Below are 230,686 nucleotides of genomic sequence, written 5' to 3'. Positions count from 1 at the left end.
GTCGCGCCGGCCGCAACCTGGGTTTCACACTGGCGGTCCTGATTGGCGGGCTGTTCTTTGCCGGTGCCGCCGTTGGGCTGGGCATCGCCGCAGCGTCCGAAGGCTTCATGCTCTATATGATGGCTGCCTTCTTCGGGCTGTTTGGTTTTCCGATGGTGTTGGGAGGACTGTTCATGCTAGGGCGCTCGCTGGACGTTCGCATTCGCCAGCAGCAGGTCCGGTCTGTCCGCGCATGGTGCGGCATGGCACTGTGGCGCCGGCAGGGTACTCTGACACGGGCCGGGCAACTGGTGCTGACGTCAGCGGGCTCCGCCAACAAGGGGCACCGCATGACCGAGTACTTTCACCTGGAAATGAATGCAGCCGGCAAGCGGATCCGCATTGCCGAGGGCCTGGCGGGTAGGGAGGTGGCGGAGGCCTTGCGGGATAACCTGGTACGCCTGCTGCGCCTGCCGTAAGGGTCTCTCAGTCGGCGGGAAATCGGCCGATCACCTGGTAGTGGGAACCCTCCGGGCGCTGGGTGCTGCTGAACAGACTGACGTGGTGGACGCCGAAAGGTGGAAGCGCCAGGTGGCCATAATGCTCGAGGAAGCGATTCAGGCTCTGGGCGGGCTCGCGTTTGTCCTGGCGGGCCGCATATTGGCGGGTACGGCGACCGCGGAAACGGGCCAGGGTAACATGCGGGTGAAAACCGCGTTCCTGGCTGGCCACGTTGAAACCACTCAGCCGTTCATGGATCCCTTCATGCAGGGCGATCAACGGCTCTCTCTCGATTACGCCAGCCCAGAGATTCTTCGGGTATTGGGGGGAGCCGAAAAGACCCACTCCGGACACGGTGAGCTTGAACGGCTCAAGCCGCAGTCCGTAAAGGGCATCGTAGACCAACGGCAGACAATCGTCGTCGACGTTCCCGATAAAACTCAGCGTCAGGTGGATCTGTTCGGCAGTCTGCCAGCGCGCGCCCTTCAGTTCACTCCTGAGTGCGGTCAACGCCTGCCGGATGTCGTCAGGTAACTCAAGGCCAACGAAAAGGCGGAGCATAGGGTTCTCCTCGTTTTATTTTTCATTCTAGTCGTAATTGTCTGTTTTTGACGGGCGCTCATGATCTGTGTTGTCGCGGTATTTCTCCTATTAAATTTGGGTAATTTAAATACTTGATTAATAAACCGTATTCCCACTTTAACCCGCAGCCGCGCGAGGTTTCGTTAGGGTTTGAGGTGGTGATGCCCGGACATGAAATTCGGGCTTATTCAACGGAAGAACCTACGGGGACTCTATCGTTATGAATACCAGGATGAATCTAGCAACGGTCACGCTACTTTCCGCTGCAGTGTTTGCGGCACCGGCTGCCATGGCCCAGGACAAGCGTGACAGCTCAGGCTTGTACATCGGGGGTAGTTACGGCGGCTTCAAATCCCACGGTGGTGAATTCAAGGACGAGAACGACCTGTTCGCCGGCACCGTCGGGTATCAGTTCAACCGGTATTTCGCACTGGAAGGCGACTACCTGGATTTTGGCGAATTCGGTGAAGACGATGACGTCAACAGCGACCTCAAGGGCCTGGCGCTCTCCGCCAAGGGCCGGCTCCCCGTAACCGAGAGCTTTGGTGTCTATGGCAAGGCGGGCGCTTTTGTCTATTCCTATGATGTCGACGCTTTCGATGAGAGCGAAACCTACGATGAGGTGAGCCCGCTGGTTGGTGCCGGTGTGGATTTCCGTGTCACCGACAGCCTCACCGCCTACGCGGAGTACGACCGATACAACGTGGACATCGACGAGGACGACTTCAATGGCCAGGTCACCAACGATGGACCGTCATTCGATACAGCCCGGGTAGGGCTGAACTATATGTTCTGACAGTCCGATGCGGCGTCAGAAAAGGACAGGGAAGACGGACGAGTGTGATCGGGGGCAGGACGACCCTGACTCGTCCCTCGGAGAAGGCACTGGGTGGTTTTCATCCAGTGCCTTTTTTGGAGCTGTTCAGGGGCTCCCTTTGCGCCATATCGCAGACGGGTCGATGACGGCTGTCAATTGCTCAAAAGGTAAACAGCCCGTTGTTTTGAATCGCCGTTTAACTGGCCGGCAATGATTTGTAACATGTTGTAATTTGGGGGACTTTCACACGTGTATTCACACTGTGGGGCGGTATAGTGAGCATCTTCGTCATATAGGTGTCGGCTATGAAAATTTCACATTGTATTACGGTCTTTCTTTTGACCTCGGGGTCGTTGGCCGGGTGCGGGGGAGGAGGTTCCGGCAGTGGGGACCAGGACCGTGCCGTTTCGGACACCACGGAAACCGGCAGCAGTAAGGCAACCGTTGCATCGACCCAGGTGCAAATGTCTGCCGACTGCAAAGTGGATCAATACCAGGCCGACCTGATTGAGCTGATCAACATTGCCCGTTCTGAAGCCCGCATGTGCGGTGACGATCATTACGAAGCCACCACGCCGGTGACCTACAACTGCACACTTGAAGGGGCCGCCCGGGTGCACAGCGAGGATATGGAAACCCATAACTTCTTCAGCCATACCGGATCGGATGGCCTGACCGTGGGCAATCGGGTAACGGCGACCGGCTACCAGTGGTCCATCGTGGGCGAGAACATTGCGGCCGGGTTCGATACGCCGGCTTCCGTGACCGCCGGGTGGCTGGACAGTCCGGGGCATTGCCGCAACATCATGGACCCCCGTTTCGAGGAGTTTGCCGCCGTCCGGGTCGACAGCACCTCGGCCGCCAACGACTACAGTAACTACTGGACGTCCGTGTACGCCAGACCGCACTGATTCCTGATCGCACCCTGCGCCGACTTGCAAGACGGGATGGACCCCGTCAGCGACGCCTCTCTTTCCTCATTCACAGAACGGCCAGAACTGGTAGAAATGCCGGCAGCGCAGCTCGGCTTCGCACTGCTCCAACTGCGCGGCGTAGGTGGTGGCATGGGCGGTTACCCGGTCAGCCACGCGCTGAACCCACGGCCGCGACTTGTAGCTTTGCCGGGCAAATCCGGTTGGGCCCTCGTGGTAGGCAAGATACAGATCCCGGGTGTTATCGAGTGACAGTCCCAGCTGGCGGTGCGTCCGGGCGTTGTACCAGCCGATGAAATCCAGGGCGTGTTTCATCTGGGAGCGCTCGGCGAACACGCTGCCGGCGTCCTCCATGTACTCGCTCCAGGCCGGATCGAGTGCCTGCGCATAGCCGAAGGCGGAGGTGGGGCGTGACCAGGGAATGACGCCGAAAAGCCGGGTGCGCGGCGGCTGGATGTGGCTCTGGAAGGCCGACTCCTGGCGGACAAAGGCGATCTGGGTCGCAATCGGCGTGCCCCAGCGGGCCTGGGAGGCCGCGGCTTCGTCATACCAGTCCGGGTGTTCACTGAAGATATCGCAGATATTGTCCGGGTTGGTCGGCGGCGCCGGGACCAGCACCTGATAACCGCCGATCAGCCACGACAGGACGCCCACCGCAAGAAGCGGTATGGCAAACTCCACACTGAACAGAAGCAGGCGCTTGGCTCGGGCTCGAATCGTGAATCCCTACCGGTAGGAATGAGATAACTTAGCCGCATTATAACCCGCTCCCGGAGATGGGGAGCGGGTGTGACAGGACGGTAAGGGATCAGCTTTCCCGGCTGGGCGGGGCCATGAATTCCGGACCGACGGGATCGGTGATGTGTTCTGCGAGGATGCCGTCGATCGCTTTCATGTCCTCGTCCGAGAGCGACCAGCCTTCCACATTGCTGACCGGTTCCAGCTGTTCCGGCCGTCTGGCGCCCCAGAGTGCGGTGGTGACGCCGGGCTGGTCGATCAGCCAGCGCAGGGCCAGGGCCAGCACGTCCTTGCCGAAGTGGTCACGGGCATACTCGTCCAGCGCCTTCACCGCGTTGAGGTATTGCTGGAAGCGGTCACCCTGGAACTTGGGATCGTTCTTGCGCAGGTCATCGCCTTCGAACTCGGTCTGCGGATTCATCTTGCCGCTGAGCAGGCCCCGGCAGAGACCGCCGTAAGTGATGGTGGCAATGCCCTTGTCGCGGCAGTAGGGCAGGATGTCGGATTCGATGCCCCGCTCAAACAGGTTGTAGGGCGGCTGATCGCTGTGCAGGGGAGCGAATTCGCGGAACTGGTCCATTTGCTCGGGGGAAAAGTTACTGACGCCAATGGCGCGGATCTTGCCATCCCTGAGCAGCTTCTCCAGGGCGCGGGCGGTTTCCTCCATCGGGGTGAGCGGGTCGGGCCAATGGACCTGGTAGATGTCGATGTGATCGGTTTGCAGGCGTCGCAGCGAATCCTCGATTTCCTTCTCGATCCGTTGGGCGGAGGCTTCGCGCCAGACCTTGTCATGGTCGTCGGACCAGTTCAGGGCGACCTTGGTGGCCAGCGCCACCTTGTCACGGCGGCCACCGGCCAGCGCCTTGCCGACGATCTCCTCGGAGCGGCCGAAACCATAAACCGGGGCGGTATCGACCAGTTTGATGCCCTTGTCGATGGCCGCATGGATGGTGTCGATGGATTCGGCTTCATCCGTGCCGCCCCACATCCAGCCGCCGATGGCCCAGGTGCCCAGGCCAACCGGGGTGACTTCGATGTCGGTATTGCCAAATGTCCGGGTCTTCATGACGCCTCCTGTCATGTCGAAATATGAAGGCAGGACAGGCTGCGCCCTGCCGTCCGAAAACACTCATCTATAAGCCTTGGGACAATGTACGGTGAGATCAAGGTTCGGGATGTGACGATTCGGCAACAGGGGGTGGACTGGACCCGCAGCGGTCGCTGCGGGTCGGAGGGAGGTTATCGGGTGCGCTCGGCGGTTTGCAGGGACTGCTTCAGGTGGTCCATGGCGCCCAGGCTGGTGAAGACATCCAGGCTGTTGACCGGCGTTGCGCTGCCGTCGCCCACATAGTAGGCCGGCATCTGGATCTGGGTTTCTTTCAGGGCCGGATACATGACCCGGGCGATGTCACGCTGGATCTCGGCCATGTAGATATCGCGGGCGGACTGTTTGGCCATCAGGTTGGCCTTGGCCACTTCGGCTTCCGCCAGACCTTTCTCCCGGATGGCTTTGGCGGCATAGGTGGCCGCTTCGGCATTGGCTTTCTGGATATCGCGCTCGGCGGTGGCGACCTCAAGCTGGGTCTGTTTCTCGAGCAGGGCCACGGCCTGTTCCTTTTCCTTGCGAACCCGCTCCAGCTCGGCCTGCTGGCGCTCCATCTCCACCTCTTTCTGTTTGGAGATGACCGCCAGCTCCTTGGCACGCTGGGCATCCTGGATGGCACGGGCCTTCTCGATTTCCTTCTCCAACTGGGCCGTCTTGGCTTCCGCCCGGGCTGTTTCCTGGGCCTGGATGGCGGTAATGCGCTTGGCCACCAGGTCTTTCTTCTTTACCAGCAACTCGTCCAGGCGATGTTCCGGAATCGGGCGGCCAATGGTGACCTGACGGACCTGGATGCCATAGGATTCCAGCGGATTGGCAAGCCGCCGGGCCTGGCCGGCGGCGTCCTGCAGGATGATATTCTTCCAGACCAGTTGTACCTTGTGCTCGAGCTTGTCGCCGTCGTCGTTGGTTGACGACACCGCCGCCAGATCCGTCTGTTCCACTTCGACCTGGCGCCGCTCGGTCTGGTAAAGGCCGTTCTGGAGCTGATCTTCCAACTGGACCTTGAACTTGTTGAGGCCGCCCTGGAAGAACTCCTCACCGGTGTACTGCGTTGCCGTGACCACCGTGACGTTCTTGGCGTTCTTGATCAGCAGGGAGTCGATCAGGTTGTCGTAGCTGCGGAATTCCCGATGCATGGCGACGATGCGCTCCGGATCCGCCGACAGCTTGAAGCGGAAGGTGGCCGGGATGCTGGCGGTGTAGGTGTCCGCAAACTGGACTTCGACTTCATTGAGCTGGCGGGTCGCGCGGATGACCTCGCCGCTTTCCTGATTGCCGAAGTTGAGCGTCATGGCCTGGTTGTAAGTGTAGACGTTCGAGAAGAACGGTACCTTCAGGTGGACGCCGGGCTCGGTGAAAACGCGGATCGTCCCGAACAGTGTGTCCTGGACGACGTAGGTGTAGCCCAGTTCGGTGGTGAAGAACGATGAGAACCCCAGCATCAGGGCGATCACGGTGCCGGCAATGGCGGCGAAGTAGCGTTTGAGGTGTCGGGCCAGCGACTTGGAGAGGGCGTCAAACTGCGTTTTTACGGCTTGGTTCATTATTAACATCCTGTCATTCGATATTCCTGGGAGCGCGCGAAGATACACCGCTTTCCGGGAAAGCGCTACGCTTGATTACCGACGTTCGCGTGAGAAGGCTCGCAAAATGGTCAAAGATTTTAATAAATTTCACAGTTCAGTCGACGGAAAACCGGATGTAACCATGAAACTCTGGTAATGTTTTGGGAGGCAGCCGCTGTGCCTGCAGGGAAGCGGATCATCCGGCGCGCTCAGGCGCGTTTTTCAGGGACCAGAAGTAGGGTGGGTGAAGTATGAGCACCGAGCGTTATCGTATCCAGTTCGATGGTGGCATCGTGGACGGGTTTTCCGCCGAGGCGGTGAAGGCCAACGTCCAGGCATTATTCAACGTATCCTCCGAACGGGCTTCCCGCCTGTTCGACGGCACATCCCGCAACCTCAAGAAAGACCTGTCGCTCGATCAGGCCAATCGCTATCGTGATCGCCTGCTGAAAGCCGGTGCGGCCGTGGCGATCCAGCCAATGGACATGGTGCCGCCCGCATTTCCTGGCGAATCCGCCGGCGCGCCGGAGCCGGACAAACCCCAATACGCCACCTCACTCAGTGAGTTGGCGGTGGAGCCGGTGGACGGCGAAGAGGGCATGGCTGTGAACAGCGCCGCGCCGGCCGCAGCCGTGGCGGCGGGTGAGGGGCAGGGCGAACCGGCATCGACGGGGCCGGCCCGTTTCGAGGCCAGGCCGGTCGGGTCAACGCCGATCCAGCGTCCGGTCCGCAAGACCATCGACCCGGAGGATTTCCGGGATGCCGAATTCCGGTTCACCGGCCGCGGCGGCGAGTACTTCGGCATCTGGATCGTCAATATCCTGCTGACCATCGTCACCTTCGGCATCTATTCCGCCTGGGCAACGGTGCGCAACAACCAGTATTTCTATGCCAATACCCAACTGGAAGGTGCCAGCTTCCAGTACCTGGCCGACCCGGTCACGATTCTCAAGGGTCGGCTGACCGCCTTCTTTGCCTTCATCCTGTACGCCCTGGTGGTCAACCTGGTGCCGGGAGCGGCGATTATCCTGGGTATTGGCTTTATGTTCGCCATCCCCTGGATCGTGATCCGGTCGTTGCGCTTCCGGGCCATCAACAGCGCCTACCGCAACGTGCGTTTCGATTTTGAAGCCAGTTATGCCGACGCCCTGATGGTGATGGTCGCCTGGCCCTTCCTGAACCTGCTGGCCCTGTTCTTGCTTACGCCATTCAGCGTCCTCAAGACGCATCGCTTTATGGGGAATGGCTTCCGGTACGGCACGACCCGCTTTCGTTTCGACAGCACCAACAGCGAGTACTATGCCTTCTTCGGAAAAGGCCTGCTGATGGCCATTGGCTTTGCGGTTGGCGGGATCATTGCCTTCACCCTGATCAGTCCGAAGCTGGCTGTCCTGGTGTTCATGGCCGGCTATCTCTCGGTGTTCGGCTACTTCATGGCGGGATTGACCAATATTTTCGTCAATAACCTCACGTTGCGCGATCACAGCCTGCATTCGCACCTCTCGCCCAAGCAGATGCTGTGGATCTACCTCTCCAACAGCGCCTTGGTCGTCTTGACGCTGGGCCTGTTCACGCCGTGGGCCAAGGTGCGCATGGCCCGTTATCGGGCGGCCTGCACCGAGATGACCATAGCCGGTGACCTGGATGGCTTCGTGGCTGCGGAGAATCGCCGTACGAGCGCCCTGGGCCAGGAGCTGGGCGATGCCTTCGACGTCGGCGTCGCCGCCTTCTGACATGGAACTGACCGGGGATTTCTACAGTGGCGCCACCTCTCGGCGGCGCCCGTCCCGATTGTGGCTGGACGATGAGGGCCAACTGATCCTGGAGGCGGACGACGAGCGCCACCTGTTGGAATGGCACGCCATCCGGGTTTCGCCGCGGGTCGGCAACACGCCCCGTTATCTCCACTTGCTGGACGACGGCGTGTTCGAAACCCGGGACAACGATGGTGTCGATGCGCTGACCCGGCGCTTCCGGACCGGTCGTCTGTCACGGTGGGTCCATCGGCTGGAAAACCACCTGGGGCTGATCCTGATCGCCGCGGTCGTGGCGGCCCTGATGACCCTGGGCAGCTTCCTCTATGGATTGCCCTGGACGTCGAAAGTGGTGGCCGGCATGATGCCGGCGTCGGTTGTGGACAGCCTCAGCCAGACCACCCTGAACACGCTGGATTCCACGGTGATGCAGCCCAGTACGTTGTCTGCGGATCGGCAGGCCGAGCTGCGTTCGACCTTCGCACCTTACCTGGAGACCATTCCGGGGCAGGACGTGCATGTGGTGTTCCGGCACAGCGATCAGGTGGGCGCCAACGCCATGGCCCTGCCGGACGGCACCATCGTCTTTACCGACGCCATGGTGCATCTGGCAGAGGACGATCAGGAGCTGGTGGCGGTCCTGTCCCACGAACTGGGGCATGTGGCCCACAACCACGGCATGCAGGGCGTGGTCCATTCGTCACTGACCGCCTGGTTGCTGGTGATGATGACCGGCGACCTGACGGCCTTCGCCGACACCACGGTGACCGGACCGGCGGTGCTGCTCAACCTGGCCTATTCCAGGGATATGGAGCGGGATGCCGACCAGTACGCGCTGGATCTGATGCAGCAGCGGCGGGTGGATCCCGGCCACTTCATCGCCATCATGCAGCGGCTTGAAGGCGGGGAGGGCAGCAGCGAAGACAAGGCCGCCGACTGGCAAACCACCATCAACGGCCTGATGTCGTCCCATCCCCTGACGGAGGAGCGGATCGCCCGCTTCCGTATGGACGGCAACTGATCGCGCGAGGGGCTTTCAGACCAGCCAGCCGGCCGCCAGGCCGGTGGCCAGCGAGACCAGCATCGGACCCAGCACGCTCAGGCCAAGTTGGCGCGTACCCATGCCCAGGGCCATGCCGGCCTTGACCAGGTTGTTTACCGAGGCGGCCAGGATAATGCCGATCACCGCGGTGCCGGGGTCGATGGCGTCCCGGGCCAGTCGGGTCAGGGAGAGGGTAATGGCGTCCACATCCGCAATGCCCGACGCCGCGGCCAGCACGTACACACCGGCATCCCCCAGCCATTCCTGCAGCCACTTGCCCAGCAACAGGATCACCGTCAGCAGCCCCCCAAAGAACACGGCCGATCCCAGTTCCAGCGGATTCTGGTTGAGCACCGGCTGGCGCACGGTCTGGTGGGTGCGATAGCGGCGCCAGAGCACCAGGGCCGGCAGGTAGAGCGTGAGCGCCATGATGGCAACGGGAATGACCAGGCGATCGAACAGGTCGATATTGATCGCGGCGCAATAGACCAGGATGCGCGGAAACATGGTGCCGCAGGCGATCAGGATGCCTGCGGCCAGCAGGTGGTCGATATCCTGCACGCGTCGGGACTGCCGCGCGAAATGCAGGGTCAGGGCGGTGGATGAGCTCAGTCCGGCAAACAGGCTGGTGAACAGCAGGCCTTTTTCGGTGCCCCCCACGCGCACGGCAAAATAGCCGATGAAGGAAATCGCGGCAATCAGCACCACCATCCACCAGATCGCATAGGGGTTCAGCACGCCACCCGGTCCCATGGGCTGGTTGGGCAGTAGGGGCAGCATCACCACCGAAATCAGCAGGAGTTTGAGCGCCGCGTCCAGCTCATGGGCCTGCAGGCGGTTCACCATGCCGTGGATGGCCTGCTTGTTGTCGAGGATCAGCGCCGTCACGACGGCGGCCGCGACCGCCAGGGTCCGATCCACGGCTACGGCCACGGCACCGAGGCAGAAGGTCAGCAGTACGCCGACCAGGCCGGTGATACTGTAGTCGCGTACGTCGGCCATGCGGGCCCGGTAGGCCACGATGTTGACGGCGACCACACCGATCAGCAGGGCCGGGAAGACCCAGGGCGTCACCGTTTGCGACAGCAGCGCTCCCAGGCCGCCAAGCAGGCCGACCAGGGCGTGGGTACGGATCCCGGCAATGCGCTCGCCGGCCTTCTTCTCCCGGGCCTCCCAGCCGCGCTCGAGTCCGATCAGACTGCCCAGCAACACGGCGACGGCGAGGCTGATTACGATGTGGTTGTTGCTGAGGAAGGTTTCGGTCAACGCATTCAAGGGCCGAATCGTCCATGCGGAATGTGTAGGGATGTTGGAAGTATACGCATAGGCCCGGGGCGTGATGGCGACGCAGGTCAATAAAGATCCGGGCGCTGTTGCGGATCGGCGCGGCGGTCAGGAACGTTGGCCCTGCGGAAGGGAGCCGCCCGGTGATCGGCCTCAGGCCGTGGCCCGGGGCAAGCCGGTCCTGGCTTATTCTTCGAGGATAAAGGCTGTCTTTTCGAGGGTGTTCTCTTCCTCGTCCACAAAACGGAACAGGTTCCAGCCGATACGCACCACGTCGTTGTGATTGAGGCGCTGGCGGCCATCGATGCGGATGTCATTGACGAAGGTGCCGTTGGTGCTGTCGTTGTCGGTGATGTAGTAGTCGGTCGTTCCTTCCAGGTAGGCGTTCGGCTCTACGTCGATAAACGCATGGCGCGCGCTGACGGAGATCTCGTCGATCTGGATGGTGTTGTCCGGGTGGCGGCCAATGCGGACGCGCGGCCCGTCCAGCTCGAACGTCGTGACCACGAGGTTATCGACAAGGTGGGAAAGCGCTGCCATGTCATGACTCCTTGAGAATGAGTACGACGGACACATTGTCCGCCGCCTGGTTTTCGAGACTGATGTGGACCAGGGCGTCGGCCTGCTGGCGCAACGGGGTCTGTGGTTGCATCAGGTGGGGCCAGTCCGCCTCGGGGACGGCCTCGGTCAGGCCGTCGGAACAGAGCAGCAGGCGGTCGCCAGGCGCCATCTGAAGACGGCAGAAGGTGGGCTCTGCGGTCTCGCTGGAACCCAGCGCCTGGGTCAGAACGTTGCGGAACGGCATGCGGGGCGCTTCCGAAGCGTCGATGCTGCCGTCGTCGATCATGTTCTGGACGACGGTGTCGTCCCGGGTTTTCAGGGTCAGCCGGGTGCCGTCCAGGTGGTAGCAGCGGGAATCCCCGATGTGTGCGACCAGGGCGTCGCTGCCCTGTATCCAGGCCAGGACGACGGTCGTGCCCATATTGCCCAGTACCGGATCCTCTTCCCGCAGGGCCTGGATCTGCTCGTTGGCGTCGCGCACGGCATTGCGGATGGCGTCGACCCGGCTGTCATCGTCCATGGGCGGCTGGTTGACCAGCGGCGCCAGTGCCTGGGTGATGACGTTGACGGCCACCTGGCTGGCGATTTCGCCCCCCTTGTAGCCGCCCATGCCATCCGCCACGATCCCCAGGGCACGGGTACCGTCCGGGCAGGTGTGCCAGGCAATGGCGTCCTGGTTGCTGACCCGGCGGGTGCCGATGTCGGTGAGTCCGGTGGCGATGAGCGTCATTAGGTAGCCTCCTTGCTGCCTTCGCGCGCAGCGGCCCGGCGCAGGGCGTCCGCCATGGCGCCAGCGCTGGCGAAACGCTTGGCCGGATCCCGCTGGATGGCTTTGTTGATGAGTCGGACCACGCCATCCGGCAGGTCCGGGTTGACTTCCCGAACGCTGCGAGGACGCTTGTTCAGGATCTGGTAGGTCAGGTTGGCCAGGGTGTCCGCGTTGAACGGCGTGGCACCCGAGACCAGCTTGTAGAGGGTCACGCCGAGGCTGTAGGTGTCGGAGCGTCCGGTGACCCGTTGCCCCTTGAGCTGTTCCGGTGACATGTACAGCGGACTGCCCATGACGTTGCCCGTGCGCGTGCGGGAGTCGTCGGCGATTTTGGCGATACCGAAGTCGGTGATTTTCACGTCCCCGCTCCTGGCGTCGTAGATGATGTTGCCCGGCTTGATGTCACGATGGACGATTTTCTGGCCGTGTGCATAGTCCAGCGCCTCCGCGACCCGTGCCAGCACCTCCAGCACCACCGGCAGCTTGAGCAGCCGGTCAGGCTTGCCCCAGGCGCTGAGTGGGCGGCCTTCGGCGTAGTCCATGGCGATGAAAGCCAGGTCCGCTTCCTCACCTACATCATAGACCGTCACGATCGCCGGATGGTTCAACCGACCGGCGGCTTCCGCTTCGCGGAAGAAGCGGCTCTTCAGTTCGTTGAGTTCGGTGCCTTCGAATTGCGCGTAGCTGAAGGTCTTGATGGCCACCCGGCGGGCGATCTTCGGATCCTGGCCCAGGTAAACCACGCCCATGGCGCCACGGCCCAGTTCACGCTCGATTTCGTACCGCCCCAATGTGGGCTTGCTGACCGATGTGTCCGGCAGTACCAGCGTGCTGGTGGCATCGTAGGTGACCGGCTGTGGGCCGGTGCCGGCGGCACTGAACTTTTCCAACGCCTGCAGTCGCTTGCCGACATCCTTGAAGCCCTTGCGCTGGCCCAGGATCTGGCGATAGGTGTCGGCCGCCGCATCGTATTGGCGTTTGCGCTCCTGCTGGATGGCGATGTCGTATTGCAGGTCGAGGCTGGCCTGGCACGGCGGGCAGTCCGCCAGTGCCGCCAGGGCATCATCCGGCTGGCCCTGTTGCAGCAGGACACGCCCCAACTGGCAGCGGGCGTGACGGATGTTGCGACGCAGGCTGCGGATCTCGCGGAAGGGCTGCATCCAGAACAGCATGATGACAAACCCCGGAACCAGGACGGTCAGCACCGTACCCATGGGGATCCAGGTCTGGCGGTAAAGCAGCAGGACGGCCTGGGCGACTACCAGACCGGTCAGCGTCAGCGCCACGATAAGGGTAGACAGGCCGGTGCCGAGGGCCGGCATGCCGACAATCAGTAATAGCACCGCGCCGACCGCGAGGCCACGAATCAGGTGGATGCTCCAGTCCGGCTGATGCAGATCCTGGCTGGCGAGATACGACTGGAAGCCATGGCCGGGCAGCGGTACGGTTTCCGCGCCGGCATGGTCGGGTACATCGCGTAGGGTGAGGAAGGTGGCGTGGTCCAGGTGGTCGATCAGGGGGAGTCGGTCACTGGCGAACACGGCAACCAGCGCCAGGGCGACGACCACCAGACGCAGGCTGAACATATGGGATAGCAGGAAGCGAATGACGGCCACTCCGTAAAAAGGTGTAAAACGCCTTTACGGAGTGTAGGAAGTGTAACTTTCCGGGAATATTGGAATTTTTTGGTTTTTTGTAAGTAAATGTTTTGGCGGGCGCGCGAGGACGCGAAACCCGCCGTCCCGTTCAGTCTTCCCGCCGATACCAGACTTCCACCCGCCCGTTCCGGCTCGCGCCTTCTGCACCGCCGCTGCCGGCAACCGGGGCATAGTGACCGTAGCCGGTATAGGCCGACATGTTGATGCCCTGTTCCTGGCGCAGGGCTTTCTTAACCGACAGGGCGCGTAGTTCGGAGATCATCTGCGCCCGCAGTTCGTTGGCCTGTTTATCGGCGTAGCCAATCAGCATCAGGTCGCTGCCGTTGGCCTGATGGGCGTCCAGGAAACGTTTGAGCCGGGCCAGGTCACGATGGGCCTTGTTGTCCAGGTGGGTGCGGCCTTCGGCGAAGCGGAAGTTGACGCTCAGACGCTGGAAGTCATGGGTGAGGGCGCGTAGCGAGGCAGGAATGCTGTCGCCGCGGTCATCCTCCACCGCCTGGATGTTCTGCGAGATGTAGCCGGTCTGCTGGACGATATCCTGGCCCCTGGGGCCCTGCACGAATTCCAGGAAGTCCCGCGTGATGGGGCTGTCATCGGCCCCCAGCGAATACAGGAACAGGCGCCGGGAGAGGGGGTAGTCCTCGGTGGCGACATTGAGCCGGGTCGGTAACAGGGCCGCCGAGTCGCCATCGGCAATGGCCAGGACCTTGCTGTCGCGCACCGAGGCCAGCCCGGTGAAGCCGATGCCGGCCGGGTCCCGGCTGACGTCGTCGGACAGCTGGTCGTTGGATTCGTAGCGTTTCGCCTGGGCGGTCAGGTTGTACTGCTTACCCAGGACCAGGTGATGGAACGTGTCCCAGGTGCCCGATCGCTCGTCCCGGGCATAGACGTGGATGGTCTGGTCAGGCCCGCCGACCTGTTTCCAGTTGCTGATCTGACCGGCGAAGATCTTCGCCAGGGTCTCTTTCTGGAGTTGGCTGACGGGATTGGACGGATGGACCAGGATCGCCAGCCCATCGATCGCGATGATGTGCTCGCTGGCCCGGTCTCGAAGTTGGGTGCGACTGGCCAGCAACTGCACCTCGCTGTCCCTGGCCGGGCGCGAGGCGGCGGCGATCTGGGCGCTGCCTTCCAGTAAACCCTTGAAGCCGGTGGAGGACCCATGGGCTTCGACCCGCGCCTCGAAGGGCTGGCCGTGCAACTGTCCGGTCACGCGCTGCTCGTTCTCGATCGGTGTCGACTTGATGGCGACACCGCTGGCGCCGGCCTGGTTCAGGTACCCGGCGATCAGCGCCGGTGCAAGCCGGGCGCCAATCGTGTTGGATCCGTGGATCTCCAGATCATTGGCGCTGGCCAGGGAGCTGGTGATGGCGAGCAGGGTGGCGCTGGCCAACAGGGCCAGCCGGCTGACGAATGCTATCGGCACGATACTGTCTCCGTTTTCGGTGAAAACCGGAAGGTATGACAGATATGTGACATTTCGATGACAAAACCGGTAACTGTTTGTGATTCAGGCCTTTAATCATCATCGCGCCGGGCCATCCAGGCATTGGCTGGCTCCGGGCCAGCGCTCACCGCAGCCTCCTGTCACAGAAATTTAAGAGAACGGGTGTAAGCCTTTGAATACGGGTCTGTCGTTCATTGCGGGTTGATGACATCCTCGATAAAGGCATAGCGAATAGTCTCGGTAGGATTGTCCGGGCCCGGACGGCAATGGTAATTTTAGAAAAACAATGTGTTTTGGCGGACGTGTGTACGCTGAACCGGGGTAACTGATAGGAGAAGACAGTATGACGGCATCGACTGAACTGAGTGAGAAGCGGGAGGTCCTGACGTCTCTGGAACCCCTTGTGGAAAAGCTGATGCAGCGCCATCTGGACGAGCGGCGGCTGTGGATGCCCAGCGAGTTCCTGCCATCCAGCGAGGGGATAACCGACGATCAGGAACAGTACCTGACGGATCTGCGTGAGCGGGCCCGGGGGCTGCCGGATCCGGTCCGGGTCTCGCTGGCGCTGAACCTGCTGACCGAAGAGGGGCTGCCGCACTTCCACCGGCTCATCGCCGTTCACCTGGGGCATGGCAACGCCTGGGAACGCTGGAATTTCCTCTGGACTGCCGAAGAGGACCGCCACGGCTGCGCGCTGCACGACTACGTCCGCGATACCCGCCTGTTCAACATGGAAGCCTTCGAGAAGCTCCAGTACCTGTACCTGGAGGCCGGTTTCGACCCCGAATGGCACGACGATCCCTACCAGTTGCTCGCCTACACCAGCCTGCAGGAGCGGGCCACCCAGGCCGCCCACGCCAACACCGGTAAGCTGGCCGCCAACTACGATCCGGTGATCCAGCGTATCCTGGGACACATCGCGGCGGATGAGTCACGGCACTTCCGGTTCTACCGGGATGCATTCTGTGGCCTGCTTGAGACTGACAGTACCCGGGCCATGCAGTCGGCACTCAAGGTGACGCCGCGACTGGCCATGCCGGGCCACAACATCGCCGGCTATGACGACATGGCCGACGTGGTGCATCGTGCGGGTATCTATGGGCCTCGCGACTACCGTAAGGTCGTCCAGCAGTGTCTCGACAGCTGGGGCATTGCCGACTTGGTACCCAGCGACGCAGCCGGCCGCGAGGCCCAGGACAAGCTGATGGCCGTGCCGGCCCGTCTCGATAAACTGGCCAGCCTGATTGAACGCCGTATGCGCAGCAAGAGCTTCAGCTTCGATTTCATCAACCGCCGCGTGATGGAATTCGAAATCGAAGTGGCTTGAGTTCTGCCGTCACATTCACCCGCTCTATTCCCGGAATAACACCCCCGGACTCCCACCCAGGAGTCCGGGGGTGTTATTTTTCAGGGAGTCCAACCGATGTTGAAAAGCAGGGAGGTGCAGTATGACGGATTTCAGCATGGCCATCGGGCGTGTGCGGATATCCCATCCGATCGTTCAGGCCCCGATGGCGGGCGTGTCCACGCCGGCGCTGGCCGCCGCGGTGTCCAATGCCGGCGGTCTGGGGTCGATCGGCATCGGTGCCAGCTCGGTGGACGCCGCCCGCCGGATGATTGAAGAGACCCACCGGCAGACCTCCCGCCCTTTCAATGTCAATGTCTTCTGCCACAAACCGGGACAGCCGGATGCGGAGCGGGAGTCGGCCTGGCTGGAGTATCTGATGCCCCTGTTCGAGGAGGTGGGCGCGGAGCCGCCGATCTCGCTGGCGTCTCCCTACCCCAGTTTTGTCGAGAACGAGGCCATGTTCGAGATGCTGCTGGAAGCCCAGCCTGCGGTGGTCAGTTTTCATTTCGGCCTGCCGCGCCAGGACTGGATCGATGCATTGCGTGCGTCCGGCATCACACTGATGGCCACGGCAACCTGCCTCGACGAGGCCTTCCAGATCCAGAAAGCCGGCCTGCACGGTATCGTGGCCCAGGGGCGTGAAGCGGGCGGGCACAGCGGTGTCTTTGATCCGGCCACCGGTGGCCCGGAGTTGGGAACGCTGCCCCTGGTGCGGCTGTTCAGCAATTATTGCCGACTCCCGGTCCTGGCAGCCGGCGGCATCATGGATGGCAGTGGCATCCGGGCCGCGTTGGACCTGGGAGCCGTCGGCGCTCAGATGGGAACCGCGTTTATCCTGTCGCCGGAGTCGTCGGCGGACGAGGCATATCGGGCCCGCTTCCGCGACGGTGCGGCCATTGAGACCCGCCTGACACCGGTGATTTCCGGCCGCCCCGCCCGGGGCTTTGTCGATCGCTGGTTCGAGGACGTGGATTCGGCCGCGGCGATCGGCATCATGCCGGATTACCCCATTGCCTACGTCGCCGGCAAGGCGCTGAAGGCCGCCGCCAGGCAGGCCGGGCAGCACGACTTCGATGCCTGCTGGGCGGGGCAGGGCGCGCCACTGGCGCGATCCCTCCCGGCCGGAGATCTGGTGCAGCGTTTGATGGAAGAGCTGAAGATCGCTTCAGCGGTGGGGCGCTGACGACAGCCGGAAGTGCTCAAGAATCCACTGTTTGACCGTCGTGGCCACGGCGCTCAGCGGTGCCTGGCGGTTGTGCACCAGAAACAGGTGGCGCCGTGCCGGCAAGGTGGTTTCGAAAACCGGGCCAAGCCGGCCCGCTTCCAGCGCCGGCGCGCCCAGTATCTGATCCGTCAGCCAGACCCCCAGGTGACTTTCTGCCGCCTGTAGCGCCAGCGTGGAATGATCCGAATAGAGGTTGTCCAGTGGCCGACCCGTCAGGCCCGCCTGCTGGATCATGCGCTGCCAGTCCTGGTGCAGGTGATCGTGCAGGAGCGTGCAGCCATCCAGGTTGCCCGTTGCCAGCCCGGGGTGCTGCGAGCGGTATTCCGGGCTGCACACCGCCATCACTTCCAGGTTGCCCAGACCAGTGCAGTCGAAACGCTGATCCGCCTCCGGCAGGTAGCGGATGGCCAGATCGTGGTCGCTGCCGTCTAGTGTCGACAACAGCGACGAGGCATGCAGCTGTAACTCGATGTCCGGATGCACCTCCCGGAATGCCTTCAGTTGTGGACCGAAGCGGATCATCGCGAACCCGGGGGGTAGGGTCAGGCGGACCGTCCGGGTGCGGTTGATGCGCTGCATGGAGACGGTAACGCCAAGCAGTTCCGATAATAACGGGTAGACACGACGGTAGTACGAGCTGCCCGCCTCCGTCAGCGTGACCTGGCGCGCACCGCGCAGGAACAGCGGCAGCCCCAGCCAGTCCTCCAGGGCTTTGACCTGTTGGCTGATGGCGCCGGGCGTCACCGACAGTTCGTCCGCGGCCTGCTTGAAACTCAGCGAGTGGGCGGCCACGCAAAAATAATGCAGCGCCTTCAGGGGTGGCTGGCTCATGGTTTAGGTAATCTCATTCATGGGCTCAATAAATATGGTTTGTCCGCCTTTTGGCTCCTGTTGAGAATAGCTGAGTTGCTTCTCAAACTGAATGGAGTGCGCCATGTCGTCCGCCCGCTTGAGCCCCTCGGCCTGGATCATCCTGATCGCGGCCTCCCTGATGCTGATGTTTGCCTTTGGCTTTCGGGCCAGCTTCGGCCTGTTCGTGCAGCCCATGTCCGAGGCCAATCAGTGGGGGCGGGATGTGATCGGCCTGGCCCTGGCAATCCAGAACCTCGCCTGGGGCATCCTTGCCGTGGTGGCAGGCGGTCTCGCGGACCGCTTTGGCAACACCAAAGTGCTGGTTGCCGGGGCCCTGCTCTACGCCCTGGGCCTGTGGCTGACCGCCGGCGTCGACTCGGTCTGGACCCTGCAGGTGGGCGCCGGATTCCTGGTGGGGGCCGGTATTGCCGGTACCGGCTTCGGCATAGTCCTGCCGCTGATGGCCAAGGCGGTCAGCGAGGAGGACCGCCAGTGGGTGCTCGGCGTGGGTACCGCGGCCGGTTCCATGGGCCAGTTCCTGATCGTGCCGCTGGCGCAGCAGTTTATCGATGTATTCGGCTGGACCGGCGCGCTGAACGTGATGTCGCTGATGGCGCTGGGGATGATTGTCCTGGTCATGCCGCTGGCCCGGCTGGTGCGGCCCCAGGCGGTCCCGGTCTCATCGGCGGTGGAGGAATCCTTCGCCGATACGGTGGGCCTGGCGCGTGGGCACCTGTCCTACTGGTTGCTGACGCTGGGCTTCTTCGTCTGCGGTTTTCACCTGGCGTTCATCACCGTGCATTTTCCGGGGTACCTCACCGACAACGGCTTTGATCCGGATGTGGCGGCCTGGTCCATCGCCCTGATCGGGCTGTGCAATGTGGTGGGGGCGATGGTGTCCGGCTACCTCTCCGGGCGGGTCTCGATGAAGCGGGTGTTGATGTTTATCTACATTTCCCGTGGAATCGTGACCGTGGCGTTGCTGGTCCTGCCGCTGTCGTTGACGTCCGTACTCACATTCAGTTGCCTGACCGGCTTTCTCTGGCTGGCCACGGTGCCACCGACGACGGGCCTGGTGGCGACCATGTTCGGCACCCGCTACATGGCCACTCTCTATGGTGTCGTGTTCCTGGGGCACCAGATGGGCAGCTTCACCGGCGTCTGGCTGGGCGGCTGGATCTACGAACACACCGGCCACTACGATGCCGTCTGGTGGACCAGCGTGGTGTTGAGTCTCGTGGCCGTGGCACTGCACTGGCCGATCCGGGAGCAGCGAGTTGGCCACCTGGTGCCGGCGACGGCCTGAGACCAGCCTCAGGCCTCGTTACCGGCCGCCACGCCGGACGCCCATGCCCACTGGAAGTTATGCCCGCCCAGGTGCCCGGTCACGTCCACCACTTCGCCGATGAAGAACAGGTTGGGGCGGTCGTTAACGGCCATGGTCCTTGACGACAGCTGGCGGGTGTCGACGCCACCTAAAGTGACCTCGGCGGTGCGGTAACCCTCAGTGCCCGCCGGCTTGATGGTCCAGCGATTGAGTGTCCGTCCAGCCGCGTCGATATCCGCGTTCCTGAAGCCCTGCAGCGGTCCATGCCAACCCTGGAGGTCGTTGAAGGCCTGGGCAAACCGCTTCGGCAACTGCGTGTTCAGATATTGGGCAACCGTGGATTGGGGCTTATCACGACGCAGCCGGGCCAGGCTCTCCTGTGCGTTCTCCCCGGGCAGTAGGTCAATCTCGAGGGTGTCGCCCGGTTGCCAGAAGCTGGAGATCTGGAGCATCGACGGCCCGCTCAGGCCGCGATGGGTTACGAGCATGGGCTCGCGGAAGTGCTCGCCGTTGCAGTGCACGTCCACCGGGCAGCTGATGCCGGACAGCGGCGCGAGCTGCTCTTTCAGTTCCGGGTGCAGGGTAAAGGGCACCAGCCCGGCCCGGGTGGGCAGCACTTCCAGACCGAACTGCCGGGCGATCTCATAGCCGAAACCGGTCGCACCGAGGGTGGGAATCGACAGTCCGCCGCAGGCTATGATCAGCGATTCGCATTCCAGCGTGCCGGCACTGGTCCGGACCTGGTAGCCGCTGGCCTGTTCGCGAATCCCGGTCACCTGGGTCTTGAGCCGGATTTCCGCGCCCGCCCATTCACATTCGATCAGCAGCAGGTTGAGAATATCCTTGCTGCTGTCCCGGCAGAACAGCTGTCCCGCCGCCTTTTCCTCGTGTTCGATGCCGTGCCGGTCGACCAGCTCCAGGAAATCCTGTGGCGTGTAGCGCTTCAGCGCGGAAATGCCGTAATGCGGGTTGGCCGACAGGAAGTTGGCTGGCGTGCTGTTCAGGTTGGTGAAATTGCAGCGCCCACCCCCGGACATCAGGATTTTCTTGCCGGGCTTGTTGGCGTGGTCGATGACCAGGACGCGGCGGCCGCGGTAACCGGCGGTGGCGGCACTCATCAGACCGGCGGCACCGGCACCAATAACGATGACGTCGTAGGTTTGGGGCATAGGGGCTTGCGGATCAGGTCGGGGAATTGAAGCGGCCGATTATACGTTTATTTTCCAACGGGGTCCTTTCCTGTGCACTCTGGCTATAATGAAGGTAAAGAGGCCCTGACGGTAAAGGAGTGGTCATGACCAATACCGATCCCCATCCGGAGCTCTCGTCCTCCCGGGATTGCCCCACTATCGACGGTCGGCGGCAAGTGCAGCGGGTTCGTGCCCGGATCACGGAGGTGGGCGGCATCCCGGTGGCCCGCTCGGTGCCCACGCGGGAACGACGGACCATCGGGGCTTGGTGCTTCCTCGATCACATCGGCCCCACCCGGTTGGCTGCCGATGAGCCGGGTATGCGGATCGGTCCCCACCCGCATACCGGTCTGCAGACCTTCACCTGGATGATTGCCGGCGAGATCCTGCACCGGGACAGCCTGGGCTCGGAGCAGGTGGTGCGTCCCGGGGAGGTCAACCTCATGACGGCCGGGCAGGGCATTGCCCATTCCGAGGAGTCCATTGGCGATTCGGACAGGCTGCACGCCGTGCAACTCTGGATTGCCCTGCCGTATGCCGACCGTGAGACCGAGCCCCGTTTCGATCATTATCCCTACCTGCCCCGCTGGCGGGAGCAGGGCGCTGATTTCACCCTGCTGACCGGCCATTTCCGCGAGCACAACGCACCTACCCTGGCCTATTCGCCGTTGATCGGCATGGATCTGACGCATCCCTCCGGAGGCCCGGTGACGATTCCGTTGCGTCCGGACTATGAATATGGGCTGTTGCCCCTGGAGGGGGTATTTGCCTGTGAGGGAGAGAACTACGACGTCAACGAACTGGCCTACTTTGGAACCGGGCGATCCGAGGTGGTGTTCGAGGCGCCCCCGGGCGGCCGGGCGTTGCTGCTGGGGGGCGAGCCGCTTAATGACGAGCTGTTGATGTGGTGGAACTTTGTCGGCTACTCCCGGGCGGAAATCGCCGAGGCCCAGCGTGACTGGGAGGCGGGCAGCGATCGCTTCGGTGACATACCGCAGTTTGACGGGCCGCGCCTGTCTCCTCCGCCTATCCCCTGGAAGGTTTAACCATTGAACGACACGTCCCCTGGATATGAATACTCAGACTTTTAACGGGAGGGACTTACCCATAATAAAAAGAAATGTAAATTAATATGTGTAAAAAATGGTCACTCTGCGTAACCGCCTTTATAATCTTCGCGGCAATATCCGATGGTGGTGGAGTGGGTCGTGTTACAGATTGCAGTCGCGCTGGTCCTGGTCTGCGTGCCGGCATGGGGCTGGGCGCTTTCCGCCGCGTTTATTAATTCGGGGCATCATGATGAAGCCTTCTGGGTCGATGCGTCCCGCAGCATGCAGTCGACCGCGCGCGCCATGTTCCCCCTGTTTTCATCTGCCAAGGCTCAGCGCTGTCTGTCCGTCTTCGGGACGGAAGGGGTACCCGCGCTGGATTTCCGGCCTTTCAGCAAAGCGCTGAGTCCGGCTCTCGACCGTTACGACTGTGAACCCGCCCGAGGACTGGAATCGTGATGCGCATTATTGTCCGTCCTTTCCACTCCCTCGCCAGTAGGGTGCTGCGCAACGTCGTAGCCGCCGCGGGCGCCTTTGCGATCGTGGTTGGCATTTTCTACTGCTACCACGCCTACCACAAGGAACTGGGGCGGGTTGAGGCGCTGACGACGTCCTTCGCCACCGGCTATGTCCCCATGTTGACGGTTGGCATCTGGGACATCGAGGCGGAGGCCCAGCAGCAGGTGGACCTGATTGCCAGCCATCCGGAAATCGCCTCCGCACGGGTGGCGGCTGCAACCGGGATGGCGGTCAGCGCAGGTGAAGCTGTCCATGGGCGCGGGCCTGATCGCCGCATCGCCATTCATCACCCCAAGAACAGCGATGAAACCCTGGGCGAGCTGGATATCTGGTACGACCAGCGTTACATCAACCAGACCATCATCGAGTCGGTGGTGACCAGTTTTCTCGAGTTCGTGCTGTTTGCCCTGATGGTCAGCCTGATCACATACCGCATTATCTTCGCCCGCCTGAACAAACCGTTGCGGGCCATCGCCGACTACAGTCGCCAGCTTACCCCGGGGCGCCGCAATCCGCCGCTGGAGCTGGAGCGCACCCGTCATCGCTGGGAAGATGAGATCGACCTCATGGTGGAGGGTTTCAACACCCTGCGTGACGGGATTGCCCGCTTCAGCGAAGAACGTGATCAGGCGATCCGGGCCCTGAGCGAGGAGCGGGATCAACTGGACGAGCGGGTGCGTCGGCGCACCGAGGAAGTGTCGAACATCAACGCCGCCCTGGAGTTCCTGTCGCGCCTTTCGGTCAAGTTGATCGATGTGCCCACGGCCGGGCAGTCCCAGGCTATCCGCGATGCATTATCGGAGAGCGCCGAGCGCCTGGGATCCACCGCCGGCGGGATTGCCGTCGCGCCTGCGGACGGCGACTGGACCTGGCGCTACCAGTGGACCGGCACCCGCGGGGAGCTGCCGGATGTCGAGGTACTGGCGCGGGCCAAGTGGTACCCGGGATGGTATGTGGGCGCGGCGACCTGGTCGCAGGGGGATACCATCTGTTCCGTGCAGATGGAGGGTGAGCGCTACCTGCTGTTGTTCCGCGAGCCTGCCAATCGGCTGTACACGCCCCTGGAAGAGCGTCTGATCCGGCTTCTGGCCGAAGTCCTGTTCAAGGTTATCGAGCGCTGGCAGCGGCAGCGACAGCTGGAGAAAAGTCAGCGTGAACTGTATCGCCTGTCGCGAACCGATCCGCTGACCGGCCTGGCCAACCGGCGCTATTTCAAGGAAGTCCGGGAGCAGGAAGGTCGCCGCGTGCAACGCAGTGGAGAGCCGATTTCCGTGCTGATGATCGATGTGGATTACTTCAAGGCCTACAACGATCACTACGGGCATTCCGGGGGAGATCGCTGCCTGGTGCGTCTGGCCGAAGTATTCCGCCAGCAGTGTTCGCGGGCGGGGGAGCTGTCGGTGCGCCTGGGCGGGGAAGAGTTTGCCATCCTGCTGCCGGGCATTGACCCCGACGACACACGGGTGCTGGCGGATCGGGTCCGTAAGGCGGTGTTTGACCTGGCCATTCCACATGAGGGCTCGCCGCTGGGATGGGTCACGGTCAGTATCGGTTGTGCCACCTGGTTCGGTGATTTTGGCGCCGGCTCGATGGATGCCGTGTTTGACCGCATCATGCGGGATGCCGACCATGCCCTGTACCGGGCCAAGGAAGGGGGGCGCAATCGTGTGGAGGGTGCCGCCCCGCTGACGCTCATCGATGGCTGAACGCCCCGGGGCGGTGGGCTGACGGCGGTACGGGTTTACGGTAGCTGTACGGTGCCGGTCAGGAAGGGGATCGCCTGGCCGGCAATACGAACACGGTCGCCGTCCAGTTCGCAGCGCAGCTCCCCGCCCCGGGCCGAGACCTGGCGGGCGACAAGCCGGTCTCGGCCCAGCCGTTCTGCCCAATAGGGTGTCAGTACGCTGTGGATCGAGCCGGTCACCGGATCCTCATCGATGCCGTCGGCAGGGCAGAAGTAACGGCTGACGAAATCGCAGTCCTCACCCGGGGCCGTGACGATCAGGCCGCCCCGTTCCAGTGCCTTCAGGGCGCGCAGGTCCGGATTCAGCGCCCGGACGGCGGCCTCGTTGTCCAGTACGATCATGTGATTGGCGTCGTTATTGACCAGGAAGGCCTGCTCGGGGGCTTCCGGTACTCCGCGACGGATGACTTCCGGTGTCGGGACCGGTTCATAGGGCAGGTTGGGGAAGTCCAGTTCCAGCCAGCCATCCGACATGCGGCGCACGCCCAGCGGACCGCTCAGGGAGCGGAAGTGCACGGTGTCGCCTAGCCAGTCCAGGCGGTTGAAGATGACCCAGGCCGAGGCCAGCGTAGCGTGGCCGCACAGCGGCACTTCGGTCCCCGGGGTGAACCAGCGAATATGGAAATCCGCGTCACTGCCCGCGGGCTCGCGCACCAGGAAGGCGGTTTCCGACAGGTTGTTTTCCAGCGCCAGCGATTGCAGCAGCGCGTCGTCCAGCCAGCCCGCCAGCGGCATGACCGCTGCGGGATTCCCGCTGAAGGGGCGGCTGGCAAAGGCGTCCACCTGGTAGAGGGGCAGTTCGGTCACGGGCAGGTCTCCTTGGGTTGTTGGTCAGAGAGTGCCACAGGGGCACGGTTTGGGCGATAGCGTTGTGCGAACGCGGCAAGCTCGGCCTCACCATACAGGTGGATGCGTTGTTCGCCCCGACTCAGAATCCAGTGGTCAGCCGACTGGCGGCAGGGGACAAAGCCGGCCTCGATCAGCGAATGCCGGGCGGCAGCCAGGTCCATGGCAGACAGCGATCCGGAGCCGTTGTCCAGATCCAGCAGGTCGTTGCGATGACGCCCGGGAAGGGGGCGGGGGTAGCGGGATGTCAGCATGGCTGTGCTCCTTTCCTTGAGTCCGGTAACCATTCTCCCGGGCCAGGACTCACCGTCACAGATTCAGGCAGGCTATAATTGCACCGGTACAGGGTGCGGCTGGTTTCAACTGTACCGGTCGATTGACTGAACAACTGTGCTGCCGGCGAAGGCGGTATTTCTGGGAGCATGGGTAAAAGGAAAAATGCCCGTGTGGGCCTGTTCAGGGAGTGCCACCATGACTGTCCTCTATGCCAAGCTGGCCGATCAGATCCAGCAACTGATCAGTGACGGCGTCTACCGCGATGGTGAACGCCTGCCCGGCGTGCGGGTACTCAGCCGCCAGTTTGGCGTCAGTATTTCCACGGTTCTCCAGGCGCACCAGACGCTGGAGAGTCGCGGCTACCTGGAGGCCCGCGAGCGCAGCGGCTACTACGCCAGGGTTCCCTGCAAGGACGCGCCGATTCCTATCATGCAGCGTCCCAAGTCCCGGCCGGCTCCGGTCACGGCGCGGGATATGGCGCTGGATCTGTGTACGGTCGAGCGCAAGCACATGGTGGCGTTGGGCGCCGCCGTGCCGCATGCCGACTATGTGCCGCTGCGCCAGATCCAGCATGCGACGCTCTGGGCCGCCCGGCAGGGGTTGGAAGCCCTGGACTATGCCTTTCCCGGCAAGGACGTGTTCCGGCGCCAGATCGCCCAGCGCATGACCAACCTCGGCGTGGTGACCACCCATGAGGACATCATCGCCACCAATGGGGCCCAGGAAGCGATCATCCTGGCACTGCGCGCGGTGACCCAGCCCGGCGACATCGTAGCGGTGGAGTCGCCGTCGTTTCCGGGCATCCTCCAGGCCCTGGAGGTGGTCGGTCTGCGCGCGCTGGAAATACCCACCCACCCACTGGAGGGCATGAGTCTCGAAGGCCTGGAGCTGGCCCTGGAGCAGTGGCCCATCAAGGCTTGTGTGGTGGTGGCCAACCACAGCAACCCGCTGGGCGTACGCATGCCGGACAGCCAGAAAAAACGGCTGGTGGACCTGCTGGCGGAGCGCAGCGTGCCCATGATCGAGGACGATATCTACGGCGACCTGCCGTTCGAGGGCGAGCGGCCACGACCGGCCAAGTCGTTCGACACCACCGGCAACGTGATCTATTGCAGCTCGTTCTCCAAGACCATCTCGCCGGGCCTGCGGCTGGGCTGGGTGGTGCCGGGGCCACGTTTTGCCGAGATCAGCCAGCAGAAGTACTTCAACAACATGGCGACGGCGAGCATCCCCCAACTGGCGGTAGCCCATTTCCTGGAGCAGGGCGGTTACGACCGCTATCTGCGGACCGCCCGCCAGCGCTACAAGGAAGCGACGGAACGGCTGCGGGCCGCCGTGGTCCGCGAATTTCCGGAAGGAACGGCGGTCAGCCGGCCCATGGGCGGGTTCGTGCTCTGGGTGCAATTGCCGCACGGGGCCTCCGGCACGACCATCTATCACGAGGCGCGGGAAAGGAGCATCAACATCGCGCCCGGGCGGATGTTCTCGACCACAGACAAGTATGAGGACTATATCCGCCTGAACTGTGCCAACCCATGGAGCGAGCGGATCGAGTGGGCCATCCGGACACTCGGCGAGCTGGTGGCCTCGCAGGTTCGGCGCGCCGCCTGAAGACGCGCGTGGCGCCCGGGAAAGGTTGGTGATATCTGGCCGTTTGGTTCTACACTGGTGGAACCAATAACACCAAACTTTCCCGGGGGCGTCCCATGCCGTCGATCTACGAGGAGGGCCTTGGGCCCGTTAACGCCAACTACGACAACCTGACGCCGATCGACTTCATCGCCCGCACGGCCCGGGTCTATCCCGAATACACGGCCGTCATTAACGGCAAGACCCGGTACACCTGGGGGCAAACCTACGAACGCTGCTGCCGGCTGGCATCGGCGCTGGCCAAGCACGGTATTCGCCGGGGCGATACCGTGGCGGCCATGCTCCCCAACATTCCCCAGATGCTCGAGTGTCATTTCGGCGTCCCCATGAGTGGTGCGGTACTCAATGCCCTGAACATCCGGCTGGATGCCGAGCTGATCGCCTTCATGCTCAAGCACGCCGAGGTCAAAGTCCTGTTGGTCGATCGTGAATTCGGTCCGGTCATCAAGGATGCCGTCTCCAGGCTGGATAACCCGCCGCTGATCATCGATGTGAACGATCCGGAATACGGCGAAGGGGAAGCGGTCAGCGATCTCGACTACGAAGACGTCATCGCCGATGGCGACCCGGAGTACAGCTGGCAGCCACCGCCCGACGAATGGGACGCCGTTTCACTGAACTACACCTCAGGCACTACCGGTAATCCCAAGGGCGTGGTCTATCACCACCGCGGTGCCTACCTCAATGCCCTGGGCAACTCGGAGGTCTGGTCCATGGGCATGCACCCGGTCTACCTGTGGACGCTGCCGATGTTCCACTGCAACGGCTGGTGCTTCCCCTGGACCGTCACGGCGGTGGCGGGCACCCACGTCTGCCTGCGCAAGGTGGATCCGGAAAAGATCCTGCGGTTGATCGAGGAGCACGGCGTGACCCACCTGTGCGGCGCCCCCATCGTCCTCAACGGCCTGCTCAACGTGCCAAAGGAAAAGCGCACCACCATCGGTCACCCGGTCAATGCCATGACCGCCGGTGCGGCGCCGCCGGCCAAGGTCATCGGGGCCATCGAGGAAATGGGTATCCGCATCACGCACGTCTACGGGTTGACCGAGAGCTATGGGCCGGTCACCGTCTGCGCCTGGAAGTCCCGCTGGGACGATCTGCCCCTGGACGACCGGGCTGACATGAAAGCCCGCCAGGGCGTTCGTTATCCGACCCTGGCCGGCATGGTGGTGGGGGATCCGGAGAGCATGGAACCGGTGCCGAAAGACGGCAAGACCATGGGTGAGATCTTCCTGCGCGGCAACACCATCATGAAGGGTTACCTGAAGAACCCGGATGCCACCGAGGCGGCCTTCCGCGGTGGCTGGTTCCACACCGGCGACCTGGGCGTCTGCCATGAAGACGGCTACGTGGAGATCAAGGACCGGCTCAAGGACATCATCATCTCCGGCGGCGAGAACATCTCCACCATCGAGGTGGAAGACGCGCTCTACCGCCACCCGGCCGTGCTGGAAGCGGCGGTGGTGGCGCGGCCGGACGAGAAATGGGGCGAAACCCCCTGCGCCTTCGTCACACTCAAGGCGGACGCCGGCGACGTCACCGAAGAGGAGATCATCCGCTTCTGCCGCGAGAAGCTGGCCCACTACAAGGTACCCAAGACGGTGGTCTTCCAGGAACTGCCGAAAACCTCCACCGGCAAGATCCAGAAGTTCGTGCTGCGGGACACGGCCAAGTCTATAAAGTGATCGATGGCGGCGTGGTCTGTCTGTCCCGGAGCCGGCTGCGCACCAGCGACCGGACCTCATTCGCCCAGACCCGGTAACCTTCCGGGCCCGGGTGGAAACCATCACGGGCCATCACCGCCGGGTCGTTCTCGAACAGCACGCTGACCCGCGTGACATCGCGCCGGCCGCGTAGCAACGGCCCCAGCCCGTTGTTGAATTCCCGCGCCCGTCTGCCCAGGTACCAGCGCAGCGGCTGGGGCAGGGCGGGAAAGTGGTCCATCGGCGGCACGTCGGTGAACAGGATCAGCGCCGGCCGATAGCGATCCCGCAAGCGTTCGAGCAACTGGCCCACCTTTCCGAGCCACGAGGCCGCACTTACCGAAGACGTCACATCATTCACTCCGATGGAGATCAGGATCGCGTCCGGCTCGAAAGCGGGCAGCGGGTCGTTGGGCGGCAGGTAGTCGTCGATCCGTCGGCCGGTCAGGGCTTCCAGATGCCAGTGGACCCGATAGTGATCGCCCAGCTTGCGGCTGACCTGGCCGGCCAGCGCCTCGTCCTGGGTTGGGGCCCCGACCCCGGCTGCGGCCGAGTCGCCAATGATCAGCAGGCGCAGGTCGGGGCCATCGCCGCAGATGCCCTCGCGCGCGCCATCGGGTTCCGGCAGTCGCGGTGTACGGGCCCGAACCCAGCGACCTTCGACAATCAGGGCGGGGGCCAGTGGCAGCAAAAGGAGTCGGTGCAGCACAGTCGTGGCTCCTGTCTCGTCAGACGGTGGTCATGCGAAGCGCCCCATCCAGCCGGATGGTTTCGCCGTTCAGCATCGGGTTTTCGATGATCTGTCCGACCAGGCGGGCGAACTCGTCGGGGTAACCAAACCGCGGGGGAAAAGGGATACTGGCGGCCTGATTCGCTTTCGCCTCTATCGGCAAACGGGCCACCATCGGGGTCGTGAACGGGCCCGGCGCGATGGCGTTGACCCGGATGCCGTAGTCCGCCAGTTCCCGCGCGGCGGGGAGTGTCAACGAGATCACGGCGCCCTTGGAGGCTGCGTAGGCGCTCTGTCCGACCTGGCCTTCGTAGGCGGCTATGGAGGCGGTGTTGATGATCACCCCCCGCTCGCCATCGGCATTGTGTTCGCGGTCCTTCATCGCCTCGGCCGCCAGCCGGAGGCTGTTGAAGGTGCCGAACAGGTTGGTGTCGATGACCCGCCGGAAACGCTCCATTGTGGCTGCCCGCCCCTTACGGATGATTTTCTCCGCTGTGGCAATACCGGCGCAGTTCACCAGGATCGAGGGTGCGCCCAGGATCTCGACAATCTGTCGAAAGGCTGCCTCCGTGGCCTCGTCGTCGCGGACATCGCATTCAATCGCCAGCCCGCCGATGTCGGCCGCCACGGACTGGCCTCGGGCCGACTGCAGGTCCACTATCGCAACCCGGGCCCCGAGCCTTGCGAGACGTCGCGCCGTCGCCTCGCCCAGACCAGAGGCTCCCCCCGTAATGACGGCCACCGTTCCCTTGATGTCCATGCGTGCGCCTCTCCAGCTGTCCCTGATTCTTGTGATTTTATAAACGCCTGATTCTGCACGGCGCCGCGAAAGGCCGCAACGCTGCTTTTGGGGCGAGAACCCCGAAGGGGAGAACGCGCTGGCCTGATCGGACTGCCAATCGACTGTGTAGGGCTGTGCAATCACTGATCGCTGCGCTATGCTCGGAATATTGATTGAAGCGATCGCTTTAATTTGAGAGTTATCGAATAAACCTGAACCTCAAGGCGTCGGACGGTTCTAGAGACAATAAGAACAAGACAACCGATGGAGGTGTCTATGTCAGCCAGTTCCACACCGGCCGGTATCCGCGTCGAGCCGCGGCATATCCGCTTTGATGTGCAGCAGGAGTTACGCACCCTGTGGCATGGCAACAGCCTGTTCCGAACCGCGTTTTTCAACGCGCTGTCGCTCCAGTTCCCGGATGGCGAAGAGCAGTTCATCCATTCGGTGCGGCTCTACCGCGACCGCATTGAAGACCCCAAACTGAAGCAGGAAGTGCGTGGTTTCATTGGCCAGGAAGCGCTGCATGGCCGCGAACACCGGGCCTACAACGAGGGCCTGAAGGCGCGCGGCTACGACATCGACGCGATCGATGCCCGTTTCCAGAAGCACACAAGGTGGGTGAAAAAGCTGCCGCCGTCGCGTCAGTTGGCCGGTACCTGTGGCGCTGAGCATTACACGGCGGTGCTGGCCAATGCGATCCTCGGCCACCCCGAGTGGATGGCGGGGGCCACGCCGCAGATGCGGGCCCTGTGGCGCTGGCACGCCATCGAGGAAACCGAACACAAGTCCGTGGCCTTTGACGTGTATCGGCAATGCGTCGGCGACGAGCGGTTGCGCAAGGTGGTTTTCCTGTTCGTCACCTACAACTTCTTCAAGTTCACCTTCCTGAACACCTGCAGCATCCTGAAGTCCGAAGGAAAACTCTGGAGTCCGCGGGTCTGGCTGGAGGGTCTCAACTTCCTCTGGGGCAGGCCGGGCATCCTGCGCCGGTGCCTGCCGGATTTCCTGGCCTATTTCCGTACCGGGTTTCACCCCTGGGACCAGGACAACCGCGACCTGCTGCAACGGAATCTGCAAGAACTGGATGCGGTCTATAACCCGAGCGAGCGTAGTGCCCGAAAGAGCGCCTGAGAACGCCGCCCAGTTTGCAAGAGTTTACTGAAATGCCCTCCAGACTGTGCTATTCCTCTGGTCATGGCGCATCTTTAGGGTGCGCCCCACACTATAAGCATAAGAAGCATCATCGCCGTGCTCCGGCAAGATGAAGCAAGTGGAGATCAAGTGTCCTTCAATATAAGTTCGCAGCGTTTCAGCGTGCCATACGAAGCTCCTGGCAAGGCGCGGCTCGCAGGTCATGGCCGTCGCCCTTACCAAGAGTTGCAACGCCGCCAGGGGCTTCGTATGGCACGCCCTTCGGGAGCCAGTATCCGACACCACGACGGTGTTGCGCCCCTTGGCAATAGAACCACTATTCCCGGCGGAGCGCGCCTTGTTGTAGCGTCGGATACTGGCTCTGAAATGCTGCGAACTTATATTGAGGGACACTAGCATGCGAGTTGGTCTGATCGTTGACTCAGCCTGTGATTTGCCGTTCGAGTTTTCCCGCAGGAACAACCTGTTCATCCTGCCCGTGACGGCCCGTATCGATGGCCAGACTTATGTTGATGACCATGACCCGGTCAAGACAGCGGAGTTCTATGACAGCGGTCTGTTGCAGAAAGGGCATCATGCCGAAACCGAGGCCTACAGCGCCGGACAGATCCACGACCTGTTCCTGAATGAGATCGTCACCCAATACGACGTCGCCTTCTGCGAGACGGTGACCCGATCCCGAAGCCGGATTTTCCAGAACGCGACCGAGGCCATGAACAGTGTCATGGCGCATTACCACGATGCCCGTGAAGCCGCCGGTCGCGAGGGCAAGTTTTCCATGCGGGTCATCGACAGCAAGCAGATCTTTGCTGGCCAGGGGCTCCTGGCGGCCCACACCCTGCGGCTGATCGACCAGAAGCTGTCCAAGAATGCCCTGCGCCAGCAGGTGGAGGACTTCACCGACCAGATTTTCACGGCGGTCATTCCCCGGGACCTGCACTATATCCGCGAACGGGCTCGCCGCCGTGGCGACAAGAGCGTGTCCGCGGTCGTGGCGTTCTTGGGTAAGGCCCTGAACATTACGCCAGTCCTGTTTGGTAAAGGGGCGGAAGGCAAGCCGGTGGCCAAGACCCGAAACTTCGATGCGGCGGTTGAAAAGGTGATGAACTACGCCGTCGGCCGGATCGAGGCGGGGCTGCTGACGCCCTATGTGTCGCTCTCGTGCGGGCTGTCGTGGGAGGAGATCGAAGCCTTGCCGGGACTCGACCAGCTTCGCGAGACCTGCGCCCGGCACAACGTGGAATTGCTGCTGTCGCAGATGGGGATCACCAGCAGTATCTATATCGGTCCTGGAAGCCTGTGCCTGTCACTGGCTGCCGAGGAACACGACTTTTCCGATCACCAGTAATCGGCGCTTGCCCGATTTGCGCGTTCATCTGGCCTGCAGGGCGAATCCTGCAGGCGCCTTCCGCATGCTACCCTGCCGTCATTGTTCATCCTGAGCCCCGCACGGGCAAACCAAGAGCTGACCGACTATGGCCAAGGCATCCGATTCTCTGGCAGATCAACTGCTGGAGCTGCACATCAAGCACGAGCTCAGTGCCCTCAAAGGCGCCAAACTGCGGCGCTTTATCGCCAACGAAGTCGATGAACTGTTCGGTCTGGCCGGGCAGGTGACCCTGCGCCAGGCGGTGAGCGAGGATCAGATCCTCGGCGTGATCCGGCGTCTGGTCGTGGACATGGATATCGATGGGGGGATTCCGGAGCTGGCCGGGGAAATGGCGAGCCAGGTGCTTTCGGCGCCGGTGCAGTCCACCACCCGCCTGCGGGATATTCTCAGCCGCGAGCAGGCCGCGGCGTTCGTGGAAGAGTTCCTGGAGCTGCGCGAACACCGCGAGCGCCTGATCGGCGAGGTGATGGCCCACCCGGTCTACCAGGAGCTGGTGTCGAACATCGTCTACCACGGGCTGGTGAATTACCTGTACGAGGACAACCTGATTTCACGCAATGTGCCGGGCGTCGGGTCGATGATGAAGTTCGGCAAGCGGGTCGCCAACCGGGCCGTGCCGGGCATCGACGAAGCCTTCGAGAAGCGGATCAAGACTTATCTGAGCGACAACCTGCCGGCCCTGCTGGTCCGCAGCGAACAGTTCCTGCTCAAGGCGCTGTCGGATGACGAGTTGCGGGACACGGTGATGGCTGCCTGGAACGGCGTCGAGGAACACACGCTGGCCGAACTGCAGGCCGGTCTGGGGGACATCGAGCTGCAGGAATTCGTGGTGCTGGGCTATGAATTCTGGCTGGAATTCCGCAGGACGCCGTTCTTTGAGGGGTGCTACACCGCCGTGGTGGCGCACCTGTTCGAGAAGTACGGCGATGTGCCGCTGATCGAGCTGCTGTCGGACGTCGGCGTGACAACCGACGTGGTCATGGCGGAAGTGGATGCCTTCGTGCCGCCCTTACTCGACCTGCTGCGCCAGGAGGGGTATCTTGAGGCTCTATTGCGTCGTCGCCTGGCACCATTCTATCGGTCGGCGGCGGTCAAGAAGGCTCTTGCTGACGACTAACGGAGTGTGCCATGCCGAGTGCAGACCTGTTCTGGGCATACCTGATTGCCATATCACTGCTGACGGTGACGCCCGGGGTGGATACCCTGCTGGTGATGCGCAATACCGCACGAGGTGGTTTGCGGGATGGCGTCGTGACCAGTCTGGGGATCTGCAGCGGCCTGTTCGTCCACGCGACGCTGTCGGCGGTGGGGATTTCCCTGATCCTGGTGCAGACCGCCTGGGCGTTTACGGCGGTGAAGTGGCTGGGCGCGCTCTACCTGATCTGGTTGGGGCTGAGCAGTCTGCGCCAGGCCTGGCGCACGTCCGGCTCCGGGTCGCCCATGCCGGCGGTGTCGGGTGTGGGAGAGGGCGGTTATCGCCTGTCCCGCTCGTTGCGTGAAGGGGTCCTGTCCAACGTCCTCAATCCCAAGACAGCCCTATTCTATATGGCCTTCCTGCCGCAGTTCATCGATCCCCAGGGCGCGGCCTTCACCCAGTCCATCCTGCTGGCGTCGGTGCACTTCGTGCTGGCCATGATCTGGCAGGCGCTGGTGGCGGTGATGATCCTCAAGTCCCGGCGCTGGGGCGCCAAGCCGCGCCTGAAGCGATTGATGCATGGGCTGACCGGCGGAGTGTTCGTGGCCTTGGGCACGCGGTTGGCGTTGACCCAGCCTTAACTTGTGTCACCCATGTTCCCGGTTTGCACACTTAATGCCTCTCTCCCCTGGCGGGAGAGAGGTTTGGAGAGAGGGGGACGAGGCGTAAGTCTCGCCAGGATTAACTGGCCGTTTAGGGCGTCTGACGGCGTCTCCCCCTCTCCCCGGCCCTCTCCCGCCAGGGGAGAGGGAGACGGTTATCCGACACTGGGAACGCTGAAATGTCGCTGTGCCTTCTAAAGCATCTGCTGATTATTCTTTACTCCGGCGTGTGAACCGCAGGGTGGCACAAACAAAAAAGGGAGCCCGACAGGCTCCCTTTTCTTATCGACCGTATAGCCGGCCTTATTTTTCCAGATACTGCAGCTTGTCCGGCTTGCCGTCCCACTCGGCCGCGTCGGGCAGGGGATCTTTCTTCTCGGTGATGTTCGGCCACTTGCTGCACAGGTCGGCGTTGAGTTCGACGAACGGCTCCTGACCGGCCGGCAATTCGTCTTCGGAGAAGATCGCTTCAGCCGGACACTCTGGTTCACACAGGGCGCAGTCGATGCACTCGTCCGGGTCGATGACCAGGAAGTTCGGGCCTTCGTAGAAGCAGTCTACCGGGCAGACTTCCACACAGTCGGTGTATTTGCACTTGATGCAGTTATCGGTAACGACAAATGCCATGGTTATATCCCTGGTTTCTCAGTCTGTCTCATCAGTCGGCGAAGCCCGAAGTGCGTCACCGGTCAGTTTATGCGGCTTTCAGGACCGTCCACTGAGCTTAATGTTGTTGCGAGGCGGGTATTGTAGGGAGCGTCCCGCCAACTGGCAAGCTCGGGCCTGCCGTCCGACAAGGCCCTTTTATTATAACCTTATGTACGTCAGGAACTTTCCAACAGGTCCTTCAGTTCATAAAGACGGTTCATCGCTTCGCGCGGTGTCAGCCCGTCCAGATCCAGTTTATCGAGCGCCTTTTCCACGGCGCTGGGCTCGAATCCGGAAAACATGTCGCCCTGCATCGTCGTCGGTTGTGCCGGCTCGGCCACCCTGGTTGGCGCTTTCGCCGGGGCCGGTCGGGTGGGAGACTCGGTACCTTCCAGTCGATGCAGTTGGTGTTTGGCGTTGTCGATGACGTCCTGCGGGACACCGGCCAGTTTGGCCACCTGCAGTCCGTAGCTCTGGCTGGCGGGCCCTTCGTGGACGTTATGCAGGAACACGATGCTGTCGTCGTGCTCAGTGGCGGTGAGGTGGACGTTGACCGCGTGGCGCAGCTGATCGGCCAGCTGCGTCAGCTCGAAGTAGTGGGTGGCGAACAGGGTATAGCAACGCACGTTCTGCGCCAGCTGTTCGGCGGTGGCCCAGGCCAGTGACAGGCCGTCGAAGGTGCTGGTCCCGCGGCCGATCTCGTCCATCAGCACGAGGCTGTTTTCGGTGGCGTTGTGCAGGATGTTGGCGGTTTCGGTCATTTCCACCATGAACGTGGAGCGGCCGCCGGCGATGTCGTCGGACGAGCCCATGCGGGTAAAGATCCGGTCCACCGGCCCGACAATGGCCCGATCGGCCGGGACGAAACTGCCGGTATAGGCCAGCAGCGCGATCAGGGCCGCCTGACGCATGTAGGTCGACTTACCGCCCATGTTCGGACCCGTGATCACCAGCATGCGGCGTTCGTTGTCGATCAGCAGGTCGTTGGGCACGAAGGGCTCGCTGAGGAGTTGCTCCACCACCGGGTGGCGGCCCGCGGCGATATCCAGGCCCGGTTCACTGCTAAATTCCGGCGGATTCAGCCGCAGCGTCGTGGCGCGTTCGGCAAAGTTGCTCAGGACATCCAATTCGGCCAGCGCCTGGGCGGTGTCCTGCAATGGCGCCAGCTGTTCGGCCAGGTTTTCCAGCAGGGCGTCGTAGAGGCCTTTTTCCCGCGCCAATGCGCGGCTCTTGGCGCTCAGGGCCTTGTCTTCGAATTCCTTCAGCTCCGGCGTGATAAAGCGCTCGGCGTTCTTCAGGGTCTGGCGACGGATGTAATCTACCGGCGCCTGGTCCGACTGGGCCCGGCTGATTTCGATGTAGTAGCCGTGCACCCGGTTATAGCCGACTTTCAGGGTGCTGATGCCGGTGCGCTCTTTCTCGCGGGTTTCCACGTCCAGCAGGTACTGGCCGGCGTTCTCGCTGATGTTGCGCAGGTCGTCCAGTTCGTCGTCGTAACCCTCGGCGATTACGCCGCCGTCCCGGATCACCACGGGCGGGTTCTCAATGATGGCGCGGCTCAGCAGGTCGGCCAGTTCCGGATAGGTGCTGACCGTCTCGCTCAGTTGTTTGACGTGTTCGGACGCTATGGCGCCCAGGACAGACTGCAATTCCGGCAACAAACCGAAGGCATCCCGCAGACGTGCCAGGTCGCGGGGCCGTGCCGAGCGTAGGGCCACGCGGGAGAGGATGCGCTCGATGTCACCGACCGACTTCAGCAGATCGTGCAGCGGCTCGTAGTGGAAACCGTCCAGCAGGGCCGATACCGCGCCCTGACGCTCGCGTACGGTCTGGATATCCCGCAGCGGGCGATTCAGCCAGCGGCGGATCAGGCGGCCGCCCATGGCGGTAGCGGTGCGGTCCATGACCCAGGCCAGGGTGTACTGGGTACCACCGGTCAGGTTCATGTCGATTTCCAGGTTGCGGCGGCTGGCCGCGTCCAGGATCACCGCATCCTCACGCCGCTCGCGGGACAGTTTGCGGATATGGGGAAGCGCCGTGCGTTGGGTTTCTTTGGCGTATTGCAGCAGGCAGCCTGCGGCCGAAATGGCCAGCGACAGGTCTTCGCAGCCGAAACCGGTCAGGTCCCGAACCTGCAACTGCTGGGTGAGGGTGCGCTGGGCCGAATCCCGCTCGAACAGCCAGGGTCCCTGGCGCCGGATGCCGGTAAACCCTTCCAGCAGGTCCTCGAAGGGGAAATCCTCGCTGATCAGTATTTCCGCAGGGCGCAGCCGCTGGAGTTCGCCCTGCAGGGATTCGGTGCCGGCCAGCTCGGAGACGGAAAAACGGCCGCTGGAGATATCCAGGGTGGCCAGTCCGAAGTCTTCCCGGTGGCTGAAAATGGCCACCAGCAGATTGTCGCGCCGGTCTTCCAGGAAGGCCTCGTCGCTGAGCGTGCCCGGGGTGACGATCCGGACTACCTTACGTTCCACCGGCCCTTTGCTCGTCGCCGGATCGCCGATCTGCTCGCAGATGGCGATGGACTGGCCCGCACGCACCAGGCGGGCGATGTAGTTCTCGGCCGAGTGGTAGGGGACGCCGGCCATGGGAATCGGCTGCCCGCCTGACTGGCCCCGCGCCGTCAGGGTGATGTCGAGGAATTCAGCCGCCTTTTTGGCGTCGTCGTAGAACAGCTCGTAGAAGTCCCCCATGCGATAGAACACCAGTTCATTCGGGTGTTCCACCTTGATCTTGAGGTACTGCTGCATCATCGGGGTGTGCTTGGTGAGCTCGGTCGGCGCGACTGACATTCGGCATCCATACGTTCAGGAAGTGGGCGGAAGAGGGGAATTGTAAGGAAATCCGCGGATCGATGAAATGCGAATGAGTCGCTTTGGCCGGAGACCGCTTCACTCCGTTTTTTGCGGCTATGCTTAAAGGGACCAATCCAAGCTAAAACCGCGCTGTGATGTGGCACCGGCTTTGCTGGTCAGTCTCCGTTGATTCCCGGAGATAAAGCCGCAAAAGACCCCAGCAGGGAGCCTGACCGTTATGTCAGAAGTGATTGCACTGGACCCTTATCGCCCATACCCGGGCTGCTATGACGAACTGGTGGATGGCAATGGTGTCGCCCGCCCGCAGGCGCTTTCCGTGGCCCGCTTCATCATGCAGAACGGAGCCGAGGAACTGGCCCGACGCCAGGCCGAGCTGGACCGGACCATCTCGGCCATGGGCGTGTCTTTCACGGTCTATTCCGACAGCCAGAATATCGACCGGGCCTGGCCGCTGGACGTGGTTCCACGGACCATCGCCGCTTCCGACTGGCAGCGCACCAGCGATGGCCTGAAGCAGCGGTTGCAGGCCCTGAACCTGTTCATCAATGATCTCTACAACGACCAGAAAATCCTGAAAGACGGCATTGTGCCCAGTGAACTGGTGCTGAAATCGAAAAACTTCCTCGCACCATGCCAGGGCTTCGAACCGGCTTATAAGGTCTGGGCGAACATCTGCGGCACCGATCTGGTGCGCGACGGCGAGGGTAACTTCCTGGTTCTGGAGGACAATCTGCGGGTCCCGTCCGGCGTGTCGTACATGCTGGAGAACCGCACGGTCATGAAGCGGGTGTTCCCCGAGCTGTTTGCCAAGTCCACCATCGGGCCGGTCGACGACTACCCGGCGCAGCTCTGGAACATGCTGGCATCGCTGTCGCCCCAGGATGAGGAGACGCCCCGGGTGGTGGTGCTGACCCCCGGTATCTACAATTCCGCCTACTTCGAGCACAGCTTCCTGGCCCAGCAGATGGGTTGCCCGTTGGCGGAAAACAACGACCTCTACGTGGACGATGATCGGGTCTACCTGCGTACCCTGCACGGTCCGCAGCGTGTGGACGTAATCTACCGGCGCATCGACGACACCTTTATCGATCCCCAGGTGTTCCGCAAGGATTCGGCGCTGGGGATTCCGGGCCTGATCGGCGCCTGGAGAGCCGGCAACGTGGCGATCGCCAACGCGCCGGGCTCGGGGGTGGCGGACGACAAGGTGATCTATGCGTTCGTGCCCGAGATCATCCGCTACTACCTGAAGCAGGATCCGCTGATCGACAACGTGCCCACCTACCTGTGCATGGACGACAAGGAGAGGGATCACGTGCTGGCCAACCTGGACAAACTGGTGGTCAAGCCGGCCAACGAGTCGGGCGGCTACGGCATCCTGATCGGGCCGCGGGCCACGGACGAGGAACGCGCCCAGTGCGCGGCAGCGATCCGCGAGAATCCGCGCAACTTTATCGCCCAGCCCACACTCAACCTGTCCACGGCGCCGACGCTCTGTGACGACCTGCTGGAGCCCCGTCACCTCGACCTGCGCCCGTTCATCCTGCAGGGGGAGTCGCTGTATTGCACCAACGGCGGTCTGAGCCGCGTCGCGTTGCGCCGTGGATCCCTGGTGGTGAATTCCTCCCAGGGCGGCGGCAGCAAGGACACCTGGATCATCAATCACGGGAGCTGAGTCATGCTGGCACGTGTTGCAGAAAACGTATACTGGATGGGGCGCTACCTGGAGCGGATGGACGACACCGCGCGCCTGATCAATGCCACCACCCACATGCTGATCGACTCCCACGAGGGCACCCGCTTCAGTTGGCCGGTCCTGATCGACGTGCTGGGTGAAGACACCGAGGGCTTCGTGCAGGAAGGCAGTTCCAGCGAACTGGGTGTCATGCACTACCTGATTGTGGCCGAAGACAGCGCCGCCTCCATCCGCCACGCCTGTACCCAGGTCCGGAACAACGCCCGCTGCGTACGGGAGGTGATCCCGCGGGAGTTCTGGGAGGGGATCAACTCCCTGCACCTGTTCGTGCAGTCCGAGTGCAAGCTGGCCTCCAGCCGGGCCAAGCGCTACAACCTGATGGCAGAAGTCATCCGGCGCTGTCAGGCGGTGATCGGCGTCATGGATGGCACCATGCTGCGGGACGACACCTATGGCCTGTTCAACATCGGCCGCCACCTGGAACGGGCGGACATGACCACCCGCATTATGGACGTGTTGATCCTGCAGCAACTGGCGCCCGCCGCCGGCCGCCAGACCCGGCGGCAATTCGAATGGAGCTCGCTGCTCAACGCGATGGGCGCGGTGGAATCCTACCGCCGTTACTTCACCGAAGAGCCGGGGGAGACCGACGTGACGGATTTCCTGCTCACCTACGGACCATTCCCCCGGTCGGTGGCCTCCTGCCTGGAGAAGATCGAACGCTCGGCCCGTTGGCTGCCCCGGTCTGAAGGTGTGCTAAAAACTATTGGAAATATCCGGAACGCGCTAGACTCTGAACCGCTGCATTCACTTAACACGCTGGGCATGCATAAGCTGATCGATGACGTCCAGGCGGGCCTGATTGACCTGCACGGCGCGCTGATTTCGGAGTCGCTGCAAGCGCCCGCTGCCTGAACAGGAAGCCGACAAGGTTCATTCATGACGCGATTCGACGTGCCACTGTCTCTGGACGCCCTGAGGCAGACATACCGGTGCCCGTCCGAGAGCGCGGATGAATGGCTGCCCCGTGCCGATTCCCCGGGATGGAACCGGGTACTGGGCTGGCTGATGGAGCAGGGCGGGGAAGTGCTGGGCGGGTTGTCTTCCGACCTTCAGCACCAGTTGCGCGAGCACGGCGCCACCTTCGACCCGCAGCACCAGCAGAACCGGACCCTGGACCTGATCCCCTGGCTGTTCGACTCGGCCGAGTGGGAAACCATCGACACCGGACTGGCCCAGCGCCGGCACCTCCTGTCCCTGGTCCTGCGCGATCTCTATGGCCCCCAGACCCTGCTGCGTGACGGCATCCTGCCGCCGGAGCTGATCTTCCGCAACGCCAGCTTCCTGCTGCCCTGCCACGGCCTGGTTCCGGACGACATAGACTGGCTGGTCATGCTCGGCTGCGATTTGGGGCGCGATGCCAGCGGCCGGATGACGGCCTACGCCGACTCCTCCCAGGCTCCCGGCGGGATGGGCTATGTACTGGAGAACCGGGTCGCCCTCAACCAGGTGGTGCCGGAACTGACGCAGCGGTTCGGCAAGCGCCACCTGGCCACTTTCTTCAAGGACCTCCAGCGGGCGCTGGTGCCGCAGATTCCCTACGCCAGCGAGCCGTTGATCGGCCTGATGACCCATCACTACCGTGACGGTCAGTATTTTGAGCACGCCTTCCTGGCCAACTATCTGGACCTGGCCCTGGTTCACGGTGTCGACCTGATGTTCCGCGAAGGCCGGATCTGGCTGAAAACGCTCAGTGGACTGCAGCCTGTGGATGCGCTGATGCGCTATATGCCGGATAACCTGTCCGATCCGCTGGAACTGGAAGGGGACATCGCCGGCACGCCAGGCCTGCTGCAGACCATTCGCCAGGGCAGCCTGGTGTGCTGCAACCCGCCGGGCGCGGGTCTGATCGACAGCGGCGCGCTGCTGCCGTTCATGGAACGCCTGTGCCGGCACCTGCTGGGTGAATCGCTGATCCTGCCGGCGGTGGAGGCCTTCTGGTGCGGCGATCCGGATCAGCATCAGACGGTGCTGGATGAGCTGATCGATATGGTGGTGCACGACCTGGAAGAGCCCGGCAAGCTGATCAGCTACGCCAATGCCAGTCGGCGTGAACGGGAAAGGCTGGCCGAGCGGATCAGGACCGATCCATCGCGTTTCGTGGCCCGGCGGATCCTGCCCCTGAGCACGCTGCCGGTCTGGCAGAAGCACGAAATCCAGTCCCGCAGCGTCGCCCTGCGCGCCTTTGTTTTGCGCCAGGGTAATGACGACAAGGTACTGCCCGGCGGTCTGGCGCGCTGCCACGAACAGCCGCTGCAACTGCAGTTGGGACTGTCCACCCGTTTCATGGCCAAGGACGTCTGGCTGGAGAGCCCGGACGACAGCAACGTGAGCCTGTTGCACAGCACCATGACCAGCGTGCACCTGTCACGCAAGACCGGCCTGCTGCCCAGTCGCGTGGCGGACCACCTGTTCTGGCTGGGGCGCTACAGCGAGCGGCTCAACCTGGCCTGCCGGGCCATGCGCGCGGCGTTGCCGCTGATCTCGACGCTGGCCCGGGACGAGCAGGTCCAGACGCTGACGCCGTTGGTGGAATTTGCCTGCACCATCAATGGCGGCGTGTTCATGCCCACCGACAACGTGGACGAGCTGACCCACCAGCTCACCAGCCTGTTCCTGTATGACCGCAAGGATGGCCTGCTGGCCGTGTTGCAGGCGCTGATCGTGAACGCCCAGTCGGTCCGGGAATTCTTCGGTGAGGACACCTGGTACGTCCTCGAGCGATTGCAGAACGCCCTGAACCAGTTCCCGGCCCGGGGGGCGGTGTCCCGCATGGACCGGGCCCTGGACGAGATCATCCTGCTGCAGTCGGCCATCTACGGTCTCAACAACGAAACCATGAGCCGCACCCAGACCCTGCGCTTCATGGACATTGGCCAGCACATCGAGCGGGCGCAGCAGACCACCGCGCTGCTGCACAAGGTCTTCGTCAAGTACCCGCAGCCGCCGGCGGCGCTGATGGAAGCGGTCCTGCGCATGGCCGATACCTTGATGACCTACCGCCGGCGCTACCGCACCGAGTTGCACCCGGTGGCCATTATCGACCTACTGTTGCTGGACGAGAGTACGCCACGGTCGGTCGGCTACCAGTGCCGACGGCTGAAGCGCCAGGTGAGCCTGCTGCCGGAGCGTGATTCGACCCTGACCGGCCTCAATGCCGAACAGCGTTTGATGGTGGAACTGGTTTCCGTGTTGCAACTGGTCGACCTGGAAGCGTTGGTCAGCGAAACCGGCGAGCCGTCGCCGCAGCTGGATGAATTGCTGGTGCGCATCAATAACCTGCTCAGCAAGCTGTCCGAAGCCATCACGCTTGCCTACTTCAACCACGCGGATATTCCGCGGCCGATCGACGACGTGTGAGACCGATGAAATACAGGATCTCCCATCTGACGCGCTACACCTACGAACAGGATATCGCCAACAGCTATAATCGTGGCTGCCTGTTACCCCGTGGGCTGTTGTACCAGAAGGTGGCGTCCAGCCGGCTGACGGTCACACCGACGCCCAGCAGCCTCTACAATCACCCGGACTTTTTCGGCAACCTCTATACCTTCTTCCATGTGAATTCGCTGCACCGGGAGCTGGAGGTGAACGTGACCAGTCAGGTGGAGGTGATGCCGCGTGGGTTGGAGCAGGTGCCGGCACGTTCACTGCCCTGGGAGCAGGCGTTGCAGCAACTGGCTGGCGATACCCGTCGCCAGGCGCTGCAGGCCCGGCTGCTGCAGGTGGGTTCCCGGATGGCGCCGATAGATCCGGAACTGGCGGCATTTGCCCGGGATATCTTCCAGCCGGGCGTTCCGCTGCTGGAAGCGACGCGTCAACTGACCCACCGCATTTTCAGTGAGTTCACCTATGACCCGGGATTCACCACACTGGCGACGCCGGTGGATGAGGTGCTCAAGGCGCGTCGGGGGGTGTGCCAGGACTTCGCCCACTTGGCCATCAGCGCCCTGCGTTCCCTCGGTTTTCCGGCCTGCTACGTCAGCGGCTACCTGGAAACCATACCGCCGCCGGGCCGGCCGCGACTGGTCGGTGCCGATGCCTCCCACGCCTGGTTCAGTGTCTACGACCCCTCGTTGGGCTGGGTGGATTTCGACCCCACCAACGACCTGATGCCGGACGAACGGCACATCACCGTCGCCTTTGGCCGGGACTACGCCGACGTGGTTCCGCTCAAGGGATTGATGAGCGGCGGTGGCCGCCACGACCTGGTGGTGGAAGTCGACGTTATGCCCCTTGGTGAAAAGCCGCCGAAATCCGCAAATGCCTGAATCCCGCCGGCTTGTCGAAAAGCATCCGGGAAGGGGTAGACGCGGGCGCTCCATATCGAAAGAATGGGGCCTTCGCTGACCGCTGCCCGGAGTTTCCGATACATGACCGTTTCCGATGATACCCTCTTTAACAGCGCGGCCGAGCTGGGCGACCTGTTGCGCCAGCGCGGGCAGATGATCACCACGGCGGAAAGCTGCACCGGGGGCTGGGTCGCCAAGGTCCTGACCGATCGGGCCGGGAGTTCGGACTATGTGCACAGTGGCCTGGTGACCTATTCCAACGATGCCAAGCGGGGCCTGTTGGGCGTCAGTGAGACGGCACTGGTGGAACACGGCGCCGTCAGCGAACCGGTCGTCCGGGAAATGGTTGCCGGAGCGCTGGTAGCGACCGGTGCCGATGTGGCCGTCGCCATCAGCGGTGTCGCCGGGCCGGGCGGCGGCTCCGAGGACAAGCCTGTGGGAACGGTCTGGTTTGCCTGGGGGCAGTCGGTAGAGGATACCCAGTGCGTGGTGCGGCATTTCGACGGCGATCGCGATGCGGTGCGGCGCCAGGCGGTGCAGTTTGTCCTGGAAGGCGTCACGCAGTTTCTGAAAGAAACATAGTCGAAAACACGACACTTGGACGCCGGGACCTGTTGTGTTTTAATACTGTTCAAATATACAGTCTGGACCCTGTATAAGAGGCTTCCAGACAGGACATTTCCGATCATGCCGTCAGGCGGCACAGCAAGATGAGGTTTTCGCAGCGATGGAAGACAACCGTAAGAAGGCGTTGAGCGCGGCTCTGAGCCAGATTGAGCGTCAGTTCGGCAAGGGCGCGGTCATGAAGATGGGCGATCAGCCCCGTGAAGCCATTCCCGCGGTATCCACCGGCTCCCTGGGGCTGGACGTTGCCCTGGGCATTGGCGGACTGCCATACGGACGGATCGTCGAGATCTATGGCCCGGAAAGCTCCGGTAAAACCACATTGACCCTGCAGGTGATCGCCGAAGCCCAGAAGGCCGGCAAGACCTGCGCCTTCGTCGATGCCGAGCACGCGCTGGATCCGGTCTACGCCGAGAAGCTGGGTGTCAACGTCGACGACCTGCTGGTGTCCCAGCCGGACACCGGTGAGCAGGCGCTGGAAATCGCCGACATGCTGGTGCGCTCCAACGCCATCGACGTCATCATCGTCGACTCCGTGGCGGCCCTGACACCCAAGGCGGAAATCGAAGGCGAGATGGGCGATTCCCACGTGGGCCTGCAGGCGCGCCTGATGTCCCAGGCGTTGCGGAAGCTGACCGGTAACGTCAAGCACGCCAACTGCCTGATGGTCTTCATCAACCAGATCCGCATGAAGATCGGCGTCATGTTCGGCAGCCCCGAAACCACCACCGGCGGTAACGCGTTGAAGTTCTACTCCTCGGTTCGTCTGGATATCCGCCGTATTGGCGCCGTGAAGGAAGGCGACGAGGTCGTGGGCAACGAAACCCGCGTGAAAGTGGTCAAGAACAAGGTCTCCCCGCCGTTCAAGCAGGCCGAGTTCCAGATCATGTACGGCAAGGGCATCTACCACATGGCCGAAGTGGTGGACCTGGGCGTGAAGGAAGGCTTCGTCGACAAGTCGGGTGCCTGGTACAGCTACAACGGCGACAAGATTGGCCAGGGCAAGGCCAACGCCTGCAAGTTCCTGGAAGAGAACCTGGATATCGCCCACGAAATCGAAGCCAAGATCCGCGAGAAGCTGATGCCGAAGCCGACCAGCAAGGAAAAGGCCGCGCCCGCTGACGCCGAGGCTGAAAAGAGCGGCGAGCTGCTCTGAAGCCAGGTGTCACTGACGCTCTGATAGAACACCCTGCCGGTTCGCCGGGAGGGTGTTTTGTTATCGGGGCCCTGGATCGAACGTCCCGTCTTCGAGTTATCCCGGCGGGATTTCAGGCATCCGCGGTTTCCGTGTCGATCCACAGCGGACCCACGACCTGGTTACGCCCCTTGCCCTTGGCCATGTAGAGCCGCTCATCGGCCTGTGCCAGCAGGTCTTCCAGGGTGCTGCCGTCGGGGCCGATTTCGGCCACCCCCAGGCTCATGGTCTGCTTGATGGTGGTGTCCTCATCGACCAGCGGGTGGTCGGCGACGGTCGCCCTCAACTGTTCGGCCACCGCCATTGCCTGCCGGATGTGGGTATCCGGCAGGATGATGGCAAACTCCTCGCCTCCGAAGCGACAGGCCAGGTCGCTCAGACGCAGGCGCTTGCGGATCAGGCGGGCCACATGGACAAGGACCCGGTCGCCCATTTCATGGCCATACCGGTCGTTGACGCTCTTGAAGAAATCCAGGTCCAGCAGGATCAGCGACAGCGGGGTCAACTCCCGTTGGGCACGGTGTTTTTCCTTCTCAAACATCTCCTCGAACATGACCCGGTTGGCCAGTCCCGTCAGGAAGTCGGTGCGGGCCAGTCTCAGCAGTTTGTTTTCGGAGCGTTCCCGGCTCACCTCGTAAACGTGGGAAAACGTCAGGACGCACAGCGTCAGGATGCCCATGTTCAACAGGGGAATGGGCTCCATGTACAGCGGCGAATCGTGGAACCTGAACAGGAAAATGACCGCCCCGATGCCGGTGAAGAACAGCGATATGGCCAGCCCCAGCTTCCGCCCGTGCAGCAGGTGCGACAGGATCGGCACCAGCAGGATCCAGCCAAAAACCGAGACCGTGGAGCGCGGCACATACAGCGCGAACATCATGGCGCTGAAGAAGGGCAGGCTGTAGGCCAGCAGCCACCGGTCCAGGTGGCGGGTCCGGCGCACGGCCCACATCAGGAACAGCGAATAGCTGGCCATGGCGATTTCAACCACGGCCAGCGGCAGGTTCCCGGCGCGGAGGTTCAGCGTTGCAAAGACGGCGCCCGCGGCCATGGTGATCCACAGCAGCGCGATCAGGACGGCTTTTCGGTGCGGCTGGGCATGGGCCCTGGCCGAGAGGGGTATGTTGTCATTCATGGGCGGGTGACCATTCCTTGTCTGTCGACGATGTCGATTGGTAAGCCGGACCGGGCTCCAGTGTAGCCAAAATGGCAGGCGAGACTGTAAAAGATCGTGATATGTCCAACGGGCTGGCGATAGTCGGCACTCACACGACAGGTCCTTGTCCCAAGCAGCCGGGGGCGGCAAAGTGGGAGGAGAACATTGACTGGAGATCCGTCGATCCATGAAGCAGCTGTTGATTGTCGCCCATGCCCCGTCCCCCAATACCCGGACGTTGCTCCAGGCGGTGGAACGTGGCGCCCGCCATCCGGAAATCGAGGATGTGGCCGTGCGCGTCAGGGCGCCGTTGGATGCCGGGCCCGACGACGTACTGGCCTGTGACGCCATTATCCTGGGAACGACGGAGAACCTCGGCTACATGAGCGGCGCGCTCAAGGACTTTTTCGACCGCAGCTATTACCCGTGCCTTGAGAAAACCCAGGGGCTGCCGTTTGCGTTCTATATCCGGGCGGGGCATGACGGCACCGGCACCCGCCGGGCCATCGAGTCGATCACCGCCGGGCTGCGCTGGCGATTGGTGCAGGATCCGGTGCTGTGCCGGGGCGACTACGATCCGGCGTTTGAAAGCCAGTGCGAGGAATTGGGGCTTTACGTGGCGGCAGGGCTGGATGCCGGGATGTTCTGAGCCCGGCGAGGCTTCCGGTCAGGTTAGCTGGCCAGTTGGTTATAGAAACCCTCGATCCGGGACAGGGCGTTGTCCACGTCGCGGGAATAGCGCCTGCGCTCTTGGCAGTAGCTGAACTGGATGCTCAGCCGATAGCCGGTCCGGAAGGGGTGGCTGCTGACGATCCGGGCGGCCACCCGGGATTCGGAAATGTACTTGCCGGAGAAATCCAGCAGCAGCCGGCTGCCGGCGGGGATTGGGCGGGGGGACAGCGCGGCCATGCCGTAGCGGTTGATGTCCAGGCACTGGACGTCGGTCTGTGCCTTCTGCCGACCGAAGAATCCGCGCTCTGTCAGGCGTACTCTCAGGCAGAGGGCTTCGTAGCGATCCTTGATGCGGCGGTCTGCAGGATTCATTTCCATAACACCGGCTTCCACGTTTTTGTCGTTGTCGTTTTGAACAGTCGCGGAACAGTCAGTTTAGAACCGGCACTCCCGGCAGGAAAACGCCCATCCGGGCATCTGTGACAAATGTCTCAAAAGTGAGTGAGGCGTCATTGCCGCTCATGCGGAGGTGTCCAGTCTCTCGCCACGGCGATCCTCGGCGCTGGTCGGTCGTGCCGTGCGGGCATCAAGCAGTGACGGACGGCGGCGGCCGCTGCGGCGTTTCCGGCGGTCCGGGCCTTCGAACGCCTCCTGGCGGCGCCGGCGATCGGGCCGGGTGCGGCGGTCCAGCGGTCGGTTCTGTGGGGTTGGCGCAATATTCTGCGCATCGGGGGTTCGCTGTTGCTGTCCGGATTTCCGGCGATCCAGCGCTGTCAGGCCATAAGGGTTGGAACGCGATATCTCCATGGGCCGTAACCTCACGTTGTCATCGGCTGTCATTTTACGTGTCATCGGCCGGATTGTGCAAAACTTGAACACATTTTGCCCGTGATGGTTGCGGGTGAGGACAGCGCGGCCTTCTCCTTCTACAATGCTCAGCATCATCCTTTTGGCGAGGCATCCGTGAGCCCCGGATTCCCGCCTTGCATCATTTTTCCGACACAGGACGGCATCTTGAAGTCTCTGCCACTCAATCAGCTCTACAGACATTGCGATACCCGCAACTTCAGCTTCAAGACCACGCGCCAGCTTGAGCCGCTCGAGGAAATCGTGGGCCAGAACCGGGCCCAGGAAGCGGTCCGGTTTGCCCTGGCCATGCCGCACGGCGGCTATAACGTCTATGCCGTTGGCCGCAACGGTCTCGGTAAGCGGACCATGATGCTGCGCTACCTGGAGCATCACGCGAACCGGGAATACCAGAGCCACGACTGGTGCTACGTCGCCAACTTCGACGACCCCCGTTCGCCCCGGGTGCTGCGGCTGCCGGCCGGCGAGGGGCAGGAACTCAAGCAGGACATGGATCGTCTGATGCTGCGCCTGACCAAGCTGATTCCGCAGACGTTCGAGGGGGACAGCTTCCTGGAGCGTGCCGAGAAGCTCAAGAACGATTTCGGCAACCTTCAGGAACAGGAACTGGACAAGGTGGCGCGCCAGGCCAAACGCAAGAAAGTCAGCCTCAGCGTGAGCACGCCGGGCGGCTACCGGCTGATTGCCATGAACGGCGACGAGCCCCACACCCAGGAGAGTTTTGCGGCCCTGACCGAGGTCCAGCGTCAGGCGTTCGAGGATGCCATCAACAAGCTGGAGAAGAAACTCCGGGCCGCGCTGCGCAAGGTTGCCGATCTGGAACAGGAATACGCGGACAAGCAGCAGGCGCTGAACGAGGAGACCCTGGAGAGCATCACCGGCCACCAGCTGGATGAGCTGGTGGCCAAGTACAAGGCGTTGCCGGAAATCGTCGACTACCTCGAGTCGGTGCGCAAGGATCTGGCGGACAACCTGGATATCTTCCTGGAGGACAGCGAGGAGCAGGCGGCCATGGCCTACGCCTCGCTGGATCGCAAGATGCCGCGGCGCTACCAGATCAACCTTATGGTCCATCACAAGGAGCGCAAGGTGCCGGTGATTGTCGAGGACAATCCCACCTACCACAGCCTGTTCGGCTATGTGGAGAACGTCACCTTCAAGGGCACGGTGTTTACCGATTTCTCGCTGATCCGGCCCGGCAGTCTGCACAAGGCGAACGGGGGCTACCTGTTGATGGACGCCATCAAGGTGCTGGAGCAGCCGTTCGTCTGGGATGGCCTCAAGCGGGCCCTGCGCTCGAAGTCGCTGCAGATCAACTCCCTGGAAAGGGAGCTGACCCTGTCCGGCACCATCTCACTGGAACCGGAAGCGATCCCGCTGAATGTGAAGATCGTGCTGTTCGGCGACCGGGAAACCTGGATGCTGCTGCAGGAGTACGATCCCGAGTTTTCCGAGCTGTTCCGCATTGCGGCGGACTTCGAGAATGAAATGCATCGCACGCCGGAGAGCGAGCAGCAGTACACCAAGTTCATCGCCAGCGTGGTGGTGGACAAGAAGCTGCTGCACTGCGACCGCAAGGCGGTTGCCCGGGTGATCGAATACAGTTCCCGCATCGCCGATCACCAGGAGCGGCTGTCGCTGCATGCGGCGGATATCGCCAACCTGCTGCGGGAGTCCGACTTCTGGGCGCGGGATGCCGGTGCGCGGATGATCCAGGCCACCCATGTGGAGCAGGCACTGGCCAGCGCCCGCTATCGCAGCAGCCGGATCCGCGACCAGTACTTCGACTCCATCCGCGACGGCACCACGCTGGTGTCGACCGAAGGGCACCGGGTCGGCCAGGTCAATGCGCTGTCGGTTCTGTCGGCCGGCGGTTTCGAATTCGGTATGCCCAACCGCATCACCGCCACCTGTTATTACGGCGACGGCGACATTATCGACATCGAGCGGGATGTGAAGCTGGGCGGCAACCTCCATTCCAAGGGCGTCATGATCCTGACCTCCTGGCTGGCCTCGCGTTTCGCGGTGACCGATCCCATGAGCCTGTCCGCCAGCCTGACCTTCGAGCAGAATTACGGTGAAGTGGATGGGGACAGCGCCTCGGTGGCGGAGTTGTGCGCGTTGGTGTCTGCGCTGTCCGGCATCCCGATCCGGCAGGATCTGGCGATCACCGGCTCGCTGAACCAGTTCGGTGAAGTCCAGCCCATTGGCGGTGCCAACGAAAAGATCGAGGGCTTTTTCGAGACCTGCCGGATCAAGGGGCTGTCCGGTTCGCAGGGGGTTATCCTGCCGGCCACCAATGTCCAGAACCTGATGCTGGACAGCGATATCCTGCAGGCGGTGCGTCAGGGCAAGTTTGCCGTCTACGCGGTGGAAACGGCGGAAGAGGCGATTGCACTGCTGTTGGGTAAAACGGCTGGCAAGGCCAACGCCAAGGGACGCTATCCGGCCAACACCGTATTCGGCGCCATCCAGAAACGACTGGATACGATGCGCGAGCATGAGCGTCAGGACGCCTCGAGCGACCGGCGCCACGGGCATGACGGCCATCACTCGCCCCACGTTGGGCATTCCGGGCAGGCCTGAGCCGCCGCTGCGTGTCAGGCGGTGGCGGTTTCGATCCGTCGGAAGGTCAGGTTGAACCGGTCGCCGTCTGAACGCCGGGTCTTGGGAAGCTGGTGCTGGTAGTTGGCCTGCAATCCCGGCGGCATGATCAGCAGGCTGTTATGGGGCAGGTCGATGCCGGCGAACAGGCGCCGTTCGCCCGTGCGCCGGAACTGGAACCGGCGTTCTTCCCCGAGTGTCAATGAGGCGATCAGCGGCGCAGGGCCCAGTTCCGGCTCGTTGTCGCTGTGCCAGCCCATGCTGTCACGCCTGTGGCGGTACCAGTTGCACAGCACGCTGTTGAACGCCGTTCCCGCCAGTTCGCTGACGCATTCCCGAACCGACTGGAGAATCGCGGGCCAGGGTTCGGGCCTCATCTCGTGACCGGAATAGCGGTAAGCCGTCCCCGGATCTCCCAGCCAGCATTGCAGTCGCGGCGACCAGTGCCACTGTCCGAAAAGCTGCAGCCGGGCCTGGTACCAGGGGAGTGCTGCGGGCAGGTGTGTCATCAGTTCATCGGCCAGTGTCCCCGGGAGAGCGCCATGAACCAGGCGGAGCTGAAACGGGGGTAGATCGAAAAAGGCTTCGTTTTCAACAGCAAAGGCCATATAAATTCCCGTCTCTTAACGACATTTACTTCAGGAAACGCTATGGTTATACGATACAGGATCGGGGCGCCGCGGGTCGTGTTACCGTAAGAGGATGTTGCAAAAGCTACTGCGCTCAGCGATACGGCGTTGAAAATCGCCTCAAGATGCTCATTTACAGCCCGTAAACTGCGCTCTTTCGTTGATTTTCGCCTTGTCTGGCTATCGCTCGCGACGCTTTTGCAACACCCTCGTGACTGCTGACGGCCGGTGTTCGGACGGGCCCCGTCGGCGGGCGCATCGGCCCGGTGACCGGGGTGCCGGCTCCGGTCGGGGAAGGTTGAGAACAACGATACGGGAAAAGGTGAATCAATGAGCGAGAATACTGAGACGGTTTTTGTAGTCGAAGATGACGAAGCGGTACGTGACTCCCTTGAACTGTTGTTGAAGTCCTCCAACAAGGAGGTCCGGACCTTCCCGACCGCCAACGCCTTCCTCGAAAATTATTCCGACGATATGGCCGGCTGCATCGTGCTGGATATCCGCATGCCGGGTATGGACGGCATGGAGCTGCAGCGTCGTCTCAACGAGAAGAATTCCATCCTTCCGATCATTTTCGTGACCGGCCATGGCGATGTGCCCATGGCGGTGGATGCGATGAAGCAGGGCGCCGTGGACTTCATCCAGAAGCCCTACCGTGAGGAAGACCTGCTCAAGAAGATCGAACAGGCCCTTGAGCAGGACCGTGAGCAGCGCGAGACACTGGGCCAGAAACAGGAGATCATGCGCCGCATCAACATGCTCACACCGCGCGAGACGGAAATCATGGACCGCATGATCGCCGGTCAGGCCAACAAGGTCATCGCCATCGAACTGGACATCAGCCAGCGCACGGTGGAAATCCACCGGTCCCGGGTCATGCACAAGATGGGCACCCACTCGCTGGCGCACCTGGTCCGCATGGTCATGTCCGTAAAGGACCGTATCGACGCTTCCTGAATCCCGAGCCAAGATGGTCGTCCATTCTGAGTCGGCACGGACTTTATGACTGAAGTAGCCAGTGAACGCGACGAGGCCACGATCCTGCTGGTCGATGACAACGCGCAGAACCTGAAGGTGCTCTACGAGACACTGAAGGACCGCGGTTATCGGCTGTTGATCGCCAATGAAGGTGAAAAGGCACTGGCCCTCGCCGAGCGTCACCAGCCCGAGGTTATCCTGCTGGATATCATGATGCCGGGCATGGACGGCTACGAAGTCTGCCAGCGGCTCAAGGCCAGTCCGGACACCGCGGATGGCGCTGTGGTTTTCCTGTCGGCCCTCGATGACGTGGATGCCAAGGTCAAAGGCTTTTCGCTGGGCGGTGCCGACTATATTTCCAAACCCTTCCAGGCCCAGGAAGTCATTGCCCGTGTCGCGACCCATGCCCGGGTGATCCAACTGGAACGCCAGCTCCATGCCCGCAATCGCCAGTTGGAAAGCGACCAGACCCGGATCCTCAATGCCATCAGCGAAGGCATCTACGGCCTGACGACCGAGGGTGAGATTATCTTCGCCAATCCGGCCGCCGGGGCCATGCTTGGGCTCGAGCCCGAGGAACTGGTCGGCCAGAACTTTTTCCGGCTGCATTTCGGTACCCAGGACGCGGGCAGCAACAACCTGCCGGTCCTGGCCACCTGCCGCGATGGGGTTGCCGAACACCAGCGGGATGTCGTGATGTACCGGCCGGATGGCTCCTCATTCCCGGTGGAGTATCGTTCCAGCCCCAAGCTGGAGGATGAACAGGTCCTCGGAGCTGTGGTGGTCTTCCGGGATATTTCCGCCGAGCTGGAAAACGAGCGGGCGCTGGATGAGGCCCGTGAAATGGTGGACATCCAGCGCGACCAGTTGGCTCACGCCTCGCGCCTGTCGACCATGGGGGAGATGGCGGCCGGTTTTGCCCATGAGGTCAACCAGCCGCTGACCGCCATTTCCAACTATGTCCGTGTTGCCGACCGGATCCTGTCCGCCGACGAGCTGGACCGGGAACTGGCCCGCCAGACCCTGCACAAGATCGAAGCCCAGGCACACCGGGCCAGCGAAGTGATTCGCCGCATTCGCAGCTTCGTCAAGAAACCGGCTTCCGGCAAGGAGGTGATCCATGTGGATTGCCTGCTGGAAGAAACCCGCCAGTTCGCCGAGGTGGATGCCCGTACCAACCAGGTGGCCGTCGAGCTCGACGTGGATGAATCGGTACCGGCGGTGCTGGCCGACCCTATCCAGGTGCAACAGGTCGCTCTCAACCTGATCCGCAACGCCCTTGAAGCGACCCGTACCGCGGGCAGCGAGGCGCCCGTCCGGGTGTCGGCCTCCCTGGTCGACGGACAGTGCGTGCGTGTTGAGGTCACGGACCGGGGTGTCGGTTTGCCCGAGGATGCCGAGGAAAAGCTGTTCCACCCGTTCTTCACCACCAAGCAGGAAGGCATGGGTATTGGCCTGGCCCTGTGTCGCAGCCTGATCCAGGCGCAGGATGGCGAGATCGGCTTCGAGCGGCCGGAAGAGGGCGGTGCGCGCTTCTACTTCACGTTGCCGGTGGCGCCGGTGACGACTGAGCAGCCGGAAGAGGCGGTTGAATAAGCTGACCGCCTCGAATAAATACGGGGCGCCTGGCGGCGCCTCAGAAGCTAAAGCACCTGCTACACGATCGAGTTAACCGTACAATATAGCCGACGCTTCAGCCACAAGGTTGGGCTGACGAAGGAAGCCCAACAACCGGCAGGCGAACTCCCGTACAGACCTTTCCTACCGGTGTTGGCCCCACCAATGCGTTTGGTCTGGATGCGGGTGGCATTCTGGGGCTCGTGTTGGGCTTCCTTCGTCAGCCTAACCTACCGGACCTCAACCCCAGATCACCTCACCCGTCAGATGCGGGGCATCGCCTTTCTCATTCAACAGCTGATAAGCCCAGCGATCTTTCTTCTCATCCCAGTTCAACTGCGCCTTGCCCGGCAGGAACAGGGGCTTCTTGAAGCTTGCCGTCACCGTGACCTGGCCATCCTGCCACGCCGGCTGCTGCTCCAGCAGGGCAATGCAGTGCGCCTTGCTCCACATGCCGTGGGCGATGGCGCGAGGGAAGCCGAAGGCACGGGCGGTCAGGGCGTGCATGTGGATCGGGTTCAGGTCGCCGGAGAGTCGTCCGTAGCGGCGTCCCAGTGACTCGCCGGCGCTGACCAGCGCGGAGTGGGGCAGACGCTCCGGTGCCGGCGGCGGCCCCTTGCGCCCACCTCCGCTGCTTTTGCCGGACTGGCGAAACAGGTTGGTGCTGGTTTCCTCCCAGACCAGGCGGCCGGCACTGAACGCTTCGGTCACGAGATCGAACTCGATGCCCTTATCGGTCTGGGTCTGGTTGTCCAGGCGGACATGGATGTCCAGGCACTCGCCATAGGCAATCGGCCGGTGCTGGGTGATCCGGTTGCGCAGGTGGACCAGCCCCAGCAGTGGCAGGGGGAAGGTCTTCTCGGTCAGCAGCTTGAGATGCAGCGGGAACGCCAGGATGTGCGGCCAGGTCATGGGCATCCGGGAACTGCTGCGGTAGCCGCAGACAGCCGCGTAGCGAGCCGCTCGGGCAGGCTCCGTCGTCACGCCCAGCAACTCGGCCTTCAACGGCGGAATGGTCGGAGAACGCGTGTCGGAACCCCGGGGCCTGAGCGCTTTGCCGTACAGCGACCAGAGGGCGGGTGGCTGGTTCCTGTAGGAAATCACATCCTGCATCTTGACTGACCTCATCCGGGCATCACTCGGTTCTTGTGATGATGTGGAATGTATCTATTATGAGTCATATTGGGCCATGGTGTTGCTGGTCCCCTCGGGGTGCCCGGCGACCGTTGCGGTGATAGCTGGGCGACCGGACAATAGGCTCCGGGAGCCAAGCTGCTACTGCAATGGCTCAAAATCTGGTACAACTGTCCATAGTTGATAACCCAGACGGGACGCCAGGGGGTTGGTCCAGGCCCTGAGTGCCGGTAAGTGTCGCAAACCGGCCGTAGACGGGCATTGACTCGCCAGTCAGGCAGACAGGGCGAGCTGGCCAACGCAGTAGCACTACCAAGGAGCAAACCAATAGCTCCCACAACAATAAGCGGGATCATATGCAGGAACTTCGAGACGCAGGAGTGATGTTGCGCCTGATTTATCAGGCCATGAAGCAGAAGGGTGTGGATACGGATGAAATCTTCAGGCGCCTCGGTGTTGATGAGGATTACCTGAACTCCGCCCACCTCAGGACGCCCCACAACGCGCAGCTGTTCTTCTGGCAGATCGTGGAAGAGGTGTCCGGTGATCCCGATATCGGCCTGCACCTGGGACAGGTGCTGCCAACCTACAAGGGGCAGGTCCTCGAGTACCTGTTCCTGAGTAGTCCCACCTTCGGGGAGGGCTTGCGGCGGGCGCTGAACTACCAGCGGCTGCTTTCCGATGCCGCCAACAACGAATTCTTTATCGAGGGCGACCAGGCCTGCATGGTGCTGGATGCCGCCTCGGACGAGGTCCGTCGCCTCAAGCATTTCAACGAATGCTTCGTGCAGGGGCTCATTATCTTCTTCAAGTCGATTACCGAAAATCGCTTCATGTGCTCCAGGGTCGAGTTCGAGCATGAGCGGGACGCAAACCAGGACCATGTGGCCGAGGTGCTCGGTTGCGAGGTGGTGTTCGGCGCCGAGGAGAACCGGATGTATTTCCCGGCCAGCCTGCTGGCGCACCCGTCCTCCCATGCCGAGCCGGAGCTGTTGGCGTTGCACGAGCGCTTTGCCAGCGAGCAGGTGGCGCGGCTGGAGAAGAAGGACATCGTCGGACAGGTGGAGCGGATTGTGGCCGAGTTGCTGGACAGCGGCGAAGTCACACTGGATTCCGTTGCCGAGCGTCTGGATATCAAGCCCCGTACCCTGCGTACCCGGCTGACCGAAGCGGAAACCAGCTTCAACCAGGTGCTCGCGGATTTCCGCTACCGCCTGGCGCGTCAGCTGCTGGCAACCACCGATGAGTCTATCGACGAAATCGTCTATCTCACCGGCTTTTCCGAACCGAGCACCTTCTATCGCGCCTTCAAACGTTGGTCCGGTATGACGCCGATCGAGTACCGCAAGGCGGCGCAGGGGCGTGAGGTTCATCTGGATGTGGTGGGCTAGAAAATAGCCGGCAACCAGACGGTTTCGGACACCCTGAAAGTTTTTTATGAAAAATCGTTGACATGATCGGGGGCGTCTTTATAATGCGCCCTCGTTGTCGCTACTGAACGGCGTCAACGATCTACGCGGAGCGGTAGTTCAGCTGGTTAGAATACCGGCCTGTCACGCCGGGGGTCGCGGGTTCGAGTCCCGTCCGCTCCGCCATTTTGTTTCCTTTCCCGTGTATTCCTTTCCAGCTTTTTTCGCCTTCCAGGCACACGCTGTAATCTTTTCGTCATCCATCGGTCATAGTCTCCTCTGTAGTCTGGTTATTGCCCGTTTCGATTTGATGCGGCCCAGACAAGGAGAATGTCACATGATCGAGTATGAAGAAGAGCTGTTGGACAGCTATTTTGATGATTTCGATGACGATGATGACAGCGACGACGCTGTCGAAATGTAAGCTCATCTCATCCCATTCTATCAGGGCCGTGCTGGTTGGCGGTGCTGACCCGGGCTCATCCCGAACCAGCGCCGGTAGGCCTTGTGGAAGGCCGGCGGACCTGAGAATCCCAGTAGCCAGGCAATTTCCGCAAAATTAAGCCGCGTTTCCAGCACATAGTCAGCCGCCAGGTCCCGGCGGGTCTCGTCCAGTAAGTCCTTGAAGCGGGTCTGTTCCGCATTCAACTGGCGTTGCAGTGTCCAGGGCGCCATGCCCAGCTCCGCCGCCACGTCATCCAGGGACGGCGATTGCCCTTCGAGCATCGGCGTCAGCTTCTCCCGCACCTGATCGATGACGGTCCACCCTCCGCGAATCCGTTTGAGCTGTGCGTCGCACTGTTGTTGCAGGGCGCGGTGCATGGCCGGGTGGGCTTCCCGGGATGGTGTCCGGGCGATTTCCGGTCGGATCTGGATGTGGTTTTCTGGTGCGCCGAAGGTCACCGGGCAGCCGAACCAGGCTTCGAAGGCGGCCTGTTCGCCCTGATCCGGGTATTCGATGCAGGCCTGCTCCAACACCGCGTGCTGGCCCGTCATGCGCCGCAGGAACTGCGTCCAGCCCGCCATCACCGAATCCACCACAAAGAAGTTGTAGCGGTTATACGGCCGAATGGAATAGAAGCAGGCCCGCTGGCGATCGGTTTCGTAGCGGGGATGCCCCCGGCTGTTGCGGCTGTTGAGCAGGGAGTAGCGAATGATTGTCGCCAGACCCTCGCCGGCCGTGGCCGCGCTCATTCCGGCGAGGCCCGACAGGCCGGCATCAATCGGTCGGGTCAGGGCACCCATGGTCAGGCCCAGGCTGGGCTGGCCGGTTCGCAGGATCGCGGCGTGCCCCAGCCGCATGAAGCGGGGAATGCTGATGCGGGCTTCGGGCGCCTGTAACAGTGTCTCCGAGATCCCGAACTGCTCGAAATCCGGACCGATGTCGTGACCCTGGGCGGCAACGGCGCGGGCCATGACGTGCAGGTAGAGCACGCTGATATCGCCCAGGGCATGGCGGCGACGGGATGTGTTGACGGGTGCGGTCATTTCTTGAAGTGTTGTCTGAAGATAATCAAATGTTATTTGAGGATATTGTCTGGGGCAAGGCGGGGGCTTAACTTAGAGGCCACTGAAAGCCGACCTGAACGACCTGAAAGCGTCGGCCCGTTACCCGATGAGGAGACCCCCATGACCGCGATCGAAAAGGCTTCGGGCCAGGCCCGTTACCCCAATCTGCTGGCACCGCTGGACCTGGGATTCACCACCCTGCGTAACCGGACCCTGATGGGCTCCATGCACACCGGCCTGGAGGAAAGGCCTGGCGGGTTCGAGCGCATGGCGGCGTTTTTCGCCGAGCGCGCCCGTGGCGGTGTCGGCCTGATGGTCACCGGGGGCATTGCGCCCAATCCGGAAGGTGGCGTGGGGCAGCATGCGGCCAAGATGGATACCGAGGAGGAAGCGGCGCAGCACCGTGTGGTCACGGATGCGGTTCATGAGGCGGGTGGCAAGATCTGCATGCAGATCCTCCACGCCGGGCGCTATGCCTATCATCCGGAGCTGGTGGCGCCGTCAGCTATCCAGGCGCCGATCAACCCGTTCACGCCGAAGGAGCTGGATGAGGCCGGCATCGAAAAGCAGATCGAAGACTATGCACGATGCGCGGCCCTGGCCAAGGAAGCAGGCTATGACGGCGTCGAGATCATGGGTTCGGAAGGTTACTTCATCAACCAGTTCATCGTGTCCCACACCAACCACCGGACCGACCAGTGGGGTGGCAGCTACGAGAACCGGATCCGTCTGCCCATCGAGGTGGTGCGCCGGGTGCGTGAGCGGGTAGGCGAGCGGTTCATCATTGTCTACCGCCTGTCCATGTTGGACCTGATCGAGGACGGCAGTACCTGGGACGAAGTCGTCCAACTGGCCAGGGAAATCGAAAAGGCCGGTGCCACGATCATCAATACCGGTATCGGCTGGCACGAGGCGCGGGTGCCCACGATCGCGACATCCGTTCCGCGCGCTGCCTTCACCAAAGTCACGGCGCGCCTGAAGGGCGAAGTGGGCATTCCGCTGGTGACCACCAACCGGATCAACATGCCGGACGTGGCCGAGAAGGTCCTGGCAGAAGGCGACGCGGACATGGTCTCCATGGCGCGGCCGTTCCTCGCCGATGCCGACCTGGTGCGTAAGGCCGAGGAAGACCGGGCCCAGGAGATCAACACCTGCATCGGCTGCAACCAGGCCTGCCTGGATCACACCTTCAGCGGCAAACTGACCACCTGCCTGGTCAACCCGCGTGCCTGCTACGAAACCGAACTGACTTACGTGAAGACCGCCACACCCAAGCAGATTGCGGTGGTCGGCGCCGGCCCGGCCGGCCTGGCGTTTGCCACCGTCGCCGCGGAGCGCGGCCACAAGGTGACCCTGTTCGATGCCGGCAGTGAGATTGGCGGCCAGTTCAACGTGGCCAAGCGCATTCCCGGTAAGGAAGAATTTTACGAAACCCTGCGTTACTTCCGGGTGATGCTGGACAAGCACGGCGTGGAAGTGAAACTTAATACCCGCGTAACCGTGGACGATCTGACTCGGGATGGCTTCGACGATGTGGTGCTTGCCACCGGCATCGCGCCGCGCCTGCCGGAGATCGAAGGCATCGACCATCCCAAGGTAATGGGCTACCTGGATGTGCTGCTTAAGCGCCGTGAGGTGGGGCGTCGCGTTGCCGTGATCGGCGCCGGCGGCATCGGCTTCGACGTGTCCGAATTCCTGGTGCACGAAGGCGAGTCCCCGTCACTGAATACCGAACACTTCATGCAGGAATGGGGCGTGGATCTGTCTGTGGCGCACCGCGGCGGCATCCAGGGCGTGAACCCGAAGGTTCCGGCACCGACGCGTGACGTGTTCCTGCTGCAGCGCAAGACCACCAAGGTGGGCAAGAACCTGGGCAAGACCACCGGCTGGATTCATCGGTCCGCACTCAAGATGCGCAACGTACAGATGATCCCGGGCGTCACCTACCGCAGGATCGACGATCAGGGCCTGCACATCACCGTCACGCCGAAGGGTGCGGAGCAGGGCGAGGATCATGTCCTGGACGTCGACAACATCGTCATCTGCGCCGGCCAGGACCCGTTGCGCGAACTCCAGCAGGGGCTGCTGGACGCCGGTCAGCGGGTTCACCTGATCGGCGGGGCCGACGTGGCCGCGGAGCTGGACGCCAAGCGCGCGATTAATCAGGGCAGTCGCCTGGCGGCTGAGATCTGATCGGTGCTATGCCTTAGATAGCCAGGTAAGTATGCCGCAGGTCCTCATCGTCGAGGACCTGCGCCGCTGACCCTTCGAACACTACCTGACCCATGTCGAGGATCACGGCGCGGTCGGCCAGCTCCAGGGCGGCGATCGCGTTCTGTTCCACAATGATGGTGGTGATCCCCAGCGATTTGATTTCCCGCAGGGTCCGCTCGATCTCCCGCACAATGATCGGTGCCAATCCCTCGTAGGGTTCATCCAGCAACAGCAGCTTGATGTCCCTGGCCAGGGCCCGGCCGATGGCCAGCATCTGCTGTTCGCCGCCGGACAGGGTGATCCCTTCCTGGTTGCGGCGCTCCCCCAGCCGTGGAAACAGTTCGAAAATGCGGCTGATTTCCCAGCCCGGCGATGGCGCCAGTTGGGCCAGCTTCAGGTTTTCCTCCACCGTCAGTCCGGGAATGATACGGCGGTCCTCGGGCACCAGCGCCAGACCGCTGCGGGCCGCCTGCCAGGCTTTCATGGTGTGCAGGGGCTGGTGGTCCAGCCAGATCTCACCGTGGGTCAGGTGCGGCGAATCCACCCGGGCAATGGCGCGCAGGGTGGAGGTCTTGCCGGCGCCATTGCGGCCCAGCAGGGCGAGAATTTCGCCTTCATGGATATTCAGTGACACCCCCTGGACGACGTAACTCTCACCGTAATAGGCGTGCAGGCCCCAGGCCGAGAAGTAGGCCGGTTCACTGCGTTCGGCGTGTTCGTGCTTGTGTGCGGTGTTCTCGCTCATGCAGGCGTTTCCTCGCTCAGGCGGTCTCGGTGGTGCCCAGGTAGGCTTCCTTCACCTTCGGATGGCCCTTGATGTTGTCCGGGTGGTCCTCGACGATGACATGCCCCTGGGACATCACGCTGATGCGATCGGCCAGGCTGAACACCACGGTCATGTCATGCTCGATGACGACAAAGGTAATCTCGTGGTCTTCGCTGATCGTCTTGAGCAGGTCGATGGTGTTGTTGGTATCGGCTCGCGACATGCCGGCGGTGGGCTCGTCGAGCAGCAACAGCTTGGGTTTCTGCACCAGGCACATGGCCATCTCCAGCCGCCGTTTGTTGCCGCGGGACATGGCCGAGGCCAGGTGGTGACGATCTTCCAGCAGGCCGACGCTGCCCAGGATCCGCTCCGCCTGCTCCCGGATGTCGTGCTCCCGTGACAGGGATTTGAACGGCGCCAGATGGAAGGCTCCGTCCCGGTGCGCCAGGGCGGGGATCATGACGTTCTCCAGGATGGTCAGGTCCAGGAACACTTCCGGGGTCTGGAAGACGCGGCTGATGCCGACCTGGTTGATCCGGTAGGGCGGCAGCCCCAACAGGCTGTGGTTGTTGAACATAATGGTGCCACTGTCGGGCAGCAGCTTGCCCACAAAGCAGTTCAGGAGCGTTGACTTGCCGGCGCCGTTGGGGCCGATCACCGCGTGGATGCTGTTTTCCACTACCGACAGGTTGACGTCATCCAGGGCCAGCAATCCGCCGAAGCGCTTGTTGACGCCTTTGACTTCGAGTATGGCCATGATCAGGACTCCTTCGGGCTGGCCGGGCGGGACGAGCGCTGGTCCGGCGGGGGTTTCCGGGATTGGGGTGCGTCGGCGTCATCGTCATTGTTGCGGGACCGGAACAGCCGCCCGAGCCAGCCGAGCAGACGGGTCACGCCTTCCATCAAACCGCCGGGAAGGAAAATGATCACCAGCATGAAAATCAGCCCCAGCGACATCTGCCAGCCGCTGCCCAGGAAAGGCGACACGATGGCACTGAGGAAATCCCCCACGCTGTCGGGCAGGCCCGAGAACCAGTTGCCGACGATCACATCGTTGACGCGACTGAAGATGTTCTCGAAATACTTGATGATGCAGGCCCCCAGCACCGGCCCGATCAGTGTTCCGGCGCCACCCATGATGGTCATCAGCACCACTTCGCCGGAGGCCGTCCATTGCATGCGTTCCGGACCGGCCAGGGGATCCATGCAAACCAGCAGGGCCCCGGCGAGCCCGGCATACATGCCTGAGATGACGAATACCACCAGCGCGTAGGGTCGGGTGTGGACGCCGGTGAAGTTGAGCCGGGTCTGGTTGCTCTTGATCGCTCGCAGCAGCATGCCGAACGGCGAGCGGAAGATGCGCAGCGAGATGTAGAACATCAGGATCAGGATCGCGGCGCAGACGTAGAAGCCCACGTTGAACTGCAGGTCCAGGCCCATGAAGGACAGGTAGTGGGTGTCCCCCATCTCCAGACCGAACAGCGACGGTGGCGGCAGCTGACCGGGCGCGGTCGCCGCGTCCAGGATGCGGGGATCGCCCAGATCCATTTGCAGGCCGGTTTCGCCGTTGGTGATCGGCGTCAGCACCGAGTAGGCCAGGTTGTAGCTCATCTGGGCAAAGGCCAGGGTCAGGATAGCGAAATAGATGCCGGAGCGACGCAGGGAAACATAGCCGATCAACAGCGCGAACAGGCCGGAAATCACCACGGCGAAAATGATGGCTGGAATGATATTGACGCTCAGCAGCTTGAGCATCCAGACCGCCGCATAGCTGCCCACACCCAGGAAGGCCGCGTGGCCGAACGACAGGTAACCGGTCAGGCCGAACAGCAGGTTGAAGCCGATGGCAAAGATGCCGTAAATGGCGAAGCGCTGCATCAGGTCCGGATAGCCGGCCCCGAAAGGCGCCAGGATGACGGGGGCGGCGAGCACCGCCACCGTGAACACGATCATCATGAGCCGATCTTTATTATCGGTGGTTTTCAGCATGGCTCAGGTCTCCATAATGCCTTTGCGCCCCATCAGGCCCCGCGGACGGGTCAGCAGGATCACGACGGCAACGAGGTAGATGATGACCTGATCGATCGAGAAGCCGAACAGGAACTCTTTCACCTCCGGCATGGAGGCGAAGCTCTGCAGGACGCCCAGCAGGAAGCCGGCTGCGACGGCGCCGGCCAGCGAGCCCATGCCACCGACGACGACCACTACGAAACACAGCACCAGGAAATCCATACCCATGTGGTAGTTGGGGGACAGGATGGGGGTGTACATCACGCCGGCGAGACCGGTGACCACCGCCGCCAGGCCAAACATCGCCGTAAAGCGCCGGTCGATATTGATCCCCAGCAGACCCACCGTCTCCCGGTCGGCCATGCCGGCCCGGACCACCATGCCGAAGGTGGTGAAACGCAGGAAGGCGAACACTCCGGCGATGATCACCGCCGCGAACAGGAAGTAGACCAGTCGCCAGATGGGGTAGACCACGGTATTGGCGCCCAGGCCGATCAGGGCTCCGATATCGATCGAGCCCACGAAGGCGTCGGGGGCCGGTTGTGGAATCGGATTGGCGCCGAAAATCTGCTTGATGATCTCCTGCAACACAATGGCCAGGCCGAACGTCACCAGGATCTGGTCGGCGTGGGGCCGCTTGTAGAAAAACTTGATCAGGCCCCGTTCCATGGCAATGCCGATGATCAGCATGACGGGAATGGCAAATAGGATCGACCAGAACACCGAGTAGTCGATCATGGTTTCGCCCACCTTGCCGAACCACATCACGACGTAGGGCGTGTGGACCTCCACCGGTGTGCCCCATGGGGTGGTTTCGGTGGCGGACTTGGTCACCATTTCCAATGACAGCAGCTTGTTGAGAATGACCGTGCAGAACGCGCCGATCATGAACAGGGCGCCGTGGGCAAAGTTGACGACACCCAGCGTGCCGAAAATCAGGGTCAGGCCCAAGGCGATCAGCGCATAGGCGCTGCCTTTATCGAGGCCGTTCAGGATCTGCAGAATAATGGCATCCATCGGTTCTCCCTTGTGTCCCGTCCGGGGCATTCGCGCACCTGTTGCCGGTCGCCATGCAGGCGCTCGGCCGACAAGCGAAGCACGCTGACGGGGCACGAGTCTGATAACAATCGCCCGAACGAGGCCGGGCATATCCAGATCGCATCAACGCAGGTCCACATCCGGCGACGTGGACCTGCGTCAGGGATGGCAGTACCTTCCGGGTCAGGCGCCCGGATTGCACTTGCCGAGAGAGCCTCCGGCAAACATCGGGTTGTCCGGTTCGTACATCACTTTATCGACCGGTGTGACGTTGAAGACCTCCAGCAGGTCGAACTCGGACTCGGGCTTTTCCTTACCGCGGACCACCAATACGTCCTTGAAGCACTGGTGGTCGGCAGCGCGATAGAGCGTCGGACCGTTGCCCAGACCATCGAACTTGAAGCCCTCCAGGGCTTCGGCAATGGCGCAGGGATTGAAGCTGCCGGCCCGCTGCGCCGCGTCGGCATACAGCAGCGTCTGCACGTAACAGGTATGGGCAGCCTGGGATGGCGGATGACCATACTCCTTGCCGAAGGATTTGACGAAAGCCTGGGAGCCGGCATCCTGCAGCGTCCAGTGCCAGTTGGTGGAGCCGAAGATCCCCTTGACCGCATCGCCGGCACCGCGCGCCATCAGCCGCGAGTAGAGCGGAACCACGATTTCGAACTGCTTGCCATTGACCACCTTGTCGCGCAGGCCGAACTGCACCGCGTTGGTCAGCGAGTTGACCATGTTGGCGCCGTAGTGGTTGAGGATCAGGACGTCCGCCCCGGAATTGATCACGGGCGCGATGTAGGACGAGAAGTCGGTGGCCGACAGCGGGGTACGGACCGTGCCCACCGTCTCCCAGCCGAGTTCTTCGGTGAACGCAATCATGGATTGCTCCTGGGTCCAGCCCCAGGTGTAGTCGGCGGTCAGGTGGTAGGCCTTGCGGTCGGTACCGTATTCCTTGCCCAGCACCGGCGCCAGTGCGGCGGCAGACATGTAGGCATTGAAGAAGTGGCGGAAGCCGTTGGCCTTCTTGTCCTTGCCGGTGGTGTCGTTGGAGTGGGTCAGGCCGGCCATGAAGATAACGCCGGCTTCCTGGCACAGGGACTGGACGGCAATGGCAACCCCGGAGGATGAGCCTCCGGTGATCATGATGGCGCCATCCTTTTCGATCATGGCGCGGGCCGAGGCGCGGGCGGCGTCGGACTTGGTCTGGGTGTCGCCGGTTACGTAGTCGACCTTGCGGCCGAGGATGCCCGCACCGTTCAGGGTCTTGGAGGAAAATGTATTCAGCATGCCACCGTCGCCCTCACCATTGAGGTGTTTGACGGCGAGTTTGTAGGCACGCAGTTCGTCCGCGCCCTCGTCGGCATAGGGACCGGACTGGGGCACGTTAAAGCCCAGGACGACCCGGCTGTCACCGGGTTCGTTGGTATAGGCGTTGGCGGAGCGCGTGAATATGGTGGGTGCGACGACGCCGGCCCCCAAGGCAGCGCTGCCCTTCAGGAAACTGCGGCGTTTGAACTTGTTGTCTGACATTGTGCTTCTCCCCGAATGACTCTTGTTTTCCGTCGGCCCCGGGGCTGCGCAACCGCTATCCTTCCTGTGCAGCTTCCGGGTGGCCGAACCTTTATCGATCAGGTGCACTTTAAGCTTTGGAGATGTCCAAAAATTAAGCAAATAAAGATGGGCGTAGTTACAACTAATGTCTAGTGCGCCTTCCGTGCGCCCAGGACTGGCAGGATCGGTTCCCGCCGCGCCATGAGGGCCTTCCGGCGGTGTTGAGCGGTCGACGGTTTCAAAACGTTGCAGATTTCTGCTTATTCTCCGCGGCGGGATGTCTACAATAGACGGTAAATTACAAACAACGCTGATTTCTGACGTTTTACGGCACCACCGGAGGCAAGGCATGGCGAAAACCGCCGCGGCGGACGAAGGGTATTCGGCCGTCTTTTTTATGGACGGCGCGACGGTCGCAAGGCAGATGCGGGGCTCGGAGTTTGGTGCCTTCCTCGACGGGTATGTGGGGTTGTCGGACCTGGCCGATACGGATGTCAGGGCCGTCTACCTGAACCTGGCCCCGGATCTCGGCATCCGCGGCCTGGTGTTTTTCCGCATCTATTTTGATGAAGAAGGCCGGGCGGACAGTCACTGGAACGTGCCGGTGGAAAAGCTATCCGAAATCGGGGCCAAGGGCCCGGATCTTGGTGCCGGCCCGATTCATCTGGTCTGCCGTAGCCAATGCCCGGAGCCGGGATTCTCGAATGAGCTCTGGGACCCGGACATGACCCCGGGCAGCAACCACTTTCAGTCCATCCGCCGGGCGGTGGATGAGAACCACCTGAAATTCCAGAAAAAAGCGATCGAAGCGCCGGACGAGGACATTCCGGTCCTGCAGGCGGCCGTCAAGCGTTCCTCCAGCACCACGGATACCCGGGAAGCGGCCCGCCAGCGGGTGCGGCTGGCCCGGACCATCCGCGAGCAGCGCCTGCGCATAAAAACCCTCCAGAGCGTGCATCGGGACGCCATGGCGGACATGCAGCGCGTGCATCGCCATGAGATGCAGACGTTGCGCAATGAATTGCAGGCCATGGAGGAGAAGCTGGAGCGTCAGCGCCTGGCGAACGAACAACTGAAGGTCAGGCTTTCCGAACGCAACGAACAATACCTGAACCTGCAGCAGGAACTGGGCGAGTCAGATCCAGCCAACGAAGCCCGCCAGGAAGCCAGCGATGCCGAAGTGGTCCTGCTGCGCGAACAGCTCGAACGCAAGCAGCGGGAGCTGGAACTGCGCAACGACAAGATCGTGGTGCTGGAGCAGGAGCGCTACGAGCTGGCTCACCGGGAACCGGCCGAAAACACCCTGATGGCGAAGTTGAAGTCGCAAAATGTGTTTCTGGTCGCCTATCATCCGGGGCTCGGCCATATCACGTTGCCGTACGAGGACATTCCCCGCTATTTCGAGAACGCCATGGCCTTCGTGGCCGACAAGTGCGGTTTGAACGAACCGGCCTATCGCCAATGGCTGGCCCACCATGACGATCCGCGCTGCCAGGCCGAGGTTGACGGCAAACCCTGCCATGAGCCGCTGATCCGGGTCAGCCAGCCCTCCGATTTCCATCCGGGAATCAACGACCGCTGCGAAAAGCACCAGCTCTGATCCGTCAGCGGTTAGGGCGCCTCCTCAGGCCAGTGGGCCGGGACGACGAAGGTCCTGGCTGCTTCCTCCCAACCCCTGCCATCCGGGCGGGGTGCCATGCTGGCAAACAGGCGGGGTGCGCCACCGGCCCGGATGGCGTCGAGCACCGCTCTGGTGTTGGCCTGGTCCGGCGGTGTCGGCGATTGATAGCGCCCCAGCCAGTGGGGTTTCATCAGGCAATGCCAGCTCGCCGTCGAGGCAGGGTCCAGTGTTTCGACGCGGCACCAGTCCCCTCTCTCATGCCGGGGCGGCACGCCGGCCGGTGAGGCCATGGATGTTCCGGCCGGGTAGAACAGGTAGCCGGGCATGAACAGCCGGGGCAGGGGGCTCTCCCCGATGCCTTGTTGGGCCAGGATTCGCCGGGCCGCGGGATGCCGGGTCAAACGGCACTGGTGGTGGGTCAGCCGCCGGACCTTGCGGTCGAGACGGTCTTTGGCGTTGGGGCCGAACCAATAACAGCTGCCGTCGGCCTGGGTATATCCCAGGTAGAACTTGACGGCTACTTCATGGTGTTCGATTCGCCGCTCCCGGGGGTTCTCCACGATGAAGTCCAGTTCGCCTACCGTTCGGCCGTTCTCGCGGACCGGTTCGTTCATCAGCAGGATGCGCCAGCCGAGCAGTTCCGTCAGCAGGAACTGGTAAAGCCGTTCGAAGTAGAAACCCAGCCGGGGACTGGGATGGGCGGCCAGCAGTGTCTCCAGGGGGCGTGGCTGCGCGTCCAGCCTTGCCAGACGCTGCGGTAGATCCTCGGGCAGGTAGCCGGCCAGGTCAAAATGCAGGTCGTTGTCGGACAGCTGGGGAGCGTGACACAGCCAGGCCAGGTGTCTGACCGCCGCGGTCTGCCATAAATGAGTCGACGGTGGGCCGGGAGGGGCGATGGCGGGCTCCTGTTCTTTTTTCAGAATTGCTGTCACTTTGGGTAGTATTGGCGGACCCGTGTTCACTGAACGCGCCCGGCGACTTCCGGCAAAGGCGTCAATCGCCGTGAGTGGCTCCCGGGAATCCGCACGCTCGGCTGTGCAGACTCCCAGCCGGGGCTACGGCAAAACGGTCCGGTCACTATAACCCGAGTGACCCACACGCATCACTGGGCTGGCACAGGATAACGAATGGAGCAATTCAGAAATATTGGTGTGATTGGGCGGATGAACAGCGTCAAGGTGGTGGAAACCCTGCGCCACCTGAAGACCTATCTGCTCAACGAGAACTATCAGGTGATCCTGGAGTCGGAAACCGCCACCGTGCTGCCCGGTCACGGGCTGCAGGTGGCCAGCAAGAAACTGCTGGGTGAAATCTGCGATCTGGTCATCGTGGTTGGCGGCGATGGCAGCCTGCTGGGGGCCGCCCGGGAACTGGCCAAGTCCAAGATTCCGATCCTCGGTGTCAACCGCGGCCGGCTCGGGTTCCTGACCGACATCTCGCCGGACGATCTGGAAGAACGCGTGGGCCGTGTGCTGCAGGGCGAATACATCGAAGAACACCGCTTCCTGCTGGATGCCCACGTGACCCGCAGCGACAACCCGGTGGGGTTCGGAACCGCCCTGAACGACGTGGTCCTGCATCCCGGCAAATCGACCCGCATGATCGGTTTCGACCTGTATATCGACGGCCAATTTGTCTACAGCCAGCGCTCGGACGGCCTGATCGTCTCGACACCGACCGGCTCGACTGCCTATTCCCTGTCGGCGGGCGGTCCCATCATGCATCCCAAACTGGACGCGGTGGTGCTGGTGCCGATGTTCCCGCATACGCTGAGCAGCCGACCGATCGTGGTGGATGGCAAGAGCGAGATCAAACTGGTGATCGGCGAGGACAACGAAACCTATCCCCAGATGAGTTGCGACGGGCAGATGGACGTGTCCTGCGCGCCGGGCGATATCATCCGTATCACCAAGAAACCCTTCAAGATTCGCCTGATTCATCCGACGGATCACAATTTCTACGCCACGTGCCGGGAGAAACTCGGTTGGGCCAGTAACATCGCAGCGAGTTAACTATGTCTGTAAAGCGGTCAGGCAGCCGGGGCTATGACATCATCGGCGATATCCATGGGTGCGCGCACACCCTCCAGGCATTGCTGGAGCAGATGGGGTATCGCAAGCTCAACGGGGTCTATGAACACAAGCGCCGCCAGGCGATTTTCATCGGCGACATCATCGACCGGGGACCGCGCATCCGCGAGTCGCTGCACATGGTGCGGGACATGGTCGAACGTGGCTCCGCGCAGATCACCATGGGAAACCATGAATACAATGCGTTGGGCTACTGCACCCGGGCCCGTCCCGGCAGTGATCATAAATTCCTGCGGGAACACAACCCCCGGCACGATCGCCTGATCCGCGAGACCCTGGAGCAGTTCGAGCATTATCCCCACGAGTGGAACGAGTTCCTGGAATGGTTCTACACGCTGCCCCTGTTCCTGGAAGTGGCGCATTTCCGGGTCGTGCACGCCTGCTGGGACAGCCGGCTGATCGAGCAGTTCAAGAAAGTCCAGGGCGGCAACCTGATCGACGAGGATTTCCTCCATGCCTCGTCGGTGCTGGACTCCTTCGCCGGACGGGTCATGGACCGCCTGCTGCGGGGCACCGACCTGCGCCTGCCCGACGGGCTGCACATCGAAGGCAAGGACGGATTTGTGCGTCGTTTCTTCCGCACCAAGTTCTGGGCGGAGAATCCCCAGACCTACAACGATGTGGTGTTCCAGCCGGACCCGCTGCCGGAGGACATTGCCAACCGGCCACTGTCCGAGTCCGAGAAGAAAAAGATCCTCGCCTATCCGCCCTCGGAGCCGCCGGTCTTCGTCGGGCACTACTGGCGGGAAGGGCGGCCGGCACCGCTCAAGCCCAACGTCGCCTGCATCGACTACAGCGCGGTGAAATACGGTCGCCTGGTGGCCTATCGGATGGACGACGAGCGGCAACTTTCCGCGGACAAATTTGTCTGGGTTAACGTGCCGCGGCCGGAACTGCCGCGCGATTCGCAAACCGAAGACAGTCTTACGAGGTAACCCTTTGTACCGAGTCAAACAACTGCCGGCCGAGACGGACCTGGCCGACTTCAGCCAGTGGCTGCGCCAGCAGGGCGTGGAACACCGGATTTCCGAGGAGGGTGGCCAGCAGGTTCTCTGGCTGGCCCATCAGGAACACGCCGAACCGGTACTGGCTGCGCTTGAGCAGTTCCTGTCCCGGCCCGAAGTGCGACGGGCCATCCATGAAACCAACCACTCCCCGGTCTTCGTCAATGGCCGCTGGCAGCCATCGCCCAGGCATGCGCCGATGGTGTTGGCGATCATTGGGTTGGCTGCGCTGGTGTCCTGGTTTACCGGGCTGGGGCGCGATCCATCGTCGGCCGCCTTGATGTTTGTCGATCCGACCCGGTTTGTCTTTGACACCCTGGCGCAGCGGCTCGATGCGTTGACGGCAAGCCTCTCCCAGGGGCAGATCTGGCGTTTGCTGACGCCGGACCTGCTGCATTTCAGTTGGTCGCACATCATCTTCAACGCGGTGATGATGTGGTTCCTCGGCAGTCAGGTGGAATGGTTTGATGGAAAACGGCGCCTGGGCATCCTGGTGGTGGTCGTCAGCCTGCTGTCGAACACCCTCCAGTTCCTGGTTTCCGGTCCCCTGTTCGGCGGGCTGTCGGGGGTGGTCTACGGCATCCTCGGCTATTGCTGGCTCAGCCAGCAGCGCCGACCCCGGTTCCAGTTCCCGCCGGCCCTGATCGTGGTCTCACTGGTGTGGATCCTGATTGGCTTTACACCGCTGACGCGGATCCTCGGACTCGGATCGATGGCGAATGAGGCGCATCTCGGTGGCCTGGTGGCCGGGCTGATCATGGCCGTGCTGATGCCTCCGCCACGCAAACAGGATACCCAGGGCGCCTGAAGTCTCCCTCAAATGTAGGGACAGATGGTATCTACGGCAACGCGGGGATACCGGCACGTTTAACCCCCTTCGGCGTATCGGCTACACGCCCACGAACGTTTTATAAGACATAAAAAAGCCCCGCCAAACGGCGGGGCATAAAATGAGCCTGTTAAGCTCCTGATGAGAGAGACCAAATGAAACGACCGTTCCCACTTGGTACGGTTCAAATAGTAATTATTATCATTTGCGCTTGTCAAAGATTTTCGTCGACTTTTTTGAAAAAAGTTTGTTCCACACCAGAGATCATCGTGGCGATAGCCTGTTTCCCGGGGTGGACGCCCCGTAGACAATGGTCGCTATGTTAAGCTGACGTGATCGGTCGAAGGCTGCGTTGTCGTAAACTGCGCAGTCCGGGCCTGCGATTCAAGGGGAGAGGATGACTTACGAAGAACTGATCAAACGACTGGATCCCACGGTCTACAGGAGCCTGCGCCGTGCCGTGGAGTTGGGCAAGTGGCCGGACGGTCGCCCAGTCTCCGAAGAGCAGCGCCAGATCTGCATGGAGGCTGTGATCCATTACGAGAATGAGCACCATATCCCCGAAAAAGAGCGGGTGGGCTACATTGACCGCGAGCGCAAGGAGCTGCAGGATTCGACGCCTGTGGGCGATACCACACCCATCCGCATCCTGAATTGAGGGTGTCGCAGATGACGTCCGCAGTCGTTGATGTAAAGGGGCCGCTACGCAAGATGCCGGTCGAGCCCGGCTCACCAGTGCATTACCGGATGAAGGTCGGCGAGACGCTGGTGCCGTTGAATGACCTGATCGGCCGGGATATCCAGATTGATTTCGACGGGGAGATCCGCTGTATCCATTGCGATCGCCTGACGAAGAAGAGCTTCAACCAGGGGTTCTGTTACCCCTGTTTCCGGAAACTGGCCGCTTGCGACAGCTGCATCGTCAGCCCGGAAAAATGCCATTATCATGAAGGAACCTGTCGCGAGCCGGAATGGGGCGAGACCCATTGCATGGTGCCCCACGTGGTGTACCTGGCCAATTCCTCGGGCCTGAAGGTGGGGATTACCCGCAAGTCACAGGTGCCGACCCGCTGGATCGACCAGGGTGCCATTGCCGCCATTCCCATGCTGGAGGTGGCCACGCGCCAGTTGTCGGGCCTGGTGGAGGTGATCTGCAAGGACTACGTGGCCGACCGCACCAATTGGCGGGCCATGCTCAAGGGCGATGTGCCACCGCTCGACCTGGTGGAAGAGCGGGCGCGCATGCTGGAGACCATCGAGGCGTCGCTGGACCGGCTGCGCGATGAGCATGGCCAGGAAGCGATACGTCCGGTGTCGGACGACACCACGGATCTCGCCTATCCGGTCGAGGTCTGGCCAACCCGCATCCGGACCCACAACCTGGATAAAACACCCTCGGTTGCCGGGCGTCTGGAGGGCATAAAAGGTCAGTACCTCATCCTCGACAGCGGCGTGATCAACATTCGTAAATTCACGGCGTACAGTGTGCGTCTGCAGGTGTTCGGCGAGAAGCCGCAGACCTCGGACCTGTTTTCAAACTGAAGTGTCGGGCCCCGCAAGAGCCGGGGCGCCGGATCCCGGCCGGGACCGGGATCGCCAAACCGGAGAAAGTACCATGCGAACCAGTCAGCCACGGACCATTTACCTGAAGGACTACAAGGTGCCGCCGTATCTGGTGGACCATGTCGACCTGCGTTTCGAGCTGTTCGAGGAAGGGACCCGTGTTTACAACTCGATGGAGATCCGGCGCAATCCCGATGCGGATCCCGGGCAGCCGCTGGAGTTGGACGGGGAAGGGCTTGAGCTGGAAGGCCTGACCGTCAACGGGCTGCCCCTGGCGCCGTCGGATTTCGAGGTGACTTCAGGCGGCCTGCGCATCGAGAAGGTCTCCGATGCCTTCACCCTGGGCGTGGTGACCTGGATACTGCCGCAGGATAACACCCGGCTGGAAGGGCTCTACAAATCCTCCGGCATGTTCTGCACCCAGTGTGAGGCGGAAGGCTTCCGGTGGATTACCTATTTCCCGGATCGCCCGGACATCATGGCCCGGTTCCGGACCCGGGTCGAAGCGGATAAGGCGCGTTACCCGATCCTGCTGTCCAACGGCAACGATGTGGACCGCGGGGACCTTGAGGACGGTCGCCATTTCGTGACCTGGGAGGATCCGTTCCCCAAACCCTGCTACCTGTTTGCCCTCGTGGCGGGTGACCTGGTCGAAAAGCGCGATCGTTTCAAGACCCAGTCCGGCCGCGACATCGACCTGCGCATGTACGTCGAGCCCCGCAACGCGGCCAAGTGCGACCATGCCCTGGATTCGCTCAAGCGCGCCATGCGTTGGGATGAGCAGATCTATGGCCGGGAGTACGACCTGGATATCTTCATGATCGTTGCCGTGGACGATTTCAATATGGGCGCCATGGAGAACAAGGGGCTGAACATCTTCAACTCCTCCTGCGTCCTCGCCAGTGCGGACACGGCAACGGATGCGGCGTTCCAGCGCATCGAGGCCATCGTCGCGCACGAGTACTTCCACAACTGGTCCGGTAACCGGGTGACCTGCCGGGACTGGTTCCAGTTGAGCCTCAAGGAAGGCTTCACCGTGTTCCGGGATTCCCAGTTCTCGTCGGATATGGGCTCGCCCACGGTCAAACGGATCGAGGACGCCACGCTGCTGCGCACGGCACAGTTTGCCGAGGACTCCGGCCCCATGGCGCATCCAGTGCGGCCGGACTCCTACATCGAGATTTCCAACTTCTACACGCTGACCGTGTATGAAAAGGGCGCCGAAGTGGTGCGCATGATCCACACGCTGCTGGGTGAAGCCGATTTCCGCAAGGGCAGCGACCTCTACTTCGAGCGCCATGACGGCCAGGCGGTGACCACCGACGACTTCGTCAAGGCGATGGAAGACGCCAGCGGACGCGACCTCAGCCAGTTCCGGCTGTGGTACCAGCAGGCGGGGACGCCCGTGGTGGACGTGACCGATCATTACGACGAGCAGGCCCGCACCTATACGCTGACGCTGAGCCAGCATGTTCCGCCGACACCGGGACAATCGGAGAAGCAACCGCAGCATATCCCGTTTGCGGTTGGCCTGATCGGTGAACGCGGCGCCGACCTCCCGCTGAAGCTCGAAGCCGGGGCGTCCGATGCGCCCAGGAACCGGGTGCTCGAACTGACCGGGGCGGAGCAGACGTTCGTCTTCCACGACGTCGCCGAACGCCCGGTTCCCTCGCTGCTGCGGGGCTTCTCGGCGCCGGTGAAGGTGCGTTACCCCTGGAGCCGCGACCAGTTGCTGTTCCTGATGAGTCACGACAGTGACGGCTTCAACCGCTGGGATGCCGGACAGCGGCTGGCGGTGGACGTGATCCAGTCGATGCTGGGCCAGCCCCAGGAGCAGACCGTGGATCCGCGGCTGGTAACGGCTTTCCGGCAGCTGCTCTCCGATACGGACCTGGACCTGGCTTTGGTGGCCAAGATGCTGCACCTGCCCAGCGAGGCCTATCTGATCGAGTTGTCGGATGTGGCGGATGTCCAGGCCATCCATAGTGCCCGGACCCGCGTGCTCAACCAACTGGCCCTGGAGCTACAGGACGAGCTGCTGGCCTGCTACCTGCGCAACCGCGAGGACGGCGACTATGAACCGACGCCGGAAGCGATTGCCCGCCGCTCCCTGAAGAACACCGCCCTGGGCTGGCTGCTGCACATCAACGAAGAGGAAGCGCGGCTGATGGCGCTGAAGCAGTTCGAGTCCGCCACCAACATGACGGACCAGGCCGGCGCGTTACGCTCACTGGTGAATTCCGACTTCGAGGCGGATCGCAGCAAGGCGCTGGATGCTTTCTACGAACGCTTCAGTGACGATCCGCAGGTGGTTGAACAATGGTTCTCCATCCAGGCCGGCAGCCCGCGGGCCGGGACGCTACCGGCGGTGGAGGCTCTTCTCGAACACCCGGCGTTCGACTGGAAGAACCCGAACAAGATCCGCTCGGTGATCGGGGCGTTTGCCGGTCAGAACCTGGCCAACTTCCACGCCGAGGACTGTTCCGGTTATCGCTTCCTGGCCAGGCACATCCTGGCGCTGGACAGCACCAACCCGCAGATTGCGGCGCGACTGGTGGCCCCGTTGACCCGCTGGCGCAACTACGGCGAGGTCTATCGCGAGGGCATGCGGGCGGCCCTGGAGCAGATCCAGGCCAGGCCCGACCTGTCCAAGGACGTCTACGAGGTGGTCCACAAGTCCCTTAAGGGCTGATCGCCTCCCATCATGTCACGCCCCGGTGCTTCCCGGCCCCGGGGCGTTTTTGTTTGCGGCCTGCCCCGTCCCCTCGCCATTCAACCCCCGCCACGGCCCGGCTCAACGTTGCACATCGCTACAAAATCGCACTTTCGGTTGATGGATTTTGACTTGAGATCGGCTAACCTTCGATTCTTGCAGGTGGATCCTTGTGCGAGGGATATCCGCCCTGTGGCGGCCCTGGTTGCCACAGTCAAAGAACAAGATGCCAGGGTCAATGGCACTGCCGGTCCGGGTTGATCCGGCCGGAAATACTATAAAAAACAGAAGCCTTTCGGCTTTTAGACACGTGAAAGGTCCGAACAATGATCCATAACAAGAAATGGCTGTTGGGTAGTGTGCTTGCTCTTTCCATGATGTCCGGCCAGGCGAGTGCCGCGGTTTCCGCTGCCGAAGCTGCGCGTCTGGGGCAGGATCTGACACCGTTTGGCTCTCCGGTGGCCGGCAATGCCTCCGGCACGATTCCGGCGTGGACCGGCGGCATCACCAAGCCGCCTGCGGGCTCCGGCTACAAGGAAAGCGGTGATTTCCATCCGGATCCGTTCCCGGATGACAAGGTTCTGTTCACTATTAATGCCAAGAATCTCGACGAGTATCGCGATCATCTGAGCGATGGCATCATCGCCATGATCGAAACCTACCCCACCACCTTCCGTATCCCGGTTTACCGGACCCACCGCAGCCACGCGATACCGGACTGGGTGGCGAAGAACACGAAAGACAACGCCATATCCGCGACCATCGTGGGTGAGGGCGCCGGCATCAAGGGCGCCTACGGCGGCTATCCGTTCCCGATCCTGAGCGGCGACAACGAGCAGAAGGCCTATCAGGTGATGTGGAACCACCTGACCCGCTGGCGGGGTATCAGTGTGACGCGCCGCTCCAACGAAGTGGCGGTCCAGCAGAACGGCGATTACACGCTGATCCGGTCCCAGCAGGAAGCCTTCTTCAACTTCGACAACCCCGAAGGCGACGAGTCCACGCTGGACAACATCCTGTTCTACTACCTGTCGTTCACCGAGTCTCCGCCCCGTCTGGCCGGCGGTGCCATCCTGGTTCATGAGACCCTGAACCAGATCAAGAATCCGCGTAACGGCTGGGGTTATAACGCCGGCCAGCGCCGTGTACGCCGCGCCCCGAACCTGGGTTACGACTCGCCGATCGCCGCTGCGGATAACCTGCGTACCGCGGACGATACCGACATCTTCAACGGCGCCCTGGATCGCTACAACTGGACCTACGAGGGCAAGCGCGAGATCTATGTGCCCTACAACAACTACAGGATCGCGCAGAAAGGCCTGCCCTACAGCGAGATCCTGGGTGTCTCCCACATCAATCCGGATCTGACCCGCTGGGAACTGCATCGCGTTCACGTGGTTTTGGCGACGCTGAAGAAGGGGCAGCGCCACATCTACTCCAAACGCCGTTTCTACGTGGACGAGGACAGCTGGAACACCCTGCTGGTGGATCAGTACGACAGTCGCGACCAGCTGTGGCGCGTCAGCATGGCCATCGTCAAGAACTTCTACGAGCTGCCGGGCGTCTGGTCGACCCTGGAGGTCTTCAATGACCTGCAGGCGCGTCGCTACAACGTTCAGGGCCTGGATACCGAAGAGCCGAATACGCGGGTCTTCACGGACGATGTTCCCAACAAGCGTTACTTCTCGCCAGCGTCCCTGCGTCGTCGCAGCGTGCGCTGATCGGGAGAGACCGGGCAGGAGCCGGAGTCCCGGCGACTGCCCGTTGCCGGATCGCATCCGGACGGCACGACAGACACTAAACAACTCAGAATAAAGGCAATCTGAATGGCTACACCTTTCAAGCGCAAGGCATTTGCAGCGTTGCTGGGGCTGTCACTGGCACTGGCCAGCCCCTGGGCGGCGGCAGTCAGTGATGTTCTTGAGACGCCTGCCAGGCCGACGTCGCTGGCCGACGAAAGCCTGCTGACCGACAGCACCTATGCGGGAGATCGCATGGTGGCCGTGGGTGAGCGTGGGCACATCATCTACTCCGATGACCAGGGCCAGACCTGGCAACAGGGTAAGGTTCCGGTGGCCACGACCCTCACGGGCGTCAGCTTCCCGACGCCGAAGCAGGGCTGGGCGGTCGGTCACGGAGCGGTGATCCTGCACAGCAGCGACGGCGGCGAGACCTGGGAGAAACAGCTCGACGGCACCAAGGCGGCGGATCTGGTCATCGCCACGATGAAAGAACAAATTGCCGAGCTGGAACAGAAGGTGGAGGACGCACCGGATGACCAGAAGGAAGACCTGCAGTGGACCCTGGAGGGCATGCAGTTCAGCCTCGAGGACGCCCAGGCCGACAAGGAAGTGGGGCCGTGGAAACCGCTGCTGGATGTCTGGTTTGCCAATGACCGGACCGGCTTTGCGGTGGGCTCCTACGGTTTCCTCTTCCGCACCGATGACGGTGGCCAGACCTGGCGTGACTGGTCGGCCCACGTGCCGAATCCGGATCGCTTTCACCTCAATGGCATTGCCGAAATCACCGGCGGCGCCCTGGTGATCGTCGGCGAAGCCGGCACGATTTTCCTGTCCACCGACCGCGGCGATACCTGGCAGCGGGTGGAGAGTCCCTATACCGGTTCCTTCTTTGGGGTTATGGGCACCGGTGACGTCAATGAAATCCTTGCTTTTGGACTGCGTGGCCACGTTTTCATGTCGACCGACCTGGGCCGCAGCTGGACCACCGTACCCAACGATTCGCCGAACACGCTGAACAGCGGCGCGGTGGCCGAAGATGGCCGCATCACGCTGGTTGGCAACGGCGGCACGGTGTTGGTGAGTTCCAACAACGCAGAGAGTTTCCGGACCTACTTCAGGTCTGATCGTCAGGGCGTGATGTCCGTACTGCCGGTCTCTGACGAGGAGCTGGTGCTGTTCGGTGAGGGTGGCGTCAAGCACACCGACATCAACGGCAGGAATCCCTGATCCGCCATCTCCTATAAGCACGACAAGAATTCTGAAGAGGGTCATTGAATGTCCAACCCCAAACACGACAAAGGCGAGCATTACTTCACGTCGCCCAAGGCGGAGCCGTTCCTGGAACGCCTGATCTTCAACAACCGGGCGATCATCCTGTTTGCCTTCCTGTTGCTGACGCTTTTCCTGGGCTACAACGCCATCAAGATCCAGCCGGATGCCAGTTTCGAGCGGATGATCCCGCTGGAGCATCCCTACATCGTCAACATGATGGAGCACCGGGACGACCTGGAGAACCTGGGCAACTTCGTCCGTATCGCCGTGGAAGCGAAAGATGGTGATATCTTCACCAAGGACTACATGGACACGCTCAAGCAGATCACCGACGAGGTGTTCTTCCTGCCTGGCGTGGACCGTTCCGGCCTGAAGTCCCTGTGGACGCCCAACGTGCGCTGGGTCGAGGTCACCGAGCAGGGCTTCCAGGGTGGTACCGTCATTCCGGAAAGCTATGACGGCTCCCGCGAGAGCCTGGAGCAGCTGCGCCAGAATATCCTGCGTTCCAGCGAAGTCGGGCGCCTGGTGTCCGATAACTTCAAGTCCACCATCGTTTATGCCCCGCTGTACGAGAAGAACCCGGAAACCGGCGAGGCGCTGGATTACGCGGCGTTCTCCAGGCAACTGGAAGAGAAGGTCCGCCAGAAGTACGAAAAGCAGAACCCGAACATCGACATCCACATCGTCGGCTTTGCCAAGAAGGTGGGGGACCTGATCGAGGGTATCGGCTCCATTGCCTGGTTTGCCGGTATTACCATCGTGCTGACCACGTTGCTGCTGTTCTGGTATTCCCGCTGCATCGCGGGCACGCTGGTGCCTGTGTTTGCGTCGATCGTGGCGGTTTTCTGGCAGTTGGGGATCCTGCGCCTGCTGGGTTACGGCCTGGATCCGTATTCCGTACTGGTGCCGTTCCTGGTGTTTGCCATTGGCATCAGTCACGGGGTTCAGGTGGTCAACGCCATGGCCATCGAGGCGGCCAAGGGCTTCGATCCGCTGACCTCCGCACGGCTGGCGTTCCGTGCCCTCTACATTCCGGGCATGCTGGCGCTGGTATCCGACGCCTTCGGCTTCCTGACGCTGCTGTTCATCGAGGTTGATGTGATTCGCGATCTGGCGGTGGCTGCCGGCATCGGTGTGGCGATCATCATCATCACCAACCTGGTTCTGCATCCGCTGATCATGTCCTACGTGGGCATCACCAAGGGCGGTATCAACCACGTCCAGCACCATGGCCAGAAGGAAGACCGCAAGTGGCGGATCATGTCCTATTTCTCCCATCCCGGGGTGGCACCGATCTCGCTGCTGATCGCCGTGCTGGGCCTGGGCCTGGGCTTCTACTACAAGCAGGACCTGAAGGTGGGCGACCTGGATCAGGGCGCACCGGAGCTGCGGGCGGATTCCCGCTACAACCTGGACAACAAGTACATCATCGATAACTACTCCACCAGTGCGGATATCCTGGTGGTGATGGTGGAAACCCAGAAGGAGCAGTGCACCCAGTATGAGGTGCTCAGTGCCATGGATCGCCTGCAATGGGATCTCCAGAACACGCCGGGCGTGCAGTCCAGCGTGTCGCTGGCGGATGTCTCGAAGATGGTGACCAAGGCGCTCAACGAAGGGAACTGGAAGTGGTACGAGATTTCCCGCAACCAGACCATCATCAACGCGTCCATTCGCGAGGCCCCGAGCGGCCTGATCAATACCGACTGTAGCCTGACGCCGGTGCTGGTGTTCCTCGAGGACCACAAGGCCGAAACGCTGCGGACAGTCGTCCAGGAAGTCGAGCGGTTTGCCGCGGATAACAGCAACGAGGTACACAACTTCAAGCTGGCGGCTGGCAACGCGGGCGTCGAGGCGGCCACCAACGAGGTCATCTCCAAGGCCAAGAACCTGATGCTGATGTTCGTCTACGGCGTGGTCAGTTTGTTGTGCCTGCTGACGTTCCGGTCGGTCCGCGCCGTACTGTGCATCATCGTTCCCCTGGGCCTGACCTCGGTCCTGTGTGAGGCGATCATGGCGGCGACGGGGATCGGCATCAAGGTGGCGACCCTGCCGGTCATCGCGCTGGGCGTGGGTATCGGTGTCGACTACGGTATCTATATCTACACCAAGCTGGAGAAGTACCTGCTGGAGGGCAAGACCCTGCAGGAGGCCTACTACGAGACCCTGCGCTCAACCGGCAAGGCGGTTATCTTTACCGGTGTCACGCTGGGGCTGGGTGTGGTGACCTGGATCTTCTCGCCCATCAAGTTCCAGGCCGATATGGGGCTGCTGCTGTTCTTCATGTTCATCTGGAACATGGTGGGTTCCATCTGGCTGCTGCCTGCCCTAGCTCGCTTCCTGTTGCGTCCGGACAAGATGGTGGCCAAGGCGAGAAGCGCCAGATAAGCGGTTAGGCCGCTACTCAAAAAGCCCGCAATCGCGGGCTTTTTTGTTTTTGACTCATGCATTTAGCTACAAGGGTCGGCTTTATTTCGTTGGATTGATGGTCTATGTTCTAGAATGAACATAAGAGGGTGGGGTGGCGCAGACTGCCCCTGAAAACGAGTGACATAAACTAGAAAAGAAGGGAATGACGACAATGGCACTTCGACACAAGCTATCCACTTTCGCGCTGGCTACCGCTGTGAGCCTTGGAGCGGCATCCGGGTCGGCCTCGGCGGCGGAACAACAGTTCGTCACCATCGGCACCGGTGGCGTGACCGGGGTCTACTATCCGGCGGGTGGGGCGATCTGCCGCCTGGTGAACAAGGATCGCAAGGAGCACGGCATCCGTTGCTCGGTGGAAAGTACCGGTGGCTCGATCTACAACCTGAACGCCCTGCGGGCCGGTGAACTTGACCTGGCGGTTGCCCAGTCCGATTGGCAGTATCACGCCTATAACGGCACCAGCGATTTCAAGGATGACGGTCCTTTCAAGAAGCTGCGTGCAGTGTTCTCCCTGCATCCGGAGCCGTTCACCGTTGTGGCTCGCAAAGATGCCGGCGTCAAGGACTTCAATGATCTCAAGGGCAAGCGGGTCAGCGTCGGTAACCCGGGTTCCGGCCAGCGTGCCACCGCCGAAGTGCTGATGGACGAGATGGGCTGGGACATGAGCGCCTTCTCCCTGGCCGCCGAACTGAAGGCTGCCGAGCAGTCGCAGGCCCTGTGCGACAACAAGATCGATGCCTTCTTCTACACCGTTGGCCACCCGTCCGGTGCCATCAAGGAAGCCACGACTTCCTGTGACAGTGTTCTGGTCAACGTCCAGAACGATGCGACCAAGAAACTGGTCGAGGAAAACCCGTACTACCGTGTTGCGACCATCCCGGGCGGGATGTACCGCGGTAACCCGGATGACACCACGACCTTCGGTGTGGCTGCGACCGTCGTCACGACGGCTGATGTGCCTGATGAAGTGGTCTATCAGATCGTCAAGGCCGTCTTCGAGAACTTCGACAGCTTCAAGCGCCTGCATCCGGCATTTGAGAACCTGAAGAAAGAGGAAATGGTGCATGATGCGCTGAGTGCCCCGCTGCACCCGGGTGCGGTCAAGTACTACAAAGAAGTTGGCCTGATGGAGTAAGACCGGAATGGAGGCTCGCCAGCTTCCATCATTCCGCTCGAACTTATCGGTTGGATCACGGCTGTCCCGGACGGGGACAGCCGTTTTTGGTCAATCCCTCCTGAAAGGTCGTATCAATGGCGAACCAAGAAAAAAAGTCATCCAACGCGGAGCAGAGCCTACAGTTCTCTGATACCGAAGCGGTGATGCAGACGGAAACCGGCGGCAGGGCGGCCACCGGGATACCGGGCGCTATCCTGTTTCTGGTGCCGGTCGTCTGGTCGCTTTTCCAGTTATGGATAGCGTCCCCGCTGCCCTTTATTTTCAACACGGGTATTTTCAACTCGACCGAGGCCCGTTCGATTCACCTGGCATTCGCCATCTTCCTCGCTTTTGCAGCGTTCCCCATGATCAAGGGGCGGACGCTCAATCATGTGCCCATCTACGACTGGGTGCTGGCGTTGCTGGCTGCGTTTGCCGCGTCCTACATCTATATCTTCTATAACCAGTTGGCGTCGCGCCCCGGTGCGCCCAACCTGCAGGACATGATTGTGGCCATCGGAGGCATGGTCCTGCTGCTGGAAGCCACGCGGCGGGCGCTTGGGCTGCCGCTGATGATCGTTGCCGCGGTCTTTATCTTCTATTCCCTGGCCGGCCCCTACATGCCGGACGTCATTTCCCACAAGGGGGCGAGCCTGGAAAAACTGGCGTCGCACCAGTGGCTCGGAACCGAGGGTGTCTTCGGTGTCGCACTGGGTGTGTCGACCAGTTTCGTGTTCCTGTTCGTCCTGTTCGGCGCCCTGCTGGAGAAAGCGGGAGCGGGTAACTACTTCATCAAGGTCTCCTACGCGTTACTGGGGCATATGCGTGGCGGTCCGGCCAAGGCCGCCGTGGTCTCCAGCGGCCTGAGCGGCATCATTTCCGGTTCGTCCATCGCCAATGTGGTGACGACCGGGACGTTTACCATTCCGCTGATGAAGCGCGTCGGTTTCCCCGCCAGCAAGGCCGGCGCCGTGGAAGTCGCCGCCTCCACCAACGGCCAGCTTACGCCGCCGGTTATGGGGGCCGCGGCTTTCCTGATGGTGGAATACGTCGGCATTTCCTACCTGGAAGTGATCAAGCATGCGATCCTGCCGGCGCTGATATCCTATATCGCGCTGATCTACATCGTGCACCTGGAAGCCTGCAAGCTGAAAATGCACGGCATCGAGCGCACGGATCAGCCTTCACTGGCCCAGCGGATGCTGAACTGGGTCGTGCTGCTGATCGGGTTGTGTGTCATTACGCTGGCCACCTATTACGGGGTGGGCTGGATGAAGGGCGTCTTCGGAGAGGCAGCGTCGTGGATCCTGGCGGTTCTGCTGGTGATTGTCTATGTGGCACTGCTGGGCTATTCCTGTCGCTTCCCGCCGCTGGAAGAGGACGACCCGAACGAGCCGGCGGTTGAGCTTCCTCCGGTCGGGCCCACCGTAAAGACGGGGCTGTACTACCTGTTGCCGGTGGTGGTCCTGGTGTGGTGTCTGACGGTCGACCGCCTGTCTCCCCAGCTATCGGCGTTCTGGGCGACCCTGTTCATGATCTTTATCATCGTCACCCAGCGCCCGTTGCAGCATCTCTTCCGCAAGCATTCCGGCAGCATCATGCCGGCGCTCAAGGACGGTTGGGTGGACCTCGTGCATTCGCTGGCGACCGGTGGTCGCAACATGGTCGGTATCGGCGTGGCGACAGCGACGGCCGGTATCGTCGTAGGTACCGTAACCCTCACGGGGATCGGCCTGGTCATGACCGAGTTCGTGGAGTTCATTTCCGGCGGCAACCTGCTGCTGATGCTGATCTTCACGGCGGTGATCAGCCTTATCCTGGGGATGGGGCTGCCCACCACGGCAAACTACATCGTGGTCTCGACCCTGATGGCGCCGGTCATCGTCACGCTGGGGGCGGCCAATGGGCTGATCGTGCCGTTGATCGCCGTTCACCTGTTCGTGTTCTACTTCGGTATCCTGGCGGACGATACACCTCCGGTGGGGCTTGCGGCCTATGCCGCGGCGGCAATCTCCGGGGCCGATCCGATAAGGACCGGTGTGCAGGGGTTCACCTACGATATCCGGACGGCCATCCTGCCGTTCATGTTCATCTTCAACACGCAGCTGTTGCTGATCGGACTCACGGGCTGGTTTGACCTGCTGGTCACCGTGGCCAGCGCGATCACGGCGATGCTGGTGTTCTCGGCGGCCACCCAGGGCTTCTGGTTTACCAGGAGCCGGATCTGGGAAACCCTGGCGCTGCTGCTGATCACCTTCACGCTGTTCCGCCCGGGGTTTTGGTGGGATATGGTCTACCCGCCCACGGAGCTGCGTCCGGGGACGGAGATCATGGATCATATCAGCGAAGTGCCGCCGGGCGAGGATATGATCCTCAAGGCTTCGGGCATGTCGATCGAAGGTGAAGAGAAGACCACCTTCCTCAACCTGCCGCTGCCGGCCGGCGATACCCCGGAAGACCGCCTGCAGCAGGCGGGCCTGGAGGTCCGTCGTGACGGCGACCGGATGGTGGTGGACTTCGTGACCTTCGGCAGCCCGGCGGAGGCTGCCGGTCTCTCCTTCGACTGGACCATCGATGCGGTCCAGGCGCGTCTGGAGCGGCCGCCGAAGGAGCTGATGTTCATCCCGGCGCTGCTCTTGCTGGTGCTGATTGCCTTCCTGCAAATCCGGCGACGAAACCGGGAGGAAGGGGCTCCGGCCCCGGCGTGATGGGTCAGCCCAAACCAACCCCGCGTTCCGCAAGGTCGCGGGGGGTATGGGTCACCGGAGACCCGTCGACGGTGCCTGGGCGTCGAGGTTCCGGCCCAGGCCGGGAATACCATTCCGGGCATGATGCTTTTGCATGACAGCTGCGGCGTGACGCTGTTAGAATCCGGCGCCTGAGAGGATCGCGATTCGTGGCGCGATTCCTGAAAACCATGTGGTCTCTCGTAAGGATCACCGCTGCCAGGAGCTTGTCATGCCTGTAGTCACCCTGCCTGATGGCAGTCACCGCAGTTTTTCCCAGTCTGTCACGGTTCATGATGTGGCCGCCGATATTGGCGCCGGACTTGCCAAGGCCGCCCTCGCGGGGCGTGTGAACGGCACGCTGGTCGACACCAGTTACACGATCGATGAAGACGTCGAACTGGCGATCGTCACTGACCGGGACGAGGACGGTGTCGATATCATCCGTCACTCCACCGCCCACCTGCTGGCCATGGCGGTGAAAGACCTGTTCCCCTCTGCGCAGGTGACCATCGGGCCGGTGATCGAGAACGGCTTCTACTACGACTTCAAGTTCGACCGCCCGTTCACCAATGAAGATCTGGCACGCATCGAGAAGCGGATGGAAGAACTCGCCAAACAGGACTTCCAGGTGTTCCGCTCGGTTCTGTCCCGCGACGAAGCGGTCAAACTGTTCGACGAGATGGGGGAGGACTACAAGGTCCGTATCATCCAGGACATTCCGGGTGACGAGGACCTGTCCTTCTACCAGCAGGGCGAATTCATCGACCTGTGCCGTGGCCCCCATGTGCCCAATACCGGGAAGCTCAAGGCGTTCAAACTGACCAAGGTGGCGGGCGCCTATTGGCGCGGCGACACCGGCAACGAGCAGTTGCAGCGGATTTACGGCACGGCCTGGGGCAACAAGAAAGATCTCAAGGCGTACCTGCATCGTCTGGAAGAAGCCGAGAAGCGGGATCACCGCAAGATCGGCAAGAAGCTGGACCTGTTCCACATGCAGGAAGAGGCGCCGGGCATGGTGTTCTGGCATCCGGACGGCTGGACCGTCTACCAGCAGATAGAGCAGTACATGCGCGACAAGCTGCGCCAGCATGGTTACCAGGAAATCAAGACGCCGCAGGTGGTGTCACGCACGCTGTGGGAGCGCTCCGGCCACTGGGACAAGTTCGGTGATGACATGTTTACCACCGAGTCCGAGAAGCACGACTTCGCCATCAAGCCGATGAACTGCCCGTGTCACATCCAGGTATTCAACCAGGGCCTCAAGAGCTACAAGGACCTGCCGCTGCGGCTGGCGGAATTCGGTTCCTGCCACCGTAACGAAGCCTCCGGTGCGCTGCATGGCCTGATGCGGGTGCGCGGATTCACCCAGGATGATGCCCATATCTTCTGTGAGGAAGAGGCCATCCAGGAAGAAGTCTCCAAATTCATGGACCTGCTGCATGAGGTTTATACCGATTTCGGATTCACCGAGATTCTGTATAAACTCTCCACCCGGCCGGAAAAGCGCGTGGGTTCCGATGAGATCTGGGACAAGGCCGAGGCGGCCCTGGAAGAGGCCCTGAATCGCGAAGGCGTCGAGTGGGAACTGCTGCCGGGCGAGGGGGCGTTCTACGGCCCCAAGATCGAGTACTCCCTGAAAGACTGTATCGGCCGGGTCTGGCAGTGTGGCACCGTGCAGGTGGACTTCTCCATGCCGGGCCGGCTGGGCGCCCAGTATGTCGCCGACAATTCCGAGCGGCGTACCCCGGTCATGCTGCACCGGGCGGTACTGGGATCGTTCGAGCGCTTTATCGGTATCCTGATCGAGGACTACGAGGGGGCTTTCCCCACATGGCTGGCGCCGACCCAGGTGGCCATCATGAATATCACCGATAATCAGCGCGAATATTGCGAGAAAATTGCGAAAGCCCTTGAAAATTCCGGTTATCGCGTGCATGCCGACTTGAGAAACGAAAAAATCGGCTTTAAAATTCGCGAGCACACGCTCAATAAAGTACCCTACCTCGCCGTAGTCGGTGATAAAGAGGTCGAGGCCGGCGCCGTTGCCGTTCGTAATCGCAAGGGCGACGACCTGGGTACCATGTCGCTGGACGCCTTCCGGGCCCTGTTGGCCGAAGACGTGTCCCGCAAAGGCAGAAATCAAACGGAGAACTGATTATTAAACAGCGAACGAATCGGGGACGGGCTCCTAAAGCGCCCATCAACGAGAATATAGAAGCCACAGAAGTACGTCTCATTGCAGCGGACGGTGAACAGGTGGGCGTTGTCTCCATCGAAGACGCACTGAAAGCCGCGGAAGAAGCTTCTCTGGATCTGGTTCAGGTTACGAATTCCGATCCGGTCGTCTGTAAGATCATGGACTACGGCAAGAAGGTCTTCGAAGAGAAGAAGGCCAAGGCCGCTGCGAAGAAAAAGCAGAAGCAGGTCCAGGTAAAAGAAGTCAAGTTCCGGCCTGGCACGGAAGAAGGGGATTATCAGGTCAAGCTACGCAACCTGATACGTTTCCTTGAGAACGGGGACCGGGGCAAGATCACGATTCGTTTCCGCGGTCGTGAGATGGCACACCAGGAAATTGGTATGCAGCTCATGAATCGTGTGGAAGCCGACATCGAAGAGCTTGCCCAGGTAGAGCAACGGCCGAAGATGGAAGGCCGGCAAATGACGATGGTTGTTGCCCCCCGAAAGAAAAAGTGAGTTCTGTTTGATCGCCTGTCCCCCGTCACAGTGCGGGGGATTTGTCGTTCAGGACTCATTATTTATTGAAATCATAAAATGCGGAGTTTTATAAAATGCCCAAGATGAAAACCAAGAGCGGGGCCACCAAGCGGTTCAAGCGGACTGCCAAAGGCTTTAAGCACAAGCAGTCCTTCACGAGTCACATCCTGACCAAGAAGAGCCCGAAGCGGAAGCGTCAGCTGCGCGGCACCAAGCAAATTGCCAAGTCTGACGTTGCATCCATCAAGCGCATGATCGCGCTTTAATTTCAGGTTCAGTAAAGAGAAGGATTGAGATATGGCTCGTGTAAAGCGTGGTGTCGTCGCACGTCGTCGTCACAAGAAGATCATGAAGCAGGCGAAGGGTTACTACGGTGCCCGTAGCCGCGTCTATCGTGTTGCCAAGCAGGCGGTCATCAAGGCGGGTCAGTACGCCTACCGTGACCGTCGCAACCGTAAGCGTCAGTTCCGTGCGCTGTGGATTGCCCGTATCAATGCGGGTGCCCGTGCCAACGGCCTGTCCTACAGCCGTCTGATCGCTGGTCTGAAAAAGGCGAATGTTGAAATCGATCGTAAGGTCCTGGCGGATCTGGCGATGAACGAGCAACAGGCGTTTAGTGCCGTCGTTGAAAAAGCCAAGGCTGCGCTCGCGTAAGCTCTTTCATCGATTGCATATCGGATTGAATGCCCTTTGGGGCATTCCGAAGTAGGGGGAAGAGCATGCTCTTCCCCCTTTTTTATTCTGGGACCTGTAGAATAGGGCCCCCTGGAACATCCGGGAATCTCTGAAAAAGGATCCGTCGCGCGACCGGTCATTTTTCAGGGGTTCTCACCCGCAAAGAACACAACGCATATTTGGAGCAGGGTCAATGGAAAACCTGGAGCAACTCGTACAGGACGGCCTGAAAGCGGTACAGCAGGCGACGGACCTGCAGACGCTGGATCAGGTGCGTGTTGATTATCTGGGCAAGAAGGGCGTATTGACGCAGCAGCTCAAGTCGCTGGGTCAACTGTCGGCGGAAGAGCGGCCTGCGGCGGGGCAGAAGATCAACCAGGCCAAGGGCGAGGTGCAGGATGCGATCAACGCCCGCCGCACCGAGCTGGAAAGCGCGGCACTGGACGCCAGGCTGGCGGCGGAATCGATCGACGTGACCCTGCCCGGTCGAGGTCAGAGCCGTGGCGGGCTGCATCCGGTCACGCGCACCATTCAGCGTATGGAACAGTTCTTTACCCGGGCCGGTTACACCGTGGAAGAGGGCCCGGAGATCGAAGATGATTACCACAACTTCGAAGCCCTCAATATTCCCGGCCATCACCCGGCCCGTGCCATGCACGACACCTTCTATTTCAATCCGGGTACCCTGCTGCGCACGCATACCTCGCCGGTCCAGATCCGCACCATGGAGGACGGCCAACCGCCGTTCCGCATGATTTGTCCGGGCCGGGTCTATCGCTGCGACTCGGACATGACCCATACGCCGATGTTCCACCAGGTGGAAGGTCTGGTGGTGGATAAGGACATCAGCTTTGCCGACCTCAAGAGTACGGTGGAGGAGTTCCTGCGGGTGTTCTTCGAGAAGGATCTGGCCGTTCGCTTCCGGCCGTCCTACTTCCCGTTCACCGAGCCCTCGGCGGAAGTGGACATCGAATGGGGCCGCAACGAGGATGGTTCCATCAAATGGCTGGAAGTGATGGGCTGTGGCATGGTCCATCCCAAAGTCTTCGAGTATTGCGGCATTGATCCCGAAACCTATCGCGGTTTTGCCTTTGGCATGGGCGTCGAACGACTGGCCATGCTGCGCTATGGCGTGAACGACCTGCGCATGTTCTTCGAGAACGACCTGCGCTTCCTGCGCCAGTTCCGCTGATCGACAGCGCTGGCAAGACACGGTTTCAGGATTAACGGATCAGGACAAGGCAACGAACATGAAATTTAGCGAACAATGGCTGCGCGAGTGGGTTAACCCGGAGATCGATACCCAGGGTCTGGTCGACCAGATCACCATGGCCGGTCTGGAAGTGGATGCGTTCGAGACGGTCGCCGGCGAGTTTACCGGCATCATCGTCGGCGAAGTGCTGTCGGTCGAGCCTCACCCGGATGCGGACAAGCTGCGCGTGTGTCAGGTCGCCGGTGGTGACGAGACCGTTCAGGTGGTGTGTGGCGCCCCCAACGTCCGGCCGGGGCTGAAAGTGCCTTTCGCCGAGGTGGGCGCGGTACTGCCGGGCAACTTCAGGATCAGGAAGGCCAAGCTGCGGGGGCAGCCGTCCAACGGCATGCTCTGTTCCGAATCCGAGCTGGGGCTGTCCGACAACCACGACGGCCTGATGGAACTGCCGGCATCGGCACCGACCGGCGAGAACGTCCGCGATTACCTGGGACTGGATGACGCCACCATCGACGTTGACCTGACGCCGAACCGCAGTGACTGCCTGTCCATCCGCGGCCTGGCTCGCGAAGTGGGTGTCCTGAACCGCCAACCGGTCGAAGGTCCGGAGATCAACCCGGTCGAACCTGTGCACTCGGATGTCGTCGATATCCGTCTCGAAGCGCCGGAAGGCTGCCCGCGTTACCTGGGTCGGATCATCCACAACGTTGACCTGAGCGCCGAAACGCCGCTGTGGATGCGTGAGCGCCTGCGTCGTTCCGGTGTCCGCAGCATCGATCCGGCTGTAGACGTGACCAACTACGTGATGCTGGAGCTGGGCCAGCCCATGCATGCGTTCGATCGCAGCGAGATCGAGGGCGGCATCGTCGTGCGCTGGGCCAAGCCCGGCGAGAAGCTGGTCCTGCTGGACGGCCAGGAAGTGGAGCTGGTTGAAGGCACGCTGGTGATTGCCGACCACGAGAAGCCCATTGCCATTGCCGGTGTTATGGGCGGCGAGCATTCCGGGGTGGCCGAGAAGACGCGGGATTTGGTACTTGAAGCGGCCTTCTTCGATCCCATTTGCATCGCCGGCAAGGCGCGCCACTATGGCCTGCATACCGACGCCTCCCACCGCTTTGAGCGGGGCGTGGACCCGGAACTGACCCGCAGCGCGATGGAGCGGGCGACGGCGTTGCTGCTGGAGATCGTCGGCGGCGAAGCCGGCGAAATCGTGGAAGTGCGCAGCGAGGAGCATCTGCCGACGAGCCCCGTTGTCGAGTTGCGCCATCAGCGCGTCACCGATGTGCTGGGCATCGAGATCGACCGGACCGAGATCGAGGAAATCCTCACCCGGCTGGGCCTGCACGTCGACAAGCTGACCCGGGATGGATGGATGGTGCACGTGCCGAGCTATCGTCCGGACATCACCATAGAAGAGGACCTGATCGAGGAGATCGGCCGCATCTATGGCTACAACAACCTGCCGGTGACCGAGCCGGTGGGCAGTCTGGGCCTGCGGGAGGAGCCGGAGGCCGTTCGTCCGATCAACAGCGTCCGCTCCCTGCTGGTGGATCGTGGTTATCAGGAAGCGGTGACCTACAGCTTCGTGGATAGCAGGGTCCAGGCGCTGATCGATGGCGATCATGCTGGTATCGAACTGGCCAACCCGATCTCCAGCGACATGTCCGTCATGCGCACCAGCCTGTGGCCGGGTCTGCTGAAGACCGTAGCCTACAACCAGAATCGCCAGCAGTCCCGCATGCGACTGTTCGAGACCGGGCTGCGATTCGTGCGTGAAGGCGAGGGCATTGAGCAGGTGCCTATGCTCGCGGGTGTCGTGACCGGCGCGCAGAATCCGGAGAGCTGGGTCAACGGTCGTCGGAGTGTGGATTTCTTCGATGTGAAGGGCGATCTGGAAGCGCTGTTTGAGCTGCTCGGTATTACGGTTGAATTCAGTGCGGGCGAGCACGGTGCCCTGCACCCGGGGCAGACCGCACAGCTGCACCGGGAGGGCGAATTTGTGGGCTGGTTGGGCGCATTGCACCCGCAAGTCCAGAAAAAGCTCGACCTGGATGGCGCAATTTACGTGTTTGAGCTATTCTTGAATTCGATCCTTTCCGGATATGTGCCTAATTTCAAAGAATTTTCAAAATTCCCGGAAGTTCGGCGGGATTTGGCTATCATTATCGGGAATGAGGTGACGTACGCTGAAGTTCAGCGCGTTGCCCGTGAGAAGGCGGGTGAGTTCCTGACCGGCGCGCGGGTGTTTGACGTGTTTGAGGGGGAAGCCATCGGCGAAGGGCGCAAGAGCCTGGCCCTGAGTCTCTTCTGGCAGCATCCGGAGCGGACGCTGAACGACGATGAGATCCAGGGGTGGTTCAACGCGGTGATCGACGCGCTGAAGGCGGAACTTGGTGCAACACTGAGGAGTTAATCGGAATGACGGCTTTGACGAAAGCGGAGATGGCAGAGCGCCTCTACGAAGAGCTGGGGCTCAACAAACGCGAAGCCAAGGAGATGGTGGAAGCTTTCTTCGGAGAGATCAGAGACGCACTGAGTCACAACGAGCAGGTCAAGTTATCGGGTTTTGGTAATTTCGACCTTCGGGACAAGAAAGAACGTCCCGGCCGCAACCCGAAAACCGGGGAGGAGATCCCCATCAGCGCGCGACGTGTGGTGACATTCCGCCCCGGACAGAAACTCAAGCAGAAAGTAGAAGCGTATGCTGGAACCCAGTCATAACAACGAGCTTCCGCCAATTCCTGGCAAGCGCTACTTCACCATTGGTGAGGTAGCGGATCTCTGTAGCGTCAAGGCTCACGTCCTGCGCTATTGGGAGCAGGAGTTCCCGCAACTGTCGCCGGTGAAAAGGCGGGGCAACCGTCGCTATTACCAGCGCGCTGATGTCCTGACCATCCGGCAGATCCGTAGCCTGCTCTACGACCAGGGCTACACCATTGGTGGCGCCAAGCAGAAGCTGAGCAGCCACGAAATCAAGGACGACACCTCCCAGTACAAGCAGCTCATCCGGCAGATGATCGCCGAGCTGGAAGAGGTGCTGGACGTCCTCAACAGCCCGACCTGATCCGCCGGTCAGCGTCGGGCTTGCCTGTCCGTTTTTCAGTTAAAATTCCTGTTTATTTTTAGTGGGAGCTGGTGTAGACTTCGCTCCCGCTAAGCTATTGAACTCACAGTTCAAAGCAGGCCGTGTCGGGGCGTAGCGCAGTCTGGTAGCGCACCTGTATGGGGTGCAGGTGGTCGCAGGTTCAAATCCTGCCGTCCCGACCAATTACAAACTCCCAGGACGATTCAACGCGAATCGCCTGTTCCATCGCTTCTAGGGCCAGTCGGGCAGCTAACACCGCCCGAACCCGGTTCCCGTCTTCGAGTGTCCAGTTTCTCGCCTAATCGCTGAAATCCGGCAATTACACGAACCCGTTCCCTTGCCCAGCCAGACTATCTGGGTCGAGCCTTCATGCCTGACCGGGGTTCCCTAATGTAGCTAATGGGTATTCAGGTCGTCACAGGCTGTTCCCTCTCTGATTTCATCCTGGAGCGTCCTGTGGGTGTCAGTAGACGCTGTTGTCTGCGGACGGGGTGTCATCCTCGCCCAGGAAACGGGCCGCCAACGACTTGAGCGCTTTCATGAGGAGCGAGGTGTCGACGCCCACCGCGACGAACTTGGCGCCCAGCTCGATGTAGCGGCGGGCCAGGGCTTCGTCCGCGGACAGGATGCCGGCGGCCTTACCGGCACCGCGAATACGCAGGATGGCATCTTCAATGGCCGTCTGGACCTCGGGATGCCCGGGGTTGCCTCGGTGTCCCATGGCGGCGGACAAATCCGCCGGGCCGATGAATACGCCATCGACGCCTTCTGTGTTGACGATTCCGTCCAGGTTTTCCAGGCCCTTCAGCGTTTCCACCTGGAGCAGGAGACAGATTTCATCGTCGGCCTTGTCCAGATAACCGGCTATGGAGTTCCAGCGGGATGCCCGGGCCAGTGCGCTGCCGACGCCACGAATACCGTTGGGCGGATAACGTGTCGCTCGCACCAGTTCTGCGGCCTGCTCGGCGGTATCCACCATGGGAACCAGCAGGGTCTGGGCGCCAAGGTCCAGCAACTGCTTGATCAGCACGGGCGACCCTTCCGCTGGCCGGATGATGGGGTGGGACGGGTAGGGTGCGACGGCCTGCAGTTGCCCGAGAATCGAGGTCAGGGTATTGGGTGCGTGTTCGGCATCAATCAGCAGCCAGTCGAAGCCGGCATTGGCCGCCAACTCGGCCGGATAGGCATCGGCCAGGCCGAGCCACAGACCGATCTGGGTGGAATTACTCCGAAGCGCCCGCTTGAATGGGTTTTCCAGCGTGATCATGGTGAGTTCTCCGTTCAGACGAATCGACAGGCAATTGACCCGAGTTCGTCGTAATCCACATGGAAAGTATCCCCCGGGCGAGCGGCGACCGGTCGCGTGAAGGAACCGCCCAGAATAATCTGGCCCGCTTCCAGTTGGACGTCGTAGGGCGCGAGCCGGTTGGCCAGCCAGGCCACCCCTTTGGCGGGATGGTTGAGGACGGCGGCAGAGACACCGGATTCTTCAATGACGCCATTGCGATAGAGGATCGCCGGAACGCGGCGCAGGTCCACCGCGTGGGGCAGGATTGGGCGACCGCCCATGACGATGCCGCCGTTGGCTGCGTTGTCGGAGATGGTGTCGAATACCTTGCGGGTGACGCGGGTTTTCGGGTCGATCTGCTGGATACGGGCGTCGATGATCTCGAGCGACGGGACGATGTAGTCCGTGGCGCGGAGCACATCGAAAATGGTGCAGTCCGGGCCCTTGATCGGGCTTTTGAGGATAAAGGCCAACTCCACTTCGACCCGGGGTACGATGAAGCGTTCGAAGGGAATGTCGCTGCCCTCTTCAAACAGCATGTCATCCAGCAGGGCGCCGTAATCGGGCTCGTCGATATTGGATGACACCTGCATGGCCCGTGAGGTCAGGCCGATCTTGTGGCCGATGAGCCTGCGCCCCTCCTGCAGCTTCATATCCACCCAGGCTTTCTGGACCGTATAGGCGTCCTCGATGGTCATCTCCGGATATTGCAGCGACAGCTGGCCGATCTGTTCCCGTGTCCGCTCGGCTTCATGGAGCCTGCGGGCGGCATCGGAAACGGCTTCTGGATTCAACATAAGCGTCTTGCTCCTGGCAGCGAAGTATCACCAGGGCGCAGGCCCTGTCAGCCTGCGCCCTGGTTCTTCAGGAAGGAATGGATGTTGTTGTGCTTGTAATTGAGCGTCTCGTGGAGTTCGGTCATTTCGAAGGAGACCGCCAGCAGGCGCTGTTCCTGGATGGGCGCGAAGTGTGCCTTGATGACAGCGAACAGGTCGTCGGCGACTTCCTGGCGTACAGCCAAGCTGCGACCGGCTCCCACCTTCAGGGTCATATGGACAAAACCATAGTCGTGGCGCGCGTCGGCGATCCGATAGGTGTCCATCCGGATTGCCCGGCTGCGAATGCCTCCGAGCGGAAAGACGCCGCTGGCCCCAAGGGTGTCGTGTACCTTCTCGAACAGGCCGGGAAGGTCAATCGAGTTTTCGAGATTGCCCGAGTACTCGGCGATAAAGTGCGGCATGGTTCGGCTCCTCAGATCGGGAAGATGGCGTTTATCTGGCCGGTACCGGAGCTGCCGAAAGGCTCGGTCAGTACCTCCACCTTGCCGGTGTATTCCTGGCCACCGAGCAGTCCTAGCAGCATGGCCGTATCGTGCATGTGGCCTTCACCGAAACAGTGTTCGGCGTAGTGCGGGAGCATGTCGCAGAACTCCGCAAAGCGGCCCTGTTTCCAGAGCTCCACCACCCTGAGGTCCACTTGTCTGTCGAACTCCCGGGTCCACTTGTGCATGTTGGCCTGGGCTTCGCGGTCGTCGGAGAACCGGTGTGAGAGGGATCCGGAGGCCAGCACCATGACCTTCTGGTCGCTGCGTTCGATGGCCTTGCGCACGGCCGCGCCAAAGGTGAAGCTGTCTTCCAGCCGATGCCAGGCACACCAGGCCGCCACCGAGACGACGCGGAAGTGCGCTTCCCTGGGCACGTCCATGTTCATGTATCGCATCGGGACCAGGGTGCCGTACTCGAGGTCCAGGCTGGGGATGTCGTGGGCGAGCGTGCGCACGTCCGCGGCATTGGCCTCTTCGGCAATCAGGTGCCCGAGTTCGGTATTGCCGCTGTACTCGTAAGCCATATCCTTGATGAAGTGCGGCAACTCATTACTGGTATACACGCCACTGAAATGGTTGCGGCAGTTCAGGTGGTAGCCGCTGTTGACCAGCCAGTGCACATCGAAGACGACGGCGGTGTCGACACCCAGGGCCCGGGCCCGGCGGGCAATTTCCTTGTGGCCCTCAATGGCGGCCTTGCGGCAGCCCTGATGGGGGCCGGGCAGCTCAGACAGATACATCGACGGAACGTGGCAGATCTTCGCTGCCAATGCGAGTTCGCCCATAACGCTTCTCCGTTGCGCCTGATTAAGGCGCTATCGTTGTTGTTGGACCGGTCGGCCCCCGGTGTGTTGGGAGCCGGCCTTTGTTTCCGGAACTGTCAGGTCAGACACCCCAGCGCGGGATGTGGTGGCTGCCCATGGAGATACAGACGTTCTTGACCTCGGTGAAGACCTCGAAGCTGTACTCGCCACCCTCGCGGCCGGTACCGGAACCCTTGATACCGCCGAACGGCTGGCGGAGGTCGCGCACGTTCTGGCTGTTGACGAACACCATTCCGGACTCGATGCCGCGGGCCAGGCGGTTGGCCTTGCCAATATCCTGGGTCCATATGTAGGACGCCAGCCCGTATTCAGTATCGTTGGCCAGGCGCAATGCGTCAGCCTCGTCCCTGAACGTCATCAGACACACCACCGGCCCGAAGATTTCCTCCTGGGCGATGCGCATCCTGTTGTCGACATCGGCGAATACGGTTGGCCGGATGAACTGGCCATTGGCCAGGTGCGCGGGCAGGCCGTCGGGACGCTCGATGCCGCCAGCGACCAGTTTCGCGCCTTCTTCCTGGCCCAGTTTGATGTAGCCGGTCACCTTATCGTAGTGCGCCTGGGTGATCATGGAACCGACCTGGGTGTCGGGGTCCTGCGGATCGCCCACGATCAGGCGTTTGGCGCGAGCCGCAAATTCCTCGACGAAGCGGTCGTAGACGCTCTCCTGGATGAAGATGCGACTGCCCGCGGTACAGCGTTCGCCATTGAGGGAGAAGATGGTGAACAGGGCGGCATCCAGGGCCCGGTCCAGGTCCGCGTCGTCGAATACCAACACCGGTGACTTGCCGCCCAGCTCCATGGAGTATTTCTTCAGGCCGGCGTTCTGCATGATCTTGCGCCCGGTCGCGGTGCCGCCGGTGAAGGAGATGGCGCGGACATCGGGATGCCTGACCAGGGCGTCGCCTGCGGTACTGCCGTAACCCTGGACAACGTTGAACACTCCCGGCGGCAGGCCCGCTTCCTGGGCGAGCCGGCCCAGTTCGTTGGCGGTCAGCGGTGACAGCTCCGACATCTTCAGCACGGCCGTATTACCCAGTGCCAGGCAGGGGGCCGTTTTCCAGGTTGCGGTCATGAAGGGCACGTTCCAGGGAGAAACCAGGCCACAAACCCCGACCGGCTGGTGCAGGGTGTAGTTCAGCATCTGGTCGTCCACCGGATAGGTGTGGCCGTTCATGCGGGTGCAGACTTCGGCGAAGAAATTGAAGTTGTGGGACGCACGCGGAATCAATACGTTCCTGGTCTGGTGAATCGGCAGTCCCGTATCCTGGGTTTCCAGCTCTGCCAGGCGCGGCACGTTCTCGTCGATCAGCGTGCCCAGGCGGCGCATCAGGCGTGCGCGTTCCTTGGCGGGGGTGTTGGCCCATCCCGGTGCCGCCGCCTTGGCCGCGGCGACCGCCTGGTTGATCTCGTCCTGCCCGCCGCTGGCAACTTCACAGATCACCTCGCCGGTGGCCGGGTTATGGTTCAGGAAGGTGGTCTTGCTGGCCACTTCCTCGCCGTTGATCCAGTGTTTAATCATGACGTGCACCTCGTTAAGCAGGTTTCTTGAAGAATTGGGATTCCGTGACAATGGTGTTCGTCAGACGGCCGACGCCTTCGACTTCCACGGTAACCTCGTCGCCCGGCTTCACGTCTGCCAGCCCCTTGGGGGTACCGGTGGCGATCATGTCCCCCGGTTGCAGGGTCATGAAGCCGGACAGGTACTCGATCAGGTAGGGAATGTCGAAAATCATGTCTGCCGTCGTACCTTCCTGTTTCAGCTCGCCGTTGATCCAGGTGCGAATGGTCAGATCGTTCGGGTTGTCGATGTCCGAAGTCTCGACAATCCAGGGGCCAACCGGCGTGGTGGCATCACGGTTCTTCACCCGCAGGTTGGGGCGATAGTAGTTTTCCAGGTAGTCGCGGATGGCGTAGTCGTTGCAGACGGTGTAGCCGGCGACATACTCAAGGGCGTTCTCCCGCTTGACATTGCGGGCGGGTTTTCCGATGACGGCGACCAGCTCGCACTCGTAGTGCATGTAGTCGACATTGTCAGGGCGCCAGGTGACGCCACGGTGGCCGGTATAGGTGTTGGGCGCCTTAATGAAGACCAGGGGTTCCTCCGGTGCCTTGAAATCCAGCTCCGCGGCGTGATCGGCGTAGTTCAGGCCCAGGGCAAACATGTGCCCATTTGCGGGGGGCAGCCATTCAACGCTGTCCTCGCTGACCCGCTTACCGTCTTGCAGAACCACCTTGTTTTCGTCGTCTATCAGGACATCCTGGACCTGGTTGCCGACCCTGACTCGTGCGCGTTTCATATCCGGGCTCCTTAGTGCTCTGCAGTGATCGTATTGACCAGGCGACCCAGACCGCTGATCTCCACTTCCACACGATCGCCGACCTTGACGTCGACCCGGCCGGCCGGCGTTCCGGTGATCAGGACGTCGCCTTCATTGAGGGTCATGAACTCCGTCAGTTCGCCGATCAGCTCGGGAATGGTCCTGACCCAGTCGGAGGTATGGCCTTCCTGGCGGACGTCGCCGTTGACCCTGAGCTGGATGGACAGGTTGCCGGGATCGGCAATGGCATCGGCCTCTACCAGATCCGGGCCCATGGGGCAGAAACCGTCCCGGCACTTGGCCTTCACGGCCGGGCGGTAGTAGCTCTCTTCCGGCAGGCTGAACTCATTGACGATGGTGTAGCCGGCGACGTAATCCATGGCGTCTTCCGGGCGGACACGGCTGGCTTTCCTGCCGATAACCACGCCGACGGCCGGCCCCGGCTGGATGCGCTCAACGCCGGCGGGGAATACCATCGGGCGCTCATTGCCGTTACGGGTGTTTTCCGTCTTGATGAACAGGACCGGCTTGTTCGGTGGCGTCTTGTACGGCGCTTGCCGGAATTCATCGAGCCGGCTGTCCAGCAGGCTCCTGTAGTTCAGGGCGACGCCGAAAATGGATCCGGTCGCAACCTCTTCTATCGGACGTGGCATGTTGTCCTCCTGAGTGCCGTTGCCTAATACGATGCGGTGCTGGCTAATTGTTAACATATTAATGATATGCTAAAGTCCCAGTGTGTTGTCAACATCGGTGTAAAGGTCGCGGGCCCGGGGCGGAACGATTGCCAGGCATGGCCAACCGCCCGGTTAATATCTTCATGACCGGTCGGGCACGGCAGGAAAAGCGACCCCGGGTAGCGGCCCCCTGATGGACTTGCCGCCCAGTTTAAGAGCCGTCATTGGTGGCGCGCTTGTCTGACGCTGCAAGGCCATGGACGAGCCTGACATCCGCCACGATTCGTACGGCCCTGGACGGGGCCTGTGGCAATATGGGATAGAATAGGGCCCAAACAATTGCAGTAAGGATTCCTCCGAACATGTCCAGAACCAGACCGTCGCTTACGTTGACGCTCCTGCAGGCCCGAGAGGCCGCAATGTCATTTTTCCGGCCGTCGTTGAACCAGCACGGCCTGACGGAACAGCAGTGGCGGGTCATCCGTATCCTGCGCCAGCATGGCGAAATGGAGAGCTATCGGCTGGCGGAAATGGCCTGCATCCTCAAACCCAGCATGACCGGTGTGCTGAACCGCCTGATCCGCGATGGCTATGTCCAGAAACGCAAGTGCCTTGAGGATCAGCGGCGCGTCCATGTCCGTCTGACCGATAAGGGGCAGCAGTGCTTTGTCTCCATGAGTGGTGATATGGAGCGTAACTATCGGCGAATACAGGAGCAGTTCGGAGACGATAAGATGGACCAGCTACTGGAGCTGCTCAACGAACTCAAGAGAATCCGGCCCTGATATCCGGGGAGCCGTCGGGGCAAGGGGATGACATGACCTTGCAGCAGCCCATTCCGAACATCAACATCGGCCAAGTCTACGACCAGCGTTACCTCGAGGCCGAGATCCACTACGAGTCGCTCGGCAAGCTGGCGGACTTCTTCGGTCGCAACATGCCGGTTCACCGCCATGACCGTTTCTTCCAGGTGCACTACGTGCTCAGTGGACGGGTCCGGGTGTTTCTCGATGACCAGCGTTATGAGGGGCGCGGGCCGATGTTCTTCCTGACGCCGCCAACCGTTCCCCACGCGTTCATCACGGATGCGGCCAGTGGCGGGCACGTGCTGACCGTGCGCCAGCAGTTGATCTGGCCGCTGCTTGAGAAGCAGTTTGGTCTTGGCAATGGCCCTTTCGTCAAGCCGGTTTGCGTGTCTTTGCGGGATCGTACCGATGCGGGGCAACTGGATGTCCTGTTCGATGCCCTGCGCGACGAGTTCCTGGAAGAGCGCCCCGGAAAGTACCTGGCCCTGGAAAACCTGACGCGCCTGGTCTTCATCAAGCTGTTCCGCCTGTCCCGGGCCGGCAGGGATCAGGGGGCCACCACCCGCCGCGAGGATCTGTCCGTTTTCCAGCGTTTCAACGAACGGATTGAGGCACATTTCAGGGATCACTGGTCGCTGGCGGAATACGCGGATAGCCTGGACGTCACCGAGGCGAGGCTTAACGACATCTGCCGGCGGATTGCAGATCTGCCCTCAAAACGGATCGTGCATGAACGCCTGATGCAGGAGAGCCGCAGATTCCTGCTGTTTACCAACAATTCCGTCACCGCGATCTGTTATGAGTTGGGGTTCAAGGACCCTGCCTATTTCAGCCGCTTCTTCTCCCGTAACGCGGGCATGAGCCCCGGCGAGTACCGTCAGCGCTCCGCAGGCAGGTCGTGGGGGTAAGGCCCCGGCTGGGTCTACCCCGTGGGATCTCAGCGCTTGAATGGGCCAGCCTGTCGCCATCACGCGACCCCTGGCCGCTCCGGCCGCGAGGCCGGCGCGGCTTTTTTGTCGCCGGGGAGCATCCAACAGCCGGCCGATGGCAAACCTGTGCAAGTCCTCGTCCAGTCCATACAAGAAAACACCTATGCATCACCGCAAAGTAGAGGCTGTTGTCGCGCAAAGCCGCAGGCAACGGGTCGGTAGCAAACAATAGCGGGCCTGTCTGGGCATTACAGAAAGAACGCGGGAGAATGCTATGAGTGAAGTAAATGTGTCCAATACCCCGACAGAACTGACAGGACGAGGTGCCCATCGCATGACAGCTTCAGGCGGGAAGCTGGGGTTCCTGACGATGATGGCCATTTGTATTGGCCTGGTCATCGTCCAGGGGTCCATGATTACGGCGACCCAGGGAATTGCCATGGGCGGGACGGGGTTCATCGCGGCCATGTTTGCGGCTTTCCTCCTTGCCCAGTGTAATGCCGTCTCGTTTTCCGAGCTGAGCCTGATGTTTCCCGAGGAAGGAACCCTGGCTACCTATACGCAAAAGGCCATCGGTCATTTCCCGGCCATTGTGGCGGTATTTGCCGGTTACGTGGTGGTGGCCATGCTGGCGATTCCGGTGGAGATGTTCCTGGTGGACGCCGTCATTGGCGAGTTACTGCCCGGCGTTTTTCCCCATTACGTGATTCCCTTCGCCATCCTGGCCTTCTTCGCGTTCACGAACTTCCTGGGGGCCGATGTGTTTGCGGGAGCCCAGAACATTCTGGCTTTCATCCTGGTCCTGGCGCTGGTCCTGATTGGTCTTTGCGGTACTACGGGTGCGGTGGAGCCCCACGTCCAGGTCACCGGGCCGGCGATCGACTGGAGTTTTGGTTCCGTCGTTGACGGCAGCTTCATCAGCATGGTGGCGATGGCGCTGTGGTTGATGGTGGGGGTTGAGTTTATCTGCCCCATGATCAACGAAGTGCGCGATCCGCAGAAAAACATACCGCGGGCCATGAGTCTGTCACTCTGCGCCATGCTGGTTATCTTCCTGCTGTTCGTGAGTGGTGTCGGGTTCTATCTGGATACTGAAACGGTCCTGGCCTCACCTATTCCCTACCTTGATTATGCAAACGCCGTGTTCGGGCAGGGCGGCCTGATTGTCGCGGCCGTCATGGCTGTGGCTGCAACCTGCAGTACCGTCAACACGGTATTGGCCGGCGTCCCCCGCATGCTTCAGGGCATGGCCGAGAATGGCCAGGCCTTTCCGCAGATGGGGATCACCAGCAAGCGCTTCGGCACACCCTGGGTCGGCATCCTGTTCATGGTTGCCATCATTGCCATCCCGGTCCTGCTGCTGGGGATCGATGACCTGATCACGCTCGTGATTGCGGCATCCACCAGTTGGCTGCTGGCCTATATCGTCGCCCACATTGACGTATTGGTCCTGCGTCGCAGCATGCCGGGCAAGGAGCGGCCCTACAGGACGCCGTTCTATCCGCTGCCCCAGATCATCGGCATCGTCGGCATGGCCTATGTGGCGCTGAATAACAGTCCTTCGCCGGAGATGACGATGCTGGTCTACAAGATCACCGGTGGCATCCTGCTCCTCGTCGGTGTCATCGCGGCACTCTGGGTCAAATTCTATATGAAGCGAGGCCTGTTCGAACCCGATCATTCCTGATCGCAGAGCCTGATCCGGGTTCGGAGGCATTCGAAGGTACCGAAGGTCGTGGTCCGAACCCTGCCAAGCGCCTCGGGGAGGACGATCACCGCCCGCTTCACCTGGTCGAAAGTGCCTCTCCAGGGGCTGAAACCCATCTAAAACGCGGTGACGCGAAGTTCGTGATGCAGTGAGGGCTCACGCAAGTGGTGGCCGTCGCTGGAAGGAGAATGGCCCATGTTTAGAGGCGCATCCGTAAAACGCCTGGTGAACGAGATTACTGATCTTCTGGAGCGGTTCGACTCACCCCATGGGTCGGAGATGCCGTCCATGGATCGTCTTGCCGATCACCCGGAACTCCAACGGCGTTTGCTGGGAGCGATTGAGCGTGTGAACGCCCGGGACGCCGATCTGCGGGCCCAGGTCGAAAACCTGGATGAGACTTTGCAGGCTTCCCGTGTCAGCGCCCGGCAGGCCGAGCGTCTGGCGGAAGAACGCCTGCGTGAGGAAGAGGCCCGCAGTCACGCCCTGGAGGCCCGGTGCGCCCAGTACGAGCAGGTGGTTGCCGACTGGGAGGCAGAAAGCCGGGTCTGGAACATGATCCAGTCGACCCTGACCGAGGGTGTCTGGGATTTTGTCGTGGTTAACGGCCGAATCGAAGACCCATCCAGTTGCATGCGGATAACGGATGCCTTCCGCCGTCTGCTGGGCTATACGGCGGAAGAGTTGCCCGACGGCATGGACAGCCAGGTGAGCATTACGCACCCGGACGACCTACCGAAGATCCTGGAAACCTTCGAGCGACACATCCTGGATTCCCAGGGGGAAGGCGAGTACATCCATGAATTCCGGATGAAGCACAAGACCCGGGGATATTGCTGGTACCGGGAGCGCGGCCGGGCCGTACGGGACGACCGCGGGAAGCTGATTCGCGTGATCGGTGCCGTGCGCGATATCACCGACGAACGCTCAGCCCGGGAAGCCCATGAAAAGCTCGTGACGAGCAACCAGGATGCGTACCGGCAGATCTCCGAGGTGGTGGACGTGATCAGTGGGATCGCCAGCCAGACCAATCTCCTGGCGCTGAATGCCGCAATTGAGGCAGCCAGGGCAGGGGAGGTGGGGCGGGGATTCTCCGTGGTGGCTGATGAGGTCAAGCAGCTTGCCGATCGTACCCAGGAGGCCACCAATCGCATACAGCGCATGCTTGAGGCGCAAAAGAGCGCAGCCGATCCGGGGAACGCCGGTCCATTGCGGTAAGTCTTTCCTTTTCCTTTCAGGTGGGGACATTCATCGGGCCCAGGTATTGCGCCTATATTATTAACATGTTAATAATCTATCGGGTGGTATGGATTCGGAGGGAAATGATGGAAGCGCGGGTTGCGAAGGAGAAGTACGTGCGTACGGCCAACCATGTCCGGTTGGCTTCAGCCTGGCTGATCGCGCAGAGAGCAACCGAAACGGCGTCATTGCAGGGGCGGCCCGTTGCGGTCGCTGTCCTGGATGCTTCGGGAGCACCGGTCTTGACCCTGAAGATGGACGGCGCCCCCGACCCGTGCCGGGACATCGCCATGCGAAAGGCCCGGACTGCCCTGGCATTCGCCATCCCGACGCATCGATGGCATGAACGGCTGGAGACCCTGTCGCCTGCGGTCAGGCTTGGCCTGCCGCTCCAGGAGGGGCTGGCTTTCTTCGGTGGCGGCGAGCCCCTGTCATATCGGAGCGAGGTGGTGGGGGCGATCGGTGTCTCCGGAGCCAGCGAGGCCGAAGACGGCGCGATCGCCCAAGCCGCAGCCGAGTATTTCGCTGATCTGCTGGCGGACGGCTAGTGCCCGTCTGGCCGGAGATCCACAGCGTGATTGGTCAGAACGATGGCATGTTGATTCAAGCGGATGTCCTGCCCGGTCAAGCTCTTCGTGTTCAGGGCAGGTCTAATGTCTATCAGGGACGGTAGCCACTCTGGGTATGGAGTCTAAATTGAAAATTCTGAAGTTTGGGACAGAACAATGATCAAGATCGAGACCCCGACGTATTACACGGCAACCAGGAAGTATGAGTTGAGCTTCCCGTCTCTTGAAGCCGACATCGAAGCCGATGTGGTCGTGATTGGAGGCGGCTTTGCCGGTATTAACACTGCTCTGGAGTTGGCCGAAAAAGGGATTAAAGACATTGTCGTGCTGGAAGCCCGCTACCTGGGCTTTGGTGGGACCGGGCGCAACGGCGGTCAGATCATGGCCGGGATTGGGCATGATCTCGATACCATCCGTAAGGATGTCGGTGAAGAGGGGCTGCGTCGCATCTTTGAAATCAGCGACATGGGCGCGGACGTCATCAAGCAACGCATTGAAAAGTACGATATCGATGCGGACTTCAGGCATGGCTATGCCTATCTGGGGTTCAACTCCCGGCAGGAGAAAACCCTGCGCGAATGGGAAAAGGAATTCCGGAGCATTGCACCTGACCAGGACATCCAGCTCATCACCGGAGCCGACGTGCAGTCGGTGGTCGGATCGGATGCCTACAGTTGCGCGCTCAAGCACATGGGATCCGGCCAGGTCCATTCGCTGAACCTGTTATTGGGCGAGGCCAAAGCGCTAACCGGTTACGGAGCCCGGATATTCGAGAACAGCCCGGCCCTGTCCGTCGAGTATGGCGAAACCGTCAAGGTGCGCACGGCCAAGGGCTCCGTCAGGGCCAGCAAGCTTCTCTGGGCGTGCGACAGCTTCAACAATGGCATCGAACCTGAGCTTGACCGGAAGATCATCAATACCTACGCGTTCCAGCTGGTCACCGAGCCGCTGTCCGATGAGCTGATTCACAGGATCAGTCCCATCCGAGGGGCATACAGCGATATCCGGCCGGTGATCGACTATTTCCGGGTGACCAATGAAAACCGCCTGCTGTTCGGATCGGCGACGCGTGTGATCGAGCATATCCCCAATGACCTCAAGGGCTGGCAGCGGGCCCAGATGCTCAAGATCTTCCCCTATCTCGACAATGTAAAGATTGACCTGTGCTGGGGCGGGCCTATGGCCTGCACCGCCAAACTGTTCCCGCACCTTGGCGCGATGCGCGAACACCCGAACGTCTTTTTCGTTCAAGGCTGGGCGGGGTTTGGCGTTACTCCGAGCCACATCATCTGCAAGATCCTGGCTGAAGGCATGAGTGAAGGGTCGGATCGCTACGACCTGGTCACCTCCGTAAACCAGGTGGATATCTGGGGCAAGTACAAGTTCAGGCCGGCCATTCTCACAGCGGGCAAAGCATGGCACCAACTGTCCGGTTACTGGATGGGGCGTCGTTAAGTCGTAACAAAGTCAATTGGAGATAATGTCGTATGAAATCTGTAGCAAAGAACGTAACGATCAATGATCTGGATGCCTGGGGCTCGGTGGCGGATCTGGGATCCGAAATCCTTGAGGGAAAGGGGGAGGCCTTTGGCAAGATGACGTTTGGTGCTCCGACAGATCCGGTGAGCTCGGCGTACTTTGGCGTGAGCAAAAGCAAGTTCCGGATGACCTATCCGTTCAATGAGCATGCCGTCGTGATTTCGGGCGAAGTCGAGCTGACTGACGAAAATACCGGGGAGACAACGGTTTACCGCGCGGGTGATGTCTGGTTTGCCGAAAAGGGCACGCCGGTGCTGTGGGATGTCAAAACCGACAACTTCATCAAGCATTACCTGGCGGTGTCCTGAAAGCCGTTATCCCGGTCGCGGGTCCTGGGGCCCGCTGCCGGCCAGCCTAAAGGCCAAGCTCAACGATTCGATATGCCCGTGGAGAGAGATCGAATTCCTTCTTGAAGGATCGACTGAAATGGGCCGAGTCCGAAAACCCCCAGCGGTACGCTATCGAGGTGATGGTTTCCTGTCGCAGGCGTGGATTGGACAGGTCATTGGCGCTTTTCTGCAGGCGGGCCCTCTGGATGTATCGGCAGACACTGTCACCTTCCTCTTCAAATAGCCTGTAGAGATGACGAACCGAAATATTGAGCTCGTTGGCCAGCATGGCCGGGTTCAGGTTGGGTGCGGTCAGGTTCTCGTCAATCAATCGCTCGGCGTAGTTACGCAGGGCCGCTCCCGATAGCGACGCGTAATCGGGTGCTTCGTCCCTTTCCGAGGTCAGTGCCGGCCCGAGCAATGCCGTACATGCAGACAGGATGGCCAGTTGCTCCGCGTCGGCGGAAGGCGGCTGCGCCCTGTCATTGCAAAGCTCTTCGAACATGGAATGGAGGATGCGGCCGCTGGCACAGCGCGATGATATCTTGCCGAAAAGGGGTTGGTCCTTGCTGAGGCTTCTGACGACGTCCTCCCTCGGCAGACATAATGAAGCGTGCTCGATCAGGCCGGCGGGGCGGATACTGCAGGCACCGACAGAATCCATGAGAATGAGATCGCCTGGCGACAGTTCAATGTGAAGATCATCCTGCTGAATGCTTGAATAACCGCGACGCTGGCTGACCAGGAAGCAGAAACGATCATCCAGTCTCGAGCGGGCTGCGTCCCTGCAGATGCTGTCTGCGTTGGTCTTTACACTTGCCAGGGTTAACCCCGCTCTTTCGCGCACGGCAATATTCCCAATGAACAGCGAGGATTGGTGTGTCGTTTCCGTCCTGAACGGACCACACATCTCCCGCAGTTCCTGGTTCCAGCGTTCCAGCGAGTTTGAAATCCGTTGGGCAGACTGCATAGGAAAACCTCCAGGGGCAGAGCCTTAATCGTTAACATGTTACTGAATTGCACAAAAAGCACTGTAATCAATGTTGGAAGCAATATCCGCGCCGATGGGCCGGCGGCCGGGTTGTTGCGACTCACTCGCATTGAGGCGGTGCGACCTGGCGTTGAAACCGGCTCCGGGACTGGATCTGGCACCGCTGGAAGAGCTGGCTGGGTATTTGGGTAACACACGCGAAGCGAGGCGGCTCGCTCGCCCCGACGGTCGAGATCGCTTGGTTCCCACGCATCAATAATATTGACCGGGATCAGGATACGATCGTCCGAGTTTCTGTAGTTTTCGTCTAACGCTCTCTCACGGAAAGAGATCTGCCATGACGCAAAACACCCAAAAGCTGAAACTCGGTGCGCTGATCGCGCTCGTCGTCGGTTCCATGATCGGCGGCGGTATCTTTTCCCTTCCCCAGAACATGGCGGCCAGTGCAGGTGCTGGCGCGGTCCTGATCGGCTGGGTGATCACGGCCATCGGGATGCTGACCCTGGCCTTCGTCTTCCAGACCCTCGCCAATCGCAAACCGGATCTCGATTCCGGTATCTATGCCTATGCCAAGGCCGGGTTCGGCGATTACATGGGTTTCTCGTCGGCGTGGGGCTACTGGATCAGCGCCTGGCTGGGCAACGTCAGCTACTTCGTCCTGCTGTTCAGCACCCTGGGGTACTTCTTCCCAATCTTCGGTGAGGGCAACACACTGGCGTCGATCGTCTGCGCCTCACTGCTTCTCTGGGGTATCCATTTCCTGGTGCTGATGGGTATCCGGGAAGCGGCCTTCATCAACCTGGTGACCACCATCGCCAAGGTGGTGCCCCTGATCATCTTCATCGTCGTTGCCTTTACCGCCTTCAACAGTGGCGTCTTCCTGGACGACTTCTGGGGCCACGGCAACCTGGAACTGGGCAGTGTCATGGACCAGGTTCGCAACATGATGCTGGTGACCGTCTGGGTCTTTATCGGGATTGAAGGGGCCAGCATCTACTCGGCCCGGGCGCAGAACCGCTCCGACGTGGGCAAGGCGACCGTGATCGGCTTTCTCGGGGTGCTCCTGCTGCTGGTCCTGGTGAACATCCTGTCCATGGGGATCCTGCGTCAGCCGGAGCTGGCGGCATTGCAGAACCCGTCGATGGCCGGCGTGCTGGAGCATGTGGTCGGGCGCTGGGGCTCGGTCCTGATCGGCGTGGGGCTGATCGTCTCCCTGGTCGGGGGACTGCTGGCCTGGACGCTGCTGTGCGCCGAGATTCTCTTCGCCGGTGCCCGGGATCGCACCATGCCCGCCTTCCTGCGCAAGGAGAACAGCAAGCAGGTGCCAGCCAACGCGCTGTGGCTGTCCAACGGCCTGATCCAGCTGTTCCTGATCCTGACGCTGTTCAATGCGTCGACCTACCTGAGCCTGTTCTACCTGGCGACGTCGATGATCCTGATCCCGTACTTCTGGTCCGCCGCCTACGCCCTGCTGGTGGCCTGGCGGAAGGAAACCTACGAGACCGACCCGCGCGCCCGCAACAAGGATCTCCTGATTGCGTTGATTGCGGTGGTCTACAGCGTCTGGCTGGTTTATGCCGGGGGCGTCCAGTACATCCTGTTGTCGGCGCTGCTGTATGCCCCGGGAGCCCTGTTCTTTGCCAAGGCCAAGCGCGAGCAGAACCAGTCGGTGTTTACGTCGCTGGAAAAACTGATATTCGCCGTGGTGGTGGTTGGAGCCGTGATTGCGGCATACGGCCTGTACGCCGGCTTCCTGTCGCTCTGACCGGGCTGACCCCGGACGACGCCTGAACCGCTTCCTCCGATCCACGACAAGGAGATATGTCATGACTGAACCTGAATCCCTGGGCGTTCACTCTGAAGTTGGCAAATTGAGAAAGGTCCTGGTCTGCTCGCCGGGCCTCGCGCACCAGCGGCTGACGCCCCGCAACTGTGACGACCTGTTGTTCGATGACGTGCTCTGGGTGAACCAGGCCAAGCGCGACCACTTCGACTTCGTGACCAAGATGCGGGAGCGCGGTGTGGAAGTGCTGGAAATGCATAATCTCCTGACGGAAACGGTCAGGAATCCGGAGGCCAGGGACTGGATCCTGGATCGTAAGATAACGCCCAACCTCGTTGGGCTGGGGCTGCAGGGAGAGGTCCGCGCCTGGCTGGAAGAGCAGGAGCCGCGCCGCCTCGCCGAGTTCCTGATCGGCGGTGTGTCCGGGGACGACCTGCCCGGCGATCATGGCAGCGACATCGTCAAGATGTTCCGGGATTACCTGGGCCATTCCAGTTTTATCCTGCCGCCGCTGCCCAACACCCTGTTTACCCGGGACACCACCTGCTGGATCTACGGTGGTGTCTCCCTCAATCCCATGCATTGGCTGGTCCGGCGCCAGGAAACCCTGCTCGCCACCGCCATCTACCGGTTCCATCCGGAATTTGCGAACACCGATTTCAAGGTCTGGTACGGGGACCCGGATCAGGACCATGGCATGGCCACCCTGGAAGGGGGCGATGTCATGCCGATCGGCAAGGGCATCGTGCTAATCGGCATGGGCGAGCGCACCTCGCGCCAGGCCATTGGCCAACTGGCCCGGTCCCTCTTCAATGAAGGCGCCGCAGAGCGGGTGATCGTCGCCGGCCTGCCCAAGGCCCGCTCGGCCATGCATCTGGATACGGTATTCAGCTTCTGTGACCGCGACCTGGTGACCGTCTATCCCGAAGCGGTTCAATCCATCGTCGCGTTCAGTCTGCGGCCCGACGAAAGCAAGCCCGGAGGCATCGACCTGCGCCGCGAGGAAGGCAGCTTCCTGGATGTCGTCGCCACGGCGCTGGGCCTGAAGGCGCTGCGCGTGGTGGAAACCGGCGGTGACAGCTACGAGGCGGAGCGGGAGCAGTGGGATGACGGCAACAACGTGGTGGCGATCGAGCCCGGTGTGGTCATCGGCTACGACCGCAACACCTCCACCAACACCCTGCTGCGCAAGGCCGGTGTGGAGGTCATCACTATCGACGCCAGCGAGCTGGGCCGGGGGCGCGGTGGCGGTCATTGCATGACCTGTCCTATTGTCCGCGATCCCGTCGATTACTGACGCAACCGGAACATCTTCACGGAGGAATCTGCCATGGCGTTCAATATCCACAACCGCAGCCTGCTCAGCCTGATGCACCACAGCACGCGCGAGCTGCAATACCTGCTGGACCTGTCCCGCGACCTGAAACGGGCCCGCTACACCGGGACCGAACAGCAGCACCTGCGGGGCAAGAACATCGCCCTGATCTTTGAGAAGACCTCGACGCGCACGCGCTGCGCCTTCGAAGTGGCGGCTTACCAGCAGGGCGCCAATGTCACGTACATCGATCCCACGTCCTCGCAGATCGGGCACAAGGAGACGATGAAGGACACGGCCCGGGTGCTGGGTCGCATGTACGACGCCATCGAATACCGTGGCGCCGGCCAGTCGATCGTCGAGGACCTGGCCCGGCACGCCGGCGTACCGGTCTTCAATGGCCTCACCGATGAATACCACCCCACGCAGATGCTGGCCGACGTCCTGACCATGCGCGAGCACAGTGACAAGCCACTGCACGACATCTGCTATACCTACCTGGGCGACGCCCGCAACAACATGGGCAACTCGCTGCTGTTGATCGGCGCCAAGCTGGGCATGGACGTGCGGATCGGGGCCCCCAAAGCGCTCTGGCCCGCGGAAGAGCACATTGCCGCCTGCCGGCAGTTCGCCGAGGCCTCCGGAGCCCGCCTGACCCTGACCGAGAGCCCGCAGGAAGCCGTGCAGGGTGTCGATTTCATCCACACCGATGTGTGGGTGTCCATGGGCGAGCCACTTGAGACCTGGGGCGAGCGCATCCGCCTGCTGCGGCCCTATCAGGTGAACAGGGCGCTGCTGGAGGCCAGCGGTAATCCGCGGGTGCGGTTCATGCACTGCCTGCCGGCGTTCCATAATGCCGAGACCAGGATTGGCCGGCAGATTGCCGACCAGTATCCGGAGCTCAGCGGCGGGATCGAGGTCACCGACGAGGTGTTCGAATCGCCGGCCTGCATCGCCTTCGAGCAGGCCGAGAACCGCATGCACACCATCAAGGCCGTTCTGGTGTCCACGCTGGGTGACATCTGAAGCCGCAGGAGAAGGAGAGGGAGCATGCGTATCGTCGCCGCCCTGGGCGGGAATGCCCTGTTGCGCCGGGGGGAACCGCTGACTGCGGAAAACCAGCGCCAGAATGTACGGGTAGCCTGCGAGCAACTGGCCCGCATCGTTCCCGGCAATGAGCTGGTCATTGCCCATGGTAATGGACCGCAGGTGGGGCTGTTGGCGCTGCAGGGCGCGGCCTACAGCGAGGTGGAGCCCTATCCCCTGGACGTGTTGGGCGCGCAGACCGAGGGTATGATCGGCTATATGATCGAGCAGGAACTGGGCAACCTGCTGCCGGTCGAGGTGCCGTTCGCCACCATCCTCACGCAGGTTGAAGTGGACGCCGCTGACCCGGCTTTCCAGCATCCCAGCAAGCCGATCGGACCGGTCTACACCCTCGAGGAGGCCGATCGTTTGGCGGCCGGGAAAGACTGGAGTATAGCGCCGGATGGCGACAGGTTTCGCCGGGTGGTGCCGAGTCCGCGGCCCCGGCGCATCTTCGAAATCCGACCGGTGAAGTGGTTGCTGGAGAAGGGCTGCGTGGTGATCTGTGCCGGCGGCGGAGGTATTCCCACGGTCTACGATGCCGGGCGCAAGCTGCACGGCGTCGAAGCGGTCATCGACAAGGACCTGTGCTCGGCTCTGCTGGCGGAGCAACTGGACAGCGATCTACTGATCATCGCGACGGATGTGGATGCCGCCTACGTGGACTGGGGCCAGCCCGACCAGCGCGCGATTGCCCGGGCCCATCCGGACGACCTGCAGGGCCTGTCATTCCCCGCGGGCTCCATGGGGCCCAAGATTCAGGCCGCCTGTAACTTTGTCCGCCGGACCGGAAAGGAGGCCGTGATCGGTTCGCTGGCTGACATTGAGGCCATCGTGGACGGCCGAGCCGGGACGCGCGTGACGATGACCCGGCCCGGAATTGATTACCGCTGAATGCCCGGCTTTCGGTTCGTTTGCTTGCGAGGCATACCGCACCGATGTCATCTGCCCGCGCTGATTGACCGGTGGACCGCATCGGGCGCGGCCCCATAAAAGGATTGGAACCTGTCATCCCATGAAACAGACGTTGAAGAAATCGCTAACACGGACCGCGCTGGTGATCGTTGTGCTGGGATTTGCTGGTTGGGTGGCCTGGAATGAAATGCGGCCCGATGTACTGGGTGATGCCATCGCCAGCGGCAACGGGCGCATCGAGGCCACCGGGATCGATATCGCCACCAAGCTGGCCGGGCGTGTCGATGAGATTCTGGTCCGGGAAGGGGACTTCGTGGAACCCGGCCAGGTTCTGGCCCGGATGGATACCCGATCGCTGGAAGCCGAACTGCGTCAGGTGAAAGCCGAGCGCCAGCGCGCGCGCAATGCCCTGGAGACGGCGCACGCCCTGGTGGCCCAGAACGAGAGCAACGAGGCATCCGCCGAGGCGGTCGTCGTGCAGCGCCAGGCCGAACTGACGGCGGCCAGGAAGCGCTTCGAGCGTTCCAGTTCCCTGCTGGAGCGCAACTCGGTTTCCCACCAGCGGGTGGACGATGATCGCGCCAGCATGCAGAGCGCCGAAGCGGCCCTGGCGGTGGCCCGGGCGCAGGTCTCGGCGGCGCGGGCCGCGATAGCGGCGTCCCGCTCCCAGGTGGTCGAGGCCCAGTCCGCGATCGAGGCAGCGGAGGCGGCAGTGGCCCGGGTGCAGGCGGATATGGACGACAGCGAACTGCGCGCCGATCGGGTGGCCCGGGTCCAGTACCGCATCGTCGAACCCGGTGAGGTGCTTGGGGTCGGTGGTAAGGTCCTCAACCTGGTGGATCTGACTGACGTGTACATGACGTTCTTCCTGCCTACCTCCCAGGCAGGGCGGGTGGCCCTGGGGGACGACGTCCACCTGGTGCTGGACGCGGCGCCCGGTTATGTGCTGCCGGCCCGGGTCAGCTTTGTCTCCAGCGTGGCCCAGTTCACTCCCAAGACGGTGGAGACCCAGAGCGAACGGGAGAAACTCATGTTCCGCATCCGGGCAAGAATCGACCCCAAACTGCTGCGAACGCACATTGAACAGGTTAAAACCGGCTTGCCGGGTATGGCTTACATCAAGCTCGATCCAGACGCTCCCTGGCCCGCCAACCTGACCGTCAACGTCTCACCATGAGCCAGGATAGCGTCGCCTGCCTGCGCGAGATCGGCCTGCGTTATGGCAAGGTCCAGGCACTGGATCACCTGAGCCTGGACATCCCCGCCAGTCAGGTTGTTGGGCTGATTGGCCCGGACGGTGTGGGTAAGTCCAGCCTGCTGGCCCTGACAGCCGGCTGCCGACGCATCCAGACGGGCACGGTCACCGTGCTTGGCGGCGACATGGCGGACGCCTCACACCGACGACTGACCGGCCCACGGATTGCCTACATGCCCCAGGGTCTCGGCAGGAACCTGTACCTGTCGTTAACCGTCCGCGAGAATCTCGAGCTCTTCGGTCGTCTGTTCAGTCAGGGGCGGGATGAGCGCGACCGTCGCATCGCGGACCTGACCCGCAGTACGGGCCTGGAAAAGTTTACCGGGCGACCCGCCGGCAAGCTCTCGGGTGGGATGAAACAGAAGCTGGGACTGTGCTGCGCCCTGATCCACGACCCGGACCTGTTGATCCTCGACGAGCCCACCACCGGCGTCGATCCGCTTTCACGAAGCCAGTTCTGGGCCCTGATCGAGCGCATCCGCCGTCAGCGACCCGGCATGAGCGTGCTGGTGGCGACGGCCTACATGGATGAGGCGGCGGGCTTCGACTGGCTGATAGCGATGAACGATGGCCGGGTGCTGGATGCTGGAACCCCGGCGGGGTTGCTGGCAAAAACCGGCTGCGATTCGCTGGAGCGGGCCTTCGTCGAACTGCTGCCGGAGAGCCGACGCGGGCAGCACCGGGAACTGGTCATACCGCCCCGGACGGTCAGTGACGGCGTGGCGATTGAAGCCCATGGACTGACCAAGCGTTTCGGCGATTTCACGGCGGTGGACCATGTGGACTTCCGCATCGAGCGGGGCGAGATCTTCGGGTTTCTCGGCTCCAACGGGTGCGGCAAGTCCACCACCATGAAAATGCTGACCGGCCTGCTACCGTTCGAGGAGGGCGAAGCCCGCCTGTTCGGCGAGCCGGTCGATCCCCACGACATCGACACCCGGCGTCGGGTGGGCTACATGTCCCAGGCCTTCTCGCTCTATGGCGAGTTGACGGTGGGGCAGAACCTGGACCTGCACGCCCGCCTGTTCCACCTGCCCGATGACGCCTATCAGGTGCGTCGACGGGAACTGCTGGATCGCTTCGACCTGGCGAGCGTGATCGACCAGACCTCCGGCGAGCTCCCGCTCGGGGTTCGCCAGCGGTTGTCGTTGGCCGTTGCTATCCTGCACCAGCCGGAGATCCTGATCCTCGACGAACCCACATCCGGCGTCGATCCGGTGGCGCGGGACAGGTTCTGGCAGCAGTTGATCCGCATGTCCCGGGAAGACGGCGTCACCATCTTCATCTCCACGCACTTCATGAACGAGGCCATGCGCTGCGACCGCATCTCGCTGATGCACGCCGGCCAGGTGCTGGACAGCGATGCGCCCCGGGCCCTGATGGACAAACGGGGCTCGACGACCCTGGAAGAAACCTTCATCGCCTATCTGCGTGACGCCAGTGACGACAGCGGCGTGCCGCCGGCGCCGGCCATTGATACGCCGGTTGATTCCACGGGAACGGCACCGCCCCCACCGCGCTTCAGTCGCCGTCGGCTGTTGAGCTATGCGCGGCTGGAGAGCATGGAGTTGCGACGCGATCCGGTGCGCGCCACGATGGCCCTGGCCGGCACGCTGATCCTGATGTTCATCATGGGCTATGGCATCACCATGGACGTCGAGGATCTGGGTTTCGCCGTGCTGGACCGTGATCAGACCACCACCAGCGAGCATTATGTCCTCAACCTTGCCGGGTCGCGGTATTTCAGGGAGAAAGCGCCGTTAACCAGCTATGACGACATGGACCGGCGGCTGCGCAACGGGGACATCAGTCTGGCCGTGGAGATCCCTCCCCATTTCGGGCGGGACCTCAAGCGGGGTGATGCGCCCCAGGTGGCCTACTGGGTGGACGGTGCCACGCCCCATCGCGCCAATACGATCGAAGGGTATGTCCAGGGAATCCACGTGGCCTACCTAGAGGAACTGGCCCGGGATCATGGCATGGATCCCAGTGCTGGTCGGGCCGATGTCGAGGTTCGCTACCGCTACAACCCGGGTGTCCAGAGCCTGCCGGCCATGGTGCCCGCGGTTATCCCCCTGTTGCTGATGATGATCCCGGCCATACTGACGGCGCTCGGTGTGGTCCGGGAGAAAGAGCTGGGCTCGATCACCAACTTCTACGTCACGCCGGTGACCCGGCTGGAGTTTCTCCTGGGCAAGCAACTGCCCTACATCGGTATGGGGCTGGTTAACTTCCTGCTGATGGCCCTGCTGGCGGCCACGGTGTTTGGTGTGCCGGTGAAAGGCAGTCTGCTGACCCTTACGTTGGGCGCCTTGCTGTATGTGATGTGCTCAACGGGCCTTGGGCTATTGATGTCGTCGCTCTTCAGGAGCCAGATCGCGGCCATATTCGGCACCGCCATCGCCACCTTGATCCCGGCCATCCAGTTTTCCGGCATCGTGCATCCGGTCTCGGCGATGGAGGGCGCGTCGGCATTCATCGGCCACCTCTATCCGACCAGCCATTTCCTGCTGATCAGCCGGGGCGCTTTCTCCAAGGCACTGGGCATGGAGGAGCTGTACCCATACTTCCTGGCCCTTATGGTCACGGTTCCGGTACTGATCCTGGCAAGCGTGGCCGGACTCAGGAAGCAGGAAAAATGATCCGCTCACTGTCCAATATCCTGCAGCTTGGTATCAAGGAGCTGCGGACCCTGGCCCGCGATCCGGCCATGGTCATACTGATCGTCTATGCATTTACCGTGAGTGTCCACGCCACCGCCACGAGCGAACCCGAGACGCTTCACCGGGCGACCATTGCCATTGTCGACGAAGACCATTCGCCGGTTTCCCGCCGTATCATCGATGCGTTCCAGGAGCCTTTCTTCGTAACGCCGGTGCTGACCGATCACGCGGGCATGGACGAGGGAATGGATAAAGGGCGCTTCACGTTCACCGTCAATATCCCCGTGAACTACCAGCGCGACCTGCTGAAAGGGGAGGCACCGGCGATCCAGCTCAACGTCGATGCGACCCAGGTCAGTCAGGCGTTTACCGGTGCCGGCTATATCCAGCAGATTGTCCAGGAGGAGGTTGCCGCCTTCCTGGCCGGGCATCGGCCGGACAGCAGGATGCCCGTCCAGGCTGTCGTGCGTGCCGTATACAATCCGAACCTGGATCCAAGCTGGTTCGGTGCGGTCAATGCCGTCATTGATCAAATCACCATGTTATCGATCATCCTGACCGGCGCCGCACTGATCCGTGAAAGGGAGCACGGCACCATCGAGCATCTTTTGGTCATGCCAGTGACGCCGTTCGAGATCATGGCGGCCAAGGTCTGGTCTATGGGACTGGTGGTGTTGGCAGCGGCAGGCATCTCGCTGCGCTTTGTCGTGGAAAGCTGGCTGGCCATTCCGATATCGGGCTCGCTTGCGCTGTTTCTTTTCGGCACGGCGCTGCACCTGTTCGCCACCACGTCCATGGGTATCTTCTTTGGCACGGTGGCCCGATCAATGCCCCAGCTGGGGTTGCTGGTGATCCTGGTACTGATTCCCCTGCAGATGCTGTCGGGGGGCGTAACGCCGAGGGAAAGCATGCCGCTGCTGATCCAGTACATCATGGTGCTGGCGCCGACGACGCACTTTGTCGAATTGGGGCAGGGCATCCTGTTTCGTGGCGCCGGCCTTACCATCGTATGGCCACAGCTCGTGGCGCTGTTGGCCATCGGCAGCGTCTTCTTTGGCTATTCCCTGTCACGGCTACGCCAATCGCTGCGTTAGGCGGGCTGCGTGTGCTCCGTTAGCCGCGACCGATCAGGTGGCGATTAAGGCCATCGTTGGCGTTGTCATCCATGGATTTAAAGCGATTCAGCGTGGCCAGGTCGTTGATGATCACTTCGCGACCGCGAATGTCCAACAGTCGATCCCGTTGCAGACGGGCCAGGATCCGGCTCACGGTTTCCAGCGCCATGCCGAGGAAGTTGGCGATGTCACTGCGGTTCATGGTCAGGCGGAAACGGGTCGGCGACAGGTTACGCGCGCTTTGCCGCGCGGACAGGTCCAGCAGGAACCCGATAATCCGTTCTTCGGCGCAATTCTGGCTCAGCCAGCGGTTGAGTTGCTCCAGGATGTTGAGTTCGTGGCTCATCATGCGAAACATCCAGTGTTGCAGGGAGGGCAATTGGGTGGCGAGCTGTTCGAGATTCCTGAAGGAAATATGGCAGATCGTGGTGCGTTCCAGTGCAATGGCCGAGCAGGTGTGGCTGTCCTGGAAAATCCCCTCGAACCCGAACATTTCACTGGGCAGGTAGAACCCCAGCACCTTTTCCTCACCCTGCTCGTTGACGTAGACCGTCTTGACCGAGCCACTCTTGACGACATAGCACGAGTGGAAAGGGCTGCCCTGGCTGAATATACGCTGCTTGGGAGGATAGGGCGGCTGGTATCCGATGACGGTGTCGAGTAACCCGAGCTCCTGAAAACTACAGGCCCTTGGAAGGCATAAATGCCCCAGTCGGCAATGGGAGCAAGACCGGGGCAACGCAAAGGGATTTGCCGATTCGGTCATGTCCATGAAGTCGTTCCTCCATTTCTACCTCCTGACCCTAAATCGGCTGATCCAAGATCGCCAATGACAAAACGGCATAATCAGATTGGTTTTAATCCGGAGTTTCTTAAGCGCTCGCTTGCAGCAGATTGGGCTTGCAGATCCTCTGGATCGTGCCGAGCAATTCCTCCGAGGTCAGGCCGCCGGCATTTTTTGACTTGCCACCGCTGCCGGTGTGATCGGCTATGTCTTTCAGACCGATGATGCCCTTTAAGCGCTGTTCACCGTCGATGACCGGAACCCGCCGGATGCGTGAGGCGCCCATCACGTTCAGGGCCTTGTGTACTTCATCGTCCGGGTGGCAGACGTGGCAGGGGCGGCCGGTGACCATCTCTGAAGCGCTGATTTCCCAGAGCGGGCGGTGCTTCAGGACCGCGGCCATGGCGATATCCCGGTCCGTCACCACCCCGGCGAGTTTGTCGTCCTTGTCCAGTATGGGCATGAAGCCCACGTCTTCGTTCCACATCTGGTTGGCAATGTCATCCAGTGAATTCGACGTGCTGCAGCAGCGGATGTCTTTGTGCATGATGTCCTTGACCAACATGATAGAGCCCTCCGTTTGATTGACCCTGCTTGCAATTTAGTGGAGTGCTCAGGCCCTTTTCTGACTCAGGTCAAACTTCAATCAGGCCGTTTCACTCATATAGTGAATCTGGAGATCGCTTTCCGTTGGGAGGCCCTGTGTTGAAGACCCTGTTCAAAGACCGTGAAGCGGCGGGCGCTGAGCTGGCCCGGACGCTGAAGACCCATTCGGTGCCTGCTGACGCCCTGGTGCTGGGACTGCCCCGCGGCGGCGTACCGGTCGCGCGCGAGATTGCCCAGGCCCTGGGGCTGGAACTGGACGTGTTGAACCTGCGCAAACTGGGGTTGCCTCGTCAGCCGGAAGTGGCCATGGGGGCCATTGCCGAGGACGGCACCCGCTATCTCGATCATCGCCTGATCCGTGCCGTCGGCGTGACGGCGGAGGAGCTGGAGCGGGTGCAACAGCGGGAGCTGGATACACTGGCCTCCCGCATCCGACGGTTTCGGTTGGTGCGCAAGCCGGCACCGGTGGCCGGTCGCACCGTGATCCTGGTGGACGACGGGGTAGCCACCGGTGCCACCATGGAATTGGCGGTCCAGGTGTTACGCAAGCGTGAGGCCCGACGCATCATCGTTGCTGTCCCAGTGGGCCCGCTGGGCACCACGGCGCGTTTTTCCAGCATCGCCGATGACTGTGTCTGCCTGCTGGAGCCGAAGATTTTCAATTCCGTCGGGCTTTGGTACAGCGATTTCCAGCAGGTCAGTGAAGAGGAAGTCATTGAGGCCCTCGAAGAGGCGCAACGCTTGGCCCTCAATCGGTCTAAGACGTCGTAGTGCCGTTCGTGGCGGCCTGGTGCAGGGCACGTCGGTAGATCCGCTCGTACGCTTCCACAGGACGCGTCCAGGACCAGTCGACCGTCATCAGCTCATTGCGCAGGTCTTCCCAGGCCTCACGCTGGTGATACAGGGTCAGGGCCCGGTCGACGGCATGGATCAGGGCGCCGGGCTCGTTGCCTTCGAACAGGAAGCCGGTCTGTTGCCCGCCTGACGCGTCTGCGGGGTCACTGATGCTGTCGGCCAATCCACCGGTGCGTCGGGCCACGGGCACCGTGCCGTAGCGCATCGCGTACATCTGCACCAGGCCGCAGGGCTCGAAGCGGGACGGCACCAAAAGCACATCGGCTGCCGCCAGGATCTGGTGGGCGAGGGCGGCATCGAAGCCAATGTGGACGACCATGTCCGCCGCGTACTGGTGAGCCAACTGCCGGAGCTGGTGCTCGTAATCCGGCTGACCGCTACCCAGAACCACCAGGTCACAGCCGCGCTCCAACAGCGTCGGCGCCGCGCCAATCAGCAGGTCGATTCCTTTCTGGTCCACCAGCCGCCCGATGAAACCGATCAGCGGTCTGTCGTCCGGGCTGTCGAGTTCGAGCCAGGCCTTCAGGGTGGTTTTACAGAGCGTCTTTCCGAATGGCTGGGTGGGCGAGTAATCAAAGGGCAGGTGTGGATCCGCCGCCGGATTCCAGCGGTCGATGTCGATGCCGTTGAGAACGCCGGTCAGCTTGTCGCCAAGGTAGCGGATCAGTCCATCGAGCCCCTGGCCATGCTCCGGTGTGGCCATTTCGCGGGTGTAGGTAGGGCTGACCGCCGTCACCTGATGGGCATGGATCAGCCCTGCCTTGATCAGGGCGCACTGGCCATGGAATTCCAGTTCCGACGGTTGCCAGAAGTCAGCACTGAGCTGGAGCTGATCGAAGGTCGGGCGATCGATCAGGCCACGGTAGCCCAGGTTGTGGATCGTGAAGATCCGGGCGACCGGGCTCTGCCGACGGGCCAGCAGGGCGTTGACCAGCGCCGTGGGCCAGTCGTGGGAGTGAATGATTTCCGGCTGCCAGTTCAGCCCGCACTGGTTTTCCGCGATCAACACGGCGATCCGGCAGAACAGCGCAAAACGGATGGCACTGGCCCGGTCGTCGTCTCCCGGTCCGAGACGATAGACGCCGTCACCGCCGGCCGACTGGCCATCGGCCCCCGGAACGCGGGACAGCAACGGATGGGCCGCTAACAGAACCACCGGATCGCCGGGTGAGGGCGCTTTGTGGATGAGCGTGACCGACTCTCCGTCCAGCAGGAAGCGGGTGGTCAGGTCATCGTTGGCCGGGCCATGCGCGGCCAGGGTTGCCGGATACGCCGGCAGCAGGCAGGCCACGTCGTGGCCGTTGCGCACCAGACCGCGGCTGAGGCCGTCCACCATATCGGCCAGCCCGCCCACTTGTGCCAATTGGGGCAGCTCAGAGGTGATCTGCAGAATTTTCATCGGCATCCGTCGGGTGATGATCGCGCAGCGGCTTCAGCACCACACCGCCCAGCGGGGGCAGGGTCAGGGTCACGGACTGGGGCAGCCCCATCCAGGGCACCGGTTGCGGTGTCAGGGGAAGCGGGTTGCCCAGGTTCGAGCCGCCATAATGATGGGAATCCGTGTTCAAACACTCCGCGTAGCGGGCCATCGAGGGCATGCTGATGCGGTAATTCTGCCGGGGCACCGGGGTGAAGTTGAGGACAAAGACCAGGTGCTCCGTCGCGTCCTGGCGCACGAAACTGACCACCGAATGGCGATTGTCGTGACAATCCAGCCACTGGAAACTGTGGGATGTCCGGTCATTGGGCCAGAGCGGCGGGCTGCGGCGATAGAGATCGTTCAGATCGCGCACCAGGTTGCGGACGCCTTGGCCCTCCCCGTGTCGCAAGGCCTGCCAGTCCAGTTCGTCGAGGGCATTCCATTCTGCAGTCTGGGCAAACTCGTTCCCCATGAACAGCAATTTGGCGCCGGGGTAGCCGTACATGAAGAGAAAGAGCAGCCTCAGATTAGCGAGTTTTTGCCAGGTATCGCCGGGCATTTTGCTGACCAGGCTGGCTTTTTCATGAACGACCTCGTCGTGGGACAACGGCAGCACGAAATGCTCGCTGAAGGCGTAGAGCAGGCCGAACGTGAGCAGGTTGTGATGAAAGCTGCGGTAGACGGGATCCAGTGCCAGGTAGCGCAGGGTGTCGTTCATCCAGCCCAGGTTCCACTTGAACTGGAAGCCGAGCCCGCCGTCGTCGACGGGGTAGGTGACGCCGGACCAGTCGGTGGAGTCCTCGGCGATGATCAGCGCGCCCGGGTGTCGGCGCTGGCATTGCTCGTTCAGGGTCCGCAGGAACACGATCGCGTCCAGGTTTTCATTGCCGCCCTCCCGGTTGGGGTGCCATTGCCCGGGGCCCCGGCTGAAGTCCAGGTAAAGCATGGAGGCAACGGCATCGACCCGCAGGCCGTCCATGTGGAAATCGCTGAGCCAGTGGAGCGCGCTGGAGACCAGAAAATCCCGCACCTGCGGACGGCTGTAATCAAAATTCAGCGTGCCCCATTGGGGATGCAGCTGATGGACCGGGTCGCCCTGTTCATAGAGCGGCGCGCCGTCGAACAGCGCCAGAGCGTGACGATCGGTGGGGAAATGGCCGGGCACCCAATCGAGGATCACGCCGAGGCCGCTCTGGTGGCAGTAGTCCACCAGGAAGCGCAAGTCGTCCGGGCTGCCGTAGCGACTGGTGGGGGCGAAATAGCCGGTGGACTGGTAGCCCCAGGATTCGTCCAGGGGGTATTCATTCAACGGCATCAGCTCGATGTGCGTGAAGCCCAGTGAGCGGACATAGGGCACCAGCGCATAGGCCAGTTCGCGGTAGGTGTACCAGTGACCATTGAAGTGCCGGCGCCACGATCCGGCGTGGACCTCATAGATGGCCAGGGGCGCGCGCTGCCAGTCGATCCGGTCGCGTTGTGCCAGCCAGTCGTGGTCTTGCCAGCGGTAAGGGCGATCCTCATCGCTGATCACCGACGCATTGGCTGGCCGCATCTCGAACAGGAGACCACAGGGATCGGCCCGCAAGGTGGTTTCGCCGTCGGCGCCGGTGATGGCGAACTTGTAGCGCTGGCCGGGGGTGGCCGCCGCGGACACGGCACACCAGATGCCCGAATCCCCGATCGGCGTCAGGGGATCGGTGGCTTGCTGCCAGCCGTTGAAGTCCCCCACCACACTGACCGCCTTCGCATGCGGGGCCCAGACCGAGAAGCGGATCATGGGCTGCCCTTCCACCATCCGGCTGTGGGCGCCCAGCAGCGACTGCACCTGCCAGGTCCGGCCTTCGGCAAACGCTTGAAGAGACTCCCGGGACAGTGTCAGCGACTGGGTCGCGGTGTGGTTTTCAGCAATCATTCTGTGGCGTCCTGCATGGGCGGTTTCCAGAGGTTCTGTTGCTTATTGAGCACACATGAGAAACGGCATTTGCTGATCTGGAGCAAACTTTTTCCAGATTGCCCTGATAGCGTTGGAAGGAGTTGCAGGAAACGCGCGGGAATCGACGATGAACCACCAGTCCCTGTCCACGGCCCGTTATGTCAGCCGGCTGACCCGCCAGACCCTGGCTCTGATCCTGGCCGGCGGTCGCGGTTCGCGGTTGCGGGATCTGACGGACTGGCGTGCCAAACCGGCCGTGCCGTTCGGCGGCAAATTCCGGATTATTGATTTCGCGCTCTCCAATTGTGTGAACTCCGGCGTTCGCCAGATCGGGGTGGTTACCCAGTACAAGTCGCATTCCCTGATCCGTCATATCCAGCGTGGCTGGGGCTTCCTGCGGGGAGAACTGGGGGAGTTCGTGGAGCTGCTGCCGGCCCAGCAGCGGATCGAGGCGGCCTGGTATGCCGGCACCGCCGACGCGGTGTTACAGAACCTCGACATCATCCGCAGCCACCGGCCGGCGTTTATCCTGATCCTTGCCGGCGACCACATCTACAAAATGGATTACGGCACCATGCTGGCGTTTCATGTGGAGAACAACGCCGACGTCACCGTAGGCTGTGTGGAGGTGCCCCTGGCCGAGGCGTCCAGTTTCGGGGTGCTGGCGGTGGACTCGAACAGCCGGGTGCAATCGTTCCGGGAGAAGCCCGCCGACCCGAGTCCAATCCCCGGCACGCCGGATAAGGCCCTGGTGTCCATGGGAATCTACGTGTTTCGCACCGAGGCCCTGTGCGATCGGGTCCTGGCGGACCACCGGCTGGAAGGCTCGCACCACGATTTCGGCCGGGACATCATTCCCGCCATGGTGGAAAACGCCAAAGTGGCGGCGTTTCCGTTCCGGGATCCGTTTCGCAAGCGCTCGGCCTACTGGCGGGACGTGGGCACTGTCGATTCCCTGTGGCAGGCCAATCTGGAACTCACCGAACCGTCACCGGAACTGGATCTCTACGACTTCAGTTGGCCCATCTGGACGTTCCAGGAGCAACTGCCGGCCGCCCGTTTTGTCACTGCTGACGGCTACAGTGGCGTGGCCGAGGACGCCATCGTTGCCGGTGGTTGCCTGGTTAAGGGCGGGCGGGTGTCACGTTCGGTCCTGTTCTCCCGCGCGACGGTCGCACCCGGCTCGGAGATTGAACAGACCGTGGTGTTCCCGGATGTCAGCGTCGGTCGCCACTGCTGCATACGGCGCGCGATGATCGACCGCGGCTGCCGGATTCCGGACGGCATGCACATCGGCATCGACCCGGCTATCGATGCCCAGCATTTCCACATCTCGCCCGGTGGCATTGTGGTCGTCACGCCCGAGCGACTGGGGCAGGATTACCCCCGTGGCCTCTGACTGGCAGGCCAGCGTGGTGCTCGGCTGGCACCTGCACCAACCGGGCTACAACCTGCCGGAGGACGGTCCATTTGTGCTGCCCTGGAGCTACCTTCATGGCATCGGCGGCTATTGCGACCTGATCCACCGGCTGGAGGAAGATCAGCATGCCCGGGTCGTGATCAATTTCTCGCCGGTGTTGCTGGAGCAGTTACTGACCTACAGCCGGCGCCTTCAGGCGGTGCTCACCGGCTCGGCCGAACGGGTGGACGATCGCCTGCTGGATGCACTATACGCCGAAATCTTGCCGGATCCGGCTACAACCGACGCCGCAGAACTGCTGGCCTTTTGCGCCCAGCAGATCCCCGACTGGCTCACCCGTACCTTGCCGGCCGCGGCCACGGGCTTGGCGCTGGCCCGAACGTTCCTGGAGGATCCCGCAAGACGGCCCTATCTGCCTCCGTCGCTGCTGGCGGACCTGCTCGTCTGGCTGCATCTGGGCTGGTGTGGTGAGAGTTTGCACCGGGACAGTGACGTGGTGCGCTCACTGATGGCCCAGGGACGGCAATTCGATCTCCGGCAGCGCCGGGCACTTTTCCGCCTGATTGCCGACGTCCTCGACGGCTTGCTGCCCCGGTATCGTCGGCTGGCGGAGCGGGGTCAGATCGAGCTGAGCCTGAATCCTTGGGGGCATCCCATCCTGCCACTGCTACTGGATCTGGACAGTGCCCGGGAGTCAATCCCGGACATCACGTTGCCGGAGGCGGCCTATCCGGACGGCGAGGCGCGGGTGGTCTGGCACTTGAACGCGGCATTGGACACTTTCCGCACCGTGTTCGATACCCGGCCCAGCGGCGTCTGGCCCTCCGAGGCAGCGATCAGCCAGCCGGCCTTGGACTGCCTGGCCAAGGCCGGTTTCGCCTGGTTTGCCAGCAGCGCCCGGGTGCTGCCGCATGAAGGCGCGCCAGATCTCGTCACGACTCATGGGGTCTTTCGCCACGCCGACGGAGAGCTCAGGGGATTCTTCCGGGATGATGGCCTGTCCGATCTGATCGGCTTCATATACCAGGGCTGGGAAACGGAGCCGGCCGTCGCGCATTTTATCGAGCAGCTCGAAGCGATCGGGCAGGGCCACCAGGGGCCGGCGCCCTGCGTGATCACGGTCTTCCTGGACGGAGAAAACCCCTGGCCGAGCTATCCCGACCGGGGCTGGCATTTCACCCGGATGCTGTATCGCGCGCTCGCCGTCCACCCGCGTTTGCAGCTTTCTCTCTTCCGGGAACTGGTCAGCGTCCCGGTGGTGGGGGCGATTCCGGATTTTCGCGCTGGCAGTTGGGTGGGCGGCCGACTGGATACCTGGATCGGTCACCCTGACAAGAATCGGGCCTGGATGCTGCTGACCGAAGCCGCCGGGCAGGTGCGGCCTTTACTCGAAGCCGGTCAATTCCCCCCGGACAAGGCCCGGGCGATCGAAAAGCAGTTAGCGGTCTGCGAAGGCTCGGACTGGTTCTGGTGGATGGGTGAAGGGCACGACGCGGTCGCTGTGACGCCTTTCGAGCGCCTGTTCCGCCAGCAGTTACAGGCGCTTTATCGGATGGTCGGGCTGGCGCCGCCGTCCCACCTGTTCCAGGCCGTGAGTCTGGGATCACGCAGCGGCGCCGGCGTGCACACCATGCTGGGCGACGAAGAGTAATCCGGGGTGCCGTCTGGAAGAGCGAAAATCTGATCCGGGTCAATGAGCGCGCGGTCAGGGCATCGGAAAATAAATTAAATGGAGGTGACTTATGGATCATCGTCAAGGCATTCGTCTGTCCGCCCGACTACCTGTCACCCTGATCGACAGTCGGGGGTTCCAGTACAACACCCACACCGCCAATCTCGGCCGCAGTGGCTTCTTCATCGCGATGCCGCCCGGTACCTTTGCGGTCAACCAGCCCGTCGAGCTGCAATATCTCTCGCCCGATGAGTCCTCGAAGAAAACCCGGCGCTATTGCCGGATTTCCCACGGCATGGTGGTCCGGGTCGAGAATCACGGCATTGCCGTCGAGTTCGATGCCATGACGGCGCGGCAGCGGGACGATGTCTCCAGGCTGCGGCGGTGGCTGGCTGAGCACCGGCGGGCTGTCTCCGGGCATTCTGCTGGTGCGGCCAGCTATGAAGGCGCTTGAGAGTTATCTGGCCCGACATTTGCCACCGCCGCTAAGCCCGCTGGCCGCGCTGGCTCTGGACCTGCAATGGACCTGGCACCATAGCGGCGACGCCATATGGCGCACCATGGATCCGGCGCTCTGGCACAGCACGCGCAATGCCTGGCTCGTCCTGCATTCCATTTCCGACGAGCATCTGGAGCAGCTGGCCGGGGATGCGGAGTTCCTGGCCCTGGTACAGCAACAGCTGGACGAGTATGCCGCCCAGCAAGCCCAGAAAACCTGGTTCGAAACCGAGTATCGGGGCACACCGTTCGGCACGGTGGCTTTCTTCTCCATGGAATTCGGTATCACCGAGTCGCTGCCCATCTACTCGGGCGGGCTGGGTGTGCTGGCCGGCGACCTTCTCAAATCCGCCCACGATCTTGGCGTTCCGGTCGTTGCCGTTGGTCTGTTCTACCAGCAGGGGTATTTCCATCAGAGCATCACCAGCACCGGCCGCCAGTTGGAGTTCTTCCCCTACAACGACCCGTCCATGTTGCCCCTGTCACCCCTGCGTGACGACGCAGGACAGTGGATCCACATCACCGTCGAGTTTCCCGGGCGCCCCGTTCGCCTCAGGGCCTGGCAGGCGACCGTCGGTCGCTGTCGCCTGTTGCTGCTAGACAGCAATGATCCGCGTAACGATCCCGGTGACCGGGGGATCACCAGCGAACTCTACGGCGGCGATGACGAGAAGCGGCTGGAGCAGGAGCTGCTACTGGGCATTGGCGGCTGGCGCCTGCTCGAAGCGGCCGGCTTCGAGGCTTCGGTATGCCACATGAACGAAGGGCATACGGGATTTGCCGCGCTCGAACGGCTGCGCCGATACCGGGAGGTGCATCAGACCAGCTTTGAAGCGGCCCGGGTGGCCACTCGTATCGGCAATATCTTTACCACGCACACCCCGCTGCCGGCGGGGTTCGATCGATTTCCGGTCGATCTCGTCCGCAAGTACCTGTCCGGCTTGACGGAGCCTCTTGGTCTCTCGCTGGACGATCTGATCAGGCTGGGCCAGCCGGCTCAGGGCAGTGATGGTATCTTCAACATGGCGTTCCTGTCCCTGCGACTGGCGGGCGCCGTCACCTGTGTCAGCAAGCTGCACCAGACCGTGTCCCGGGAAATTCTGCGGCCGGTTTTCCCCCGTTGGCCGGACGACGAAGTGCCGATCCTGGCCATCACCAATGGCGTCCACACGCCCTCCTGGGATTCGCCGGAGGCGGACGACCTCTGGACCCGCCAGTGCGGTAAACATCGCTGGTGCCACACCATGGTGGGCCTGGATGAGGCCATCCAAACGGTAGACGACCATGCCCTGTGGCAGTTGCGGGTGAAAAATCGCAGTCGGCTGCTGACGTTCGTGCGGGAACGGTTGCGTCAGCAGGGCGGCCGGCAGGGCGCTTCGATGGACACGGGCGACCGTCTTGAAGACGACGTCCTCACCCTCGGCTTTGCCCGCCGCTTTACCGCCTACAAACGACCCGACCTGCTGTTGACGGACCCGGACCGATTTGCCGCCATGCTGAGCCAACCGACACGTCCGGTACAGCTGATCCTGTCGGGGAAGGCGCACCCGAAAGATATCGACGGCAAGGAACGGCTGGCGCGGTGGCACGCCTTCATGCAACGGGAGGACGTGGCGGGGCGTGTCATTTTCCTGGAAGACTACGACCTGCGGATTGCAGAGATGATGGTGCAGGGCGTTGACGTCTGGATCAACACGCCGCGGACCTCTTGGGAAGCCTGTGGTACCAGCGGCATGAAAGTGCTGGTCAACGGCGGGCTGAACCTGTCGCAATTGGATGGCTGGTGGGCCGAGGCCTGGTCGCCGGAGGTGGGCTGGGGGATTGGTGCCGAACACATTGCGGACGACGCGCTGGACGCCGAAGCCTTGTACACCTGCCTTGAAAACGACGCCATTCCGCGTTTCTACGACCAGGACATGGAAGGCCTGCCACGCCAATGGCTGGCCACGATGCGAGCCAGTATGGCCACACTGACCGCCGAATATTCCGCTAATCGCATGCTGCGGGAATACGTTTTCCTGTGTTACGAACGCGCCGGCCGACGGCTGGCAGAGCTGAACCGGGTGGGCGTGGCTGAGGTGGCGGGCTGGCTGGAAGGGCTTACCCGGCAATGGCCGTCGATCCGGTTCGGCAACCTGGCGATCAACGAGGGACCGGCTGGCGACCGGTTTGTGGTGCAGGTGCACCTGGGGCTGATGTCGCCGGACTGGGTTCAGGTGGAACTCTATGCCCACGCCGATGACGGCGGCAGCATTACCTGCACCATGGAGCGATCGGCCGAGTTGGTGGGCTCCGTCGGGGCTTACAATTACGTCTGCGACGTGCCCTCTGTCCGTCCGGTTAACGATTTCACGCCGCGCATCGTGCCCCGGGACCCCCACGGCGTTCTGGAGGCGCCGTTGGAGGTCGGTTTGATTCTCTGGTATCGATAGCGACCCTACACGCCGAACGGATAGGTGTCGGGCATCCCCTTGATGGCCGTCGTGGTGAGTGGGGTGACCGCCTGGGTTCGATCGAACCAGACGAATTCATCGAACTGGTCCGGCAGGCTGGCGTGGTAGTAGTGGCTTTGTCGTTCCGTCTGTGGCCGGTAGATCACGCCGATGGCCCGCTGCAGGTATTGGTGCCGCAAGTGGTAGATGAGTTCGGGATCGCCATGACGTAAGGGCAGCAGGGCCCGCTCGATGCCGCTGTCGTGGAACAGGCGTTCGTAACTGCCGGGCAGGGCCGGGCGCACGGACTTGATTTCCATGCGGGCGCCCCAGTCGGAGGCGGCTGCCACCGTGCCGGTATCCGTACCGAAGCCAATATTGAACATCTGATCGCCGAAACGGGCCCGGGCGAGTCGGCCGATATTGAATTCCCCGCGTCTTCCCATGTCCGTAGCGTCGCTGTCGCCGACGTGGGAGTTGTGCGCCCAGACGATGCCCCGACTACCCTCGCCATAGTGGGCCAACAGCCGTTCCAGCGTTGCGAACATGTGGGTATCGCGGAGGTTCCAGGCGTTGTTTTCCGAGAAGAACATCGTGCGGTAGTACTCCTCGGCGCTCGCCACCAGGTTGGCGTTCTGCAGCATGTCGAACACCCGTTCACCGTCATGGGCTTCCAACTGCCGGTGGTGTTCGTACAGGGTGCGGAGGGTTTCCAGGATGGCGTTCTCGCAGCTTCGGAAGCCCGGCTGGATGGCCGAACGGGCGTACTCGATCGGATCGTCCCGATAGGGCAGCAGGCACTGGTAGCGATGCAGGGCCTGGTTGGCGGTGACCGGGTCGTGATCCCGCAGGAAACGGATCACTTCATGGATCGAGGTGTACAGGCTGTAGAGGTCGAGACCGTGGAAGGCGACACGGGTCGGCAGGACGTGCGTGCTGTTCCAGCCTCTGAGCCAGTCCACGAACCGTCTTACCTCCTCGTTGCGCCACATCCAGGTGGGGAAGCGGGCAAAGGCGGTCCACTCTGACGCCGGGTATTCCTTGTGACGCACGTAGTGGTCGATGCGCGAGGCATCCGGCCAGTCCCCCTCGATGGCCACGAAGCTGAAATGACCGCGTTCGATCAGGGCCCGGGTGATCTTGGCACGAGTCTCGTAAAACTCGGAGGTGCCGTGAGAGGACTCACCGATCATCACCACCCGCGCATCGCCAATACGCCGCATTAACCCGCTAAGCGGCAGGTCGGCAATTTCCCGGAACGGGATGCAGGCTTTGGCCAGCCGGGTTGTCAGTGCCGCTTTTGAGAGTTGGGTGTCCATGTGTTTTCCCCCGTTGTCGAAACGACGTTCTGCTCATCCTTTCAGCCTGAACTGAAGCGGAGCCGGAATGTTGATCTATCTCAAACAACGGTGGATGGCGCGATCCAGAATAAAAGAGTCGCCTGTACAGGGTGTTTTTTTAGGAGATCGATGTCATGGGATTACTGACAACAACGAACGGTGCATTGATGCGCCTCCAGAATGAAATCAACCAGTTGATGCGTTTCAATCGGTGGGACGAGCTGGACGACGACATGATGATGCTGGAACCCGGGTGGGCGCCGGCTATCGATGTCAAAGCGGAAAAAGGGCACTATAAAATCCGCGCTGATGTGCCCGGGGTCGATCCAAAAGATATCGACGTGCGGCTGGATAAAGGCATGTTGACGATTCAGGGCTCCCGAAACGAAGAGAAGAAGTCCGAAGAGAACGGTTTTCAGCGGGTCGAGCGTTTCAGCGGGTCCTTCTATCGGCGCCTTTCCCTGCCGGGCAGTATCGATTCCGACAAAATCAAGGCCAAGGTCAATAACGGGGTGCTTGAAATTATCGTGCCTCGCGAAGAAGCCAAACCGGCCAAGCGTATTACGGTTGAATCCTGAACTACGGAATCCGGGCGGTCGACCAGAATGGCCGAACGCCCGGCGTCGTGATCAATGCGGGACCTTATGGAAGTAATGTTGTACGTGGGTCGATGCCTCGGAGGGTGACATAGCGCTCGCGGCCTGCACATCCCTAACGGTAAATGGATATTGCGGATGGTCCTGAAGAAAGTGGTGATAGTTCTTCTTGGCCTCGCCGGGGCCGAATAGCAGAAGCGCTTCAGCCCCGGCGAGGTGGTTCGAGATATCCTCAAAATACCGGTTCAATGCCTGCTGATAGCGGCGATCCCGGTGATCTTCGGCCACCACGTCCTGATGGCCGAAGGGTTCCTTCTGGCGCTGTCCGCCGGATGATTTCGACGGCCGCCGTGCCTGCGACTCCACGATGGTGACCCGGGGGTGACTGTCTGTCAGCCGGATGACAATCGCTTTCCTGTGATCGAGCCAGACGCCTGCATGAACGCTCATGGTGTTTCTCCAGAGTCCAGTGGTGGGATCTGTCATGAGCATGTCTGGTTTCAGTCCGGAAATATTGATGTACCTCAAACACCCGTGCGACTCGGGACACGGTTCGGGCCATGGCCGCATTGCGCTGCATGACCCGCCTGTCTGGACAGGTGACGGAACAGAGGACATAGTGTGTTGCCGGGCACAGGGCCGGTGGCAACAGGCCCTGACCGAAGGCACCTCAAAATAACAACGGACACAATCGGCTTCGCGCAATGACTGCAGTAACCCATTCCGTATTGGTCGTGGATGACGATGAAGACATCTGCGAATTGCTACAGACCTTTCTCGGGCAGGCCGGCTATCACGTGCGGACCGCTTCCGATGGCGAGGCCATGCGGGCCGCCATGGATGACTGTCTGCCGGATGTGCTGATCCTGGACATCATGCTGCCCGGCGACGACGGCTTCACCCTGTGTCGCTGGGTGCGGGATCATTTCGCCCTGCCCATCATCATGCTGACCGCCAGTTCCGACGAAACCGACAAGGTGATCGGTCTTGAACTCGGCGCGGACGACTACATCGCCAAACCCTTCAGCGCCCGGGAACTCCAGGCCCGGATCAAGGCGCTGTTGCGGCGTTCCCAGTTGAGCCAGCAGGGGTTCCGGCGCTACGTCCGGTTCGCCCAGTGGCGGCTGGATTGTCAGACCCACGAGCTGAATGACCAGGGCGGGCAGCGCATCAGCCTGTCCGGGGCGGATTTCGCGTTGCTCAAGCTGTTCGTGGATCACGCCAACAGCATTCTCGATCGCGACACCATCGCCGGCGTTACCCGCGGGCGAGAAGCCGATCCGCTGGACCGGGTGGTTGACGTGGCCGTGTCGCGGTTGCGGCACCGGTTGGGGGACAAGGGCCGCCAGCCCAAGCTGATCCGCACGGTGCGCGGCGCGGGCTACATGCTCACGGCTACCGTCAGTTACGAGAATGAGTAAAGTCCGGGCCCTGTTCCAGCGCATCCGGCCCCAGTCCCTGCTGACGCGGATGCTGTTGTTGACCCTGGTTGCGGTGGTGCTGGCCCAGGGGATCTCCACCGCATTCTGGTACACCACCTTCCGCGCCCAGGAAACCGCCGGGCTGATCAACAGCAGTCGCAATCTGGCCTATTCCGCGGCGGCGACGGTCCGCTTTTTCAAGTCGTTGCCGCTGGAATACCGGCATATCGTGCTGGAGCAGTTGCGCAACATGGGCGGTACGCGCTTTTTCGTCTCCCTGAACGAGCGGGAAATCGCCCTGAAGCCGTTGCCGGATACGTCCCGCAAGGCGGAGGTGGTGGATGCAGTGTCCGAGGTGCTGCGGGAGCGCATTGGCGGCGATCTGCCCATTCGGGTGGAGTTCGTGGCGCCGGAGGATCTGCGCATCCTCAACAGCCAGATGAAGCTGACGGATCTGCCGCCCTCCTGGGCCAATTACGCGCTCAACCTTGATCCGATCAATCCGCCGGTGCTGGTGACGCAGATCGAGATCGCCCCCGATGAGTGGCTGTATCTGGCGACGCCGCTGCCAGCGCCCTATGTGTCGCTCGAGGACAACAGCGGCCTGCCCAAACAGCAGATCTTCTTCATTGGCCTGTTGACCATTTTCCTGCTGACCTTCATCGCCCTGCTGGTGCGCTGGCAGACCCGGCCGCTGCGACGGCTGGCCCGGGCCGCCCGGGAAATGCCGTTTGACGACGATCGCCCGCCGCTGGCGGAGCGGGGCAGCAGTGAGGTGGTTGCCGTCACACGGGCCTTCAACACGCTGCGGGACCGGATCCAGCGCTACCTGAAGGATCGCGAGCAGTTGTTCACCTCCGTGTCCCACGACTTGAAAACGCCGATCACCCGCCTGCGCCTGCGCAGCGAACTGCTTGACGATGAGATGCTGCGTTCCAAATTCGAGAAGGATCTCCAGGAGTTGGATCTGCTGGTGAAGAGCGCGCTGCAGTCGGTCAAGGACAACGACATCTATGAAAATATGGAGTCGGTGGACGTGCATGGCCTGATCGACCAGGTCACTGAACCGGCCGCCCGCACGCCGGGCAAGGTCTCTCTGGAGGGGCGGGCCCGACGGCCGTACCGTTGCAAGCCGCTGGCGCTTCGGCGATGCATCGGGAACCTGTTCGATAATGCGCTAAAATACGGGGAACGGGTCACGATCCGTATCGAGGATTCCCCCACGACCTTGACCCTGCATTTCGAGGACGAGGGGCCGGGGCTGCCGCCGGACCAGCTCAAGAAGATCTTCGAGCCCTACTACCGGGCGTCACCCAGCGCGCCGGGAGAAGGGCTTGGCCTGGGTATTGCCCGGGCGATCGCCCACGCCCACGGGGGGGATGTCGAAGCCTCCAACCGGGAACAGCGTGGGTTGCGGTTGACGCTGATCCTGCCGCGGAATCCGGATTAATCCTCCTGGCCTGTCCGGGGCCGAGCCTTGCAGTTGCTGCGTTTCAGGTCAATGTATCGATCCGGTTACATTGACCTTGCACTTTGATACGTCAGGCTTTTGCCCCTTGCCATAGACTCGAATGACGTTGTCGAGCGCTGACAGCGAAAAAATGACATTCACAACAACAACAAGGTGCCAACCTATGAAACCGATCAGGCATTTACTGGCCGCTATCGGCCTGAGTTTTGTGCTTTCCCCGGCGCACGCCGGCCAGGTCGAGGTGCTCCACTGGTGGACATCCGGTGGCGAGGCCAAGGCCATGGGTGTCCTCAAGGAAATGATGGAAGAGCAGGGTCACACCTGGAAAGACTTCGCTGTCGCCGGTGGTGGTGGTGAAGCCGCCATGACCGTCCTCAAGACACGCGCAGTATCTGGCAACCCCCCGGCCGCGGCCCAGATCAAGGGCCACGACATCCAGGAGTGGGCCAAGCTGGGCTTCCTGACCAATCTCGATGACGTGGCCAAGGAAGAGAAATGGGATCAGGTCCTGCCGCCGATTGTTTCCGACATCATGAAGTATGAAGGCCATTACGTGGCCGTTCCGGTCAACGTACACCGGGTCAACTGGCTGTGGGTCAACCCCGACGTGTTCAAGAAAGTCGGTGTCGAAGTCCCGCACACCTGGGACGAGTTCTTTGAGGTCGCTGACAAGATCAAGGCGGCCGGCATCATCCCGCTGGCCCACGGTGGTCAGGCCTGGCAGGACGCGACTGTGTTCGAGGCCGTTGCCCTGGCGGAGTTGGGTCCCAAGGACTACACCGCGGCTTTCGTGAATCACGATATGGACGTGCTGTCCGGCCCGAAAATGGTCGAGGCGCTGACCAAGTTCCACAAGATCCGCGACTACATCGACCCGAACGCGGTTGGTCGTGACTGGAACGTGGCCACCAAGATGGTCATCAACGGCGACGCCGCCATGCAGATCATGGGCGACTGGGCCAAGGGCGAGTTCACGGCGGCCGACAAGGTGGCCGGTAAGGACTACGAGTGCGTTCCGGCTCCGGGCACCGAAGGATCCTTCACCTTCAATATCGACTCCCTGGCCATGTTCAAGCTGAACAACGAGGCCAACGAGAAAGCCCAGATGGATCTGGCCCGCACCATCCTGCGTCCGAAGTTCCAGACCATCTTCAACAAGGCCAAGGGTTCCATCCCGGTTCGGACCGACGTGGACATGGCCAGCTTTGACGATTGCGCCAAGGCATCCATGAAGGCCTTCAAGGCCACCGCCGAGAACGGCGGCCTGGTACCGAGCATGGCGCACGGCATGGCGACCACCAGTGCCGTCCAGGGCCAGATCTTTGATGTGATCACGAACTTCTTCAACACCAAGGATGCGGATCCCGAGGCGACTGCCAAGCAGTTGGCTTCTGCTGTCCAGTCCGCGCTCTGATCTAACCCTGCAAGACCGGATGGGGCGCTGGCCTGTGCCCCATCCGCTGACCGATAACGGTTGAGGAGTTCTCACCATGGCTCACTCTGGTGTGGTGTCGGAAACGACATCCCAGCCCGCCCGTGGCCGACTGACCCAGCGTTTACAACAATGGTTGCCCAAATTGGCGCTTGCGCCGACGGCTGCCATGGCGCTTGTTGGCATCTACGGGTTCATGTTCTGGACCGGTGTCCTGTCGTTCACCGGCTCCACTTTCCTGCCCAGCTACGAATTCGTGGGCTTTGACCAGTACGTGCGTCTGTTCGGCAATGCCCGCTGGCTGACCGCCTGTACCAATCTGGCCATATTCGGCTTTCTGTTCATCTTCTGCTGCCTGGCGATCGGCTGTTTCCTGGCGATCCTGCTGGATCAGCGCATTCGCAACGAGGGCGTGATCCGCACGATTTACCTGTATCCGTTGGCCCTGTCCATGATCGTGACCGGGACCGTGTGGCAGTGGATTCTCAATCCCAGTCTGGGGCTGGAGAAGCTCATGCACGACTGGGGGTGGACCAGCTTCCAGTTCGACTGGCTGACCAATCCCAACATGGTGATCTACACCATCGTCATCGCCGCCGTCTGGCAGGCGTCCGGCTTCGTCATGGCGCTGTTCCTGGCCGGCCTGCGGGGCATCGATCCGGCCATCATCAACGCGGCCCGGGTTGACGGGGCGAGCCTGCCGCGGATCTACCTGCGGATCGTGCTGCCGTCGATGCGGCCGGTGTTCTTCAGCTCGGTGATGGTGCTGGCGCATATTGCCATCAAGAGCTTCGACCTGGTCATGGCGATGACGTCCGGTGGTCCGGGCTATGCCTCCGACCTGCCGGCCATGTTCATGTATTCATTCACGTTCACCCGGGGCCAGATGGGCCTGGGGGCCGCCAGTTCCATCATGATGCTGGCCATGCTGCTGGCGATCCTGGTGCCTTACCTGTATTCGGAACTGAGGGGACAACGCAATGGCTAGTCACGCAGAGAAGAAACTCACCCCCAGCCGGATCCTGATCTATGCCACGCTGCTGCTGGCGTGTGTGGCTTACCTGATTCCGGTGTTCATCATGATCATCACCAGTTTCAAGACCACCGGCGATATCCGCTCGGGCAACCTGATGAGCTTCCCGGAAGTCTGGTCCGTCGACGCCTGGATCAAGGCCTGGTCCTCCGCCTGTACCGGCGTGCAGTGTAATGGGGTCAGCGGATTCTTCTGGAACTCCATCAAGATGGCAGTTCCGGCCGTCCTGATCTCCACCGCCCTGGGCGCGATCAACGGCTACGTGCTCGCCAAGTGGCGCTTCCGTGGCTCGGACATCTTCTTCAGCCTGTTGCTGTTTGGCTGCTTCCTGCCGTTCCAGGTGATCCTGCTGCCGATGGCCGCGACCCTGGGCAAAATGGGCTTGGCCAACACGACCACCGGCCTGGTGATCGTCCATGTGGTCTATGGTGTGGCCTTCACCACGCTGTTTTTCCGCAACTTCTACGTGGGCGTGCCGGACGCGCTGATCAAGGCGGCCCGCCTGGATGGCGCCGGATTCGTGACCATCTTCGTGCGTATCCTGCTGCCCATGTCCGTGCCGATCATCATGGTGTGCATCATCTGGCAGTTCACCCAGATCTGGAACGATTTCCTGTTCGGGGTGGTGTTTGCCAGCGGCGACAGCCAGCCGATCACCGTCGGCCTGAACAATCTCGTCAATACCAGTACCGGTGTGAAGGAATACAACGTCGATATGGCTGCCGCCATGATCGCCGCCCTGCCAACACTGGTCGTCTATGTCCTGGCAGGGAAGTATTTCATTCGCGGACTGACGTCCGGCGCTGTTAAAGGTTAGAGGTCTGACAATGGCACAATTACAACTCAAGGGTATCCGCAAGACCTACGGTAACGCTGTCCAGGAGACGCTCAAGGGCATCGATATCAACATCGAATCCGGTGAGTTCCTGATCCTCGTAGGCCCCTCCGGCTGCGGCAAGTCGACGCTGATGAACAGCATTGCCGGCCTGGAAACCGTCACCGAGGGCAGCATCCTGATCGACGGCCGTGATGTGACGCACGCCGAACCCAAGGACCGCGACATCGCGATGGTGTTCCAGTCATATGCTCTGTATCCCACCATGACCGTGCGCGAGAACATCGCGTTCGGCCTGAAGATCCGGCGGATGCCCAAGGAAGAGATCGACGCGGAAGTGGCGCGGGTGGCCAAACTGCTGCAGATCGAGCCGTTGCTGGACCGCAAGCCCTCGCAGCTGTCCGGTGGCCAGCAGCAGCGGGTGGCGATGGGCCGGGCACTGGCCCGCCGTCCCAAGCTCTACCTGTTCGACGAGCCCCTGTCCAACCTGGACGCCAAGCTGCGGGTGGAAATGCGCACGGAAATCAAGCGCCTGCACCAGCGCCTGGGCACCACCATCGTCTACGTGACCCACGACCAGATCGAGGCCATGACGCTGGCGGACCGGATTGCCGTCATCAAGGACGGGGAACTGCTGCAGTTGGGTTCGCCCAAGGAAATCTACGAGCGTCCGTCCTGTCGCTACGTGGCCAGCTTCATCGGCTCTCCGGCCATGAGCTTTATCCCGCTCAAGGTGGAGCGCGACGGTGGCAACCTGCGCGCCAGCCTGCGCAGTGCCGATGACGACCAGATGTATGTGCCGTTGCCTGAGAAACTGGCCGCCTACGAGGGCAAGGAGATCCACCTGGGTATCCGCCCAGAGCACATTACCCAGCCCCTGGCGCACAAGGCCGGGCAGGAGGCGACATCATCCGGCAAGTTCCGGATCGAGGTGACCGAGCCGACCGGGCCGGACGTGATGGCGCTGATCCGGATCAACGACACCGAGGTGCATTGCCGGCTGGATCCGGACCACACCGTGGACCCCGGCGAACCCGCCGAGCTGATGATCGACCTGAGCCGTGCCATCTACTTCGAGGCCGGCAAGGAAGCCCGCATCGACGTCTGATCCGGTCCCACCCTTTGCCCCGGCCGGTATCTCCTCGTGGCGGCCGGGGCGCTTTGCGACTAACGTTTCTCCATAGGGCTCAAGCCTGTTTGTTTTTTATCCATGCGCCATTGGTGTAGGGTAAAAAGACCGGTACCCGAAAAGGAGAACGAGGGATGTCTGATCAAGTCAGTGGTTCCTACGATCCGGACAAGGGGTATATTGCCTTGCTCGGTTGGAGTCTTAACGCGGTTGAGGCAGCCGATCAGTTCAACCGCCGCTATGTCGTGGTCGCGCCCGAATGGGCCGAGAGTTACTGCCAGGAGCACAGTATCCCCTACGTGCCCTGGAATTTTGAGCGGCTGAACGACCGCTCCATGGAAATTGCGCAGACGCTGAAGGACATGGGCGTCGATGTCGCGATTCCGCTGTTCGAGGAGACGGTGGAATGGGCCGGCGCCATCAACGCGGTCCTGCTGGACAAACCCCGCCTGTTTGGCCAGGCCATGTTGTTGCGGGACAAGGCGCTGATGAAACGGCGCGCCCAACTCGGGGGTATCCGGGTGGGCATCTTTGAGGAAGCGCACGATCGTGATGATGTCATTCGCTTCCTGAAACGGGTCAACCAGACGCTGCTCAAACTCGACGGCGACCCCAACGATCCGATCCACCTCAAGGCCTTCGACAAGGCCGGTTGCCTTGGCCACCGGGTGATCCGCACGCCGGACGAGGTCGATACCATTCCCGAGGAGGAATTCCCGGTCCTGATGGAATCCCACCTGGACGGCTGGGAGTTTGCGGTCGAAGCCTGGATTCACAACGGCAAGATCCGTTTCCTCAACATTTCCGAGTACGTCACCCTGGGTTACTCGGTCTTCGTGCCGGCCTCGCCGGAGCTGGAAAAATACCGGCCGCAGATTACCGAGCAGATCGAGAAGCTGATCAAGACATTCGATATCGATTTCGGCTTCGTCCACCCGGAATATTTCGTCACCAACGATGGCGAGATGTATTTCGGCGAGGTGGCGTATCGCCCGCCGGGCTTCAAGGTGTTCGAGCTGCTGGAGCGGGTGTACGGCTTCAACGCTTACCAGGGCATGATCCTGGCGTTTGACCCCAAGACCACCGAAGAGGAAATCACCGCGTTCTTCCCGCGGGAAGTGGTGGACGCCAAGTGCTACGCCGGCTGTTTCGGGGTCTATCCTCGGTTGCGGGTGGTCAGTCGCCTGGAAATTCCCGGGGAGACCGAGGACCATCCGTATTACGAGTCCAACGACCTGGCGCCGCCCATGCAGGACACGGTCACCAAACGTACGGCCTTCGGCACGCACTGGGGGCTGCTGTACTTCAAGGGGGACGATCCACACACCATGCGCGATCTCCTGAAACATCAGGAAGAGCTGGACTTTTACGTGTAGTCTGTCGACATTGCCCGATCATGAGGACGTCGAGTGGACAACCCCAACAGCCCGAATGCAGCCCCCGGTAAACTCGAGGGGCTGCTGGTCAAACTGGACGAAGCCACCACCCATTTGGCCAGGAGCAGGGCATTCGCCAAGCCCGGCAAGGTGTCGCTGGTTTTTGACCTGACGCGGCGCGTCCTGCTGCAGCCGGGAGGCTGCGCGGCGATCGAGGAACGGGCCCAGGCCCTTGAGGAAGCCGGTGTTTTCGAGGGCACCGACTGGGCTCATCCGCTGATCCTGGTACCATCACTGACCCCATACTCACTCAAGAGCCCGGTGGCCGATACGGTGGCGCTGGAGGCGCTCAGTGAGCTGCGGCTGCTGGCGGTGGCAATGGGCCGCTACCCGCACGCCGAGGTATCGTCCGAGCAGGCGCATCATTTCCTGGCGCAGGTGCTGGCGATGAACCTGGCACTGCTGTTCAGTGCCCCGGACGAAGCGGAGCGGGTGCAGCAGGGGCGATTGGCCGGGGTGTCCCGGGCGGTGGTTCGCCACCTGGCCGACCGCATCGGCTACGAGCACGTGATCGACCAACTGATCGCCGAGATCTGGCGCATCCTGGCGCAGCGTCCGATCCTGACCGGGCCGGTCAAGCAGATGATCACCCAGATCGCGATCTGCAGCAGCAACCCGGAGATCGATCTGGGGGCCAGCGGGCAGGGTGCCTATCGGCTGGTCAGCAGCCTGTTCGGGCCAACCGAGGCCTGCCGGGAGGATCCCGGGCTGGCCGTCTACAACGAGCGGCTGGCGGCCATGGATCAGCGGCGGTTGCAGGCCGAGGCCATGGGCTGTGCCCGGGCCATGCACGATACCGGCTTGGTATCGGCCTACCACGCGGAACTTGTGCGCTTCCTGCTCAAGCAGGGAGACCAACTGCTGTCCGAAGCGCTCGGGTTGTCCAGCACCGGCCGGGACTGCCTGCTGTGCTATCGGGGACTGGTGCATGCCCTGATCCAGGAAAGCGTGCATGCCGATACGGCCCAGGCGGTCTATGGCATGGCGCTGATGCTGGAGCGCGGCATTCTCTATAACCCGGCCATGGGGCCGGCGCTTTGGCGCCAGGTCAACCTGCCGTTGTCCCGGACCACCCGGGAACAGCTCGCCCTGGCGTTCGGCGAAACCGCTTCGCCCCGGGCCCGGCTCCTTGAGGGTGTCCTCTGTGTGTTGGGCCAGCCGCTGGGCGTGGGGCAGGGGAACAACCCGACCTGCCAGTCGGCCCGGGCCATCTCCATGTGGTCGTACAGCGATCCGGATTACCTGCTGCAGTTACTGGTATGGGCGGCACGGGACGATGAAATCATCATGCACTTCGAGGGGCGACCGGTGTCGTCGGTTGCCAGCGCCGGCGGGTTGGCCGACGAACTGCACCTGGACCTGGATGCGGTGTCGCTGATCCTCGTGCCGCACCTGGACCGGATCTACGGCGAAATGGGGCGGCTGTGCGAAGACCGTGAAGGCGACCCCCACCGCTGGATCAACCCCGAGTTCCACGGCTGGTGGTGTGGCCGGGGCTTCCGTATCAATGTGGATGTGGCGACCGGTCGTCTCAAGGACGAGGAGACCTTCCTGCGCCATTTCTATGCCAGTTACCACCCCTTCTACAATGGCAACCAGCCACTGATCCACCCGCAGCCGGCCGGGATCGCATTCACCGACAGTGCCGCCCGTTTCATTGGCTGGCACGCGATTTCCATCCTGCGGGTCGGGCTGGATCCGGAGGACGTCATGCGGGTGTACTTCTTCAATCCCAACAATGACAGCGCCCAGGACTGGGGCGATGGGGTGAGGGTGAGTACGTCCGGTCACGACGAGCGCTCCGGTGAGTCGTCACTGCCGTTCGCCGAGTTCGCCTCGCGGCTCTACATCTTCCATTACGACCCGCTGGAACACGGCGCACTGGCCAATGTCCGCCCCGAAGAGTTGCAGGCGGTCATGGACCGGGTGCACCGTAGCTGGGGGGCGGACCGCCTGCCGACCGTCGATCTGCAGGCGGGGCCGGCGGAGCACTAGGAGAGGCTCCTAGCGCAGCTTGGTTTCCCGCAGATTCCTGACGAACTCGGGCGGATCAAACGATTCTGCCCGCGCCAGATCCCAGTACTTCACGAAAACCGGGTTATCGGTATGCCCGTCGATCAGGGCGCCCGGTGCCAGGAAGTGGAACAGGTCCATGTAGGGCTGCACCTCGTGTTCATCCACCCGCCGGATAATGTGTTCCGGACCCAGCTCCCTGGGATGCCGCAGACCGGCGGCGCCCAACAGGTTGGTCAGCGCTTCCATGGTATTGCGGTGGAAGTTGTAGACGCGCTCGCTCTTGTCGGCCACATCGAGCTTTTGGCTTCGCCTGGGGTCCTGCGTGGCCACGCCGCTCGGGCAGCGGCCCGTATGGCAGTTCTGGGACTGGATGCAGCCGAGCGAGAACATGAAGCCCCGCGCCGCGTTGCACCAGTCGGCGCCGAGGGCCAGGGTACGGGCGATGTTGAACGCCGAGGTGATCTTGCCGGCTGCGCCAATGGCGATGTCGTCGCGCAGGTTGGCGCCCACCAGTGTGTTATGGACCAGCAGCAGGGCCTCGGTCATCGGCATGCCCAGACGGTTGGTGAACTCCAGAGGCGCCGCGCCGGTGCCGCCTTCCCCGCCGTCGACGACGATGAAATCCGGCTTCTTGCCGCTCTGGAGCATGGCCTTGACCAGGGCGAACCATTCCCAGGGGTGGCCGATTGCCAGCTTGAAGCCCACCGGCTTGCCTCCGGACAGTTCGCGCAGCCGCTCAATGAACGACATCAGTTCCAGCGGGGTGCGGAAGGCGCTGTGGCTGGCCGGTGATTCCACTTCCTTCCAGGGTTCCACGCCGCGGGCCTCGGCAATTTCCGGCGTTACCTTGGCGCCGGGCAGGATGCCGCCGTGCCCGGGCTTGGCACCCTGGGACAGTTTGATCTCGATCATTCGCACCTGGTCGAGGGCGGCATTGCGTACAAAGAGTTCTTCGCTGAACGAACCGTCCCTGTTGCGACAGCCGAAATAGCCGGAGCCGATCTCCCAGACCAGGTCGCCGCCGTGTTCCGTGTGATAGCGCGAGATCGAGCCTTCCCCGGTGTCATGATAGAAGTGGCCCTTCCTGGCTCCCTTGTTCAGCGCCAGGATGGCGTTGGCCGAAAGGGAACCGAAGCTCATGGCGGAGATGTTGAAAATGCTGACGCTGTAGGGCTGGCTGCAACGCTTGCCGACCACCACGCGGAAGTCGCTGTCCTGGTGATCCACCGGGGCCATGGAGTGGTTGATCCACTCGTAGCCCTCGGCATACATGTCGTGCTGGGAGCCGAAGGGGCGTTTGTCCAGGACGTTCTTGGCCCGCTGGTAGACGATGGCCCGCTGCTCCCGTGAAAACGGGGTTTCCTCGGTGTCCCGCTGGATAAAGTACTGGCGGATTTCCGGACCGATCGATTCCAGGAAATAACGGATGTGGGCCAGTATCGGATAGAGCCGGCTGACCGTATGGCGTTTCTGGAGGACGTCGTAGGTCCCCAGCACCACCAGCCCCCCGAACAGGATCGGCAGGATCAGGGTGGATGGATGGAACCAGGCCAGCACCAGCGTTACCGCAAGGCCCGCCAGGGCGATGTAGTAGGCCAGGTTGCGGGCCGGAAACAGGGTGGACAACTTGGACATAGGCGAGCGGACTCCCGGTTGGCAGCAAAAACAGCATGATAGGGGGCGGGGCCGCGTCAGGCCAATCCGGCCCCGAGGAAACGTGTCGTCTATTGCAGCACAGTGGTGTCAGGCTGTCAGGACCAGGTGCCGGTCGGCAAGGCTTTCGACATCGCTTGCATCATGACTCACCAGAACGATGACTGCGCCCTGTTCACGCTGGTCCCGGATCAACTGGCGCAGAATCTGGCGGGTGTCCGGGTCGAGCCCGGTAAACGGTTCGTCCAGCAACAGCAGGGGCGTACCGCGCAGCAGTGCACGGGCCACGGCCACGCGCTGGCGCTGCCCACCGGACAGCTCCGTGGGGTGTCGGCGCGCCATCCCGTGCAGGCCAACCTTGTCCAGCATGGCGGCGACAGCAGCGTTGTCCGCCCGGGACAGTTTCAGGCCCGGATGGATACCCAGGCCGAGGTTGTCCTGCACGGACAGGTGGTCGAACAGGTTACCCTCCTGGAACACCGAGGTGACCGGGCGTTCCCAGGGCGGCAGGGGCTGGAGATCCTGCTCCTGCCAGCGCAGGGTGCCGGACTCGGCGTTCAGGAAGCCGGCCACGAGGTTGAGCAGCGTACTCTTGCCGCACCCGCTGGGTCCGGTGACGGCCAGGCACTGGCCAGCCCCGACTTCGCCATTGAACGTGAGTACCCGTTCCGTCTCCGGATAGCGGAAGCGAAGGTTCTCGAACTCAAGCATGGGCGTGTTCTCCTGCGGCGAGGCGTCGTGAGGCCGGATGGCGCCGGCGACGGTCGCCCCAGCGATTGAGGATGTAGAAAACCACGAAAAGCAGGGCCAGCATCACAAAGGCCGTACCGGATGCGGCCTCGATCCGGTAGGCCGAAAGCTGCTGGAACAGCAGCAGTGGCAGGGTCGGCGCCGACGGGCTGCCGAACAGGGCAATCACGCTGAAGTCCCCCAGCGAAAGGCCGGCGGCGTAGGCTGCCGCCAGCAGCAGGGGGCGGCGGAGTAATGGCAGCAGCAACCAGCGCAGCCGGTAGCTCCCGCGCAGGTTCAACTGATCGGCAACCCGCAGGCTGTTCGGCGGCAGTGTGGCAAACGGGCCGCGCAGTACCTGTAACACGAAAGGCAGCGCCATCAACGCGTTGATCCCTGCCACCAGGGCCAGTCCCTGATGGGGCTGGCCCAGTTGGGGGCGCAGAAGGATAAACAGGCCGGTTCCCAGGACAAGGGCAGGGACCAGCAGCGTCAGGTGCCCGCTGGACTCCAGCAGGCGCGCACTCAGGTGATGGCCGGAGTGCCTGGCCAATTGGCTGGCGGCGAGAATGGCGAGACCGCAACTGCAGGACAGGATCGCGGCGACCAGGGCGACACTCAGGCTTCGGCCGAGGCTCCACCAAACCTGGCTATCGCCCGCTTCCCCCAACAGTCCCGGCAATCCGCGGAAGACGACCGCCAACAGCGGCAGGGCCAGGAAAACGAGAAACAGGTACAGCAGCACGCGGTCACGGCGCCGGGCGTCGCGGCGCAGGGTGCCGGGCTGGTCATTGGCGCCCGGTACCAGGTTGCGGTTGGTACCGTGGCGGGAGGCTACCAGCCACAGGGAGCCGCAGATCAGCAGTTGCACCATCGCCAGCAGGGCGGCCCGGCTGAAGTCGAACTCGTAACGCAGCGACTGGTAGATGGCCACCTCTATGGTCGTCGCCGATGGTCCGCCCCCCAGTGTCATCACGATCGCAAAGCTGGTGAAGCAGAGGATAAAGATAAACACGGCCAGTCCGGGCAGCACCCGGCGCAGGGCCGGCCACTCCAGGGTGCGCCACAGCGGCCCGCTGGTCAGGCCCAACTGGGCTGCGATGCGCCACTGGTTCGCCGGGATGCGCTCAAGCCCCTGCAACAGGATCCGCGCGGCCAGTGGTGCATTGAAGAATACGTGGGCCAGCAGGATGCCCTGCAGTCCATAGAGGTTCCAGCGAAAGGGAAGGCCCACTCCGTCCAGCGCGGTGTTGAGCCAGCCCGACCGGCCGTAGACGGCCACCAGGGCAAAGGCCGCGACGATTGTGGGCAGCACCAGGCTGAGTTCGGTCAGCCGCAGCAGCAGCCCGCGACCGGCAAACATCGGATGCCGGTGCAGCGCCCGGGCGACGGGAATGGCCAGCAACAGGCTGAGCCCGGTGGACAGGGTGGCCTGGTATACGCTGAACCAGATCACCTGACGCAGATAGGCGCTTTGCCAGAGATCGCTCACCGCCCGCCACTGCCATTCCGCCAGCAGGCCCGAGAACCCGGCCGCCACGACACCGGCCAGTAGCAGCGCTACCGCCCGACCGGGCCAGGCGCGCCAGCGCGGGTGGCTGAACGGCGGTGTCAGCGTGCGGTCGCGTTGAGCCACTCGTCGATCCAGGCCTTGCGATGCTCGGCAACCGTTTGCGGTTCGAAATACAGGGTGCGGGACGGCTCGATCAGCCGGTCGAAGACGTCGGGCAGCTCATCGCCCAGGTCGATCGCCGGGTACATCACGTTCTTCAGGGGAATCTCCCGCTGGAAAGCAGGCGTCAGCATGAACTGCAGGAACTTCCGGGCCAGTTCGGGGTGAGGGCTGTTGCGCAGACGGGCTGCAACCTCCACCTGCAGGTAGTGGCCCTCATCGAAGGGAGCGGCCTGATAGCGGTCCGTGTTGTCCACCGCCATGTGATAGGCCGGGGATGTGCTGTAGGACAGCACCATGGGCGCCTCGCCATTCATGAACAGGGAAAAGTAGGCATCGCTCCAGCCCTTGGTGACCGTCAGGATATGCTTCTGCAGCGCCTGCCATTTGGCTGGGGCCTGATCGCCATAGACTTTGCGCATCCACAGCAGGAACCCGAGGCCGGGTGTGCTGGTCCGCGGATCCTCGATGATGATCTTCAGGTTCTCCGGCGCATTGATCAGCGCGTCCAGGCTGGTGGGCGGATCAGGAAGCTGCTGGGTGTCGTAGACAAAGGCGAAGTAGCCCCAGTCATAGGGTACGAAGGTGTCATCCTGCCAGTCGACGGGGAGACGGACGGCCGAGGTGTCGATGTCGTGTGGCGCGAGCAGGCCGGTCTGCCGGGCGTCCGACAGGGTATTGGCATCCAGCCCCAGAACCACGTCGGCCGTACATGACTCGCCTTCCAGGCGCAGCCGGTGCAGGATGGCCACACTGCTGTCCAGGGCGACGAACTCGAGTGTGCAGTCACATTGCGCTTCGAAAGCCTGTTTGACGGCCGGGCCCGGCCCCCACTCGGAGACAAAGGAAGGGTAGGTGTAGACCGTCAGCGTGGGGCCGGCCCAGGCCAGACTGGCCGAGAGAGTTAACAGTATCAGGAAGAGAAGGCGCGCCATTGTGGTCAGTACCCGTCGTCATGTCGGAGAAACGGGGCGGCAGACCGCAGGCAGAGTCGTCACTCAATCCCTTCGCCGGCATGATCCGGAGCAGGTTCCGCGGGTCTGATCTCAGCCTGTCGATACAATCGCAGGCACCCCGTTGAGAAAACCGCAGTTTAACAGACTTGATAACGCCTGGGCAGCCGTCCCGCGTACGATAGACTTGTGCGAGTGCCGTCACTTGTTACTTAGACATGTAAGTAAATGGAGGCCCGTAGATTGCCGCTCGTAGCGATCGAGGCGTTGCTGTCGGTGCGCCGGAAAATCCCGGGAATCGTGATGGCGAAGGACGTCAACTGAGTCCTAATATGCAGTCCTGTTCTTAATGTGCGGGTAACGCGTTGCCTGCAGGCAGCAGGAAAATTTTATGGGAAGAGTCGTCGGATCTGGGTTACGGTTATAAAAGTGGAATCCTTCCGGAAATCACTTTTGATCTTTCGAGCTCAAATAAATAGACTTAACGGTCTGTAATCTTGAGTCCGACATGGGCCCAACAATCCGTTCGAGGAGACTTGACGTGAGCGAAGTCCTTAAAGACGAGTACTCCACCGACTATCAGGCAGGTCAGGATAACATCACCCCACTGGGGCTTGACCTGCACAAGACGGTGTTTTTCGTTACGGCTGCATTGATCATCTTTTTCGTCGTGGGAACCCTGATATTCCCGGATGTGTCGAATTCGATGCTCAATGGTGCCAAGACCGGTGCCATCAATCATTTCGACTGGTTGTTCCTGATCAGTGGCAACATCTTCGTGGTTTTCTGCCTGGCATTGATCGTGCTGCCGGTCGGCAAGATCCGGATCGGCGGCTCCGATGCGGTTCCGGAATTCTCCACCATGTCCTGGTTTGCGATGCTGTTCGCCGCCGGTATGGGGATCGGTCTGATGTTCTGGGGTGTGGCCGAGCCGGTGGCCTACTACACGGACTGGTACGGAACACCGCTCAACGTGGCTCCCAACACGCCGGAAGGTGCGAGCCTCGCCTTGGGCGCGACCATGTACCACTGGGGCCTGCATCCCTGGGCGATCTACGCGATCGTTGCTCTGTCATTGTCTTTCTTTGCCTTTAACAAGGGCATGCCGCTGACGTTACGCTCAGCCTTCTTCCCGATCTTCGGCGATCGCGTCTGGGGCTGGATCGGCGACATCATCGATATCCTGGCGGTACTGGCGACCATCTTCGGTCTGGCCACCTCCCTGGGCCTGGGCGCGCAGCAGGCGGCCTCAGGCCTCCATTACCTGTTCGATATCGACAGCGGCATCAGCACACAGATCGCGATCATCTTCGGCATTACCTGTGTGGCGCTGATCTCGGTGGTTCGCGGCCTGGACGGCGGCGTCAAGCTGCTCAGTAACATCAATATGGCCCTGGCGGCTGCGATGCTGCTGTTTGTGATCTTCGCCGGCCACACGCTGGGTGTGTTCGAGGCTATCGGGACGACCACCTCGGCTTACTTCAGCAACATCCTGCCGCTGAGTAACCCGTTCGGTCGTGAGGACGAAACCTGGTTCCATGGCTGGACTGTCTTCTACTGGGCCTGGTGGATCTCCTGGTCACCGTTCGTCGGCATGTTCATTGCCCGGGTATCCAAGGGCCGTACCGTGCGTCAGTTCGTGACCGCCGTGCTGATCATCCCGACCCTCATTACCATCGTCTGGATGAGCGCATTCGGGGGCTCTGCCCTGGAGCAGATCCAGTCGGGCGTCGGTTCACTGGCAGCGGATGGTCTGACGGATGTCTCGCTGGCGATGTTCCAGATGCTGGCCAACATTCCGCTGACCGCGATCACGTCCTTCCTGGGCATTATCCTGGTCATGGTTTTCTTCGTGACCTCGTCTGACTCGGGCTCGCTGGTGATCGACAGCATCACCGCCGGCGGCAAGCTGGATGCGCCGACCCAGCAGCGTGTTTTCTGGGCGGTCATGGAAGGCGCGATCGCTGCGGCTCTGGTCTTCGGTGGCGGTGCTGACGCGCTGAAGTCACTGCAAGCCGGTGCAGTCAGTGTTGGTCTGCCGTTTACCTTCGTGCTGCTCGTCATGTGCTATGGCCTTTACAAAGGCCTGAACAACGAGCGCGCCCTGATCAATGCCGGCATGAAGTAAGCGTTCGGCCCGATCGAAAAACCCGCCTCAGCCGAGGCGGGTTTTTTTATGGCGGGGTGGTCGGCGTGGGAGAGGAGCCAGTCAGCTCAGGCGAATGCCGGCTGCCGCTTCGTGGTCCGCCGTGGGGCAGACAGGTTGCCGGCGTGGCTGAATACGGACATGGCATACTCGACTCGGGCCTCCGGGGTGAGATGCGTGCGCTTGAGGCTTTCGATGTATTTCAGGCGTGGCAGCAGCCCCTTGCCGTTGGCCATCTGGATGGCCAGTCCGGGCCGGGCATTGAGTTCCAGCAGGGTGGGGCCGTCGTGCTGGTCGAGCACCAGGTCGGCGCCCATGTAGCCCAGCCCCGTCGCTTCATAACAGCGGGAAGCCATCACCAGCATGGTGTGCCAGTCCTCGATCTGGATATGTTCCAGCGCCAGCCCGGTGTCCGGATGCATCTTCACCGGACGGTTGAACTGCACGGCGTTCAGGCTCCGGCCCGTGGCGATGTCGATGCCGACGCCAATGGCGCCCTGGTGGAGGTTGGCCTTGCCGTCGGAGGCGCGGGTGGCCAGCCGCAGCATCGCCATTACCGGATAGCCGCGGAATACGATGATGCGGATGTCCGGCACTCCCTGGAACGAGTAATCGGTGAGGGTGCTGCTGCACTGGATCAGGTCCTCGACGATCGCCACGTCGGGGGAGCCGCCCAGCGAATACAGTCCGGCCAGGATGTTGGACAGGTGGCGCTCCAGGTGCCGCAGTGAAACCGCGGCGCCGGAGGCCTTGATGAAGCTGTCGTCCTCGCGGCGGGTGATCACCATGATGCCTTTGCCCCCGGAACCCTTGGCCGGTTTGATGGCGAAGCCGTTGAGACCGGCCACCCGCTCGCGAAAATGGGAGATCTGGTGTTGCTGGGAGACCACCTGGCGCAGGGCCGGTGTGGCCACATCATATTCCTCGGCCACCAGTTTGGTTTTCAGTTTGTTGTCCACCAGCGGGTAGGCGCTGCGGTCGTTGTAGCGGGCAATATAGTCCACGTTGCGCCGGTTCATGTTGAGCATGCCGCGGCGGCTGAGGGAAGCCGGCGAGATCCATCGCATCAGTCATACTCCTGCATGGGATGGAACCGGCGCAGTTCGCTGAGTTTGTAGCCGGTGTACTGCCCCATCAGCAGGATCACCGCCAGGATGATCAGGTGCAGTTCCGGGAAATTGAAGGTCAGGTGGCCGGCGATCGGCAGGCTCATGGCCAGGTAGGCCAGGACGGCAACCAGAAGGCTGCCGCCGCCTTGCACGAAGACTTCGTGCGGTCCTTCCTCCTCCCAGAGGATGGACATCCGCTCGATGGTCCAGGCGAGGATGACCATGGGGAAGAACGTCACCGTCATGCCGGTGTTGAAGCCCATCTGGTAACCCACGATGCTGATGGCCGTGCTCATGAAGATCACCAGGATGATCAGCGTCGCAATCCGGGACACCAGTAACAGGTTGAGGTTCGACAGGTAGCCCCGCAACAGCAGTCCCAGGGCTACCACCGTAATGAAGGTGACGAGGCCGGGGCCGAGCGAGGTCTGCAGGAACGCGACGGCGATCAGTACTGGCATGAACGTCCCGGAAGTCCGGATCCCCACGATCACCCGCATGAAGACCACGACCATGGCGCCCAGCGGGAGAAGTAGCAGCATGCGGAACATGCTCTGTTCCTCGATCGGTAGCTGATACAGGCTCAGGAAGCCCAGGCCATTCTTCATCGACTCGGCCCGTGCCAGCTGCAGTGCCGGTACGGTCTGGCGCAACATGGCGAAGCTCACCACCGACTGGTTACCGCCCATCACATCCAGCAGCGACGTGGTATTGCGGCTCCATAGCAGGACGTTCTCGGGCAGGCCCTGTTCGCCGGTTTGCGGGTTGAACGTCAGCCAGTGGTCGCCGTCGAAGATCTCCAGGAAGGGGCGCAGCGGCTGTCGCCGGCGGGCATCCTCCAGCATGATGCCTTCGGAGACGCGGGCGGGGATGTCGGCATAGTTGAGCAGCTTGACCAGGACATCCACGTCATCGTTACCGGCCAGCAGGAGTGCGGTGTTCTGGTTCGGATCGGAGGAGCGGATCAGCTTGATCAGTTCACGGGTCATGCTCTCCGGCGTGCTGGATTTTTCGGCGGCCAGGGCCAGCACTTCATGGGCGGCCGTGGCCTGGGGTTCCTCCCAGTAGACCGTATCCGGCTCCGGTGGCTGTTCCGGTGGATGGGGCTGGACGTCCGGATCCGGGATGAACTGGGCCTTGTAGTACAGGGTCTGCGGACCGTTGGCCTGCCGGATCGACCATTCGCCCCGCCGATCGCCCTTGTCGTTGACGATAGAGAAGCCGTAACCCGGCGACGCCGCCTGTTCGGACAGTACATGGAAACCGGGGGGATCGTCCGGCAGGTTGAGGCTGACCAGCACCGGGTCGCCGTTGGCCCGGAAATCCACCCGGGCCTCCACCAGCCAGACCGGGCGCTCTTCGCCGGACAACCAGGGAATGCCGAGCTCGAAGTGGCGCAGGGTAGCGATGCCGACACCGGTAAAGATCAACAGGGCAATGGCGATGTAAAACGGGTAGCGTGACTTCACTGCTGCGCATCCTTGGCTGTCTGGGTTTGCCCGCCCCTGGACGAGAACTTGGCGGGCAGCTTGGTGGCAAACTCCTTGCCGACATCAACCAGCATGACATCGCGGAGGATGTTGCGACCGATCAGGACGGTATTGGACAGGGCTTTACGGTTGGAAAGAGTGAATTCCGCCTTCTGCAGGTGATCGCCGATGGCGAACTGCAGTTCGACGACGGCCCGGCGCTCGCTGTCATCGGCAGAGGCCTGGATGATGCGGGCATTGCGGGAGAGCGGACGTTCCAGCGTCTTCAGCTTGTCCTTGGTGCCCGGCACCGGCACGTCGAAGCGCACCCAATCCTCGCCGTTGCGCTCGAAATAGGTGACGTTACGGGCATCCAGCGATGAGGTTTCCGCGCCCGTATCGACCCGGGCCTCGTAGGTGAAACCGGGTTCCAGGAAGTGGACCTTCTCCAGTTGGCCGACAACCAGCATGCCCTGTAGCCGCGGGGAGGATGGCGTGTTGCTGCTGGCGGCGGAGCAGACCGGCTGTGGACGCTTGGGGCAACTGGGGGGCTTGATCTGCTCGCGAATGGTTTCGATCAGCGCCCGGGTATTCTCGTTGTTGTTGCGCACCATACCCCGGTGGTGCGCCTTGAGGTCTTCGCTCAGTTGCCGGAGTTCGCCGGTCTGAACGGTCTCAGTCTGTTTTAGGGTGTTCAGGTCGTCCTGCTTGACCAGGAGCGAGCCAGAGCAGCCAGCAAGGAGCATCCCGACAGCCGTTGCCAGAGCCAGTGGTGTGAGCGTGCGAAGCGCGCGCATGGGCATGAGAGAACCTCTGTCCAAAATAATCCGTGTCTTCTGATCGGGGACGGTCCGAAATTGAAGGGCGAAGTATACATTATTACGACATTACGCTGATTTACCGATCTGTAACTCCGGCGCGGATGTGACCGGATTGACGTTTTTGGTGCAGTGGCTGCGGGGCTACTCGATCGGCGGACGCTGGGTGCGGATATAGTGGTCGGCGTCGAGAATGTCGTCGGAGCGCAGGTAGGCCTGGACGGCCGGTGGACAGTTCAGGTAGAGCAGGAGCAATTCGCGCTGGATGTCCTGGTCCTGGATACGGGAGGCGTAGTGGATCAGGCGCCGGATGGTGGCGTCGGACGAATCGTCATAGCGCTGGCCATAGCGTAACTCCACCAGCGTGTGCAGGCGCTCGAGGTGATACTGGCCGGTATGGGTCAGGTGTTCGGTCAGACTGAACCCGGTGCTGGCCTCACCGGACTCTGAGGCGCTTTCTCGTCCGGTCGTTCTGCGCCAGAGTGCTTTCAACATGGCTGTGTCTCGAAAATCCCTTGTCCGGGGTGATCCCAGCAGCGCTGCTGGTGTGGCGATAACCGGCCGCACTTGAGCGCTTTTTAATTATCGTTATACCGACTGTTGTAGCTCAGATTGCGAGCGGCTTCCATCTCTGGATGTCCTGTTATCGGATGTCTCCGGAATTTTGAGACTTGTGCGTCATATCGGCTGCGTGCAGGATCACCAATTATTCACGAATATCAAGCTGATGTGTCGGTGTCACTTGGGCTTTAGTCGAAGTGTTTCGCGGTAAGTTCCTTGGCCCGGGCCGGTTGTTTTCTGGATAATGGCCCGTTCATGACCGAGATTTCAGGAGTTGATCGGAGACTCCCTGGCGCCGACCGTCCCGATACAGGAGTTCATTGTGCCGCTTTCCATTCCCCGGGAGATGCTCCCGGCGTTGATAACCGCCGCCATCGTGGTGGTGCTGGTGACTGCCCTCGTCATGGCGCTGGTCTACCAGCGCCGTCTTCGACAGGTGCGCGAGGATGCACAGGCTCGCCTGGACGCCATGACCGCCCGCGCCGAATCGGCCGAGGAGCAGGCCTACCATGCCAGCCGGGACCGCGCCCTGCTGGAGCAGGAACGCGACCAGTTGCGCACGCAGGCCTCAGAGCAGCAACACCGGCAGCGCGAGCTGGAGGCCGCCCGTGAGACCTGGCGTGACAAGGCGACGGAACTGGAAAACCGGATGGCCACACTGGTGGCGGAGCGGGACGGAGCGCAAAAGCGCGAGCACAAGCTGGAGCAGGACCTGTCTGAGCTGAATGACCGTTACGAGGCGGTCAACCGGTCACTGTCCGATGCGCGGGTGTCGCTGCGTGAGTACGAGGTGACGCTGGAAGAGGAGCGCCGCACCACCGGCGAGAAACTGCAGTTGCTCGAGCGCAACCGGGATGCGCTGAAGCAGGAGTTCGAGAACCTTGCCAACCGCATCTTCGAGCAGAAGAGCGAGCGCTTCTCGCAACAGACCCGCACCAGTCTCGACAGCCTGCTGAACCCGTTCCGCGAGCAGTTGCAGGACTTCCGCAAGCGGGTCGAGGATGTCTACACCACCGAAACCCGGGATCGTCAGGCACTGCGCAGCGAGATCGATGCCCTGCAGAAGCTGAACCGGCAGATCACCGAGGAAGCGGCGAACCTGACCCGGGCCCTCAAGGGTGACAAGAAGATCCAGGGTAACTGGGGGGAACTGATCCTTGAACGGGTGCTGGAGAAATCCGGCCTGCGCAAGGGCGTCGAGTACGACACCCAGGGTTCCTACCGGGATGCGGACGGCCAACTGCTGCGTCCGGATGTGGTGGTCCACCTGCCGGACAGGCGTAACCTGATCGTGGACTCCAAGGTGTCCCTGCTCGCCTACCAGGAATGGGTCACCGCCGAGGACGACGAGACCCGCGACAGCGCGCTCAAGGCTCACGTCGAGGCCGTGCGCCAGCATATTCGCAGCCTCAGCGAGAAGGACTACAGCCAGCTCAGCGGGCTGCATTCCCCGGATTTCGTGCTTTTGTTCATGCCCATCGAACCGGCCTTCGTCGCGGCCTTCCAGCAGGACGAGAACCTGTTTGCCGAGGCATTCGAACGCAAGATCATCGTGGTGACGCCCACCACGTTGCTGGCCACGCTGCGCACCATCGAGAACATCTGGCGGTATGAGCGCCAGAGTCAGAATGCGCGGCAGATCGCGGACCGGGCCGGTGCCGTGTACGACAAGCTGCGGGTCTTTGTGGAATCCATGGAGAGGCTGGGCAGCCAGCTGCAGACCGCGCAGGGCACCTACGACAACGCCATGAATACGCTCACCCGCGGCAAGGGCAACTTGATCTCCCAGGCCAACCGCTTCGTTGAGCTGGGGGTGCGCGTGAAGAAGGAGCTTCCCAAGTCGATTCGCGAACAGGCGGGCGTCGGTCATGATGAGGATGCCGAGACGGACGACGAAAACGACTGAAAATCGTCAAGACGGCTCCCGACGAATGGAATTCAGGTCACAGTGAGGCCATACCATGCTGGCCTAGAATGATCGGCAAGACATCCAAGACCTGCATCTTTGGGAGCCCTGCGTGTTGAACAGATTCCACCGGCAAGACCCACCGGCCTCAACCCTGCCCTGTATCGCGACACCCGGCGGCGGAGACGACGACAGGGATCAGAGCGGCGATACCATTGTTGTCGACTAGCGATGCCGGGCGGCCCCTTTGGGTCGATTGCCCGGCTTGTCGCGGCATCTCCTTGAATCATCCGGGGTAATGGCAGACACTTTAAGAATGAATTTGCAGCAGATGCAGGATCGGTAGCGTGTAGGAGCCGGTGTTGCAACATGCTGAAAAACAGTGATGTTCCCTGCGGAGAATTCAGGAATGAAAAGCAGATGGATGGGTGTTGTCGTCGGTGGCATGCTGTTCACCCAACTGGCCTGGGCCCTGCCTCCAGAGCACGAAACGCGCCGGCTGATGCTGGCCGTGGAGAAGGCCGTCGAGAATAAGCAGTGGGGCGAGGCCGGTGAGTACCTGAATCGCCTGCAGACGCTCGATACCAAGAAGCCGGATGCCTACGCCTTCTACCGGGGGCGCGTTATGTACGAGGCCGGCCATTACAACGAAGCCATGGCCGCGCTCGAAGCCTATGTCACCCAGGCCGGTGAAAAGGGCGAGCACTACACCGAGGCGCTGGAGTTGATCACGGCGGTGGAGCAGGCCCGTAAGAAGGAAGGGGATGTCGCCGACGCGGCCAAGTCCCAGGGCGAACCGGTGGCCAAGATCGAGCCGGCCGGTGGTAACTCCGTCGAAGAGCTGCAGAAACTGTACCTCGCCGACACACCCCGTGAAGCCCTTGAGCGCCATGCCAACAGCCTCCTGTCCCAGAATGCCTGGCGCGCCAGCAACGATCGGGTGCTGCGGGCCAATGCCACGCCCGATGTTGTCTACCAGGTATCCGCCGAAACCGGTGCCCTGCAGGTGCAGGAAACCCGTAAGCTGGATGACGGTCGTTCGGAAGTGGTCGCCACGCGCCTTCCGGTCTATGGCATCAATCCGCTGCTCAAGTGGGACTGTCCCGATAGCGGCCACACCTGCTGGATCTACGATCCCAGGGACGGCTCCCGCTGGCTCAAGCTGGGGGGGCAGGCGGATACCACCCGGGCGTTGGCCCGCACCCTGAGCGACCTGATCCGCCGCCTGCAGTCACCTTCATGAGTTCACGGCGCCGCAGTCGGACCTGACGCGGCGCTGGCATCCCCGTCCCGCCAGGCACCCGGCGTCATGCCTGTCCATTTCTTGAACGCCCGATGGAAGGTGGAGGGTTCGGTGAACCCCACCAGATGGGCAATTTCGTTGATCGAGCGCTCGCCCCGGCCCAGATGGTAAATGGCCAGGTCCCGTCGCAGCAGGTCCTTGATCTCCTGGAACGACGTGTTCTCCTGCCTGAGCCGGCGACGCAGGGTTTGTGGGCTGACGTGCAACTCCGAGGCAATCCACTCGAAATCCGGCAGGGCCCGGGAAAAGTCGCGGCCGATCAGCGCCCGGATGCGTCCGGTGTAGCTGTTGCCCTCGTCGGGCCGTGCCAGCAGGTCGGCCGGCGACGTCTTCAGGAAGCGCCGCATTTCGGGGCGGTCGCGGATGATCGGGGCGGACAGGAAGCGTGCGTCGAAAACCAGTTCCGTCCGGTCGGCATCAAAGGTCAACGGGCAGTGGAATATATGCCGGTACTCATCGGCGTGGGGCGGGGCCGGATAATCGAAGCGCGCCTCGTCCAGGCTGATGGCCTGGCCGATCAGCCAGCTGAACAGGCGGTGCCAGATCACCAGGATGCTCTCGTGCAGGAAAAAATGGGGATCGTGGACGGGAAGGTCCAGATGGAGCACCAGGGATGCCCGGTCTTGGTCCCGTTCCAGGCCCATGCAGGCCGTGCGGTCAAACAGGCGGGAAAAGTGCTCTGCCCGCTCCAGGGCGTTTTCCAGCGTCGAGTGCTCCAGAATCAATGCACACATGGTGGCAAAGGTGCCGGGACGACAGCGGCGTGGCCCCATGCCCATGAACTCGTCTGCCATGTCCTTCCAGATCACCTGCATCAGCCGGGTGAACTGGGTGCTGCTGACACGGGCGCCGGGCGAACGGATCAGCTCCGGCGAGATGCCGGCCCGCCGCAACATGGTGTCCGTATCCAGCCGTTGGTGTTCGGCACCGCTGAGCGCGGCCAGGACGAAGTGTCCGGAAACCGTCAGATTCGCCATCCGATGACCTGTATGATTTAAGGATTCGCCCATCATAAGTGGGTGTCTTGAGTTTGCAACGTCCCTGCGGGTCAGTCCCGGGGCCCCGCTGGTGGATTCGGCCAATCAGTTTGGCGGAAGCTGCTGTTGGCGGTCCGCGCCTCGCGCGGCAGTCTGGGGCGAGGAAAGCAAGAGGAGAAGCTGCTATGGCCGGACCCCTGCACGGTCTGCGTGTTCTGGATTTTACCACCCTGCTGCCCGGGCCCTATGCCACCATGCTGATGGCCGACATGGGCGCGGAGGTGCTGCGTATCGAGGCGCCGGACCGGATGGATCTCACGCGCCTGATGCCACCCCACGTTGACGGAGTCGGCACCGCCCACACCTACCTGAACCGTGGCAAGGCCTCGCTGGCGCTGGATCTCAAGCAGCCGGACAATATCGCCACGGTCAGGCGGCTGGTGGCCGAGTACGACATTGTCATCGAGCAGTTCCGGCCCGGCGTCATGCAAAGGCTGGGGATCGACTACGACACGCTGCGGGCCATCAACCCGGGCCTGATCTATTGCGCGATTACCGGCTATGGCCAGACCGGCCCCTACCGGCACCGCGCCGGCCACGACATCAACTACCTGTCGCTGGCCGGCGTCAGCAGCCACTGCGGCCGGAAGGAGGGCGGCCCGCCGCCACTGGGAATCCAGGTGGCGGACGTGGCCGGCGGCTCGCACCACGCGGTCATGGGCATCCTGGCCGCCGTCATTCATCGCCAGCAAACCGGGGAAGGGCAGTTTGTCGATGTCAGCATGACCGACGCCGCCTTCGCCCTGAACGGTATGGCGGGCGCCGCGTACCTTGCCGGTGGCGAGTTGCCCGGACCGGAGCAGTCGCTGCTCAACGGCGGCAGTTTCTATGACTACTACGAAACCGCCGATGGGCGCTGGCTCTCGGTGGGCAGCCTGGAGCCGCCATTCATGGCGCGACTGTGCGACGTGCTGGGGCTGGCGGACATGAAAAGCCTGGGACTGAGCCAGGACCCCGGGCATCAGCAACGGCTGAAACGGGCCCTGAAAGGCGCCATTGCCGAGCGCACGCTGGCGGAATGGCAGGCGGTCTTTGCGGAACAGGACGCCTGCGTGGAGCCGGTGCTGACCCTGGCGGAAGCGGCTGTGCACCCTCAGATCGAGGCGCGGGCCATGGTTATTGACGTACCCCGGGAGCAGGGCGGGACGCAGCGCCAGATTGGCCATCCCATCAAGTTCAGCCGTACCCCCTGTGAAGCCCGGTTTACGGGCCGTAAGCTGGGTGCGGATACGATCGAAACGCTGAAGCGGCTGGCGCAGGACGGCTAGGGGCGCTTTGGCTTTCAGGGCGAGCGACTGTGCGCAGCCCGGTAGTTGCCGGGGGTCATGCCGGTGTTCCGCTTGAAGCGTCGATGGAACGACGCTGGCTCACTGAAGCCGAGCCGCAGGGCGATATCGGGAATGGCCAGGCTGGTGTTGCACAGGAAATCCTCCGCCAGGGATTGGCGCACCTCATCCAGCAGTGACTGGTAGCTGCTGCCTTCCTGGCTCAGTTTCCGCTGCAGGGTACGACCGGTCATGTGCAGTTGTCCGGCCACAATGTCCTGCCGGCTGATGCCCTGCAGGAGCTGCTGGCGGATGGCCTGTCGGGCCCGGGTGAGCAGGGCGGTATCGGCGGTCATGGCGGCCAACTGGCTGCGGGCGTGGGCCTCCAGCGTGCGGCGCAGGGCGGGGTCCGGTTGGCGTAGCGGCCGCTCCAGCAACAGGCGGGACGCCACGACCCGGTTGTCTTGCGCCTCGAAGTACACCGGGCATCCCCAGCGTTCCCGATACGCCTGCTCCAGTTGGGCGCCGGGCGAGCGTCGTTCCAGGTGGACCGCTTGCGGCGATGTCTCGGCGTCATCGGCCAGCCAGCGGGCGTAGTTGATCCAGGAGGCAATCACATTGTCGATCATCTGCGGGCGCACCAGCGGATCGTTATAGGCACACTGCCAGATCAGGTGCATGGTGTCGCTGTCCAGCAGGAAGCGGGTGAGCCCCATGTCGCCCACCAGCTTTTCATAGGGGATGATGTACTGGATGGCTTCTCCCAGGGTGGCGCAGCTCATCGTGATGTAGCCCAGCACCGTGTAGGAACCGGGTTGCACGAAGTCTCCGGTCTCCAGCCCCAGGATGGGATTGTCGGTCAGTTCCGTCAGCAGGTGAATGAAGCGCTGGAAACGTTCGCCATCGATACGTGCGTCGTCCGGCTGGCCCGGCGACAGGGCGAGTCCGGCCCGGGCCAGCAGCGGGGCCGTGTCGATACCTTTGTGTTCGGCGGCGCGCACATACTGGCGCAGGGCGGCCACCGACGCGGTGCCCAGCGGGGGTGTCTCGGTCATGGTCTTTCGCTGTTATGACTGTAGACGCATTAATAGCGGGGAGAGCGGGCCAGTTCAATGGCCGGAATGCCAAGTGGAGGACAAGCGGGAAAATACGGGCAATAAAAAGGCGGATCGGAAAGACCGACCCGCCAGAAAAATAAGGAAAGAACGAAAGTGCCTGAAAAATTCGTTAATCCGTGAGGATGCTGACCCCATTTACCGGCGAAGGGACATCTGACTCTCCAGACTGCACGCTTGGAGGACTGCTCACTCCTTCGCCGTGGGGGGATACTGCTTGCATCCACGATTTAAACTATAAGCGTGACCCGTTCCCAAGTCTGTTCGTGATGTGTGTCGCACTGTAACGGTTTGTTGGCCCCTGCCGTGACCGGGTATGCGTCAGGCTTCTGCCGGCAGGGCCGGGGAGGTCTCGGTGAACAGCCGGGTCTCGTAGGCGTCCATCAGCCCCTGGATGGCCGATTTCTCGACGTCCTCGACACTGGGGGTGCCGTCCTGGACATCGGTGCGGCACAGCACCATGCCGGCTTCCACGGAAATATAGCCGGCGGTGGTCTTCAGCGCCTTGTGGTTGATCCCGTCGTAGATCCGGCGAAAGGCGCTGGTGGTGCAGTGCTCGGGGTTCTCGAAGTGGGCGATGATGGCGTACTGGTTATCGCCGATCCGGCACAACGTGTCCATCGGTCGGATCAGGTGACCGAGGCGGCGCCCGATGCCCTGGGCCAGCTCGCTCATGATGCCGGGGGAATGCTGACGCTTGAGGGACTGCCAGTTGCGGATCCCCACCAGCACGTAGGCGGACGCTCCGCCGCGGGATTCGGCATGACGGATGCTGCGCTCGAGCCTCTCCCGGGCATAGCGGTTGTTGCACAGTCCCGTTTCCAGGTCGATGATGTTGCTGGACTCCAGCTCCCGGTTGTTCTCGATCAACAGCGCATTGGCGCGGAGCAGGGTATTCTGGCGATCGGCCATGCGGTCGGCGGCAAAGATGCGCGGCAGGAGCTGCTTGCTCATGTCCGATTTGTAGATGAAGTCGTCCACGCCGCTGTCGAAGGCCTCGGCCAATGCCTCGACGCTCTCCCGTGCGGTCAGCAGCATGACGTAGGTGTAGTGATTTTCCTGCTCGTCGATCTGCCGCACCCGGGCCGTCAATTCCAGGCCATCCATTTCCGGCATCAGCCAGTCGGCAATCAGGACGCTGACGGGCCTGTCTTCCATGAACTGCAGGGCGTCCAGCGCGTTGTTGGCAAGGCGTACATCGCGGTAGCCTGCCTTGCGCAGGGTCCGGGCGACCACCATGCTGCTGAATTTCGCGTCGTCGACGACCAGTATGGGAAGGTTCAGGTTAGGCATGCTGGTTCACTACTCTCAGAATCCGATCCAGGGTGCGGTGGTCCGGGCAAGTTGCTATTCTAGCCACCGGCAGCAAGAGCGCCTCATCCAGTGACGCGACGAGGGCTGTCCAATATGTAATCGCGGCTATTATAGCCTGATAATGTCCGGGCTGCCGCGGCCCAATTTGCAAACCTGCGGACCTGTCCCGCAATGGCATGTCATTGCGTGATGGTGTCCGCATTTCCGGAGCCGGAGTCATGCCTTCCTTTGATATTGTTTCAGAAATTGATATGCACGAAGTCACCAACGCGGTCGACCAGGCCAAGCGTGAACTGGGTAATCGCTGGGACTTCAAGAATGTCGAGGCGGATTTCGAACTGGATGACAAGGGCATCACCCTCAGCGCCGAGCAGGAATTCCAGCTGGAGCAGCTGATGGACATGCTGCGCATGGCCTTTGCCAAGCGCAACGTGGATACCCGCGCCCTGTCCGAGGATGGCGAAAGCCGCGCCGGCAAGCTGATGAAGCAGCACCTGGCCCTGCGGCAGGGGATCGAGACCGCGGACGCCAAGAAGATCGTCAAACTCCTCAAGGATGCGAAGATGAAGGTCCAGGCCAGCATCCAGGGCGACAAGGTCCGGGTCACCGGCAAGAAGCGGGATGACCTGCAGGCGGCCATTGCCCTGATCAAGGAGTCCGACCTGGACCTGCCGCTGCAGTACAACAATTTCCGCGACTGACGGAGCCCCGCTATCATCATTTCCCGGGAACGCCGCGATTTCCTGCGGGACGCGCTCTACACGTTTACCCGCTGGCAGGTCCTGGCCATGCTGTTGCTGGGTTTTTCGGCGGGGCTGCCGTTCCTGCTGGTCTTCTCCACCCTGAATGCCCGACTTGCCGATGTCGGCGTGGATACGGCGACGATCGGTTTCTTCAGCTGGCTGGGGATCACCTATTCCATCAAGGTGTTCTGGGCACCGGTGGTGGATCGGGTCTCGCTGCCTTTGTTGGACCGCCTGTTCGGCAAGCGGCGCAGCTGGATGCTCCTGGCCCAGGCTGGCATCGCCACGGGGCTGTTCCTGATGGCCCGTGTGGATGCCGCCCAGTCGCCGGTGTTGATGGCTTGGTGCGGTTTACTGGTGGCGTTCTCGTCGGCCACCCAGGATGTTTCCCTCGATGCCTACCGGATCGAGATAGCCGAACCCCGCCTGCAGGCGGCGCTGGCGGCGGCGTATATCTTTGGTTATCGCCTGGCCCTGCTGGTGGCCGGCGCGGGCGCGCTTTACCTGGCTCAATTCTGGTCCTGGCAGATTGCCTACGACGTCATGGCGCTGCTGGTGGGCATCGGCATCGTGACCGTACTGGTAGTGCGGGAGCCGAAGGTCAATCATCACGCTGCCGCTGCTGACCTGGCCCATCGCGTGGAGCAGGAGGTCGCCAAACGCGCCCACCTGTCGCCGCAGCTTGCACGCCTGACCGGCTGGTTCTCTGCCGCGGTGGCCGGCCCATTCATGGATTTCTTCAAACGCTATCGGGAACTGGCGGTCCTGATTCTCGTGCTGGTGGCGACCTACCGGATCTGCGACATCGCCATGGGGGTGATGGCCAATCCGTTCTACCTCAAGTTCATGGGCTTTTCGAAGACGGACGTCGCTGACGTCACCAAGATCTTCGGTTTCCTGATGACCATTCTCGGTTCCGGCATCGGCGGCCTGCTGGTGGCGCGGTACGGTGTGCGCACCATCCTGTTTGCCGGGGCGGTCCTGACGGCGCTCAGCAACCTGCTGTTCATGCTGATCGCCCAGTACCCGCCGGATATCTGGACCCTGGCGGTGGTGGTCAGCGCCGATAACCTGAGTGGTGGCATCGCCAACGTGGCGCTGATTGCCTGGCTGTCGAGCATGACCAGTGCGTCGTTCACCGCTACCCAGTACGCCCTGTTCAGTTCGCTGATGACGCTGCCGGGTAAATTTATCGGCGGTTTCTCGGGCATGGTGGTAGAAGGCTACGGGTACAGCGAATTCTTCCTGATTTCCGCGGTCATGGGGCTGCCCGCGATCCTGCTGGCCGGCTATATGATGAAGCAGGGTAAGCGGCTGGACGCCCTGGCGCCGGCGGATGCCCACGACCACAGCGGGGAGGGGGGCGGCAGTCGGCCTGAGGATCGGCGAGTCAGGGCTGCCAGCGAAACCGGGACATCGACACGCGACCGTTCTTGACCGGCACGCCTTCTTCCGTCAACAGCCGCGACTGGTAGTAAAAGCGGTTGGATTCCGGCGGAAAGGCGATGCGCCCATCCTGTTTCAGGACCCGGTGCCAGGGCACGTCCGAGCCTTCCGGCAGTTGGCCCATGGTGCGCCCCACAAAGCGGGCCAGCCCCTTGAAACCAGCCAGCTCCGCCACCTGGCTGTAGCTGGCCACGTGGCCGACGGGAATCGAACAGACCACCTGCCAGATGATCTGCTCGCGGGAGACGTCTTGCGGCTCAGAGGCGGAGGGCACCGTCCACCTCGATCATGCGGCCGGACAGGTAGTCGTTTTCAAGGATAAAGGCCGCCGCGGAAGCAATTTCTTCCGGCTTGCCCACTCGCTTGAGGGGGATGCCGGCGGTCATCTTTTCCAGGGCTTCCGGCTTCATGGATGCCACCATCTCGGTCTCGATAAAGCCTGGGGCGATGCCCATGACGCGGATGCCGTTGCGTGCCAGTTCCTTGGCCCAGGTCGGCACCAGGGCCGCGACGGCCGCCTTGGCCGCGGAGTAGTTGCTCTGGCCCATGTTGCCGGCGCGGGAGATGCTGCTGATGTTGATGATCACGCCTTCGTTGCCGTGCCTGATCATCTGGGTGGCGGCTTCACGGCCGCACAGGAAAACGCCGGTCAGGTTGACGTCGATCACGGCCTGCCATTCGGCCAGGGACATGCGCTTCTCGATTTCGCCGTTCTTGACCTTGACCATCAGCCCGTCACGCAGGATCCCGGCATTGTTGATCAGGCCGTTGAGCTGGCCGAAATCATCGAGGATGGCGGCAAAGGTCGATTCCACTTCGTCTTCCCGGGCCACGTTACAGGTGTAGGCCCGCGCTTCGCCCCCGGCGGCCTTGCAGGCGGCCACGGCGTCGTCCAGCTTCTCCGGGACCAGGTCGATCAGGGCCAGGCGGGCGCCACGTGCCGCCATGTATTCGCCCATGGCGCGACCCAGGCCCTGGCCGCCACCGGTAATTGCAATCACCGAATCTTGAAGTTTCATGCTCTGCCCTAATTGTTTGTTGTGAGTTGATCGTTATGCATCGCTGTCAAAAAGTGAGCAGCAGTATACCAGAGGGGCGGTCGTCGTCATGGTCGGCCCGACTGGCAAAGTCATTTTCCTGAGGAGCCATACATGGGTTTCCTGTTTTTCGCATTCATTGTGCTGCCCATCGTCGAGATGGTGGTCCTGATCAAGGTGGGCGGCATCATCGGGGTGCTGCCTACGATCGGCCTGGTTCTGCTGACCGCCGTCGTGGGGGCCGCCCTGTTGCGCCAGCAGGGGCTGGCGACGCTGTTCAGGGCCAACCAGAGACTGAACAGCGGTGAGTTACCTGCCCGCGAAGTGGCCGAGGGACTGATCCTGGCCGTCGGTGGCGCACTGCTGCTGACGCCGGGCTTCGTCACCGACACCATTGGCTTCCTCTGCCTGTTGCCCTGGACCCGCCAGATGTTCGCTTCCTATGCCCTGAAGCGGATGGTGGTGGCCGGTTCGTCGCGGAGCAGCTTCCACTTCACCGTGGGCGGGCAGGATCCGTTCGGCCAGACGCGTCCGGGAGACGATGACATCATCGAAGGGGAATACCGCCGCGAGGATGAGCGCAAGTCCTCCCGGACGCGGGATTCGCTGGAAAAAAAGTGAAAAAATTTTTGCAGGTGGGTGTTGAAAAGTAAGTGCAAACCCCCACATAAGGATCACAAGTTTGCTGAGGGTCACGAAGATCCTGCCAAAACAGGTGCTTACGAACCCACAGCGTTTTGAGCAAACCTCATTGCCAAAGACAATCTGACTATCTGGAGAATACGAGCAATGAAAATTCGTCCGCTACACGATCGTGTTGTCGTACGCCGTAAGGAAGAGGAAGAGAAGACCGCCGGCGGTATCGTCCTGCCGGGCAACGCCAAGGAAAAGCCTTCCCAGGGTGAAGTCATCGCTGTAGGCCATGGCCGCGTTCTCGACAATGGCGAGACCCGTGCTCTGGCGGTCAACGTCGGTGATACCGTGGTGTTTGGTCAGTATGCTGGAAACACCGTGAAGGTTGACGGTGAGGATCTTCTCATCCTGAGCGAAAGCGAAATCTACGGCGTGCTGGAAGGCTGAGTCCAGTCGACTCGTTAGCTCACGTCATTTGCAGATTGGTTAACGCATAAACGAATACAGGAAAGACAACTATGGCAGCTAAAGACGTTAAATTTGGCGATTCAGCCCGCAAGCGTATGGTTGCAGGCGTCAACATTCTGGCCGACGCCGTTAAGGTCACCTTGGGCCCGAAAGGCCGCAACGTGGTTCTGGACAAATCCTTCGGCGCACCGACCGTCACCAAGGACGGCGTTTCCGTCGCCAAGGAAATCGAGCTGAAGGACAAGTTTGAGAACATGGGCGCCCAGATGGTCAAGGAAGTTGCTTCCCAGACCAACGACACCGCCGGTGACGGTACTACCACGGCAACCGTCCTGGCCCAGTCCATCGTCAACGAAGGTCTGAAGGCCGTTGCTGCCGGCATGAACCCGATGGATCTGAAACGCGGCATCGACAAGGCGACCCTGGCGGCCGTCAAGTCCATCCGTGACATGGCCAAGCCCTGCGACGACAGCCGCAACATTGCCCAGGTCGGCACCATCTCCGCCAACGGCGACGAAACCATTGGCAAGATCATTGCCGACGCCATGGAGCGTGTTGGTAAGGAAGGCGTGATCACCGTCGAGGAAGGCCGTGGCCTGGAAGACGAGCTGGACGTGGTTGAAGGTATGCAGTTCGACCGCGGTTACCTGTCCCCGTACTTCATCAACAACCAGGACAACATGTCTGCCGAGCTGGATGACCCGTTCATCCTGCTGGTCGACAAGAAGATCTCCAACATCCGCGAACTGCTGCCGGTGCTGGAAAGCGTGGCCAAGGCGGGCAAACCGCTGATGATCATCGCCGAGGACATCGAAGGCGAAGCGCTGGCAACACTGGTTGTCAACAACATGCGCGGCATCGTCAAGGTGGCTGCCGTGAAGGCGCCGGGCTTCGGTGACCGTCGCAAGGAAATGCTGCAGGACATCGCTATCCTGTCCGGCGGTACCGTGATCTCCGAGGAAGTGGGCCTGACCCTGGAAAACACCACCCTGGACGATCTGGGTACAGCCAAGCGCGTGAACATCACGAAGGAAAACACCACCATCATCGATGGCGCCGGTGCCCAGACTGATATCGAAGCGCGCGTTGAGCAGATCCGTAAGCAGATCGAGGAAAGCTCCTCCGACTACGACAAGGAGAAGCTGCAGGAGCGTGTGGCCAAGCTGGCTGGCGGTGTTGCCGTCATCAAGGTGGGTGCCGGTTCCGAAGTGGAAATGAAAGAGAAGAAGGCCCGCGTCGAAGACGCGCTGCACTCCACGCGCGCTGCCGTTGAAGAGGGCATCGTTGCCGGTGGTGGCGTGACCCTGATCCGCGCCCTGGCGGCCCTGGATAGTGTTCAGGCCGAGAACGAAGAGCAGAAGGCGGGCGTCAACATCCTGCGTCGTGCGATGGAAGCGCCGCTGCGCCAGATCGTGACCAACGCCGGTGGTGAAGCCTCCGTCGTCGTCGACAAGGTGCGCCAGGGCGAAGGTAGCTTCGGCTACAACGCAGCGACCGAAGGCTACGGTGACATGCTGGAGATGGGCATCCTGGATCCGGCCAAGGTCACTCGCTCAGCCCTGCAGGCTGCGGCTTCCGTTGCCGGTCTGATGATCACCACCGAAGCGATGGTGACTGACGAGCCGGAAGACGAGAAAGCCGGTGGCGGCATGCCGGACATGGGCGGCATGGGTGGTATGGGCGGCATGGGCGGCATGATGTAAGCCGACCCCGCGTCATACCCCGACCATTCCTGGTCAGAAAAGGCCCCGCGTTTCGACGCGAGGCCTTTTTTTTGGACTGTGTCATGCACTTGTACAGGGGGTTTGTTAGACTCCGGAAAACTCGCGCAATCCTGCGCACACACACGCCCGACCCCCTATGACCGAGACTTTGGATTCACCCTTCCTGCGACCTGGCAAAGTGGTCATGCTGACCCTGCTGGGCATCGTGGTCTATCTGGCTGCCCTGGTGTTCTGGCTCCCGGCGGGGTGGGTCTGGCAACTTTGCCGTGATTCGGTGCCCCTGCCGCCGGGTGTCGTGATCGAGAAGGTCTCCGGCCAGCTCTGGAATGGCCAGGTCCAGGTCCAGGTGATGGGGCATTCCCTGCAGGCCGGATGGCATCTCGACGGACTCATGGACGGCGATCGCTACCTTCCCCTGGCCTGGCAACTGCACACACCGCGCTCCCACCTTCAGGGCCAGTTTCAACTGACCGGCATCAATGCAATGGCGTTATCGGCCGAGGGACGGATCAACATCCCTGAATTCAGCCGTGAGATCCAGCGCAGTGGCGGCGCGATCATACAGGGCGACGTCACGATTGATCGGTTCTCCCTGGCGGCGGCCGACGGGACCCTTCAGGCCCTGTCGGGCCGTGCAAGCTGGCCGGGTGGTGAGGTGAGCTGGCCGATGGGGGCTTCCCGTGAGCGGGCGGTCCTGCCGCCGATGAAAGCCCGGTTGGACCGGAACCAGGGGCGGATTGCGTTGGATATCAGCAGCGCGAGCAATCCGGAGCCGGTGATTTCCGCCCAGGTCCAGCCTGATGGCATGATGCAGATCCAGTTATACCGCCGTTTACTGGATCTGGTGAACCAGCCCTGGTCGGGTAATGCGGAGCCGGGCGATGTGGTGTTCAGTGTGAGGCAGCGCGTGCTGCCGGCGGGGTAAGGTCATGGCATCGGTTTCCTACACCACACCATTCGGGCGTCTGCCGCGCTGGGTGGCCAACCTGCTGCTGGTGGGGCTGGTCGTTTACTTTGCCTGGGTGATGGGACGCCTGACCTGGCTGATCGCCTGGCAGGATCCGGTGATGGCCGGCCCCTCGGCCTCAGCGACCGCGGCATCGCTGGCTCCGGCTGGCGAGCGTACACCGTTGGCAGCCTACGATCTCTTTGGTCGGCCCCCGGTGGGGACTCCCGTGGCGGAAGCCGTCAAGCAAACGGCTCCGGAAACACGCCTGCGCATGCGCCTGGAAGGTGTGATGGTAGCGGCGCGGGCGGAGGAGTCCGGTGCTATAGTTTCAGGAACCGACGGTTCGACCGCTTATTATCGTGTCGGCGATGTCATGCCCGGTAACATCGAACTGGTGGAAGTCGACCCAGTGCGCATTCTGATCCGCCGCAACGGTGAAGTGGAATCGCTGGCCTTTGAAGACGACGACGCTGCGGGTATGGTATCGGAGGTTCCCCAAGGGGCCGGCGGTATGTCGCCAGAGGCGTTCGTGGAAGACGCCCAGGCCCAGCTTGCTGCCGAGGGCGATGCGGCGCTACAGCGTTACGGGCTCAAACCGGTGGAACCGGGGGCCACGCAGGGCTACGTCTATGATGGCTCCAACGCGATGCTGTCCGCCCTGAACCTGAAACAGGGGGACGTTATCACGGCCATTAATGGCCAGCCGCTGGGAGACCTCGATCAGGACCGGCAGCTGCTCGAAAACTGGCGAGACCAGCAGCAGATACAATTGGAAGTAATGCGGGATGGCGCCAGTTTCACCGTAAACTATGCGTTGCCCCAATGAAGACGTTGTCGCCGATGACAAGGGCTGTAAAGTACAACGATTATAAAAAGGCGGGCTCGGGATGCCCGCTGCAAGTTTCTCAGTTACAGGAAACCAGCACTGCATGACTACTCTGAACTCGCCATTGATCCGGGCTCTGGTTCTGGCTTTGCTTCTTCCGATGAGCATGATGGCCCATGCCCAGGAAGAGGGCACCTGGAAACTCAACCTGAAGGATGCGGACATCCGCGCTTTCGTCACGCAGATTGCTGATATCACCGGTTACAGTTTTGTGGTGGATCCGCGGGTCAAGGGGAAGGTCACCGTCCTGTCCTCGGCCCCCATGAACAAGGATGAGATCTACGATCTCTTCCTGGCGGTATTGCAGGTTCATGGTTTTACGGCGATCCCGGGCGAGGAGGTCATCAAGATTGTCCAGCAGGTGGATGCCAAGCAGTCCGCCGAGTCGTTAAAGCGCTTTGACACCATCCCCTCCGAGCAGTTGATTACCAAGGTCATACAGGTCAACAACGCCAATGCCCTGGAGCTGGTTCCCATCCTGCGGCCACTGGTGGCCAAATACGGGCACCTGGCCGGTGTTGCAGCGGCAAATGCGCTGATCGTCAGTGATCATTCGGCGAACGTGCATCGTATTGAGCAAATCGTCAAGGAACTGGACAGCCCGTCGAAGTACGAGGTGGAAGTCATCCAGCTCAAGGAGGCCTGGGTCGGTGATATGGTGCGCCTGCTGCAGGAGCTGGCGCCCTCTGAGCTGGGCAAGCAGGCCAATGAGGCGGCCAACAAGTACAGTGTGACCGCGGACGAACGCAGCAACCGACTGATTCTCCGCGGCGACGAGAATTTCCGCTCCAAGATGCGGGAGCTGATCAAGAAGCTGGATCAGCCTTCCGCCTCCGGAGGCACCACCAAGGTCATCCGCCTCAAGCACGCCGATGCCAAGTCACTCGCTGAAATCCTCAAGGGCGTCATGGGTGAGGTGGCCAAGGAGAACCAGCAGGGCCAATCCAGTTCCGGCGGATCCGGCGGTGGTAACGCAGGCTTTGCCATCTTCGCCGACGAGGGGCTGAACGCGCTGGTAGTCCGTGGCGAGCCGTCCATCATGCAGGAGGTTGACACCATTGTAGACGCGCTGGATGTGCGTCGGGCCCAGGTCCTGATTGAGGCCGCCATTGTCGAGATCAGCGATGAGCTGGGCAGCGATCTCGGTGTGCAGTTCGCCGTGGCCGACGAGGGCAACGGCTCAACGCCGCTGGCGGGCACCAACTTCGGCAATGTGGGTCTGAGTCTGGGAGACATCATCGGCGCGATCGCCAGCAACGAAGTCGTATCGCCGGCAACCGGTGGCCTGTCGCTCGGACTGGGCGAGCGAAACGAGAACGGGATTACCTGGGGATTCCTGATCCAGGCGCTTTCCAGTTCGACCGCCGCCAACCTGCTGTCGACGCCGAGCATTATTACCCTGGACAACCAGGAGTCAGAGATCGTGGTCGGTCAGAACGTTCCGTTCGTCACCGGTTCGACCACCACCACTAGTAACGGCGTATCCAATCCGTATCAGACCATCGAGCGCCGTGATGTGGGCCTGACGCTGAAAGTGACTCCCACCATCAGTGCGGATGGGCTGGTCAAGCTGATTGTGGAGCAGACGACGGAAAACATCGCCGACAGCGTGGAGTCTGCCTCGGATCTGGTGACCAACAAGCGTCAGATCAAGACCACGGTACTGGCCGATGACGGCGAGACGATCGTACTGGGTGGCTTGATTCGCGAGGACTACAGCGTGGCGAAAAGCAAAGTGCCTTTCCTGGGTGATATTCCGTACCTGGGGGCGCTGTTCCGCTCGGAGTCGAAGACCAAGATCAAGCGTAACCTGCTGGTGTTCCTGCGACCGAAGATCATCCTGAGCAAGGGCGATGTGGCCACCATCACCGATGAGAAGTACCAGGGGTTGTGGAACATCAACCTGGGGCTGAGCAAGAAGCTGGGGCACAAGATCCCGGAGGATGCCAAACGCCCGCCGATCAACACGCTGTTCGAGCGTAACAGGCTGCAGCCGGATAATTTCGGGACACCGCAGCAGTGACGCTAGCGTTCAGACTGGGAAGGCCGGCCTAATGCCGGCCTTCGTCATTTCCGGCCCGGTAAAATCCGGGTATCCCGGGCTGGATGGGGCGATCACCCCGTCGTGACGGGGAGCGGCGGCATCGGGCAGTCGAGCTGGTCGGCCACCAGGCGGAGAATTTCATATTCCCTCACCACCACCTGGTTGTCCCTCAGGATGCAGTGGCCGCAGGCGTCGATAATCGCCGGCTTCAGCAGGGGCGACAACCCCCGAAGCCGTGTAAGGGCCTTCTGGAGGGCCTGGGAAGAGACATTCTCGCGCATGGGGCCCAGATCCACGGTCCGGTCCTGGAAGCCTGCCACGGCCTCCTGGTAGCAGTGCCGGGCCTCGTCCGCCGAAGTCGTTGCCGAACGTGCGGCAAGGCTGAGCAGTTCCCCCAGGCTGTCGGCGACGTCGGCGAACCGGCGATAGCGCACCTTGTCCGCCTTGCGGCCGGCTGGAGACAGGTGACGGTGAACGAAGCTCAAGAGGGCAAACTCAAACAGGGTAACGCGCCCGTCGGCGCGGACCAGCCGGATCAGCACCTGCTCCAGGCCGCGGCGTTCTTCGGGGTCGAGCTTGCGCAGCGCCGGCATGGCCAGTTCCAGTGCGGGCAGGCGGATGGCCTCCCCCAACTGGTCGAGGGTCGGGTAGAAGCGCTCGATCAGCGAAGGATCGAAAGCCAGTACGCCCCTGGCCTCATCGATACCGGACAGGGCATGTTGGCGCTCGGCGTCGGACATGCTGTGGAAGATCAGGCTATAGCAGTATTGCACGGCGCCGGTGCGGGTATAGAGCAGGGTCCGGGTGTTGTCGGGCAACTGGTGCAGCAGCTGCTGGGCGTATTCCTCGTTCGCTGGTGTGACCGCGCCGGCGCTGTCCGACAGGCGGGTGTTGGGCGCCAGCGGCGAGGTTCGGCGTCCCGCCAGCGGTGCGACGACCTGCTGGAATCCGTCGCGTAACGCTGAGTCCTGGGGTTCCTGTGCCGGGGCGGCCGTCTGGGGCTGGCGGACATCGTCCCGGCGCCGGCTGCGGAATCGTGCCAGGAAACCCGGTCCGATGGCGTTGATCCGTTCTTCCAGTGGCGGGTGCGAGGCCAACCAACCCGCGAAGCGCATGTGCACGGTTTCCGAGAAACACATGTGATTGACATCACTGGCGTGGCCGGTGGACTCAAAATAGCTGCTCGATTCGCCGATTCGATAGAGGGCGCTGGCAATCCCTTCGGGATTGCGGGTGAACTGCACCGAGGAGGCGTCGGCCAGCATCTCACGCTGCCGGGAGATGGCCGCCTGGATCAGCCGGCCAAAGAACAGCCCGATGTAACCGACCAGCATCAGGCCCAGCCCGAGGCCGATGGCCAGCCCCTGGCTCTTGTTGTCGCGGGAGCTGTAGTAGCGTCGTCGGCCGGCACTGCCCAGCAGGAATTGACCAATCTGGCCGATCATCAGGATGCCGGCCAGAAGGGCGATCAGCCGCACATTGATGCGCATGTCCGAGTTCAGGATGTGGCTGAACTCGTGGCCAACGACGCCCTGCAGCTCATCGCGATTCAGTTGGGTGAGGGTACCGTGGGTGACCACCATGACCGCCTCGCCCGGTGAATAACCCGCGACGAATGCATTGATGGCGGTTTCGTTGTCCATGACATAGAGATCCGGGACAGGGACACCGCTGGCGATTGCCATTTCCTCGACGACATTGCGCAGTTGGCGTTCGTGCGGGTCCTGGCTGGATGGGTCAAGCAGTCGGGCACCGACCATGCGGGCCACACGCTCGCCGCCGCCGGCCAGATCGATCCATCGGATCAACGACCCCAGTCCGATGACGGCAACCACGGCAATGGAGGTGAACAGGCCCTGTCGCGACGTCAGCCAGATGCCGAAGTTCGCCGTGGGCTCGACGTTGCGGGTCACCAGGTAGCCCACCAGATCCACCACCAGGGTGATCAGCAGGACGGCGGCGGTAAACAGGAGCACCAGCAGCGTCGTATTGCGCCGCGCGCGCTCCTGGCGCTCGAAAAATCCAAGTTTGGCCATAGGTAAAGTGTCGGGTCAGTGGGCCCGGATTCAGAAGCTGACTTTCGGTGCCTGCCGGGCTTCCGGATTTTCCAGTTGCAGTTGTTCGGACGGCTTGAAGGCAAACAGTCCGGCGATGATGTTGTTGGGAAACTTTTCCCGGAAGGTGTTGTAGAACATCACCTCGTCGTTGTACGCCTGACGGGAGAAGGCCACACGGTTCTCGGTGCTGGACAGCTCTTCCATCAGTTGCTGGATGGTTTCATTGGCCTTCAGCTCCGGGTAGTTCTCGGCGACGGCGTAGAAGTTGGCCAGGGCGCGGGACAGCATGTTCTCGGCCGAAGACAGCTTCTGGATCTTCTGGCCATCGGCCGGATCTCCGGCGGCATCCTTCTGCGCGCTGACGGCGTTGTTCCGTGCCTCCATGACTTCGGTCAGCGTGTTGCGCTCGTGGGAGAGGTAGGCCTTCGCGGCCTCCACCAGATTCGGGACCAGGTCGTGGCGACGCTGGAGCTGGACATCGATCTGGGCAAAACCGTTCTTGAAGCGATTGCGCAGGGAAACCAGTCGGTTGTAGATGGAAACGATCAGAATAACCAGGGCGGCGATGACCGCCAGGCCGATCAGCGTTGTCGTCATGAAGGGTCCTTGTCGTCAGTTTTCAGTGGAGTTTGCGGTGATTCTATGGTGAAACGCCGCCACAAAGCATGCAAAATCGTCCGGTTTCAATGGTTTGCTGAAGAAGTAGCCCTGGGCTAGCTGGCAGCCGCGGTTAAGGAGGTAGAATTCCTGTTCCTCGGTCTCGACGCCTTCGGCAATGACATCCAGGTTCAGGCTCTTGCCCAGGTCGATAATGGTGTTGGCGATGCGGGTGTCTTCCTCGTTGACCAGCAGGTCACGAATGAACTGCTTGTCGATCTTGAGGTGCTGGACCGGCAGCCGCTTGAGATAGGTCAGTGACGAATAGCCCGTGCCGAAATCGTCCACCGCGATGTTGATGCCCTCGTTGCGCAGTTGCAACAGCTTCTCCACGGCGCTGTCCAGGTTTTCCATGAAGCCCGTCTCGGTGACCTCCAGTTCCAGGCGTCCGGGTGGAATCAAGTGACGCTTGAGGGTCTTGAGTACCGTTGCCACGATGTCGTCCTGACGCAGTTGGACGGCGGAGAGATTGACGGCAATCCGGATCGGCATGCCCTCGCTGGACCAGAGCGCCGCCTGGGCACAGGCCTCGTCCAGCACCCAGCTGCCGATTTCAACAATGGAGCCGCTCAGTTCCGCCAGCGGGATAAACTGGTCCGGCGGGATCAGCCCGTGGATCGGATGCTCCCAGCGCAGCAGCGCTTCGGCGCCAATGACCCGATGTGTTTCCAGGTTGATCTGGGGCTGGTAAACGAGATGGAACTGCTTCTCCACCAGGGCCTGGTGCAGTTCTCTCTCAAGCCGTTTCCGGTTGCGGATTTCCTGGTCGACGCTCGCGACATAGAACTGGAACTGGTTGCCGCCACCGGCTTTGGCAAGCGTCATGGTCTGCTCGGCACGCTGGAGCAGCTGTTCGCTGTGCTCGGCATCGTCCGGGAACAGGGCAATACCGATCGTGGCTGAAGCGGACACTTCGCGGCCGGCCAGGCGAATGGGAGCGCTGATCTCGTTGAGGAGCCACTCGGAGGTGGCGGCGCACTGGTAGCCATCGCGCAGGTGTTGTTCCACCACAACGAACTGGTCGCTCCCCAGGCGCGCCGTAAGCAGTGGGCCGTTGGGGCCGTCACCGCCGAGTCGATCGGCGATGGTCTGCAGTAGCTGGTCACCCATGTGATAGCCGTGTTGCTCGTTGATGCTCTTGAAGTCGTCGATACCGAAACAGAAGACAGCGAGGGTCTGATCGCTGCGTCTGTGCTCTTCCAGGGCGTTGTTCAGCATGACCAGGAACAGCTCACGGTTGGGCAGACCGGTCAGCTTGTCGTATCTCGACAGACGGTTGACGCGGGCCTCGGCTTCGGCCTGTTTCTCCTGGTTCTCGGTGATGGCCACCAGCAGGTTATTGGTGGCGTTGACCCAGAGTCCCAGCTCGTCGCTGCGGTGGCCGCGGGGTATTTCCAGCAGGGTGTCACCTGGATTGTCGGGATTGACCCGTGAAATGGAGCTGATAATCCGGAACAGCGGTCGGGTCAGCAGGATATGGAAGACGGCAAACAGCACCAGGCTCAGGACGATGGCTCTCGCAATGCCGGACAGGAAGGTCAGGGTCGCGCGGTCGAGCCAGGCTGCGGCGGAATAGGCCGTGTCGTAACTCACTTCCAGGAAGCCATAGGTGACCGGGTCGTCGCCCTCACGGGTCAGTGGGACGCGATAGTGGCGTTCGGCGGAAAAGATGCGGTCTGTGAGGGGGCGGTAATCCGAGGGCAGCAGGTCGCGGGTATTGCTGGCCAGTACTTCGCCGTCGGGATGCGTGATGCTGGCAAAGCGGACCGCCTCCTGCTCGAACAGGCCATCGACGACCTGCTGGGCCAGGTCTTCATCAATGCTGTAGACCGCCTGACTGGCGGCGTCCCGGACCAGGGCCAGCGTCTGGTGGGCTTGCTGGTCCAACTCGCCGGAAACCCGTTTGGCGTCGATGATGATCTGCGTCGTACTCAGCACAACGCCGCTCAGTAGCGCAATCAGCAATACCCAGCGAAGGATGCGGTAGCCGAGCCGGTGTTCGAACTGAAACTGTCTAGTCATTATTCAGCGCTTAGGGGCCGCCGGATGCGTGGTCGGGCGATCCTCGAATTTTTGCCTCACCGGCACTCGGGCCGAGACTTCAGGTAGCGATGAGACGTTCTTGGGCGAACGACATCCTGTCGCGCCGCGGCTGTATCCGCGTTACATCCTGTGGCAGATGGGCTGCATGGTCGTCTTTGTTGGCAGCCGCTTATCGGTTGGGGGCTGACGTGGGTGATGGAGACAGTCTGTGTCGAGTCGGGCGCTCCATCATCCGCAGGGTGCCCCACCCATAGTTAAATAGCTGTATGGACGGACAAAGTCCAGTTTCGGCAGGTAAAGGTTTGCAACAAAAAACGCCCGCTCAGTGAGCGGGCGTTGATCGATCCCTTGCCGGGATCGGGCAAATCGACAGCTTCCCGTATGGGAATCAGCCAGCGAGGTTTTCGTTGACGAAATCCCAGTTGACCAGCTTCCAGAACGCTTCCAGATAGTTCGGGCGGGAATTGCGGTAATCGATGTAATAGGCATGTTCCCACACATCGACAGTCAGTACCGGCTTGTCGTCGGTGGTCAGCGGCGTGCCGGCGTCGTCGGTGTTGACGATGGCGACGCTGCCGTCGGTTTTCTTGACCAGCCAGGTCCAGCCGGAGCCGAAGTTGCCGGCCGCCTTCTCGTTGAATTCCTTCTTGAAGTCCTCGAAGGAACCGAAAGCCTTGTTGATGGCGTCCGCAGCCGCTCCGGTCGGTTCACCACCGCCGTTCGGGCTCAGGCAGTTCCAGTAGAAGGTGTGGTTCCAGACCTGGGCTGCGTTGTTGAACAGACCGCCCGGACCGGCACTCCTGATGATTTCCTCGAGAGATTTGTTGGCATTGTCAGTACCTTCGACCATGCCGTTGAGCTTGGTGACGTAAGTCTGGTGGTGCTTGCCGTAATGGTATTCCAGGGTTTCCTGAGAGATGTGCGGTTCAAGTGCGTTCTTTTCGTAGGGCAGTGCTGGAAGTTCAAATGCCATTGGAAGGTCTCCCTCGTATCTTCTCTCAACAGTATTTGCGACGACGTGAATGGCTCCGGGGGCGTTCCCGAACGATCAGACGTCGCTCCATTTGTGACGTGGTATTTACAAAGCTTAACACCCTGGATGGGGCGAATCCACGTCGCAAAACCTTGGGGCAGCGGATCTTTTTTCAAGGGGGGCGGGGGATTATAGGCCGGGAAGCACCATCGCGCCTCCCGGCCTGCCAGGCTCAACTGCGGGTCAGGGAGCAATCCAGTTCCGGCGCACCGGGCAGGAAGCAGGCGCAGTTCCTGACGCGCCAGACCAGCTCTTCGTAGCTGTCGGCCAACACATTGATATGGCCAAGCTTGCGACCCGGTCGCTCCAGCTTGTTGTACAGATGCAGGTGCGTGTAGGGCAGACGCAGGATATCGCGGACGTCACCATGGCTGCCGATGATGTTCACCATGCAACTGACACCACGGGCGCTGGTATCGCCCAGCGGCATGCCGGTGACGGCACGGATGTGGTTCTCGAACTGGCTGGTGACGGCGCCTTCCATGGTCCAGTGGCCGGAATTGTGAACCCGCGGTGCCATCTCGTTGGCCACGAGACCGTCCGCCGTTTCGAACAGTTCCAGGGCCAGCACACCGACATAATCGAGTTCGTTGAGCAGCGTGCGGATGTAGCGTTCGGCATCGTCGCGGATTTCCGGACGCAGCCCCGGGGCCGGCGCGATGGAATAGCGCAGGATGCCTTCGCTGTGGACGTTCTCGGCCATCGGATAGAAGGCCAGCTCGCCGTCCTCGCCGCGAACCGCAATAATGGACACCTCGCGCTGGAAATCGACGAATTTCTCGACAATCAGCTTGTCATGACTGATGGATCGCCAAGCTTCTGCGGCCTCCTCCGGCGAGCGCAGGACCGCCTGGCCCTTACCGTCATAGCCTTCCGTGTTGGATTTGGCGACTACCGGGCAACCCAGTTCGCTGGCGGCCCTGCGCAACTGCTCGGCGTTTTCGGCGATGCGCCACTCCGGGGTCGGGATGCCCAGGCTGCCGAACAGGGTCTTTTCGGCTTCCCGGTTCTGGCACACCTGCAGCGCGCGGGGAGATGGATAGACCGGCTTCTCCCGGGCGATGATCTGGGCGATCTCGACCGGCAGGTGCTCGAACTCGTAGGTCACCCGATCCACGCGGGACAGGAAGTCTTTCAGGAATTCGTTGTTGCGGTCGATAATGACCTCGCCCAGTCCTGCGCTGGGATTGCCGGACATGTCATAAAAGACGAAGTCATTGGCCAGGGGGTAACCGGCAAGGGCGAGCATGCGCCCGAGCTGACCGGCGCCTAGTACACCAATTCGCATGTGTTACTCCGGTGATGATCGAGCTGCCCGACCCGGGGATCGGGCAAGCGTGTCAAGAATCACTCTGCCCGGGGATCCGGATTATCGAGGACGTCCTGGGTCTGGGTCGTCCGGAATTGTTCCACCGCAGCCCGGATATCGCCATTATTGAGCCCCAGAATCTGGGCTGCAAGCAGTCCGGCGTTGGTCGCGCCGGCTTTACCGATGGCCAGCGTGCCGACCGGCACGCCGCCGGGCATCTGAACGATCGACAGCAGGGAGTCCAGGCCGTTCAGTGCCTGGGACTGGATCGGTACGCCCAGCACCGGCAGAGACGTCTGCGAGGCCACCATGCCCGGCAGGTGGGCGGCCCCGCCGGCGCCGGCGATGATCACTTGCAGGCCGCGACCGGCGGCGTTGCGGGCATAGTCAAAAAGCAGGTCAGGCGTGCGGTGAGCCGACACGACCCGAGTTTCGTAGGCGACGCCCAGCTTCTCGAGCATGTTGGCGGCATGCTCCATGGTCGGCCAGTCCGACTTGGAGCCCATGATAAGACCAACTTGCGGCTGCATAAGCAAGGTCCCGGTGTTAAAAAAGAAGCCGAGCATTGTATGCAGAGCTCGTTAGCCATGCAAATCATGATGGCCTTTGGCGCTTTGGGCTGCGAATCGATAAGATCACGTCCAGGTTGATTGGTCTGAATTGGGGAAACTATGGAACCGATACGTCCTGAACGGGATGAAGTACGGGGATCGGCGGGTTCGGGCAAGCCCAAGCCCGGGAAAACGGCCGCGCGGGCCAGCCGTCCCGGGCCGGAACTGTCGCTGAACCGCCAGCCTGGTCGGGGCGCGATCCCGGTCCTCGTGGTGTTGCTGGTTGCGGCTGTCGCTGCCGGAGGCTGGGGCTGGTATGTGCAGAAGCAGCGGATCGACCAGATGTCGGAGCGGCTGCAGGAAGCCGACTACTGGGCCCGCCAGAGCAAGCTCGCCCTGGCACGTTTTGAGGGCAAGCTGTCCGAAACGGGAGAGAGCCTGGAAGAGAAGGATTCGTCCCTGGCCAGCCTGCAAAAGCAGGCGAAAACCAACGAGAGCGAGATTCGCAAACTCTGGGCGGTGGCCAACGAGCGCAACAAGGATGCGATCAACGCCAACAAGGCGGCACTGGCTTACCTGGAGGAAACCACCAGTACCCTGAAGGGCGATTTCAATAAACGGGCCGACACCCTGGCCGCCGACATCAAGTCGCTGCAGGAGAGTGCCGAAGAGCGCCAGGCGGCGCTCAAGTCCCTGCAGACGAACCTGGCCGACCTGGAGCCCCGCCTGAAAACGGTGGAAGAAACGGCGGACAACATGACGGCGACCGTCGAGCAGCGGCTGGACCGGTTCGGACGGGAACAGAATCTGGCCCGCCAGGAAATCCTGGCCCGACTGGATAGCCTGGAGAAAGGCGGCGGTGACCTGGCTGCCCTGAAGAACAGTCTGGCCAGCACCCGCCAGCGTCTGGGCAAAATCGAGAACGCCATCGATGCGATCGACGCGGCTCGGGCGCAACTCAATGCGCGTTTGATCCGGCTGGACGATGAGGTGGCCAGCCTGCGCAAATAACGCGTCGCCAGGCACAGTCGTTTTCACGCCGTCTCCCATCGGAGGCCGTGTAACAGTTTGTAGCCATCCCTTGCGGTAGGTCTCGGTTTGATCCCCGGGCCTGTTGCTATGATCCGGAACCAGAGGCGCCCGGGCCCATGGGGCAGGGCGCCCCGAACGGATCAGGGGAAAACACACGCATGCGTAACGCAACAAGGATGGCCAGGCCTGCCGCCCTGGTCCTGGCTTTCGTACTCAGCGGCTGCACCATTCACCAGTCCATCGGCAAGAGTACCGGTGCCTTCCTGCACCCGGTTTCCGGCAAGGACTTCGTGCATATTTCCAACGACCGGTGGGACTCCCGGAATCACGCGCTCCTCTATTTTTACCGGACGCATTCCCGCTGGGCCGCCGATGAGATCGAGTCACCCAGTGTCTACATCGATGGGCAGCACTACTTCAACATCCGGGACGACAGCTATACCTGGCTCGAGGTGGAGCCGGGGCCCCGGCACATCATCATGCGCCGGCCGCTGTTGGGGCTGGAAGGCATCAACGACATCGATCTGAGCCGGATTGCGGACGCCGTGCTCGATGTCGAGGCCGGTCATATCTATTACCTGCGATACAACGAGTTGTCCCCGCCCGCCGAGGTCCATCCCGACCTGGATGCCGAAGACCCGCTCGCCACCGGCGACCTCCAACTGGTCACCCGGGACTACGCCATGGGCAAGGGCGAGCTGGTCACCACCCGGTTCCTCAACAGCGACCTGCTGGCGCCGAACCATGCGGCTACATCGATCGTCGAGGCGAACCAGGATGCCGATTACGAACGCCGGCGGGAAGCGTTGGAACAGGCGCGCGACGAAGAGATCGAAGCCATGAAGGCCAACGGTCAATATGGCGAGGCGCCCTGGTACTGGCCGTTTGGCGGCGGTCCCACCCGACCCCTGGAAACGGACCGCCAGATCGAAGCGCTGGACAAGGCGTATGCCGCGCTGGAAGCGGAGCGGGAGAGGGCGGAAGAAGCCGGGGACAGCAGTTGGTGGCCTTTCTGAGCCCACACCGGGAATCGCCATCGCGAAAATGACGCAAACCGTGGCAACGGATGCCAATGTGGTTCGGCGCACCCTTTGTACAGTGTGACGCAGCGCACATCTTTCTTGGCCGGTCGGGTTGGCCTGACTAGACTGGAAAGATGAGCGCGCTGTTTCCATGTGCCCGGACACCATAATAAAGAGGATGCGATGTCATTGAAGGAGACTGTGGGAGAACCCGTGCGTTGGGCGCGGGGCCGGCTCGATCGTTTGCGCCGGCAGTATCTGGAGGTGATCCACGACGCGGAACACCTGGGAGAAGACCGACTGGATGAGTTACGGCACCTGGTCGACCATCTCGGGCCCTCGTTGAGGGGATTGGTGGACGAGCGCATGCACGCGCTGCAAACCAAGCTCGACGAGATCAACCGTCGCCTGGCTGAAGAATCGATTCCGGACGAGCGCCGCTCCAGCGTCGGACGACTGTCACTGGAGAGAAAAGCCGCGTCTGCGGCCCACACGGCGAGTTCGGTGGTCAAGGCCGGGCGGAAGCGAGCTTCCGGCGAGTCGAAGAGCAACAAGAAGAAGCGTGCCTCGCCGAAGACGAATGGCAAGGGCTCGTAACCTGACGACAGCTCCTTATCTGGCTGCAAAATAACCGTTTGAGTTCTATTCCAAAAAATCCCGCAAAAGTATTTGACAGGCCCACTCAAATGCTTAAAATGCGCGTCTCATCTGGATGACACAGCATCGCCGACACGGCCATTCGCTGCTTCATCCGCGCTGATTGGGTGGTTAGCTCAGCTGGGAGAGCATCGCCCTTACAAGGCGAGGGTCGCAGGTTCGATCCCTGCACCACCCACCAATTCAGCGCCCTGCCAGATTGCCCCATCGGCAGGAGGATGTCTGCGGAGCGGTAGTTCAGCTGGTTAGAATACCGGCCTGTCACGCCGGGGGTCGCGGGTTCGAGTCCCGTCCGCTCCGCCATTTCCCGACTTCCCGGGTGGTTAGCTCAGCTGGGAGAGCATCGCCCTTACAAGGCGAGGGTCGCAGGTTCGATCCCTGCACCACCCACCAATTCCTATCGATGTGTTGGCAGACGAGACCCGACAGCGTTCGCTGATATCGGGGTTTTTGCGATGGCCACATTCGTGTTTCCCTGACCTGATCCAGGCTTTGTCGGTGAATTGCGAATCGGACAGTTCGTGGTTTATGCTGCCTTCCCGTCATGTTCGGCGATGATCGGTCCCAAGACGCCTTATTCCGGTCTGAGTGACGTCGATCAATGTCCTCCTATGTCCGCCTGACGCCCGGGTTGTGCCCAACGCCGTATCTTCACAGGGTCGCACAGGATGCGAGGGCGCCGACTCTTTTAGGGATGGAACGACACTCATGTCTTCACGTTTGAAGCGCCTCTTCATTGTTTTTGCCATTGCCGCCGTTGTGATTGCCGGTATCTGGTGGTGGAGCCTGGGCAAGGAAACCACCGACGATGCCTTTGTCCAGCGGGATGTGGTGTATCTCAAGCCCCGTGTGGATGGGCCGTTGGTGCAGGTTGCCGTGCATGACAACCAGGCGGTGAAAGCCGGGCAGGTACTGGCGAAGATTGATCCCGAGCCCTACCGGGCGGCACTTTCGGCGGCCCAGGCCAAGGTGGCCAATGCCCGCGCCTCGCTCCAGAGCGCGCAGGCTTCGCTGACGGCATTCCAGGCTGACCTGGCGGCCCGCAAGGCGGAAGCGGCGGCCAGCGTTGATGTGGCCAAGGCCCGGATTACCCAGCAGGAAAGGGCGCGGGATGCCCAGGCCGCCAAGATCGAACAGGCCCGCCGCGACGTGAAACGCTACAGCGTGCTGGTGGAACGAAGCCAGGTTTCCAGGCAGACGCTGGAAAATGCCCGCACCAACCTGAACACGCTGGAGAGCGATCATGCGGCGACCGCGGCGGCAGTGTCCGTGGCCAGGAGCCAGCTTGCCTCGGCCCGTGCGCAGCAGCAGGCGGTTGCTGCGGACGATCAACGCCTGCCGGTCATGCAAGCCGCGGTGGATGAAGGCAAAGCCAACCTGGAGCAGGCGCAGGCCAGCCTGACCCAGGCCCGGCTGAATCTCGACTGGACCACCATCAAGGCGCCCGTGGATGGCTGGATCAGCGAGCTCCAGGCGCGCACCGGCGCCATGGTGGGGCCGGAAGCGACGCTGGTGATCCTGGTCTCCGGCCACCCCTGGATCAAGGCCAACTACAAGGAAACCCAGATTGGCGATATGCACGTGGGCGATCGGGTCGATATCGATGTGGACGCCTATCCGGACAGGACCCTGAAGGGGCATGTGGCGTCCTTCCAGCCGGGAACCGGATCCCGGTTTGCGCTACTGCCGCCGGAAAACGCCACGGGCAACTTCGTGAAAGTGGTCCAGCGCGTGCCGATTCGCATCGAACTGGATGATGTGCCCGGGGACCTGCAGTTGTGGCCCGGTATGTCGGTGGTGCCCACGGTGTATCTGGACAGCGCGGGCAAACAACCGTAAGGGGTTGCCATGAGTGATGCCGCAGCCGGCAACGGAGCTTCCTCGGCCCGCAAGGCGATCAATCCCTGGCTGATCGCGCCGATGGTGGCGCTGGCCGCGTTTATGGAGGTGCTCGACATCTCCATTGCCAACGTATCCCTGTCGAACATCGCCGGCAGCCTCGGGGCGGGGCCTGAGGAATCCACCTGGGTCCTGACCTCCTACCTGGTGACCAACGCCATTGCCCTGCCCATTGCGGGCTGGTTGTCCGAGTATTTCGGCCGCACCCGTTTCTTCATTGCCTGCATTATCGGTTTCAGCACGGCGTCGCTGGCGTGTGGCCTGGCACCCAGTCTGGGGATGCTGATCTTCTTCCGGGCCATCCAGGGACTGGCGGGTGGGGCATTGCAGCCGGTATCCCAGGCCATCCTGGCGGACGCCTTTCCGCCGGCACAGCGGTCCATGGCGTTTGCCATGTATGGTATTGCGGTGGTGGCCGCGCCGGCGATTGGGCCGACACTGGGTGGCTGGATCACCGACCAGTTCAGCTGGCACTGGATCTTCCTCATTAACGTGCCGGTGGGGGCGTTACTGATCGTCCTGATCCGGATGTACCTGCCGGATGAAAAGCCCAACCACGATGGCAGTCCCATCGACTACATCGGTTTCAGCCTGATCGCGATTGGTCTCGGCAGTCTCCAGTGGCTGCTGGACCGGGGCCAGAACGAGGACTGGTGGGATTCCCTGGAAATCCGGGTGCTGACCGGTGTGGTCATCGTCGCACTGCTGACCTACATCGTGCGTTCTTTCGACCAGCACAACCCGATCGTCAACCTGCGCCTCTACCGCTACCGCAATTACGCCATTTCCAACCTCCTGATGTTCGTCCTCGGCTTTATCCTGCTGGGGTCAACGGCGTTACTGCCGCTGTTCATGGAGTCCCTGCTGGATTACAGCGCGTTGGATGCCGGGCTGGTCATCTCGCCGGGGGGCTTTGCGATCATGGCCATGATGCCGGTGGCGGGGAAGCTGGCCGGCCGGGTCGATCTGCGACTGATGATCGCCTTCGGTCTGCTCTGCGCTGGCAGCTCACTCTGGTATATGGGCAACTTCAACCTGCAGGTGGACAGCACGACGCTGGCGCTGGTGCGGGTCTGGCAGACGCTGGGCATCGCCTTCCTGTTTATCCCCATCAACACCATGGCGTACATCGGATTGCCGGCCAGTGCCAACAACCAGGCCGCATCCATGCTGGCGTTCATGCGCAATCTGGGCGGGGGCGTGGGTATATCGGTGCTGGTGACGCTGATCTCGCGGCTGGGCGCCCATCACCAGGTACCGCTGGTGGCCAATACCAGTCCCGGCGATCCGGAATGGGAGCAGCACCTGGCCCGGTTGCAGGGCGTGACCGGCAGTCATGACCAGGCGCTGGCGCTGCTCAACCAGACGGTGCAGGGACAGGCGCAGATGCTGGCCTATATCGACGCCTTCCACTTCATGGGCGCCCTGTTCGTGTTGATGATTCCGCTGGTCCTGTTGCTGAAGCCGGGGCAGGCGGATCCGGAGGCCGAACCCGCGCCTGCCCACTAAGTCTTCCGGGGAAACCGGATTACTTGCCGATCAGCGACTGGCCGCAGACCCGCACCACGTTGCCGGATACCCCGGCCGATTGTGGGTGGCAGTACCAGGCAATGGTTTCCGCCACGTCCACCGGCAGGCCGCCCTGGGACAGGCTGTTCATGCGCCGCCCCGCCTCGCGGATGGTGATCGGCATAGCGGCCGTCATCTGGGTTTCGATAAAGCCCGGTGCCACGGCGTTGATGGTGATGCCGTTCTTCAGGCTCCTGGCCATGGCTTCCACATAACCGATGACACCGCACTTGGAGGTGGAGTAGTTGGTCTGGCCGAAGTTGCCGGCGATGCCGCTGATGGACGAGACGCACACGATGCGGCCGTTCTCGCGGATCAGGCCGCGTTTGAGCAGCTCCGAGTCGATCAGTTCCTCGGCGGTCAGGTTGACGGCGATGGTCATGTCCCAGAAATCCTCGGGCATGTTGCCCAGCGTCTTGTCCCGGGTGATGCCGGCGTTATGGACGATCAGGTCCAGGCCGTTGCCCAGGCTCTCGACGAACTCGGCAATCCGTTTGGGGGCGTTGGCCTCGGTGATGTCGCAGGCCAGCGGTTTGCCGTTGATGTTGCCGGCCACCCGCTCCAGGTCGGTCATGGCGGCCGGGATATCCAGCGCAATCACGGTGGCGCCGTCACGGGCCAGTGTCCGGGCAATGGATTCGCCGATCCCCCGCGAGGCGCCGGTGACCAGGGCGATCTTGCCGGTCAGCGGTGCCACCGGATTGGTGGCGGTGTTGCCGGTGTCCGCCTTGCCGATTTTCACCACCTGGCCGTCAACATAGGCGGAACGGGGCGACAGGAAGAAGCGCACGCTGGAGTCAATCCGCTCCTCGGCGTTGGGCGCGATCCAGATCAGGTTGGAGGTGGCGCCTTTCTTGCCGATCTCCTTGCCGACACTGCGGGCGAAGCCTTCCAGCGCGCGCTGTGCAGCAGCGTGAGCGGGCTTGCGGCAGGTGTCCGGATCCTGGCCGATCACCAGCACCCGGCCGTTGGTGGCCAGCTTGCGGATGACCGGGTGGAAGAAGTCGTAGAGTGCCCGCAGTTCGGTGGTGTCCTTGATGCCGCTGGCGTCGAACACCAGGGCCGCAAACCTCTTCTGGATGTCGCCACCCAGGTCCAGCGGCTTGGCCTTGCTGCCGGCCTTCGCCGAGTCGGTCAGCCGCTCGCCGCCGGAGGCATGGAAGACGTTGGCGGGACTGGCGCCGAGGATGCTGCCCAGGGTTTCGATGGCCCGGGCGCCGTTGGCGGCGCCGACCAGTACATCGCCCTCGATGAACGGCTGGTCGCTGCGCTGCCATCGCTTGAGCACGACCGGCGAGGGCAGGCCCAGGGTCGAGGCCGTGGTTTTGCCGACGGGGGTATTGACGAACTTGAGGTAAAGGTCTGACATAGTGGTTTCCTTGCGTCTTACGCGCTTTCAATCGAAACAGGTGTCTGAAAGGAAGGCCGCTTCCACGGAACGAGAGGCCTTACCGAGCATTATTCAGCATTCCACGTATGGTAGGGAAACTGGCCGTCTTTGGATTGACTCAACGCAATCCGGCCGTTGTCAGGGCTGCCAATGAGCGGCAGGCCCGTCCCGATAGACTGCCACACATCATACCGATGAACAGGATAATCCCATGGCACAGACAAGCAATGCAGGGCAGAAGAAAGCGGGCAACGCCGCACAGACCGTCCGCCGGGTGGCGGTGATCGGAGGCAACCGCATTCCCTTTGCCCGCTCCAACAGCGCCTACAGCAAGCTCAGCAACCAGGACATGCTCACCGCCACCCTGCGCGGACTGGTGGATCGCTTTGGCCTGGAAGGCCAGCGTATGGGCGAAGTCGCCGCCGGCGCGGTGATCAAGCATTCCCGGGACTTCAACCTGACCCGGGAGTCGGTGCTCAGTTCCGGCCTGGCGCCGGAAACCCCCGCCTATGACATCCAGCAGGCCTGCGGTACCGGGCTGGAAGCAGCCATCCTGGTGGCCAACAAGATTGCCCTGGGCCAGATCGAGTGCGGCATTGCCGGTGGCACCGACACCACCTCCGACGCGCCGATCGGCGTCGGCGAAGGCCTGCGCGAGATCCTGCTGGACCTGAACCGGGCCAGGACCAACACTGAGCGCCTGAAGATCCTGGGTCGCTTTCGTCCGAGCCACTTGATCCCGGAAATCCCGGAGAACGGCGAGCCGCGCACCGGCCTGTCCATGGGCGACCACTGCCAGATCACTGCCCACGAGTGGAACATCCCGCGGGAGGCCCAGGACGAACTGGCCTATGAAAGCCATCAGAAGCTGGCCGCCGCCTATCAGTCCGGCTTCTTCGAGGACCTGATGACGCCGTTGGCCGGACTGGAAAAAGACAACATCCTGCGCCCGGATACCACGCTGGAAAAGCTGGCTACCCTGAAACCCTGCTTCGATCGCGAGAACGGCACCATGACCGCCGCCAACAGTACGGCGCTGACCGACGGTGCTTCCTGCGTGCTGCTGGCGAGCGAGGAATGGGCCAAGGCCAACAACCTGGAGATCCAGGCGTACCTGACCTTCTCGGAAGTGGCCGCCGTCGATTTCGTCGACAAGAAGGAGGGGCTGCTGATGGCGCCGGCCTACGCCGTCCCGCGCATGCTGGACCGGGCGGGACTGACGCTGCAGGATTTCGATATCTACGAGATTCACGAGGCGTTTGCCGCGCAGGTGCTGTCGACGCTCAAGGCCTGGGAGGATCCCGCTTTCTGCAAGGAACGTCTGGGGAGGGACCAGCCGCTGGGCAGCATCGATCGCTCGAAGATGAATCCCAAGGGCAGCAGCCTGGCCACCGGGCATCCGTTTGCGGCCACCGGCGGCCGGATCATCGCGACGCTGGCCAAGCAACTGGCCGAGCGGGGCAGCGGTCGCGGCCTGATCTCGATCTGCGCCGCGGGCGGTCAGGGCGTGACGGCGATCCTGGAACGCGACTGACCTGTTCCCGGCTCTCGGAAGGACGAAAAGCCCGGCCGTTGATGAGGCCGGGCTTTTTTATGTCGGACAGCGGTCGTTCAGAAACCTTTCGGAATCTCAAATCCTGCCAGTCCCGCTTTCTCCATCAGTTCGGCGAAACCAATCGTGGTGAGATCCATTCCCGGCGCACCGATAACCTGGATGTTATAGGGCAGGCCGTCCCGTGAACGGCCTGCCGGAACCGACGTGGCGGGCAGTCCCAGCGTAGTGGCCAGGGCAATCCAGCAGAACTGGTCGAGGTAGGGGCGGGGCTTGCCGTTCACCGTGATCTTCCGGTTGAATGCTTCGCCCTTCTGGTTGTGCTCGATGGCGGTGGTCGGCGTCACCGGTGTCAGCAATACGTCATATTCTTCGAACAGCGTGTCGATCCGGGCACGCATCTTTTCGCGCCGTTCGTTCCAGTGCAGCCAGCTGTGGATGGGCTGGTTCACCGCGCGGCCGTATTCGCCGACGTGGTGGGTCATCGGCAGGAACAGTCGCAGCCATTTTTCCAGACGTCCTACCCAGGCTATCTGACGGCGCTGCCTGGGCGTCAGGGAGGCGCTGACCACGCTGCCGAGCAGGTTGAAGTAGACCGGCAGGATCGCTGCCATATCCAGCAGGTCATGCCGGGCGTCCGCGACCAGCGCGCCCTGTTTGCCGAGTTTCTCGCCCAGAGCGCGGTACGCCTGGGTCAGCTCATGCTCGACAGGACACAGCGGATCACTGAGCCAGAGACCCACGCGGGCCTGGTCCAGGCTCCCCAAACGGTTGGGTGCCATGGACAGCGCCCAGCTGCGCTGCTCCAGCCGCCGCGGGCCGGCAATCACCTGCAACAGCTCCCGCAGATCGCCAGCGGTGCGGGCCATCGGGCCTCCTTCCACCAGGTCCGGTTGGCTCAGGGTTCCCGGTGGGCCGGGGATATGGCCCCGCATCGACACCAGGTCGCGGGTGGGCTTGTGGCCGAACACGCCACAGAAATGGCTGGGGGTGCGGATGGAACCAGCCAGGTCGCTGCCCACTTCCAGCGGCGTCAGTCCCGCCGCGAGGGCCGCTGCGGCACCGCCGGAGGAGCCGCCGGGCGTATGCTTCGGGTTATGGGGATTCCGGGTGGTGCCGAAGACCTTGTTGTAGCTCTGGATGTCCATGGCATAGAGCGGCACGTTGGTCTTGCCCAGAATGATGGCGCCGGCGTCCACCAGCCGCTGGACCGGATCGGCATGCTGGCGCGGCACGTAGTCCTTCATCGAGGGCGCGCCGGCCACACAATGCAGACCGGCCACCTCCCAGGTGTCCTTTAGGGTCATCGGCAGACCGTGCAGGGGGCCGAGCGGTTCGCCCCGGGCACGCTTTGCGTCGGCCTCTGCGGCCTGGCGCAGGGCGTCTTCCTCGGCCAGGGTGACGACGGCATTGACGTCGGGATTGCGTGACTTGATCCGCGTGATCAGGGCCTGGGTGAGCGCCTCGCTGGTCAGTTCGCCGGATTTCAGGGCCGCGAGCAGTTCGCCCGCACTGCGGTAATGGAGATCAGGCATGCCGGATGACGTCCTCGGAAAAATGTTCTGAATCACCCATTAAAGCCAAGCGCCGCTGATTAGTAAAGCATGTGCTTTAGAATGGTGGGCGTCCGTCGCATCTGGCCCGATCGGCCGGTCACAGCTCCTGCCGCCAACGCTTGATGGCCAGCTGTTTCTTCAGGGCTTCAATAATCTCGTTGACCACCTGGATAATCTGTCGCTCGCTTTCACTCGGCCCTTCGCCGGGGGCCTCGGTCTCCTGCAGGAAGGTGCCGACGATATCCTCGATGAACGCATGGTTCCTGGCCGACGCCAGATCGTCCAGGATCCGGTGGATGACTTCCGCCACGATATCGCCGACGGCTGCTTCCAGGGTTTCCGTAATCTGGGGGCCCAGCATCGGTACCTGCCGCAGCCGGGAGAGTTCAACGTTCTGGGTAAGGGCGTGGTCCACGCAGTTTTCCAGGTAGTGACGCAGGGCGCCCCGGTTGGGGATGTAGCCGGTCTGCGCGGTTTCCGCGACCTTCTCGGACAGCCACTGGGTCAGCAGGTCGCGGCGGGGCAGCAGGATCTCGTTCTGGATACGGTGGATCAGCGGCGAGCCGTGGGTCATTTCCGCCTGGGCGCCGGACAGCACCTTGATCACGATGCGGTCCGACAGCTCTTCCATAAACGCCTCGTAGTAGAACCTCAGGAACTGATAGACCCGGGTCTGGGTGAAGTCGATGACCTGGTACTTGTGCAGCCGATAGACGATGGAAATCACCCGCAGCACCCGCAGGAAGCGGTAGGAGCCGATCGGGATACAGCCCAGCAGGTCGTACCAGTGAAGGAACGGATAGAAGTACCAGCGGCCATAGAGCTTGCTGTGTATGGCGTAGACCCAGCGGATAACGAATTCGGTCAGGAATATCCAGACGAAGACCAGGTCATAGAAAATGAAGTTGCGGTGGATCGGCCGATAGAACTCGGCAAAGGGCTGGGCGTACTGGAAAAGCATGTCCCGGACCACGTCGACCGCATACAGCGAATCGAAGATGATCCAGAGGATATTGAGGAACAGCAGCCCCAGCATCAGGAAATCCACGATGAACCAGAACAGCTGGTGGCTGCGGCGTAGATTCTCTCGGTTGATGGTAAACATGCGCCTCGCCTGGCCGGTGATTGGGGGCGTTTCCGCCCCACCCAGGGCAGCGGACAACGACTGCTCGACGTCGTAGCCTACCACCGGCATAGGGCCGGGGAGAAACCGGCGCCAGGTCCGGCTACTTGAGTTCTGCTGAGCTTTTGCCGAGCAGGCGCCGGGCGATGATCAGCAATTGGATCTGCTGTGTGCCCTCGAAGATGTCCAGGATCTTGGAATCCCGAGCCCACTTTTCCAGCAGTTCCACTTCACTGTAGCCAAGGCTGCCGCAGAGCTCCACGCAGCGCAGGGTCACCTGGTTGCCGACGCGACCCGCCTTGGCCTTGGCCATGGAGGCCTCGCGGGAATTGGGCAGGCCGTTGTCGGCCATCCAGGCGGCCTTCAGGGTGAGCAGGCGGGCGGCGTCCCACTCCGCTTCCAGCAGTTGCAGCTCCCGTTCGGCGGCGGTCTGGGTCCAGGTCTGGGCGCGGTAGGTCAGGGGCTGCCCGTATTTCTCCAGCAGGGCGTAGGTCTGGTCCAGCGCCGCGCGGGCAATACCGATGGCCATGCCGGCCACCACCGGGCGGGTGTTGTCGAAGGTCTGCATGGCGCCGGCAAAGCCCTTGTCCACGCTGATTTCCGGATCGCCCAGTAGGTTGGCAGCCGGCACCCGGCAGTTATCGAAGCGGATGGCGGCCGTATCGGAGGCACGGATTCCCAGCTTTTTCTCCAGCCGTTCGACGGTCATGCCCGGTGTGCCTTTCTCCACCACAAAGGACTTGATGGCGGCCCGGCCCCGGCTGCGGTCCAGGGACGCCCAGACCACCACGGCATCGGCCCGTTCGCCGGCGGTGACGTAGATCTTCTCGCCGTTGATGATGTAGTCGTCGCCGTCCCGGGTGGCGGTGGTGCGAATCGAGGCGCTGTCTGAACCGGCGCCGGGTTCGGTGATCGCCATGGCGGCCCAGGTCTTGCCCAGGCGCGCCAGCTGTTCCTCGTTGGCCACCGCCGCAATCGCCGAGTTGCCCAGACCCTGGCGGGGGATGGACAGCGCCAGTCCGACGTCACCCCAGCACAGCTCGGTCAGGCCCAGTACGGTTTTCATGTTTGTGCCGTTGCGATTGCCCGAACCGTCCTCGTCGCCCGCCCGGGCCAGGCTGCCGGCGCCCGCGCCGCCGTCGCCGGAGCCTTCGTTCATGCCGTCCATGATCGAGGCAAACATGTCCAGCTCCCGAGGGTAGGCGTGCTCGGCACGATCGTACTTGCGGGAAATAGGGCGGAACACCTCCCGGGCCACCTGCTGGGCCTGATTGATCAGTGGCGTGAACTTATGGGGAATTTCCAGGTTTATCATCCAGGTCTCCTTGGCGGTGATCAGGCATGGGTGCCGCCGAACAGGGTGGCGGCCGAACGCAGGTCCCGGTACCAGCGTTCCACCGGGTGCTCCTTGACGAAGCCATGACCGCCTAGCAGTTGAACGCCATTGGTGCCCACTTCCATGGCTTTTTCGCTGCACAGCAGGCGGGCCAGGCTGGCTTCCCGATGGTAGCTGCGGCCGGTTTCCGCGCGGCTGGCGGCGCGCCAGGTGAGCAGGCGCATGCTTTCGATCTCGATGGCCATGTTGCTGATCATGAAGGCAACCGACTGCCGGTGGCTGATGGGCTCGCCAAAGGCTTCCCTTTCGTTGGTGTAGGGAATCACATAGTCCTGCACGGCCTGGGCGCAGCCCACCGACAGACCACAGCGCAATAGCACGCCACGATCGATAAACGTGCTGTAGTTGAAGTCCTTGTCACCCAGCAGGGCCGACGCGGGCAACCTGACCTGGTCCAGGCGGATGCGACCGGTACCGGCGGCACGCAACCCCATTGCCGGGTCTGGCTCGAAGGCCAGGCCGCCGGCACCGCGCTCGATCAGGAACACCCGTGGACCTTCTCCCTCCAACTCCGCGGCCACCAGGTAGAGATCACTGTCGGCGGCACGAATCACACTGCTTTTCAGGCCATTGAGCATGAAGCCGTCGCCGTTGCGCTGGGCCCGGGTCGCGAGCGACATGGGGTCAAACAGCGGTATGGGTTCGTCAATGGCGATGGTGGCGACCGGCGGCTGCTCTTCGCAAAAGGCCGGCAGGTAGGTGGACTGCTGCTCGGCCGTGCCCCAGCGGGTGATGGCCTGGGCCACACTGAATGGTGCCAGCAGGGCCTGGGCCAGGCCGAGGTCGCCCCAGGCCAGTTGCTCGGCGATCAACACGCTGGTCACCGGCGACAGGGTTTCGGCCACGCCGCCGAATTCTGCCGGTACCGCATAGAGTGTCAGCCCCAGGGCCTGTGCCTGTTGTTCGATATCCTGCGGCAGATGGGCATCCTCGTCGCACCCCGCCGCACAAGGCCGCAGGACGTCGGAGGCAAAACGCCGCAGGCTGTCGACGATCATCTGCTGGTCGTCGTCCAGGTTCAGGTCGAACAGGTCGCCGGGCCGGCGGGCCGGCAGGCGTTTGCGCGGGAACAGGTCCCGGGCCCGCTTGAACTCGCGATTGGCGACGTTCAGGGTCTGGAAGCCCACACGCGTGCCCCGGTAGGCGAGCCGTTCAACCGGCCTGCGTACGCCCAGGCGATCAAGCAGGGCAAGGCCGGCCAGGCGATTCATGGCGGACAGGGCAAATCCAATGGGGTCGCGCGTCATGCTGGATCTCCGCTTGGGTGATAGGATCACGGGTTCTCCATGATGATGTGGCGCGCCGGGCGGTCCGCCATTGGCGAACGGGGCTGCGGGGCCGGGCAATCCGGTCAACGCCGCAGACAGCGTGCGGCTGTTGGCGCCAACTCTGTGAGGTATTGCACCGTCGAATTATGACGATTGCTTTATCCCCCTTGAAATTCGCCTGTTTGAGCTTACAGTTGTAAGCTGAAATTTCGATGGCCAAAACAGATCCCGGAGGCAACCTTGAGCACCGAACCGACCATCAACGCCGATGGCAGCGTGCAGGATTACCCGGTCGTGGAGGAATGGCTGAACTGGATCAGTCATGGCCTGGCGGCACTGTGCAGTATCGCCGGTATGGTGGTGCTGATTGTGCTGGCCAGCCTTGAGGCCGATCCCTGGAAAATTGTGAGCTTCAGCATCTATGGCGCCAGCATGACCCTGCTGTTCCTGGCCTCGACGCTGTACCACAGTGCCCGGCAGCCCCACTTGCGGCGCATCTTCAAGATGCTGGATCACTGTGCCATCTTCCTTTTGATTGCCGGGACCTACACGCCGTTCCTGCTGGTCAATATGCGCGACGGTGCCGGCTGGGCACTGTTCGCGATTGTCTGGGGTCTGGCGGCGGCGGGAATTACCCTGAAGCTGGTGTTTGGCCACCGGTTCAAGCCACTGCAGATCGTCATCTATCTGTTGATGGGATGGTTGATCGTCTTCGCGTCCACAGAGCTGGCCGCCAGCGTCAACGACGTGGGACTCTGGTTGGTGGTGGCCGGTGGGATCACCTACACGCTGGGGGTGATTTTCTACCTGTTCAAGCGGATTCCCTACAACCATGCCATCTGGCACCTGTTCGTTGTCGGTGGCGGAGCCTGTCATTTCTTTGCCATTTACTACGGGGTCCTTTACGACAAGATCTGATCGTCTCATCCTGTAATCTGGAAGTTCGGGCAGGGACGGCCGAACTTCGGTAGCATACGGCTGCGGAACTGTGGACGAGGGACGGAGACGTTTTTGACGATCAGCGCATTACGCCTGGGTGCATGCACCGGTTTTCTGCTGTCAGGCCTGTTCTGGGCCGTCTCAGCGCTGGGCGCGGGCCAGGTTGAGGTTCGCGTCGAAGGCGATTTTCCGGCCCTTCAGGAGAATGCCAGCAATTTTATCGGCACCGTTGACGGCCGGTCTGCCGAAGATCTCCGACGTTATGTCAGCCACGCCGAGTCCCAGGTGCGGGAAGCCCTGCGGGCCCTGGGCTATTACGATCCCGATGTCCAATGGCAGGTTGACGACTCCAGGGAAACACCCCGGCTGTTGCTGACTGTCCAGCCTGGCGAGCCGGTAAAGATCGCCAGTCGCGAGGTCCGCGTGGAAGGCGCGGCCTCGTCCGATCCGGATTTCCACATCGGCGACCTGTCGACGATTGCCCCGGGTAAAACCCTCAGTCACGGCGCCTACGATGCCGTACGCCAGCGCATCCAGAACCGGGCCCGTAAGCTGGGCTACTTTGACGGCAAGTTCACCGAACGCAAGCTCCGGGTGGATCCCGATGCCCGCTCTGCCGACATCCTGCTCGTCTATGAGAGCGGCCCGCGCTATCGTTTCGGCGAGGTGACGTTTGAGGGGGATGGGACCTTTGAGGCATCGTTACTCGATGGATTTGTCGAGATCGAGCCCGGTGACCCATACGATGCCGATAAGGTCGCCAAGCTTGATAACAACCTGTCCAACAGCGGTTACTTTGCCAGTGTCATCGTGGACGCCCATCAAGAGGAGGCGCATGATCGGCGCGTGCCCGTTCGCGTGCGGACGACCACCCGGGATCCCCGCTCGGTGGCGGCAGGTGTCGGTTTCTCGACGGACGTCGGGCCGCGCTTCCGGGGCACCTGGACCGAACACTGGATCAATGCCATGGGACACCGGCGGGGCGCCGAGACCGAGCTGTCTGCGCCGCGTCAGAGTGTCAGTGCCTATTACGAGCTACCGCTCGATCCTCCCATGACCGATGCCATACGATTCACCACCGGCTACCAGAACGAAGACATCGAGGACGTGCAGTCCGAGCGCTTTACCTTTGGCGAGCAATGGCGTCATCAACTCGATAGTGAGTGGATGCGGGTGCTCTCACTCCGGCTGGAGCGGGAGAACTACACCATCGGCCAGCAGGGGGCCAACAGCAGCCAGTTGCTGCTGCCGGGCATCAGCTTTTCCAAGCTGGTGGCGGACTCCCCGATGGATCCGTCCCGGGGTTACCGTCTGCAGTTGGACCTGACCGGCGCCCACCGCCAGATGCTCTCCGATGCGGACATTGCCCATGTGCTGGCCGTGGCCAAGGGCCTGGTCACGGTCGGTAACGGTCATCGTTTTCTCGGTCGTTTGCAGCTCGGGGCCGTGGCCACCAACGATTTCGACGATGTGCCGCCGTCACTGCGTTTCTTCGCCGGTGGTGACCAGAGCGTGCGGGGCTACGGATACCAGACGCTGTCGCCCCGGGATTCAGAAGGTGACACCGTCGGTGGTCGTTACCTGATTGTGGGCAGCCTCGAATACCAGTACCCGCTGTCCAGCCATTGGCGCCTGGCCACTTTTGTCGACCGGGGCAACGCCATCGACAACCTGAATGATCCTCTGGCAACCGGCGTCGGTGCCGGGGTCCGCTGGGTCAGCCCGGTGGGACCGATCCGCCTCGATCTGGCCAAGGGGCTGGACGACGATCTGGGCGGCGGCTGGCGTCTGCACTTCTCCATGGGGCCGGAACTATGAAGCGGGTCCTGTGGTGGACAGCCGGCAGCCTGCTGGCCCTGGTCTTCCTGCTGCTGTTTACCGTTTTCCTGGTGCTGCGTTCGGACGCCGGAACCGCCTGGTTGCTGGAGCAGGTGCCGGGCCTGGACGTGTCCGGCGGGAAGGGAGCCATCCTGGGACGCTGGCAGGCCAGTCACGTTCGCTGGCAGGGTTATGGCGTCAACCTGGACCTGGACCAGGTGTTCCTGGAATGGTCGCCGAGCTGTCTGTTTACCGGCGTGTTGTGCGTTGACCGGCTGCTGGCGGAACGGATTGACGTGCATCTCGCCCCCGGCGAGTCATCCAGCGACGAACCGGTCACCCTGCCTTCGATCAACCTGCCGGTCGGACTGTCGGTGGGGGATGTCCGGCTGGGGCCGCTGTCGGTGGATGACAGCACCATCTGGCGATCCTTCACGCTGTCCGTCGATGCGTCGGGCGCCGCCTGGACCATCCAGGATTTTGGCCTGGTCACCGATGCCGTCGAAGTCAATGCGAAGGGGCGGCTGGAAACCCGCGGCGATTGGCCGCTGGATCTGGACGTGGCGGCGGAGTTGCCGTCGCCGGAGCCCGACGGGGACTGGTCGTTGGCCCTCGACCTGACGGGCAGCGCCCGGGACCTGCAACTGAAAGGCACCAGCCACGGTTACCTGCCCGCCCACCTGTCCGGCCGGGTCCGGCCATTCGAGCCCGGCGTGCCGGCCACACTGAAGCTCAACAGCGACCGTTTCATGCCCTGGTCCGGCCTGCCCGCCACGCTTGAACTGAACCAGTGGAAGCTGGCTCTGGTCGGCAACCTGGATGACGGCTTCGACGTGACCTCCACCGCCACGCTGCCCGGCACGGAGGGGCCCGTGTCGGTACGGTTGACCGGCAACGCGCTCACGGACCGGGCACGGAACATCGATTTGCAGCTGGCCCTGCCGGATGCCCCGAAACGGCAGGCCCGTCTGACCGGCGAGGTGCAATGGCTCGATGCGTTCAGTGCCCGTGGCAAACTCGCCATCGACCAGTTCCCCTGGTACACGCTGCTGCCGGGCGTCGATGAGCCGCCGGTGAAGCTGCAGTCGGCCGAGGCCACATTCAACTACGCGGACGACCGGTATCAGGTGCACCTGCAGGCCGCGGCAAACGGCCCGGCGGGCGATATGACACTGTCTACGGAGGCCGATGGTGACCTGCAGCAGGTCACGCTCTCGAACCTGAGGCTGGACACCGGCGCCGGCGGCTTGGCTGGTAAGACGCAGGTCCGGTATGGCGATGTCGTGAGCTGGGATGCAGACCTGAACCTGGACCGGTTCAATCCGGGCTTCTGGGTGGCTGATCTCAACGGGCAGCTTAGCGGCTCGGTGACCACTGCCGGGTCGATGCCGGAAACCGGCCTGCAGGCCCGGGCAGACTGGCAACTGGATGGAACCTGGCGGCGGAGCGCGCTTTCCACCCTGGGCCACCTGGAGGGCAACAACGGGAGCTGGACCGTGGACCCACTCCGGCTGAAGGTTGGTGACAATACGGTGACCGGGAGGGGGCAGTGGGGGGATCGGATCGAGACGGATGTTCGCCTGGCGTTGCCCAATCTGGCCCAGCTCTGGCCGGGATTGGCCGGACGCATTGACGGCACCGTGCACGTGTCCGGTTCGCCCCGGGCGCCGTCGGGAACGGTAACGCTCAAAGGCCGGCAACTGGGGTGGCAGGATCTTGAGCTGGCCACGCTGGACCTGAACGGATCGTTGAAAGAGGGCAAGCAGGTGGATGCGGGTCTGACGATCGATAAGCTCCACATGGGCGAGCAGGTGATCGGCGACCTGGATGCCCGCCTCCAGGGCACCGCCGACCGGCATCGGCTGACCCTGGACCTGACCCACCCCGAAGCGACCGTCAAGACCGTGTTCGAAGGCAGCCTCGGGCAGCTGTGGTCCGGCGCCCTTACGCAGGCAAGCGTGGCCACGTCGGACCAGACCTGGCGTCTCGATCAACCGGCTTCGATCGACTATACGGACAAGGGGCGCCTGAGACTGGGTGCCCACTGCTGGCGCTGGCAGTCCAGCAGCCTGTGTGCGGACGATCAGGTGCTGCTGCCGGATCAGAGTATTCACTACCAACTGCAGGATTTTCCAATGGACAGCCTGGCCGCCCTGTGGCCGGACGATTTCCGCTGGCAGGCCAAAATGAACGGCGAAATCGATCTGACCATGACGGACAAGGGGCCTGATGGCGCCATCCACCTGGATGCGGGCCCCGGTGCGTTCGGGATCCGGCAGCAGGGCGAGTGGCGTTCCATCGACTATCGCACGCTGAAGCTGGCGGTCAATCTCAAGCCCCGCAACGCCGATGTGACGCTGGATCTGGGGGGCGAGCAACTGGGCAGCTTCAAACTGGACCTGAGTGTCGATCCCACCAGCCGTAATCGCGAGATCCAGGGGCACTACGCCCTGTCGGGCCTGCAACTGGCGATCATCGAGCCGTTTGCCGGGCTGCAGTCGATTGGCGGTCAAATTGAAGGGGAGGGCGATCTGTCCGGTCCGTTGTTCGATCCACGGGTAAACGGCAACCTCAGTTTGCTGAACGGCAAGGTGCTGGATCCCTCCATCCCCATTCCGTTCCGGGACGTGTCGCTCGACATCGCCTTCAAGGGCCAGCGGGCCGAAGTGGATGGCTCCTGGCACAGCAACGAACGCAGCAAGGGCAGTGTGGACGGCGATATCAACTGGCGCAGCGGTAAGCCCTCGGTGACCCTGAACCTGAAAGGCGATCGCTTGCCGCTGGTGTACGAACCCTACGCCCGGTTGGAGCTGTCACCGGATATTCAGTTCAGCTTCAAGGACCGGAAGGTCTCCGTCAGCGGACGGGTTGACGTTCCCCGTGGCGAGATCGAGGTGCGCGAGTTGCCGCCGTCCGCCGTATCGGTGTCCGAGGACGAGGTGATCGTCGGTCAGGAGAAGCAACAGCCCGGGGTCCAGGAGATTGCCATGGATGTGACCGTGGTGGTCGGTGAGGACAAGGTGTCGTTCAAGGGATTCGGGGTATCGGGCAACCTCAAGGGGGAGCTGCACATCGGCAATAACCTCGATACCCGCGGTACGCTGCAACTGGTCGACGGCACCTACAAGGCCTATGGCCAGGAGCTGGAGATACGGCGTGCCCGGCTGGTATTCGTCGGGCCGGTCAGCGAGCCTTACATCGACGTGGAAGCGGTGCGCACGGTGGACAATGTGGTGGCCGGGGTGCGCCTGAGTGGGCCGGCGGACGAACCGGAGGCCGAAGTGTTCTCGGAACCGCCCATGCCGCAGGCCGAGGCCCTGTCCTATGTCATCCTGGGGCGCCCGCTGAGATCCAGCGGCGACCAGAGCCAGGTGGGCCAGGCTGCGCTCAGCCTGGGACTGGCGCAAACCCATGAGCTGACACGGGGGCTGGGTGAAGAGTTCGGTATCCGCGACCTGACGCTGGAAGCCGAAGGCTCCGGTGAGGAGGCCAGTGTGGTGGCCAGTGGCTACATCACGGACGACCTGTCCGTGCGTTATGGTGTGGGGGTGTTCGAACCCATCACCACCGTGGCGCTGCGCTATGATCTGGGGCGCTATTTCTACCTGGAAGCCGCCAGCGGGCTGGCGGCTTCACTGGACCTGTTCTACACCCGCGACTTCTGAGGTACCGGGCGGAGGTTCCCTGACCGGCAAGCCCCTATCCCGCGGGATGCCGGCCTCAGTCCAGTTCAAATGTCGCGTTGACGGTCACCGTAACTTCCCGGTCGCCAACGGCCGTCACCGGGCCGCTCTTGCCGCGGGCTTCCGCCATCATCATGGGGACCGGTCGACCGCCGTAGCTGGTGGACAGGGATTTCACCTCGCCGCAGCTCTGGTTCAGGCGCTTGGCAATGAACTGGCACTGTGCCCTGGCATCGTCGATGGCCTTGCCGAGCGCTTCGCGCTCCAGCGCCTTCTCGTTGGAATGGAAGAAGTTTCCGTCACCGATGTGGTATTCCATGCCCGCATCCTGGGCGGCCTGCAGCACCGGGTTCAGACTGTCCAGCGCCGACAGGGTGAAGCTGACGGATTGTGCCGCCACGCTCTGGGTCTGCGGCTGGTCGCCGTCCCTGGACGGGGGCAGGCGTTGTGTATACAGGTTCAGGGCCGCGCTGTCGTAGTCTTCCAGCTGGTTGCGATAGGCACTGACGTTGTCTTCCCATTGGGCGATGGTGGCTTTGACGGCGCGGGTGGCGGCCTGGGCATCGGCGTTTTCCGCCCGGGCAGTGAACTGCAGGCGGATGCTGTCGGGCGTGTAGGACACCTTGCCCTCACCGGTGACATTGACCTCGCCCGCCAGCGCCAGGCCCGGCACGAGTGCCAGTACCAACAGGAGTGGACGGGAAACTGCCTTGTGAATACCGAGCTGATTGAACCACATAGTTCGTTCCTTGTGTTGTTGGCGGGGCGCGGTGCCCCGAAGATCCCGAGGACTGTCGCTGAGAGCAGCGCCGGACATGGCACCGGCCTGCGACGGTCTTGATTCCGGCTTGCAGCACGCGTCAGAATGGACCGATACCCGTATCAGAGGTTCCTTCATGCTGATCCATGAACAGCAGGTGCGCCTCACCCGCAGAGAGCAACAGGTCCTGCTCGAACTCACCGGGCGTGACCCCTCGGCTGTTCGTACCCGGGAGGATCTGCGCCGGTTTGCCGAAGCCAATCTCGCCGCCGATGAACAGGACGCTGATACACTCAACCAGCTCAAAGCCATACTCAGCAAGTACCTGCTCGCGCTGTAAGCGTCCCGGGCCCGATCAGAGGGTCGGCCCCTCACTGTGGCCGAGCCTCAGCAGTTTACGCCGCCGCGCTTCCCGGACAAAACTCTCGAAGATCCGCCGATGCAGCGGATGATACAGCAGGTATTCGGGATGCCACTGGACTCCCAACTGCCACGGGCCGTCCTCGCTCTCGACCGCCTGCACGAAGTAGTCATTGTCTATGGCGACCACCCGCAGCCCCCGCCCGAGCCGCTTGATCGCCTGGCTGTGAATCCGGTTGGCGCCGATGGTCGTGGCGCGCATGATGCCACCCAGCAGGCTGTTCCGCACCAGGCGGACCGTCTGCAGGGGGAGCAACAGGGGGCGGTGGCGGGTATGGACCCGCAGCGGCGTCACGTTCTGGCACAGGGAGCCGCCCCGGAACACGTTGAGGAGCTGGGCACCGCGACAGATACCCAGGACCGGCAGATGCAGGCGTTGGCACTCTTCCAGCAGGCGCCAGTCGGTCTCGTCGCGGACGCGATCGAAGCGGGCGGTCACCTCCGGCTGCTGGCCATACCGTTCCGGATGGACATGGGTTCCACCCGACAGGATCAGTCCGTCAAGCAGGGCGACGTCGACCTTGGCGCCGGGCCGGATGAAGACGCTACGGGCGCCGTAGAGATGCAGCGCCAAGCGCATGAGTTGGTGCGTCAGCCGTTGTCTTGAGGGGCCGCTGACACCGATGGTCAGCCCGGGTTCTGCGTCAGCCATTCGTCGCAGCGGTCCTTCCAGCTGGTGGTCAGGTTCTTGAAGCTGAGCTTGCGGCTGTTGCGGTAGAGCGCCATCAGCGACTGCAGGCGTTCGGCATCGGCGGCCAGGTTCTCGACCAGGACCCAGTCGTTCCAGACTTTGGAAAAATGCCAATGCGGGTTATCGATGTCGCAGTCCGGCAGCCGGTAATGCAGTGTCGGCCTGGCTTTGACGCGCTCGTCGTCCACATACTGCCGCAGCAGCCCGTCATCGAGGTAAGAGAACAGCGGCAGCAGGTCCAGGGCGCGGTTGCGGGTCGGATTGTAGTGAAGGTAATCCTTCATCAGCGTTACCTGGTCCGGGTTGTAATCCGGGTGCATGATCTTGCCGACGTAGTCCGTGTCCCAGGGTTCGATATAGGTAGTGAACTTGCGGCTGATGTCCAATTGGTGACGGGATTTGAGCCATTCATAAAGCGCGGCGAACGCCCTCAGGTAGGCCAGGATGGTGGACGGTTCCAGATCCGGCAGCTCCGGGTTCAATTGCAGCCCGAAGGCATAGATCAGCGCTTCACGGCTGCCCTCGGCGCCGGCCTCGTGCAGCTTGTCGCAGAGCGTTTCCATGGTTTTCAGGTCGGACAGGCGCAGCGGTGGGCTGATGATTTCCAGCGGCACGATGCGCTCGGCAGCCGCATCGATGACGTCCATGGCGTGCCCGCCCAGTTCCCGGATCGACTCCGGCAGGCGTTCGTCCTGCAGGTCCAGGTCCTTGATGGGATCCGAATCCAGCTCAATGACAAACTCGCCCAGTGGGGAGTCCAGCCGGTTTACGTAGCGGGATTCGAGCCGGGGATTCGCTTCCAGCAGATTGGAACAGAGGTTGACCAGGCCATCATAGGACAGGCCCGAGATTTCCACTTCGACACCGACACGCCGCTCGTCGCCATCCCTGTTATTGCGGATGCTGGGCATCCGGATCACCGGGTCCGGGCTCATGCTCACTCCTTTGTCTGGAATCCGGAAGGGCGGGCGTCACGCACTTGAACACCCGCCGGAATATCTTCCAAACGCCTGAACTCAGGCGTCTGCTCGCTGTCAGTCACTCTATCACAGCCTGGACCGGTCGGATGGACCTGCTAGACTTGGGCGTCGCCCTGGTGTCGGGCGCATACCCGCTCGTGGAGCGTCATGGCTGGCACCTGGCCACCGTGTCCCGGGAGTATGGATCATCATGCTGGAGCAGACCCTGAAACAACTGATCGGCAACTATCGCCCCGAGAGCCTGATCGTCGCAGGGGATACGGCGTCTCGAGTCGGCCGGATCTGGGCGGAACATGCCGGTGCCCGCCTGGTCGAGCTGAGCGCGCGGCCCGTGGAGGAATGGCCCCGGCAGGCCGAGGTGGCGGACCTGGCATTGGTGACCGAACTGCTGGGTACGCTGGCCCACGAGGAGGCCAGACAGCTCCTGGGCTGGCTGCGTAATGCGGGGGCCCGCCGGGTTGCCGTCAGCGTGCATCCGGATGATGACTGGTCCTTCAACGACATGATCGGTCTGGCCTTCCGCCGCCACGCCACCCTGGACGACGGCACCGAACTCTTTACTTACGACATCGCCACCTACAACCGGCCCCGGGAGTGGAACAACCCCCGGTTCTGGGCCAACCCCGAGAACTGGGGCAAGTATCGCTGGTAGCCACTCAGCCGGCCGCCACCCGTTCTGCAAAGCGGTGCAGTATGGCCCGGGCCTGGAGCGTTTCCTGAATCCCGTCGCGGATGGTTCCGACCGAACGGCCTTCGTCGGCCAGCGCCGGCGCCAGCCGGTCGATATAGGCGTGCATGATGGGCGCGGTGAATTCCGGATGGAACTGGACGCCCCAGGCCTGATTGCCGAACCGGAAGGCCTGGTGAGGCTCATGGCCGGAACGGGCCAGCAGCATGGCTCCAGGCGGGAGTTCCACCGCCGACTGCAGGTGCGTCAGGTGAGCGGGAAAGACCGGTGGTAGCGGGCCCAGGAGTGGGTCACGACGTCCCTCGTCCGACAGCTGGATCGACAGCGTGCCGATTTCCCGCCCCTGCGGATGGTAGTCGGCCCGTCCGCCCAGGGCATGGGCCAGCAGCTGATGGCCATAGCAGACCCCCAGGACCGGCCGACCGGAAGCCACCTGATCCGCCAGCCAGGCCGCCGTACAATCGCTCCAGGGCGCGCGATCGCTCACCATGGCCGGCGATCCGGTGACCAGGATACCGTCCGTCTGCAAGGGCAGGGGCGCCTCCTTCGTCACATCGACGACCTCCAGTGTCAGGCCCTGGTGTTTCAACGCCTCTGCAAACCAGTTGTCGAAATCACCATGGGCGGCCTGGATTTCGGGATAGGTGGTGCCGGTCTTGATAATGCTGAGTGTTTTCATCGGGTTTCCGGTGGTTGACGGTATGGCCGCGGTGCTGGGGCTCCTATGGCGGCATTTTCAGCAGGGCCCTGCCGCGTTAAGGTAGGGATCATGGAGGATATCTGGGGCCGGGCGTATACGGAATCAGCGCGTTGCGACAGGCTCAACGGGTTTCAGGAGGTCGCTATGGACGAGCAATGTATCAGGGTGCGCGTGTCCGGACTTGTACAGGGGGTCTTTTTCCGGGCCAGTACCCAGGAGCAGGCACGGGCCAAAGGCATTTCCGGTTACGTCAAGAACCTCCCGGACGGCCGGGTCGAGGTCGTGGCCTGTGGCGACGAGGATGCCCTCGAACGGCTTGTCGAGTGGCTTCACAAGGGGCCGGACCGGGCCCGGGTCGACCATGTCGACGTCGAGACGGTGAATTTCCGTAGCCATCAGGGGTTCAATATCAAGTAACCTTTTCCTGGGTTTTATCTTTTCTGTATACCGTCTTTACACTGGATAAAATACTGTATATAGTCGTTGGTACTGTATATAAAGACAGGTCAACGGCATGAAGCTGACACCAAGACAATCCCAGGTACTGGACGTGATCCGTCGCTCGATTGAAGAGACGGGCTACCCACCCACCCGTGCGGAAATCGCCCAGGAGCTGGGTTTCAAGTCCGCCAATGCGGCGGAAGAGCACCTGCGTGCGCTGGCTCGCAAAGGCGCTATCGAGATGGTGCCGGGCGCCAGCCGCGGCATCCGGCTGCCGGAGGCGGAAGAGGATCCGGGCCTGCCGATCGTCGGTCAGGTGGCCGCCGGCAGTCCCATCCTGGCGCAAGAGCACATCGACGATTACTGCGCCCTGCAACCAACCTTTTTCTCCCCATCTGCAGATTACCTGCTGCGCGTTCGCGGCATGAGTATGAAGGACATCGGCATCCTCGACGGCGATCTGCTGGCCGTCCACCGGACCCAGGACGTGCATAACGGCCAGGTGGTGGTCGCCCGGGTCGGCGAAGAGGTGACGGTCAAGCGCTATAAGCGTGAAGGTTCCCGTGTCCTTCTGATCGCCGAGAACGAGGAATTCGATCCCATCGTCGTTGACCTGACCGAGCAGGAACTGTTCATAGAAGGCCTGGGTGTGGGCGTGATCCGTCGTTCGGACATGCACTGACCACCCGGCACGCGTGAATTCGGAGGTGTCCCATGGAGCAGCTCAGTTTTAACCCGTCTTTTTCCCGCCACCCGCTGGCAACGCCCGTCATGGACGATGCAATGGAGCGGCGTGACCGCAAGGCCCGATCCGTTGGCTTTGCAAAGGGGAGGTCTTCCCGGGCCCCGGTGGCACCGGAGGCACCGCAAGGCAATGTGACGGAAATCATCCTGCCGGAAGCGCAGGTGGAAAACATGCAGCTGCTCCTGCCCATGCTGACCCAATTGAACCAGGAGCGGCGCTGGCTGGCCTGGATCGATCCGCCCCAGGCCCTGATGCAGAAATGGCAGCAAATGCACGGTATCGTCGCAGGGGAAATCCTGGTGCTTCGCTCCAGCGACCAGCACGATGCCCTGTCGCTGGCGGAGCGGGCACTACGGGCCGGCACCTGTCACGCGGTGGTGATGTGGACCGGTGGTGTGATGGGCGCGCCGGCGTTCGAACGGCTGCAGTCGGCGTCCGGGCAGGGCAACAGTCATGGTGTCGTCCTGCGCCAGCGGTAATGCCTGGTCCCCTGCAGGCGATGGGCCCGTGCACCATGTGCGCCATCAACCGTCATCGCAGGATGCGCGTCCTGGCGGACGATCAGGTGGCGAGGGCGATGATGCCCGCGATAGGGTGTGGTGCTGGGCTGGGACGGTAGTGATTCCCCGGAAAAGCGGAGCCGGTTCGGAACGGCGGTGGCGGGCGGAAAGAAGGGCAAACCGGGACGCTAAACCCGCCACATGACATTCAGGTCCCGGGAACGGCATGCACCCGGGGCGCTCCGGTTCGCTCAGTGCAGGGTGCGTGGGCGAACCGGTTTGGTGACTTCGGTATCCTCGTCGTCCCAGTCGATGGCCTCTGCGATATTGCCAACCGCTTCGATGCCGGCGGTCATCATGGCCTTGGCGACAGACAGGTCGCGATCTTCCATCATGTCCCGTGCTTCCTGGGAAAATGAAATACGCACCAGCGGCGTGGTTTCGTCGTCCGCCCGGCGCAGGGCAAAGTCACCATCGGGAAGTTCGACAATTTCCAGAATCGATGTGGACATATAGACTGCCTTATCCTGAAGGCCGGTGGCCTTTTCAAATCAGTGTGTTCGTTGCCGCCACGTCACGGCATGACTGAAGGTCGCTCTCTACCATTCGTCATGACGTTCCACGACCATTTCCAGATACATTTTCATGTCGCTGACGGTCGACTGTAGTGCCGGCAGCGAGCGATCCGGCCCGGTCTGGGACGCGACCGCAATCATGTTTTCCTGCTCGGCAGGCGCTTTTTGCTCTGTTGGCCTCTGCTGTTCGCCGAGCAGTTGTTCCGTTTGCTGCCACCAGGAGCCGGGTTCCATGGCCAGGCGCCTCAGTTCTTCCACTTCGGCACGCTCGCCGCCGATACAGTCGGCCAGGGCATCCAGAGTCTCCGGCGACTGCTGGCGTACCTGATAGATCTCGGCAATCACTTTCAGCAGCGCCCGGCGTGATTCGGCCAGCAGGGCGATTCCGCCCTGGATGCCGGCCTCCCGCTCGACGGCATGTTCCTGCTGCTCGGCGAGCCGGAACAGGGTACTGGCCAGGAACAGCTTCTGCCTGGTGAATGACGGCCATTGTGACGCCATGTCGATACCCCGTTGCTTCGTTGATCTTTACTGGTTGTGATTCTACCAGATTGTTGTCCGCGTTTCGCTGCCGTTGTGTGCCGATGATGGCGATTGAGCCAGAGGCAACCCTGGCCGACATCGACAAATCGACAATAAGATCTTTTACCTGAAAACCCGGATCATGGTGCCGTCGAGCCTGGCCGGCACGCTGAACCTGGCCTACGTCACGGATCTTCCCAACAGCTCGTCGCTGCGCTCGGCGGCACGGCGGTATCAGCGTTATACTGCGTGAATCATTTACTGAACGCCGGGGTGGGAGAACATCGCATGCCCAATGCACTGGAATCGCTGGATCGCCTGATCAACGACTTTCGCGAAGCGCTCACGCGGGAGGATTGGGAAACCCTGGACCGGGTGAGCCAGTCCGTGCGACCGGCGGTGGCAGCGGCGGTTGCCGATGTCGAGGAGGGGACGGGCGATCGGGACGGGTTGGGGCAGCGGTTGGAGCGGCTGCAGACACTCATGGACGACGCCACCCGGCAGGCGACTGAATCCCGTGATACGGCGGCGAGGGAACTGCGTGGAATGAACCAGAACCGTAATGCGCTGAAGACCTATGCCAATGTCCGTGCCCGCGGGCGCCGGCCGTGATTTTTGGTAAAAAATTGCGTCATAAAATTGACTCAAACCTTTCCGGAGTCTTAACTACGCGTCAGAATTCAGGCAAACTGTGGCCTTTCCAGAGCATTGCCGAGGGGCTCTGGCATCCAATGCAGCACATCTTTCGCAGACCCGTCCCCGGGGCGATTTGACAGCTGGCTGGTCGGTGCCTTCCTGATAACCCGGAGACAAATCCTGCATGTCCAGCGAACACAATAAAATTCTGGTCCTGATTAGTAATGACGCAGTCCGTCGTGATCTGACAACGATCCTGGATTTTATCGGAGAGGTCTCTCAGGTGGTCGCCCCGGAGGCTTTGGCGAGTATTGAAGCGACCGATCTGGCCGACGCGACGTCGGTGATGGTGGACAGCGCCGAGCCGGGGCTGGTCGACCTGCTCAAGCAGTTGGACGAGCGTGATCCCGGACTGCCGGTTCTGGTGGTAGGGGATCCCGACCTGACCGATGTCAGCGAGGACATCGCGAAACGGGTGATCGCCCGCATGGAATGGCCCCTCAACTACACCAAATTTGTTGACTCCCTCTATCGCGGGCAGGTCTTCCGTGATCAGTACGCCCGATCCAAAGAGCGGGGCCAGCAGCGCAGCGTTCAGCTGTTCCGCAGCCTGGTGGGCACGAGTCGAAGTGTCCAGCATGTGCGCCAGCTGATGAGCCAGGTCGCCGATAAAGAAGTCAGCGTGCTGATCACCGGCGAATCCGGAACCGGCAAGGAAGTCGTGGCGCGCAACCTGCACTACCATTCGCCGCGCCGCGACAAGCCCTTCGTACCCGTCAACTGCGGCGCCATTCCCGGCGAGCTGCTGGAAAGCGAATTGTTCGGCCATGAGAAAGGTGCTTTCACCGGCGCGATTACCGCCCGCATTGGGCGTTTCGAGATGGCCGAAGGCGGCACCCTGTTCCTCGACGAGATCGGCGATATGCCGCTCAACATGCAGGTCAAGATCCTGCGGGTCCTGCAGGAGAAAACCTTTGAACGGGTGGGCAGTAACCGCACCCAGAGCGCCGACGTTCGGGTCATCGCCGCCACCCACAAGAACCTCGAAGACATGATCGAGGGCGGCGACTTCCGGGAAGACCTCTACTACCGCCTCAACGTCTTTCCCATCGAGATGCCGGCCTTGCGCGAGCGTGTCGAGGACATTCCGCTGCTGGTGAACGAGCTGATCGCCCGAATGGAGAAGGAAAAGCGCGGCTCACTGCGCCTGAATTCCGCCGCCATCATGAGCCTGTGCCGCCATGACTGGCCGGGCAATGTGCGCGAACTGGCCAACTTGGTGGAGCGCCTCGCCATCATGCACCCCTACGGCGTTATCGGTGTCCAGGAGCTGCCCAAGAAGTTCCGCTATGTGGACGATTTCGATGAGAATCGGCCGATGGAAGATCAGGGCATGCCGGGCGCCGTGCCGGGCCTGGTGGGGCTGGATGCGCCGGCGCTACTGCCCGTCAACGGCATCGACCTGAAAGATTACCTGGGCAATCTCGAGAAGCAGCTGATCCAACAGGCGTTGGATGAAGCCGGCGGCGTCGTGGCTCGTGCGGCGGAAAAACTGCGCATTCGCCGGACCACGCTGGTGGAAAAAGTCCGCAAATACGGCCTGCGCGAAGAGACCTCCGAAAACGCCTGAATGTCCCGGGCCGGCTGTTCGTGGCCGGCCCGAATGCCTGATTCCTTCCACTGTCAAAATCCCGTTCCCGCCTTGTCTAACGCCTTCATATTCCGACAAATATCTGGCATCTCCGCTTTCTGTTTTCCGGAAACTTACTGAAAAGTAAGAAAAAATAAAAACTGGCACAGCAATCGCTAGACGACCTGCAACGCTAATTATATTGCGGGCGTCGCGACCATTCGTCGTGAGCCCGCAGCCGGGAGGTCAGGCATGAGCCAGCTGCAGTTTTCCGCCAAGTCATCCGCGACGGCCGGTGGGTCCAACGCCGCCGCCGACGCCAATCAGAAGGTGACGGCGCTGTTTCCGGAAGCCACCGACGATGCTGCTGTGGATTCCGCCCTGGACCTGTTCAACCGCATGTCCCGGCAGATTACCGATTCCTACCGCACGTTGGAGTCCCGGGTGAACCAGTTGTCTGGTGAACTGACCGCTGAGACCCGACAGCGCCAGCAGGAACTGGAAGAGAAGGAGCGCCTGGCCGACCGACTGTCCACACTGCTCTCCGTCATGCCTGCGGGCGTGGTGGTTCTCGACAGCAAGGGCGTCGTCAGCCAGTGCAACCCGGCGGCGGTGTCGCTGCTCGGCGAGCCGCTGGAAGGGGAGGCCTGGCTGGAGGTGATCCGGCGCTGTTTCGCACCGCGTCGGGACGACGGTCATGAAGTCTCTCTGCGGGATGGCCGGCGGGTCAGCATTGAAATCCGCTCCATGGAAAACGAGCCGGGCCAGTTGATCCTGCTGAACGACCTGACAGAAACCCGTCGCCTCCAGGCCCAGCTGTCCCACGCCCAGCGCCTGTCGGCCATGGGCCGGATGGTGGCGTCGCTGGCCCACCAGATCCGTACACCGCTGTCCGCCGCCATTCTGTATGGCGGGCATCTGTCCCAGCCGGACCTGGAGCCGGAGCTGCGTCAGCGTTGTGCCGATCGACTGATGTCCCGACTGACTCACCTGGAACAACAGGTCCGCGACATGCTCATCTTTGCCCGTGGCGAGACACGTCTGGCAGAACAGCTGTCGCTGGCGTCCCTGGGCGAGGCCCTGCAGAGCGCGGCCGATGCTCTGGCGCTGCGTCCGGAAACGACGCTGGAGTGGGCGCTGACACCGTCCACCGCGTCGATCCACTGCAATCGCGACGCCCTGATCGGCGCCTGTCTGAACCTGGTGAACAACAGCCTCGAAGCTGGCGCCAATCATGTGACGGTGCGGGTCAGCGTGAACGACGGGCAGGCGGAAATCATCGTGGCCGACAACGGGCCGGGCTTTGCGCCGGAAGAGCGTGAGCAACTGCTCGAAGCGTTTTACACCACCAAATCCCAGGGCACCGGGCTGGGTCTGGCCGTGGTCCAGGCCGTGGTGAAAGCGCACAAGGGCGAATTTGATCTGACGTCCGAGGGCTCAGGTGCGCAAGCGATTCTACGCCTGCCTCTGGTCCAGGGCGCGGTTTAACACTGAACTCAAGAAACTGAGTACAAGAGTAAGGACAAGGCGGAGGCAATCATGGCCAAATCAACCGTTCTGATCGTCGAGGATGATCGTGACCTGCGCGAGGCGTTGGTGACGACCCTGGAGCTGGCGAAATTCAAGGTACGTGAAGCCGACTCCGCCGAGCAGGCGCTGCAGCGGCTGGCGGACGGCCCCGTCGATATCGTGGTGAGCGACGTCAACATGCCCGGTAAGTCCGGTCATGACCTGCTGTCGGACGTTCAGCGACTGTATCCGGGGCTGCCGATGATGCTGATTACCGCCTACGGCCAGATCAGCGACGCGGTGGCGGCGATGCAGGCCGGCGCCATCGATTACCTGGTCAAGCCGTTCGAGCCGCAGGTGCTGGTAGAAGCGGTTGGTCGCGTTGTGGGCGGCGATGGCTCCCGCCGCAAGGACGAGCCGGTAGCGGAAGATCCGGTCAGCCAGCGTATGTTCCAACTGGCCCGCAAGGTAGCCGCCAGTGATTCGACGGTGATGATCTCCGGCGAGAGCGGGACGGGTAAGGAAGTGCTGGCTCGCTATATCCATCAGTATTCCTCGCGGGCGGATCAGCCGTTCGTGGCGATCAACTGCGCGGCGATTCCCGAAAACATGCTGGAAGCGATCCTGTTTGGTCACGAGAAAGGGGCCTTTACAGGCGCCCACGCCTCATCGCCGGGCAAATTCGAGCAGGCCAACGGCGGCACGTTGCTGCTGGACGAGATATCCGAAATGGACATGGGCTTGCAGGCCAAGCTGCTGCGGGTCCTGCAGGAAAGAGAGGTGGAGCGCGTTGGCGGTCGCAAGCCGATCCGGCTGGATGTGCGCGTGCTGGCCACCACCAACCGTGACCTGGCGGATTATGTCCGCGAAGGCAAATTCCGGGAAGACCTTTACTACCGCCTGAGCGTCTTCCCGATGCAGTGGCAGCCGTTGCGCGAGCGCCCGCGGGACATTATGCCCCTGGCGCGCCACCTGCTGAAGTCCCACAGTCGCAAGATGAAACTGACCGGCATCGGTTTCAGCCGCGATGCCGAGCAGGCCCTGCGCCATCACAGCTGGCCGGGCAACGTTCGTGAGCTGGACAATGCCATCCAGCGGGCGTTGGTGCTGCTCCAGGGTCAGGACATCGTCGCCGACGATCTGTGTCTGGACATGGGCATTACCGGACTGAGTCCCCGCACCGTGCCAACCCCGCCGCAACCGGTGGTTGAAGAACCGACGCTGCCGGTCAGTGAGCCGCTCCAGACGGAAATGACCGAAGAAGAGGCCGAGTCCGGTTCATTGGGGCAGGACCTCAAACAACGTGAATTCCGCATCATCATCGATGCCCTCAAGCGTGAGCGCGGCCGCCGGAATCGCGCCGCCGAGCAGTTGGGCATCAGTCCCCGCACGCTGCGCTACAAGCTGGCCCAAATGCGTGATTTCGGTATCGACCTCGACGCGGAGCTGGCCACAGCCTGATCCGCATTGTGAACCCCTGATTGACTCCTGCGTTAACTCCTTCGTCTGGCACCTTCGGGTGCCACTTTTTTTGTTACCGGCCCGTCGGTCCTTCGGCGCTGCTGCCTGGCGCCAGTCAATTATTTGGCAAGGTTCCGGTAACAATATCAAAAAATCTACTTATCCTTATGAAAATTAACATTATTTATGGTTTGGCCCGAGCTTTGCTTTAAATCCTCCAGCAATGACTGATCAACGCGAGCCGGTTTGCTGTCAGGCGCAACCGGCGAGGAGAGAGCACCATGGTTCAACGGGCCGACATCAACAACGTCCTTTCCGAGATTCGTTCTCTGCGCTCGCAGATGATGCAGAATCAGCGGGTCGAGCAGGAGAACCAGCTCAAGGGTTCCCTCGACAGCGTCCGCAAGCCCAATGGTCCCAGCGAAACCCAGGAAGCCCCGGGGTTTGGTGACATGCTCAAGCAGGCCGTCGATGGCGTGAACGAGCTGCAGTCCAACTCCACGCAACTGGCCACGGCCTACGAGCAAGGCGATCCCAATGTGGATATTGCCCGGGTTATGATTGCCTCGCAGAAAGCCTCGGTCTCTTTCGAAGCCCTGACTCAGGTCCGCAACCGTGTGGTGCAGGCCTATGAAGACATCATGAACATGCCGGTCTGATAGCGGAGCAGAACCATGGCCAGTGCAGCCGCCGAAGCAACAACATCCAATACACCGGCAACGACCGACGCCGGCAATGAAAGCCAGAGCGATCTCCTGTTCGGCTTCAATCGCCTGACCCTGCTGCGCCAGATTGGCCTGATGGTGGGGCTGGCAGCCAGCGTCGCGCTGGGCGTCGCGGTGGTACTCTGGGCCCAGGAGCCCAACTACCAACCGGTATTGGGGGATCTGTCCAGTTACAACACCCAGGAAGTCACCAATATCCTGGATCAGTCCGGTATCGACTATCACATGGAGCCCCGTACCGGTGCGCTCCTGGTTGCCTCGGATGACGTCTATAACGCCCGCCTCAAGCTGGCCGCCGCTGGCGTCACCGACGAGAAAACCGTTGGTTATGAACTGCTCGACAAGGAGCAGGGGCTGGGCACGTCCCAGTTCATGGAAACCATCAGCTACCGCCGCGGCCTGGAAGGGGAGCTGGCGCGTACCATTTCCAGTATGAGCAACGTCCACGGGGCTCGTGTCCACCTGGCGATTCCCAAGCGTTCCGTCTTTGTCCGGGATGCCCGTGAACCGTCGGCGTCTATCTTCCTGGAGGTCTACTCCGGTCGGCGCCTGTCGGACGAACAAATTTCCGCCGTCGTCAATCTCGTGGCCGGCAGCGTGCCGGAAATGAAGCGGGAGCACGTCACCGTTGTGGATCAGAACGGCAACCTGCTGACCAATGATGACGAGGACAGCGACGCCAAGCAGATGCAGGACCAGTATGAATACGCGTCCCGCATCGAGGACAAGCTCAACAAGCGGGTCGCCAGTATTCTGGCGCCGGTGGTCGGTGACGACCGCTTCCGCGCCGAAGTCTCGGCGGATCTGGATTTCTCCAACGTGGAGAAAGCCCAGGAACTCTACAACCCCGAACAGCGGGCCATCCGGTCCGAGCGGAAGATGAGCGAGCAGCGGACTGCGGGGGCTCAGGGCGGGATTCCGGGTGCGCTCAGCAATCAGCCGCCAGGCAATGCGACGGCACCGGAAGTGGCCAACAACAACCAGGCCCAGCAGAATCAGCAGAACGGTCAGGGTCAGCAGGGGCAACAGAACCAGCAGCAAAGTACGCCGGTTAACGTCCGCACCGAGTCGACCAAGAACTATGAGATGGACCGTTCCGTCAGCTACATTCGCCAGGAGCAGGGCACGGTCCAGCGTCTGACCGTTGCCGTGGCCGTGGACGACAAGCGGGTGGTCAATCCCGACACCGGCGAAGTCAGCTACCAGCCCTGGTCGGAGCAGGAGTTGCAGCGCCTGACCCTGCTGGTGCGGGATGCGGTAGGTTACTCGGCAGCCCGTGGCGACAGTGTGACCGTCATGAACACGGCGTTTGCGCCGGAGCAGCAGGTGGCCTTTGAAAAACCGGGCTTCTGGGAGCAGCCCTGGTTCTGGGATCTGATGAAGCAGGTGCTGGCGGGTCTGGTGATCCTGATCCTGGTCCTTGGTCTGCTGCGCCCGACCCTGAAGAGCCTGTCCGGCGCCGGTCGCAGCGAGCGTGACCGGTCACTGGGTTCGGACGATTACGATAGCCTGCAGGGCATCGGCAGCGACGACGCCCTGCGCAGCGCTATGGATCGCAGCGACGACCTCCTTTTGCCGGGTGCGACAGATAGCTATGATAAGCAACTGAACGCATTGAAAGGCGTGATTTCGGAAGACCCGGCCCGGGTCGCCCAGGTCATGCGCCAGTGGGTAAACGTGGATGACTGACGACAACGCAGCGCAAAACCAGCCGGCCAAAGAACAGGCCAAGCCGATGCGCAAGATTCCCCGGGTGGAGCAGGCGGCTATCCTGCTGATGAGCCTGGGTGAAGCGGATGCTGCGCAGATCCTCAAGCATATGGGGCCCAAGGAGGTCCAGCGCGTGGGGGTCGCCATGGCCCAGATGAAGGACGTCAGCCGAGAAGAGGTCAAGTACGTGCTGGACCAGTTCGTCGACGCCGTGGGTGGGCAAACCGGTCTGGGCGTGGGCAACGACGACTATATTCGGGCGATGCTGACCCAGGCGCTGGGTGACGACAAAGCCTCCAGCCTGATTGACCGGATCCTGATCGGCGGCAACACCACCGGCCTGGACACGCTGAAATGGATGGAGCCGCGGGCGGTGGCGGATATCATTCGCTACGAGCACCCGCAGATCCAGGCCATCGTCGTGTCCTACCTGGACCCGGACCAGGCCGCCGAAATCCTCGCCACGCTGGACGACAAGGTCCGGCTGGATGTCCTGATGCGGGTGGCCTCGCTGGAAAGCGTTCAGCCCCAGGCCCTGCAGGAACTCAACGACATCCTCGAGAAACAGTTCTCCGGCGGCTCCACCACCCAAACCAGCCGGATTGGCGGGGTCAAGCGGGCGGCTGATATCATGAACTTCATGGACCGCAGCGTCGAAGGCAACCTGATGGATTCCATCAAGGATATGGATCCGGATCTGGCGTCGACCATCGAAGACCTCATGTTCGTCTTTGACAACCTCAAGGACATCGATGACCGGGGCATCCAGGCCCTGCTGCGCGAAGTCTCTTCCGAAGTCCTGGTCGTGGCACTCAAGGGTGCCGATGACGAGGTCAAGGACAAGATCTTCAAGAACATGTCCAAACGCGCGTCCGAGCTGCTGGCGGATGACCTGGAGGCCAAGGGGCCGGTCCGCGTCAGCGAGGTGGAAGCGGCGCAGAAAGACATTATCACCATTGCCCGCCGAATGGCTGAAGCGGGTGAAATCACCCTCGGCGGTTCCGGCGAAGAAATGATGTAATGAAACACAAGGGCCATCGTGATCGAATTCCTTCCGAAGAGCTGACTGCCTACGAGCGTTGGGAGCTCCCGCTGCTTGATGAAAAAGGCAACATGGTGGCGCATTCCCGGGAGGAAGATCGCAACGTCAAACCGCTGACGGCTGCCGACCTGGAAGCCATTCGCAAGGAAGCCTGGGAAGACGGTCAGAAGGAGGGGCAGGAAGCCGGCCACGAGGAAGGTCTGACCCGCGGTCGGGAAGCCGGCCACCAGGAAGGGTTCCAGCAGGGGCTGGAAGAGGGCCGTGCCCAGGGCCGGGAAGAAGCGCTGCAACAGACCCGTGAAGAGGTCGAGGCCCGGCTGAAGCAGCTCGAAGCCATCATGGCCGATCTGGTGGATCCCATCCATCGCCATGAGGACGAGCTGGAAACGGCCCTGTTCAATCTGAGCACCGTTCTGGCCCGTGCGGTGGTCTATCGGGAGTTGCAAACCGATTCGTCCCAGATCCGCACCGTGGTCCGTGAAGCCGTAGCCAGCCTGCCGTCCACCCAGGATAACGTACGCATCCGCGTCAATCCGTCGGACCTGGAATGGGTCCGGGATGTGGCCGGTCGTCTGGAAGCTGAAGCCAGTGTCGTCGAAGATGAGACCATCCTGGCCGGCGGCTGTAAGGTGGAAACCCGCCACAGCCTGGTGGATTTCACGGTGGAGAAACGCTTCCAGAAAGCCGTCCAGCGCATGCTGGATCAGCAACTGGACAGTGACGAGCCCGGCGACAGCGTCGAGCTGGATGCCATGATGGGCGACCTGACGGATTTCCATCGCGACGTGCTGGAAACCGGCAACGCCGACGACCAGACAGCGTCCGGCCCGACCGACACGGACACCGAGACCGACCGCGGGGAGGATGACCGTGACGAGCACTCTGGCTGACCGCCTCAACCGACTCCAGGATTACTTGCCACCACAGATCGAACCTGAGCTGTCCGGGCGCCTGACCCGTATGGTCGGGCTGACGCTGGAGTGCGTCGGCTGCCCGATGGTGGTGGGCGATCGCTGCGTGATCCAGGGGCAGGGCATTGGCAGTGTTGAGGCGGAAGTGGTCGGTTTCGAAGATGACCGCGTCTACCTGATGCCGTTGACCGCCATCGAGGGGCTGCGGCCCGGCGCTCGCGTTGTGCCGCTGTCTTCGGCGAGCCGGGTGCCGGTTGGCCCCGAGCTCCTGGGTCGGGTGATCAATGGCTCCGGCGTGCCGTTGGACGGCGGTGGCCCCCTGCGGGCCGAAGCCCAGGTGGGCCTGGCCGGCGAAATCATCAACCCCCTGCACCGAGCGCCGGTCCGTCAGAGCCTGGACGTCGGGATTCGAGCCATCAATTCACTGCTGACGGTCGGCCAGGGCCAGCGCCTGGGGCTGTTCGCCGGTAGTGGTGTGGGCAAGAGTATGCTGTTGGGCATGATGACCCGGTTCACCGATGCGGACATCACCGTCGTCGGCCTGATCGGCGAACGGGGTCGAGAGGTGAAGGAATTCATCGAAGACATCCTCGGCGATGAGGGTCTGGCCCGTTCCGTGGTCGTGGCCTCACCGGCGGACGATTCGCCCCTGATGCGCTTGCGCGCCGCCATGCTCACCACGCGCATCGCCGAGTATTTCCGTGACCGGGGCAAACGCGTCCTGCTGTTGATGGACTCGTTGACCCGTTACGCCCAGGCCCAGCGGGAGATTGCGCTGGCAGTCGGCGAGCCACCAGCGACCAAGGGCTATCCGCCGTCGGTCTTTGCCAAACTGCCCCAGTTGGTGGAACGTACGGGTAACGGCAAGCCCGGTGGCGGGTCGATTACCGCGTTCTACACGGTCCTGACCGAAGGCGATGACCAGCAGGATCCGATAGCCGACGCGGCCCGGGCGATCCTGGACGGCCACATTGTGCTGTCCCGCTCGCTGGCGGAAGAGGGGCATTATCCGGCCATTGATGTGGAAGCCTCGGTCAGCCGGGTCATGCCCCAGGTGACAGCCAACGAGCATTTCCGCAAGGCCCAGGAATTCAAGCAGGTATTCGCCCGGTACCAGCAGGCGCGGGATCTGATCAGCGTCGGCGCCTACGTCAGAGGGTCCGATCCGGAGACCGATTACGCCATCGAACGCATCGACGACATGCGTGCCTTCCTGCGCCAGGGGCTGAAAGAGAGTGCGGCTTACCAGGCCAGCGTTGACCGGCTGCAGGACGTCCTTCCCGATCGCAAGGCCCGGGCACCGGAGCCGCCACAGCAGGGTAATGCATGAAACCGCGTTCCGAACGGTTACAGGTTGTCCTGTCGCTGGAGCAGCGGCGGGAGGACCAGGCCCTCGATGTGCTGAACCAGGCACGCCAGCAGATGCAACAGCAACAGCGCCAACTGGACGAGTTGCGTCGCTACCAGGCGGACTATCGCGAGCAGATGCGCCGTGGGCAGCAGGGAGTGGTCTCCATCAGCAAGCTGCAGGGGTGGCAGGCCTTCATCGCCCAACTCGATAACGCCATCCATTCGCAGGAGAAACAAGCCCGCAAGGCGGTTGAGGCCTTCGAGAAAGCCCGGGATGCCTGGCGCGAAGCCTATGAACGGCGCAAGGGCATGGCCCGGCACATTGAGGCCTGCCGGGCCCAGGAGCAGCGTCATCAGGACCTGCGGGACCAGAAGCAGGCGGATGAGGCGGCGAACCGGATGCATGCGCGGCGTCGTTTGACATAGGGCCGGTACGGAATCCATCTTCAAATTACGCATGCAATTTGCCGAGTTTTGGCTATTCTCAATCCCGTGGAATAATCAAAATCAGTCCGGACCAGATTCCGGGCACTCGGCGTAAAGGACATACCCGGGGCAGGGCCGCAGACGCCATTCAAAGGTGCCGCGCCCGATTCAGACCCGCTGGCTCAAGCATTGACGGAGGACACCGCATGGCCATTCACACGCGGCGAAGCGAAGACGGTCGCACGCTGATTATCAGTATCGATGGACGATTCGACTTCAGTTCCCATCAAAGTTTCCGCGATGCCTACGAGCACGATGACCAGGACGTCAGCGATTACGTCATCGACATGTCCGAAACGACCTACCTGGACAGCTCCGCGCTGGGCATGCTCCTGTTATTGCGGGATTACGCCGGTGGTGATGCCGGTCGGGTCCGCATCGAAAACTGCAACAGCGACGTAAGACGGATTCTCAGCATTTCCAACTTCGAGCAGCTGTTCTCCATCAAGTAGACGGGAAGAGGCGTTACGTTGGACGAGGTGCAAACGGACGCGCAGGCGCTGCGCATCCTGATTGCCGATGACAGCGAAAGCGACCGCCTGATTCTCAGTACCATGGTTCGGCGTCAGGGTCATGACGTCATGACGGCTGCTGACGGTATCGAAGCGGTGGAAGGCTTTCGGCGGTTCCAGCCCCAGATCGTGTTGCTGGATGTGATGATGCCGCGCATGGATGGAATGGATGCGGCACGCCATATCAAGGCGCTGGCGGGCGAATCGCTGGTGCCTGTCATTTTCCTGACGTCCCTGTCCGATGCCGATGCCCTGGCCCGCTGTCTGGAGGCCGGTGGCGACGACTTTCTCTCCAAACCCTACAACCGCATCATCATCGAAGCCAAGATCAACGCCTTTAATCGCATGCGGGTGATGCACCGGACCCTGAGCCAGCAGCGGGACGTGATTCGTGCCCACAACCAGCGACTGGTCAACGAGCAGAATATTGCCAAACGGGTGTTCGACAATGTCGCCCACACCGGCTGCCTGGATGCGCCGAATATCCGCTACCATGCCTCGCCCATGTCGGTGTTTAACGGCGACATCCTGTATGCCTGCCCGCGTCCTTCGGGAGGTATGAATATCCTGATCGGGGATTTCACTGGCCATGGCCTGCCGGCGGCCATCGGGGCCATGCCAGTGGCTGAGATTTTCTACGGCATGACCAGCAAGGGCTTTCTCAGTGGCGATATTCTGCGCGAGATCAACCAGAAGCTGTGGCGCATCATGCCCAAGGACATGTTCTGTTGCGCCGCCTTTATCGAACTCGACTTCCATCTGGGCAATCTCAGCATCTGGAATGGCGGTCTGCCCTGTGGCTTCCTGTTGCGCCGGGGCGCGACCGTTGAGCGACTGACCTCCGCTCACTTGCCATTGGGTGTCGTCGCGGCGGAGCGTTTCAGCGTGGATGTGGCCCGTTACAAGGTCGAGGAAGGGGACACGGTCCTGTTTGCCACCGATGGTGTTCCCGAAGCCATGAACGCCGAGGGCGAGATGTTCGGGGAAACCCGGCTGGAAGCGGCAGTGGCCGGCACGCCCGACGACCAGTCGGTGCTGGATGCGGTATTGCGGGCTGTGGCCCGGTTCACCGGCGCCGAGGAATACAGTGATGATCTGACGCTGCTGACCGTCGATGTGGTGCCGCCTGCTGACGTTGAAGAACTGCCGTTGCGGGTCACCCAGTCGGCCCTGAGCGGGCCGGCCACCTGGTCCTGCGAGTATGAGGTGACCGGCGAAACGCTGGCCCAGTTCAATCCGCTGCCGCTGTTGCTGCACATCTGTATGGAGGTGCCCGGTCTGCGCCGGCGGGGCGGCGAGGTGTACACGGTGCTGGCGGAGCTCTATACCAATGCCCTGGAACATGGGGTGCTGGGGCTGCCGTCCGTATGGAAGAATTCGCCGGAAGGGTTCGGCCAGTATTACGCCGAGCGGGAACGCCGCCTGCGAACCGTGGGGGACCATGCGGTGCTGTTCCGGCTCGAACACAAGACCGGCCGGAAAGGCGGTGAGTTGCGGGTGGTGTGCCGGGATAGTGGCGTGGGCTTCAACTATACTGAGCAGACACAAAGGACCGTCCCTGAGGCCGGGTACGCCGGCCGCGGGCTGGCGTTGCTGCGACAGCTGTGTGACTCGCTGACGCACCATGGCACGGGCAATGAAGTCGAGGCGGTCTATCGCTGGACGTTCGATCCCGACGAATCGGAACAACACACGGGTTGAACCGGGATGACGGAGCAGGCAGTGTAGCCGACCTCCGTTGGCGACGCGTTCCCGAGGAGGCACGTCCGGGGCATCGTTGAGGGATGCCCGCTGATCCAAGCTGGACAAAGTGATCCGCCCGCCAAGCCGTAGGCCCGGCCGGATGACAAGGAGACAATCATGAACGACAAGCCACATCTGGACGATGACGCGCTTGCGGAACTTCAGGAGGTTATGGAAGGCGAATTCGACGTGCTGATCAGGACGTACCTGAGCGACTCGTCGGAACGGTTGAATGCACTGAGATCGGCACTCAGTGACCGTGACGCCGACGCCTTCACCCGATCCGCCCACAGTTTCAAGGGAAGCTGTATCAACATCGGTGCGCCGCGTCTTGGCGCCTTGTGCGCCGACGCAGAACTGGCGGGCAAGGAAGAACGCATCGATGATGCCCGCCATGTTCTGGATGATATGCAGAGCGAATTCGCGATCGTCCGCGAGCTGTTGGAACACACCCTGATGCGGTGATGCCGGAGACGGTCGATCCGGTCCCCGTGCCGGCGGCCCGACACGCCTGGTCGGGCGTCACTCGGCTGGCTGATACCCACTCCGTGAAATCTGGCACCTTAATTGCTCCAGTCCCTGCAACACTGTTTGATTGATGCCTAGCGGCAAGAGGTTGCCATGTCCGGACTGGTGCTTAACTCCGCATCGCCCACACCCGATAAAATGTTGGACCGATCCCCGTCAGCTGGAGACACCGAGCGTTCCGGAGAAGCGTTCGAGGAAGTCTCTAACCGCGAGCAGTCGCGCCTGGAACAGAAAGAAGCGCAGCAGGAACGGGCCCAGCGCCGGGCGGAAGACGAGCGTCTGCAGGAAAAACGGGCTGAGCGGGTCGATGCCAAGGAGCGCCAGGAAGAAACCGCCCGCGCGGACAAGGCTGAAGAGCAGAGACGCTCCGATGACGCCAAGGATGCCAAGGGTAAAGAAGCCGATACCGCCGACGATGACAAGCCGGTCGCGGAAGGCCAGGCCGACAAGACCGAGAAAACGGCGTCTGAGGATGACAAGGACGGCAAGGATCAGAAAGACGACAAGCGGAAAGACGATGCCGCTGCCCCGATGCTCTTCTCCATGCCGACCAACGTGAAGGTGGAAACGACCAGGACGGCCGCCGCCGATGGCCCATCGACCCATTCGTCCGCTTCGTCCGCTTCACAGAATCCGCTGCAGGGACTTTCCCTCAAATCGCTGGCCCAGGGGGCGTCGGGCAACAGCGCTCAGGAGGGGCGCAGTGATGGCCTGGGTGCCGGCAAGTCAGACGCGGTCAGTACGCTGCTGGGTAAGAGCGTTGCCGCGGATGGCAAGGCCCTGGATTTTTCCGCCCAGCTGGGCCGCTTGCAGGGGGACAGCAACGCCCAAACCTCCGTGCCGAATAACGCCACCGGCTTGCAACGGGGGCTGGACGGTCGCGAGACCATGGCGCCCCTGAAAAGCTATTCCACCAGCATTGATCTGCCGGTTCAGCACGCCGAGTGGGGCGACAAGATCGCAGGCAAGCTGGCCTGGCTCACCAGTCAGCGCATGTCCGCTGCGGAAATCCATGTGACCCCGCCGGACATGGGGCCGTTGGAAGTCCGGGTCCAGGTGCACCACGACCAGGCCCAGGTGACGGTCCATGCCACCCATGCTGCCGTCCGTGACCAGCTGGAACTGAACGGCCACCGTCTGCGCGACATGCTGCAGGAGAACGGACTGAACCTGGATCGCTTTGAAGTGTCCGCTGACACGGCAGACCAGGGCGCCCAGCAGCAACTGCAGCAGGAGGATGAGAAGGGTGGCAATGGCAGTGGCAGCCTGGCCGGAGAGGGCGAGGAACTCTCGACCGACGAATCCGGCACGCTTGCCAGCGGTCAGCTTGATCTGAGCTGGCGTGGTGAAGTGGATCTTTACGCCTGACCGTCCGGTCAGGCTGGCTTTCCCCTCCCGCCCATCGCGACGCCGCTTTCGCCAGCCCCTCTTCAGAATGCACGGAACGCGTGTTCGTGGTTTATGTCTCCGCCTCCAGGCGCTAAACTTCTGTTTTCCAAAAGAACTGACTGGAGCGGCAGGATTGGCCTGTTCCTTGCTGCTAACCTCTCCAGACAGCGTGATACGACAATAATCTGACTGTAGGACTTATGGCGGAAAATACCGAGCAAGCCCCGGCGGGTGGGGGGAAAGGCAAGCTGAAGCTGATCATCGGCCTTGTTCTGATCATTATTCTGGCGGTGGGGTTGTCGGTGGCCGGTACGCTCTGGTTCCTGAAATCCGATGACGGTGCTGCCGCCGATGAAGCGGCCGCCGACGAGACGGCCGAGCCAGCATTCCAGCCCAGCCACTACTACGCCATCACCAAACCGTTTGTGGTCACACTGTCCACGGACGGGCGCCAGCGTTACATGCAGATCTTCCTGGCGCTGCAAAGCCGCAACCAGGGGGCGCTGGACGTCGCGCAGGCCAACATGCCGCTGATCCGAAGCCGGTTGCTGACCCTGTTTGGCGGGCAGGATTTCCAGGCCATGCAGACGCCGGAAGGCAAGGAAAAGCTGTTGCAGGAGACACTGGACACGATCAACGGCATCCTGGCAGAGGAAGGCGGCGAGCCGATCGACCATGTCCTTTTCGAAAATTTTGTGTTGCAGTAGCTATGACAGATTGTGGCCGATTGACTAATCTCGAGGTCGGATAGGGACTATGCAGGACTTACTCTCACAAGACGAGATCGACGCGCTCCTGCACGGCGTTGATGACGGCGATGTCGACACCTATGACGACGTCGACGATACCGGCGTCAAGAATTACGACCTGGCCAGCCAGGATCGGATCGTGCGCGGCCGGATGCCGACGCTCGAGATGATCAACGAGCGATTTGCCCGTTACACCCGCATCAGTCTGTTCAACATGCTGCGCCGCAACGCCGACGTTTCCACCGGCGGCGTGCAGATCATGAAATTTGGCGAATACATCCACACGCTGTACGTGCCCACCAGCCTCAACCTGGTCAAGATGCGCCCGCTGCGCGGCACCGCGTTGTTTATTCTCGACGCCAAGCTGGTCTTCAAGTTAGTGGATAACTTCTTTGGCGGGGAAGGTCGGCACGCCAAGATCGAGGGCCGCGAGTTCACGCCCACCGAGACCCGCATCGTGCAGATGATGCTCGATCAGGTCTTCAAGGACATGCGCGAGGCGTGGAATGCCGTCCTGAAGATGGATTTCGAGTACCTCAGCTCCGAGGTCAATCCGGCGATGGCCAACATCGTCAGCCCCAGTGAAGTGGTGGTGATCAGCACGTTCCATATCGAGCTGGACGGCGGCGGTGGCGAGCTTCACATGGCCCTGCCGTATTCCATGATCGAACCGATCCGGGATGTGCTGGACGCGGGTGTCCAGAGTGATATCGACGAAGTCGATGAACGCTGGGTCAATGCCCTCCAGGAAGACATCAAGGCCGTGAACGTTCCGGTCAATGCCACGGTCTGCCGACGCCGGATGTCGTTGCGGGAAATCGCCAAGCTCAAGGCCGGCGATGTGATTCCGGTGGAACTGGAAGAAGAGCTGACGGTAACGGCTAACGGCATTCCAATCTATCAGGCCCAAATGGGCACCCGCGACGGGAATCTGGCGCTGCGGGTCACCCGTCGCATGAACCGGCCCAAAGTGAAGAAGCAACTGAAGGTGAACAGGCATGGCTGAAGACGACAAAAAGAAAGAGGGGCAGGAGATGAGCGAAGACGAAAAGCTCGCTGCCGAGTGGGAAGCCGCCATGTCCGAATCCGGCGATGATGCGGCTGACGGCGAAACCGCTGCCGAAGACGGCGGTGAACGCGATGACGAATGGGCGGCCGCCATGGCGGAGGCCGGTGCCAGTGAAGAGGATGTGAAAGCCGCACCGATGGAAGAGTTCGGCCAGGAAAGTGCGATCTCGGAAACCGGCACGGGTCCGGCTCCGGATCTGGATGTCATCCTGGATATTCCGGTGACCATCTCCATGGAGGTGGGGAACACCCAGATCCCCATTCGTAACCTGCTGCAGCTCAACCAGGGGTCGGTGATCGAGCTGGACCGGTTGGCGGGCGAACCGTTGGACGTGTTGGTCAACGGCACCCTGATCGCCCATGGTGAGGTGGTCATGGTGAACGAGAAATTCGGTATTCGCCTGACGGACGTCATCAGTCCGGGCGAGCGCATCAAGCGACTGTCAAAATAAGAAAGCCTGACCCCCGGCCCGGCCGATGGCCCGGGCCTGACGGGTGGGTGGAGGTGTTCCCTTGTATCGCATCCTGTTCTGCGGATGGCTTCTGCTGCTCAGCGCCCCGTTGCTGGCCGAAGAGAAAAATGGCGCTGGTGCGGTCACCCGCGGCGCCGATAACCTCACATCACTGATGAGCCTGGGGCTTGGCCTGATTGTCGTCATTGCCCTGATTTTTGGCTGTGCCTGGCTGGTCAAGCGGATGAACGGCCTGTCCGGCATGAACAACCAGGCGATCAAAGTGGTCAGCGTCATGCCGGTGGGCGCCCGCGAGCGCATTGCCCTGATTGAGGTGGGCGGCACCCAGATCCTGGTGGGCATTACCGCCACCGCGATCCGGACGCTGCATGTCTTTGACGAGCCAGTGGTCAGTGGCAGCGTGGGCGGCGACAGTGAGTTTGCCAAGCGACTGCAGACCATGCTCGGGCGCAGCTGGGGTGATCGCTCGGCCTCCCGCAATGACCAGGGAGGTGATGCGTGACCCTGTTGGCCCGAAGCCTCAGACTGTGCCTGACGTGCCTGCCCCTGTTCCTGTTCGCTCTCCCGGCCCAGGCGGCTGATATTCCCGGCATTCCGGCGATCACCGTAACCCCGGGTCCGGACGGCAATACCCAGGAGTATTCGGTCACCCTGCAGGTCCTGGCGCTGATGACGGCGCTCACGTTCCTGCCGGCAATGCTGATGATGATGACGTCGTTCACCCGCATCATCATCGTTTTCTCCATCCTGCGTCAGGCGCTGGGGTTGCAGTCCACGCCGTCCAACCAGATCCTGCTGGGTCTGGCCCTGTTCCTGACCATCTTTATCATGCGGCCGGTGTTCGAGCAGGTGAACGAGACGGCGCTGCAGCCTTATCTTGCCGAACAGATGGCGCCCCTGGAAGCCGTCGAGGCGGCTTCCCAACCGTTCCGCAAATTCATGCTGGCCCAGACCCGGGAAGACGACCTCGGGCTGTTCATGCGGATTTCCGGCGAAAAGGCGGCCAGCCCCGACGATGTGTCGTTCTGGGTGTTGATGCCGGCTTTCGTGACCAGCGAACTGAAGACCGCCTTCCAGATCGGATTCATCCTGTTCATACCCTTCCTGGTCATCGATATGGTCGTGGCCAGCGTGCTGATGGCGATGGGGATGATGATGCTGTCACCGATCATCATCTCGCTGCCTTTCAAGATCATGCTCTTTGTGCTCGTTGACGGCTGGTCCCTGATCATGGGAACGCTGGCAGCCAGCTACGGACTGTAGGGGAGGTCAGTCATGACCCCGGAAACCGTTATCGACATCATGCGCCAGGCGCTCTGGTTGATTGTCCTGCTGTCGGCCATCATTATCGGGCCGGGGCTGGTTGTCGGTCTGATCGTCAGCACGTTCCAGGCGGCGACGCAGATCAACGAGCAGACCCTGAGCTTCCTGCCGCGCCTGCTGGTCACCTTGCTCTCGATCATCGTGTTCGGTCCCTGGATGCTGCATCAGCTCATGGAGCACACCGAGCGCCTGATTACCAACATTCCCTACCTGATCGGCTGACGATGGCGCTGGAGATTGCCGCCGACGGCATCGGGCAGTGGGTCGGGCAGCACGTCTGGCCGCTGTTCCGCATCGCCAGCTTCATGATGACGATCCCCTTCGTCGGCGCCGCTCTGGTGCCGGCGCGGATCCGCCTGGGCCTGGCGCTGCTGATGACCATCCTGATCGTACCCATGATCGGCGACGTACCCAAAGTCGACGCGCTCAACGCCAATGCGGTGGTGATCACCATCCAGCAGGTCCTGATTGGCGCCGGACTGGGCTTCGTGTTGACCGCCCTGTTCCAGTTGTTCGTGATTGCCGGCCAGATGATCGCCATGCAGATGGGGCTGGGCTTCGCCTCGATGGTGGATCCGGCCAATGGCGTCAACGTGCCGGTACTGGCACAGATCTACACGATTACCGTGACGTTGCTGTTCCTGGCCATGAACGGTCATCTGGTAGCCTTCGAGGTTTTCCTGGAGAGCTTCCGGACGATTCCCATCGGGCCCGGTGGCCTGGGGCCGGACGCCTACTGGGAACTGGCGCACCGGATCACGTGGATGTTCGTATCCGCCATGCTGCTGGCCTTGCCGGCGGTGACGGCGGTATTGATCGTCAATATCTCGTTCGGGGTGATGACCCGGGCAGCGCCCCAGATGAATATCTTCTCCCTCGGCTTCCCGATTGGCCTGATTTTTGGATTGTTTGCCATCTGGGTGCTGCACGCCAATTTTCTGCCACACTTTGACGAGTACACCCGGCAAACCTTTGATTTCATGCGCTCCATAGAGCAGGTCCCCTGATCCGACGGGTTGACGACAATGGCTGAAGAAGACGACAACAGTCAGGAAAAAACCGAAGAGGCCACCCCCCGAAGGCTTGAAAAGGCCCGCGAAGAGGGGCAGACCGCCCGCTCCCGTGAGCTGGCGACCATGGCCGTCCTGTTGGCGGGCGCCAGTGGCCTGCTGATGTTCGGTTCCACATTGGGGGCATCCCTCGAGCGCATCATGCGCTACAGCTTTTCCTTCGAGCGTATGGTGGCGTTTGACACGAACTATATGACCACCATGCTGGGAGCCGCCGCCCAGGATGCCGCCGTCGCGTTGTCGCCCATTCTGCTGTTGCTGCTGGTGGCGTCCATCTTCGGGCCGATAGGCATCGGCGGTATTCTGTTCAGTGGCAAGGCCATTGCCCCCAAGCTCAGTCGTATGGATCCCCTCAAGGGGCTCAAGCGGATGTTCTCGCTACGGGCGCTGATCGAGTTGGTCAAGGCGGTGGCGAAAGTGGCGCTGGTGATGGTTATCGCGTTGGTGATCCTCGACCAGCGCACCGACGACTTATTGGCAATCGCCGAGGAAGCACCGATTCCGGCCATGGAGCATGTGTTGTGGACGTTGGGCTGGAGCTTTTTCCTGCTGTCCTGCGCCACCATTATCATTGCGGCCATCGATGTGCCGTTCCAGATCTACGACCACCAGAAAAAGCTGCGCATGACCAAGCAGGAGGTCAAGGACGAGTTCAAGGACACCGAGGGCAAGCCAGAGGTCAAGAGCAAGGTCCGTCAGCTCCAGCGGGAGATGGCCCAGCGTCGGATGATGCAGGATGTGCCGACGGCCGACGTGGTCATTACCAACCCGACCCATTATGCGGTAGCGCTCAAGTACGACCAGAAGAAAATGGCGGCGCCGGTCGTCGTGGCCAAGGGCGCCGATCAGGTGGCCTTCAAGATCATGGAAATCGCCCGGGAGCACAAGGTGGATGTCTTGCGCACGCCGCCGCTGACCCGGGCGGTCTATCACAACACCGACGTGGGCGGCGAGATTCCCCAGGGCCTTTATGTGGCGATTGCCCAGGTATTGGCCTACCTGTACCAGTTGCGGCGTTATCGTCGTGGGCAAGGACAGCGACCGGGTATGCCGGACTTCCCGATTCCCAGTGATTTGCGGCGGGATAGTTAACGCAGGCGCAGAGCCACCATGGGCAGCCTTGCAGGCTGCTCCGAAGCTGAAGCGTCGGCTGCATCGGCGGCCTACTCGAGTCTGTAGCAGATGCTTTAGCTTCTGAGGCGCCGCCAGGCGCCCGTGTCCAGCCGCTAACTCCGTGCGTCCAGAATTCGAACCAGCGGCGTCCCGCGGCTTTCCGGAATCGGCAACCGCCCGTAGAAGTCTTCCGGATCAATCGCCCGAACATCATCAAACCCCAGTCCCGCCAAATGCCGGGCCCCGGACTCGCCATCCCGAAAATGAAAACTGACCTGGGCCCGGGTCATCTGGCCCAGCGCACCGCGCAGCACATCCAGGCCACGGCCCAGAATTTTCCCTTCGGGCTTGAGATAGGTTTCCGTCAAGTAGGCCGAGCCCGGTCTTGCCTCCAGGCAGCGCGCCAGCCGCCGCCAGAACTGACTGATGTCGTCGAGCGAGAAGTAGCTGGTCAGTCCTTCGGTCACCACCAGCAGCGGGCGACCGGCGTCGAACTGATCCTCAATCACCCGCTCCAGCGCCAGCGGGCCGCCATCGGCAAAAATATCGATGGGCCGAACCTGATGATGGTCCCCCAGATAACCGTGGGTGGCGAGATACGCTGCCTTGCGAGTAGCCATGGCCGGCAGGTCGGTTTCCAGCATCTGCAGGTGAGGGAAGCGCTGGCGCAGGCGGATGCCGCGGGGCGACAGGCCACACGCGATTTCCAGTATCTGGCTGATGCCGCGCTGTTCGATGGCTTCGTGAATCAGCTGGTCGATGATCAGGTGGCGTTGCAGAAGAAAAGTGCGGATATTGCCGCCGGTAACCAGGCGACTGAGCCCCTCAAAAGGCGTCATCAGGTTGTACAGGGCGTGGCCGGCGGGTGGTGTGAGGCCGTCTTCCGAAAGGCCATTGTGCTGCCAGACGGCGCCGGTGTAGAGGGCGGTAAAGCTGATGCCGGTGCTGTCGATCGGGCGGGTCATGGGCGATCCTTGTTGTTGTCAGGGACGAGCCCTGACAACAGGCGCTCCGCTAAGAGGAGCGCCTGCTCAAGGCCCGAGCTATTCTGCCGCCGGGGAATCTCCGTTGGGAATGGTCGAATCGCCCCACGCAGCCTGGCTGCCGGGCAAGATCAGGTTCAACCCGATGGCCACCACCGCGCACAGGGCGATGCCTTCCACGTGACCCAGGGCCATGCCGCCAATACCGAAGACCAGCGTGACACCGGCAATCACCAGATTGCGGGCTTCGGACAGGTCGACGTGGTGACGGATCAGCGTGTTCAGACCGACGACGGCAATGGAGCCGAACAGCAGGCACAGGATGCCGCCCATGACCGGTACCGGAATGGTCTGCAGCGCGGCGCCGAACTTGCCGATGAAGGCCAGCAGGATCGCCACGATGGCCGCCCAGATCATCACCCGCGGGTTGAAGTTGCGGGTCAGCATGACCGCGCCGGTGACTTCGGAATAGGTGGTGTTGGGCGGACCGCCCAGCATCGCCGCAGCGCTGGTGGCCACGCCGTCACCCAGAAGGGTGCGGTGCAGACCCGGCTTCTGGATGTAGTTCCTGCCGGTCACTGTACCGATCGCCAGCACGTCGCCGATGTGCTCAACCGCCGGTGCAATAGCCACAGGGACCATGAACAGGATGGCGCCCCAACCAAATTCCGGGGCGACGAAATCCGGGATGCGCAGCCACGCCGCTTCGCTGACGGGCGACAGGTCGACAACCCCCATGATGGCGGACGCAATATACCCCACAACCACACCGAACATGATGGGGATGAGCCGGAACATGCCCTTGCCGAATACCGCAAAGAGAATCGTGGTAACCAGGGAGATCATCGAGATCCAGATGGCGGTGTCGTAGGGGATCAGTTGGGCACTGCCATCGCCGGCCTTGCCCATGGCCATGTTGACGGCAGTGGAAGCCAGGCCCAGACCGATCACCATGATGACCGGACCGATGACGACCGGCGGCAGCAGACGATTCAGGAATCCGGTGCCGCGTAGCTTGACGGCGCCGCTGAGCACCATATAGAGAACTCCCGCGGCAACCAGGCCTCCCAGCGTCTCCTCCATGCCGAACCTGGCCTTGGAGGCAATAATGGGGGCGATGAAGGCAAAGGAGGACGCCAGGAAAATGGGGATCTGGCCGCCGGTGATGATCTGGAAGATCAGGGTGCCGAGACCGGCGGTGAACAGGGCTACGTTCGGATCCATGCCGGTGATCAGCGGCATCAGGACCAGGGCGCCGAAGGCGACCAGCAACATCTGGGCGCCGGCCAGGGCCTGGCGCCATACCGGTTCGTTCGGACTCGTCTGCATGCTTAGTTTTCCTTCTGTTTGGTGCCGAAGATCTTGTCGCCGGCATCACCGAGCCCGGGCAGGATGTAACCTTTCTCGTTCAGCCGCTCGTCGATGGACGCGGTGTAGATGGAGACATCCGGATGGGCCTTCTGGACCTTGTCGATGCCTTCCGGCGCCGCCACCAGGACCAGGGCACGAATTTCCGTGCTGCCGGCCTTCTTGAGCAGGTCAATGGTGGAGATCAGCGAGCCGCCGGTGGCCAGCATGGGATCGACGATCATCGCCATACGCTGGTCCAGTTCGCCGACCAGCTTTTCCAGGTAGGTGCTGGCTTCCAGGGTTTCTTCGTTACGGACCTGGCCGACCACGCTGACGCGGGCGCCGGGGATCAGGGTCAGGACGCCTTCCAGCATGCCCATGCCGGCACGCAGGATGGGGACAATCGTCACTTTCTTGCCGCTCACGCGATCCACTTCCACCGGCCCGGCCCAGCCCTGGATGGTCTGTTTTTCCAGCTGGAAGTCCTTGGTGGCTTCGTAAGTCAGCAGGGCCGTGATCTCTTGCGCCAACTCACGGAAGTTCTTGGTGCTGATGTCCGCCCGGCGCATCAGGCCGAGTTTGTGGCGGATCAGGGGGTGCTTTACCTCGAGGACGGGCATGGCTCACCTTCTTTTCTAAAATAGGGACATAAAATCTCACCAAGGATACCTTACTTCCCCGATTCAGTCAGTCCGGGTAGGCCGCAATCCCCTTGTCGGGCGGGTTGAGCGTCGGTTGGTA

At 62.0% G+C, this 230,686-nt stretch carries 201 protein-coding genes, 5 tRNA genes and 1 riboswitch (1 of these 207 running past the window's edge); of the genes, 130 read left to right on the top strand and 76 right to left on the bottom strand.

Translation table 11 applies throughout. From position 1 onward, the window contains the following. A protein-coding gene (locus EZI54_RS01295) for a DUF3592 domain-containing protein (RefSeq protein WP_131478227.1) crosses the window boundary here: on the top strand, positions 1 to 458 show its 3' end. It extends 1,252 nt beyond the left edge of the window; only the last 458 of its 1,710 coding nucleotides appear in the window; its start codon lies beyond the left edge, outside the window; it ends in the stop codon at positions 456 to 458. Between the two features lie 7 nt (positions 459 to 465). On the opposite strand, the gene thpR is transcribed toward EZI54_RS01295, so the two are convergent. Further along, positions 466 to 1,041: an RNA 2',3'-cyclic phosphodiesterase gene (thpR, locus tag EZI54_RS01290; protein ID WP_131478225.1), complete on the bottom strand. Its 576-nt coding sequence runs from the start codon at positions 1,039 to 1,041 to the stop codon at positions 466 to 468. Positions 1,042 to 1,294: 253 nt separating this feature from the next. On the opposite strand from thpR, the gene EZI54_RS01285 reads away from it, so the two are divergent. Together EZI54_RS01285 and EZI54_RS01280 are read left to right on the top strand one after the other, a co-directional pair. Continuing rightward, entirely contained in the window at positions 1,295 to 1,858 is a 564-nt protein-coding gene (locus tag EZI54_RS01285; RefSeq protein ID WP_341352836.1) for an outer membrane beta-barrel protein, read from the top strand. Positions 1,859 to 2,343: 485 nt separating this feature from the next. Further along, positions 2,344 to 2,790, top strand: a complete 447-nt coding sequence (locus EZI54_RS01280) for a CAP domain-containing protein (RefSeq protein WP_242674306.1) — start codon at positions 2,344 to 2,346, stop codon at positions 2,788 to 2,790. Positions 2,791 to 2,856: 66 nt separating this feature from the next. On the opposite strand, the gene EZI54_RS01275 is transcribed toward EZI54_RS01280, so the two are convergent. The 3 genes from EZI54_RS01275 to EZI54_RS01265 all read right to left on the bottom strand — a co-directional run bounded on the left by EZI54_RS01275 (position 2,857) and on the right by EZI54_RS01265 (position 6,198). Beyond that, on the bottom strand, positions 2,857 to 3,492 hold the full coding sequence (locus tag EZI54_RS01275; protein WP_242674305.1) for a transglycosylase SLT domain-containing protein: 636 nt from the start codon (positions 3,490 to 3,492) through the stop codon (positions 2,857 to 2,859). Positions 3,493 to 3,619: 127 nt separating this feature from the next. Then, complete coding sequence (locus tag EZI54_RS01270) at positions 3,620 to 4,615, bottom strand: aldo/keto reductase (RefSeq protein ID WP_131478221.1); 996 nt, start codon at positions 4,613 to 4,615, stop codon at positions 3,620 to 3,622. A 173-nt stretch (positions 4,616 to 4,788) separates the two neighbouring features. Then, positions 4,789 to 6,198, bottom strand: a complete 1,410-nt coding sequence (locus EZI54_RS01265; RefSeq protein WP_131478219.1) for an SPFH domain-containing protein — start codon at positions 6,196 to 6,198, stop codon at positions 4,789 to 4,791. Positions 6,199 to 6,470: 272 nt separating this feature from the next. On the opposite strand from EZI54_RS01265, the gene EZI54_RS01260 reads away from it, so the two are divergent. Beyond that, positions 6,471 to 7,952, top strand: coding sequence for a YjgN family protein (locus EZI54_RS01260; protein ID WP_131478217.1), 1,482 nt, complete (start codon positions 6,471 to 6,473; stop codon positions 7,950 to 7,952). After that, positions 7,921 to 8,994, top strand: coding sequence for a M48 family metallopeptidase (locus tag EZI54_RS01255; RefSeq protein ID WP_131478215.1), 1,074 nt, complete (start codon positions 7,921 to 7,923; stop codon positions 8,992 to 8,994). Before EZI54_RS01260 ends, EZI54_RS01255 begins: the two co-directional genes overlap by 32 nt. Before the next feature lie 15 nt (positions 8,995 to 9,009). On the opposite strand, the gene EZI54_RS01250 is transcribed toward EZI54_RS01255, so the two are convergent. The 5 genes from EZI54_RS01250 to EZI54_RS01230 all read right to left on the bottom strand — a co-directional run bounded on the left by EZI54_RS01250 (position 9,010) and on the right by EZI54_RS01230 (position 14,713). Continuing rightward, positions 9,010 to 10,290: an MgtC/SapB family protein gene (locus tag EZI54_RS01250; protein ID WP_131478213.1), complete on the bottom strand. Its 1,281-nt coding sequence runs from the start codon at positions 10,288 to 10,290 to the stop codon at positions 9,010 to 9,012. A gap of 195 nt (positions 10,291 to 10,485) precedes the next feature. Continuing rightward, positions 10,486 to 10,839, bottom strand: coding sequence for an FHA domain-containing protein (locus EZI54_RS01245; protein ID WP_131478211.1), 354 nt, complete (start codon positions 10,837 to 10,839; stop codon positions 10,486 to 10,488). Position 10,840: 1 nt separating this feature from the next. Further along, entirely contained in the window at positions 10,841 to 11,590 is a 750-nt protein-coding gene (locus EZI54_RS01240) for a PP2C family protein-serine/threonine phosphatase (protein ID WP_131478209.1), read from the bottom strand. Further along, positions 11,590 to 13,215: a serine/threonine-protein kinase gene (locus tag EZI54_RS01235; RefSeq protein ID WP_131478207.1), complete on the bottom strand. Its 1,626-nt coding sequence runs from the start codon at positions 13,213 to 13,215 to the stop codon at positions 11,590 to 11,592. The genes EZI54_RS01240 and EZI54_RS01235 overlap by 1 nt, the downstream gene beginning before the upstream one ends. Positions 13,216 to 13,375: 160 nt before the next feature. Next, the gene (locus EZI54_RS01230; RefSeq protein WP_242674304.1) at positions 13,376 to 14,713 is read right to left on the bottom strand and encodes a substrate-binding domain-containing protein; all 1,338 of its coding nucleotides are present in this window, start codon (positions 14,711 to 14,713) and stop codon (positions 13,376 to 13,378) included. A gap of 364 nt (positions 14,714 to 15,077) precedes the next feature. Here EZI54_RS01230 and EZI54_RS01225 point away from each other — a divergent pair, with 364 nt between their 5' ends. Then, positions 15,078 to 16,061 carry an acyl-ACP desaturase gene (locus tag EZI54_RS01225; RefSeq protein WP_131478205.1) on the top strand — a complete coding sequence of 328 codons (984 nt, stop codon included), beginning with the start codon at positions 15,078 to 15,080 and terminating at the stop codon, positions 16,059 to 16,061. Between the two features lie 121 nt (positions 16,062 to 16,182). After that, the gene (locus EZI54_RS01220; protein ID WP_131478203.1) at positions 16,183 to 17,265 is read left to right on the top strand and encodes an NAD(P)H-dependent flavin oxidoreductase; all 1,083 of its coding nucleotides are present in this window, start codon (positions 16,183 to 16,185) and stop codon (positions 17,263 to 17,265) included. On the opposite strand, the gene EZI54_RS01215 is transcribed toward EZI54_RS01220, so the two are convergent. Next, positions 17,248 to 18,138, bottom strand: coding sequence for a LysR substrate-binding domain-containing protein (locus EZI54_RS01215; protein WP_131478201.1), 891 nt, complete (start codon positions 18,136 to 18,138; stop codon positions 17,248 to 17,250). The genes EZI54_RS01220 and EZI54_RS01215 overlap by 18 nt on opposite strands. Before the next feature lie 103 nt (positions 18,139 to 18,241). Here EZI54_RS01215 and EZI54_RS01210 point away from each other — a divergent pair, with 103 nt between their 5' ends. Further along, positions 18,242 to 19,465, top strand: a complete 1,224-nt coding sequence (locus EZI54_RS01210) for an MFS transporter (protein ID WP_131478200.1) — start codon at positions 18,242 to 18,244, stop codon at positions 19,463 to 19,465. Between the two features lie 8 nt (positions 19,466 to 19,473). Here the strand turns inward: EZI54_RS01210 and EZI54_RS01205 are convergent, their stop codons facing one another. Then, a complete protein-coding gene (locus tag EZI54_RS01205; protein ID WP_131478198.1) occupies positions 19,474 to 20,655 on the bottom strand; it encodes a BaiN/RdsA family NAD(P)/FAD-dependent oxidoreductase in 1,182 nt (393 codons plus the stop codon). A gap of 125 nt (positions 20,656 to 20,780) precedes the next feature. Between EZI54_RS01205 and EZI54_RS01200 the strand changes: the two genes are divergently transcribed. The 3 genes from EZI54_RS01200 to EZI54_RS01190 all read left to right on the top strand — a co-directional run bounded on the left by EZI54_RS01200 (position 20,781) and on the right by EZI54_RS01190 (position 23,950). Beyond that, positions 20,781 to 21,722: a pirin family protein gene (locus tag EZI54_RS01200; RefSeq protein WP_131478196.1), complete on the top strand. Its 942-nt coding sequence runs from the start codon at positions 20,781 to 20,783 to the stop codon at positions 21,720 to 21,722. 162 nt (positions 21,723 to 21,884) lie between these two features. Then, on the top strand, positions 21,885 to 22,184 hold the full coding sequence (locus tag EZI54_RS01195; RefSeq protein ID WP_131478194.1) for a hypothetical protein: 300 nt from the start codon (positions 21,885 to 21,887) through the stop codon (positions 22,182 to 22,184). Continuing rightward, positions 22,184 to 23,950: a sensor domain-containing diguanylate cyclase gene (locus EZI54_RS01190; protein WP_242674313.1), complete on the top strand. Its 1,767-nt coding sequence runs from the start codon at positions 22,184 to 22,186 to the stop codon at positions 23,948 to 23,950. Before EZI54_RS01195 ends, EZI54_RS01190 begins: the two co-directional genes overlap by 1 nt. Before the next feature lie 35 nt (positions 23,951 to 23,985). Here EZI54_RS01190 and EZI54_RS01185 read toward each other — a convergent pair whose 3' ends face one another. Then, positions 23,986 to 24,795: a PhzF family phenazine biosynthesis protein gene (locus tag EZI54_RS01185; protein ID WP_131478190.1), complete on the bottom strand. Its 810-nt coding sequence runs from the start codon at positions 24,793 to 24,795 to the stop codon at positions 23,986 to 23,988. Beyond that, positions 24,792 to 25,088 carry a hypothetical protein gene (locus EZI54_RS01180; protein WP_131478188.1) on the bottom strand — a complete coding sequence of 99 codons (297 nt, stop codon included), beginning with the start codon at positions 25,086 to 25,088 and terminating at the stop codon, positions 24,792 to 24,794. Before EZI54_RS01180 ends, EZI54_RS01185 begins: the two co-directional genes overlap by 4 nt. 217 nt (positions 25,089 to 25,305) lie before the next feature. On the opposite strand from EZI54_RS01180, the gene EZI54_RS01175 reads away from it, so the two are divergent. Both EZI54_RS01175 and EZI54_RS01170 read left to right on the top strand, forming a co-directional pair. Then, complete coding sequence (locus EZI54_RS01175) at positions 25,306 to 26,721, top strand: aminotransferase-like domain-containing protein (protein WP_131478186.1); 1,416 nt, start codon at positions 25,306 to 25,308, stop codon at positions 26,719 to 26,721. Between the two features lie 95 nt (positions 26,722 to 26,816). Continuing rightward, a complete protein-coding gene (locus EZI54_RS01170; protein ID WP_131478184.1) occupies positions 26,817 to 28,445 on the top strand; it encodes an acyl-CoA synthetase in 1,629 nt (542 codons plus the stop codon). Here the strand turns inward: EZI54_RS01170 and EZI54_RS01165 are convergent. Continuing rightward, positions 28,435 to 29,172 carry an SGNH/GDSL hydrolase family protein gene (locus EZI54_RS01165; RefSeq protein WP_131478182.1) on the bottom strand — a complete coding sequence of 246 codons (738 nt, stop codon included), beginning with the start codon at positions 29,170 to 29,172 and terminating at the stop codon, positions 28,435 to 28,437. The two genes, EZI54_RS01170 and EZI54_RS01165, sit on opposite strands and share 11 nt — an antisense overlap. Before the next feature lie 19 nt (positions 29,173 to 29,191). Next, entirely contained in the window at positions 29,192 to 29,953 is a 762-nt protein-coding gene (locus tag EZI54_RS01160) for an SDR family NAD(P)-dependent oxidoreductase (RefSeq protein ID WP_131478180.1), read from the bottom strand. 297 nt (positions 29,954 to 30,250) lie between these two features. On the opposite strand from EZI54_RS01160, the gene EZI54_RS01155 reads away from it, so the two are divergent. The 4 genes from EZI54_RS01155 to EZI54_RS01140 all read left to right on the top strand — a co-directional run bounded on the left by EZI54_RS01155 (position 30,251) and on the right by EZI54_RS01140 (position 34,295). Beyond that, positions 30,251 to 31,108, top strand: a complete 858-nt coding sequence (locus tag EZI54_RS01155; protein WP_131478178.1) for a metal-dependent hydrolase — start codon at positions 30,251 to 30,253, stop codon at positions 31,106 to 31,108. A gap of 418 nt (positions 31,109 to 31,526) precedes the next feature. Beyond that, complete coding sequence (locus EZI54_RS01150) at positions 31,527 to 32,477, top strand: DegV family protein (protein ID WP_131478176.1); 951 nt, start codon at positions 31,527 to 31,529, stop codon at positions 32,475 to 32,477. 127 nt (positions 32,478 to 32,604) lie between these two features. After that, positions 32,605 to 33,636: a DUF445 domain-containing protein gene (locus EZI54_RS01145; protein WP_131478174.1), complete on the top strand. Its 1,032-nt coding sequence runs from the start codon at positions 32,605 to 32,607 to the stop codon at positions 33,634 to 33,636. An 11-nt stretch (positions 33,637 to 33,647) separates the two neighbouring features. Further along, positions 33,648 to 34,295, top strand: a complete 648-nt coding sequence (locus EZI54_RS01140) for a LysE family translocator (protein ID WP_131478172.1) — start codon at positions 33,648 to 33,650, stop codon at positions 34,293 to 34,295. Positions 34,296 to 34,619: 324 nt separating this feature from the next. Here the strand turns inward: EZI54_RS01140 and fdxA are convergent, their stop codons facing one another. Both fdxA and mutS read right to left on the bottom strand, forming a co-directional pair. Further along, complete coding sequence (gene fdxA / locus EZI54_RS01135) at positions 34,620 to 34,943, bottom strand: ferredoxin FdxA (RefSeq protein WP_131478170.1); 324 nt, start codon at positions 34,941 to 34,943, stop codon at positions 34,620 to 34,622. A 197-nt stretch (positions 34,944 to 35,140) separates the two neighbouring features. Continuing rightward, positions 35,141 to 37,753 carry a DNA mismatch repair protein MutS gene (gene mutS, locus EZI54_RS01130; protein ID WP_131478168.1) on the bottom strand — a complete coding sequence of 871 codons (2,613 nt, stop codon included), beginning with the start codon at positions 37,751 to 37,753 and terminating at the stop codon, positions 35,141 to 35,143. Between the two features lie 241 nt (positions 37,754 to 37,994). Between mutS and EZI54_RS01125 the strand changes: the two genes are divergently transcribed. The 6 genes from EZI54_RS01125 (at position 37,995) to recA (ending at position 45,602) form a co-directional block, all read left to right on the top strand. Continuing rightward, positions 37,995 to 39,449: a circularly permuted type 2 ATP-grasp protein gene (locus EZI54_RS01125; RefSeq protein ID WP_207389110.1), complete on the top strand. Its 1,455-nt coding sequence runs from the start codon at positions 37,995 to 37,997 to the stop codon at positions 39,447 to 39,449. Positions 39,450 to 39,452: 3 nt separating this feature from the next. Then, entirely contained in the window at positions 39,453 to 40,385 is a 933-nt protein-coding gene (locus EZI54_RS01120) for an alpha-E domain-containing protein (RefSeq protein ID WP_131478166.1), read from the top strand. Positions 40,386 to 40,409: 24 nt separating this feature from the next. Beyond that, entirely contained in the window at positions 40,410 to 42,890 is a 2,481-nt protein-coding gene (locus EZI54_RS01115) for a circularly permuted type 2 ATP-grasp protein (RefSeq protein ID WP_131478164.1), read from the top strand. Between the two features lie 5 nt (positions 42,891 to 42,895). Next, the gene (locus tag EZI54_RS01110; protein WP_131478162.1) at positions 42,896 to 43,801 is read left to right on the top strand and encodes a transglutaminase family protein; all 906 of its coding nucleotides are present in this window, start codon (positions 42,896 to 42,898) and stop codon (positions 43,799 to 43,801) included. A 102-nt stretch (positions 43,802 to 43,903) separates the two neighbouring features. After that, complete coding sequence (gene pncC / locus EZI54_RS01105) at positions 43,904 to 44,404, top strand: nicotinamide-nucleotide amidase (RefSeq protein ID WP_131478160.1); 501 nt, start codon at positions 43,904 to 43,906, stop codon at positions 44,402 to 44,404. A gap of 145 nt (positions 44,405 to 44,549) precedes the next feature. Next, positions 44,550 to 45,602 carry a recombinase RecA gene (gene recA, locus EZI54_RS01100; protein WP_131478158.1) on the top strand — a complete coding sequence of 351 codons (1,053 nt, stop codon included), beginning with the start codon at positions 44,550 to 44,552 and terminating at the stop codon, positions 45,600 to 45,602. Between the two features lie 112 nt (positions 45,603 to 45,714). Here the strand turns inward: recA and EZI54_RS01095 are convergent, their stop codons facing one another. Further along, a complete protein-coding gene (locus EZI54_RS01095) occupies positions 45,715 to 46,776 on the bottom strand; it encodes a GGDEF domain-containing protein (protein ID WP_131478156.1) in 1,062 nt (353 codons plus the stop codon). A gap of 208 nt (positions 46,777 to 46,984) precedes the next feature. On the opposite strand from EZI54_RS01095, the gene EZI54_RS01090 reads away from it, so the two are divergent. Next, positions 46,985 to 47,446 (top strand): flavodoxin family protein, encoded by a 462-nt coding sequence (locus tag EZI54_RS01090; protein ID WP_131478154.1) that lies wholly within the window; start codon positions 46,985 to 46,987, stop codon positions 47,444 to 47,446. Between the two features lie 23 nt (positions 47,447 to 47,469). On the opposite strand, the gene EZI54_RS01085 is transcribed toward EZI54_RS01090, so the two are convergent. Then, entirely contained in the window at positions 47,470 to 47,841 is a 372-nt protein-coding gene (locus EZI54_RS01085) for a PilZ domain-containing protein (protein ID WP_242674303.1), read from the bottom strand. A gap of 147 nt (positions 47,842 to 47,988) precedes the next feature. After that, complete coding sequence (locus EZI54_RS01080; RefSeq protein ID WP_131478150.1) at positions 47,989 to 48,276, bottom strand: hypothetical protein; 288 nt, start codon at positions 48,274 to 48,276, stop codon at positions 47,989 to 47,991. Between the two features lie 207 nt (positions 48,277 to 48,483). Between EZI54_RS01080 and EZI54_RS01075 the strand changes: the two genes are divergently transcribed. Continuing rightward, positions 48,484 to 50,922 carry a Lon protease family protein gene (locus EZI54_RS01075; RefSeq protein ID WP_131478148.1) on the top strand — a complete coding sequence of 813 codons (2,439 nt, stop codon included), beginning with the start codon at positions 48,484 to 48,486 and terminating at the stop codon, positions 50,920 to 50,922. 14 nt (positions 50,923 to 50,936) lie between these two features. Here the strand turns inward: EZI54_RS01075 and EZI54_RS01070 are convergent, their stop codons facing one another. After that, the gene (locus tag EZI54_RS01070; protein WP_131478146.1) at positions 50,937 to 51,548 is read right to left on the bottom strand and encodes an alpha-ketoglutarate-dependent dioxygenase AlkB family protein; all 612 of its coding nucleotides are present in this window, start codon (positions 51,546 to 51,548) and stop codon (positions 50,937 to 50,939) included. A gap of 351 nt (positions 51,549 to 51,899) precedes the next feature. Between EZI54_RS01070 and fixJ the strand changes: the two genes are divergently transcribed. Both fixJ and EZI54_RS01060 read left to right on the top strand, forming a co-directional pair. Then, the gene (fixJ, locus tag EZI54_RS01065; protein ID WP_131478145.1) at positions 51,900 to 52,526 is read left to right on the top strand and encodes a response regulator FixJ; all 627 of its coding nucleotides are present in this window, start codon (positions 51,900 to 51,902) and stop codon (positions 52,524 to 52,526) included. Between the two features lie 45 nt (positions 52,527 to 52,571). Then, complete coding sequence (locus tag EZI54_RS01060; RefSeq protein ID WP_131478143.1) at positions 52,572 to 54,143, top strand: ATP-binding response regulator; 1,572 nt, start codon at positions 52,572 to 52,574, stop codon at positions 54,141 to 54,143. A gap of 261 nt (positions 54,144 to 54,404) precedes the next feature. Here the strand turns inward: EZI54_RS01060 and EZI54_RS01055 are convergent, their stop codons facing one another. Continuing rightward, positions 54,405 to 55,277 carry a MaoC family dehydratase gene (locus tag EZI54_RS01055; protein ID WP_131478141.1) on the bottom strand — a complete coding sequence of 291 codons (873 nt, stop codon included), beginning with the start codon at positions 55,275 to 55,277 and terminating at the stop codon, positions 54,405 to 54,407. A 404-nt stretch (positions 55,278 to 55,681) separates the two neighbouring features. Here EZI54_RS01055 and EZI54_RS01050 point away from each other — a divergent pair, with 404 nt between their 5' ends. Continuing rightward, positions 55,682 to 56,689 (top strand): AraC family transcriptional regulator, encoded by a 1,008-nt coding sequence (locus EZI54_RS01050; RefSeq protein ID WP_242674302.1) that lies wholly within the window; start codon positions 55,682 to 55,684, stop codon positions 56,687 to 56,689. A 127-nt stretch (positions 56,690 to 56,816) separates the two neighbouring features. Next, a tRNA-Asp gene (locus EZI54_RS01045) sits at positions 56,817 to 56,893 on the top strand. 258 nt (positions 56,894 to 57,151) lie between these two features. Here EZI54_RS01045 and EZI54_RS01040 read toward each other — a convergent pair. Further along, a complete protein-coding gene (locus EZI54_RS01040) occupies positions 57,152 to 58,195 on the bottom strand; it encodes an AraC family transcriptional regulator (protein WP_131478137.1) in 1,044 nt (347 codons plus the stop codon). Positions 58,196 to 58,336: 141 nt separating this feature from the next. On the opposite strand from EZI54_RS01040, the gene EZI54_RS01035 reads away from it, so the two are divergent. Further along, positions 58,337 to 60,409, top strand: coding sequence for an NADPH-dependent 2,4-dienoyl-CoA reductase (locus EZI54_RS01035; RefSeq protein WP_131478135.1), 2,073 nt, complete (start codon positions 58,337 to 58,339; stop codon positions 60,407 to 60,409). A gap of 13 nt (positions 60,410 to 60,422) precedes the next feature. Here the strand turns inward: EZI54_RS01035 and EZI54_RS01030 are convergent, their stop codons facing one another. The 5 genes from EZI54_RS01030 to EZI54_RS01010 all read right to left on the bottom strand — a co-directional run bounded on the left by EZI54_RS01030 (position 60,423) and on the right by EZI54_RS01010 (position 65,771). Next, a complete protein-coding gene (locus tag EZI54_RS01030; protein WP_131478133.1) occupies positions 60,423 to 61,175 on the bottom strand; it encodes an ABC transporter ATP-binding protein in 753 nt (250 codons plus the stop codon). Between the two features lie 16 nt (positions 61,176 to 61,191). Next, complete coding sequence (locus tag EZI54_RS01025; protein ID WP_131478131.1) at positions 61,192 to 61,953, bottom strand: ABC transporter ATP-binding protein; 762 nt, start codon at positions 61,951 to 61,953, stop codon at positions 61,192 to 61,194. Between the two features lie 2 nt (positions 61,954 to 61,955). Then, positions 61,956 to 63,185: a branched-chain amino acid ABC transporter permease gene (locus tag EZI54_RS01020; protein ID WP_207389109.1), complete on the bottom strand. Its 1,230-nt coding sequence runs from the start codon at positions 63,183 to 63,185 to the stop codon at positions 61,956 to 61,958. Positions 63,186 to 63,188: 3 nt separating this feature from the next. Then, positions 63,189 to 64,223 (bottom strand): branched-chain amino acid ABC transporter permease, encoded by a 1,035-nt coding sequence (locus tag EZI54_RS01015; protein WP_131478129.1) that lies wholly within the window; start codon positions 64,221 to 64,223, stop codon positions 63,189 to 63,191. 204 nt (positions 64,224 to 64,427) lie between these two features. After that, positions 64,428 to 65,771 (bottom strand): ABC transporter substrate-binding protein, encoded by a 1,344-nt coding sequence (locus EZI54_RS01010; RefSeq protein ID WP_131478127.1) that lies wholly within the window; start codon positions 65,769 to 65,771, stop codon positions 64,428 to 64,430. 370 nt (positions 65,772 to 66,141) lie between these two features. On the opposite strand from EZI54_RS01010, the gene EZI54_RS01005 reads away from it, so the two are divergent. Then, on the top strand, positions 66,142 to 67,392 hold the full coding sequence (locus tag EZI54_RS01005) for a DNA repair protein (RefSeq protein WP_131478125.1): 1,251 nt from the start codon (positions 66,142 to 66,144) through the stop codon (positions 67,390 to 67,392). An 11-nt stretch (positions 67,393 to 67,403) separates the two neighbouring features. On the opposite strand, the gene EZI54_RS01000 is transcribed toward EZI54_RS01005, so the two are convergent. Continuing rightward, positions 67,404 to 68,345, bottom strand: coding sequence for a DUF1853 family protein (locus EZI54_RS01000; protein WP_165495646.1), 942 nt, complete (start codon positions 68,343 to 68,345; stop codon positions 67,404 to 67,406). A gap of 195 nt (positions 68,346 to 68,540) precedes the next feature. Between EZI54_RS01000 and EZI54_RS00995 the strand changes: the two genes are divergently transcribed. From EZI54_RS00995 to EZI54_RS00900, 20 genes are all read left to right on the top strand, one after another. Beyond that, positions 68,541 to 69,425 (top strand): NAD(+) kinase, encoded by an 885-nt coding sequence (locus EZI54_RS00995; protein ID WP_131478121.1) that lies wholly within the window; start codon positions 68,541 to 68,543, stop codon positions 69,423 to 69,425. 2 nt (positions 69,426 to 69,427) lie between these two features. Next, the gene (locus EZI54_RS00990; protein WP_131478119.1) at positions 69,428 to 70,438 is read left to right on the top strand and encodes a metallophosphoesterase; all 1,011 of its coding nucleotides are present in this window, start codon (positions 69,428 to 69,430) and stop codon (positions 70,436 to 70,438) included. A 4-nt stretch (positions 70,439 to 70,442) separates the two neighbouring features. Further along, positions 70,443 to 71,315 (top strand): rhomboid family intramembrane serine protease, encoded by an 873-nt coding sequence (locus EZI54_RS00985; protein ID WP_131478117.1) that lies wholly within the window; start codon positions 70,443 to 70,445, stop codon positions 71,313 to 71,315. A 418-nt stretch (positions 71,316 to 71,733) separates the two neighbouring features. Continuing rightward, positions 71,734 to 71,994: a YeaC family protein gene (locus EZI54_RS00980; protein WP_131478115.1), complete on the top strand. Its 261-nt coding sequence runs from the start codon at positions 71,734 to 71,736 to the stop codon at positions 71,992 to 71,994. An 11-nt stretch (positions 71,995 to 72,005) separates the two neighbouring features. Next, positions 72,006 to 72,878 carry a DUF2797 domain-containing protein gene (locus EZI54_RS00975; RefSeq protein ID WP_131478113.1) on the top strand — a complete coding sequence of 291 codons (873 nt, stop codon included), beginning with the start codon at positions 72,006 to 72,008 and terminating at the stop codon, positions 72,876 to 72,878. Positions 72,879 to 72,951: 73 nt separating this feature from the next. After that, positions 72,952 to 75,591, top strand: a complete 2,640-nt coding sequence (pepN, locus tag EZI54_RS00970) for an aminopeptidase N (RefSeq protein WP_131478111.1) — start codon at positions 72,952 to 72,954, stop codon at positions 75,589 to 75,591. A 347-nt stretch (positions 75,592 to 75,938) separates the two neighbouring features. Beyond that, on the top strand, positions 75,939 to 77,333 hold the full coding sequence (locus EZI54_RS00965) for a DUF1329 domain-containing protein (protein WP_131478109.1): 1,395 nt from the start codon (positions 75,939 to 75,941) through the stop codon (positions 77,331 to 77,333). Positions 77,334 to 77,438: 105 nt separating this feature from the next. Beyond that, entirely contained in the window at positions 77,439 to 78,581 is a 1,143-nt protein-coding gene (locus tag EZI54_RS00960; RefSeq protein WP_131478107.1) for a YCF48-related protein, read from the top strand. A 48-nt stretch (positions 78,582 to 78,629) separates the two neighbouring features. Further along, positions 78,630 to 81,014: an efflux RND transporter permease subunit gene (locus tag EZI54_RS00955; protein ID WP_131478105.1), complete on the top strand. Its 2,385-nt coding sequence runs from the start codon at positions 78,630 to 78,632 to the stop codon at positions 81,012 to 81,014. 193 nt (positions 81,015 to 81,207) lie between these two features. Then, on the top strand, positions 81,208 to 82,191 hold the full coding sequence (locus tag EZI54_RS00950; protein ID WP_131478103.1) for a TAXI family TRAP transporter solute-binding subunit: 984 nt from the start codon (positions 81,208 to 81,210) through the stop codon (positions 82,189 to 82,191). Between the two features lie 116 nt (positions 82,192 to 82,307). After that, on the top strand, positions 82,308 to 84,920 hold the full coding sequence (locus tag EZI54_RS00945) for a TRAP transporter permease (protein WP_131478101.1): 2,613 nt from the start codon (positions 82,308 to 82,310) through the stop codon (positions 84,918 to 84,920). Positions 84,921 to 85,170: 250 nt separating this feature from the next. Next, on the top strand, positions 85,171 to 87,096 hold the full coding sequence (thrS, locus tag EZI54_RS00940) for a threonine--tRNA ligase (protein WP_131478099.1): 1,926 nt from the start codon (positions 85,171 to 85,173) through the stop codon (positions 87,094 to 87,096). Continuing rightward, complete coding sequence (gene infC / locus EZI54_RS00935) at positions 87,093 to 87,635, top strand: translation initiation factor IF-3 (RefSeq protein ID WP_131478097.1); 543 nt, start codon at positions 87,093 to 87,095, stop codon at positions 87,633 to 87,635. The genes thrS and infC overlap by 4 nt, the downstream gene beginning before the upstream one ends. Positions 87,636 to 87,730: 95 nt before the next feature. Beyond that, on the top strand, positions 87,731 to 87,922 hold the full coding sequence (gene rpmI / locus EZI54_RS00930; RefSeq protein ID WP_131478095.1) for a 50S ribosomal protein L35: 192 nt from the start codon (positions 87,731 to 87,733) through the stop codon (positions 87,920 to 87,922). 31 nt (positions 87,923 to 87,953) lie between these two features. Next, positions 87,954 to 88,310, top strand: coding sequence for a 50S ribosomal protein L20 (gene rplT, locus EZI54_RS00925; protein ID WP_111497796.1), 357 nt, complete (start codon positions 87,954 to 87,956; stop codon positions 88,308 to 88,310). Positions 88,311 to 88,524: 214 nt separating this feature from the next. Beyond that, positions 88,525 to 89,523 (top strand): phenylalanine--tRNA ligase subunit alpha, encoded by a 999-nt coding sequence (pheS, locus tag EZI54_RS00920; protein ID WP_131478093.1) that lies wholly within the window; start codon positions 88,525 to 88,527, stop codon positions 89,521 to 89,523. Positions 89,524 to 89,581: 58 nt separating this feature from the next. Further along, the gene (gene pheT, locus EZI54_RS00915) at positions 89,582 to 91,954 is read left to right on the top strand and encodes a phenylalanine--tRNA ligase subunit beta (RefSeq protein WP_131478091.1); all 2,373 of its coding nucleotides are present in this window, start codon (positions 89,582 to 89,584) and stop codon (positions 91,952 to 91,954) included. 5 nt (positions 91,955 to 91,959) lie between these two features. Beyond that, positions 91,960 to 92,262: an integration host factor subunit alpha gene (gene ihfA / locus EZI54_RS00910; RefSeq protein ID WP_004578706.1), complete on the top strand. Its 303-nt coding sequence runs from the start codon at positions 91,960 to 91,962 to the stop codon at positions 92,260 to 92,262. Further along, the gene (locus EZI54_RS00905; protein WP_123634238.1) at positions 92,243 to 92,605 is read left to right on the top strand and encodes a MerR family transcriptional regulator; all 363 of its coding nucleotides are present in this window, start codon (positions 92,243 to 92,245) and stop codon (positions 92,603 to 92,605) included. Before ihfA ends, EZI54_RS00905 begins: the two co-directional genes overlap by 20 nt. Positions 92,606 to 92,731: 126 nt before the next feature. Beyond that, positions 92,732 to 92,808 (top strand) — tRNA-Pro (locus EZI54_RS00900). A 281-nt stretch (positions 92,809 to 93,089) separates the two neighbouring features. Here EZI54_RS00900 and hpaI read toward each other — a convergent pair. From hpaI to EZI54_RS00865, 7 genes are all read right to left on the bottom strand, one after another. Continuing rightward, positions 93,090 to 93,893: a 4-hydroxy-2-oxoheptanedioate aldolase gene (gene hpaI / locus EZI54_RS00895; protein ID WP_131478089.1), complete on the bottom strand. Its 804-nt coding sequence runs from the start codon at positions 93,891 to 93,893 to the stop codon at positions 93,090 to 93,092. Positions 93,894 to 93,907: 14 nt separating this feature from the next. Beyond that, positions 93,908 to 94,711, bottom strand: coding sequence for a 2-oxo-hept-4-ene-1,7-dioate hydratase (gene hpaH, locus EZI54_RS00890; protein ID WP_131478087.1), 804 nt, complete (start codon positions 94,709 to 94,711; stop codon positions 93,908 to 93,910). A gap of 47 nt (positions 94,712 to 94,758) precedes the next feature. Continuing rightward, positions 94,759 to 95,154 (bottom strand): 5-carboxymethyl-2-hydroxymuconate Delta-isomerase, encoded by a 396-nt coding sequence (locus EZI54_RS00885; RefSeq protein ID WP_131478085.1) that lies wholly within the window; start codon positions 95,152 to 95,154, stop codon positions 94,759 to 94,761. A gap of 11 nt (positions 95,155 to 95,165) precedes the next feature. Beyond that, positions 95,166 to 96,023, bottom strand: a complete 858-nt coding sequence (gene hpaD / locus EZI54_RS00880) for a 3,4-dihydroxyphenylacetate 2,3-dioxygenase (RefSeq protein WP_131478083.1) — start codon at positions 96,021 to 96,023, stop codon at positions 95,166 to 95,168. A gap of 100 nt (positions 96,024 to 96,123) precedes the next feature. Beyond that, on the bottom strand, positions 96,124 to 97,584 hold the full coding sequence (gene hpaE / locus EZI54_RS00875; protein ID WP_131478081.1) for a 5-carboxymethyl-2-hydroxymuconate semialdehyde dehydrogenase: 1,461 nt from the start codon (positions 97,582 to 97,584) through the stop codon (positions 96,124 to 96,126). A 13-nt stretch (positions 97,585 to 97,597) separates the two neighbouring features. Beyond that, the gene (locus EZI54_RS00870) at positions 97,598 to 98,362 is read right to left on the bottom strand and encodes a fumarylacetoacetate hydrolase family protein (RefSeq protein ID WP_131478079.1); all 765 of its coding nucleotides are present in this window, start codon (positions 98,360 to 98,362) and stop codon (positions 97,598 to 97,600) included. An 11-nt stretch (positions 98,363 to 98,373) separates the two neighbouring features. After that, positions 98,374 to 99,036, bottom strand: coding sequence for a fumarylacetoacetate hydrolase family protein (locus EZI54_RS00865; RefSeq protein ID WP_131478078.1), 663 nt, complete (start codon positions 99,034 to 99,036; stop codon positions 98,374 to 98,376). A 383-nt stretch (positions 99,037 to 99,419) separates the two neighbouring features. On the opposite strand from EZI54_RS00865, the gene hpaR reads away from it, so the two are divergent. The 7 genes from hpaR to EZI54_RS00830 all read left to right on the top strand — a co-directional run bounded on the left by hpaR (position 99,420) and on the right by EZI54_RS00830 (position 106,155). After that, the gene (gene hpaR, locus EZI54_RS00860; protein ID WP_131478076.1) at positions 99,420 to 99,842 is read left to right on the top strand and encodes a homoprotocatechuate degradation operon regulator HpaR; all 423 of its coding nucleotides are present in this window, start codon (positions 99,420 to 99,422) and stop codon (positions 99,840 to 99,842) included. Between the two features lie 32 nt (positions 99,843 to 99,874). After that, positions 99,875 to 100,771, top strand: coding sequence for a 4-hydroxyphenylacetate catabolism regulatory protein HpaA (hpaA, locus tag EZI54_RS00855; RefSeq protein WP_131478074.1), 897 nt, complete (start codon positions 99,875 to 99,877; stop codon positions 100,769 to 100,771). Between the two features lie 295 nt (positions 100,772 to 101,066). Further along, positions 101,067 to 102,479 carry an APC family permease gene (locus EZI54_RS00850; protein ID WP_131478072.1) on the top strand — a complete coding sequence of 471 codons (1,413 nt, stop codon included), beginning with the start codon at positions 101,067 to 101,069 and terminating at the stop codon, positions 102,477 to 102,479. Between the two features lie 216 nt (positions 102,480 to 102,695). Continuing rightward, positions 102,696 to 103,718 carry a methyl-accepting chemotaxis protein gene (locus EZI54_RS25240; RefSeq protein ID WP_131478070.1) on the top strand — a complete coding sequence of 341 codons (1,023 nt, stop codon included), beginning with the start codon at positions 102,696 to 102,698 and terminating at the stop codon, positions 103,716 to 103,718. Between the two features lie 107 nt (positions 103,719 to 103,825). Then, positions 103,826 to 104,287 (top strand): GlcG/HbpS family heme-binding protein, encoded by a 462-nt coding sequence (locus EZI54_RS00840; protein WP_165495645.1) that lies wholly within the window; start codon positions 103,826 to 103,828, stop codon positions 104,285 to 104,287. A gap of 177 nt (positions 104,288 to 104,464) precedes the next feature. Continuing rightward, complete coding sequence (locus tag EZI54_RS00835) at positions 104,465 to 105,763, top strand: NAD(P)/FAD-dependent oxidoreductase (protein WP_131478066.1); 1,299 nt, start codon at positions 104,465 to 104,467, stop codon at positions 105,761 to 105,763. Between the two features lie 32 nt (positions 105,764 to 105,795). Beyond that, the gene (locus EZI54_RS00830; protein WP_131478064.1) at positions 105,796 to 106,155 is read left to right on the top strand and encodes a cupin domain-containing protein; all 360 of its coding nucleotides are present in this window, start codon (positions 105,796 to 105,798) and stop codon (positions 106,153 to 106,155) included. Positions 106,156 to 106,201: 46 nt separating this feature from the next. Here the strand turns inward: EZI54_RS00830 and feaR are convergent, their stop codons facing one another. Next, positions 106,202 to 107,146, bottom strand: a complete 945-nt coding sequence (feaR, locus tag EZI54_RS00825) for a transcriptional regulator FeaR (RefSeq protein ID WP_131478062.1) — start codon at positions 107,144 to 107,146, stop codon at positions 106,202 to 106,204. 358 nt (positions 107,147 to 107,504) lie between these two features. Between feaR and arcD the strand changes: the two genes are divergently transcribed. The 7 genes from arcD (at position 107,505) to EZI54_RS00790 (ending at position 117,278) form a co-directional block, all read left to right on the top strand. After that, positions 107,505 to 108,932, top strand: a complete 1,428-nt coding sequence (arcD, locus tag EZI54_RS00820) for an arginine-ornithine antiporter (RefSeq protein ID WP_131478060.1) — start codon at positions 107,505 to 107,507, stop codon at positions 108,930 to 108,932. Between the two features lie 61 nt (positions 108,933 to 108,993). Further along, positions 108,994 to 110,247 carry an arginine deiminase gene (gene arcA / locus EZI54_RS00815; protein ID WP_131478058.1) on the top strand — a complete coding sequence of 418 codons (1,254 nt, stop codon included), beginning with the start codon at positions 108,994 to 108,996 and terminating at the stop codon, positions 110,245 to 110,247. A gap of 33 nt (positions 110,248 to 110,280) precedes the next feature. Next, on the top strand, positions 110,281 to 111,291 hold the full coding sequence (locus EZI54_RS00810; protein WP_131478055.1) for an ornithine carbamoyltransferase: 1,011 nt from the start codon (positions 110,281 to 110,283) through the stop codon (positions 111,289 to 111,291). A 24-nt stretch (positions 111,292 to 111,315) separates the two neighbouring features. Then, positions 111,316 to 112,245, top strand: a complete 930-nt coding sequence (gene arcC, locus EZI54_RS00805) for a carbamate kinase (protein WP_131478054.1) — start codon at positions 111,316 to 111,318, stop codon at positions 112,243 to 112,245. A 121-nt stretch (positions 112,246 to 112,366) separates the two neighbouring features. Next, a complete protein-coding gene (locus EZI54_RS00800; RefSeq protein WP_131478052.1) occupies positions 112,367 to 113,443 on the top strand; it encodes an HlyD family secretion protein in 1,077 nt (358 codons plus the stop codon). Next, a complete protein-coding gene (gene rbbA / locus EZI54_RS00795) occupies positions 113,440 to 116,163 on the top strand; it encodes a ribosome-associated ATPase/putative transporter RbbA (RefSeq protein ID WP_131478050.1) in 2,724 nt (907 codons plus the stop codon). Before EZI54_RS00800 ends, rbbA begins: the two co-directional genes overlap by 4 nt. After that, positions 116,160 to 117,278, top strand: a complete 1,119-nt coding sequence (locus EZI54_RS00790) for an ABC transporter permease (protein WP_131478048.1) — start codon at positions 116,160 to 116,162, stop codon at positions 117,276 to 117,278. The genes rbbA and EZI54_RS00790 overlap by 4 nt, the downstream gene beginning before the upstream one ends. A 19-nt stretch (positions 117,279 to 117,297) precedes the next feature. Here EZI54_RS00790 and EZI54_RS00785 read toward each other — a convergent pair whose 3' ends face one another. Beyond that, the gene (locus EZI54_RS00785; RefSeq protein ID WP_207389108.1) at positions 117,298 to 118,065 is read right to left on the bottom strand and encodes a cyclic nucleotide-binding domain-containing protein; all 768 of its coding nucleotides are present in this window, start codon (positions 118,063 to 118,065) and stop codon (positions 117,298 to 117,300) included. 106 nt (positions 118,066 to 118,171) lie between these two features. Further along, a complete protein-coding gene (locus tag EZI54_RS00780) occupies positions 118,172 to 118,648 on the bottom strand; it encodes a CBS domain-containing protein (RefSeq protein WP_131478044.1) in 477 nt (158 codons plus the stop codon). A gap of 137 nt (positions 118,649 to 118,785) precedes the next feature. On the opposite strand from EZI54_RS00780, the gene EZI54_RS00775 reads away from it, so the two are divergent. Next, a complete protein-coding gene (locus tag EZI54_RS00775; protein ID WP_242674300.1) occupies positions 118,786 to 119,460 on the top strand; it encodes a phosphoribosyltransferase in 675 nt (224 codons plus the stop codon). Here EZI54_RS00775 and glgA read toward each other — a convergent pair. Further along, positions 119,447 to 120,943, bottom strand: coding sequence for a glycogen synthase GlgA (glgA, locus tag EZI54_RS00770; RefSeq protein WP_165495644.1), 1,497 nt, complete (start codon positions 120,941 to 120,943; stop codon positions 119,447 to 119,449). The two genes, EZI54_RS00775 and glgA, sit on opposite strands and share 14 nt — an antisense overlap. Further along, positions 120,918 to 122,876 (bottom strand): 1,4-alpha-glucan branching protein GlgB, encoded by a 1,959-nt coding sequence (gene glgB, locus EZI54_RS00765; RefSeq protein WP_131478040.1) that lies wholly within the window; start codon positions 122,874 to 122,876, stop codon positions 120,918 to 120,920. Before glgB ends, glgA begins: the two co-directional genes overlap by 26 nt. A gap of 148 nt (positions 122,877 to 123,024) precedes the next feature. Between glgB and glgC the strand changes: the two genes are divergently transcribed. The 4 genes from glgC (at position 123,025) to glgP (ending at position 128,919) form a co-directional block, all read left to right on the top strand. Further along, positions 123,025 to 124,296 carry a glucose-1-phosphate adenylyltransferase gene (gene glgC, locus EZI54_RS00760; protein WP_165495643.1) on the top strand — a complete coding sequence of 424 codons (1,272 nt, stop codon included), beginning with the start codon at positions 123,025 to 123,027 and terminating at the stop codon, positions 124,294 to 124,296. Then, positions 124,286 to 125,968: a glycoside hydrolase family 57 protein gene (locus tag EZI54_RS00755; protein ID WP_165495642.1), complete on the top strand. Its 1,683-nt coding sequence runs from the start codon at positions 124,286 to 124,288 to the stop codon at positions 125,966 to 125,968. The genes glgC and EZI54_RS00755 overlap by 11 nt, the downstream gene beginning before the upstream one ends. 91 nt (positions 125,969 to 126,059) lie before the next feature. Further along, the gene (locus EZI54_RS00750; RefSeq protein ID WP_131478036.1) at positions 126,060 to 126,443 is read left to right on the top strand and encodes a PilZ domain-containing protein; all 384 of its coding nucleotides are present in this window, start codon (positions 126,060 to 126,062) and stop codon (positions 126,441 to 126,443) included. After that, a complete protein-coding gene (gene glgP / locus EZI54_RS00745; RefSeq protein ID WP_131478034.1) occupies positions 126,430 to 128,919 on the top strand; it encodes an alpha-glucan family phosphorylase in 2,490 nt (829 codons plus the stop codon). The genes EZI54_RS00750 and glgP overlap by 14 nt, the downstream gene beginning before the upstream one ends. A gap of 5 nt (positions 128,920 to 128,924) precedes the next feature. Here the strand turns inward: glgP and EZI54_RS00740 are convergent, their stop codons facing one another. After that, a complete protein-coding gene (locus EZI54_RS00740) occupies positions 128,925 to 130,238 on the bottom strand; it encodes an erythromycin esterase family protein (RefSeq protein ID WP_131478032.1) in 1,314 nt (437 codons plus the stop codon). 155 nt (positions 130,239 to 130,393) lie between these two features. On the opposite strand from EZI54_RS00740, the gene EZI54_RS00735 reads away from it, so the two are divergent. Beyond that, positions 130,394 to 130,837 carry an Hsp20/alpha crystallin family protein gene (locus EZI54_RS00735; protein WP_131478030.1) on the top strand — a complete coding sequence of 148 codons (444 nt, stop codon included), beginning with the start codon at positions 130,394 to 130,396 and terminating at the stop codon, positions 130,835 to 130,837. A 51-nt stretch (positions 130,838 to 130,888) separates the two neighbouring features. On the opposite strand, the gene EZI54_RS00730 is transcribed toward EZI54_RS00735, so the two are convergent. Beyond that, positions 130,889 to 131,305, bottom strand: a complete 417-nt coding sequence (locus EZI54_RS00730; RefSeq protein WP_131478028.1) for a hypothetical protein — start codon at positions 131,303 to 131,305, stop codon at positions 130,889 to 130,891. A 254-nt stretch (positions 131,306 to 131,559) separates the two neighbouring features. On the opposite strand from EZI54_RS00730, the gene EZI54_RS00725 reads away from it, so the two are divergent. The 8 genes from EZI54_RS00725 to EZI54_RS00690 all read left to right on the top strand — a co-directional run bounded on the left by EZI54_RS00725 (position 131,560) and on the right by EZI54_RS00690 (position 141,607). Next, a complete protein-coding gene (locus tag EZI54_RS00725; protein ID WP_123633083.1) occupies positions 131,560 to 132,276 on the top strand; it encodes a response regulator in 717 nt (238 codons plus the stop codon). Further along, the gene (locus EZI54_RS00720) at positions 132,269 to 133,726 is read left to right on the top strand and encodes an ATP-binding protein (RefSeq protein WP_165495641.1); all 1,458 of its coding nucleotides are present in this window, start codon (positions 132,269 to 132,271) and stop codon (positions 133,724 to 133,726) included. The genes EZI54_RS00725 and EZI54_RS00720 overlap by 8 nt, the downstream gene beginning before the upstream one ends. A 184-nt stretch (positions 133,727 to 133,910) precedes the next feature. Further along, positions 133,911 to 135,161, top strand: a complete 1,251-nt coding sequence (locus EZI54_RS00715) for an ABC transporter substrate-binding protein (protein WP_131478026.1) — start codon at positions 133,911 to 133,913, stop codon at positions 135,159 to 135,161. Between the two features lie 76 nt (positions 135,162 to 135,237). Then, positions 135,238 to 136,167 carry a carbohydrate ABC transporter permease gene (locus EZI54_RS00710; RefSeq protein ID WP_131478024.1) on the top strand — a complete coding sequence of 310 codons (930 nt, stop codon included), beginning with the start codon at positions 135,238 to 135,240 and terminating at the stop codon, positions 136,165 to 136,167. Further along, complete coding sequence (locus EZI54_RS00705; RefSeq protein WP_131478022.1) at positions 136,160 to 137,029, top strand: carbohydrate ABC transporter permease; 870 nt, start codon at positions 136,160 to 136,162, stop codon at positions 137,027 to 137,029. The genes EZI54_RS00710 and EZI54_RS00705 overlap by 8 nt, the downstream gene beginning before the upstream one ends. A gap of 10 nt (positions 137,030 to 137,039) precedes the next feature. Then, positions 137,040 to 138,155, top strand: coding sequence for an ABC transporter ATP-binding protein (locus tag EZI54_RS00700; protein WP_131478020.1), 1,116 nt, complete (start codon positions 137,040 to 137,042; stop codon positions 138,153 to 138,155). Between the two features lie 155 nt (positions 138,156 to 138,310). After that, positions 138,311 to 139,552 carry an ATP-grasp domain-containing protein gene (locus tag EZI54_RS00695; RefSeq protein WP_131478018.1) on the top strand — a complete coding sequence of 414 codons (1,242 nt, stop codon included), beginning with the start codon at positions 138,311 to 138,313 and terminating at the stop codon, positions 139,550 to 139,552. 33 nt (positions 139,553 to 139,585) lie between these two features. Continuing rightward, a complete protein-coding gene (locus tag EZI54_RS00690) occupies positions 139,586 to 141,607 on the top strand; it encodes a hypothetical protein (RefSeq protein WP_131478016.1) in 2,022 nt (673 codons plus the stop codon). A gap of 9 nt (positions 141,608 to 141,616) precedes the next feature. Here the strand turns inward: EZI54_RS00690 and EZI54_RS00685 are convergent, their stop codons facing one another. From EZI54_RS00685 to thiB, 4 genes are all read right to left on the bottom strand, one after another. Then, the gene (locus EZI54_RS00685; RefSeq protein WP_131478014.1) at positions 141,617 to 143,263 is read right to left on the bottom strand and encodes an FMN-binding glutamate synthase family protein; all 1,647 of its coding nucleotides are present in this window, start codon (positions 143,261 to 143,263) and stop codon (positions 141,617 to 141,619) included. 108 nt (positions 143,264 to 143,371) lie between these two features. Then, positions 143,372 to 143,992, bottom strand: coding sequence for an ATP-binding cassette domain-containing protein (locus EZI54_RS00680; RefSeq protein ID WP_131478012.1), 621 nt, complete (start codon positions 143,990 to 143,992; stop codon positions 143,372 to 143,374). Then, positions 143,985 to 145,646, bottom strand: coding sequence for a thiamine/thiamine pyrophosphate ABC transporter permease (thiP, locus tag EZI54_RS00675; protein WP_165495640.1), 1,662 nt, complete (start codon positions 145,644 to 145,646; stop codon positions 143,985 to 143,987). The genes EZI54_RS00680 and thiP overlap by 8 nt, the downstream gene beginning before the upstream one ends. Then, on the bottom strand, positions 145,622 to 146,617 hold the full coding sequence (thiB, locus tag EZI54_RS00670) for a thiamine ABC transporter substrate binding subunit (protein WP_131478008.1): 996 nt from the start codon (positions 146,615 to 146,617) through the stop codon (positions 145,622 to 145,624). Before thiB ends, thiP begins: the two co-directional genes overlap by 25 nt. 50 nt (positions 146,618 to 146,667) lie before the next feature. Next, positions 146,668 to 146,769, bottom strand: a riboswitch (TPP riboswitch). Positions 146,770 to 147,176: 407 nt separating this feature from the next. Here thiB and EZI54_RS00665 point away from each other — a divergent pair. Further along, the gene (locus EZI54_RS00665; RefSeq protein ID WP_131478006.1) at positions 147,177 to 148,763 is read left to right on the top strand and encodes a BCCT family transporter; all 1,587 of its coding nucleotides are present in this window, start codon (positions 147,177 to 147,179) and stop codon (positions 148,761 to 148,763) included. 86 nt (positions 148,764 to 148,849) lie between these two features. On the opposite strand, the gene EZI54_RS00660 is transcribed toward EZI54_RS00665, so the two are convergent. The 4 genes from EZI54_RS00660 to EZI54_RS00645 all read right to left on the bottom strand — a co-directional run bounded on the left by EZI54_RS00660 (position 148,850) and on the right by EZI54_RS00645 (position 152,672). Then, a complete protein-coding gene (locus EZI54_RS00660; protein WP_131478004.1) occupies positions 148,850 to 149,848 on the bottom strand; it encodes an alpha-L-glutamate ligase-like protein in 999 nt (332 codons plus the stop codon). Continuing rightward, complete coding sequence (locus tag EZI54_RS00655; protein WP_131478002.1) at positions 149,848 to 151,359, bottom strand: inactive transglutaminase family protein; 1,512 nt, start codon at positions 151,357 to 151,359, stop codon at positions 149,848 to 149,850. Before EZI54_RS00655 ends, EZI54_RS00660 begins: the two co-directional genes overlap by 1 nt. Beyond that, positions 151,356 to 152,156 carry an ATP-dependent zinc protease family protein gene (locus EZI54_RS00650; RefSeq protein WP_242674299.1) on the bottom strand — a complete coding sequence of 267 codons (801 nt, stop codon included), beginning with the start codon at positions 152,154 to 152,156 and terminating at the stop codon, positions 151,356 to 151,358. Before EZI54_RS00650 ends, EZI54_RS00655 begins: the two co-directional genes overlap by 4 nt. A 165-nt stretch (positions 152,157 to 152,321) precedes the next feature. After that, positions 152,322 to 152,672, bottom strand: a complete 351-nt coding sequence (locus EZI54_RS00645; RefSeq protein WP_131477998.1) for a hypothetical protein — start codon at positions 152,670 to 152,672, stop codon at positions 152,322 to 152,324. Between the two features lie 715 nt (positions 152,673 to 153,387). Here EZI54_RS00645 and EZI54_RS00640 point away from each other — a divergent pair. Beyond that, positions 153,388 to 154,644, top strand: coding sequence for a DNA recombination protein RmuC (locus tag EZI54_RS00640; RefSeq protein ID WP_131478284.1), 1,257 nt, complete (start codon positions 153,388 to 153,390; stop codon positions 154,642 to 154,644). A 409-nt stretch (positions 154,645 to 155,053) separates the two neighbouring features. Next, on the top strand, positions 155,054 to 155,887 hold the full coding sequence (locus tag EZI54_RS00635; protein ID WP_131477996.1) for a tetratricopeptide repeat protein: 834 nt from the start codon (positions 155,054 to 155,056) through the stop codon (positions 155,885 to 155,887). Positions 155,888 to 155,889: 2 nt separating this feature from the next. On the opposite strand, the gene EZI54_RS00630 is transcribed toward EZI54_RS00635, so the two are convergent. Next, the gene (locus EZI54_RS00630; RefSeq protein ID WP_131477994.1) at positions 155,890 to 156,924 is read right to left on the bottom strand and encodes an AraC family transcriptional regulator; all 1,035 of its coding nucleotides are present in this window, start codon (positions 156,922 to 156,924) and stop codon (positions 155,890 to 155,892) included. A 185-nt stretch (positions 156,925 to 157,109) separates the two neighbouring features. Here EZI54_RS00630 and EZI54_RS00625 point away from each other — a divergent pair, with 185 nt between their 5' ends. Then, positions 157,110 to 158,252, top strand: coding sequence for a CaiB/BaiF CoA transferase family protein (locus EZI54_RS00625; protein ID WP_131477992.1), 1,143 nt, complete (start codon positions 157,110 to 157,112; stop codon positions 158,250 to 158,252). A gap of 14 nt (positions 158,253 to 158,266) precedes the next feature. Here the strand turns inward: EZI54_RS00625 and EZI54_RS00620 are convergent, their stop codons facing one another. Next, complete coding sequence (locus EZI54_RS00620; RefSeq protein WP_131477990.1) at positions 158,267 to 159,304, bottom strand: AraC family transcriptional regulator; 1,038 nt, start codon at positions 159,302 to 159,304, stop codon at positions 158,267 to 158,269. A gap of 381 nt (positions 159,305 to 159,685) precedes the next feature. Next, positions 159,686 to 160,657 carry a response regulator gene (locus EZI54_RS00615; RefSeq protein ID WP_131477988.1) on the bottom strand — a complete coding sequence of 324 codons (972 nt, stop codon included), beginning with the start codon at positions 160,655 to 160,657 and terminating at the stop codon, positions 159,686 to 159,688. A 239-nt stretch (positions 160,658 to 160,896) separates the two neighbouring features. On the opposite strand from EZI54_RS00615, the gene EZI54_RS00610 reads away from it, so the two are divergent. Further along, a complete protein-coding gene (locus tag EZI54_RS00610; RefSeq protein WP_131477986.1) occupies positions 160,897 to 161,379 on the top strand; it encodes a YajQ family cyclic di-GMP-binding protein in 483 nt (160 codons plus the stop codon). A 12-nt stretch (positions 161,380 to 161,391) separates the two neighbouring features. After that, positions 161,392 to 162,858, top strand: coding sequence for an AmpG family muropeptide MFS transporter (locus EZI54_RS00605; RefSeq protein WP_423226974.1), 1,467 nt, complete (start codon positions 161,392 to 161,394; stop codon positions 162,856 to 162,858). On the opposite strand, the gene EZI54_RS00600 is transcribed toward EZI54_RS00605, so the two are convergent. Continuing rightward, complete coding sequence (locus tag EZI54_RS00600) at positions 162,812 to 163,141, bottom strand: MGMT family protein (RefSeq protein ID WP_131477982.1); 330 nt, start codon at positions 163,139 to 163,141, stop codon at positions 162,812 to 162,814. The genes EZI54_RS00605 and EZI54_RS00600 overlap by 47 nt on opposite strands. Further along, a complete protein-coding gene (locus EZI54_RS00595; RefSeq protein WP_131477980.1) occupies positions 163,125 to 163,886 on the bottom strand; it encodes an SDR family oxidoreductase in 762 nt (253 codons plus the stop codon). The genes EZI54_RS00600 and EZI54_RS00595 overlap by 17 nt, the downstream gene beginning before the upstream one ends. Before the next feature lie 132 nt (positions 163,887 to 164,018). On the opposite strand from EZI54_RS00595, the gene EZI54_RS00590 reads away from it, so the two are divergent. From EZI54_RS00590 to gspD, 6 genes are all read left to right on the top strand, one after another. Then, positions 164,019 to 164,525 carry an FxsA family protein gene (locus EZI54_RS00590; RefSeq protein ID WP_131477978.1) on the top strand — a complete coding sequence of 169 codons (507 nt, stop codon included), beginning with the start codon at positions 164,019 to 164,021 and terminating at the stop codon, positions 164,523 to 164,525. Between the two features lie 168 nt (positions 164,526 to 164,693). Further along, entirely contained in the window at positions 164,694 to 164,984 is a 291-nt protein-coding gene (gene groES / locus EZI54_RS00585; protein WP_131477976.1) for a co-chaperone GroES, read from the top strand. A 71-nt stretch (positions 164,985 to 165,055) separates the two neighbouring features. Next, a complete protein-coding gene (groL, locus tag EZI54_RS00580) occupies positions 165,056 to 166,708 on the top strand; it encodes a chaperonin GroEL (protein ID WP_131477974.1) in 1,653 nt (550 codons plus the stop codon). A gap of 157 nt (positions 166,709 to 166,865) precedes the next feature. Then, on the top strand, positions 166,866 to 167,654 hold the full coding sequence (gene gspN / locus EZI54_RS00575; RefSeq protein WP_131477972.1) for a type II secretion system protein N: 789 nt from the start codon (positions 166,866 to 166,868) through the stop codon (positions 167,652 to 167,654). A 4-nt stretch (positions 167,655 to 167,658) separates the two neighbouring features. Next, the gene (locus EZI54_RS00570) at positions 167,659 to 168,504 is read left to right on the top strand and encodes a type II secretion system protein N (protein WP_131477970.1); all 846 of its coding nucleotides are present in this window, start codon (positions 167,659 to 167,661) and stop codon (positions 168,502 to 168,504) included. A 103-nt stretch (positions 168,505 to 168,607) separates the two neighbouring features. Next, entirely contained in the window at positions 168,608 to 170,587 is a 1,980-nt protein-coding gene (gene gspD / locus EZI54_RS00565; RefSeq protein WP_131477968.1) for a type II secretion system secretin GspD, read from the top strand. A gap of 92 nt (positions 170,588 to 170,679) precedes the next feature. Here gspD and EZI54_RS00560 read toward each other — a convergent pair whose 3' ends face one another. The 6 genes from EZI54_RS00560 to purE all read right to left on the bottom strand — a co-directional run bounded on the left by EZI54_RS00560 (position 170,680) and on the right by purE (position 178,237). Further along, entirely contained in the window at positions 170,680 to 172,644 is a 1,965-nt protein-coding gene (locus EZI54_RS00560; protein ID WP_131477967.1) for a M48 family metallopeptidase, read from the bottom strand. A 30-nt stretch (positions 172,645 to 172,674) separates the two neighbouring features. Next, positions 172,675 to 173,262: a LemA family protein gene (locus EZI54_RS00555; RefSeq protein ID WP_131477965.1), complete on the bottom strand. Its 588-nt coding sequence runs from the start codon at positions 173,260 to 173,262 to the stop codon at positions 172,675 to 172,677. A gap of 15 nt (positions 173,263 to 173,277) precedes the next feature. Next, on the bottom strand, positions 173,278 to 175,344 hold the full coding sequence (locus EZI54_RS00550; protein WP_131477963.1) for a putative bifunctional diguanylate cyclase/phosphodiesterase: 2,067 nt from the start codon (positions 175,342 to 175,344) through the stop codon (positions 173,278 to 173,280). Positions 175,345 to 175,753: 409 nt separating this feature from the next. Then, positions 175,754 to 176,338: a superoxide dismutase [Fe] gene (gene sodB / locus EZI54_RS00545; RefSeq protein WP_131477961.1), complete on the bottom strand. Its 585-nt coding sequence runs from the start codon at positions 176,336 to 176,338 to the stop codon at positions 175,754 to 175,756. A gap of 232 nt (positions 176,339 to 176,570) precedes the next feature. Beyond that, entirely contained in the window at positions 176,571 to 177,686 is a 1,116-nt protein-coding gene (locus EZI54_RS00540; protein WP_131477959.1) for a 5-(carboxyamino)imidazole ribonucleotide synthase, read from the bottom strand. A 59-nt stretch (positions 177,687 to 177,745) separates the two neighbouring features. Next, positions 177,746 to 178,237, bottom strand: coding sequence for a 5-(carboxyamino)imidazole ribonucleotide mutase (gene purE, locus EZI54_RS00535; protein WP_131477957.1), 492 nt, complete (start codon positions 178,235 to 178,237; stop codon positions 177,746 to 177,748). Between the two features lie 141 nt (positions 178,238 to 178,378). Between purE and EZI54_RS00530 the strand changes: the two genes are divergently transcribed. From EZI54_RS00530 to EZI54_RS00495, 8 genes are all read left to right on the top strand, one after another. Further along, on the top strand, positions 178,379 to 179,269 hold the full coding sequence (locus EZI54_RS00530) for a hypothetical protein (RefSeq protein WP_131477955.1): 891 nt from the start codon (positions 178,379 to 178,381) through the stop codon (positions 179,267 to 179,269). Positions 179,270 to 179,448: 179 nt separating this feature from the next. Further along, entirely contained in the window at positions 179,449 to 180,306 is an 858-nt protein-coding gene (locus EZI54_RS00525) for a DUF2846 domain-containing protein (RefSeq protein WP_131477953.1), read from the top strand. 219 nt (positions 180,307 to 180,525) lie between these two features. Further along, a complete protein-coding gene (locus tag EZI54_RS00520) occupies positions 180,526 to 180,909 on the top strand; it encodes a hypothetical protein (RefSeq protein ID WP_131477951.1) in 384 nt (127 codons plus the stop codon). Positions 180,910 to 181,074: 165 nt separating this feature from the next. Continuing rightward, a tRNA-Val gene (locus EZI54_RS00515) sits at positions 181,075 to 181,150 on the top strand. 45 nt (positions 181,151 to 181,195) lie between these two features. Next, a tRNA-Asp gene (locus EZI54_RS00510) sits at positions 181,196 to 181,272 on the top strand. A 14-nt stretch (positions 181,273 to 181,286) separates the two neighbouring features. Next, positions 181,287 to 181,362: transfer RNA gene (locus tag EZI54_RS00505), tRNA-Val, on the top strand. 315 nt (positions 181,363 to 181,677) lie between these two features. Then, complete coding sequence (locus tag EZI54_RS00500) at positions 181,678 to 182,808, top strand: HlyD family secretion protein (protein ID WP_131477949.1); 1,131 nt, start codon at positions 181,678 to 181,680, stop codon at positions 182,806 to 182,808. Positions 182,809 to 182,817: 9 nt separating this feature from the next. Next, positions 182,818 to 184,377 (top strand): DHA2 family efflux MFS transporter permease subunit, encoded by a 1,560-nt coding sequence (locus tag EZI54_RS00495; RefSeq protein ID WP_131477948.1) that lies wholly within the window; start codon positions 182,818 to 182,820, stop codon positions 184,375 to 184,377. A gap of 19 nt (positions 184,378 to 184,396) precedes the next feature. On the opposite strand, the gene EZI54_RS00490 is transcribed toward EZI54_RS00495, so the two are convergent. Next, complete coding sequence (locus EZI54_RS00490) at positions 184,397 to 185,806, bottom strand: 3-oxoacyl-ACP reductase (protein ID WP_131477946.1); 1,410 nt, start codon at positions 185,804 to 185,806, stop codon at positions 184,397 to 184,399. Positions 185,807 to 186,038: 232 nt separating this feature from the next. Here EZI54_RS00490 and EZI54_RS00485 point away from each other — a divergent pair, with 232 nt between their 5' ends. Further along, complete coding sequence (locus tag EZI54_RS00485; RefSeq protein WP_131477944.1) at positions 186,039 to 187,361, top strand: acetyl-CoA C-acetyltransferase; 1,323 nt, start codon at positions 186,039 to 186,041, stop codon at positions 187,359 to 187,361. A gap of 77 nt (positions 187,362 to 187,438) precedes the next feature. Here the strand turns inward: EZI54_RS00485 and EZI54_RS00480 are convergent, their stop codons facing one another. The 4 genes from EZI54_RS00480 to EZI54_RS00465 form a co-directional block, all read right to left on the bottom strand. Beyond that, positions 187,439 to 188,914: an amidase gene (locus tag EZI54_RS00480; protein WP_131477942.1), complete on the bottom strand. Its 1,476-nt coding sequence runs from the start codon at positions 188,912 to 188,914 to the stop codon at positions 187,439 to 187,441. 118 nt (positions 188,915 to 189,032) lie between these two features. Beyond that, on the bottom strand, positions 189,033 to 190,040 hold the full coding sequence (locus EZI54_RS00475; RefSeq protein ID WP_131477940.1) for a hypothetical protein: 1,008 nt from the start codon (positions 190,038 to 190,040) through the stop codon (positions 189,033 to 189,035). A 121-nt stretch (positions 190,041 to 190,161) separates the two neighbouring features. Continuing rightward, complete coding sequence (locus tag EZI54_RS00470; RefSeq protein ID WP_131478282.1) at positions 190,162 to 191,370, bottom strand: acyl-CoA dehydrogenase family protein; 1,209 nt, start codon at positions 191,368 to 191,370, stop codon at positions 190,162 to 190,164. A 23-nt stretch (positions 191,371 to 191,393) separates the two neighbouring features. After that, positions 191,394 to 192,701, bottom strand: a complete 1,308-nt coding sequence (locus tag EZI54_RS00465; protein ID WP_131477938.1) for an acyl-CoA dehydrogenase family protein — start codon at positions 192,699 to 192,701, stop codon at positions 191,394 to 191,396. Positions 192,702 to 192,962: 261 nt separating this feature from the next. Between EZI54_RS00465 and trhA the strand changes: the two genes are divergently transcribed. The 3 genes from trhA to EZI54_RS00450 all read left to right on the top strand — a co-directional run bounded on the left by trhA (position 192,963) and on the right by EZI54_RS00450 (position 199,144). Continuing rightward, complete coding sequence (gene trhA / locus EZI54_RS00460) at positions 192,963 to 193,640, top strand: PAQR family membrane homeostasis protein TrhA (protein WP_207389107.1); 678 nt, start codon at positions 192,963 to 192,965, stop codon at positions 193,638 to 193,640. Positions 193,641 to 193,733: 93 nt separating this feature from the next. Then, positions 193,734 to 195,479, top strand: a complete 1,746-nt coding sequence (locus tag EZI54_RS00455; RefSeq protein WP_207389106.1) for an autotransporter assembly complex protein TamA — start codon at positions 193,734 to 193,736, stop codon at positions 195,477 to 195,479. Next, entirely contained in the window at positions 195,476 to 199,144 is a 3,669-nt protein-coding gene (locus EZI54_RS00450) for a translocation/assembly module TamB domain-containing protein (RefSeq protein ID WP_131477936.1), read from the top strand. The genes EZI54_RS00455 and EZI54_RS00450 overlap by 4 nt, the downstream gene beginning before the upstream one ends. 55 nt (positions 199,145 to 199,199) lie before the next feature. On the opposite strand, the gene EZI54_RS00445 is transcribed toward EZI54_RS00450, so the two are convergent. Continuing rightward, entirely contained in the window at positions 199,200 to 199,901 is a 702-nt protein-coding gene (locus EZI54_RS00445; protein ID WP_131477934.1) for an SIMPL domain-containing protein, read from the bottom strand. A gap of 76 nt (positions 199,902 to 199,977) precedes the next feature. Between EZI54_RS00445 and EZI54_RS00440 the strand changes: the two genes are divergently transcribed. After that, on the top strand, positions 199,978 to 200,262 hold the full coding sequence (locus tag EZI54_RS00440; RefSeq protein ID WP_131477933.1) for a hypothetical protein: 285 nt from the start codon (positions 199,978 to 199,980) through the stop codon (positions 200,260 to 200,262). Between the two features lie 15 nt (positions 200,263 to 200,277). On the opposite strand, the gene EZI54_RS00435 is transcribed toward EZI54_RS00440, so the two are convergent. Beyond that, positions 200,278 to 200,994, bottom strand: a complete 717-nt coding sequence (locus tag EZI54_RS00435) for a gamma-glutamyl-gamma-aminobutyrate hydrolase family protein (RefSeq protein WP_131477931.1) — start codon at positions 200,992 to 200,994, stop codon at positions 200,278 to 200,280. After that, a complete protein-coding gene (locus tag EZI54_RS00430; protein WP_131477929.1) occupies positions 200,970 to 201,968 on the bottom strand; it encodes an amidoligase family protein in 999 nt (332 codons plus the stop codon). Before EZI54_RS00430 ends, EZI54_RS00435 begins: the two co-directional genes overlap by 25 nt. A gap of 235 nt (positions 201,969 to 202,203) precedes the next feature. On the opposite strand from EZI54_RS00430, the gene EZI54_RS00425 reads away from it, so the two are divergent. Beyond that, the gene (locus EZI54_RS00425) at positions 202,204 to 202,665 is read left to right on the top strand and encodes a DUF6231 family protein (protein WP_131477927.1); all 462 of its coding nucleotides are present in this window, start codon (positions 202,204 to 202,206) and stop codon (positions 202,663 to 202,665) included. A gap of 4 nt (positions 202,666 to 202,669) precedes the next feature. Here the strand turns inward: EZI54_RS00425 and EZI54_RS00420 are convergent, their stop codons facing one another. Next, positions 202,670 to 203,380 (bottom strand): glutamine amidotransferase, encoded by a 711-nt coding sequence (locus EZI54_RS00420; RefSeq protein ID WP_131477925.1) that lies wholly within the window; start codon positions 203,378 to 203,380, stop codon positions 202,670 to 202,672. A gap of 165 nt (positions 203,381 to 203,545) precedes the next feature. Here EZI54_RS00420 and EZI54_RS00415 point away from each other — a divergent pair, with 165 nt between their 5' ends. From EZI54_RS00415 to EZI54_RS00405, 3 genes are all read left to right on the top strand, one after another. Then, complete coding sequence (locus EZI54_RS00415) at positions 203,546 to 203,818, top strand: acylphosphatase (protein ID WP_131477923.1); 273 nt, start codon at positions 203,546 to 203,548, stop codon at positions 203,816 to 203,818. 97 nt (positions 203,819 to 203,915) lie between these two features. Further along, a complete protein-coding gene (lexA, locus tag EZI54_RS00410; protein ID WP_131477922.1) occupies positions 203,916 to 204,524 on the top strand; it encodes a transcriptional repressor LexA in 609 nt (202 codons plus the stop codon). A gap of 32 nt (positions 204,525 to 204,556) precedes the next feature. After that, entirely contained in the window at positions 204,557 to 205,066 is a 510-nt protein-coding gene (locus tag EZI54_RS00405; RefSeq protein WP_131477920.1) for a cell division inhibitor SulA, read from the top strand. Between the two features lie 272 nt (positions 205,067 to 205,338). Here the strand turns inward: EZI54_RS00405 and EZI54_RS00400 are convergent, their stop codons facing one another. Together EZI54_RS00400 and EZI54_RS00395 are read right to left on the bottom strand one after the other, a co-directional pair. Beyond that, a complete protein-coding gene (locus tag EZI54_RS00400; protein ID WP_131477918.1) occupies positions 205,339 to 205,599 on the bottom strand; it encodes a hypothetical protein in 261 nt (86 codons plus the stop codon). An 87-nt stretch (positions 205,600 to 205,686) separates the two neighbouring features. Next, a complete protein-coding gene (locus EZI54_RS00395) occupies positions 205,687 to 206,163 on the bottom strand; it encodes a DUF6586 family protein (protein WP_131477916.1) in 477 nt (158 codons plus the stop codon). A gap of 309 nt (positions 206,164 to 206,472) precedes the next feature. On the opposite strand from EZI54_RS00395, the gene EZI54_RS00390 reads away from it, so the two are divergent. The 22 genes from EZI54_RS00390 to flhB all read left to right on the top strand — a co-directional run bounded on the left by EZI54_RS00390 (position 206,473) and on the right by flhB (position 227,591). After that, on the top strand, positions 206,473 to 206,796 hold the full coding sequence (locus EZI54_RS00390) for an SOS cell division inhibitor (protein ID WP_131477914.1): 324 nt from the start codon (positions 206,473 to 206,475) through the stop codon (positions 206,794 to 206,796). Positions 206,797 to 207,004: 208 nt separating this feature from the next. Beyond that, entirely contained in the window at positions 207,005 to 208,450 is a 1,446-nt protein-coding gene (locus EZI54_RS00385) for a sigma-54 dependent transcriptional regulator (protein ID WP_131477912.1), read from the top strand. Between the two features lie 252 nt (positions 208,451 to 208,702). Next, the gene (locus tag EZI54_RS00380) at positions 208,703 to 209,938 is read left to right on the top strand and encodes a sensor histidine kinase (protein WP_131477910.1); all 1,236 of its coding nucleotides are present in this window, start codon (positions 208,703 to 208,705) and stop codon (positions 209,936 to 209,938) included. Positions 209,939 to 209,989: 51 nt separating this feature from the next. Continuing rightward, positions 209,990 to 211,420 carry a sigma-54-dependent transcriptional regulator gene (locus EZI54_RS00375; protein WP_131477908.1) on the top strand — a complete coding sequence of 477 codons (1,431 nt, stop codon included), beginning with the start codon at positions 209,990 to 209,992 and terminating at the stop codon, positions 211,418 to 211,420. Positions 211,421 to 211,701: 281 nt separating this feature from the next. Continuing rightward, the gene (fliE, locus tag EZI54_RS00370; protein WP_131477906.1) at positions 211,702 to 212,079 is read left to right on the top strand and encodes a flagellar hook-basal body complex protein FliE; all 378 of its coding nucleotides are present in this window, start codon (positions 211,702 to 211,704) and stop codon (positions 212,077 to 212,079) included. 15 nt (positions 212,080 to 212,094) lie between these two features. Further along, a complete protein-coding gene (gene fliF / locus EZI54_RS00365) occupies positions 212,095 to 213,834 on the top strand; it encodes a flagellar basal-body MS-ring/collar protein FliF (protein WP_131477904.1) in 1,740 nt (579 codons plus the stop codon). Positions 213,835 to 213,880: 46 nt separating this feature from the next. Beyond that, complete coding sequence (fliG, locus tag EZI54_RS00360) at positions 213,881 to 214,876, top strand: flagellar motor switch protein FliG (protein ID WP_236012011.1); 996 nt, start codon at positions 213,881 to 213,883, stop codon at positions 214,874 to 214,876. Next, positions 214,876 to 215,787, top strand: a complete 912-nt coding sequence (locus EZI54_RS00355) for a flagellar assembly protein FliH (RefSeq protein ID WP_131477900.1) — start codon at positions 214,876 to 214,878, stop codon at positions 215,785 to 215,787. The genes fliG and EZI54_RS00355 overlap by 1 nt, the downstream gene beginning before the upstream one ends. Further along, positions 215,768 to 217,138 carry a flagellar protein export ATPase FliI gene (gene fliI, locus EZI54_RS00350; protein WP_131477898.1) on the top strand — a complete coding sequence of 457 codons (1,371 nt, stop codon included), beginning with the start codon at positions 215,768 to 215,770 and terminating at the stop codon, positions 217,136 to 217,138. Before EZI54_RS00355 ends, fliI begins: the two co-directional genes overlap by 20 nt. After that, complete coding sequence (fliJ, locus tag EZI54_RS00345; protein WP_131477896.1) at positions 217,135 to 217,584, top strand: flagellar export protein FliJ; 450 nt, start codon at positions 217,135 to 217,137, stop codon at positions 217,582 to 217,584. The genes fliI and fliJ overlap by 4 nt, the downstream gene beginning before the upstream one ends. 206 nt (positions 217,585 to 217,790) lie before the next feature. Then, positions 217,791 to 218,096 carry an STAS domain-containing protein gene (locus tag EZI54_RS00340; RefSeq protein WP_131477894.1) on the top strand — a complete coding sequence of 102 codons (306 nt, stop codon included), beginning with the start codon at positions 217,791 to 217,793 and terminating at the stop codon, positions 218,094 to 218,096. 18 nt (positions 218,097 to 218,114) lie between these two features. After that, complete coding sequence (locus EZI54_RS00335; protein WP_207389104.1) at positions 218,115 to 219,857, top strand: ATP-binding SpoIIE family protein phosphatase; 1,743 nt, start codon at positions 218,115 to 218,117, stop codon at positions 219,855 to 219,857. Between the two features lie 159 nt (positions 219,858 to 220,016). Continuing rightward, entirely contained in the window at positions 220,017 to 220,364 is a 348-nt protein-coding gene (locus tag EZI54_RS00330; protein ID WP_131477892.1) for an Hpt domain-containing protein, read from the top strand. Positions 220,365 to 220,565: 201 nt separating this feature from the next. Next, positions 220,566 to 221,795 (top strand): flagellar hook-length control protein FliK, encoded by a 1,230-nt coding sequence (locus EZI54_RS00325; protein ID WP_165495639.1) that lies wholly within the window; start codon positions 220,566 to 220,568, stop codon positions 221,793 to 221,795. A 221-nt stretch (positions 221,796 to 222,016) separates the two neighbouring features. Beyond that, positions 222,017 to 222,523 carry a flagellar basal body-associated FliL family protein gene (locus tag EZI54_RS00320; protein ID WP_131477888.1) on the top strand — a complete coding sequence of 169 codons (507 nt, stop codon included), beginning with the start codon at positions 222,017 to 222,019 and terminating at the stop codon, positions 222,521 to 222,523. A gap of 49 nt (positions 222,524 to 222,572) precedes the next feature. Then, positions 222,573 to 223,571 carry a flagellar motor switch protein FliM gene (gene fliM, locus EZI54_RS00315; protein WP_123633223.1) on the top strand — a complete coding sequence of 333 codons (999 nt, stop codon included), beginning with the start codon at positions 222,573 to 222,575 and terminating at the stop codon, positions 223,569 to 223,571. After that, positions 223,564 to 224,085 carry a flagellar motor switch protein FliN gene (gene fliN, locus EZI54_RS00310; protein WP_123633225.1) on the top strand — a complete coding sequence of 174 codons (522 nt, stop codon included), beginning with the start codon at positions 223,564 to 223,566 and terminating at the stop codon, positions 224,083 to 224,085. Before fliM ends, fliN begins: the two co-directional genes overlap by 8 nt. A gap of 61 nt (positions 224,086 to 224,146) precedes the next feature. Then, complete coding sequence (fliO, locus tag EZI54_RS00305; RefSeq protein WP_407944032.1) at positions 224,147 to 224,608, top strand: flagellar biosynthetic protein FliO; 462 nt, start codon at positions 224,147 to 224,149, stop codon at positions 224,606 to 224,608. A 5-nt stretch (positions 224,609 to 224,613) separates the two neighbouring features. Next, a complete protein-coding gene (gene fliP, locus EZI54_RS00300; protein ID WP_131478274.1) occupies positions 224,614 to 225,369 on the top strand; it encodes a flagellar type III secretion system pore protein FliP in 756 nt (251 codons plus the stop codon). A 12-nt stretch (positions 225,370 to 225,381) separates the two neighbouring features. Further along, complete coding sequence (gene fliQ, locus EZI54_RS00295; RefSeq protein WP_131477886.1) at positions 225,382 to 225,651, top strand: flagellar biosynthesis protein FliQ; 270 nt, start codon at positions 225,382 to 225,384, stop codon at positions 225,649 to 225,651. Positions 225,652 to 225,653: 2 nt separating this feature from the next. Beyond that, positions 225,654 to 226,436: a flagellar biosynthetic protein FliR gene (fliR, locus tag EZI54_RS00290; protein ID WP_131477884.1), complete on the top strand. Its 783-nt coding sequence runs from the start codon at positions 225,654 to 225,656 to the stop codon at positions 226,434 to 226,436. A gap of 18 nt (positions 226,437 to 226,454) precedes the next feature. Then, positions 226,455 to 227,591, top strand: coding sequence for a flagellar biosynthesis protein FlhB (gene flhB / locus EZI54_RS00285; RefSeq protein WP_131477882.1), 1,137 nt, complete (start codon positions 226,455 to 226,457; stop codon positions 227,589 to 227,591). Positions 227,592 to 227,725: 134 nt separating this feature from the next. Here the strand turns inward: flhB and EZI54_RS00280 are convergent, their stop codons facing one another. The 3 genes from EZI54_RS00280 to upp form a co-directional block, all read right to left on the bottom strand. Beyond that, positions 227,726 to 228,577, bottom strand: coding sequence for a class I SAM-dependent methyltransferase (locus tag EZI54_RS00280; RefSeq protein ID WP_131477880.1), 852 nt, complete (start codon positions 228,575 to 228,577; stop codon positions 227,726 to 227,728). A 78-nt stretch (positions 228,578 to 228,655) separates the two neighbouring features. Further along, positions 228,656 to 229,924, bottom strand: coding sequence for a uracil-xanthine permease family protein (locus EZI54_RS00275; RefSeq protein ID WP_131477878.1), 1,269 nt, complete (start codon positions 229,922 to 229,924; stop codon positions 228,656 to 228,658). Positions 229,925 to 229,926: 2 nt separating this feature from the next. After that, positions 229,927 to 230,565, bottom strand: a complete 639-nt coding sequence (gene upp / locus EZI54_RS00270) for a uracil phosphoribosyltransferase (RefSeq protein ID WP_123633231.1) — start codon at positions 230,563 to 230,565, stop codon at positions 229,927 to 229,929. Between the last annotated feature and the right edge of the window lie 121 nt (positions 230,566 to 230,686).

The sequence above is a fragment of the Marinobacter halodurans genome, assembly GCF_004327985.1.
Classification (GTDB): Bacteria; Pseudomonadota; Gammaproteobacteria; order Pseudomonadales; family Oleiphilaceae; genus Marinobacter_A; species Marinobacter_A halodurans.
This window is presented reverse-complemented; position numbering and strand designations above follow the sequence as displayed.

Coding starts and splice junctions, on each gene's coding strand:
- thpR (WP_131478225.1), bottom strand. CDS start 1,041: ATGCTCCGCCTTTTCGTTGGCCTTGAGTTACCTGACGACATCCGGCAG.
- EZI54_RS01285 (WP_341352836.1), top strand. CDS start 1,295: ATGAATCTAGCAACGGTCACGCTACTTTCCGCTGCAGTGTTTGCGGCA.
- EZI54_RS01280 (WP_242674306.1), top strand. CDS start 2,344: ATGTCTGCCGACTGCAAAGTGGATCAATACCAGGCCGACCTGATTGAG.
- EZI54_RS01270 (WP_131478221.1), bottom strand. CDS start 4,615: ATGAAGACCCGGACATTTGGCAATACCGACATCGAAGTCACCCCGGTT.
- EZI54_RS01265 (WP_131478219.1), bottom strand. CDS start 6,198: ATGAACCAAGCCGTAAAAACGCAGTTTGACGCCCTCTCCAAGTCGCTG.
- EZI54_RS01260 (WP_131478217.1), top strand. CDS start 6,471: ATGAGCACCGAGCGTTATCGTATCCAGTTCGATGGTGGCATCGTGGAC.
- EZI54_RS01255 (WP_131478215.1), top strand. CDS start 7,921: ATGCCTTCGACGTCGGCGTCGCCGCCTTCTGACATGGAACTGACCGGG.
- EZI54_RS01245 (WP_131478211.1), bottom strand. CDS start 10,839: ATGGCAGCGCTTTCCCACCTTGTCGATAACCTCGTGGTCACGACGTTC.
- EZI54_RS01240 (WP_131478209.1), bottom strand. CDS start 11,590: ATGACGCTCATCGCCACCGGACTCACCGACATCGGCACCCGCCGGGTC.
- EZI54_RS01235 (WP_131478207.1), bottom strand. CDS start 13,215: ATGTTCAGCCTGCGTCTGGTGGTCGTCGCCCTGGCGCTGGTTGCCGTG.
- EZI54_RS01225 (WP_131478205.1), top strand. CDS start 15,078: ATGACGGCATCGACTGAACTGAGTGAGAAGCGGGAGGTCCTGACGTCT.
- EZI54_RS01220 (WP_131478203.1), top strand. CDS start 16,183: ATGACGGATTTCAGCATGGCCATCGGGCGTGTGCGGATATCCCATCCG.
- EZI54_RS01215 (WP_131478201.1), bottom strand. CDS start 18,138: ATGAGCCAGCCACCCCTGAAGGCGCTGCATTATTTTTGCGTGGCCGCC.
- EZI54_RS01210 (WP_131478200.1), top strand. CDS start 18,242: ATGTCGTCCGCCCGCTTGAGCCCCTCGGCCTGGATCATCCTGATCGCG.
- EZI54_RS01205 (WP_131478198.1), bottom strand. CDS start 20,655: ATGCCCCAAACCTACGACGTCATCGTTATTGGTGCCGGTGCCGCCGGT.
- EZI54_RS01200 (WP_131478196.1), top strand. CDS start 20,781: ATGACCAATACCGATCCCCATCCGGAGCTCTCGTCCTCCCGGGATTGC.
- EZI54_RS01190 (WP_242674313.1), top strand. CDS start 22,184: ATGCGCATTATTGTCCGTCCTTTCCACTCCCTCGCCAGTAGGGTGCTG.
- EZI54_RS01180 (WP_131478188.1), bottom strand. CDS start 25,088: ATGCTGACATCCCGCTACCCCCGCCCCCTTCCCGGGCGTCATCGCAAC.
- EZI54_RS01175 (WP_131478186.1), top strand. CDS start 25,306: ATGACTGTCCTCTATGCCAAGCTGGCCGATCAGATCCAGCAACTGATC.
- EZI54_RS01170 (WP_131478184.1), top strand. CDS start 26,817: ATGCCGTCGATCTACGAGGAGGGCCTTGGGCCCGTTAACGCCAACTAC.
- EZI54_RS01160 (WP_131478180.1), bottom strand. CDS start 29,953: ATGGACATCAAGGGAACGGTGGCCGTCATTACGGGGGGAGCCTCTGGT.
- EZI54_RS01155 (WP_131478178.1), top strand. CDS start 30,251: ATGTCAGCCAGTTCCACACCGGCCGGTATCCGCGTCGAGCCGCGGCAT.
- EZI54_RS01150 (WP_131478176.1), top strand. CDS start 31,527: ATGCGAGTTGGTCTGATCGTTGACTCAGCCTGTGATTTGCCGTTCGAG.
- EZI54_RS01145 (WP_131478174.1), top strand. CDS start 32,605: ATGGCCAAGGCATCCGATTCTCTGGCAGATCAACTGCTGGAGCTGCAC.
- EZI54_RS01140 (WP_131478172.1), top strand. CDS start 33,648: ATGCCGAGTGCAGACCTGTTCTGGGCATACCTGATTGCCATATCACTG.
- fdxA (WP_131478170.1), bottom strand. CDS start 34,943: ATGGCATTTGTCGTTACCGATAACTGCATCAAGTGCAAATACACCGAC.
- mutS (WP_131478168.1), bottom strand. CDS start 37,753: ATGTCAGTCGCGCCGACCGAGCTCACCAAGCACACCCCGATGATGCAG.
- EZI54_RS01125 (WP_207389110.1), top strand. CDS start 37,995: ATGTCAGAAGTGATTGCACTGGACCCTTATCGCCCATACCCGGGCTGC.
- EZI54_RS01120 (WP_131478166.1), top strand. CDS start 39,453: ATGCTGGCACGTGTTGCAGAAAACGTATACTGGATGGGGCGCTACCTG.
- EZI54_RS01115 (WP_131478164.1), top strand. CDS start 40,410: ATGACGCGATTCGACGTGCCACTGTCTCTGGACGCCCTGAGGCAGACA.
- EZI54_RS01110 (WP_131478162.1), top strand. CDS start 42,896: ATGAAATACAGGATCTCCCATCTGACGCGCTACACCTACGAACAGGAT.
- pncC (WP_131478160.1), top strand. CDS start 43,904: ATGACCGTTTCCGATGATACCCTCTTTAACAGCGCGGCCGAGCTGGGC.
- recA (WP_131478158.1), top strand. CDS start 44,550: ATGGAAGACAACCGTAAGAAGGCGTTGAGCGCGGCTCTGAGCCAGATT.
- EZI54_RS01095 (WP_131478156.1), bottom strand. CDS start 46,776: ATGAATGACAACATACCCCTCTCGGCCAGGGCCCATGCCCAGCCGCAC.
- EZI54_RS01090 (WP_131478154.1), top strand. CDS start 46,985: ATGAAGCAGCTGTTGATTGTCGCCCATGCCCCGTCCCCCAATACCCGG.
- EZI54_RS01085 (WP_242674303.1), bottom strand. CDS start 47,841: ATGAATCCTGCAGACCGCCGCATCAAGGATCGCTACGAAGCCCTCTGC.
- EZI54_RS01080 (WP_131478150.1), bottom strand. CDS start 48,276: ATGGAGATATCGCGTTCCAACCCTTATGGCCTGACAGCGCTGGATCGC.
- EZI54_RS01070 (WP_131478146.1), bottom strand. CDS start 51,548: ATGGCCTTTGCTGTTGAAAACGAAGCCTTTTTCGATCTACCCCCGTTT.
- fixJ (WP_131478145.1), top strand. CDS start 51,900: ATGAGCGAGAATACTGAGACGGTTTTTGTAGTCGAAGATGACGAAGCG.
- EZI54_RS01060 (WP_131478143.1), top strand. CDS start 52,572: ATGACTGAAGTAGCCAGTGAACGCGACGAGGCCACGATCCTGCTGGTC.
- EZI54_RS01055 (WP_131478141.1), bottom strand. CDS start 55,277: ATGCAGGATGTGATTTCCTACAGGAACCAGCCACCCGCCCTCTGGTCG.
- EZI54_RS01050 (WP_242674302.1), top strand. CDS start 55,682: ATGTTGCGCCTGATTTATCAGGCCATGAAGCAGAAGGGTGTGGATACG.
- EZI54_RS01040 (WP_131478137.1), bottom strand. CDS start 58,195: ATGACCGCACCCGTCAACACATCCCGTCGCCGCCATGCCCTGGGCGAT.
- EZI54_RS01035 (WP_131478135.1), top strand. CDS start 58,337: ATGACCGCGATCGAAAAGGCTTCGGGCCAGGCCCGTTACCCCAATCTG.
- EZI54_RS01030 (WP_131478133.1), bottom strand. CDS start 61,175: ATGAGCGAGAACACCGCACACAAGCACGAACACGCCGAACGCAGTGAA.
- EZI54_RS01025 (WP_131478131.1), bottom strand. CDS start 61,953: ATGGCCATACTCGAAGTCAAAGGCGTCAACAAGCGCTTCGGCGGATTG.
- EZI54_RS01020 (WP_207389109.1), bottom strand. CDS start 63,185: ATGCTGAAAACCACCGATAATAAAGATCGGCTCATGATGATCGTGTTC.
- EZI54_RS01015 (WP_131478129.1), bottom strand. CDS start 64,223: ATGGATGCCATTATTCTGCAGATCCTGAACGGCCTCGATAAAGGCAGC.
- EZI54_RS01010 (WP_131478127.1), bottom strand. CDS start 65,771: ATGTCAGACAACAAGTTCAAACGCCGCAGTTTCCTGAAGGGCAGCGCT.
- EZI54_RS01005 (WP_131478125.1), top strand. CDS start 66,142: ATGGCGAAAACCGCCGCGGCGGACGAAGGGTATTCGGCCGTCTTTTTT.
- EZI54_RS00995 (WP_131478121.1), top strand. CDS start 68,541: ATGGAGCAATTCAGAAATATTGGTGTGATTGGGCGGATGAACAGCGTC.
- EZI54_RS00990 (WP_131478119.1), top strand. CDS start 69,428: ATGTCTGTAAAGCGGTCAGGCAGCCGGGGCTATGACATCATCGGCGAT.
- EZI54_RS00980 (WP_131478115.1), top strand. CDS start 71,734: ATGACTTACGAAGAACTGATCAAACGACTGGATCCCACGGTCTACAGG.
- EZI54_RS00975 (WP_131478113.1), top strand. CDS start 72,006: ATGACGTCCGCAGTCGTTGATGTAAAGGGGCCGCTACGCAAGATGCCG.
- pepN (WP_131478111.1), top strand. CDS start 72,952: ATGCGAACCAGTCAGCCACGGACCATTTACCTGAAGGACTACAAGGTG.
- EZI54_RS00965 (WP_131478109.1), top strand. CDS start 75,939: ATGATCCATAACAAGAAATGGCTGTTGGGTAGTGTGCTTGCTCTTTCC.
- EZI54_RS00960 (WP_131478107.1), top strand. CDS start 77,439: ATGGCTACACCTTTCAAGCGCAAGGCATTTGCAGCGTTGCTGGGGCTG.
- EZI54_RS00955 (WP_131478105.1), top strand. CDS start 78,630: ATGTCCAACCCCAAACACGACAAAGGCGAGCATTACTTCACGTCGCCC.
- EZI54_RS00950 (WP_131478103.1), top strand. CDS start 81,208: ATGGCACTTCGACACAAGCTATCCACTTTCGCGCTGGCTACCGCTGTG.
- EZI54_RS00945 (WP_131478101.1), top strand. CDS start 82,308: ATGGCGAACCAAGAAAAAAAGTCATCCAACGCGGAGCAGAGCCTACAG.
- thrS (WP_131478099.1), top strand. CDS start 85,171: ATGCCTGTAGTCACCCTGCCTGATGGCAGTCACCGCAGTTTTTCCCAG.
- rpmI (WP_131478095.1), top strand. CDS start 87,731: ATGCCCAAGATGAAAACCAAGAGCGGGGCCACCAAGCGGTTCAAGCGG.
- rplT (WP_111497796.1), top strand. CDS start 87,954: ATGGCTCGTGTAAAGCGTGGTGTCGTCGCACGTCGTCGTCACAAGAAG.
- pheS (WP_131478093.1), top strand. CDS start 88,525: ATGGAAAACCTGGAGCAACTCGTACAGGACGGCCTGAAAGCGGTACAG.
- pheT (WP_131478091.1), top strand. CDS start 89,582: ATGAAATTTAGCGAACAATGGCTGCGCGAGTGGGTTAACCCGGAGATC.
- ihfA (WP_004578706.1), top strand. CDS start 91,960: ATGACGGCTTTGACGAAAGCGGAGATGGCAGAGCGCCTCTACGAAGAG.
- EZI54_RS00905 (WP_123634238.1), top strand. CDS start 92,243: ATGCTGGAACCCAGTCATAACAACGAGCTTCCGCCAATTCCTGGCAAG.
- hpaI (WP_131478089.1), bottom strand. CDS start 93,893: ATGATCACGCTGGAAAACCCATTCAAGCGGGCGCTTCGGAGTAATTCC.
- hpaH (WP_131478087.1), bottom strand. CDS start 94,711: ATGTTGAATCCAGAAGCCGTTTCCGATGCCGCCCGCAGGCTCCATGAA.
- EZI54_RS00885 (WP_131478085.1), bottom strand. CDS start 95,154: ATGCCGCACTTTATCGCCGAGTACTCGGGCAATCTCGAAAACTCGATT.
- hpaD (WP_131478083.1), bottom strand. CDS start 96,023: ATGGGCGAACTCGCATTGGCAGCGAAGATCTGCCACGTTCCGTCGATG.
- hpaE (WP_131478081.1), bottom strand. CDS start 97,584: ATGATTAAACACTGGATCAACGGCGAGGAAGTGGCCAGCAAGACCACC.
- EZI54_RS00870 (WP_131478079.1), bottom strand. CDS start 98,362: ATGAAACGCGCACGAGTCAGGGTCGGCAACCAGGTCCAGGATGTCCTG.
- EZI54_RS00865 (WP_131478078.1), bottom strand. CDS start 99,036: ATGCCACGTCCGATAGAAGAGGTTGCGACCGGATCCATTTTCGGCGTC.
- hpaR (WP_131478076.1), top strand. CDS start 99,420: ATGTCCAGAACCAGACCGTCGCTTACGTTGACGCTCCTGCAGGCCCGA.
- hpaA (WP_131478074.1), top strand. CDS start 99,875: ATGACCTTGCAGCAGCCCATTCCGAACATCAACATCGGCCAAGTCTAC.
- EZI54_RS00850 (WP_131478072.1), top strand. CDS start 101,067: ATGAGTGAAGTAAATGTGTCCAATACCCCGACAGAACTGACAGGACGA.
- EZI54_RS25240 (WP_131478070.1), top strand. CDS start 102,696: ATGTTTAGAGGCGCATCCGTAAAACGCCTGGTGAACGAGATTACTGAT.
- EZI54_RS00840 (WP_165495645.1), top strand. CDS start 103,826: ATGGAAGCGCGGGTTGCGAAGGAGAAGTACGTGCGTACGGCCAACCAT.
- EZI54_RS00835 (WP_131478066.1), top strand. CDS start 104,465: ATGATCAAGATCGAGACCCCGACGTATTACACGGCAACCAGGAAGTAT.
- EZI54_RS00830 (WP_131478064.1), top strand. CDS start 105,796: ATGAAATCTGTAGCAAAGAACGTAACGATCAATGATCTGGATGCCTGG.
- feaR (WP_131478062.1), bottom strand. CDS start 107,146: ATGCAGTCTGCCCAACGGATTTCAAACTCGCTGGAACGCTGGAACCAG.
- arcD (WP_131478060.1), top strand. CDS start 107,505: ATGACGCAAAACACCCAAAAGCTGAAACTCGGTGCGCTGATCGCGCTC.
- arcA (WP_131478058.1), top strand. CDS start 108,994: ATGACTGAACCTGAATCCCTGGGCGTTCACTCTGAAGTTGGCAAATTG.
- EZI54_RS00810 (WP_131478055.1), top strand. CDS start 110,281: ATGGCGTTCAATATCCACAACCGCAGCCTGCTCAGCCTGATGCACCAC.
- arcC (WP_131478054.1), top strand. CDS start 111,316: ATGCGTATCGTCGCCGCCCTGGGCGGGAATGCCCTGTTGCGCCGGGGG.
- EZI54_RS00800 (WP_131478052.1), top strand. CDS start 112,367: ATGAAACAGACGTTGAAGAAATCGCTAACACGGACCGCGCTGGTGATC.
- rbbA (WP_131478050.1), top strand. CDS start 113,440: ATGAGCCAGGATAGCGTCGCCTGCCTGCGCGAGATCGGCCTGCGTTAT.
- EZI54_RS00790 (WP_131478048.1), top strand. CDS start 116,160: ATGATCCGCTCACTGTCCAATATCCTGCAGCTTGGTATCAAGGAGCTG.
- EZI54_RS00785 (WP_207389108.1), bottom strand. CDS start 118,065: ATGACCGAATCGGCAAATCCCTTTGCGTTGCCCCGGTCTTGCTCCCAT.
- EZI54_RS00780 (WP_131478044.1), bottom strand. CDS start 118,648: ATGTTGGTCAAGGACATCATGCACAAAGACATCCGCTGCTGCAGCACG.
- glgA (WP_165495644.1), bottom strand. CDS start 120,943: ATGAAAATTCTGCAGATCACCTCTGAGCTGCCCCAATTGGCACAAGTG.
- glgB (WP_131478040.1), bottom strand. CDS start 122,876: ATGATTGCTGAAAACCACACCGCGACCCAGTCGCTGACACTGTCCCGG.
- glgC (WP_165495643.1), top strand. CDS start 123,025: ATGAACCACCAGTCCCTGTCCACGGCCCGTTATGTCAGCCGGCTGACC.
- EZI54_RS00750 (WP_131478036.1), top strand. CDS start 126,060: ATGGATCATCGTCAAGGCATTCGTCTGTCCGCCCGACTACCTGTCACC.
- glgP (WP_131478034.1), top strand. CDS start 126,430: ATGAAGGCGCTTGAGAGTTATCTGGCCCGACATTTGCCACCGCCGCTA.
- EZI54_RS00740 (WP_131478032.1), bottom strand. CDS start 130,238: ATGGACACCCAACTCTCAAAAGCGGCACTGACAACCCGGCTGGCCAAA.
- EZI54_RS00735 (WP_131478030.1), top strand. CDS start 130,394: ATGGGATTACTGACAACAACGAACGGTGCATTGATGCGCCTCCAGAAT.
- EZI54_RS00730 (WP_131478028.1), bottom strand. CDS start 131,305: ATGAGCGTTCATGCAGGCGTCTGGCTCGATCACAGGAAAGCGATTGTC.
- EZI54_RS00725 (WP_123633083.1), top strand. CDS start 131,560: ATGACTGCAGTAACCCATTCCGTATTGGTCGTGGATGACGATGAAGAC.
- EZI54_RS00720 (WP_165495641.1), top strand. CDS start 132,269: ATGAGTAAAGTCCGGGCCCTGTTCCAGCGCATCCGGCCCCAGTCCCTG.
- EZI54_RS00715 (WP_131478026.1), top strand. CDS start 133,911: ATGAAACCGATCAGGCATTTACTGGCCGCTATCGGCCTGAGTTTTGTG.
- EZI54_RS00710 (WP_131478024.1), top strand. CDS start 135,238: ATGGCTCACTCTGGTGTGGTGTCGGAAACGACATCCCAGCCCGCCCGT.
- EZI54_RS00705 (WP_131478022.1), top strand. CDS start 136,160: ATGGCTAGTCACGCAGAGAAGAAACTCACCCCCAGCCGGATCCTGATC.
- EZI54_RS00700 (WP_131478020.1), top strand. CDS start 137,040: ATGGCACAATTACAACTCAAGGGTATCCGCAAGACCTACGGTAACGCT.
- EZI54_RS00695 (WP_131478018.1), top strand. CDS start 138,311: ATGTCTGATCAAGTCAGTGGTTCCTACGATCCGGACAAGGGGTATATT.
- EZI54_RS00685 (WP_131478014.1), bottom strand. CDS start 143,263: ATGTCCAAGTTGTCCACCCTGTTTCCGGCCCGCAACCTGGCCTACTAC.
- EZI54_RS00680 (WP_131478012.1), bottom strand. CDS start 143,992: ATGCTTGAGTTCGAGAACCTTCGCTTCCGCTATCCGGAGACGGAACGG.
- thiB (WP_131478008.1), bottom strand. CDS start 146,617: ATGGCGCGCCTTCTCTTCCTGATACTGTTAACTCTCTCGGCCAGTCTG.
- EZI54_RS00660 (WP_131478004.1), bottom strand. CDS start 149,848: ATGCGATGGATCTCGCCGGCTTCCCTCAGCCGCCGCGGCATGCTCAAC.
- EZI54_RS00650 (WP_242674299.1), bottom strand. CDS start 152,156: ATGCGCGCGCTTCGCACGCTCACACCACTGGCTCTGGCAACGGCTGTC.
- EZI54_RS00645 (WP_131477998.1), bottom strand. CDS start 152,672: ATGTTGAAAGCACTCTGGCGCAGAACGACCGGACGAGAAAGCGCCTCA.
- EZI54_RS00640 (WP_131478284.1), top strand. CDS start 153,388: ATGGCCACACTGGTGGCGGAGCGGGACGGAGCGCAAAAGCGCGAGCAC.
- EZI54_RS00635 (WP_131477996.1), top strand. CDS start 155,054: ATGAAAAGCAGATGGATGGGTGTTGTCGTCGGTGGCATGCTGTTCACC.
- EZI54_RS00630 (WP_131477994.1), bottom strand. CDS start 156,924: ATGGCGAATCTGACGGTTTCCGGACACTTCGTCCTGGCCGCGCTCAGC.
- EZI54_RS00625 (WP_131477992.1), top strand. CDS start 157,110: ATGGCCGGACCCCTGCACGGTCTGCGTGTTCTGGATTTTACCACCCTG.
- EZI54_RS00620 (WP_131477990.1), bottom strand. CDS start 159,304: ATGACCGAGACACCCCCGCTGGGCACCGCGTCGGTGGCCGCCCTGCGC.
- EZI54_RS00615 (WP_131477988.1), bottom strand. CDS start 160,657: ATGCCTAACCTGAACCTTCCCATACTGGTCGTCGACGACGCGAAATTC.
- EZI54_RS00610 (WP_131477986.1), top strand. CDS start 160,897: ATGCCTTCCTTTGATATTGTTTCAGAAATTGATATGCACGAAGTCACC.
- EZI54_RS00595 (WP_131477980.1), bottom strand. CDS start 163,886: ATGAAACTTCAAGATTCGGTGATTGCAATTACCGGTGGCGGCCAGGGC.
- EZI54_RS00590 (WP_131477978.1), top strand. CDS start 164,019: ATGGGTTTCCTGTTTTTCGCATTCATTGTGCTGCCCATCGTCGAGATG.
- groES (WP_131477976.1), top strand. CDS start 164,694: ATGAAAATTCGTCCGCTACACGATCGTGTTGTCGTACGCCGTAAGGAA.
- groL (WP_131477974.1), top strand. CDS start 165,056: ATGGCAGCTAAAGACGTTAAATTTGGCGATTCAGCCCGCAAGCGTATG.
- gspN (WP_131477972.1), top strand. CDS start 166,866: ATGACCGAGACTTTGGATTCACCCTTCCTGCGACCTGGCAAAGTGGTC.
- EZI54_RS00570 (WP_131477970.1), top strand. CDS start 167,659: ATGGCATCGGTTTCCTACACCACACCATTCGGGCGTCTGCCGCGCTGG.
- gspD (WP_131477968.1), top strand. CDS start 168,608: ATGACTACTCTGAACTCGCCATTGATCCGGGCTCTGGTTCTGGCTTTG.
- EZI54_RS00560 (WP_131477967.1), bottom strand. CDS start 172,644: ATGGCCAAACTTGGATTTTTCGAGCGCCAGGAGCGCGCGCGGCGCAAT.
- EZI54_RS00555 (WP_131477965.1), bottom strand. CDS start 173,262: ATGACGACAACGCTGATCGGCCTGGCGGTCATCGCCGCCCTGGTTATT.
- EZI54_RS00550 (WP_131477963.1), bottom strand. CDS start 175,344: ATGACTAGACAGTTTCAGTTCGAACACCGGCTCGGCTACCGCATCCTT.
- sodB (WP_131477961.1), bottom strand. CDS start 176,338: ATGGCATTTGAACTTCCAGCACTGCCCTACGAAAAGAACGCACTTGAA.
- EZI54_RS00540 (WP_131477959.1), bottom strand. CDS start 177,686: ATGCGAATTGGTGTACTAGGCGCCGGTCAGCTCGGGCGCATGCTCGCC.
- purE (WP_131477957.1), bottom strand. CDS start 178,237: ATGCAGCCGCAAGTTGGTCTTATCATGGGCTCCAAGTCGGACTGGCCG.
- EZI54_RS00530 (WP_131477955.1), top strand. CDS start 178,379: ATGGAACCGATACGTCCTGAACGGGATGAAGTACGGGGATCGGCGGGT.
- EZI54_RS00525 (WP_131477953.1), top strand. CDS start 179,449: ATGCGTAACGCAACAAGGATGGCCAGGCCTGCCGCCCTGGTCCTGGCT.
- EZI54_RS00500 (WP_131477949.1), top strand. CDS start 181,678: ATGTCTTCACGTTTGAAGCGCCTCTTCATTGTTTTTGCCATTGCCGCC.
- EZI54_RS00495 (WP_131477948.1), top strand. CDS start 182,818: ATGAGTGATGCCGCAGCCGGCAACGGAGCTTCCTCGGCCCGCAAGGCG.
- EZI54_RS00490 (WP_131477946.1), bottom strand. CDS start 185,806: ATGTCAGACCTTTACCTCAAGTTCGTCAATACCCCCGTCGGCAAAACC.
- EZI54_RS00485 (WP_131477944.1), top strand. CDS start 186,039: ATGGCACAGACAAGCAATGCAGGGCAGAAGAAAGCGGGCAACGCCGCA.
- EZI54_RS00480 (WP_131477942.1), bottom strand. CDS start 188,914: ATGCCTGATCTCCATTACCGCAGTGCGGGCGAACTGCTCGCGGCCCTG.
- EZI54_RS00475 (WP_131477940.1), bottom strand. CDS start 190,040: ATGTTTACCATCAACCGAGAGAATCTACGCCGCAGCCACCAGCTGTTC.
- EZI54_RS00465 (WP_131477938.1), bottom strand. CDS start 192,701: ATGACGCGCGACCCCATTGGATTTGCCCTGTCCGCCATGAATCGCCTG.
- EZI54_RS00450 (WP_131477936.1), top strand. CDS start 195,476: ATGAAGCGGGTCCTGTGGTGGACAGCCGGCAGCCTGCTGGCCCTGGTC.
- EZI54_RS00445 (WP_131477934.1), bottom strand. CDS start 199,901: ATGTGGTTCAATCAGCTCGGTATTCACAAGGCAGTTTCCCGTCCACTC.
- EZI54_RS00440 (WP_131477933.1), top strand. CDS start 199,978: ATGGCACCGGCCTGCGACGGTCTTGATTCCGGCTTGCAGCACGCGTCA.
- EZI54_RS00435 (WP_131477931.1), bottom strand. CDS start 200,994: ATGGCTGACGCAGAACCCGGGCTGACCATCGGTGTCAGCGGCCCCTCA.
- EZI54_RS00430 (WP_131477929.1), bottom strand. CDS start 201,968: ATGAGCCCGGACCCGGTGATCCGGATGCCCAGCATCCGCAATAACAGG.
- EZI54_RS00425 (WP_131477927.1), top strand. CDS start 202,204: ATGCTGGAGCAGACCCTGAAACAACTGATCGGCAACTATCGCCCCGAG.
- EZI54_RS00420 (WP_131477925.1), bottom strand. CDS start 203,380: ATGAAAACACTCAGCATTATCAAGACCGGCACCACCTATCCCGAAATC.
- EZI54_RS00415 (WP_131477923.1), top strand. CDS start 203,546: ATGGACGAGCAATGTATCAGGGTGCGCGTGTCCGGACTTGTACAGGGG.
- lexA (WP_131477922.1), top strand. CDS start 203,916: ATGAAGCTGACACCAAGACAATCCCAGGTACTGGACGTGATCCGTCGC.
- EZI54_RS00405 (WP_131477920.1), top strand. CDS start 204,557: ATGGAGCAGCTCAGTTTTAACCCGTCTTTTTCCCGCCACCCGCTGGCA.
- EZI54_RS00400 (WP_131477918.1), bottom strand. CDS start 205,599: ATGTCCACATCGATTCTGGAAATTGTCGAACTTCCCGATGGTGACTTT.
- EZI54_RS00395 (WP_131477916.1), bottom strand. CDS start 206,163: ATGGCGTCACAATGGCCGTCATTCACCAGGCAGAAGCTGTTCCTGGCC.
- EZI54_RS00390 (WP_131477914.1), top strand. CDS start 206,473: ATGCCCAATGCACTGGAATCGCTGGATCGCCTGATCAACGACTTTCGC.
- EZI54_RS00385 (WP_131477912.1), top strand. CDS start 207,005: ATGTCCAGCGAACACAATAAAATTCTGGTCCTGATTAGTAATGACGCA.
- EZI54_RS00380 (WP_131477910.1), top strand. CDS start 208,703: ATGAGCCAGCTGCAGTTTTCCGCCAAGTCATCCGCGACGGCCGGTGGG.
- EZI54_RS00375 (WP_131477908.1), top strand. CDS start 209,990: ATGGCCAAATCAACCGTTCTGATCGTCGAGGATGATCGTGACCTGCGC.
- fliE (WP_131477906.1), top strand. CDS start 211,702: ATGGTTCAACGGGCCGACATCAACAACGTCCTTTCCGAGATTCGTTCT.
- fliF (WP_131477904.1), top strand. CDS start 212,095: ATGGCCAGTGCAGCCGCCGAAGCAACAACATCCAATACACCGGCAACG.
- fliG (WP_236012011.1), top strand. CDS start 213,881: ATGCGCAAGATTCCCCGGGTGGAGCAGGCGGCTATCCTGCTGATGAGC.
- EZI54_RS00355 (WP_131477900.1), top strand. CDS start 214,876: ATGAAACACAAGGGCCATCGTGATCGAATTCCTTCCGAAGAGCTGACT.
- fliJ (WP_131477896.1), top strand. CDS start 217,135: ATGAAACCGCGTTCCGAACGGTTACAGGTTGTCCTGTCGCTGGAGCAG.
- EZI54_RS00340 (WP_131477894.1), top strand. CDS start 217,791: ATGGCCATTCACACGCGGCGAAGCGAAGACGGTCGCACGCTGATTATC.
- EZI54_RS00330 (WP_131477892.1), top strand. CDS start 220,017: ATGAACGACAAGCCACATCTGGACGATGACGCGCTTGCGGAACTTCAG.
- EZI54_RS00325 (WP_165495639.1), top strand. CDS start 220,566: ATGTTGGACCGATCCCCGTCAGCTGGAGACACCGAGCGTTCCGGAGAA.
- EZI54_RS00320 (WP_131477888.1), top strand. CDS start 222,017: ATGGCGGAAAATACCGAGCAAGCCCCGGCGGGTGGGGGGAAAGGCAAG.
- fliM (WP_123633223.1), top strand. CDS start 222,573: ATGCAGGACTTACTCTCACAAGACGAGATCGACGCGCTCCTGCACGGC.
- fliN (WP_123633225.1), top strand. CDS start 223,564: ATGGCTGAAGACGACAAAAAGAAAGAGGGGCAGGAGATGAGCGAAGAC.
- fliQ (WP_131477886.1), top strand. CDS start 225,382: ATGACCCCGGAAACCGTTATCGACATCATGCGCCAGGCGCTCTGGTTG.
- fliR (WP_131477884.1), top strand. CDS start 225,654: ATGGCGCTGGAGATTGCCGCCGACGGCATCGGGCAGTGGGTCGGGCAG.
- flhB (WP_131477882.1), top strand. CDS start 226,455: ATGGCTGAAGAAGACGACAACAGTCAGGAAAAAACCGAAGAGGCCACC.
- EZI54_RS00280 (WP_131477880.1), bottom strand. CDS start 228,577: ATGACCCGCCCGATCGACAGCACCGGCATCAGCTTTACCGCCCTCTAC.
- EZI54_RS00275 (WP_131477878.1), bottom strand. CDS start 229,924: ATGCAGACGAGTCCGAACGAACCGGTATGGCGCCAGGCCCTGGCCGGC.
- upp (WP_123633231.1), bottom strand. CDS start 230,565: ATGCCCGTCCTCGAGGTAAAGCACCCCCTGATCCGCCACAAACTCGGC.